Source organism: Bradyrhizobium sp. CFUWI (genome assembly GCF_056429085.1).
Genome location: NZ_JBWJZE010000012.1, coordinates 57000 through 255496 on the forward strand (window position 1 = coordinate 57000; position 198497 = coordinate 255496).

Below are 198497 nucleotides of genomic sequence, written 5' to 3' on the forward strand. Positions count from 1 at the left end.
GCGCTGGCAAAGAACCCGCGCTGATGCAGCAAGGCGAGGCGCGGGCGAACGATCACGGCCTGCCGACAGCGCTGTACGTCATCTCAGGCGCAAGCTTCGCCGCAGCCTTGTCGGCGCGCGCGCTCGATCCGGTGCTGCCCCACGTCGCCGAGGATTTTAACGTCAGCATCGCCACCGCGGCGGGCTTTGCCGCGGTGTTCGCCTTCACCTTCTCGATCATCCAGCCCATCATCGGCGCTGCCGCCGACCTGTTCGGCAAGACGCGGCTGATGATCGGCTGCCTTGCGCTGCTCGGCCTCGCCAACATCCTGGGCGCATTTTCGACCTCGTTCTCGGTTCTGTTTGCGACCCGCATCCTCGCCGGCATCGGCTCGGGCGGCGTGTTCCCGGTGGCGCTCAGCCTGACCAGCGATCTCGTCGGGCCCGAGAAGCGCCAGGTTGCGATCAGCCGCACGCTGGCCGGCGCCATGACCGGCAATCTGCTCGGCGCCTCGGCCTCCGGTCTGATCGGCGATTTCCTCGGCTGGCGCGGCGTGCTCGCGGTGCTCGGGGGGCTCGTGATCGTGGCGTCGATCGCGGTGGCGGCCGGCTTTCGCGGCGCCAAGGTCAAGCCCCCGCCGAAGACGAGCCTGTCGGCACTGAAGGCCGGCTATCGCACCATCTTCACCAACCCGAATGCCTATGTCTGCTATTCGGCGGTGTTCATCGAAGGCTGCTGCGTGCTCGGCCTGTTTCCCTACATCGCCTCGTTCCTGTTCGAGCTCGGCCAGACCTCGCTGTCGATCGCCGGCATGGTCATCGCGGGCTTCGCGGTCGGCGGCCTGTTCTACACGCTGACGGTGTCGCGCCTGCTGCCGTGGCTGGGCATGAAGGGCATGATGATTGCCGGCATGACGCTGGTCGCCTCGCAGCTCGTCGCCGTCGCGTTCGGTCCGCGCTGGGAAGTGCAGGCGCTGAATCTCATCGTGATGGGATGGGGCTTCTACATCGCCCATGGCTGTCTGCAGGTCTTCGCCAGCGAGCTCTCGGTCGAGGCGCGCGCCACCGCGCTGTCGCTGCATTCGTTCTTCTTCTTCATGGGGCAGACCGTGGGCCCGCTCGCCTATGGCTTCGGGCTGCATCACGCCGGCAAGATGCCGACCCTGTTTGTCAGCGCCGCGGTCATGGTGGTGCTGGGCCTCGTCTGCGCCCGGCTGCTCAAGCCGCGGGCACCCTCCGACGCGCGCACCTGACGAAAGTGCGCCGGAATCCTGCAACTAAAATCGGACGTCGTGCCGTCGGCGTGCTACAGCCGGGGATGACAAAGTTCCTGATCGCCGCGCTGCTCGCCATTGCTCCGGTCGCCGCGCAGACGCCTCAAGTCGAGCCCAAGCCGCCCGTGACGGATCGCGAGCAGGTGCAGGCTGACCGCGCGAAAGCGGCTACCGAGGAAAAGAACGCGCCGACCGCGCGTCCATGGGACCGAGATGCCAACGGCAAACGTCCCTGGGAAAGGTCATCCGTCTCGAAGTAGCGCAACGCACCTCGCAACCAGGTTCGAGCGCTTCGCCGTTCACGTCGTTCTCAGCCCCGCCCGCGATAGGGCGCGACGCCTTGCTCGGGCACCCACAGGCCCTTCGGCACGCGGCCGGTCTGCCAGAACACGTCGATCGGAATGCCGCCGCGCGGATACCAATAGCCGCCGATGCGCAGCCATTTCGGCTTGATCTCCGAGGCGATGCGCTTGCCGATCATCACGGTGCAGTCCTCGTGAAAGGCGCCGTGGTTGCGGAAGCTCGCGATATAGAGCTTGAGCGATTTCGACTCCAGCAGCCACGCACCCGGCGCGTAGTCGATCATCAGATGCGCGAAATCCGGCTGGCCAGTGACCGGACAGAGCGAGGTGAATTCCGGCACGGTGAAGCGCACCAGATAGTCGGTGCCCTTTTGCGGATTGGGCACGCGGTCGAGCTGGGCGTCTTCCGGTGTGTGCGGCCACTCGACCGCACGGCCGAGCTGGAGGGATTTTTTCGCCATCGTCGTCACATCCTGTGGAGCATGATCCGGACCCGGAGGGCCGCATTAGCGCAAAGTGGGCACCGGTTTTCCGAGAGATCACGCTCAGTCAAAAAAAGGCTAGAGCGCGATAAGATCGCGCTCTGGATGATGCCGGGATGGACGCAAATATCGCGGCCGTCAACCGCTCGCGATCGTCTGGATCATGACGATGCGGTCGTTGCCGGACTCGCAGCCCCAGAGCTCACCCGGCCGGCCGTCGAGCTGGCGCACATTGGCATTGGCCTTGTCGCTGGCGAAGACGTTGAACGTCTCCGTAGCGGGATCGAAGCGCACGATGGCGTTGGCGGAGAAATCGGTCAGCCAGACCTTGTCCTTGTCGTCGACGAAGACGGCATAGGCGCGGGGGCGTTCGCCCGGCAGCTTCCACGTCTTCCAGGTGCTGTCCGCGGGATCGTGCACCGAGACATGGCCGCTATTCCATTCGCTGACCCAGATCCGGCTCTTCGAGTCGGACCACACCCGCCGCGAGCCTTGGCCCGGCGTCGGCGGCTCGACAACGCTGGCATTGCCGGTCGCCAGATCGATCTTGGCGATATGACTGCCGGCCAGCGAGGCGTACCAGACATCGCCCTTGGGGGTGACCGTGATGCCGTAGGGGCCGACGCCCTTGGGCGCCCTGAACACATTCATGTCGCCAGACTTCGGCGCGAGGCGGCCGTAATAGCCGGACTGACCGGTGAACCAGTAGGTGCCCTCCTTGTCGAACACGCCGGTGTTGAGATTGGCGGCAGCGAACTTTTCCGGCAGGCGGAACAGGGTGACCTTGAGATCGGAAGGATCGACCCGCGCGATCGCATTCTGGCCGCCCTCGGTGATCCAGGGCGCGCCGTCGGGGCCGATGGTCACGCCATGCGGAGCGGCGCCCTCGCCGAGGCTGATCGTCTTGAAACGGCCATCCCGGGGATCGAGCCTGCCGAGCAGGCCCTTGCCCTGCGCCGTGAACCAGACCGAACCGTCGGGGGCGGGGGCCAGATCGTGCAGGCCGATGCCGGCACTGACCGGGAAATATTTTGTCCGGAACGGACCTTCCTGGGCAAGAGCTGGGCGGCTCACGAGCAGCGCGGCGCTCGAGACGAGAAATTGGCGGCGATTCATGGCGTTACCCCGGCTGGTTGAGATTGAGGTTGGACGCGCAGATCAGGCGAATTCGAGCTTAGCCCCGGCCGCTTCACTCGTCAGTCGAAGCCCCCCGTCCAAGCGTTCACATTTGCTTGCGGCCCGTGTAAGACCCGCGGCACCGATCAGCCCCAACGAACGGAAGTGCACATCATGACCGCCATTATCGACATCATCGGCCGCGAAATCCTCGATAGCCGGGGCAATCCCACCGTCGAGGTCGATGTCGTGCTGGAGGATGGCGCGCTCGGCCGCGCTGCCGTGCCTTCCGGCGCGTCGACGGGGGCCCATGAGGCCGTGGAACTGCGCGACGGCGACAAGGCGCGCTATCTCGGCAAGGGCGTCAGCAAGGCGGTCGGCGCCGTCAACGGCGAACTCTTCGAGGCCCTCAGCGGCCTCGATGTCGAGCAGCAGGCCCAGATCGACCAGATCATGATCGACCTCGACGGCACGGCGAACAAGAGCCGGTTGGGGGCCAACGCCATCCTCGGCGTCTCGCTGGCCTGCGCCAAGGCCGCCGCGAACTCGCTCGACATGCCGCTCTATCGTTACGTCGGCGGCACCTCGGCGCGCCTGTTGCCGGTGCCGATGATGAACATCATCAACGGCGGCGTGCATGCCGACAACCCGATCGACTTCCAGGAATTCATGATCCTGCCCGTCGGCGCCTCGTCCTTTGCCGAGGGCCTGCGCTATGGCGCGGAAGTCTTCCACACGCTGAAGTCGGAGCTGAAGAAGGCCGGCCACAACACCAATGTCGGCGACGAGGGCGGCTTTGCCCCGAACCTGCCGTCGGCCGACGCCGCGCTCGACTTCGTCATGAACGCGATCGGCAAGGCCGGCTTCAAGGCCGGAAGCGACATCGTGCTCGGCCTCGACTGTGCCTCGACCGAGTTCTTCAAGGACGGCAAGTACGTTTATGAAGGCGAGGGCAAGACCCGCTCGATCTCCGAGCAGGCCAAGTACCTCGCTGACCTCGTCTCGCGGTATCCGATCGTCACCATCGAGGACGGCATGTCGGAAGACGACATGGACGGCTGGAAGGAGCTCACCGATCTCGTCGGCAAGAAGTGCCAGCTCGTCGGCGACGACCTGTTCGTCACCAACGTCAAGCGCCTCGCCGACGGCATCAAGGCCGGCCGCGCCAACTCGATCCTGATCAAGGTCAACCAGATCGGCACGCTGACCGAGACGCTCGCCGCCGTCGAGATGGCGCACAAGGCCGGCTACACCTCGGTGATGTCGCACCGCTCCGGCGAGACCGAGGATTCCACCATCGCCGACCTCGCGGTCGCAACGAATTGCGGTCAGATCAAGACCGGCTCCCTTGCGCGTTCCGACCGCACCGCCAAATACAATCAGCTCCTGCGCATCGAGCAGCAGCTCGGCAAGCAGGCGCTCTACGGCGGCAAGGCGGCACTGAAGGCGCTGGCATAAGCCGGCGCTTTACCAAACACAGGGGAGGACCGACATGAGCGACGGCAAGTCCGGACTGCAGCTGCGTTCGCTGCTCAAGAAGAGCGGCGAGCTGGAATTGTCCCTCGTGAACGTCCCGACGCCGGAGCCGGCCGACGACGAGGTCGTGGTTCGCGTCGAGGCGACGCCGATCAACCCCTCCGACCTCGGGCTCCTGATCGGTCCGGCCGACATGTCGGCCGCCAAGGCCTCCGGCACGAAGGAGATGCCGGTCATCACCGCGACGATGCCGGAGGCGGCGATGCGGATGATGGGAGCCCGGCTCGATCAGTCGCTGCCGGTCGGCAACGAGGGCGCCGGCACCGTGATCGGGGCCGGGTCGTCGGACGCTGCGAAGGCCCTGATGGGCAAGACGGTGTCGATGATCGGCGGCGCGATGTACACGCAGTACCGCGTGCTGAAGGTCCGCGACGTCATGGAGCTGCCGGCGGGCACCACGGCCGCCGACGGCGCGTCCTGGTTCGTCAATCCGCTCACCGCGCTCGGCATGACCGAGACGATGCGGCGCGAGAACCACAAGGCACTCGTGCACACCGCGGCGGCCTCCAATCTCGGCCAGATGCTCAACAAGATCTGCATCAAGGACGGCATCGGCCTCGTCAACATCGTCCGGAGCAAGGAGCAGGCCGATATCCTGCGCAAGATCGGCGCCAAGTACATCGTGGATTCCAGCGCGCCTGATTTCACGGACGCTCTCACCAATGCGCTGGTCGAGACCGGCGCCACGATCGCGTTCGACGCCATCGGTGGCGGCAAGCTGGCCAGCCAGATTCTGACCGCCATGGAAGTTGCGGCCAACAAGACCGCGAAGGAATACAGCCGCTACGGCTCTAACGTGTACAAGCAGGTCTATATCTACGGCAGCCTCGACAATCGGCCGACCGAATTGAGCCGGTCGTTCGGCCTGACCTGGGGCGTCGGCGGCTGGCTGCTGACGCCGTTCCTGCAGAAGATCGGTCCGGCCGAGATCGGCCGCCTGCGCCAGCGCGTGGCGTCCGAGCTCAAGACCACCTTCGCCAGCCACTACACCAAGGTGGTCTCGCTGGCCGAGGCGCTCGATCCCGCCAACATCGCCGTGTACGGCAAACGCGCCACCGGGGAAAAATTCCTCATCAACCCGAATAAATAATCGTGATCTGCGCCGGCAGGTCACCGAAGGAAGGTCTTGCCTTCTGAGCGCAGCGGGAGATTATTCCGCCGCTATTGCAAGCGGAAAAGCCGCAAAGCGTTCAGAAGGGGACCTCTCCATGATCGATCTCAATCGCCGTCAACTGCTCGCAGGCGCCGCCGCCCTCGGTGCGGCTGCCGCGACCGGACTTGGACCGACCGCCGCCAAGGCCGCAGTCCCGCAAGCGGGAACGCAGGCGCCGGGCTTCTATCGCTACAAGGTCGGCAGCTTCGAGTGCACCTCGATCAACGACGGCGCGCGCACCTTTCCGATGCCGGACAAGTTCGTCACCAACATTCCGAAGGACGAGGCGCTGGCCGCAGGGGAGGCGGCCTACATGCCGAAGGGCATGGTCACGATCCCGTTCAACCCGCAGCTCATCAATACCGGCTCCAAGCTGGTGCTGATTGATACCGGCAACGGCATAGCCAATCTCGAGGCGAGCAAGGGCGCAGTCGGCCGCACATTGCAGAACCTCCAGGCTGCCGGCGTCGACCCCAAGAGCGTCGACGTTGTGCTGCTGTCGCATATGCACGGCGACCACATCAACGGCGTTCGGCTGGCCGACGGCGCCTTGGCCTTTCCGAACGCGGAGATCATGGTGCCCGGCAAGGAGTGGGAGTTCTGGACCAGTGAGGACAACGCCGCCAAGGCCGAGTCCAATCAGGCGCTGAAGAGCAACTTCGCCAACGTGAAGAAAATCTTCGCCGGCCTCGAGTCCAAGGTGACGAAGTACGACTGGGGCAAGGAGGTCGCGCCGGGCATCACCTCGATCGCAACGCCGGGCCACACGCCCGGACACACTTCGTTCGCGGTTGCGTCGGGCGATGCCAAGGTACTGATCCAGTCCGACGTCACCAATATCCCGGAATTCTTCCTGCGCAATCCGGACTGGCACGTCGTGTTCGACATGGACGCAGCGATGGCGCAGGCGACGCGCCACAAATTCTACGACATGGCGGCAGCGGAGAAGGCGACCGTGGTCGGCTTCCACTTCGCGTTCCCGTCGGTCGGCCATGTCGAGAAGGACGGCGCCAAGTATCGCCTGATCCCGTCGGTGTGGAATCCGACGCTCTGAGCTGGGTCAGTATCCGTGCGCAAGGAACGGGCCGCCGCTTGGCGGCCCGAATTGTTTGGACCATCTACTTTCGCGAAACGCAGCGTTTCCAAATCGGGCTGATTCATGCACTTGCATCCATCGGTCCGGATCGCTTAAGTGCCATCGGGCACTTCCCCTCAAGGTTCAAGGACACCTCATGGCCTACAATATCGTCACGATCGCCGGCAGCCTGCGCAAGGACAGCTTTTCGCTGAAGATCGCCAACGCGCTCGCCAAGCTCGCGCCTGGCTCGCTGAAGCTGGAGGTCATCACGCCGGCCGGCATCTCGTTCTTCAATCAGGATCTCGAGGCTACGCCGCCCGCGGACTGGCTGGCCTTTCGCGACAAGCTTCAGAAATCCAACGGCGTCCTGTTCGTCACCCCCGAATACAATCGCTCGATCCCGGGCGTCCTCAAGAACGCCATCGACGTCGCCTCGCGCCCCTATGGCAAGAGCTCGCTCCTCGGCAAGCCGGTCGGCATCGTCTCGAACGCGCCGGGACCGCTCGGCGGCGTCAGCGCGGCCAAGCATCTGCAGAACATCCTGCCGGGCATCTCCGGTCCGCTGCTGCAGCAGCCGGAAATCTACCTCAACGGCGTCGGCGATGCCTTCGACGCGGACGGTAATTTGACCAAGGACTCCCTGAAGACGGTGCTGCAGCAGTACCTCGAAGCGTTCGCCGCGCACGTCGCGAAGAACCAGGGCTGAGGCCGCATTGCTGAGGACGAGGCCGATCCAACGATCGGCCTCCCATTGGACCCTTGAGACGCAAGTCTAGCTTGCCATGCGCTGCTTCAGGCTCTGGTAGAACGCCGTCTCGAAGTTCATGTAACCGATGAACGATGTTGGATCACCGAAGGGGAGAATTTGGGTGGCCCAAAACCCGCCGAAGCCGTTCTGGCGGTCGATCCAGTAGAACAGGTTGGCAAGGCCCGCCCAGCCAAGCGCGCCGGCGGGACGTCCCGTCGGCGCTTGTTCGTCGTTGATCATAAAGGTCAGTCCCCACGACTTGGACTGGCCGGGGAAGAACTCCGCGTCATTGCACAGCGAGGGAATGACTCCGCTGATCGGCGTCACCTTTTTGTCGCCGAGATGGTTCTTCTCCGCCATGCGCACGGTTTCGGCCTTCAGCACGCGGCCGTACTCGCCCGCTCCGTCATTCAGCCACATGCGGATGAAGCGCATGTAGTCGCCGACGGTGCCGTAGAGCCCGTGACCCCCCATATGAACTTCGGGCTTGGCCGGCAGTTCGAAATCCATCGGCGTCAGCGAGCCGTCGGCGTTTCGCGCGTGGATACCGGCCAGTCGTTGGCGCATCGGCTCGGTCAGTTCGAAGGTCATGTCCTTGATCCCGAGCGGTTCGAAGATGCGCGCCTTGAAGACGTCCCCGAGCCGTCGGTCCGCGATGGCTTCGACGATCTGGCCGCACCAATCGATGTTGGTTCCGTAGTCCCATCGCTCGCCCGGCTCGAACAGGAGCGGGGTCATCAGGCAGGCTTTGGACGCGGTGATCACGCTTGGCTGACCCTTTTCCTGGGCCAGCCGATTGTAGGTGTGGTTGATGAAATCGTAGCTCAATCCTGCGGTGTGAGTCATCAGCATGCGGGTGGTGATATCGCGCTTTGGCGGACGCAGGATCGGCTCGCCCCTGTCGTCAAAGCCATCGATCACCTGGAGCTTGCCGATCTCGGGCGCATAGCGCTTCGCAGGCGCGTCGAGATCGAGCTTGCCTTGCTCGACAAGTTGCAGGACCGCCGTACCGGTAATCGCCTTCGTCGTGGAGAAGATGGCGAAGATGCTGTCGGTCGTCATGTCGGCGGCAGAATCGAGCCGGCGCTTGCCGGCAGCGCCCTCGTAGACGTTGCGGTAGCGATTCGTCACCATTGCGACGACGCCCGGTACGCTCGGCGTGGATGCAACGACATCGTCGAGAAGCGTGTCTGCCGTCGCGCCAAAGTTCATGATCATAATTGTCCTCCGGTGTGGATTGAAAATTGTTCGCTCGAGGCGGCGCTTGCGCGGTCAGTTCATGGCAAAGCCCTGGTATGCGCTCGCCGCGGCTTCGTCGCATTTCTGGCGATAGGCGCCGACGCCGCCGCAATAGGAAAGAACGCGGCGCGGCTTGCCTTCGACGTTCGAGCCCAGGTACCAGGAATTGGTCTTTGCGATCAGCGTCGCGTTGGCGATCTCGTCGTGGTGCGTCACCCAGCCGTCTTCCGCGTCCTTGGTCGGCTCGATCACCTTCAGGCCCTTGGCCCGCATGTACCTGATGCAGTTGTCGATCCATTCGACCTGCTGCTGCAAGCACGTGGTCATGTTGCACAGAGCAGCCGCAGGCGCGAGCGGCGCGGCTGTCGTGAACATGTTGGGGTAACCGTGAACCTGCAGGCCCATCGTCGTGCGAATATCCCTGGCCCAATCCTCTTTGAGCGATCGTCCGCCCCGTCCCCTGATATCGATGCGCGTCAGGGCGCCAGTACCGGCGTCGAAGCCGGTTGCGAGAATGATCATATCGAGCTCATGGACCGTGCCGTCGGCGGTCTGGATGCCCACCGGCGTCACCCGTTCGATCGGATTGTTCTTGACGCTGACGATCTCGACATTGGGCCGATGGAAAGCCTCGAGGAAGTTCTGCTCGAGCGGCACCCGGTGCGTCCCGAAGCCATACTCTGCGGGGATCAGGAGGTCGCACAGCTTCGGGTCCTTGAGCCGCTCACGCATCTTCTCGCGGACGAAGTCCGAGATTTCCGCGTTGACCGGCTCTTCGAAGAACAGCTCGGCGAAGGATGAGATCCATAGCTTCAGCGAGCCGTCATTCCAGCAATCCTCGATCACCTCCCGGCGTTTCTCGGGTGATAGGCCGGCCCACGCATGCTCGAAATCATATTCGAAACCTGTGAAGGTGTGCGGCAATCGCTGCTTGAAGTGCTCGAACTTGGACTTGTAGGCTTGCGCGTCCGCCGCACTGAATTTGGGATTCTTCATCGGGATGATGTATTGGGGCGTACGGATGAAGACCTTGAGATGGCCGACCTCGCCCGCGATCGTCTGGATGACCTGGATGCCGGTTGCGCCGTTGCCGATGATACCGACGCGCTTCCCCGCGAAGTCGATCGGCTGCTTTGGCCAGCGCGCTGTGTGGAACAGTTGTCCCTTGAAAGTCTCCTGGCCCGGAAACGACACGTGGGGGGCCGAGAGCATGCCGCAGCAGGTGACCAGGAACTGGGTGTCGATCACGTCGCCCTTGTCGGTCGTGACCAGCCAGCGTTGTGTTGCTTCGTTGAAATGGGCGCTTTTGACCGTTGTGCCGAACTGGATGTCTTTGCGGAGATCGAGACGGTCGGCGACGTAGTTGAGCCAACGTTCAATTTCCGGCTGGCCCGGGAATTTCTCGCTCCAGCTCCATCCCTTATAGAGCTCCTCGGAGAACAGATACTGGTAGATGTAAGCTTCCGAGTCGAAGCGCGCCCCGGGATAGCGATTCCAGTACCAAGTGCCGCCGACGCTCGACGCGGCGTCAATCGCCCTGACTCTCAATCCCTGTTCGCGCAAACGATAGAGTTGATAGAGTCCTGCGACGCCGGCTCCCACCACGAGGGCATCGAGCTTGGCCGGGTCATGCGCGCCATTGCTTCCATTGGTCTTGCCATCGGTTTCCATATGAGTCCCTCCTCACGTTTCCAGAGCGCACGCGACCTTCCCCCGTCCATGAGGTCATCGGACGTTGGTGCATCGCGTCATTTCGATCCCAGCAGCGCGATGGAATGGGCTCGTTTGGCCCGCGGCCGCTCCGCCGCTTCTCCCGCAATGCCCGGAACACAAGAAAGGCTACGAGACACCGAGCTTTGGGGCTTGAACAAAACCGACAATCCTTTGAACGGAGCCCGGCGCCGGACCTCGACACAGTTCGCTTGGCAAACTGCAAAACCGGCTTATGCTCTCCTCCTGCCGTTCGGCCAATGAGAAGCGGAAGCGGTCAACCGCGCCACAAGATCCTAGGGAGGGGAGGCTCGCGCGATGGGCCAATTCATCACGGTCGAGGAGCTGCCACGCTACGCGCCCGGCGAGCTGATGCTGGACAGTTCGGCGGTGGGCAAATCCGACTTTCGGCTGCGCGTCTTCCGCTATGCGCCATCGGACATCTGGGTTCCCCCAAACGAGAACTTCCTGATCGTCGTGTATCGCGAAGGCACAACGTCGATGAATCGCCGAGTGACCGGCGTCTGGAAGCAGGATCATGTTGGCCGCGGCGTCACGACACTGCTAACGCGTGCGGAGCCTTCGAACTGGCGCTGGAGCCACGACATCGAGGTCAGCCATTTCTACATTTCCCCGACCTTGATGGCGAAGACGGCGAGCGAAGCGTTTGACCGCGATCCGGACGGCATCGAGCTTCACGACCTGCTCAGGATCGAGGATCCGGTGCTGACCTGGATCGGCGACCGCATGGTGCACGAGGTGTCCGAAGGAGCTCCGGGCGGGCGGCTCTGCTATGATGCGCTGGCACTTCAGGCGAGTGTGCACCTCCTGCGAAGATACGCCTCCGTGCAATTCAAGATGCCCTGTGCACAGGGGCGCTTCAGGCCAGCCCACGCGCGGCTGATCGAGGACTATATCGAGCAGAACATGTCGAGGAACATCACGCTCGAGGAGCTCGCCAATATCTGCAACTGCACGCCGGTGCAGTTTGCGCGCAAATTCCAGGTCCACTACGGCATGCGGCCGCATGCCTATGTGCTGAGCCGCAAGGTGCAGCGTGCCTGCCAACACCTGCGCAAGGATCGGCTTGCTCTGAAGGAGATTGCGCTCTTGAGCGGATTTTCCGATCAGAGCCATCTCAACCGGATCTTTCGCAGACACCTGAACATCACGCCCGCAGAATATCGCAAGAGCTGCCTGAGTTAGTCTCGCTGCGTCCCAATCGGACCCGGTCCTGACCATGAAGGTTCGGCATGGGATGGCGGAATTAGGACTCCCTTAACCAACCTGTCCCATCTTCCCAGGATGGTCTCCCGCGCGCGCCTGAAATCGATCCTGACCGGCCTTGCCCTCTATGCGATGGCGGCGGCCATCGTCGGCTATTTCGGCGTCAACGCCTATACCGGCAAGTACGGCCTCAACGCCCGCCAGGAGCTCGACCAGGAGATCATCGCGCTGACCAGCGAACTGGCCCAGCTCAAGCGTGAGCGCGCCAGGAGCGAGCAGCGGGTGTCGCTGCTGCGGTCCGAGCGGATCGACCCCGACATGCTGGACGAGCGGGCACGCTTCCAGCTCGACTACGTCAATCCGCGCGATCTCGTTCGGATGATCCCGGCGAAGTAGCGTTTTCCGCAAGCTTCGAAATCGACACGAAAGCCGCTGGCGAAATCCGACCTCTTTGCGCCTTGCTCCTTCGAAGGTCGTAACTCTGGAACCGGCTGGCTGCCTTGACGACGGCACCGCGGCGGGCTCATGGCTTGTGTAGCGCTCGCTGAAGTTGACGCAGATCAAGCAGGTGACGCCGGCACGTTTTAGTCTGTCATCTGGAGGAAACTGTGATGAATGGGTCAATGCCCCGGCATCACGCGGCCCGTGTCGAGGCCGCCATCGCGTCAGGCCAGGCGGCTCGGTCCGCGCTCGTGGCCTCGTGGCGCCGTTCGTCCAGATTGCATCATCTCGATCCCGGTGGCCGCACCTCGCCGCTGCGGCTGACCGAGGCCGAGCTGCACCAGGCGCGTGAGCGCGTCGCCCCGCTCCTGGCGGCCGCGCAAGGCGCGATGGACCGGCTCTATCAGGCTGTCGGCGCCAGCGGCTGCTGCGTGCTGCTCGCCGACGGGGAGGGCGTGCCGGTCGATCGCCGCGGCACGCCGGCGGACGATGCGACGTTTCAGTCCTGGGGCCTGTGGACCGGTGCGCTCTGGAGCGAGGAGCACGAAGGCACCAACGGCATCGGCACCTGCCTGGTCGAGCAGCGCGCGCTGACGATCGACCGCGACCAGCATTTCTTCGCCCGCAACACGCTTCTGAGCTGCACCGCCGTTCCGATCTACGACCATGAGGCCGCGCTCGCCGGCGTGCTCGACGTCTCCTCCTGCCGCGCCGACCGGACCGATGCGTTCTCCAGCCTGATCGCACTTGCGGCGGGCGAGGCGGCCAAGCGGATCGAAGCGGACCTGTTCCGTAAGGCGTTCGCCCATGCCCGCATCGTGCTGACGCAAGCTGCGGACGGCCAATGCGGAGGCCTCCTCGCGGTCGATGCTGACGATCTCGTGATCGGCGCCACTCGCTCCGCCCGGGCGGCGCTCGGAATTGCCCCCGGCCGGGCATTGCGGCCGGTGCCCGCAGCCGATCTGCTCGGCGGCGATGCCGCGCACGATCATCTTGCCGGCGGCCAGCGCGCCGTGGTGCAACGGGCATTGCTCCGCGCCGGCGGCAATGTCTCGGCGGCCGCCAAGGCCCTCGGCGTCAGCCGCGCCACGCTGCACAGGAAGCTGAAGCGGTTCGAACTGAACCACTGAGCCGGGCTATTTCTCCAATCGTCATTGCGAGCGCAGCGAAGCAATCCAGAATCTTTCCGCAGAGAGACTCTGGATTGCTTCGCTGCGCAATGACGCCGTGGAAGCTAAGAGCGCTGAATCGCGCACTACCTCGCCCGCGACCTGTCGCAGAACTGCGACAGGTCCGCCCCGCCATCGCTCCCGCCGGGGCTGACAGAAAACGCCTCCCGCATCATCGTCGGCGCAAGTCGTGAGCACACGACGGCAAGCAAGCAAGCAGCAATCAACGGGAGTGATCAATGAACAAGGTGGAATTCCTCAGCGTCACCAAAGTTCCCTTTGCCGAACGCTACGACAATTTCATCGGCGGCAAGTTCGTCGCGCCGATCTCCGGCAAATATTTCGACAACGCCTCGCCGGTGACCGGTCAGGTCGTCTGCAAGATCGCGCGCTCCGACGCGCAGGACGTCGAGGCCGCCCTCGACGCGGCGCATGCCGCCAAGGCGGCCTGGGGCCGCACCAGCGTCGCCGAGCGCGCCGCGGTCCTGAACCGGATCGCCGATCGCATGGAAGAGAATCTCGAGCGTCTCGCCATCGCCGAAACCTGGGACAACGGCAAGCCGATCCGTGAGACCCGCGCCGCCGACCTGCCGCTGGCGATCGACCATTTCCGCTATTTCGCCGGCGTGGTGCGCGGCCAGGAAGGCTCGATCGGCGAGATCGACCACGACACCATCGCCTATCATTTCCACGAGCCGCTCGGCGTGGTCGGCCAGATCATCCCCTGGAACTTCCCGCTGCTGATGGCCTGCTGGAAGCTCGCGCCCGCGCTCGCCGCCGGCAATTGCGTCGTGCTCAAGCCTGCCGAGCAGACCCCGGCCTCGATCATGGTCTGGGCCGAGCTCATCGCCGATATCCTGCCGCCCGGCGTCCTCAATATCGTCAACGGCTTTGGCCTCGAGGCCGGCAAGCCGCTGGCCTCGAGCCCGCGCATCGCCAAGATCGCCTTCACCGGCGAGACCACGACGGGCCGGCTGATCATGCAGTACGCCAGCCAGAACCTCATTCCCGTCACGCTGGAGCTCGGCGGCAAGTCGCCGAACATCTTCTTCAAGGACGTCACGGCCGAGGACGACGATTTCTTCGACAAGGCGATCGAAGGCTTCGTCATGTTCGCGCTGAACCAGGGCGAGGTCTGCACTTGTCCGAGCCGTGCGCTGGTCCATGCCGACATCTATGACCGCTTCATGGAGCGGGCCTTGAAGCGTGTTGCGGCGATCAAGCAGGGCGACCCGCGCGATGCCACCACCATGATCGGTGCGCAGGCATCAGGCGAGCAGCTGGCGAAGATCCTGTCCTACATCGACATCGGCAAGGAGGAAGGCGCCAAGGTGCTCGCGGGCGGCGGAAGGGCCGAGCTCGGCGGCGATCTCGCCGGCGGCTTCTACGTCAAGCCGACCGTGTTCGAGGGCCATAACAAGATGCGAATCTTCCAGGAAGAGATCTTCGGTCCCGTGGTCTCGGTCACGACCTTCAAGACCGACGACGAGGCGCTCGAGATTGCCAACGACACGCTGTACGGCCTCGGGGCCGGCGTCTGGAGCCGCGATGCCAACCGCTGCTACCGTTTCGGCCGGGCGATCCAGGCCGGCCGGGTCTGGACCAATTGCTACCATGCCTATCCCGCCCACGCGGCGTTCGGCGGCTACAAGCAGTCGGGCGTCGGTCGCGAGACCCACAAGATGATGCTCGATCATTATCAGCAGACCAAGAACCTCTTGGTCAGCTACAGCCCGAAGAAGCTCGGCTTCTTCTGATCGGGAATGCGGAGAGGGCGGCGCCATGTCCGGCGCCGTCCGCTTCGACGACGGGGATCGGCATGATGCATAGTTCTTGAGCTGGTCACAGCTCCGCATCGTGACGCGTAGATTTGTTGCCCGATCGGCGCCAAAGATTTTCCAATATTTCGACCACGTTGCAGTGCGGCATAATGAAAGTCGTGCCAAGTCGCCGCGGTGCTTTCCAAGGGCGTTTGACTTGGGTTAGAGAGGGCGAAAGTTTTCTCTGACCCGGAATTCCTATGGCCGCACCCAAGAAAGCCGCCGCAAGCACTCCACAGCACAAGACCGACGGCGGTTCGCCTCCGGAATTCACCAGGGAGCAGGAGCTCAGGGCGTTCCGCGACATGCTCCTGATCCGGCGGTTCGAGGAAAAGGCCGGCCAGCTCTACGGCATGGGCGCAATCGGCGGCTTCTGCCACCTCTATATCGGCCAGGAGGCCGTGGTGGTCGGCATGCAGATGGCCCTGAAGCCGGGCGATCAGGTCATCACCGGCTATCGCGATCACGGCCACATGCTCGCCACCGGCATGGACGCTAATGGCGTCATGGCCGAGCTCACGGGCCGCCGCGGCGGCTATTCCAAGGGCAAGGGCGGCTCCATGCACATGTTCAGCAAGGAGAAGCATTTTTACGGCGGCCACGGCATCGTCGGCGCCCAGGTCTCGCTCGGCACGGGTCTGGCCTTCGCCAATCACTATCGCGGCAACGACAATGTCAGCGTCACCTATTTCGGCGACGGTGCGGCCAATCAGGGCCAGGTCTACGAGAGCTTCAACATGGCGGAGCTCTGGAAGCTGCCGGTGATCTACGTCATCGAGAACAACCGCTACGCCATGGGCACTTCGGTCTCGCGTGCCTCGGCCCAGCAGGATTTCTCCAAGCGCGGCGTGTCCTTCAACATCCCCGGCAGGCAGGTCGACGGCATGGACGTCCGCGCCGTGAAGGCCGCCGGCGACGAGGCCGCCGCCTGGTGCCGCGCCGGCAAGGGCCCCTACATCCTGGAGATGCAGACCTACCGCTATCGCGGCCACTCCATGTCCGACCCTGCAAAATATCGCACGCGCGAGGAGGTCGAGAAGGTCCGCCACGATCAGGACCCGATCGAGCAGGTGCGCAACCGCCTGTTGGCCGCGAAGGTCAGCGAGGCCGATCTCAAGGCGATCGACGCCGAGGTGCGCGACATCGTCAACGCGTCCGCCGATTTCGCCCAGCATGATCCCGAGCCGGATGCCGCCGAGCTCTGGACCGACGTTTACCGCTGAACGCGCGCAAGCTTTCGTTTGGAGAAGACATGCCAATTCAAGTGCTGATGCCCGCGTTGTCGCCCACGATGGAGAAGGGCAACCTCGCCAAATGGCTGAAGAAAGAGGGCGAGACCATCAAGTCGGGCGACGTCATCGCCGAGATCGAGACCGATAAGGCGACGATGGAGGTCGAGGCGACCGACGAGGGGACGCTCGGCAAGATCCTGATCCCCGAGGGGACCGCCGATGTCGCCGTGAACACTCCGATCGCAACCATCCTCGCCGACGGCGAGAGCGCTGCCGATCTCGCCAAGGCGCCCGCGCCGGCCGCGCAGCAGAAGGCCGCGGAATCCGCCGCCCCCGCCGCTGCGAAGGCCGAAGCGCCTCAGCCCAAGGCCGCGCCGGCGCCGCAGGCCGTCGCCGAACCCGATCCGGAAGTGCCCGCCGGCACCGAGATGATCACACAGACCATCCGCGAAGCGCTGCGCGATGCGATGGCCGAAGAGATGCGCCGCGATCCCGACGTCTTCGTGATGGGTGAGGAAGTCGCCGAATACCAGGGCGCCTACAAGGTCACGCAAGGGTTGCTCCAGGAGTTCGGCGCCAAGCGCGTCATCGATACCCCGATCACCGAGCACGGCTTCGCCGGCGTCGGCGTCGGCGCGGCGATGACGGGACTGAAGCCCATCGTCGAGTTCATGACCTTCAACTTCGCCATGCAGGCGATCGACCAGATCATCAATTCTGCCGCCAAGACGCTCTATATGTCCGGCGGCCAGATGGGCTGCTCGATCGTATTTCGCGGCCCGAACGGCGCCGCCGCGCGCGTCGCCGCCCAGCACAGCCAGGATTATTCGGCCTGGTACTCCAACGTGCCCGGCCTCAAGGTCGTCGCCCCGTTCTCGGCGGCCGATTACAAGGGTCTGCTCAAGGCCGCGATCCGCGATCCCAATCCGGTGATCTTCCTCGAGAACGAGGTGCTCTACGGTCACACCGGCGAAGTCCCCAAGCTCGACGATTTCATCATCCCGATCGGCAAGGCCCGCATCGTGCGCGCAGGGACCCACGTCAGCATCATCTCCTGGTCGAATGGCATGACCTATGCGCTAAAGGCCGCCGACGAGCTCGCCAAGGACGGCATCGAGGCCGAGGTGATCGATCTGCGCACGCTGCGGCCGATGGACACCGAGACCATCATCAACTCGGTCAAGAAGACCGGTCGCGCCGTCACGGTGGAAGAGGGCTGGGCGCAGAGCGGCGTCGGCGCCGAGATCGCCGCGCGCATCATGGAGAACGCCTTCGATTATCTGGACGCGCCGGTCGCGCGCGTCTCCGGCAAGGACGTGCCGATGCCTTATGCCGCCAATTTGGAGAAGCTCGCGCTGCCCACGGCGGCGGAAGTCGTCGAGGCCGCCAAAGCCGTCTGCTACAGGTAGGCCATGGCGGGCCCGAAGGAGCAGCCACTGCCGCCCGACGTCATGAGCCGCGACGACGCGGTCGAGATCCTGCGCGTGTTCGTGCTGGACGGTGGGCTGTCGATGGCGTTCCAGCGCGCCTTCGAGGAGCCCGACATGTGGGGCCTGCTGCTCGTCGATCTGGCCCGCCACGCAGCGCGCGCTTATGCGCGCGAGAGCGAATACACCGAGGAGGACGCGTTGAACCGGATCCTGGAGATGTTCCAGGCCGAGATCGAGCGTCCCACTGACACCGGCACCACGACGCCGCGCGGCAAGGGACACTGACCGTGGCCATCGAATCCCATCATTTCGATCTCATGCTCGAGGCAATCCGCGAGGCCGAGGCTTCGATCGCGCAAGGCGGCCTGCCGATCGGCGCGGTACTGACGCGCGACAACAAGATCATCGCCCGCGGCCACAACAACCGCGTGCAGGAGAACAACCCGATCCTGCATGGCGAGATGAGCTGCCTGCGCGCGGCCGGCGCGATCTCGTTCCACGACACCGTCATGTACACCACGCTGTCGCCCTGCGCGATGTGCGCAGGCGCGCTCGCGCTGTTCAAGGTCAAGCTGGTGGTGATCGGGGAGTCCGTCACCTTCGAGGGATCCAAGGACATCCTCGACAAGTTCGGCATCCCCTGGATCGACCTTGCCGACGACCGCTCCATCACCATGATGAAGAATTGGCGTTCCAATCCTGCCAATGAGCGCCTGTGGCAGGGCGACATCGGCAACTAAACCTGGTCTGTTCGTCTTCGGTTGTCGAAGGCGACGTTTTGCAAAGTTCTTCTTGAGGTCAGCATGCCCATCAACATCCTGATGCCCGCTCTCTCGCCGACGATGGAGAAGGGCAACCTCGCCAAGTGGCTGAAGAAGGAAGGCGACAAGGTCAAATCCGGCGATGTCATCGCCGAGATCGAGACCGACAAGGCGACCATGGAGGTCGAGGCCATCGACGAGGGCACGATTGCCAAGATCCTAGTGCCCGAGGGCACGCAGGACGTGCCGGTCAACGACGTGATCGCGGTGCTCGCCGGCGAGGGCGAGGATGTGAAGGCGGCGGGTAGCGCCAAGCCGAGCGCTTCGGCCGCGCCGCCGAAAGCAGACAAGCCCGCAGAGACTCCGGCGGCGGCGCCCGCGCCCGCCGCGCCGAAGGCTGCTCCGACTGCCGCCGCACCCGCGCCGCAGGCCGCAGCTCCGGCCGCGCAGAGCAACGGCCATGGCGGTCGCGTGTTCTCATCGCCGCTGGCGCGGCGTCTAGCCAAGGAAGCCGGCATCGATGTCGGCATGGTCACCGGCACCGGTCCGCACGGCCGCGTGGTCGCGCGCGACGTCGAGCAGGCCAAGTCGGGCAAGGGCCTCAAGGCGCCCGCGGCTGCGCCCTCCGGCGCGCCCTCGATCGCGCCCACCATGTCGGACAAGCAGATCCTCTCGCTGTTCGAGCCGGGCTCCTACGACATCGTCCCGCACGACGGCATGCGCCGCACCATCGCGCAACGCCTGACTGCCTCGATCCAGAACGTTCCGCATTTCTATCTCACCATCGACTGCGACATCGGCAAGCTGCTTGCCGCGCGCGAGGAGATCAACGCGGCAGCGCCGAAGGACAAGGAGAAGAAGCCGCTCTACAAGATCTCGGTCAACGACTTCGTCATCAAGGCGATGGCGGTGGCGCTGCAGAAGATTCCCAACTGCAACGTCAGCTGGACCGAAAGCGGCATGGTCAAGCACCACCATTCCGACGTCGGCGTTGCCGTGGCGATGCCGGGCGGCCTGATCACGCCGATCATCCGCAAAGCGGAGACCAAGACGCTCTCCACCATCTCCAACGAGATGAAGGATTTTGCCGCGCGTGCACGGTCCCGCAAATTGAAGCCCGAGGAATACCAGGGCGGCACCACCGCCGTCTCCAACCTCGGCATGTACGGCATCAGCCACTTCACCGCCGTGATCAACCCGCCGCATGCGACCATCCTCGCGGTCGGCACCAGCGAGGAGCGTCCCGTCGTGCGCGGCGGCAAGATAGAGATCGCGCACATGATGAGCGTGACCTTGTCCTGCGATCACCGCGCCATCGACGGCGCGCTCGGCGCCGAGCTGATCGGCGCCTTCAAGCAGCTGATCGAAAATCCCGTGATGATGATGGTCTGACGCGGCTGCAGAGGGCGCAACCTTGCATGTCCGGACCCGCTGGCCATGGATATCGCTGCTGCTCGGCGCGGTCGTCGCGCTCAACCCGGTTGGGCTCGATTTTCTTCGGTCGGCCTTCCTCTCGGGAGAGCAGCTGTCCCGGAACATCGCTCAACCGATCGTGTTGAGCGCGCTGGCCATTCTGGTCCTGGTCGGGATCATCGAATGGCTGGTCAGGTTTGTTGTCTTCAAGCGCCGCGCCCGCGGCGCCTCTTGAGCTGAACGGGAGCCGCTATGGCCGACACATCCTTCGACGTCATCATCATCGGCTCCGGTCCCGGCGGCTATGTCACCGCGATCCGGGCCGCGCAGCTCGGCTTCAAGACGGCGATCGTCGAGAAATCCTATCTCGGCGGCATCTGCCTGAACTGGGGCTGCATCCCGACCAAGGCGCTGCTGCGTTCGGCCGAGATCTACCATTACATGCAGCATGCCGGGGATTACGGCCTGTCGGCGGAGAAGGTCTCGTTCGATCCGAAGGCCGTCGTGCAGCGCTCGCGCGGCGTCTCCAAGCGGCTGAATGACGGCGTCGGCTTCCTGATGAAGAAGAACAAGGTCAGCGTGATCTGGGGCGCGGCCTCGATCGACGCGCCGGGCAAGGTCACCGTGAAGAAGTCCGACGTCGAGGCGCCGAAGGGCGCGCTGGGCGAGGGGAGCTATCAGGCCAAGCACATCATCGTCGCAACCGGCGCACGGCCGCGCGTGCTGCCGGGGCTCGAGCCCGACAAGAAGCTGGTCTGGACCTATTTCGAAGCGATGGTGCCGGAGCGGATGCCGAAGTCGCTGCTGGTGGTCGGCTCCGGCGCGATCGGCATCGAGTTCGCCTCGTTCTTCCGCACCATGGGCTCTGACGTCACCGTGGTCGAGGTGCTGCCGCAGATTCTCCCGGTCGAGGACGCCGAGATCGCGGGCCTTGCGCGCAAGCGCCTGGAGAAGCAGGGCATCAAGATCATGTCCTCGACCAAGGTGACCAAGCTCGAGAAGAAGGCCGATAGCGTCCTCGCCACCATCGACGACGGCAAGGGCAAGCCTGTCACGACCGAGTTCGAACGCGTGATCTCGGCGGTCGGCGTCGTCGGCAACATCGAGAATCTCGGCCTCGAAAAGCTCGGCGTGAAGACCGACCGCGGCATCGTCGTGGTCGACGGCTACGGCAAGACCAACGTTCCCGGTATTTACGCCATCGGCGACGTCGCAGGTCCTCCCATGCTCGCCCACAAGGCCGAGCATGAAGGCGTGATCTGCATCGAGGCGATCAAGGGCCTCAAACCGCACCCCATGGACAAGAACATGATCCCGGGCTGCACCTATTGCCATCCGCAGGTGGCGTCCGTCGGCCTGACGGAAGCCAAGGCCAAGGAGAACGGCCGCGAGATCCGCGTCGGCCGCTTCCCCTTCGTCGGCAACGGCAAGGCCATCGCGCTCGGCGAGGACCAGGGCCTCGTCAAGGTGATCTTCGACAAGAAGACCGGCCAACTGCTCGGCGCCCACATGGTCGGCGCGGAAGTGACCGAACTGATCCAGGGCTACGTCGTCGCCATGAATTTGGAGACGACGGAAGAGGAGCTGATGCACACCGTGTTCCCGCATCCGACCCTGTCGGAGATGATGAAGGAAGCCGTGCTGGATGCGTATGGACGGGTGCTGAATATTTGACAACCGCCGTCATTGCGAGCGAAGCGAAGCAATCCAGAATGTCTCCGCGGAAATGGTCTGGATTGCTTCGTCGCAAGAGCTCCTCGCAATGACGCGTGGAAAGAGCGGTTTGAACAAGCAAGAAGAAAGAAGCGAGCCATGCACGACAACGACAACCTCACCATCGAGCGCCCGACCTTCGTCACCCATCTCGAATGTGCGATGGAAGGCGATCACTACGCCGCTGACCAGGTCCACAATCTCTCCAAGGCCGGCAAGCCGCTCCTCGTCCGCTACGATCTCGCCGGCGTGAAGAAGGCGCTGACCAAGGACGCCCTCGCGCAACGCCCCGGCGACATGTGGCGCTATCGCGAGCTGCTGCCGGTGCGCAAATGCAAGGATATCGTCTCGCTCGGCGAGGTGACCACGCCGCTGATCCGGCTGCCCAAGCTCGGCAGCAAGCTCGGCGGCGGCGAGATCATCGTCAAGGACGAGGGCCGGCTGCCGACTGGCTCATTCAAGGCGCGCGGCCTCGTGATGGCGGTGTCGATGGGCAAGGCGCTCGGCATCAAGCACATGGCGATGCCGACCAACGGCAATGCCGGGGCGGCGCTGGCGGCTTACGCCACAAGCTGCGGCATCAAGACCACGATCTTCTGCCCGGCCGACACGCCGGAGGTGAACGTCAGCGAGATCGAGCTGCAGGGCGCGACCGTCTACCGCGTCAACGGCTATATCGACGATTGCGGCAAGATCGTCGGCGAGGGCAAGGCCAAGGTCGGCTGGTTCGATACCTCGACGCTGAAGGAGCCGTACCGCATCGAGGGCAAGAAGACGATGGGCCTCGAGCTCGCCGAGCAGCTCGGCTGGGACGTGCCCGACGTGATCTTCTACCCGACCGGTGGCGGCACCGGCCTGATCGGCATGTGGAAGGCGTTCGACGAGCTCGAGAAGATCGGATTCATCGGGAGCAAGCGCCCGCGCATGGTGGCGGTGCAGGCCTCCGGCTGTGCGCCGATGGTGCGCGCTTACGAGGCCGGCACCGAGCATGCGACGCGCTGGGAGGACGCCCACACCATCGCCTCCGGCATCCGCGTGCCGCAGGCGATCGGCGATTTCCTGATCCTGCGCGCCGTGCGCGAGAGCAAGGGCTTTGCCATCGCAGTCGACGACGACAAGATCTCGGCGGCGCTGAACGAGGTCGCCCGCGAGGAGGGGCTGCTGCTGTGTCCCGAGGGCGCCGCCACCTACGCGGCCTACAAGGAGAGCCTCGCCGACGGCCGCGTCTCGAAGGCGGACCGCGTCATGCTATTCAACTGCGCCACCGGCCTGAAGTATCCGCTGCCGCCGGTCACCCGCACGCTCGACCGTCACAAGCCGATCGATTATTCCCAATTCTAGGAGTTCTCCCTCGCCCCGCTTGCGGGGAGAGGGGCGGGGTGAGGGGGAGCCTCTGCGAGGGCGGTGACAGTCGAGTTCGCGGAGACTTCCCCTCACCCTGAATCCGCGCTACGCGCGAATTCAGGCCTCTCCCCGCAAGCGGGGAGAGGCAAGAAAACAAAAATGACATCGCTGGGGAGAAGACAATGAAGGCTGCATGGGCTGCGCTATTTGCCATTCTCGCGTTCACCGGCGCCGCGCGCGCCGATGACTATCCCTCCCGTCCCATCACCATCATCGTGCCGTTCGCGGCCGGCGGCCCGTCGGATGCGATGGCGCGTGTGCTCGCCGAGCGGATGCGCACCTCGCTCGGCCAGCCCGTCGTGGTCGAGAACGTCACCGGCGCGGGCGGCTCGATCGGCGTCAGCCGCGCCGTGCAGTCGCCGCCGGATGGCTACACCATCTCCTTCGGCCATCTCGGCACCCACGTCGCCAATGGCGCCGTCTACAAGCTGAAATACGATCTCGTCGCCGATCTCGAGCCGGTGGTGCTGCTGCCGAGCAACCCGATGATCGTCGTCAGCAAGAACGCGGTGCCCGCGACGTCGCTGAAGGAGCTGATCGAGTGGCTGAAGTCGCGCAGCTCGCCGCCGACGGCGGGCACTGCCGGCGCCGGCTCCGGCAGCCACATCGCCGGCGTCTATTTCGAAAGCGTCTCCGGCATCAAGCTGCAATACGTGCCGTATCGCGGCACGGCGCCTGCGTTGAACGATCTGATCGCCGGCCAGATCGACATCATCGTCGACCAGACCTCGAACTCGATCGCCCAGGTCCGCGCCGGCACCATCCGCGCCTACGCCATCACCGACAGCAAGCGCCTGTCCTCGGCCCCGGATATCCCGACCGCGGAGGAGGCGGGCCTGAAGGGCTTCAACATGACGCTGTGGTCGGGCATGTGGGTTCCGAAGGGTACGCCGAAGGAGATCGTGGCAAAGCTCAACGCCGCGGCCGTCGATGCGCTGAACGATCCCGCCGTGCGCAAGCAGCTGGAAAACCAGGGACTGGAGATGACACCGAAGGACCAGCTCGCCCCCGAAGCGCTCGGCACCCGTCAGAAGGCCGAGATCGCGAAATGGTGGCCGATCATCAAGGCGGCGAACATCAAGGTGGATTGAAGCGGGCGGTACTGTTGTCACGTGCCGGCGCTCACGGCCGGGCGATCACTCCAGGTTTTCGCGACCTGCTGCCAACGCATGGTCCAGGCATTGCATCAGATCCGAGGCGGCGAAGGGCTTGGCGAGAAAACACGTTGCGCCCGCTTTTAGCGCACGCGCACGAACGCTCTCGTCCGGGAAAGCTGTGATGAAGATAAACGGCGGAGCCGAACCCTGCGCGCGCATCTGCGTCAAGAGATCGATCCCGTTTATCGGCGGCATCTGCACGTCGGCGATCACGCATGAGGTGTCATTCGAATCCGTCGATCTCAGGAACTCCTCGGTTGAGGCAAACGTGCGGACGACGTACCCGCGCGACTCCAGGAGATTGTTGATCGCGGCCCGAACGTAGGGGTCGTCGTCCAGCACCGAAATGACCGAAGCCGCTGACAAGACGTCCGCTCCTCGTCCGGGATTGCGCTCGCCGCCGCTATGGCCCGACCTCAACCGAGGGTGGACCGGCCAGTCACCGTTGGAAACTCATACTTAGGTTTGTACGTCGGACTTGTTCGGCCCGATGCCGAGCGCCTCGCTCATTCTCACGAGCTCTGCCAGCGACTTCGCGCCCATCTTGCGCATGATCTGGCCGCGATAGATCTTGACGGTGATTTCCGCCAATCCGAGCTTGGCGGCGACCTGCTTGTTCATCAGGCCGGACGTCACCAGCGACAAGACGTCGCGCTCCCGCGAGGACAGTGACTCGAAGCGTGATCTGAGCGTGGAGACGGTCCTGTTGAGGTCGCGGCGTTTACGATCTCGCTCGATCGCGGCCTGGACTGCGTCCAGAATATCCTGGTCGCGCACCGGCTTCGTCAGGAAATCGATCGCGCCGCTCTTCATCGCTCGAACGGTCATGGGAATATCGCCATGACCGGTAATGAAGATGATGGGCGTGTGGATATTTGCCTTGGCAAGATCGGCCTGGAGGTCAAGGCCGCTGACGCCAGGCAGGCGAATGTCGAGCACCAGGCAGCTGGGGACTTCCGGCGGCTTCGCCTGAAGGAGTTGCGGCGCCGAGCCGAATGCCTCGACCTTGAGGCCGACCGACTCGAAAAGATTGGTGAGCGCCCGGCGCATGGAAGCGTCATCGTCGACCACGAAGACGATTGGCTCATCGCCGTCCTCCTGCGGAGGGGAAGGCCGTGCGCGCTCGGTCACGACGTTTCCTCTCCATCAAGCGGCAGGGTGATCTGAAAAGTCGCGCCGCGCCCCTGGTTCGGTGCGGCGGAAAGCCGTCCGCCATGGGCTTCGATGATGGAGCGACAGATCGACAGCCCCATGCCCATGCCGGAGGATTTCGTGGTGAAGAACGGCGTGAACAGGCGGTCTATCGACTGCTCACAGATGCCGACGCCGCAGTCGGAAACGCTGAGCAGCATCGCGCCGTCACCGCTCGCTGCCGAACGGATCGCCAGCTCGCGCGGGCGATCATTGACGCTTTCCATGGCCTCGATCCCGTTCATGATCAGGTTGATCAGAACCTGTTGCAATTGGATTCGATCGCCAACGATCTTGGGCAGCGCCGACGACAGCTCCATTCGAATCGACACGGCGTGACTGGCCATCTCGCGCTGAACGAGCGCGACCGCCTCCCGCACGACGCCGTTGACGTCGAGCGGAGCCATCTCGACCTCGGTCCGCTTGGCGAGCGCCCGAACCCGGCGGATCACGTCGCTGGCACGCGTGCCATCCTCGATGATCCACTCCACGGAGCGGCGCGCCGCCTTGAGATCGGGCGGACTGCGCTGCAGCCAGCCGAGGCACGCGTCAGCATTGGCTATCACTGCGGCGAGCGGCTGGTTGATCTCGTGCGCAATCGAAGCGGTCAGTTCGCCCAGTGTCGTAACGCGCGTCACGTGGGCGAGTTCGGCTTGAGCCTTGCGCAGCGCCGCTTCCGCCTGATCGGCACGGATGGCGGCGGTCACGTCGGTGCAGACGCCACGATATCCGAGAAAAGTGCCGTCGGCGCCGAAGATCGGCTTACCGCTGGTCCGGACATAGATCGGCTGCCCGTTGCGGTCCCTGCTGCGATACACGAGGTCGCGGAATGGGACGTGAGCGTCGAGCGCCGCGCGATGTTCTTGCCACTTCTCGGGCTCGAGAGCGGCGTCCGGAGCAATGTCCCACCGCGTCAGTCCGATCAATCCCGCAGGCGCGGTGATGGTATCGGAGTGTTCCGATACCTGGGTCACGCGATGGTCGGGTCCCGTCTCCCAGAACCAGTCGGAGGCGGTTTCGGCATAATCGCGAAAGCGCTGCTCGCTGTCACGCAGCCTGCGCTCGGCCTCTTTGGTCGCCGTGATGTCGGACACCGACCCGACGAATTCGACCTGACCGCTGGCATCCCGCGCCGCCCGGGCCACCGCGCGGACGTACTTGATCGAGCCGTCGCCCATCACCAGTCGATACTCGTGATCGTAGTCCTTGCACTCGCGTGCCGCCCGACCCGTGGTCCGGAGCACCGCAGGCCGGTCCTCGGGATGGATGCGCTCGAGCATGCGCGGGATCTCTGGCTTGGTTCCCTCCTCGAATTGGAAGATGCGATAGGTTTCCTTGGACCAGGTGATCTCGCGGGTTGCGGCGCTCCAACCGAAACTCCCGGTGTGGCTCAATTCCTGCGCCTGGGCGAGGTAAGCCTCGCTCTGTCGCAGTGCATTCTCCGCTTCCTTGCGCTCGGTGATGTTCTCGCAGGCCACCAGCACGAGCGGCTCGCCATCGGCCCGCAACATGGCCTTGGCGTTCTCGCGCACCCACAGCACCGAGCCGTCCTTGCGAACCTTCCGGATTTCCCAGGTGTGTGACTGATCAATGGTCTTAAGGCATAGCGCGACACACGATCGGACGAAGTCGCGATCTTCCTCGAAGAAGACACCCATCACCGATCGGCCGATCAATTCCGCGGCCGTATAGCCCAGCTGTGCCGCGCCGAAACTGTTCACGTTGATCACGGTTCCGACCCGATCGACCATGAAGTACATGACCGGGTTGTGCTCGAAGACCTGCTGCCACGGCTTGACCGCCTCGAGCAGACCAGCGTCAGGCTCGGTGCGAGGCCTGGCATTGACAACCTGCCTGACGCAGCCGACGAGGAATTGCGCGGCTGACTTCCCGAACGTTGCTGCCCGGCCCGACTTCATCGCAGACGCTCCCGGCGCTCTCTGCGTGCACACGAGTAGAGCACGTTGCCGCGAGAGGAGCAATTCCGGCCAAAGTGGGGGGCAGGGAGGGGCGTTTCGCCTTTGAACGACTGCGCGCGGGAGGATGCACTCCGACGCGTCAAGCACGCCGTTCCAGACCGATTTTTTTCGCGGTGCCCGTGCAAGGCGCGCATCGTGCGTCGTCTCGTTGAACGGGAATAAGCCGTTAGTCACCGGGCGACTACGGGGCAAACCTAGGTATAGCTGCTCTAATCCAAGTCATGGCGCACATTTACCTCCGTACAATTGAGCGCATCGTACCGGGGACCTAGTCTCGTGACCATCGGGAGTGTCGACACCCAAGAACGGGCGGCTTCATTTCTCGACAGCCGCGTCGCGGCAATTCACGACCCGCATGAAGTCGAGGGAACGACTGGCGCAAGCAAGAGAGGGAGAGAACAATGTGCGATACGTCGCAACTTCCTGAGCGTCGCCTATCCGAGTCCGAACGTTGCACTTCGGTCAATGGCTGTGCGGTTTGCGGCGGCAAATTCGGTCTGATCCGCTACTATTCCTGGCGCACCGCGCTCTGTTCCAAGAAGTGTGTCGATCGCTTCCGCACCCGCCGCGAACGCGACCGCCGGTGGTTGTTCCGGGCTCAGGTTGCCTGAGTCGAATTGGAGAACTGACCTCGTTCCGAAGGACTGACCCGGGAGCCCGTGCGTTGAAGCGCTCATGCAAGCTCTTGTGCTCGATGATTCTCCTCGGCTCCACTGCGGTCCAAGCACAGGAGATTGGACAGGGTTCCGTCCATCGCCAGCACCCACCCCAGGACCGGGCGCTGCACGAACAATTCTATTCGACCTGGCACATGCCGGACAATCCGAGCGTCAGTTGCTGCAACAGCGCTGACTGCTATCCGACCGATATCAAATACATCGACGGCCAGATCTATGCACGGCGCCGGGAGGACGGGAGATACATTCTGATCCCACCCCAAAAGGTGGAGCGAAACAGGGATAATCCGGACGGCCGAAACCATCTTTGCGCTCCACCACCCGCACTGTCTCCGTTGGACAGCGTTTACTGCTTCGCCTTGGGAGGTGCCACATGAGATTCGCGTTCGTGCTCGTAAACGATCGTACCCCGTTCCGGCAGACCTGGTGCATGCAGTGCTGCGAGCCGATCGGCGGCAGCTATCTCCGCGAGATCGCTACCCGTCTGCCTTACTGCGACTATCAGTGCTACGCGCTGTTCTGCCAGGCGCTCGCGACAAATGACGTGAGGGCGGCTTCATGAAATTCGTGGTGGTCAATCACGAGCCGCCGTCGTGCCCGGCCACCTGCAGCACCTGCTCGCGGTCGCTCCGGTCCGGCTATGTCCGGCATGTGCAGACAAAGCTCCGTTACTGTGACCAGGATTGCTACCGGCGAGGCGAACTCGTGAGGAGGTCGATGTATTGGTCGGCGCGGCTGACAGAGCCGGCCACCGCGAGCCTCGAGGCCGTCGCCGGCAACATCATCGAGATGTTGACGGTCATGACTGCCGTCTCGTGCTGGAGCTGCACGATATTTATCTGGACCTTCGCAAGAGCCTCGACCGGCGCCCACTTGGACGGTCGCGATCTGATCGCAACGGAAGGAGGTGAGATCTAGCTGCGCGACTGCACTCGCGTGGAAGCCGCAGCCCCGCAACCTTGCAGGCGCCCGTGTCCAGCCCCGGCGGCGTCGACTAGGGAGCGGGCGCTGCGGCCGCTACGGGTGCCGTTGCTCCGGCCTCGTGCGTGACGACGCGCTCGTCGCTCTTGCCGGCGACCATGCTGCTGGCTTCGAACCGCGCGCGATAGACCAGCACGTTCTCGATCACGCGCTGGACGTAGTTACGCGTCTCCGACAGCGGAATGCGCTCGACCCAGTCGACCGGATCGACCTTGGGATCCCGGGGATCGCCACGCACCTGCACCCATTCGCGCACGCGGCCGCGGCCGGCATTGTAGCCGGCGAAGGTCATGATCTGGTTGCCGCGATATTCCGACAGCAGCGCGCTGAGCTCGGCCGCGCCCATCTGCGTGTTGTAGACGGGATCGGAGACCATCTTGTCCCAGTCGTAGGTCAGGCCGAAGCGCTTGGCGGTGTCGCGGCCCGCTTCCGGCGTCACCTGCATCAGCCCGACCGCGTTGGCATGGGACTTGTCGCGCTGGTCGAACGAGCTTTCGGTGCGCGCCACCGAATAGATCACGCTGGTCTCGATCGCAGGCGCGACCTGCCGGTGCTCGGGGATGCCGATGGTCGGAAAAGCGTAATGGTCGAGCGCGAGCCCGCGCGCCAGCGCCGTCTTGCCGACCTCCAGCATCACGCGGGCATCGTTGCGACGCCTGGCGAGCTCGCCGAGCGCTTCGAGCGCGGCGACGTCAGTGCTCTCCTTGGCAAAGTCCTCGGCGTAGTAGAACACCATGTCGCGCTCGCCGATGCCGTAGAGCATGTCGGCGGCGCGCACGCGCTCGTCCGCGGGTGGCGTATCGGCGGCGGCCAGGACGGGCGAGGGCGCACGCAGCTCGACGCGGTCGAGGCCGAGCTTGGCGCGCGCCAGCTGGCCGTAATAGGCGGTCGGATAGCGCGAGGCCGCCCGATAGCTCATGCGCGCATCGGCCGCAGCACCCATCGCCTCGGCGGCGCGGCCGCGCCAGTAATGGGCGCGCGACAGCGCGATCGGATTGGCCGAGCCTTCGTCGACGGCGGCGAAGTGCACCATCGCCGTCCTGGGATCGTCGAGAAAGCGCAGCGCGATCCAGCCGCACATGAAATGATAGTCGACGCGATAGACTTCCTTGTCCGGCACCGCGGCCGTGCGCACCACGTCATAGGCGGTTGTGAACTTGCCCTGGTCGAGCAGCTTGCGCGCAAGCATGCGCCGCTCGCGCCACCAGGCGTCGGTATCCTGAGCCGCCATGGTGTCGGGCGCCGCCGCCAGGATCACCTCGGCGGCGTCGTCGATGTGGTCCTTCTGCAGGTGCCATTGGGCGCGGCACAGCACATAGCCGAGATCGCGGCGTGCTTCGGCCGCTACGTCATCGAGATAATCCTTGGCCTTGCTCGCCTTGCCGGTGACTGCGGCGCAGGCCTTGACGATCGCGAGCGCATCCTCGCCGAGCCGTTTCGCGGCGCGCCGCGCCGCCTCGTAGTCCTTGGCGCCGAGCCGCTTGTCCATGCGGGCGCGATGATCCTCCGCGGTGAGGAGGTCGCGGAACGCCTCGTAGGAATCCTCCTCGCTGCGCTCGGACAATTCATCCGTGCGCCAAGCCTCGCGCACCAGCCGCTCGGCTCGGTCGGTATCGCCTTCAGCGAGCAGCACGCGGGCGAGCGCGAACTTGCCCTTGGCGCTGATCGGACGGTCCATGGTGAATTTGTGCACGGTGGCAGCGTCGCTCTTCTCCTGCCACAGCCGCCCCTCTGCGCGGCGGCGCAGCAGCGTGCGGCTCGGCCAGTCCGGATTGGCCGCGAGGAACGCGGCGTAGCGCTTGAAATTCGCCGTGCTCTCGGAATGGCGCAGCATGAACCAGTCCGCGAGCTTCTGTCCGGCAGGATCGACGATGCGGTCGCGCGCCGCGCTTGCATCCTCGCTCTTGCCCTTGCGCGCAAGGTCGATCGCGTCCTTTAGCGCGGCGAGATCGCCGGTCAGCGGCGGCAACGCCGGTTTGCTGGACGGCGCGTCGTCGGTGTTCTTCGACTTGCGCTTGGCCTCGGCATGCTTGCCGTGGCGCGACTTCGCCGAGGACTTCGCCGCGGCGTGACGCTGCTTGCCGGCTTTCGCCTCATGCGTCTTCTTCGGCGCGGACGATTTGGGCGCGGACGATTTGTGACTGCTTTTTGCCGCCAGCTCGGAGGGAAGGAGAGCCAATGCGGCCACGGCAACGACACACGCGAGCGAGCGTAGGCACTGGTTCATTCCATGGTCCCCCTGCGAAACCACCACAAACCAAGGTCCGCGACGACATGCGGCTTGAGAATCAAAGACACCGAATACGATGCCACCGGCATCGTCTCGCATTCCTCACGCTGTCGCAACAATGCGGCGAAATACGGATGAGATGCGGGAACTCCTGGAACTCGACCACGGGTTGTTCTTTTTAACCTTTGTTAACGATCTGGGCGCGCGCGACGGCGAGCGCGGTTCAAGACGCCAGGAGGAACCAGATTCCGCGTGTTCCCGCAGCCGGATCCGGTGTATGGAGTTCCGTCCCTCATCCTTTTGGCGTTTGCCCGCACCTATGCCGATTTTCAACCAGTCGATCCGGCGCAAGATCGTCGGCATCGCCCTCGGATTGATCGTCCTGATGCTGGTCACCTCGATCCTGTCGATGGTGATGTCGAGCCAGGTCGGTGTCCTCCTGGACGAGCTGACCAACCGCTACATCCCGGCCTACAGCCATCTGGCCCGCGCCAATATCCGTTCGCTGGAGCGCGCGCTGGCGCTGCGGCAAATGGTCATGACCAAGATGGAGTCGTCGTCGGACGAGGAGGCGTATGCGGCGCGGCTTCGCGACTTCGAGGCATTGGACCGCAAGTTCGAGGAAGAAGCCGAGACAGCGCGCAAGCTCATCAACGCGATCATCGATGATACCAGGACGTATTCCGACAATGCCGCGCTGGCACGGCTCGACGTCCGCATCGAGAGCGCCGTCAACGAGCTGCGGCGCAGTCTGGACGAGGGCAATGCGAAACTGCTCAAGCAGATCGAGGCCAAGGACATGGTCCAGGCCCGCGCCACGCTGGAACAGCTGGACACCCTGCGCGACCAGTTCAACCGCAAGATCGACGCAATCCGCGCCGACATGCTGACGCAGGTCTTCTTCTCGACGTCGCAGGTGATCAGCCGCCAATACCAGGCGATCATCGTGTCGGGAGCCGTGACCTTGCTCGCAGCGGTGGTGGGATTTGCCTTTGCGCTCCTGGTGTCCAGCGGTATCACGCGCCCGGTGCGGCTGCTGCTGGCCGGCACGCGCGAGGTCGAGGCAGGCCGCTTCGACAAGACCATCACCGTCTCCACCCAGGACGAGATCGGCGAGCTCGCCGCCGCGTTCAACCGCATGACCGAGCAGCTCAGGCACAACGAGCGCGTCCGCGAGACCTTTGGCCGCTACATCGATCCCAAGGTGGTGCAGGGGCTGATCGACCGGCCGGAGGTCGCGATCGACGGCGAGCGCCGGCTCATGACCATCATGTTCTGCGACATGAGCGGCTTCACCTCGATGAGCGAGGGCATGACGCCGCGCGGCCTCGTCAAGGTGATGAACCACTATTTTACGGTGATGTCCGCACCCGTCAGGAACAATCGCGGCATCATCGACAAATATATCGGCGATGCCATCATGTCCTATTGGGGTCCGCCCTTCATAGAGGAGAATGAGCAGGCCCTCCTGGCCGGCATCGCGGCGATCGAGATGGCTGATCAGGTGCCCGCGCTCCAGCGCCAGCTGCCCGACCTGCTCGGTATCCGCGCCATGCCTGCGCCGTGCGATTTGCGGATCGGCATCGCCACCGGCGAGGTGCTGACCGGCAGCATCGGCTCCGAACTGATGATGAGCTTCACCGTGATGGGCGATGCCGTGAACCTGGCCTCGCGGCTGGAAGCGGTCAACAAGGTCTACGGCACCCGCATCCTGATCGCGCAGGCAACGGCCGAGGCGATCGGATCGCGGCTCGAGCTGCGCGAGATCGATCGCCTGGCGGTCGCCGGCCAGATCGCGCCGCAGGCGATTTTCGAGGTGATGGCGAGGGCGGGCGCACTCACCGATGCGCAAGCCAGCTTGCGCACGCATTATGCCGAGGCGCTCGCCGCCTATCGCGCTCGGCGCTTCGATGCGGCGCGCGCTGCCTTCAACGCGGCCCTCGAAGCCGTCCCCGGTGACGGGCCCTCGCGCACGCTGCTCGGCCGCATCGCGCAGTTCGAGGCGAGCCCGCCCGGCGAGGGATGGGACGGCGCCTGGCGGCTCGACAGCAAATAGGCTGCCGCACCGGAAAAATTGCTTCTGCTCAATAACGATGTTCGCCGTGACCTATTTCCCGGGCTTAGGTTGGATGTCCTTGAGGCGTTTGATGGGGACACGCCGATGCCAGAACTTGAGGACAGGCTGGAACGGTTCGAGACGCTCACCGCGGAATGCGAGCTGATCGCCAAGCTCGCCACCGACAGCAAGAAGCGCGAGTTCTATCTGAAGCTTTCGGAGCAGTACCGTCAGTTGGCGGTCGATATGCGCCAGGCGATCGCGACCAAGGCTGCGGCCTGAGGCCGGCTGCAATCCGTTCTTAAGGTTTGGCGCGCATCCTGATGGCATGCGGGCGTCGCTGATCGGCGGTGCCCGTGGTGGGAAGGCCGGTGTTCGTTGCAATGCAGCGTGCCCCGTGAACGTCATTTGCCATGCCTGATAGGGCATCCCATGCGCCTCGTTGCCGTGATCATCATCGCGCTCATGACGGCGGCCTGCGATCAGGAGCAGGACATCACCGGCTCGACGTCGGCGGCCTGCCCCTTGCGGAACTCCAGCTACAATCCCCGCGACATGAACCAGTGCGTCAACGCCTGCAAAGCATGCGATCGCGGCACCACCGTCACCTGCTCGACCTCCTGCACCCTAAAGGGCGCGCGCTGAGCGCACGGCCGGCTGTCCCGGGGGTACCTCTCGCAACCGGTGGTGCTGGGGCACCGGAACGATTCACTTGGGCTAATCATTGAAGGAGGCAGGCAGGACGCGGAGTCCGATGGAAATGGGTATGCTCGATCCCGGTCGATTTCTGGTGTCGTGCTCGCATTGCGAGGCCTGGCCGATGGCCGCCAACGTGAAGCGGTCGAGCTGGTCGGCGTCCCCGCATGAGGTCCGCTTTGTCTGCACGCGCTGCCGCCGCGAGGAAACCGCGATCGTCTCGGCCTCCGGCGAATTGACCCCGGTCAGGCGCGCCGATGTTCCGCCGCGCGACGTCGCTGTCGCCTGGGCCCAGGCCCAACGTTTGCGCGGGCGAACCTGAGCCCCGGCACAGCTCTCATGGACCTGGATTGGCCGCTGCGTCGACGCCGGCTCGCGCTGGCGACAACGAACGACCGGTCGATTGACTCCCGGGGCGGGCCGTCGCGGCGAAGGGATCGCGCTTGACGCCTCACTTCCCAAAAATCAGGTGGAGAATGAGCAGGACCGGCGGTGCCATTCCCAGCGTAATTATCCCGATCTGAACCCAGCGTTCGCGTCCCATGCCGTGTTAGAGGCTATCGAAAGGTTGCCGAAAATAGTGTGCACTTTTTGCCCGAGCATGCGGGCACGGCGTTTTTGCTGACGCTTACAACGGGCGCAGGCTTGTTGCCGGGGACACGCGCCGTAGCAGCGCTAATAACTATGCTTGATCTACGTCAACATCGCCCGCAGGCAGGCCAGCAGTCTTGAGTGCTCCTGAACTCCAAGGTCGGAGGAGCATGATGTTGAAATACACTCTCGTCGCTTTAGCGGCGTTCACTCTGCTCACTGCAACTCTCATCCCTGATGATGCGTATGCCCGCCGAGGCGGAGGTGGCGGGTTCCGTGGCGGCGGAGCTGGCTTTCACGGTGGTGGCATGCGCGCCGGTGGCATGCACGCCGGACGCATCGCGCGGCCATCGCATCCGATAGCGGGCCGCCCGATTGCGGGGCGTCCCGGCCGTCCAATCGCAGGTCGCCCGGGCCGTCCCATCGCGGGCTACCCCGGTTATGGTCGCGGTTGGGGGTACGGCGCTGCGGCGGTGGGCGCAGCTGCTGCTGCGGGTGCCTACGGTTACTACAACTCGAACTGCTACTATGACAGCTACGGGCAATACATTTGCCCGAGGCAATATCCCTATCAGTACTGACGTCAAAGTCTGGACGGCGGTCCAGCGCCGCCGTCCACCTGCGAATGCTAACGCTGGGTCCTTTGAGCGACGCTGCTCTCGCTGGGACGCGCGATGGTTGCCGTCAGGCAGGCGCCGACTCACTTGCCTCGGCGAGGCGCCCGGTTCGGAATAGGACGCAATGTTCGCGCAGCGAAATTCGAAGTTGTGGAGTGTTATCCTGCCAAGGGTATCAAGGTAGGAAAATCCGTGTCTTCCCGGTAACGATTGTGCTGCCCGCGCAACACTCGACCTGCATTTAACCTTCATGAGAGGCGGTGTGCATCGCCGCCGCTTTTTGGCCACACCCGAACATGAATAAAATCACTCTAATGTTTTTGAAGGGCAGCGGCCGTCTTCGAGGGCGTCGGAAAATCCCAGGGTCGATTCAAATCTTGGCTCTGATTTTTCGGGTCTGAAAGGGTTGACCGGGGAAACTGGTTTGCGATGCGCACGAAGATTGACAAGCAGAGGCTGCCGAGCCGTCACGTGACGGAAGGCCCTGCGCGTGCGCCGCATCGGTCCTACTTCTACGCCATGGGTCTGACCACCGAGCAGATCCACCAGCCCTTCGTCGGCGTCGCTTCCTGCTGGAATGAAGCTGCGCCCTGCAACATCGCGCTGATGCGCCAGGCCCAGGCGGTGAAGAAGGGCGTGGCATCGGCCGGCGGCACCCCGCGCGAATTTTGCACCATCACCGTCACCGACGGCATCGCCATGGGACATGACGGCATGCGCTCGTCGCTGCCGTCGCGCGAATGCATCGCCGATTCCGTCGAGCTCACCGTTCGCGGCCACGCCTATGACGCCCTGGTCGGGCTCGCCGGCTGCGACAAGTCGCTGCCCGGCATGATGATGGCGATGGTTCGTCTCAACGTGCCCTCGATCTTCATCTATGGCGGCTCGATCCTGCCCGGCACGTTCCGCGGACAGCAGGTCACCGTGCAGGACATGTTCGAGGCCGTCGGCAAGCACTCGGTCGGTGCCATGTCGGACGAGGACCTCGACGAGATCGAGCGCGTGGCGTGCCCCTCGGCGGGCGCCTGCGGCGCGCAGTTCACCGCCAACACCATGGCGACTGTCTCCGAGGCGATCGGCCTCGCACTGCCTTACTCGGCCGGTGCGCCGGCACCGTATGAAATCCGCGACGCCTTCTGCATGACCGCGGGCGAGAAGGTCATGGACCTGATCGCGTCCAACATCCGGCCGCGCGACATCGTCACCCGCAGGGCATTGGAGAACGCGGCTGCCGTGGTCGCCGCCTCCGGCGGCTCGACCAATGCTGCGCTGCACCTGCCGGCGATCGCGCATGAATGCGGCATCAAGTTCGACTTATTCGACGTCGCCGAAATCTTCAAAAAGACACCATATGTCGCGGATTTGAAGCCGGGCGGCCGTTATGTCGCCAAAGACATGTTTGAAGTAGGTGGCATACCGCTTCTGATGAAGACGCTGCTCGACAACGGCTTCCTGCACGGTGATTGCCTTACCGTCACGGGCCGCACGATCGCCGAAAACCTCAAGAGCGTTAAGTGGAATCCGCACCAGGACGTGGTGCACCCGGCAGACAAGCCCATCACCGTGACAGGGGGGGTGGTCGGTCTGAAGGGCAATTTGGCGCCAGAAGGTGCGATCGTGAAAGTCGCGGGAATGTCCAACCTCAGGTTCACCGGTCCGGCCAGGTGCTTCGACCGTGAGGAGGATGCTTTCGAGGCGGTCCAGAACCGCACCTACCGCGAAGGCGAAGTCATCGTGATCCGCTACGAGGGGCCGAAGGGCGGCCCCGGCATGCGGGAAATGCTCCAGACCACCGCGGCGCTGACCGGCCAGGGCATGGGCGGCAAGATCGCGCTCATCACCGACGGCCGCTTCTCCGGCGCCACCCGCGGCTTCTGCATCGGCCATGTCGGCCCGGAAGCCGCCATTGGCGGCCCGATCGGGCTGCTCGAGGACGGCGACATCATCGAGATCGACGCGGTCGCCGGTACCCTTAACGTAAAATTGAGCGACGCCGAGCTCGCCCAGCGCAAGACCAAATGGAGCGCTCGCGCGACTAACCATACGTCGGGTGCGCTCTGGAAGTATGCTCAGCAGGTTGGACCAGCGGTCGGGGGGGCAGTGACCCATCCGGGCGGCGCGCACGAGAAACAGTGCTATGCGGACATCTAGGCGTGCCATAGTTGCGTTTGTGTTGGGGGCTAGCGCGCTGGCCACGTCGGCGCTTGCCTTCGACGGCGCTCCGGTCAACCCGAAGGACGCAACCATCCCGGTCGTGACCACCTTGCCGGGGACCGCGGCGACCGTGCGCGGCAAGATCGCGCCGGCAGCTGTGCCTCAGGAGACCTCGCTCAGTGCGCTGCAATATGCCGCCGAGGGCGGCCACCCCATCGCGCAGTGGAAGCTTGGCCGCATGTACGCCAATGGCGACGGCGTCGCCCAGGATGATCTGCGTGCCTTCGAATATTTCAGCCGAATCGCCAACGCGCATGCCGAGGACAGCCCGTCGGCGCCGCAGGCGCAGATCGTGGCCAACGCCTTCGTCGCGCTCGGCCGTTACTATCTCAGCGGCATCCCGAACTCGAAGATCAAGTCGGATCCGGAGCGGGCGCGGGAGATGTTCTCCTATGCGGCGTCCTATTTCGGCAATGCCGACGCGCAATACGATCTCGCCCGGCTGTACCTGAAGACGCCGGACGCCTCGCGTGAGGATTTCCGCTATGGCGCGCGCTGGCTCGGTCTTGCCGCGCAGAAGGGCCAGCACCAGGCCCAGGCGCTGCTCGGCCAGATGCTGTTCAACGGCGACCGTCTGCCGCGACAGGCTGCCCGCGGGCTGATGTGGTTGACCCTAGCGCGTGACAGCGCCGGCACGGAAGAGACCTGGATCAAGGAAAGCTACAACCGCGCCTTCGCCAAGGCCTCCGACGACGACCGCGCCATGGCCCTGCAAATGCTGGAGCAATGGGTGCAAGGCCGTAGGGAATAGTCACGGTCCCGTAGGGTGGGCAAAGGCGCAAAGCGCCGTGCCCACGATCTCGTAATGATCGGAACAGGTGGTGGGCACGCTTCGCTTTGCCCACCCTACGGCAGGTGCGGCATCTCGGCGTGCGTCACGCCGCCTCCAGATCGAGATCCGCCCACACCGGCACGTGGTCCGACGGCTTCTCCCAGCCGCGCACATAGCTGTCGATCCCGACATTGGCGAGCTTGTCGCTGGCCTGCGGCGACAGCAGCAGATGGTCGATCCGCAGTCCCTGGTTCTTCTGCCAGGCGCCGGCCTGGTAGTCCCAGAAGGTGTACAGCCCGCCCTCGTCGGTGACCGCCCGCAAGGCGTCGGTCAGGCCGAGGCCGAGCAGGGACTGAAAGCTCTCCCGCGTCTCGGTCTTGAACAGGGCGTCCTCGGTCCAGGCGGCCGGATTGTGCACGTCGCGGGCATGCGGGATGACGTTGAAGTCGCCTGCGAGGATCAGCGGCTCCTCGGTCTTGAGGCGCTCCTTCGAATAGTCAAGAAGTCGGGACATCCATTTGAGCTTGTAGGGATATTTCTCGGTCCCGACCGGGTTGCCGTTAGGCAAATAGAGGCAAGCGATGCGCAGCACGCCCGACTTGAGCGTCACCACGCCTTCGAGGAAGCGGGCATGGGCGTCCTCGTCGTCGCCGGCGAGCCCCGACTTGGTCTCGTCGAAGCGGAGCTTCGAGAGCAGGGCGACGCCGTTGAAGGTCTTCTGCCCGTGCGTGACCACGTTGTAGCCGAGCGCCTCGATCTCCAGCCGCGGAAAGGCCTCGTCGACGCATTTGATTTCCTGGAGGCAGACGATGTCCGGCTGGCACTCCTTCAGCCAGGTCAGCAGCAGGTCGATCCGCTGCCGGACCGAGTTCACGTTCCAGGTTGCTACTCTGATGGTCATGTCGACGGGGCTCCGGGCAGGGGCCATGGTTAGAACAAACTGCAAACGCGCCCGTCAAGGATGCCGCAAAATCTCCCACAAAATTAACCCGGCTTAAGCAGCCGGCAGGCCATTGATCGTCAAAGGTTCCTCGGATGGGCTGGCCGGACAAGTCGATGAAGCGAACTGCGCCGCATGACGGCCTGATCGGCGCCTTCCTGTATTGGCTCGGCGGCTTCGAGATCGAGGACGGGCTGACCGCCGGTCTCAGCGAGCGCGAGATCCGCCGCATCCGCGCCAAGCAGATCGACGCCGTGACGCAGCTGATCCCGGTGACCATGGCGGTGACGATGCTGAACGTCGCCATCGTGCTGATCCTGTTCTGGGGCCGCGGCTGGAACGACTTCCTCACCATCTGGGGCCTGACGCTCGCCACCACCGCCTCGCTCGCGGTGCGGTCATGGCGGAGGTCGCATCAGAACCCGCCGCAGGAGGCCTCGCCCCGCGCCGCGCGGCAGATGCTGCGGCAGGCGGCCTTCCTCGCCGCGATCTGGAGCGCGCTGCCGCTGGCTCTGTTCAGCCGCATCGAGCCGACCAGTCAGCTGATCCTGGCCTGCCTGATGGTCGGGATGATGTCGGGAGGCGCGTTCACGCTCTCGACCTTCCCGCGCGCCGGCCTCGTCTATCTCGCCACCGTGACGGTCGCCTGCGCCGGCGCGCTGCTGCTGTGCGGCACCGGGCCCTATCTGGTGACGGCGGTGTTCCTGCTGCTGTTCGCATTCTTCATGGCGCGCAACATCGTCTCGCAGGGCAATCTCTTCCTCGGCAATCTCAAGGCCCAGCTCGAGCTCGAGCGGCAGACCGAGATCATCTCGCTGCTGCTGAAGGATTTTCAGGAGAACGCCAGCGACTGGCTGTGGCAGACCGATGCCGAGGGGCGTCTGGTCGACGTGCCCGACCGCTTCGCCGACGTCGCGCAGGTGCCGCTGCCGCTGCTGAAGGGATCGTATTTCGCCGACGTGCTCGACATGCTCTGCCCCGAGGACAAGAGCGCGGCCTACAACGTCGTCGGCCTGATGGAGCAGAACGAGCCGCTGCACGAGATGAACCTCAAGGTCGTCGCCGGCGGCGAGGCGCGGCTGTGGTCGCTGACGGCGAAGCCGGCCTATGACCGCGAGGGACAGTTCCTCGGCTATCGCGGCTTCGGGCGCGACGTGACCGAGCGCTGGCGCGCCGAAAAGGCCGAGGCCGAGAGCCGTGCCAAGTCCGACTTCCTCGCGGTGATGAGCCACGAGATCCGGACGCCCATGAACGGCGTGCTCGGGCTTGCCAGCATGCTGCTCGAGACCAGGCTCGATCCGGAGCAGCGCGAGGCGGTCACCACGATCCGCGAATCCGGCGACAATCTCCAGCGCATCCTCAACGACATCCTCGACCTGTCCAAGCTCGAGGCCGGACGCTTCCAGTTCGAGGCGATCGATTTCGCCCCGCAGGCGCTGGTCGAGACTGTCGCAAGCGTCGCGCGCGCGAGCGCCAAGGGCAAGGGATTTGCGATCAAGATCGAGCTTGATCCGAACCTGCCGCCGACGCTGCGCGGCGATGTTGCGCGCATTCGCCAGGTGCTGCTCAACCTCGCGTCCAACGCGGTGAAATTCACCGACGAAGGCGAGGTGACGATCTCTGCGACCTGCCAGGCGCGCCGCGACCTGCTGGCGACCGTGGAATGGGCGGTGACCGACAGCGGCATCGGCATCGCCCCCGAAAAGCTCGGCCAGCTCTTCAGCGACTTCGCGCAGGCCGATGCCTCGATCAGCCGCCGCTTCGGAGGCACCGGCCTTGGCCTTGCGATCTCGCGGCGCATCATCGAGCAGATGGGCGGCACGATCGGCGTCACCTCGACGCCGGGGCAGGGCTCGACCTTCCGTTTCACGCTAGTGCTGCCCTGGAGCCAGGCGCAGGCATCTGGCCACGCGTCGGAGCGCGACGAGGCCGACGAGCTCAAGGCCCGCATCGCCGGCCTCGATCGGCCGCTAAAGGTGCTGGTCGCCGAGGACGATGCGGTCAACCGCATGGTCGTGAGCAAGATGTTAGGGGCCTTCGACGTCGAGCTGCGGGTCGTCACCGATGGCGCCGAGGCGGTCGCGGCTGCGACCGAAGGCAATTACGACGTCGTGCTGATGGACGTGCGCATGCCCGACATGGACGGGCTTGCCGCCACCCGCGCGATCCGCGCGCAAGGCGGGCGCTTCGCAGGCCTTCCGATCGTCGCGCTGACCGCGAACGCCTTCCCCGAGGATGTCCGGATCTGCCGCGAGGCCGGCATGTCGGACTTCCTCGCCAAGCCGCTGCGCAAGCCGGCGCTGGTCGCGGCCCTGCTGCGCGCACTGGATGGCTACAAGATATCGGACGACGCGCCGCTCCAGCCGGACCTGATGCCGGTCGAAATGGAGTGGACGGACGAGGAAAGGCAGGCGACCGGCACGTAGCCGGGTCAGACCGAGAAGCTGGTGCCGCAGCCGCAGGACGCGGTGGCGTTCGGATTGTTGACACGGAACGAGGCGCCGATCAGATCGTCGACGAAATCGACCTGCGATCCCGCCAGGAACGGCTGCGAGGCGGAATCGACCAGCACCACCGCATTGTCCTGCTCGATCACGAGATCGTCGTCGGTCCGGGCACGGTCGATGTCGAACTTGTACTGGAAACCCGAGCAGCCGCCGCCCTCGACCGAGATGCGCAGCATCGCGCCAGACCCTTCGCCCTTGAGGATCTCCCCAATCCGGCGTGCGGCCCGGTCGCTGATGGTCACGGCAGTCGTCATTGTCGGTCTCCGATAGTCCCGCAGTCATACCCAATTCATTTGGTATCCCGCGTCCGGCATAGTTAAGTGCAAGGATACGCAGAATCAAATGGATAGGGACTAAATTCGTCGTGTCCGTCGGAATGGCAGCCCCCCGCGCGCCCTATGCCTGCGATCCCGACCGCAGCCGTGGCCGGCTGGTCGCGGAGCCGCCGAGCCGGACCCGCAGCCCGTTCCGGCGGGATTGCGACCGGGTGATCCATTCCACCGCGTTCCGCCGCCTGAAGTACAAGACCCAGGTGTTCGTGTTCCACGAGGGGGATCATTACCGCACGAGGCTGACCCACTCGCTGGAGGTGGCGCAGATTGCCCGCGCGCTGGCGCGGCAGCTCGGGCTGGACGAGGACCTCACCGAAACCCTGGCGCTCGCCCACGATCTCGGTCATCCCCCGTTCGGCCATGCCGGCGAGCGGGCGCTCGACGCCTGCCTGAAGGAATTCGGCGGCTTCGACCACAATGCCCAGACGCTCCGCGTCGTCGCTTCGCTAGAGCACCGCTATCCCGAGTTCGACGGGCTCAACCTGACCTGGGAATCGCTGGAGGGCATCGTCAAGCACAACGGTCCGCTGACCGATCGCAGCGGCGCGCCGGTCGGGCGTTATCGCGAGCAGGGCATTCCCGTCGGCATCGCCGACTACATCAAGACCTATGACCTCGAATTGTGGAGCTTCGCCTCGCTGGAGGCGCAGGTCGCCGCCATCGCCGACGACATCGCCTATGACGCCCACGACATCGACGATGGCCTGCGCGCCGGCCTGTTCCATCTCGACGATCTCAAGGTGATGCCGCTCACGGCGGAGATCATCGCCGAGACCTCTGCGCATTATCCTGACCTTGAAGACCTCAGGCGCGGCGCCGAACTGGTGCGCGAGCTGATCTCGCACCTGATCGGCGCGGTATTCGCGCAGGCGCAGAAGAACCTCGCCGCGGTGAGGCCGCAATCGGCCCAGGACGTGCGCCAGCAGAGCCGGACCCTGGTCGCGTTCCCACCCGAGGTCGCGGAGGAAGAGGCCGCCATCAAGGCCTTCCTCTACCAGCACATGTACCGCCACAAGCGGGTGATGCGGGTGATGGGGGAGGCGGAGCAGATCCTGTTCGACCTGTTCGCGAAATACCTGCAATCGCCTGGCGAACTGCCGCCGGAATGGCTGCTCGGGGCGGAGGCGGACAATGAGGGCGACAGGGCGCGCCGGATCGGCAATTTCATTGCCGGAATGACCGACCGTTTCGCCCTGACCGAGCACCAGCGGCTCTTTGACTCGACCCCGGATTTGCGTTAGGCGGCGGCCATGCCCGACACATCCTCATCCCTGCATTTGTTCGCCGACGTGCTCGCACGCGTGCATGCCGCCTGCCGCGCGCTTGCGAAGGACGCCAACTGGCCCGAGGGCATCGATTTCTCACGCGTGGTGGTCGAACCGCCGCGCGATGCCTCCCACGGCGACATGGCGACCAACGCTGCCATGGTGCTGGCGAAAGAGGCAAAGGCAAAACCGCGCGACCTCGCCGAGCAGATCGCCGAGCGGCTGCGTGCCGACGCGCTGATCGCCAAGGTCGACGTCGCCGGTCCCGGCTTCATCAACCTGACACTCAAGCCGGCCGCCTGGGCCGAGGCGCTGCGGACGGTGCTGCGCGAGGCCGCCGATTACGGCCGCGCCCGCGGCGGCTCCAAGGTCAATGTCGAATACGTCTCGGCCAATCCGACCGGGCCGATGCATGTCGGCCATTGCCGCGGCGCCGTGTTCGGCGACGCGCTGGCGAGCCTGCTCCAGTTCGCCGGCCACGACGTCACGCGCGAATATTACATCAACGACGCCGGCGCCCAGGTCGACGTGCTCGCGCGCTCCGCCTTCCTCAGATATCGCGAGGCGCTCGGCGAGGACATCGGCGCGATCCCGGAAGGCCTCTATCCCGGCGACTACCTCAAGCCGGTGGGGCAGGCGCTGGCGAAGGAGCACGGCGACACGCTCCTCGCGATGAGCGAGGCCAGGTGGCTGCCGACGGTCCGCGCCAAGGCGATCGCGATGATGATGGACGAGATCAAGGACGATCTCGCCGCCCTCAACATCCGCCACGACGTGTTTTTCTCGGAGCGCTCGCTGATCGAAGGCGGCAACAACAAGGTTGCCGAGACTATCGACTTCCTGAAGGCCAAGGGCGACATCTATGAAGGCCGCCTGCCGCCGCCGAAGGGCGCCCCGGTCGAGGACTGGGAAGACCGCGAGCAGCTGCTGTTCAGGGCGACCGCCTACGGTGACGATGTCGATCGTCCGCTGATCAAGTCGGACAATTCCTATACCTACTTCGCCTCCGACATCGCCTACCACAAGAACAAGTTCGACCGTGGTTTTGCGGAGATGATCGACGTCTGGGGCGCCGATCATGGCGGCTACATCAAGCGCATGCAGGCGGCGGTGAAGGCGACGACGTCTGGCAAGGGCACGCTCGACGTCAAGATCGTCCAGCTCGTCAAGCTGCTGCGCAATGGCGAGCCGGTGAAAATGTCCAAGCGGAGCGGGGACTTCGTCACCTTGCGTGAGGTGGTGGATGAAGTCGGCCAGGACGCCGTCCGCTTCATGATGCTCTACCGCAAGAACGACGCGGTGCTCGACTTCGATCTCGCCAAGGTCATGGAACAGTCGCGCGACAACCCGGTGTTCTACGTGCAGTACGGTCACGCCCGCGGCCACTCGATCTTCCGCAACGCGCGGGCCGAGGTGTTCCCGGAGCTTCCCGAGGATACCGGGGAACGGATCGACTGGCTCAGTGAGTCGGCGGTGGAACGGTTGTCAGACCCGGTCGAGCTTGAACTTCTCAAGCGCCTTGCAATATATCCTCGCATGCTCGAAGCCGCCGCCGCGGCCCACGAGCCGCACCGAATTGCCTTTTATCTCTATGATTTAGCCAGCGAATTTCATGCACTTTGGACGAAGGGGCGCGATTTGCCCTATTTACGCTTCATTATCAATAATGATGCAGATCTAACAAAGGCGCGGCTGGCCATGGTCCAGGGCGTCGTCTCGGTTCTGGCATCGGGCCTCGCCATCCTCGGCGTCCATGCTCCGAACGAGATGCGGTAGTTTGGGGCGAACTACCTAAGGGGAATTCGGGGGTAACCGGCAGAAGCCGGATCGCTTAGACTTGGTTGAAAGCCTTGTGGGTCGAAAGCCGTGCCTTGGTCGAGGGGCGCGCGGCTTTCCCGAAGGGACGCATCATCACGATGGCCGAACGATATCAGGACAGACCGTTTCCTTCCGATGACTATGGTCGCGGTGGCGACCAGCATGGCAGGACGGACAGCGATCCCTTGGCTGAGCTCGCCCGCCTGATCGGACAGACCGATCCTTTCGCCGCGCAGTCGCGGCCGGGTGCGCGTCCGCCGGCCATATCTCCGCCCACCCAGAGCTATCAGGACGACGACCGGCAAGACGATGATCGGCAGGACGATGCCGATCCGGCGCCGCCCGGACCGCCATCATGGATGCGGCGCGCCAATGTGCAGCCGCAGCCGGCACCCGCGGAGCCTGATTATCCGGTGACCGTCAATCCGGTTCATCCGTTGCATCGCTATTCGGCCCCGCCCGCCGCGCCGGAGCCTGAACTTCGTCAGCCGCAGGCCTATCAGGATCACGCCTATCAGGATCAGGCCTATGAGCAGCAAGCGTATCCGCAGCCCGATCCGTCGCGCTACGACGATGCGCTCTATGGCCGGCTCGAGGCGGGCGAGCAGGACTACCAGCGTGAGCCGGCCTATCCGGACGATCCTTACGCGTACCAGAGCGAGTATCCGGAGGAGGAGCTCGACGAGCCCAAGAAGCAGCGCGGCGGCATGATGACGGTCGCGGCCATCCTGGCGCTGGCCGTGGTCGGCACCGGCGCTGCCTTCGCCTACAAGACCTATGTCGGCTCGCCCCGCAGCGGTGAGCCGCCGATCATCAAGGCGGACAACACCCCGACCAAGATCGTGCCCGCGCCGACGGATTCCTCGGCCAAGGTGCCGGATCGCATGGTGAGCGGCGACGGCACCGAGAAGATCGTGCCGCGCGAAGAGGCGCCGGTGGACGTCAACGCCAAGGCAGGCGGTCCCCGCGTGGTGTTCCCGCCGCTGAACCAGAATGCGAACCCGCCATCGGTCGCGAGCGTGTCGCCGTCCGCGGTGCCGCCGCCGGGCGCAAGCACCGGCACGCTGCCGAACAATTCGCCGCGCCCGATCAGGACTGTCGCCGTGAAGGGCGATCAGACCGACAGCGCCACGCCGCAAACGGCTGCCGCCGCCAAGGCCGCTTCCGCGCCGAAGCCTGTTGCCGCGCCGGCACCGGCTGCGCCACGCAATCCGCCGACCTCGGCCAATGCCAGCGCCAATCAGCCGATGTCGCTGGCGCCGCAATCTTCCCCGGCGGCCGAGCCGCCGCAGCGGATGGCTGCGACCACGCCGACGCAAATCGCGCCCGCCAGCAGCAGCGGCGGCGGCTACATCGTGCAGGTCTCCTCGCAGCAGAGCGAGGAAAGCGCCGCCGCGTCCTATCGCGTGCTCCAGAGCAAGTATGGCAGCGTGCTCGGCTCCCGCTCGCCGGTGATCAAGCGCGTCGACCTGACCGACAAGGGCAAGGGGGTCGTCTACCGCGCCTTCGCTGGTCCCTATGCCTCGGCGGAAGAGGCGACGCATGCGTGCAACAGCCTGAAGTCCGCCGGCCTGTCCGCCTGCTTCGTCCAGAGGAATTAACGGCCGTTTCCTTGACCCCCTCGCGGGTCAGGGTTAATCGGCCGTTATGAGCACGCGGGCCTTCATTACCGGTGTATCCGGAACGGAACTGACCGCCGTCGAGCGGGAGTTTATCCGCGACCAGCGCCCATGGGGCTTCATCCTGTTCAAGCGCAATGTCGCAACGCCAGCGCAAGTCGCTGCATTGGTTGCAGAATTGCGTAGCGCGGTCGGTGTGGCCGACGCGCCCGTCCTGATCGACCAGGAAGGCGGACGGGTGCAACGGCTCGGTCCGCCGCACTGGCCGGTCTATCCGCCGGGCGCCGTGTTCTCGACCTTGTACGACACTGATTCGGCGCTTGGGCTCACGGCGGCGCGCCTGTCCGCCCGCCTGATCGCGGCTGACCTGGCCGATCTCGGCATTACCGTGGATTGCCTGCCGCTCGCCGACGTGCCGGTGGCGGGCGCCGATGCCGTCATCGGGAACCGGGCCTACGGCACTGAACCGGTCAAGGTCGCGGCGATCGCGCGCGCCGTCACCGAAGGGTTGGAGCAGGGCGGCGTGCTGCCGGTCCTCAAACACATTCCCGGCCATGGCCGCGCCACTGCGGACACCCATTTCAAGCTGCCGACGGTGGATACGCCGAGGGACGAGCTGGAACGGACCGACTTCGCGGCGTTCAAGCCGCTGTCGGACCTGCCGATGGCCATGACTGCACATGTTGTGTTTAGCGCGGTCGACCCCGCCCATCCGGCGACGACATCTGCGACAATGATTGCTGACGTGATTCGCGGCGCAATCGGGTTCCAGGGTTTGTTGATGAGTGATGACGTGTCGATGAACGCGCTGTCGGGGAATATCGCCGAACGGACCCGCGCCATCTTCGCGGCCGGCTGCGATGTGGCCCTGCATTGCAACGGCAATATCGAGGAGATGCGTGCGGTTGCCGGTCAGACGCCTCTGCTGTCGGGCCGGGCGCTGGAGCGGGCGAATGCCGCGCTCGGCGCGCGCAAGGCGCCGCAGCCGCTCGACCGCGAGGCCGCACGCGCTGAGCTGGACGCATTGATCGCACGGGCAAACACGGCATCCGCATGACCGCAGAAATTCTATCCTTCGAAACCGGGCGGCCCGCAGAGCTTGCCGAGGGTGAGCCGGCGTTGGTGGTGGACGTCGAGGGCTATGAGGGCCCGCTCGACCTGCTGCTCGCGCTGGCGCGGCAGCAGAAGGTCGACCTTGCCAAGATCTCGATCCTGGCGCTGGCCGACCAATATCTCCACTTCATCGAGGCGGCGCGAAAGATCCGGCTCGAGCTTGCCGCCGACTATCTCGTCATGGCGGCGTGGCTCGCCTTCCTGAAATCGCGTCTGCTGCTGCCCGAGCCGCCGAGCGCGGAGGGCCCGAGCGCCGAGCAGATGGCCACCGCGCTCGCCAACCGGCTGCGCCGGCTGGAGGCCATTCGCGAAGCCGCCAACCGGCTGATGAACAGGCCGCAATTGCAGCGCGACATCTTCCCGCGCGGCGAGCCCGAGCAGATCGCCGAGATCAAGCATCCGAAATACACCGCGACACTGTACGATCTGCTCACCGCCTATGCCGCGCAGCGCCAATCGCGCGTGCTGGCGAGCGTGCATCTGGCCAAGCGCACGGTGTGGTCGCTCGCCGAAGCGCGCGCCACGCTGGAGCGGCTGGTCGGCAGCCTCAACGAACAGGACGACTGGGGCGTGCTGGACGATTTTCTGGTCAGGCACGTCGCCGATCCGACGCAGCGCGCGACGGTGTTCGCCTCCAGCTTTGCCGCCGCGCTGGAACTGGTGCGCGAAGGTCAGCTGGAACTGAATCAGAAAGAGGCGTTTGCGCCCATCTATTTCCGGAAGGGGCGCCCAAAACCGGTCCCGGACGCAGCTCCTGCGCCTGACGCGCCGGTCGCTTAAGTGCAAGAAGGAGAATCTACCATGGCAAGCCTGGCTGAAGTGCGGGTAGAAGAGGCCGAGCCGATGGAGAACGAATCCCAGGCGCGTCCCGAGGAATTGCGGCTGCTGGAAGCGCTGCTGTTCGCTTCGAGTGAACCGCTGGACACCGCGACGCTGGCCAAGCGCATGCCCGAAGGGGTCGACGTCAAGGCCGCGCTGGAACAGCTCCAGGCCGACTATTCCTTGCGCGGGGTGAATCTCGTCCGCGTCGCCAACAAATGGACCTTCCGCACGGCCGGCGATCTCGCCTGGCTGATGACGCGGGAGAGCACCGAGACCCGCCGCCTGTCACGCGCCGCGATCGAGGTGCTGGCGATCATCGCCTATCACCAGCCGGTGACGCGCGCCGAGATCGAGGAGATCCGCGGCGTCGTCACCTCGAAGGGCACGCTCGACGTGCTGCTGGAGACCGGCTGGATCAAGCCGCGTGGCCGGCGCAAGACGCCGGGCCGTCCGCTGACCTTTGGAACCACGGAGGACTTCCTGTCGCAGTTCACGCTGGAACAGCTCGGCGATCTGCCGGGCCTCGAGGAGCTGAAGGGCACGGGCCTCCTGGATTCGCGCCTGCCGACCGGATTCAGCGTGCCGACACCGTCTGACGATCCGACGTTGCGCGAGGATGAGGATCCGCTGGAACCGGGCGATGACCTCGATTTGGCGCTCGCGCCTGCGGTCGAGCCCGAGACTTCGGACGCGGCGCCGGAGGGCGGCCATGACGATGGCTGCGAGGCTGGCGGCAAAGGCGGCGCCGAGGACTGACATACCGTCCGCTTACGGGCCCCTGCGACCGGTTAACACTTAGCAAGATTACGTAGCGCCGACAGCGAATTGGCGCTGCCTTGGTCCTTGTTTTTGAGGCCTGCCAAGCCTAGGTTTCGGTAAGATCGGCCGGGTCCCCGGCTATGCGCGTTTGGAGGGTTGCAGGATGGGTTCTCTCAGCATTTGGCACTGGATCCTGGTGATCGCAGTGGTCCTGCTGCTGTTCGGCCGCGGGAAGATTTCGGATCTGATGGGCGACGTGGCGCAAGGCATCAAGGCGTTCAAGAAGGGCATGCAGGACGACGACAAGTCCGCCGAGAAGCCCGAGCCGGCCAAGTCCATCGAGCACAATGGTGCACCGACCGCGGCGCGGACCGACGTCGGCAGCAAGGCCGTCTGAGCCGAAAGCAGCACGCGAGACGTGGGTAGGGCGGCCCCGATCCTGCGCGCAAGGGATTGGGCCGGTTGCGGCTTCGCGTGAACGGAAGACCTCATGTTCGACATCGGGTGGAGTGAACTGGTCCTGATCGGGGTCGTGGCCCTGATCGCCATCGGCCCGAAAGAGCTGCCGGGTGTGCTGCGCATGGTCGGACAATGGATGGGCAAGGCGCGCAAGATGGCCGCCGAATTCCAGGGCCAGTTTCAGGAAGCGATGCGCGAGGCCGAGATGGCCGACCTCAAGAAGAGCTTCGACGAGGTCAAGGAAGCTGCCACCAGCTTCAATCCGCTGACCTCGCTTCAGAAGGACGTCAGCGACGCGCTCCGCGTCGATGCGCTGGACAAGCCCGCCGAGACGCCGACGACCACGGCTGTCGAACCTCCGGCGACTTCAAGTGAAGCGCCTGTCACTCCTACCACTCCGGAAGCGCCGACGCCCGCGACTTTCATGGAAGCCGAAGCGCATGCGGCTGCCGACGAGCCGCTTGCGATCACCCGTGAGGTCGAGCAGGCAAAGGTGGCGCAGGACACCGCGCCCTCCGAAGCGATCAAGGACGCCAAAGCGTCATGACCGACGCCGATATCGAGGCCAGCAAAGCCCCGCTGATGGACCATCTGATTGAGCTGCGCTCGCGGCTGATCAAGGCGCTGCTCGGCTTTGGCATAGCTTTCATCTTCTGCTTTTTCTTCGCCAAGCAGATCTACAACGTGCTGGTCTGGCCGTTCGTCTGGATCGCGGGCCCCGAGAACTCCAAGTTCATCTACACGGCGCTGCTGGAATATTTCATCACCCAGCTCAAGCTCGCGCTGTTCGGGGCCGGCTTCATCTCGTTCCCGATCGTCGCGACCCAGATCTACAAATTCGTCGCGCCCGGCCTCTACAAGCACGAGAAGCAGGCCTTCCTGCCGTACCTGGTCGCGACCCCGTTCTTCTTCGTACTCGGCGCGGCGCTGGTCTATTTCGTCGTGCTGCCGATGCTGGTCCGCTTCTCGCTCGGCATGCAGCAGGCCGGCGGCGACGAGACCGCGCAGATTCAGCTCTTGCCCAAGGTCGGCGAATATCTGTCGCTGATGATGTCGCTGATCTTCGCCTTCGGCATCGCCTTCCAGCTGCCGGTGATCCTGACGCTGCTCGGCCGGATCGGCATCGTCAGCTCGAAGATGCTGCGCGAGAAGCGCCGCTATTTCATCGTCATCGCCTTCGTCATCGCCGCCGTGCTGACGCCGCCCGACGTTCTCAGCCAGTGCTCCCTGGCGTTTCCGCTGATGGCGCTCTACGAGGGCTCGATCATCGCGGTCGGCATGGTGGAGAGGAAGGCCGCGGCCTCGCAAGCAGCCACCGGCACCGACGTGCCGACACCGGCCAATCCGGCGGAGTAGGGGCGCTCTCGCTCTATCATGTCGCTGCTCAGCCGATGATTCGTCATGCCCGGGCTTGACCCGGGCATCCACGACTTGATCTAAGGCGGCGAACGCGGGAATGGACGGGACGACTTCGCCGTTATGGGAAAGCAGCTATGCACGACATCAAATGGATTCGCGAAAACCCTACAGAGTTTGATCGTCGACTTGCTCGTCGTCCTTTCGATGATGAGACGCGACGAAGGTTCTCTTCCTCAAACATATTGTCGATTGACGATCGGCGCCGAGCCATCCTTCGAGTGCATGAAAGCGCGCTTGCTCGCCGCAAAGCTTTAGCCAAGGAAAATGAAAATGCGCGGCGTAACAAAGACGCAGCGGAGATCGATCGCCTCACCAGTGTTGCCCTTGAGATCAAGGACACGATCGCCAATACCGAGAAGGAGGAGAGGGAGGTAGTTAACGAACTTAATGGTCTACTCGCGGAAATTCCCAATCTCCCTTTGGACAATATCCCGGATGGAACTGATGAACATGGGAATATCCAACATCACGTCTACGGCGAGAAGAGATTTTATTCGTTCGATCCAAGACCTCATTTTGACCTAGGAGAATCAATTGGCCAGATGGATTTCGAGGCAGCAGCGAAGCTGTCCGGTGCGCGCTTTGTTGTCCTAAAAAGGGGATTGGCGCGCCTTGAACGCGCGATCGGCCAATTCATGCTCGACGTGCATACGACAGAGCATGGCTACACCGAAGTTAACCCACCGCTCCTGGTGCGCGACAACGTAATGTTCGGTACTGGGCAGCTCCCGAAATTCGCTGACGATCAATTTAAGACGGAGATCTTTACTGAAGGCGCAATTCAGAAGATCGTCCGTGAATACGTTTCGGAATTTGCAAAGAACAAAGCTCGCGAGATCTTCGAGAACAATCGTGACAAGATCGCCGAGCTATTTATCGAGCACGGGAGAAGGCATTGGAAGGAACATATCACCGAGTTCTTTGATGTAGAGACTTCCGAGATGTCTAACGAGGGGCTGGCTCGCGTCAGGAGGCTGATGACCGAGTTGGCCGGAGATAATCGTCGATGGCTCATCCCCACCGCCGAGGTCTCGCTGACAAATCTCGTCCGCGAATCCATCCTCGACGAGAAGGAATTGCCGATGCACCTCACCGCGCTCACACCGTGTTTCCGTGCCGAGGCGGGGGCCGCGGGCCGCGATACCCGCGGCATGATCCGCCAGCACCAGTTCACCAAGGTCGAGCTGGTGTCGATCACGACCCCGGAGACGAGCAAGGACGAGCACGAGCGCATGCTTGCGTGCGCGGAGGAAGTGTTGCGGCGGCTCGACCTGCATTATCGGGTGATGACGCTGTGCGCTGGGGATATGGGTTTCTCGTCGCAAAAAACCTATGACATCGAGGTCTGGATGCCGGGCCAGGGCGAGGGTGGGGCGTTCCGCGAGATCTCGAGCTGCTCGGTTTGCGGCGACTTCCAGGCGCGGCGCATGGGTGCGCGCTCGAAGGGGCCCGACGGCAAGCCGCGTTTCGTCCACACACTGAACGGCTCCGGCACCGCGGTCGGCCGCGCGCTGATCGCCGTGATGGAGACCTATCAGCAGGAGGACGGCTCGATCGCCGTCCCCGACGTGCTCCAGCCTTATATGGGCGGAGTGAAGGTGATCGCGCGCGACTAAAGCGTTTTCGAGCGAAGTGGATACCGGTTCGCGTCAAGAAAACGCGGCATGACGAGAATCGCGTTGCGAAGATCGGGCGGCCGGCTATCCTGCCGGCCCCTCGACAACGCGAACCCCGCCCCCTTCATGGCCTTGCACCGCGACATCTTCTGGATCGGTCGACAATGGGCGGTGACGGGGGCCGGCATCCAGGCCGTAGATCAGCGCCTGCGAGGCGTGCTCGACATTGAGATCGCGCAGCTCTGGGACGACCATCTCGTGCAAAGCCGGCGGGCCAAGCCCGGCGTGAATGCAGCCGATTTCGACAAGGCGCTGACGGTGGCCCGCGAGCGCTTTCCGCAGGCGCCGGCGTCGGACCCGTTCGTCGCGCAGCTGAGGGCGCTCGGCGTGATCGAGGGCCCCGTCGTGAGCCCGGCCGTACCGGCAATGCGGCTGCGGGCGGAAGGCCGGCTGGCGCGCTTTCTGCCGCAATGGCGCATCCGCCGCTGACAGGCCCCGGCCGGGAACCTGCCAGACCGCAATCACCCGGTTTGCCTGATCGGCCCCAGCCGGATAAGACGGCTCAGCCCCCGCTTTTCTGGAATCGAACCTTTCGCATGCGCATTCTCTGCACCAATGACGACGGCATCCATGCCCCCGGCCTCCAGATCGTGGAGGAGATCGCGCGCGCTCTGTCCGACGACGTCTGGGTGGTGGCGCCCGAGCTCGACCAGTCCGGCGTTTCGCATTCGCTGTCGTTGAACGATCCGTTGCGCCTGCGCGAAGTCGGGCCTCGGCATTTTGCCGTGCGCGGCACGCCGACCGACTGCGTCATCATGGGCGCGCGCCATATCCTTGGGCCCAAGCTGCCCGACGTCGTGCTCTCCGGGGTCAACAAAGGCCGCAACGTTGCCGAGGACGTGGTCTATTCCGGCACCATCGCCGGCGCGCTGGAGGGCACCATTCTGGGCCTGCCGTCGTTCGCGCTGTCGCAGGAGTTCAGCGTCGAGACCCGCGAGCGCCCGCCGTGGGACACCGCGCGCAAGTTCGGGCCTGACATCCTGCGCAAGGTGATTGCCGCCGGCATCCCGAAGGACACCGTCATCAACGTCAACTTCCCGTCCTGCGCGCCGGAGGATGTGCTCGGCATCCGCGTCACCCGCCAGGGCAAGCGCAATCTCGGTTTCCTGCGGGTCGACGAGCGCAAGGACGGCCGGGGCAATCCCTATTTCTGGATCGGCTTCGAGCGCGCCGCCATGATGGACACACCGGCCGACGGCACCGATCTGGCCGCGCTTCGCGAGCGCTACGTCTCGGTTACGCCGCTCAGGCTCGATCGCACCAATGAGGCGTTTTCGGAAGAGCTCAGCGCAATGCTGAAATAGCGCCTATCCGCCGCCGCGGAGCGCGGCTTCGATGGTCTTGCCGAGCGCGTCGAGCTGAAACGGCTTCTGGAGCGCCGGCCGGTCGCGGTACTGCTCGGGCAGGCCGGAGGAGCCGTAGCCGGTGGCGAAGATGAAGGGGCAGCCCTTGGCCTTGATGACGTCGGCGACCGGCGAGATGACCTTGCCGTTGACGTTGACGTCGAGAATGGCGATGTCGAAATCGGTTGCCTGGGCGAGCCGCATGGCCTCGTTGATGTCGCCCGCCTCGGCCGCGACCTTGTAGCCGAGCTCTTCGAGCATGTCCGCGACCATCATCCTGATCATCACCTCGTCCTCGACGAGGAACACAGAGCGGCCGGAAAGCCCTGTCGCGGTCATGGTTGAGTCCTTGCCCATTGCCGAAAACGTTCGCAGATATCACGAATTGACGCAATGTGCGTTTCGACCGAGGGGTGCCTGAAAATGGTCATCGCAGTTCGCCCGCGGCAAGCCAATCTGTGGTCAAATGCTCCACTCGAACGTTATCATGAGTTCCTGAGCAGGAACATGATTCTCCTGCCCGGGCTTGACGCCCGCCGGGCCGGCCAAGACAGCACAAGCAGGCAATGACCTCCCATCAGCATCCGCCGGAAAAGATGATGTTTCAGCTCACGCTGAGGCGTCGGGGCATCAGCGATCAGGCAGTGCTGCGAACCATGGAGGAGGTGCCGCGCGAGCAATTCGTCGACGAGGCCGATCGCGACGGGGCTTACCGCGACAGCGCGCTGCCGATCGACTGCGGGCAGACCATCAGCCAGCCCTTCGTCGTGGCCTACATGACCGAGCAGTTGCAGCTCCAGAAGCAGCACCGCGTGCTCGAGATCGGCACCGGTTCCGGCTATCAGGCCGCCGTGCTGTCGCGGCTCGCCGGCCAGGTCCTGACGGTCGAGCGCTATCGCAGGCTCGCGGACACCGCACGCGCTAGGCTCGAAAAGCTCGGCTGTCACAATGTCGAGGTGATGCTTGGCGACGGCCTCAATCTGCCGCCCAATATTGGCCCGTTCGATCGCATCATCGTCACCGCCGCGATGGAGCAGATCCCGGAGAATCTGATCGAGCGGCTGGAGGTTGGCGGCATCCTGATCGCGCCGGTCGGCCCGCATCAGGGCGTGCAGACGCTGATCCGCCTGACCCGCAGCGCGGCCGGGATCGAGCGCAAGGAACTCGTCGATGTCCGTTTCGTGCCGGCGCTGCCCGGGGTGGCGCGGGAGCTGTAGATTTCCGGATCGGCTGTGCGGCCAATATCTTATTGGGAGGGTTAAGCCGTTATTTACTCGGCGCGTGTTTACTTAAAACACCAGTTCTGTTGCGTACGAGTGAGTAACCATGTCCGCTGTCGCCGAGTTGCTTTACTCGCGCCGCGTGCCGCAGGTCGCGGTGCTGGCGCTGATCTCCTTCAGCTTCGCAGGGTGCAGCGCCGACATGTCGTCGCGGCTGTCCCAGTCGAATTTCTCCAATCCCTTCTCCTCCGAAGCGACCGGTACGGTGCAGCAGGCCCCGCCGCCGCAGCGTGAGTTGCCGCAATATGCGCGGCCGCAGACCCAGCCCGGCTCCTATCAGTCGCAGCCCTTGCCGCCGCCGGCGGTTTCCGCCCCGCAATCCTATCCCGTTGCGGCAGGTGGCGGGGTGTCCGGAGGCGGGCGCGGCGTCGGCTCCTACGCGCCGCCGGCGCAACCGCGCCTGGAGACCACGGCCACCGTGCCGTCGCGCTCGGTTGCGGCTGCCCAGCCGGCCGGCGGGACCAAGATCATCGTCGGCACCAGCGATACGCTGGAGGTGCTCGCCAAGCGTTATCACGTCACGCCGCAGGCAATCCTCGCCGCCAACGGCTACAAGGGCCCGCGCGCGCTGTCGCCCGGTCAGCAGCTGATCATCCCGCATCCGGCGACGGCGGCAGCGCCGGCTCCTGCGCCAACTCCGGTCGCGGCAGCTCCCGCAGCGAAGCCGGTTGCCGTCATGGCTGCGCCGCCGAGCACTCACTTCGTCAATCGTGGCGACACGCTCGCCAGCATTGCCCGCAAGAACCATATCTCGTCGGCTGATCTTGCCCGTGCCAACGGCCTCGATCCGTCGGCCAAGCTCAAGCTCGGCGCCAAGCTGACCGTGCCCGGCGCAAAGACCGCCGCCGTCGCGGCGCCGGTTGCCGCAGCTCCTGTCACGGCCGCTCCGGTTGCGGGCACGCTGCAGCCCGTTGCAGCGGCTCCCGCGCCCGCCACCAAGATGGCCGCGGCCGGCGCGCCCGTGCAGAGCGCGCGCCTCGCCCAGGCCACCACCAATGTCGAAGAGAAGCCCGCCGAGGCCCCGGCCAAGGCTGCGGAGACCACCAGCGCGCTGCCGACCTTCCGCTGGCCGGTGCGCGGCAAGGTGGTCACGAGCTACGGCGCCAAGACCAACGGCAAGTCCAACGACGGCATCAATCTCGCGGTGCCCGAGGGGACGCCGGTCAAGGCGGCCGAAGACGGCGTCGTCGCCTATTCCGGCAACGAGCTGAAAGGTTACGGCAATCTGGTCCTGGTTCGGCACTCCAACGGCTACGTCACCGCATATGCCCATGCGAGTGAGCTGTTGGTGAAGCGCGGCGACACCATCAAGCGCGGTCAGGTCATTGCCAAGTCGGGCCAATCCGGGGAGGTGGCGTCGCCGCAGCTCCACTTTGAGATCCGCAAGGGATCGAGCCCGGTTGATCCGCTTCAATTCCTGAACGGGGCGTGAGGCGCCGCCGGGATCTCACCATACGAACGGTGTCATCGCCCGCCTTGTGCGCAGTTGCGCACTGGAGCGGGCGATCCAGTATTCCAGAGACCTTGTGATCTAGCCGATAAACTGCGGCGTACTGGATTCCCCGCCTTCGCGGGGAATGACAGTTGTGGATTGGGCGACAGCTCCCGCTACTGCGCCGTGAGCCTCACGCCCAGCCGGCCCGCCAGCTCCTGCACGAATTGCCAGGCGACGCGGCCCGAGCGTGAGCCGCGGGTGGTCGACCATTCCAGCGCCTCTCGCTCCAGCGCCTCATCGTCGACCTTGACGCCGAAATGGCCGCAATATCCGCGCACCATGGCGAGGTATTCGTCCTGGCTGCAACGGTGGAAGCCGAGCCAGAGGCCGAAGCGATCGGACAGTGAGACCTTCTCCTCGACGGCTTCGCCGGGATTGATCGCGGTCGAGCGCTCGTTCTCGATCATGTCGCGCGCCAGCAGATGACGGCGGTTGGAGGTGGCGTAGAGGATGACATTCTCGGGACGGCCCTCGATGCCGCCTTCGAGCACGGCCTTGAGCGATTTGTAGGACGCGTCATTGCCGTCGAAGGAGAGGTCGTCGATGAACACGATGAAGCGGAAGCTGGCGTCGCGGAGCTTCTCCATCAGCATCGGCAGCGTTTCGATGTCCTCGCGATGGATCTCGACCAGCTTCAGCCTGTCGGCCAGCTTGCGGTCCGCGTTGATGCTGGCATGCGCGGCCTTCACCAGCGACGATTTGCCCATGCCGCGTGCGCCCCAGAGCAGGGCGTTGTTGGCGGGCAGGCCGGCTGCGAACCGCTCGGTGTTCTCCATCAGGATGTCGCGCATCCGGTCGATGCCCTTGAGCAGGAACAGCTCGACGCGGCTGACCCGCGGCACGGGCGCGAGGCGGCCGTCGGGATGCCAGACATAGGCATCTGCCCGTTCGAACGACTCAGCGGTGACGGCCGGCTTGGCCTGGGCGGAGAGGTGCGCCGCAATGGTCTCCAGCGCGCGGACAATGCGCTCCTGGGAGAGGATGGGCGTTGCCTCGCGAGGGGCCTTGACGGTCCTCTTGATCGTCCCCTTGGGGCGATTTGCCGCGACGCGGGCCGGCTTTCCGGCAGGGGTACGGGGGCCTTTGCCGGCCGGGCTTTTGCTAAGGTTTTTGGGCATGTCCGAAGTTCCTGAGAACGCAGCCTTATCGGGCCTGAGGAGCCGCCGCAAGGTGGCTAAAAGGGCGGTCTGGCAGCGTTGCAATTGGGGCAATGGCCGCTATAGTCCGCGCGAATTTGACCGAACCGGTCGCCTTTGAAGGCCTGACCGGTTTTCCCCCGTTCCCACGAGGATTGTCCGAATGCTGATTACCCCTGCGTATGCCCAGGCTGCAGGCGCCGGTGACACCAACAGCATGTTGATGTCGCTGCTGCCGTTCGCCCTGATCTTCGTGATCATGTACTTCCTGATTCTGCGTCCGCAGCAGAAGAAGGTCCGCGAGCACGCCGACCTCGTGAAGAACATCCGGCGTGGCGACACCGTCGTGACCTCGGGCGGCCTCGTCGGCAAGGTCACCAAGGTCGTCGACGACGACCAGATCGAGTTCGAGATTTCCGACGGCGTGCGGGTGCGACAGATGCGCCAGATGATCTCGGGCGTGCGTGCCAAGGGCGAGCCGGCGAAGGAATCCAAGGATAGCGCGAAGGACGCCGCCAAGGACGACGCCGCGTCGAAGTGAGCGCGTTCGCGAGCATCTCAAGTCTCCTGATCTGACAGGTCCAGTCGATGTTGTATTTCACGCGGTGGAAGGCGCTCGGGATCATCCTGACGGCGCTGATCGTGTGCCTCTGCGCGGTCCCGAACTTCTTCCCCGAGGCCCAGGTCAAGACCTGGCCGGCATGGGCGCAGCGCCGGATCGTGCTCGGCCTCGACCTCCAGGGCGGCTCCTACCTGCTGCTCGAGGTCGACTCCAACTACGTGAAGAAGGAACGGCTCGACCAGGTCCGCGACGACGTCCGCCGGACGCTGCGCGATGCCAAGATCGGCTTCACTGGCGGCGTCATCGTGCGCAACGATGCGGCCGAAGTTCGCATCACCAAGGAATCCGACGTCCAGACGGCGCTCGGCAAGCTGCGCGAATTGTCTCAGCCGCTGGGCGGCCTGATGGGATCCAGCGGTCAGCGCGACCTCGAGGTGACGGATGCCGGTGGCGGGTTGATCCGCCTCAGCGTCCCGCAGGCCGCAATGCTCGATCGTCTGCGCAAGACCATCGAGCAGTCGATCCAGATCGTCGAACGCCGCGTCAACGAGCTCGGCACCGTCGAGCCCGTGATCCAGCGCCAGGGCAATGACCGCATCCTGGTGCAGGTCCCCGGCCTGCAGGATCCGACCCGCCTGAAGAAGCTGCTCGGTGAGACCGCGAAGATGGAATTCCGCATGGTCGACACGACCGTGTCGCCGGACCAGGCGCAGCAGGGCAGGTTGCCGCCGGAATCCGAGCTGCTGATGAGCGCGTCGCCGCCGCCGACGCCCTATGTGGTCAAGAAGCAGGTCCTGGTCGCCGGCGGCGATTTGATCGATGCCCAGGCGACCTTCGACCAGCGTACGAGTGAGCCGGTCGTCAGCTTCAAGTTCAATACTTCGGGCGCGCGCAAATTCGCGCAGGCCACGCAAGAGAATGTCGGGCTGCCCTTTGCGATCGTGCTCGACAACAAGGTGATCTCCGCGCCCCGGATCAACGAGCCGATTACGGGCGGTCAGGGCCAGATCTCGGGCAGCTTCACGGTCCAGTCCGCCAACGATCTCGCAATCCTGATGCGTGCCGGCGCGCTGCCGGCTCCGCTCACGGTGGTCGAGGAGCGCACTGTCGGTCCGGGTCTCGGCCAGGACTCGATCGAGAAGGGCGAGCTGGCGGCCTATGTCGGCTCGATCCTCGTCGTCGTCTTCATGCTGCTGACCTACCGGCTGTTCGGGGTGTTCGCCAACGTCGCGGTGGCCATCAACGTCGCCATGATCTTCGGCCTGTTGTCGCTGCTCAACGCCACGCTGACGCTGCCCGGCATCGCCGGCATCGTGCTCACGGTGGGCATCGCGGTGGACTCCAACGTGCTGATCTACGAGCGCATCCGTGAGGAGCTGCGCGGCGGCCGCAACGCGATTTCGGCGATCGACGCCGGCTTCAAGCGGGCGCTGGCGACCATCCTCGATTCCAACATCACGACCTTCATTGCCGCCGCGGTGCTGTTCTACATCGGCACCGGCCCGGTGCGCGGCTTCGCCGTGACGCTGGGCATCGGCATCATCACCACGGTGTTCACCGCCTTCACCATGACCCGGCTCATCGTCGCGGGGTGGGTGCGGTGGAAGCGGCCGCAGAGCGTGCCGATCTAGGAGCTAAGACCGTGACATATTACGTTCTCATCGGGCTTGGCATTCTGATTGCCGTCCTCACCGTGGTCGCCGCGCTCGGCGTGCTGCCGTCGCTGCGTATCGTCCCGGACGACACGCATTTCGATTTCACGCGCTTCCGCCGCATCAGCTTTCCGATCTCGGCGGCGCTCTCGATCGTCGCCATCGTGCTGTTCTTCACCCACGGGCTGAACCTCGGCATCGACTTCAAGGGCGGCACGCTGCTGGAGGTGCGGGCGAAGTCCGGCGCTGCCGACATCGCGGCGATGCGCACGACGCTGGATGGCTTGCGTCTTGGCGAAATCCAGCTGCAGCAATTTGGCGGCCCGGAGAATGTCTTGATCCGCGTTGCCGAACAGCCCGGCGGCGACAAGGCGCAGCAGGATGCCGTGCAGAAGGTGCGCAGCGCGCTCGGTGATTCCATCGAATACCGTCGTGTCGAGGTGCTCGGGCCGCGCGTCGCCGGCGAGCTCCTGGCCTACGGCATGGTCGGCCTGATGCTCGCGATCGTCTCGATCCTGATCTATCTCTGGTTCCGGTTCGAATGGCAGTTCGCACTGGGCGCCATGATCGCCAACGTGCACGACATCGTGCTGACGATCGGATTCATGTCGATCAGCCAGGTCGATTTCGACCTGACCAGCATCGCCGCGCTGCTGACCATTCTGGGCTACTCGCTCAACGACACCGTCGTCATCTACGACCGCATCCGTGAAATGCTGCGTCGCTACAAGAAGATGCCGATGCCGCAGCTGCTCAACGAATCCATCAACTCGACGCTGTCGCGCTCGATCATCACCCACTTCACGGTGACGCTGGCGCTGCTGGCGCTGCTCTTGTTCGGCGGGCACGCGATCCACAGCTTCACCGCGGTGATGATGTTCGGCGTGGTGCTGGTCGGCACCTACACCTCGATCTTCATCGCGGCCCCGATCCTGATCTATCTCGGCGTCGGCGAGCATCGCGAGGATGCGCCGGATACGGCATCGCCGGCGAAGAAAAACAAGGCATGATCCGAACCGCACGCCCCCGCACGAGTTGGCGAGGGCAGTAAGCTCATTCGGACCAAGCTCATGGCCGGCGATCCCAACGCACCCCATTTCCCGCGCTCGGCGCCGATCGAGGCCTATGGCAAGGGCGGCTTCGCCTTCGCCGGCATGTCGCACCGGGGCTCGCTGCTGTGCCTGCCTGACGCGATCTGGGCCTGGGACGTGACGGATCCCCAGAAGATCGACCGCTATTCGCTCGATCGGGTGTTCACGGCCGCCAACGGCATCGACACGCTCCTGATCGGTACCGGAACCGGACCCTGGCTGCCGCCGCCGGAGCTGCGCCAGGCCTTGAAAGCGGTGAGGGTGGTGCTGGACACGATGCAGACCGGACCTGCCGTGCGCACCTACAACATCATGATCGGCGAGCGGCGGCGGGTTGCGGCTGCTCTGATCGCGGTGCCATGAACAGCACATGAGCAGCGCCGCGCCGCCGCCCGATTCCGCCAGCTTCTGCGCCGATCTCGTGCGCCGCCACGACTTTCCGCGCTATGCCGCGACCCTGTTCGTGCCCGCCGCCGAGCGCCGGGCGCTGCTTGCGCTCTGCGCTTTCAATGTCGAGATCGTCCGCGTCCGCGACCAAGTGAGCCAGCCCTTGCCCGGCGAGATCCGCTTTCAATGGTGGACCGACCTGTTCTCGGGCCTCGTCCACGGCAGCGCCGAGGGCAATCCGGTCGCGGCCGAATTGCTGCAGGTGATCCGTGATTTCGACTTGCCGGTCGAACCGCTGTCGCTACTGGTCGAGGAGCACCAGTTCGACCTCTACAACGACCCGATGCCGACCATGGCGGCGCTGGAGGGCTATCTGGCCGCGACCTGTTCGGCGTTGTTTGGTCTGGCGGCGCGGATTCTGGCGCCGCCGTCGGAGGCGGTCGAACATGTCGCCCGTCATGCGGGGCTGGCGCAGGGCATCGCGCAGGTCATCACGAACCTGCCGCGCGATGCCTCGCACCGGCAGCTGTTCATGCCGCAGCAGCTGCTGGCGAGCCATGGCTGCCAGATGGAGGACGTGTTTGCCGGCAAGGAGACGCCGAACCTGCGCGCCGTGCTGGAGCAGCTTGCAGGCGAGGCGCAGCAGCACTTGACCACGGCCTTGTCGCTGCTGGCGGACGTGCCGGCAGCGGTGCGCCCGGCGTTCCTGCCGCTGAGCCAGGTCGAGGCGGATCTCAAGCGCCTGTCGCAGCCCGGCCGAAATCCGTTCGCGCTGCAGCCGACCTCGCGGCTGCGCACGCTCTGGACGCTGTGGCGGGCTTCACGTTCCCGGGAATTTACCAAATAGCGGCTGGCTTATCGCCTCGAACCGCCGGATGCTCTATGCTGTCCCATGGCTGAATTGTCCCAAACCACATCGCCCGATCTCAGCGGCTTTCCGGTCGCACCTGGTGACGTTCAAGCCGCCGCCGACACCATTCGCGGCGCCGTCGTCGAGACGCCCTGCAGCTACAGCCGCACGCTGAGCGGCATCTGCGGCTGCGAGATCTGGCTCAAATTCGAGAACCTTCAGTTCACCTCGTCGTTCAAGGAGCGCGGCGCGCTCAACCGTCTCACCGCCCTGACGCCGGAGGAGCGTGCGCGCGGCGTCATCGCCATGTCCGCCGGAAACCACGCCCAGGGCGTCGCCTACCACGCCAAGCGGCTCGGCATTCCCGCCACCATCGTCATGCCGGTCGGCACGCCGATGGTGAAGGTCGAGAACACAAGGCATCACGGCGCGGAAGTGGTCGTCACCGGCGCGACGCTGGAGGAAGCGGCCGCGTTCGCGCGTCACCACGGCGAAGCCCGCGGCATGATCTTCGTCCACCCCTATGACGATCCGCTCGTGATCGCGGGGCAGGGCACCGTCGGGCTGGAGATGATGCGAGCGGTCCCCGAGCTCGATACGCTGGTCGTCCCGATCGGCGGCGGCGGCCTGATCAGCGGCATCGCCATCGCCGCGAAATCGATCAAGCCGTCACTCCGAATCCTGGGCGTCGAGGCCTGGCTCTATCCTTCGATGTACAACGCCATTCACGGCGGCAATCTGCCGGCGCGCGGCGATACGCTCGCCGAAGGCATCGCGGTGAAATCGCCGGGCAAGATCACCACCGAAATCGTCCGCCGCCTCGTCGACGACATTGCGCTGGTGAACGAAGCCGAGCTCGAGCGCGCGGTAGCGACCCTGATCTCGATCGAGAAGACCGTCGTCGAGGGCGCCGGCGCCGCCGGCCTCGCCGCGCTGATGTCCGATCCGTCCCGCTTTGTCGGCCAGAAGGTCGGCCTCGTCCTGAGCGGCGGCAATATCGACACGCGGCTGATCGCATCCGTTCTCACGCGCGAGCTCGCGCGCGAAGGGCGGCTGACCCAGCTCTCGCTCGATATCCCTGACAGACCCGGACAATTGGCCGCGGTGGCCGCGCTGCTCGCCGAAGCCGGTGCCAATATCATCGAGGTCTCGCACCAGCGCACCTTCTCCGAGCTGCCGGCCAAGGCGACGCTGCTGCAGCTCGTCATCGAGACCCGCGATGCTGCGCATCTCGACGAGGTGATGGCCAGGCTCAGCGCATCCGGATTGAGCGCGCGCTGTACGTGAGCGGCACGTTTCTCCTATCGCGAAGCCAGACCCGCCAGATGCTCGACCAACCTGTCGATCTCGGCTTCCGTGTTGTAATAATGCGGTGACGCCCGCACCACATGCGGCAACGCGCGAAGCTCGGCATCGATGCGCGTGCTCGACGGATCCGAGGCGCCGATCGTGATGCCGGCCGCAGCGGCGCCGGCGACAATGGCGTCCGCCTCATGCCCGTCCACGGTGAAGCTGACGATGGCGCCCGGCGCGCGTCCGAGGTCGCGAATGGTGACGCCGGCAAGAGCCGCAAGGCCGCTGCGGAGGCGCCCGGCAAGCAGGCGGCAGCGCTGTTCGATCGGAGCGATGCCGATATCGAGGGCGTAGTCGACGGCCGCGCCCAAGCCAAGCCGGGCCGCGTAGTTGTTCTCCCAGGTCTCGAAGCGGCGGGCATCGTCCCGCAGTTGATAGGCGTCCCGGGAGACCCAGGGGGCGGCAAAGTGGTCGATCATCGGCGGCTCGAGCCGTTGCAGCATCGCGCGGCGGACGTAGAGAAAGCCGGTGCCGCGCGGGCCGCGCAGGAATTTGCGTCCCGTGGCGGACAGCATGTCACAGCCGATGGCATCGACGTCGACTTCCATCTGGCCGACCGCCTGACAGGCGTCGAGCAGATAGGCAATGCCGTGCGTCCGCGCGATCCTGCCGATCGCCGCTGCCGGATTGACCAGCCCGCCATTGGTCGGAACCCAGGTGATCGCGATCAGTTTCACCCGCTCGTCGATCATCCGTTCGAGCGCGTCGACGTCAAGCTCGCCGCTGGCATCGCTCGGCACCACGTCGATGATCGCGCCGGTGCGCTTGGCGACCTGAAGGAAGGCAACATAATTGGCGGCGTATTCCGCTTCGGCGGTCAAGATGCGATCTCCTTTCCGAAACGGAAGCGAATAGAACGCCATCTGCCAGGCTACCGTCGCGTTCTCCACCAGCGCGATCTCGTCGGGCGCGGCATTGAGCAGGCGCGCCACCGAGCCGTAGACCGCGTCGAGCCGGTCGGCTTCGCGATCGGCGGCCGCATAGCCTCCGATCTCGCATTCCAGATCGATGTGCCCCTTGATCGCTGTGACAACCGGCGCCGGCATCAGGGCCGCGCCTGCATTGTGGAAATATGCGAGCCGCGAGGCGGCCGGCGTGTCGGCGCGTATTCGGTCGAGGTCGATCAAGTGCTGGTCTCCGCTTCTTGCGATCTCGTGCCTGAATTAGGCGCGTTGCCGAGCCTGAGCAAGATAGCCCGGCTCGCCTCAGATGCAGAGGCTGAGCAGCTTGATGTGACAGCTGCTGGACTTTGGCTTGCTCGCGGGCGCAGCCTCGCGCTTCACAGCAACGACGGGCTCCTTGTCCTTCTTCTTGCCCTTGCCCTTGGGCTCGTAGTCGCCCGCGATCACCATGGCCCAGTAGGTGCGCTTGCCGCTGGCGTTCTTGGCGCTGGCGATGCCGACGCGGGAGGCGTTGTGCAGCAACAGGTTCTTGCGGTGGCCGGACGAGTCGATCCACTGTCCCAGGGTCTTATCGAAATTGTCGTAGCCGTAGGCGATGTTCTCGGCGGCGCGGCCCGCGCCGGCCGGCGCGACGCGGCGGTTGAACGGTCCGAGGGCGTCATGGCTGAGATTGTCCTTGGCGGCCATCGCGCGGGCCTGGTCCATGGCGATGCGGTCGAGGACGGCATCGCGGACGACACGGACTTCTCCGTGCTTGAGGCGGAAGTTCGAGATCAGCTCGGCGGGCGAGTCCGCCATTGCCGGCGCGGCTATGAGCAGCAGGAAGCCCGCGATCAGGCCGCCAACGACACGACGCATCATCGTCCCCCAATGCCCATGATCCCGCACGCCCGAAATGATCCGACCGCTTCTCTATCGTCAATGTGGACGCTTCAAGGCGCGGGCAGCCCGTCAGCCTGTTGGCAGATCCGCCTCGAAGTTGAAGCGGTCGCGCAGGTTTTTTCGCTGTTCCAGGATGTCCTTGAGAAAGGCGCGGTCCTGGTCGTTCTTCATCATCGGCTCGATCAGATCGAGCTGGTTCATGGCAACCAGTTGCAGGATCTCGGTGCGCGGCTTGCCGCTGGTGTCGCGCGGCAGCGCGTGCACGACCTGGATGTGTTCCGGCGGCTTCGGCCCCTTTGCGGCCGTCAGCTCGTTGCGCAACTGGCCTTCGAGCGTGGCCTGGTCCGCCTCGACGAAGGCATAGAGCCCGACACCGGAGCGGCGGTCGGCGAAGGCGACGATGGCGGTATCGCGCACGGCCGGATTTTTGCGGATCAACGCGGTCAGCACCGGCGCATCATTGACCAGGCGGCGGCCGCCGCCTTCGCGGTCGGTGAAGTTGAACAGGCCGCGCGTGATGGCGCGGTAGACCTTCTTGCCGGTGGCGAGCCACAGGCTCGCGGCAAAGGACTTCTTGGCGAGGATCTTTCGCTCGCGCGGTGTCAGCGCTTCCGGAGCATAGGAGCGCTTGTGCTTGAGCAGATGTCGAAGATCCTCGTAAGCGAGAATGCGGTAGAGCCGGCCGCGGTGCGCAAAGCAGGCCGCGAGCTGGAAGTCGGTCACATAGGCACGTCCGTCGCGGCCGACCAGCCAGTTCTGCTCCTTGGCGAGATCGTTGTGGCAGATCCCGGCCCGGCGCAGCCGGCGCAGCGCCGCCTTGGCCGAACGGAAATAGGCGAGGTCGCCATGGGGCTTTGCCAGATGCAGTGCGGCGCCGTCGACGAAGCCGCGCACCAGGGCGCGCTGTCCGGCCCAGAGCAGCTCGGGGCCGACATCGAGGCCCTTGGCGCGCGCCAGAGCATGCTTCTCGCGGGCGAACAGATGCCGCGCCAGCAGGAACGACCACCACGGCACTTCGTCGAGCCGGCGCAGCACGGCGTCGACCTCGCCGTTCTCGCCGCGGAAGCGGCCGCGCTCGACGGTCGAGAACACGTCGCGCTTGAGCAGCACGCCCTCGGTCCAGCGCGCCGAAAGCGCTGCGGCGTCGTCTTTGGGGAGGCTCATCGAAAGCTCACGCGGCGGCGGCCATGCGCAGGTGATCGGCGATCCAGCGATCGAGATCGGCGAGCGCCCGTGCGCTCAGCGCCTGCTTCTTGGCCACCGTCTTCTCGTTGCCGCGCAGCCGCGTGCCGTCGGGCTTCTTGGTCGGCACGGTCGCGAGCGGCGGGAACAGGCCGAAATTGATGTTCATCGGTTGGAACGAGCGCGTGCCCGGCTCGATGGTTTCGATATGGCCGCCGGTGATGTGGCCGAGCAGCGCGCCGAGCGCGGTCGTGCCGGGCGGGCCAACAAGCGCCTCGCCGCGCGCCTCTGCAGCCGCATAGAGACCGGCGATCAGGCCGACGCTGGCCGATTCCACATAGCCCTCGCAGCCCGTCATCTGGCCGGCAAAGCGCAGCCGCGGCTGCGCGCGCAGGCGCAACTGATTGTCGAGCAGTTTTGGCGAGTTCAGGAAGGTGTTGCGATGCAGGCCGCCGAGGCGGGCGAATTCGGCGTTCTCCAGCCCCGGAATGGTGCGGAAGATGCGCTGCTGCTCGCCGTATTTCAGCTTCGTCTGGAAGCCGACGATGTTGTAGAGCGTGCCGAGCTTGTTGTCCTGGCGCAGCTGCACGATCGCGTAGGCCTTGGTGGCGGGATCATGCGGGTTGGTGAGACCGACCGGCTTCATCGGGCCGTGGCGCAGCGTCTCGGGGCCGCGCTCCGCCATCACCTCGATCGGCAGGCAGCCGTCGAAATAGGGCGTGTTGGTCTCCCACTCCTTGAACTCGGTTTTCTCGCCCGCGATCAGCGCGGCGACGAAGCCGTCATACTGCTCCTTGGTCATCGGGCAGTTGATGTAGTCGGCGCCGTTGCCGCCGGGACCGACCTTGTCGTAGCGCGACTGGAACCAGGCCACCGACATGTCGATGGACTCGCGGTGCACGATCGGTGCGATCGCGTCGAAGAAGGCGAGCGCGTTCTCGTCGGTCAGCGCGCGGATGGCCTCGGCCAGGGGAGCGGAGGTGAGCGGACCGGTGGCAACGATGACGTTGCTCCAGTCGGCCGGCGGCAGGCCTGCAACCTCGCCGCGGGCGATCTCGATCAGGGGATGGTCGTTGAGAGCCTTTGTGACCGCAGCCGAGAAGCCGTCGCGGTCGACCGCCAGCGCGCCGCCGGCGGGCACCTGGTTGGCATCGGCCGCGCGCATGATCAGCGAGCCGAGGCGGCGCATCTCCGCATGCAGCAGGCCGACGGCGTTGTTGGCAGCATCGTCCGAGCGGAACGAATTGGAGCAGACGAGCTCGGCGAGCCCGTCGGTGCGGTGCGCCTCGGTCATGCGGGTCGGCCGCATCTCGTGCAGCACCACGGGCACGCCGGCTTTCGCCACCTGCCAGGCGGCTTCAGAGCCGGCAAGGCCGGCGCCGATCACGTGCACGGGGTTGGATAGGGGTCCTGTCATGGGGCGGACAGGTAGCGCTTTTCGGTGGCCAGTGGAATCGCCGAGATCGAGTTTTCTGCCTCCGGAAACGACAACGCCCGCACGAGGCGGGCGCTATCGGTTCGTCCGGTTGAGGGCTGAACGATTTCAGCCCTGATACTGACCGGCGGCAACGCGCGGGATGTCCGAGCGATCGAGGCCGATATCGGCCAGTTCGCGATCGCTGAGCTGGGACAGCTCGGCAACATTGCGCTGATAGTCCCGGAAGGCCTGGATCATGCGGATGAGCGAGAGCAGCATAGGTAGTCTCCTGTAGTTCGATTCAGCCCTTGCCCGGGCTTCATCGTTGAAATGAATATAGATCAGGGTGGTGCAGTGCGAAAGTTCCGATGTTGCGATGCAGCTAAGCGATGGGCGCATAGCGAAGGTAACGGACGATTAACCGGAGGGCGCTCCTGCACAGAGCTTGCGCGCAAATGTCGAAAGTCGGGGGGAAAGCCCCGTGGAATCACGGAGTTAAGTGCATACCATTGATCTGGATCATTGTGGAAATAAGTTGCTCGCAAGGGCTCGGTTAGCCAATCGAGTAGCGTCCTGACCCAAGTCTCGGCTGCGTGAGTCGCATAGGTAAAGTGAATCAATATTCAGTTCATAGGTTGATTCGAGAGCAGGCCCAACTCACGTCGGCGAGGCGAGCGCAGGTATTGGCAAGGAAGGGTGGGGAGAGGGCAGTCGGATGATTCGGCGGAACGCCCGGCCCGAGAAGGGTTAGGGAGCGCGAGCGAGCTGGGCGGCGAAGTAGGCGATGGTCTTGGAATAGACCTCGCTCTTGTTCCACTGCTTGAGCACCTCGAAGTTCGGACTGCCCGGCTGCCAGTCCTTGCCCTTCTGCCAGCCATAGCCGGCGAGATAATTGGCGGTGGAGGCGAGCACGTCGGGCGCGTTGTGCAGGAGGTCGCGCTTGCCGTTGCCGTCGAAATCGACGGCGTATTTCATCCAGGACGAGGGCATGAACTGGGTCTGGCCGAGCTCACCGGCCCAGGCGCCCTTCATCTCGGCTGGTGCCAGATCGCCGCGCTGGACGATGCGCAGCGCATCCATCAGCTCGGCGCGAAACAGCTCGGACCGCCGGCAATCATAGGCCAGCGTCGCGAGCGAGCGGATCGTGGCGAACTTGCCGGTGTTGACGCCGTAATCGGTCTCCAGGCCCCAGATCGCGACCAGGACTTCGCCGGGAACGCCATAGGCCTGCTCGATGCGCGACAGCACGGAGCCGTATTGCTTCATCTTGTCAGAGCCGCGCTGCAGGCGCGGCGGCACCATGCGTCCGGAAAACTCCTCGAAGGTCTGGCTGAAGACCTTTTGCGAGCGGTCGCGGTTGAGCACGCTCGGATCCAGCGTCACGCCGGCAAGGCCCGTGGCAATGGCCTGTTGTGAGATGCCCTTGGCCGCGGCGTCGGTTTTGAGCTCCGCAAGCCAGGCATCGAAATTACCCGAGCCGCAGGCAACCGCGGCGAACGCTGGCTGGGCGGACAGGATTGACGCGGAGAGGGCGAAGGCTGCGAGAGCGAGACGAGAAATCGTCGAGGTCATTCGAGTAAATGAATTCCGTGAAGCGATCTGACCGGTGGCGCAATCTCGATCGGAACCGCGGCCAAAGCAAGGCGTGCGACAGGGTGCGATCCTGCCCGAGCCGAATTCAAGCTCAAGATCGGCAGGATCGCATGTCACGATATCGTCAGGCGTCTGTCCTGTTCCGCCAGGGGAAGAGGTTGGCCGGGAAGTCGGCAGCCGGCTTGCGCGGACGCTGTGGTGGGGGCGGCAGCGGACGTGCGCCGGGCTCCGAGACGATCACCTTGCGGTAGAGATGCCAAGTGGCATGGCCGAGCAGGGGGATCACCACGGCAAGGCCGAGGAAGGCGGGAATGGTGCCGAGCGCGAGCAGCACCGCCACGATCAGGCCCCAGGCCGCCATCGGCACCGGGTTCCTCGCGACAACGCGCAGCGAGGTGCTCATCGCCTCGAGCGCGCCGGCATGGCGGTCCAGCATCAGCGGGAACGACACGGCGCTGAGGCAGAGCGCGGCGAGCGCGAACAGGAAGCCGGTGCCGCAACCGACCACGATCAGCCACCAGCCCTGCTGCGTCGTCAGCACGCGCGTCATGAAGTCCGAGATGCCGGTGACGCCCTCATAGCCGAACGCCGCGACGTAGATCGCTTGCGCGGTTGCAACCCAGGTCACGAACAGAGCAAGCAGCAGCGCGCCGAGGCCGAGCATCGCGCCGAACGAGGGCGAGCGCAGCACCTCCATGGCGTCCCAGGCGGTCGCTTCTTCATAGCGTTCGCGCCGGCTGGAGAGCTCGTAGAGACCAAGCGCCGCGAAGGGGCCGATCAGCGCGAAGCCGGCGGCAAGCGGAAACAACAATGGCAGCACCGAATAGCCCATCACCACGCGGGCGAGCACGAGGCCGAGCACCGGATAGATCACGCAGAGGATGATGGCGTGGCTCGGAACGGCCTTGAAATCCTCCCAGCCGCGCCGGAGCGCATCGTGCAGATCGGACAGTTGGATGGTTCGGATCACCGGTCCGGCCGCATCTGCGGTCCCGCCCATCGTGGGGACATTGCCTGGGTAGAGTGTGGCCATGGTCGCTAGCTCCCTTGCCGAGCGGCCGAATTCGGCGCCTGCAAACGGCGCGAGCGGCCGCCATTCTTGAGTTTCGCGAGTCCGACCAGACGCGAATTCCGGAAGGCATCGCGAGCTGAATGCAAAGCGTACGCCTATTTCCGAGTCCTGTCCCTCACGCTTGGGTGAGATTCGATGCCGCAGCGCAACTTCGGCGACGTCATTCGGTCGTCATTTCGCCGCAGATAAGCTGATGCTGCGTGTCGGTTCGCAGAACTTAGCGGGCGCTACGCAGCGACTTGGTCTATAAGTGCCACTCAAGGCCCTTCCAACGGATCCTTTTCGGGGAGCAGATATGAGCATTTTCGGGAAAATCATGAGCGCGATCTTCGGTAGCCAGCCGGCTTCCGCCGCACCCGCCGGCGGCGCGGCGTCGCCCGCCGGCGCGGCGCCGGGAGCGCCGGCTGCCGCGCCGATGGCCGCGGTCGACGTGGCGGCGATCGTCGACAAGGCGGCGGCCGCGCACAAGGGCGAGAAGCTCGAATGGCGCACCTCGATCGTCGACCTGATGAAGGCGCTCGACATCGATTCCAGCCTCGCGGCGCGCAAGGACCTCGCCAAGGAGCTCGGCTATAGCGGGGACATGAACGACTCCGCCAGCATGAACGTCTGGCTGCACAAGCAGGTGATGTCCAAGCTCGCCGCCAATGGCGGCAAGCTGCCGCCCGAGATCAAGCACTGACCGAGCGCCGGTCGTGCCGGAAGGGCCCGCCATCGCGCGGGCCCTTTTTGCTTCAGGCGACCAGATCCGCATCCTCCGGATGCCGGTCGAGATAGTCGACGACGAAGCCGCAGCCGGCGATCACCTTCCTGCCGTCGCGGCGGATCAGATCCAGCGCGCCCTTGACCAGCTCGGAACCGATGCCGCGGCCGCGCAGCGCGCGCGGCGTCTCGGTATGGGTGATGATGACCGCCGTCGGGGTCAGCCGGTAATTGGCGAAGGCGATGTCGTTGCCGACATCGAGCTCGAAGCGGCTCCTGTCCTTGTTGTCCCGTACCGATGCGGCCATGCAAGATCCTTCCAACGTGCTGTCTCTCCCAGATCTAGGCGCCTGAACCGGTGCTTGCCAAGGTGCGACCAAGGAAGGTTGCCGCAGGGGAGATATCCGCAAAATGCGTGTCCCGTTCAGTCTCGTGGCGTTGCTCGCCGCGCTGATCTCGACGGCGCCGGCTGCGGCCGAAGGCGGTCCGCCTGGGATGCATGCGTCGCGCTGACGAGCACGCCGGACCAGCGGGTCAAGGCCTGCTCTACCGTCATCGACACCAAGAGCGAGAGCGGCAAGCGGCTCGCCGGCGCCTATTGCAACCGCGGCCATGGTCTGACCGAGCAGCGCGAGCTCGACGCCGCGCTGTCCGATCTCGACGAGGCGGTCAGGCTCGATCCCGGCTATGCCTGCGCCTACAACAATCGCGGCCGGGTCTATTCGTTCAAGCGCGACTACGATCGCGCCATTGCCGATTACGACCAGGCCATCAGGCTCGATCCGTCGGCGGCGCTGGCCTACAGCAATCGCGGCGAGTCCCGGTTCAATAAAGGCGATCTCGACGGCGCCTTCGCCGACTTCGACGCTGCGATCAAGCGCGACCCCAACTATGCCATGGCCTATGGCAATCGGGCCCTGGTGTACTACCGCAAGCGCGACATGGCGCACGCCATCGCCGACTACACGATGCGGATCAAGCTTGCGCCCGATCTGCTCGCCTATATCGATCGCGGCAACGCCTACCGCGACAGCGAGCAGCTCGACCGGGCCGCCGCCGACTACGGAGAGGCCATCCGCCTCGCACCGACCGACGCGCGCGGCTGGCGCAATCGCGGCATGATCCGGCTCTACCAGGGCGACAACAAGGGTGGCCTTTCGGACTACGACAAGGCGCTGCAATACGATCCGTCGGACGTGTTCTCGTGGAATAATCGCGGACAGGCCCGCTTGCGGCTCGGCGACAAGCAGGGCGCGATCGCCGATTTCAGGAAGGCGCTGGAGCTGAAGCCCGGCCTGTCGTCCGCACAGGAGTCGCTGAGGAGGCTCGGGGCGCTATAGCGCAGTGCGGCATGAGTTCATGACCCGCGGACACCCGCGGCCAGCGAAATAATCCTCGATCCCGGTCTTGCGCAGCCGCCGGCGGTTCCCACGTCCTATGCAGGACATACGTCCGAATGCGGCCGGCAGGGTCGCGAGACATTCGGAAGTCGTGATCGCCAGCCGCCGACGTGTGCCTCTGTCATAGGAGGGAACGATGTCGGACTTCGGTTTCTTGAAGACTCATCGAACGTGGGAAGACTGGTGCGGGATGCTGCTCGGCGCGATGATCGTGGCGTCGCCGTGGTTTCCCGTCCAGGATGCGGCGATTAGCGGACAGCAGACGGTGATCCTGACTACGGTCGCCATCGGTCTGGTCGTCTTTGGCATCAGCCAGCTCGAATATGTCGCCTTGCAGCGCTGGCAGGAGGTGACGACGATCCTGATCGGATTGTGGCTCATCGCTTCGCCCTACGTCTTGGGCTATTCCGCTGACGGCTTTCTCCGCTTCTATCACACGGGCCTCGGCGCCGTGCTCGTGCTGCTCGGCGTGCTGCAGCTGTGGCAGGACTGGGACCTGAATGACCAGGACATGCTCAAGCACGGACAATAGGCCGTAGATATCGGCAGGCCCGCCGGCTGCAGGCGGCGGGCCCGTCTCCCTATCTCGCCACGAGATCCTGATAGTCGGTGTGCTTCTCGATCCACGCTTTCACGAACGGGCATTGCGGGATCAGCTTCAATCCGGCCGCGCGGACCTGATCGAGCGCGCCTTGCACCAGCGTCGAGCCGACGCCCTTGCCGCCGAGCTCCTTCGGCACGTCGGTGTGCTCGAACGTGATGACGTCGCCGTCGAGCTTGTAATGTTCGGCCGCGATACGGCCTTCGACCTCGAGCTCGAAGCGGTGATCGGCCCTGTTGTCGATAACGTCGCTCATGTCGCCTCCGCTGTCGTCGATCTTCCAGCCATTGGCCCGCGCACGACGTCGTAACGCGTGATCAGGCCGGTGGGTTTCCGCTCTGAAGCCGTTCGTTCAATCGGCGGCTTTGGCGAGCCTGGAGTCTTCGGGCTGCTGCTGCGGGCGCAGGCATCCCTGGCAGATGACCAGGGAGCGGTTGACCCGGGCATCCTGCTCGGCCTCGCTGCCGTCCTGCTGCTGCCACCATTCCTTCGAAGGCGGCTGAAGCCCGGCTTGCGACCTGCTGCGCCCGGAGCTGGCCACGGCGCGTGTCGGTTGCGAGGCTGCCTCCGGCCGATTGGGATCCTCGCCGGCGCCATCCCAGGCATATCGGGCAGGCTTGAACGCGGGATCGTGCGCCAGGTGCGCTTGAGGACCCAAGGCACATCCGGCCAGCGCCAGCGACAACAGGAGGAAAGCGGGCGCTTTGACCATGATACGGCACTCTGTACGCGAGAACTGAGCGAGGGTGCGCCGATCATGTTTAAAATTCCCTGAACGATTGCGGCTATGCCAGCGACCAACGCGCATGCGCCACCTGATGCTTCTGCTCGCCCTGATCGCCTCCGCCGCGCGTGCCGAGGATGCAAGGCCGTTCAATCCGTCCGACTATCCCCCCGGCGTGCAGCAGGCGCTGCGCTACGCCAATGAGGAATGCACCAGCCAGGACGGGGGCGAGGTGAGCCTCGCGCCCGATACGGTGCGCCGGATCGACCTCACCGGCGACGGCCGCGACGACTACATCGTCGATTTCAGCGACACCAAATGCGGTGACCGCGAGACCACTTATTGCGGAACCGGCGGCTGCGTCATGAACATCCTGGTGACGCTGCCGGACGGCAGCGTGCGCAAGGTGTTCGACGGCCATGTCCGCAGCTACAAGATCATGCCGCCGCGGAAGGCGCGTGGGGCCGCGCGCATCCGCTTCGATCTGCATGGCAGCTTTTGCGGCGGCTTCGGCCCGCAGGCCTGCGTCAAGCAGAAGGCCATCACGGCGAGCCCGTTCACGTTCAAGCAGCCGTAGGGCAGGTGTGCGGCCGGCGGCCTTGCAGGGGTGCGGGCGATGGCGATAAATGGGCCGCAATGAGCGGGGGGCTCGAGCGCCGTCCGCCCTCGAAGAGGAAGCCCGATGCAGCCCCTGCGCATGTCCCGCCGCGTCATGAATCTCGCTTACATGCTGACGCAGAATGCGCGGCGGCACGGTGCGCGTCCCGGCTTCGTCTGGGGTGACAGATCCTGGACCTGGCGGCAGATCGATGCGCAGGTCTCGGCGCTGGCGGCTGCGCTCGCTGCGCGCGGCATTACCAAGGGCGACCGCATCCTGGTCCATTCCAAGAATGGCGACGAGATGTTCCTCTCGATGTTCGCTGCATTCCGGCTCGGCGCGGTCTGGGTGCCCACCAATTTCCGTCTGATGCCGGACGAGGTCACCTATCTCGCGGAAGCTTCCGGCGCCAAGGCCTTTCTGTGCCATGTCGATTTTCCCGAGCACGCCGCGGCCGTGAAGGGCGGCGCGCTGGAGTTCACCTGGAGCGTCGACGGCAAGGGCGCGTTCGGCGAGACCTCGGTTGCCGAGGCCATCGCCTCGCGAGCCGGAGCGGCGGTCGAGAACGTTGCCGTCGAGCACGACGATCCCTGCTGGTTCTTCTTCACCTCGGGCACCACCGGGCGCTCCAAGGCGGCGGTGCTGACCCATGGCCAGATGGGTTTTGTCGTCACCAACCATCTCGCCGATCTGACACCCGGCGTGACCGAGAACGACGCATCGCTGGTGGTGGCGCCGCTCTCGCATGGCGCCGGCGTGCATCAGCTGGTGCAGACCGCGCGCGGCGTCTGCACGGTTCTGTTGCCGACCGAGAAGTTCGACATCAACGAGGCTTTCCGCCTGATCGAGAAGCACCGGGTCGCCAATCTCTTCACCGTGCCGACGATCCTCAAGATGATGGTCGAGCATCCCGCCGTCGACAAATACGATCATTCCTCGCTGCGTCACGTGATCTATGCGGGCGCGCCGATGTATCGGGAGGACCAGAAGACCGCGCTGAAGAAGCTCGGCAAGGTCATCGTGCAGTATTTCGGCCTCGGCGAGGTCACCGGCAACATCACCGTTCTGCCGGCGGCGCTGCACGACGCCGAGGATAGTCCGCACGCCAGGATCGGCACCTGCGGCTTCGAGCGCACGGCCATGCAGGTCTCGATCCAGGACGACGAGGGCCGCGAGCTCGCGGCCAACCAGAGCGGCGAGATCTGCGTGATCGGGCCTGCGGTGCTCGCCGGCTATTACGACAATCCCGAGGCCAATGCGAAGGCGTTCCGCAACGGCTGGTTTCGCACCGGCGATCTCGGCCACATGGACGAGGAAGGCTTCGTCTACATCACGGGCCGCGCCTCCGACATGTACATCTCCGGCGGCTCCAACATCTATCCACGCGAGATCGAGGAGAAGATTTTGACGCACCCGGCGGTCGGCGAGGTCGCCGTGCTCGGCGTGCCCGATGCGACCTGGGGCGAGGTCGGCGTTGCCGTCTGCGTGGCCCGCGAGGGTGAGAAGCCGGTGAGCGAGGCCGAGATGGCGGCGTTCCTCGGCCCGAAGGTGCCGCGCTACAAGATGCCGAAGCGGTTCTTCTTCTGGAACGCCCTGCCGAAATCCGGCTATGGCAAGGTGCCGAAGCGCATGGTGCGCGACGAGCTCGAGGCACGAGGCCTGCTCGATCTCGACAAGACGAAGGCAGGCTGAGCGCAGGCGATGCGGAACATCAAGCAGCCTGGCGCACCCGTCCCGGAGCGCATCCAATGGGTGGAGGCGAGGGGGCGCGCCTTCTCGTTCACGCTTCAAGCTGGTCTGCCGCTGCTGGAGGCCGCGCGCCGCGGCTTTGCGGCCGAAGGCTTTACGAGCGGCGTGCTCAACTTCCGGCGCGGCGCGCTCGGGCCGTTCGCCTATGTGATGCCGGCGCTGTCGAAGACCGGCGAGAACGCCGCGTTCTACAGCGACACGTTCCGGCCCGGCGGCGTCACGCGCACGACGCTCGGCAGCATGACGCTGGGTGCGCGCGACGGGGCGCCGTTCTTTCACTGCCATGGGCTGTGGACGGAGGCGGACGGCAAGGCCGGCGGTGGCCACATGCTGCCGGACGAGACTGTCGTCGCCGAACCGTTCGAGGTCGAGGCCTTTGGTATCGACGGCGCGATGTTCACTGCGGAGCAAGATCCCGAGACTCACTTCAAGCTGTTCGGGCCAGTAGTGGCTGAGCGCAGCGGTGCACGCACGACGCGCCCTGCGTTTGCGCTGCGGTTGCGGCCGAACCAGGATTTTGCCGCCTGTCTCGAAGAGTTTTGCCGTGCGCACGGCATCGCGCGCGCGAAGATCCATGGCGGCGTCGGCTCGACCATCGGCGCGCGCTTCACCCATGGCGGGGTGACCGAGCCGTTTGCGACCGAGCTGGCGGTGACGGCCGGGCTGGTCGCGCCCGGGCCCTCCGGCGCGCTCGAAGCTGCGCTCGATGTCGCGCTGGTCGACTATACCGGCGGGCTGGCGGAGGGGCGCCTGGTCCGCGGCGACAATCCTGTGCTGATGACCATGGAGCTGGTGCTGGAGGCGCTGGATTAGATCGCAGCCTGGACTTGTCATTGGCTGCTGAAGCCACTTCTTCTGAATGTCCGTTCCTGATATGTTCTACGGATAGCGAGTTTCTCGGACAGGGCAGGGAGTGGTGAATATGCGAGGGCGACAGCGCGACATCAGGCTGCCTGCTCCTTATCTCCGGCGCGTCTGGCTCGACCGCGCGCTGGTTCCGGACTGGGAGGCATATCCGTATTGTCTGCCGATCTTCCGCGAGGAATTCGACCTGAGCTTCGACACTGCGATCACCATCGTCGTGGGCGAGAACGGCACCGGCAAGTCGACCATCCTGGAGGGTATTGCATCGCTCGCAGGTTTTGACGACGCTGGCGGCGGCAAGGGTTATCGCCCGGTCGATCATTCCAATGCGCGCGAGATCATGGGCGGCGAGTTGTCGGCCGCGCTTCGCGCCGGCTGGGTGCCGAAGATCACCAACGGCTGGTTCTTCCGCGCTGAGACCTTCTTCTCGGTCGCAAGATATCTCGACGAGGTTTCCGACAGGCCGCCCGATTTCCTGTCCTACTCCCATGGTGAGGGTTTCCTGCGCTTCTTCGAGGAGCGATGCCAGAAGCAGGGCATTTTCATCTTCGACGAACCGGAATCGGCGCTGTCGCCGGCGCGCCAGATGGAGTTTCTCAAGCTGCTGCATCGCATGGATTCCTCCCGCAACTGCCAGGTCATCATGGCGACCCATGCGCCGATGCTGATGGCCTATCCCAACGCGCGGTTGTTGCGGTTGACCAAGTACGGCCTCGAGCCCGTGACGGTGGAGGAGACCGATCATTACCGGGTGATGCGCGAATTCTGCAACGATCCGCGCGGGTTCGTTGAGGCGGTGCTGGGGGAATGAATGTGCCATCCATTGTTGTTCAGGGCGATCGCAGGGGACAATGGGCCATGACTGTCAACGAGCGTTGGCGCATTTGTTTCGAATTCAGCAAGGGCGATGCCTACGAGGTAGAAATCGTCGATTATCACAAGGGCTGACATTCATGGCTCCACTCGTTCATCCCGGACGGCTGCTCAAGCGCGAATTGGTTGCGCGAGGGCTGAGCGCCAACAGGCTTTCACTCGACATCGGCGTTCCTTCGGGGCGGATCACCGATATTCTGAATGGACGCAGAGGTATCTCGGCTGACACCGCGGTGCGACTTGGTCGGTATTTCGGCAACAGTCCTCAATTCTGGTTGGACTTGCAGGGGCACTACGACATCGGTGTCGTCGAGCGGGAGAAGGGCGCGGAGATCGCTCGACGGGTTAGGCCCGCCGACGCGGCTTGATCGGCTCGCCACGTTGGTGTCCCGGACAAGCTGCAACGCGGATGCGTTGCGGCGCAGAGCCGGGACCCAGCGGCCGAGCAACGCGCTGCTGCATGGGCCCCGGCTCTGCAGCGCATCGCACCGGACGACGCTTCGCATCGCCGGGAGGGCGCTGCGCTGCGTCCGGGGCACGAGAGCGAATTCATATTTCCGCTCGAAACTTAATCGCAGGCGCGGCGTCCCGTTCTCGCGGCGTATTCCGCCCGAGCTTTGAGTCCGTTGCCGCCCTCAAGAGTGCCGAGGGCGCAGGGAAGGCCGGGTGCCGGCTGGCACCCGCGGTCCACTGTGCGAAAGCGTGTGCTTAAAAAAGCTGCACAGCGGCATACAGGTGAAGCCAAAACATCCGGCCTTCCCTGCGCAGTGGTTTGACGGCTTATGTCGTGCTCTCCTCGGGGAGCGTTGCACTATTGCCCCCGTCGCCTTGCGGTGGCTGATGCGCTTGCCCGGTCGGGCCGCGGCATCACCGCAAGACTTGGCGCACAGACCCCGGGCGCCGGGACCACACGATTTTGCCGTACGCACGCTGCACCGGTCGTGTCCGCGCAGGCAGTTGCTCACGGTGTGACCCGCCCTGCAACCACCGCCGCGGCAACGCAGCCTGCGTCCACCACGTCCCATCCCGCATGTCGTGACGATCGCGATACGCCCCTCGGCCGGGGTGGGATGGCTTTCTATACGATAATCCGAAGTTCTGATAAAGAGAAATGTTTTGCCGCACCGGCGTTGACCTTCCTGTGGGTGTTTCGCCCATCGGGCGGCGCAACAGGTTGTGGGGCGTGCCGGGCGTCGGCCGCAACGGCGCCACGAACCGGTCTCCCCTCGGCCCCAAAATGCGCTAGGATGATCGCAGCGCGCCCAAAGTCGCGCACGATCAACTGGACGTATGAGGAAACGAGATGAGGGTGACGATTGGACGGCGCACGGCCGTGGCGGCGGTGCTGACTGCCGCAGGGGCGGCGGTTTTGACGGCAGCTTTTGCGCCGGCTTTTTCACCAGCCTGGGCCCACGGGCCGACCCGGCAGAAAGTGCGCGAATCCATCGAGATCAATGCGCCGCAGGACAAGGTCTGGGCGGCGATCCGCAACTTTCAGGACATGAGCTGGCTGCCGCCTGTTACCAAGACCACGGGCGAGAAGGGCAACGAGGTCGGCGCGACGCGGCAGCTGACGCTGACAGGCGGAGCGACCGTCGACGAGGAGCTCTACAAATACGAGCCCGACATGATGAGCTATTCGTACCGGATCACGAAGGTGGACGTGAAGGTGCTGCCGGTGACCAATTATTCCTCGACCCTGACGGTGTCGCCGGCTCCCGACGGCAAGTCGAAGCTGGAATGGGCCGGCGCGTTCTACCGCGGCTTTCCCAACAACGATCCGCCGCCGGAGCTGAGCGACGAGGCGGCCAAGACCGCGGTGAGCGGGCTCTACAAGGCCGGTCTCGAGGCGCTGAAGAAGAAGATCGAGAGCGGTAGCTGATCGTGCGGGCATTGGCCCTGCGGGCGCTGCTCCTGGCGGCGCTCGCCGCCGGCCTTTGTTGTGCTGCTCTTGGCCCGGGCTTCGGCAGCGCGTCTGCCGAAGAAGCCTTCGTCACCAACCAGCTCAGCGACGATCTGATGATCGTCGATCTCACGACGGCGCGCGCGGTGGCAACCATTCCCATCGGCGGCAAGCCGGCCGGTGTGGCCGTCAGCGCGGACGGGCGCTTTGCCTATCTCACGAGTCCCGATGCCAAGGCGGTGACGGTGGTGGACGCGGCGACGCGGCAGGTGGCGGGCCGCGTTGAGATCGGCGGCGGCCCGCTCGGCATCGCCGTGGCGCCCGACGGCAAGACCGTCTATGTCGCCGACTGGTATGCCGCGGCGGTGCGGGTGATCGATGCGGGCTCGCGCAGCGTCACGGCCAGCATCGCGGTCGGCGCCTCGCCGTCGGGGCTGGCGGTGACGCCGGACGGCAAGCTGCTGCTCTCGGCGGATCGCGACGACGACAGCGTCTCGGTCGTCGACACCGCGACGCGCCAGCGCAAGACGACCATCAAGGTCGGCACCCGTCCGTTCGGGGTCACCATCGATACCGAGGGCAAGCGCGCCTACACCGCCAATGTCGGCTCCGACGACGTCTCTGTGATCGACATCGCGGAAGGGCGTGAGATCGGCCGCGTGCCGGTCGGCATGCGCCCCTACGCCGTGGCGCTGACGCAAGGCCGCGGCTTCGTGACCGACCAATATGGCGGCACCGTCAGCGTGTTCGATGTTGCGACGTTGAAGCCGATCAAGCGCATCAATGTCGGCGAGTATCCCGAAGGTATCGCCGCCACCGCCGACGGCAAGCGCGTCATCGTCGCCTGCTGGGAGAGCAACACGCTTCATATCATCGACGCGGCCGAGCTGAAGGTGATCGGCGAGATCAAGACCGGCGACGGCCCAAGGGCGTTCGGGTTGTTCTTGCGCAGGACGGAGTAGGGCGGTCGTAGCCCGCATGAGCGGAGCGACATGCGGGACAGGGCCATCCTCATCCACTGACGTTCCCGGATGTCGCTTCGCTCATCCGGGCTACGGCACCGGGGCAGAGCGTCCATGCAATCTCATCCATCCGCTCGAACACATGGTCCGGGCCGAGCGCCCGCAGCGCCAGTGGCGCCGCATAGCCCCAGCACACCGCGCCGCAGACAATGCCGATGGCCCGCGCCGCCTCGATGTCGCGGACCTCGTCGCCGATCGCGATGACTTGGTCTGGCTTCACGCCAGCGCGGCGAATGATCCGGCGGAATTTCGCCGGCTTGCCGAACAGCGAGGCCGCGCAGTCGAAATGCGCGAACAGCGCCCCGGCATCCCCGAGCTTCTCGCGCGCATTGGCTTCGCTGTCGGACGTCACCAGCGCCAGCTGCACGCCGTTCTCGGCCAGCGTCCGCAGCATCGCCTCGACACCCGCGAACAACGGAATCTCGCTGGCCGCCTCCGCCTTCAGCCGCCGCGCATGCCGCGCGATCGCCGGCAGCTTCCACAAGGGGACTTCGAGCCGGGCAAGAATCTCCCGCGTCGAGGCATGCCGCAGCCCCTCGACGTCCTCATCGGCGACACGGCGAAAGCCGAAGCGATCGGCGACATCGTTGATGGTGCGCAGGAACCAGGGGAAGCTGTCGGCGAGCGTGCCGTCGAGGTCGAAGATGGCGAGGGCGTAGGGCATGCGTTCCTGAAGGTCTGGTCGCAATTCGTGGCTGGATGTACAAGAGCGAAACAGGAATGCAAAGATGGCGGTCGATCAGATACACCTCAGCAGATTTCTGAGCTTTGTGCTGCGGCATAAGCCCGATGAGATCGGCCTGACGCTCGGCCCGGAGGGCTGGGCCAACATCGACGAGCTGGTCGAAAAGGCCAACGCGTCCGGGACCAAGTTTGCGCGCGCCGATCTGCTCGGCGTTGTCGCAAGCAGCGACAAGAAGAGGTTCTCGCTCTCCGCCGACGGACTCAGCATTCGCGCCGCGCAAGGCCACTCCGTCCCAGTGGAGCTTGGCCTCCCGCCGCGCGAGCCTCCCTCAATTCTCTATCACGGGACGGCGACACGGTTTGTCGAAGCGATCCTGTCCGAGGGCCTGAAGCCGCAGGCGCGCCAACACGTTCATCTGTCGTCCGACGAAGCCACGGCCGAGCGCGTCGGTCAGCGCCACGGCTTGCCACACATTTTCAGGGTCAATGCGGGCGGCATGCATATTGGAGGATACAAGTTCTACCGTGCGGACAACGGCGTGTGGCTGACGGGCCGCGTACCGCCGGAATTTTTGGCATCGATCTCGCCCGGATGAGACAATGAAAGAACACTCGCCCTTCATTTTTGGGTACGAGGATGCATCAAATCACTTGATCATTCGCGTCGAAATCCCGGCAGGCATCGCCAGTAAAGCAGGGCTGCTTGCCTCGATTGCGGCAAAGTTGAAGTTCCCAAATTACTTTGGCGACAATTGGGAGGCCCTTGAAGCTGTCTCGGTGACCTATCCTGGTTGCCAAGCGGTCAAGTCATTCTGGAACATGCCGACCACCCCTGGCGGATGATGCCGCAAATGCGAAGATCTATGTCGCGATCCTCGCCGACGCTGCCAAGAAGATGTCGAGTTCGGAGGAGCATCCGCTGTCGGTCGTTTTTCCAATCAAATGGCGCGACCAAGTTTCGTGGCTGCTTCGATTATAGGGCCTATAGCTCGTAGCTCACTCCGCCGCCTCGCTCGCCGCGCGCCTCCGCTTCGGCTTCCGCGCCTTCTCCAACACGGGAGCCAAGAACTTCCCCGTATAGCTCCGCGGCGCCTTGGCGATGTCCTCCGGCGGCCCCCAGGCGACGATCTCGCCGCCGCCGTCGCCGCCTTCGGGGCCGAGGTCGATGACCCAGTCGGCGGTCTTGATGACTTCGAGATTGTGCTCGATGACGACGACGGTGTTGCCCTGCGCGACCAGCTCGTGCAGTACCTCCAGCAGCTTCTTGACGTCGTGGAAGTGCAGGCCGGTGGTGGGCTCGTCCAGGATGTAGAGCGTGCGGCCGGTGGCGCGCTTGGACAGCTCCTTGGCGAGCTTGACGCGTTGCGCTTCACCACCCGACAGCGTTGTCGCCTGTTGTCCCACGTGGATGTAGTCGAGTCCGACGCGGTGCAGGGTCTGGAAGGTTTCGCGGACGCGCGGCACCGCCTTGAAGAACTCGGCGGCTTCCTCGACCGTCATATCGAGCACGTCGGCGATGGACTTGCCCTTGAACAGCACCTCCAGCGTCTCGCGGTTGTAGCGCTTGCCCTTGCAGACGTCGCAGGTGACGTAAACGTCGGGCAGGAAGTGCATCTCGATCTTGATGACGCCGTCGCCCTGGCAGGCCTCGCAGCGGCCGCCCTTGACGTTGAACGAGAAGCGGCCGGGCTCGTAGCCGCGCGCCTTGGACTCGGGCAGGCCGGCGAACCATTCGCGGATCGGGGTGAAGGCGCCGGTATAGGTCGCCGGGTTCGAGCGCGGGGTGCGGCCGATCGGCGACTGGTCGATGTCGATGATCTTGTCGATGTGCTCGAGGCCCTCGATGCGGTCGTGCGGGGCGGCGCCTTCGCTGGCATTGTTCAGCTTGCGGGCGATGGCGCGGTACAGCGTGTCGATCAGCAATGTCGACTTGCCGCCGCCGGAGACGCCGGTGACGCAGGTGAACAGGCCGAGCGGAATTTCCGCCGTGACGTTCTTGAGGTTATTGCCGCGCGCGTTGACCACCTTGATGGTGCGGCGATGGTTCGGCGGACGCCGCTCCGGCACCTCGACCTCGAGCTCGCCGGTCAGGTACTTGCCGGTCAGCGATTTCGGGTTGCGCATGATCTCGGCGGGCGTGCCTTCGGCGACGATGTGGCCGCCATGCATGCCGGCGCCGGGGCCGATGTCGAGCACGTAATCGGCCAAGCGGATGGCGTCCTCGTCGTGCTCGACCACGACCACGGTGTTGCCGAGGTCACGCAGCCGCTTCAGCGTGTCGAGCAGGCGGGCGTTGTCGCGCTGGTGCAGGCCGATCGAGGGCTCGTCCAGCACGTAGAGCACGCCGGTCAGGCCCGAGCCGATCTGCGAGGCGAGGCGGATGCGCTGGCTCTCGCCGCCGGACAGCGTGCCGGAGGAGCGTGACAAGGTGAGGTAGTTGAGGCCGACGTCGAGCAGGAAGGTGAGCCGTTCGCGGATCTCTTTCAGAATGCGGCCGGCGATCTCGTTCTGCTGCGCGTTGAGCGCGGCGGGCACGGTCTCGAACCATTCGCCGGCCTTCCTGACCGACAGCTCCGAGATCTCGCCGATATGCTTGCCGCCGACCTTGACGCAGAGCGCCTCGGGCTTGAGCCGAAAACCCTTGCAGCCCTCGCAGGGGACGTCGTGAAAATATTTCGCCAGCTCCTCGCGGGCCCACTCGCTCTCGGTCTCGCGGTAGCGGCGGTTGATGTTGGTGATGACGCCCTCGAACGGCTTCTTGGTGTCGTAGGAGCGCACCCCGTCCTCGTAGGAGAACTTGATCTCGTCCTCGCCGGAGCCATGCAGGATGGCGTCTTTCGTCTTCTTGGGCAGGTCCTTCCACTTGGTGGTCAGGGTGAACTTGTAGTGCTTGCCGAGCGCGGTCAGCGTCTGCACGTAATAAGGTGAGGACGATTTGGCCCAGGGCGCGATCGCGCCCTTGCCGATGGCGAGCTCCTTGTCGGGGATGACGAGGTCCTCGTCGACATGCTGCTCGACGCCGAGGCCGCCGCAGGCAGGACAGGCGCCATAGGGGTTGTTGAAGGAAAACAGTCTGGGCTCGACCTCGGGAATGGTGAAGCCGGAGACCGGGCAGGCGAACTTTTCCGAGAACAGCATGCGCTCGGGTCCGCTCTTGTCGTGGATCTTGGCGGTCTTCTTCTTCTCTTCGGTGGGAGCTGCCGCTGGCGCGTCGGCGAACTCGACGACGGCGAGGCCTTCGGCGAGCTTCAGCGCGGTCTCGAAGCTCTCGGCGAGGCGTTGGCCGATGTCGGCGCGCACCACGATCCGGTCGACGACCACGTCGATGTCGTGCGGGAATTTCTTGTCCAGGGTCGGCGCTTCAGCGAGCTCATGGAAGGTGCCGTCGATCTTGACGCGCTGAAAGCCCTTCTTGAGCCATTCGACGAGCTCCTTGCGGTACTCGCCCTTGCGGCCGCGCACGACGGGCGCGAGAAGATAGAGCCGCGTGCCCTCGGGCAGCGCCAGCACGCGGTCGACCATCTGCGAGACGGTCTGGCTTTCGATCGGCAGGCCCGTGGCCGGCGAATAGGGCACGCCGACGCGCGCCCACAGCAGGCGCATATAGTCGTAGATCTCGGTGACGGTGCCGACGGTCGAGCGCGGGTTCTTCGAGGTGGTCTTCTGCTCGATCGAGATCGCGGGCGACAGGCCGTCGATCTGGTCGACGTCGGGCTTCTGCATCATCTCCAGGAACTGGCGCGCATAGGCCGACAGCGATTCGACGTAGCGGCGCTGGCCCTCGGCGTAGATGGTGTCGAAAGCGAGCGAGGATTTGCCGGAGCCGGACAGGCCGGTAAACACCACCAGCTTGTCGCGGGGAATCTCGACGTCGATGTTCTTGAGGTTGTGCTCGCGCGCGCCGCGGATCGTAATTGCGCGCAGGCTCGAGCCCGCGTTCTGTTGTTGGCGCTTCGCCTTGATCACTTCATCCATCCGAGTTGCCCTCAAGCAATCCCATGGGTGCGCGACCGCGCCAGCAAGAGAGCCGCGCTTCGTCCGGAACCGGATCGGCGCCGATGGGGTTGGCAGCGAACGTAGGAAGAACGGAGACGGATTTCCAGAGGGAGTTGCGAATCGTCAACGGAATGTTGGCGCGCTGGCGGCATCTGGCAGCAGGTCGGCGAGGAACTGAACCGGCGTCTCCGCCAAAACAAAAAGGCCGGCGCAAGGCCGGCCTTTCGTAACGCAATAGCGTTGGAGCGAGGCTTAGTACTTCGCGACGACCGGGGCGCCGAAGTGATAGTTCACGCCGACCTGCACGGTGTGCATCTCAAGCGTGTTGGTGGCGATGGCGCCCGAGAAGTAGCTCTCGCCGTCGAGGCTGCGATAGAGATACTCGCCCTTGACCGACCACTGCGGCGCGAAGAACGCCTCGACGCCTGCACCGACGGTCCAGCCGGAGTGGAACTTGCTCTCGGAGACCGAGAGGGCACCCAGGGTGGCGGTGAGCTTGTTGTCGACCCAGGCGTAACCACCGGTGCCGTAGAACAGCACGTTGTTGACGGCCCAGCCGATGCGGCCGCGCACGGTGCCCATGGCGTCGATCTTCGAGGTCAGCGAGGCGGGAACGCCGCCGACGCCGGCGACGAAAACCGTACCAGTAATGGAGTCGCTGACGTCAGCCCAGGCGCCATCGGCCTCGATGCCGAACACGACGTTGCCGGTCTGCCAGTTGTAGCCGGCGGTGCCGCCGACGAAGCCGCCCTTCATCTTGATGTCGGAAGCGTCCTGCCAAGCGCCGCCACCGACGACACCGAGGTAGAAGCCGGTCCAGTTGTAGACCGAAGCCATCGGCGCGACCGGCGCCTTGGTGTAGGGGCGAGCCGCGAGATCAGCAGCCGAAGCGGGGGCCGCCAGAGCGAACAAACAGGCCGAAGCCAACAAAGCCTTTTTCATTTTCAACTTAATCCCAGTCCCAGTTTCTGTTGTTGCCTTCCTTGACGGAAGGGCATCGGACTCAACGGCCCAACTGAGGCAGTGCTTACACCACTGAAGCTGCAAGTTGTGTCTCCGAAAAGCCACAGGGGTCGAAAAGGTGATGGTTACTGACTCATTGCGTCGATAAACCCTACCGCCAAACGACAAAGGCCGGCGCGAGGCCGGCCTTCAATCATCGAACAATATCAGATGGATATCAGTATTTTGCGATCAGCGGACCGCCCCAGCGGTAGTTCACCCCGGATCAGGGCGATATCGGCGTCCTGACTGATACGCTCGGAGCGTGTAACAGCGCCAAGCGGGCCGCCGGAAGGTTGCCGGAGCCGGTGAAAGTCATGGTGCGGTTGCGGAGGAAAATGTGGTCGTACTCGAGGCCCACCGTCCAGCCCCGCAGGGTTCCCTTCGGCGGAACAATCTTAGGCGCCGGCGCGCTGAGTTGGCACGATCTGTTTTCGGTGCACCGGCAGGAAGAACAAATCTGGAACGTTGCGGAGGTCGATGCTATATGTGGGGATAACCTTGGGGGTGATGGGCTGAGCGGCGCCCGCAAGCGTATAGGGTCGCCCCAACAGGGCGCAGAGGAACGCAGGCAGCGCGCTCGGCCTTTGAAATCAGTGGCATTCGGAGTGGAGAGCGGCGATGGCGGGAAGCGTCAACAAGGTCATTCTGGTTGGAAATCTCGGCAAGGATCCTGAAATCCGCCGCACCCAGGACGGGCGGCCGATTGCGAATTTGAGCATCGCGACATCGGAAACCTGGCGCGACAAGAATACTGGCGAGCGCAAGGAGAAGACTGAATGGCATCGCGTCGTGATCTTCAACGAAGGGCTCTGCAAGGTCGCCGAGCAATATCTGAAGAAGGGCGCGAAGGTTTACATCGAGGGGGCGCTCCAGACCCGCAAATGGACCGACCAGAGCGGCGTCGAGAAATATTCCACCGAGGTTGTGCTCCAGGGCTTCAACTCGACCCTGACGATGCTCGATGGCCGCAGTGGCGGCGGCGGAGGCGGCAGCTTCGGTGACGAGCCGGGCGGCGATTTCGGCTCCTCCGGCCCGGTCAGCAGCGCGCCGCGCCGTCCCGTTGCCGCCGGCGGCGGCGGCCGCAACAGCGACATGGACGACGATATCCCGTTCTAACGCTGGGGAGGAGACGGTTCGGTCCGGGACAGGAAACGGCGGATCCGGCTTTCGAGGATCCGAACCAAGACGAGATCCATGAATTCATGGTCGGCGGGAATGTCGGGGCAGCTGACCCGTTGGCCGCTCGGACTGGAGCAGAACTTCTAGTTGCCTGCCCGGCTTCGGCCAATCCGGAGAACGCGCCCCTTGAGCCTCGCACAGCTGCTTGATGCCGCTCCGCCGATCCCGCTGCATGCCTTCGCCGCCATGGCTGCGTTCTTCCTCGGGGCGATCCAACTCGTCGCTCCCAAGGGAAGGCTGCCACATCGGGCTCTGGGCTGGCTTTGGGTAGCACTAATGCTTGTCGTGGCGCTCAGCTCGTTCTGGATCCACGAGATTCGTCTGGTCGGGCCGTGGAGTCCGATCCATCTGCTATCGATCTTCACGCTGGCGACGCTGGTGCTCGGTGTGATGGCTGCGCGAACCCACAATGTCCGCCGCCACAGGATCACGATGATCTCGATCTTCTTCGGCGCACTCGTAGTTGCCGGGCTGTTCACGTTCATGCCCGGACGGATCATGCATACGGTGATTTTCGGGTCGTAGCGGCGGCCAGAACCGGCGCCCCCGGCGCGGGGCTGCCGGAGCGCGGAAACTGCTTCCGGCTTACCCTGTAAGTGCATGAAAAAACGAAGGGAAAAAGCGCTTTCGCGAACCCCTGCGAGGGTGGTTATCCGCCCCCCGATGCGCTATATGATTCCCAGACAAAAACTCACCGGATTCCCCCTTGGCTGACGACGACAACAAGCCCGGCGACCAGCCGGCGCAACCCTCGGACATTCGCCCTGTCTCCATCTTCGAGGAGATGAAGAAGTCCTATCTCGACTACGCCATGAGCGTGATCGTGGCGCGGGCGCTGCCCGATGCCCGCGACGGTCTGAAGCCGGTGCACCGCCGTATCCTGTTCTCGATGAACGAGCAGGGGCACACGCCCGACAAGAAATACGTCAAATCCGCCCGCGTGGTCGGTGACGTCATCGGTAAGTATCATCCACACGGCGATCAGTCGATCTACGACGCCATGGTCCGGATGGCGCAGGACTTCTCGATGCGCGTGCCGCTGATCGACGGCCAGGGCAATTTCGGCTCGGTCGACGGCGATCCCCCGGCTGCCTATCGTTACACCGAAGCGCGCCTGACGAAGGCGGCGTTGGCCCTGTTGGCCGACATCGACAAGGACACCGTCGACTTCCAGCCCAACTACGACAACAACGAGACCGAACCGTCGGTCTTGCCGGCCAAGTTCCCGAACCTTCTCGTCAACGGTGCGGGCGGCATCGCGGTCGGCATGGCGACCAACATCCCGCCGCACAATCTCGGCGAGGTCATCGACGCCTGCGTCGCGCTGATCGACAACCCCGCGCTCACCATCGACGAGCTCATCAACATCGTGCCGGGACCGGATTTCCCGACCGGCGGCGTCATTCTCGGACGGCAGGGCATCCGCTCTGCCTATCACCTCGGCCGCGGCTCGATCGTGATGCGCGGCAAGGTCGCGATCGAGACCATCCGCAAGGAGCGCGAGGCGATCATCATCACCGAGATTCCCTACCAGGTGAACAAGGCGACGATGGTCGAGCGCATCGCCGAGCTGGTCAAGGAAAAGAAGATCGAGGGTATCGGCGACCTGCGCGATGAATCGGATCGCGAAGGCTACCGCGTCGTCATCGAGTTGAAGCGCGACGCCGTGCCGGATGTGGTGCTGAACCAGCTCTACAGATTCACGCCGCTGCAGACCAGCTTCGGCGTCAACATGGTGGCGCTCGACAGCGGCCGTCCGCGGATCATGCATCTGAAGGACCTGCTGGCCATCTTCGTCGACTTCCGCGAGCGGGTCGTCACGCGGCGCACCAAGTACCTGCTGGCCAAGGCGCGTGACCGCGCCCATATCCTCGTTGGTCTCGCGATCGCGGTGGCCAATATCGACGAGATGATCCGCGTGATCCGGACCTCGCCCGACCCGACCGCTGCGCGCGACACCCTGATGTCGCGCGACTGGCCGGCCCGGGACGTCGAGGACATGCTGACGCTGATCGACGATCCGCGCCATCGCATCAGCGCGGATGGCACGATCCGGCTGTCGATGGAACAGGCGAGGGCCATTCTCGACCTGCGCCTGCAGCGCCTCACCGCACTCGGCCGTGACGAAATCCGCGAGGAGCTCGACAAGCTCGCCGGCGAGATCGCCGACTATCTCGACATCCTGCGCTCGCGCGAACGCGTGCTCGGCATCATCAAGACCGAGCTCGCCGAAGTGAAGGCCGAGTTCGCCACGCCGCGCCGTACCGTCATCATCGAGCAGGAGGGCGAGGTCGAGGATGAGGACCTGATCCAGCGCGAGGACATGGTCGTCACCGTCTCGCACGCGGGTTACGTCAAGCGCGTGCCGCTGTCGGCCTACCGCGCCCAGCGCCGCGGCGGCAAGGGCCGCTCCGGCATGCAGACCCGCGACGAGGATTTCGTCAGCCGCCTGTTCGTGGCCTCCACGCACACGCCCGTGCTGTTCTTCTCCTCGCGCGGCCAGGTCTACAAGGAGAAGGTCTGGCGTCTGCCGGTGGCCGCGCCGAACGGGCGCGGCAAGGCGCTGATCAACATCCTGCCGCTGGAGCAGGGTGAGCGCATCACCACCATCATGCCGTTGCCGGAGGACGAATCGACCTGGGGCAACCTCGACGTGATGTTCGCCACGACAGGCGGCAACGTCCGGCGCAACAAGCTGTCGGACTTCGTCGACGTCCGCCGCTCCGGCATCATCGCGATGAAGCTCGACGACAACGAGGCGATCGTCGACGTGCAGATCTGCACCGAGCGCGACGACGTGCTGCTGACCGCCGCCGGCGGCCAGTGCATCCGCTTCCCCGTCACCGACGTGCGTGTGTTCACCGGGCGCACCTCGATGGGCGTGCGCGGCATCGCGCTCGCCAATTCCGACAAGGTGATTTCGCTGGCGATCCTGCGCCACGTCGAGACCACCTCGGACGAGCGCTCGGCCTATTTGAAGATGCGCCGCGCGGTCGCGGGCGAAGCCGGGGCTGAAGAGGCCGCCGTGGATGCCGAGGCCGAGGAGACGTCCGGCAGCTTCCAGCTCGCCCAGGAACGCTACGCCGAGATGTCGGCCCAGGAGCAGGTCGTGCTCACCGTGTCGGTCAACGGCTACGGCAAGCGGACCTCGTCCTACGAATACCGCACCACGGGACGCGGCGGCAAAGGCATCGTCGCCATGAGCGTCAACAACCGCAACGGCAACCTGGTCGCCTCATTCCCGGTGGAAGACGCCGATCAGATCATGCTGGTCACCGACAAGGGCCAGCTGATCCGCTGCCCGGTCGAAGGCATCCGCATCGCCGGCCGCTCGACGCAAGGTGTCATCGTGTTCGATACCGCCGAGGACGAGCACGTGGTGTCGGTCGAGCACATCACGGAAGAGGCGGAGAGCGGGAACGGGGCGAATGGCGAATAGGGAGTAGCGACTAAAACTTGCTGCTCCATTCGCTGTTCGGCACTCACCATTTGCGGGCTTGACAGACCCGACTACGGGGTCCGATTGGCGGTCACGAGGCGCGCCTCGCGGACATTCGTCTTCGTGCCGGCCTTGCGCAGGCACGAGGCCTCGAAATTGGGCCAGGCCTGCTGCGAGCAGTCCTTGCCGATGGCACGGATATCGAGCCGGTCGCTCTTGGCCAGCGGCTGCGGCACGCTGGCTTCGACCGCCGGGGCAAAGCCGGGCAGGAGCGTGAGGGCTGCGGCAACACACGCAGAGAGTGCGATCGCTGAAAGAGTCTTGATCATTGACAATCCCCTGTGATGCGGCCGCCTACGCCCAGTGTGCGGCCCCTCATTCGTTGGCCGGATTAGTAACCATGGCCAGTTTCCGGACGTCTTCGCCGGCGCGGGAAATGGTTTCGTCTCCACCCCCAATTGTTTCGTGCCAGCGCTCAGGACGAAACAAACCGGCCATTCCCGACACGGCGGCGGGATAGTGCCGGAAACGGCCGGGGAACCGGCCCGGCTTGCCGGGCCGGGCCGGGCGCGGTAGGAGGGGGCATGCCGCGTATCGCCTTCTATCCCGGTTCCTTCGACCCCATCACCAACGGCCACCTGGACGTGGTCCGGCACAGCGTGTCGCTGTGCGACAAGCTCGTGGTCGCGATCGGGGTCCATCCCGGCAAGAAGCCGCTGTTCTCGACCGAGGAGCGGCTGAAGATGCTCCATGATGTCTGCGGGCCGGTGGCGGCCAAGGCCGGCTGCGTGCTCGAAGCCGTGACGTTTGACGATCTGTCGGTGACGTCGGCGCGCAAGCACGGCGCGACCATCATGATTCGGGGTCTGCGGGACGGCAGCGACCTCGACTACGAGATGCAGCTCGCCGGCATGAACGAGGCGATGGCGCCGGAGGTGCACACGGTCTTCCTGCCGGCCTCGCCGATGGTCCGCCCGATCACCGCCACTTTGGTGCGGCAGATCGCCGGCATGGGCGGGGACGTTTCGACCTTCGTGCCGCCGATTGTCGCGGCCCAGCTCAAGGCAAAATTCGCCGGCTAACGGCGCGCGTCCTCTTCCCTCTGATCCGGAGTTGTCATGATCCGAATTCTCGCAGTCCTTGCCGCGCTTCTGTTCGCGGTGCCGGCGGTGGCGCAGCAATTGCCGGCCAACCTCGACAAGGCCAACGCTATCGTCATCGACAGCACCAAGGGCCGCATCGTCATCAAGCTGCGTACCGATATCGCACCTCAGCATGCCGAGCGCATCAAGCAGCTCGCGCGCGAGGGCTACTACAACAACGTGCCGTTCCACCGCGTCATGGACGGCTTCATGGCGCAGACCGGCGACGGCCAGAATTTCAACGGCACCGGCGGCTCGAAATATCCGAACCTGAAGCAGGAATTCTCCAAGGTGCATTTTGCCCGCGGCATCGTCGGCATGGCCCGGCGCGGCGACAGCGTCGACAGCGCCAACTCGCAGTTCTTCATCATGTTCGCCGACGGCGGCAGCCTCGATGGCCAGTACACCGTGATCGGCGAGGTCGTGCAGGGCATGGACGTCGTCGACAAGCTGAAGAAGGCTCCGCCCGGCTCCGCCGGCGGTGCCGTGACCGACCCCGACAAGATGGTGAAGGTGCAGGTCGCCTCCGACATCAAATAGGAGGCAGCGATGGCGCGCCGTGGCAAAAAGCTCATCGTAGCTGCTGCGGCGCTCCTGCTTGGCCTCTCCAGAGCGGCCGCCGAGGACGCGCAGGTCAACACCATCCAGGACGTCTTCCGGCATCTGCGCACCTGCTGGAGACCGCCACCGCCGAACAAGGCTCGCCCACTCGACATCACCGTCGTCGTGAGCTTTAACCGGGCCGGAAACATTCTGGGCCATCCGAGGATTACCTATGAATCCGCGGAGGCCTCCGACAATGACCGGCTGCAATACCGGATCGCGGTGATGGAGGCGTTGCAACGCTGCACGCCGGTGCCATTTACCGATGCAATGGCCGGCGCCGCCGCGGGACGTCCATTCGCGATCCAGTTCCGTAACCGCAAAACGTCACCCGACAAGACTTCACCCCCAACGCAAGAGAGACGAGCATGAGCGTCACCGAAAACACCCTGATCCTCGAGACCACGCAGGGCCCCGTCACCATCGAGATGCGCCCCGACCTCGCGCCCGGCCATGTCGCCCGCATCAAGGAACTGGTCCGTGAGGGCTTCTACGACGGCATCGTGTTCCACCGCGTGATCGAGGGCTTCATGGCGCAGACCGGCTGCCCGCAGGGCACCGGCACCGGCGGCTCCGGCAAGAAGCTGAAGGCCGAGTTCAACAAGGAGCCGCATGTGCGCGGCACCGCCTCGATGGCGCGCGCCGCCAATCCCGATTCCGGCGACAGCCAGTTCTTCATCTGCTTCGACGACGCACGCTTCCTCGACAACCAGTACACGGTGTGGGGCAAGGTCACCGAGGGCATGGAGAATGTCGACAAGATCAAGCGCGGCGAGCCGGTGCAGAACCCCGACAAGATCGTCAAGGCGCGGATGGCCGCGGACAAGGAATAAGTCCATCCCCTCATGGTGAGGAGGCGCGCAGCGCCGTCTCGAACCATGAAGGCCGAGCTGCCGCAGCGGGGCCTTCATCATTCGAGACGCGCGTTCCGCGCTCCTCAGGATGAGGAATGACTGTGTGGCGCTGAATCCGACATGCGCACCGACCTCTTTGATTTCGACCTGCCGCCCGAGCGCATCGCGTTGCGGCCGGCAAGCCCGCGCGACTCCGCCAAGATGCTGGTCGTGGAGAACGGCGCGCTGCGCGACCAGAGCGTCGCCGACCTGCCGTCATGGCTGAAGGCGGGTGATCAGCTCGTCGTCAACGACACCAAGGTGATCGCGGCGCAGCTGAAGGGCCGCCGCATCGGCCGCGAGACCGAACCCAGGATCGAGGCGACGCTGATCAAGCGGCTCGACGGCTCGCGCTGGCAGGCGCTGGTGAAGCCCGCCAAGAAGCTCGTCGCCGGCGACCGCATCCGCTTCGGCAATGAAGGCAAGGTCTGCCTGCTCGGCCATCTCGACGCCGAGGTCGAGGCCAAGGGCACTGAGGGCGAGGTCACGTTGTCGTTCTCGTTCCATGGCCCGGCGCTGGACCAGGCCATCGCCGATCTCGGCAGCCCGCCGCTGCCGCCCTACATCGCCTCCAAGCGCACGCCCGACGATCAGGACCTCGCTGACTACCAGACCATGTTCGCGGTGAACGAAGGCGCGGTCGCAGCGCCCACCGCCGGGCTGCATTTCACCCCGGCGCTTGAGCAGGCGCTGCGCGCGCGCGGCGTCGGCGTCAACCAGGTCACGCTGCATGTCGGGGCAGGGACGTTCCTGCCGGTGAAGGTCGACGACACAGAAGCCCACAAGATGCACGCCGAGTGGGGCACGATCTCGGCGGAGACGGCGGAGCGCCTCAACAGCGCCCGAAAAAATGGCGGCCGCATCATCGCCGTCGGCACCACGTCATTGCGCCTGCTCGAGAGCGCAGCGCGCGAGGACGGCACGATCCAGCCCTTCGCGGCCGAGACCGCGATCTTCATCACGCCCGGTTATCGCTTCCGCGCCGTCGATGTCCTGATGACCAATTTCCACCTGCCGAAGTCGACGCTATTCATGCTGGTGTCGGCATTCTCCGGGCTGGAGACGATGAAGGCGGCCTATGCGCACGCCATCGCCAATGGGTACCGGTTCTACTCGTATGGCGATGCGTGCTTGCTGTTTCGGGCAGTGCCGTAGGGTGGGTTAGCCGTAAGGCGTAACCCACCACTATCGATCTCCGCGGAAGCGGAAAAGGTGGATTACGCCTTCGGCTAATCCACCCTACGCACCTTGCTACGCCATCACCCGCTGCGGCAGGAGCTCGGCGATCTGCACCGCGTTCAGCGCGGCGCCCTTGAGCAGCTGATCGGCCGCCACGAACATCGAGATCGAATGCCCGCTAGCGTCGCTGAGATCCTTGCGGATACGGCCGACCAGGACGTCGTCCTGGCCCGAGGCGTCGATCGGCATCGGGAAGTAGTTCTTCACGCGATCGTCGACCACCTTCACGCCGGGCGCCTGCGCCATGATGGCGCGGACCTGGTCTTCGCTGATCGGCTTCTCGCATTCGAAGGTGATGGCCTCGCAATGGGCGCGCAGCACCGGCACGCGCACGCAGGTGACGCCGACGGCTATGGTGTCGTCCTCGAAGATCTTGCGGGTCTCCTTGATGACCTTGGTCTCTTCGTCGTTGTAGCCGGTGTCGGGGTCGACGGCCGTATTGTGGTTGAAGAGGTTGAAGGCGTAGGGATGTGGCATCACCTTCGGCGTATAGACCTGCCCGTTGAGATTGGCGCGGGTGGATTCGACCAGCTCCTCCATCGCGGCGGCGCCGGCGCCCGAGGCGGCCTGGTAGGTCGAGATGATGACGCGCTTGATGCGGTTCTTCTGGTGGATCGGCCACAACGGCACCAGCGCGGTGATCGCCGCGCAGTTCGGATTGGCAATGATGCCCTTGTGGTCGCGGATGCGGCTGGCGTTGATCTCGGGGATCACCAGCGGCACATTCGGGTCCATGCGGAACGCGGAGGAGTTGTCGACCACGACCGCGCCGGCCTTGACCGCGATCGGCGCATACTTCTTCGAGATACCGCCGCCGGCGGAGAACAAGGCGATATCGACACCTTCGAAGGACCGCTCCGTCAGCTCCTCGATCACGACCGGCTGGCCGCGGAACGACACCGTCTTGCCGGCCGAGCGGGCGCTGGCGAGCGCCTTGAGCTTGCCGACGCGAAAGCCGCGCTTGTCCATGGTGGCGATGAATTCGGCGCCCACCGCACCGGTGACGCCGACAATCGCGACGACGGGATCGTTACTCACTTTGTCCTCCATTGAGATTTGCGAATGAGACAACAAAAAAGCCCCGGACCATCGAGGGCGGGGCTTCGGTAGAGCTGATGCGTTCCAGTCGACGACTACGCGCGCACGCCTCCCCGGGCCCCTGAGGCCGTGGTGGTTTTGGTCGTGCGTTTGGTGGTCGTGAACATGGCGGCGACTTATGCGGGAGAGTCTTGCGGTCGTCAATGGCTTTTCGCCCCGGTCGATGCCGGGGGCGAACCCTGCCTGGCAGCCGCTATTCCCAGCCGCTACTTTGCCCTGGCGCCCGGGGGCTCCAGGATGACCTCCTTGAGGTCGTCGCCGCTGATCACGACGATTGCGAAACTGAGCCGGCCGCGTTCGCGCACGAGACCGCCGCTGATCGCCTTGCCCGAGGCCGCGCGCTCGGCAACGCGCACGGCATCCGCGAGGCGGTGCCTGATCGCACCGAGTGCTGCAAGGTTGTTGCGATCGTCGCGGTCGAGCTCGGCGAGGGGCAGGGCCGCTTCCCCGCCGACGAGTTCGCCCGTCGCAGCGTTGATGGTGTGACGCCAGATCCGGTCGTTGTGCAGGGTCTTGACCCGATACACCGCGACGCCGGAGCCGCCGTCAAAACTCACATCTGCGGTGGTGGCGCCGGCGTGGCGGGCTTCGGCGATCGCCATGGCCTGGCTGATCGAGATCGACGAGCTGCGGAAGCGCTCGATCTCGCGGCTGACGGCCTGGCGGTCGGCCTCGGCATCACCATCTGTATCGCTGTGAAGCGCGGTCGGCGTGCCCGCGATCACGGTCGCCTGCAACGGTGCGACGAGGAGCAGCGCGGGCAAGGCGATCGCGAGCAGTTGCAAGGTCCGTCGTCTGGCTGTCGTCATGTTCGAAACCTTCGGCGTGCGAGGGTGCCGGATGAACGTAAAGAATTCGCGGCCGGCCCCGGGCAAAGGCCGGCCGCCGAACGCCGCGGCGGGCTGTACCTGCCGTGACGATCGAAGCGGCCCGGACCTCCTTGGGGCTGTGAAAAGCGGCCCGTACCGACTAACTAAACCATACCGTATCGTTTTGTTTTGGTCAATGCTGTTGCGGCGGCCCCCTTAGGGAAAGAGCGCGAGTTCACGGAATCGTCAGCGGGAGGAGCGGCGTCGCGTCGGGCCCTTTGCGGCGTCCCGGACCCGGTCGGCAGGACCCAGCGCGCCGGCAAGGAACAGCTTGATCGCGATGCGCATGCGCTTCTCGGCCGATTTCGGCTCGAGGACCGTTCCGAAGGTCGCCATGCGGTGGGTGTGTCCGACGACCACGTCGAGAAACACCTCGGCCGCAATGGTGGTGTCCTCGACGTCGAGCGCGCCTTGCGCAACCAGATGGTCGAAGAAGCGCGCAGTGGTGGCAACGGCCTTGAGCCAGCCTTCCTCCTTGCCGAGCTTGGCGACGTCGGGGAAGTTGATGGCCTGTGACGTCATCATGCGGCTGAAGGCGACGGCGTCGGGACCGCAGGTGAACGAGAGCATCTCGCGCCCGATCTCGACCAGCCGTTGCTCGACCGAGATGTCGGCGGCACTGCTCAGCTGGGTCTCTGCCGCGGCCGACAGCGGCGCAAGCCAGCGCGCAATCTCGCGCCTCAGCACGGCGGCAAACAGGCCGCGCTTGTCGCCGTAGCGGGAATAGACGGTGGGCTTGCTCACCCGGGCCGCTTCCGCGACCGCGTCGAGCGAGGTCGCGTCGAAACCGCGATCCAGGAACAGGCGGGTGGCGACCTCGATCAGCCGCTGGTCGCGCTCGATGGCGGCGGTCTTGGTCGGCCGGCCGCCGCGGGATTTCGGCACCTCGCGCCGCGGCGCTGCCGGTCTCGTCCTGGTCGCAGTCAATCCCATGCCCAACGATTCCTGCGCGTTTCTGACGTTCGTCATTCGCTCTATATCGTGCAGGAGCCGGGGCGTCATCGCGAATCTGGCCGAATTGGCCGTATCGTCAACGGTTTCAGCGGTTCCGTCATCGATTCTCACGGCAGCATTGAGCTCCAGGCCTGGCCGGACGCGGCCTTGTCATATCCGTATTGATAGAGCGCCCGCATATAGGCGGTGTCGAACCCTTCCGACGGCGGCGCCGGATAGTCGCGCGCGATGTAGGAGAGATGAAAGCCGAGACGGTTGCGCCTCGCGAAATCATAGGTCGAGAAGATGATCGAGCGCGTCTGCGACTGGGTGATCGCCGACAGGCTGCGCGAGGCGACGTCGATGGTGCCGTTGGAGACGAGCTCGAAATTGCGCTCGATCTTCTTGTTGACGAGGATGTAGATGTCAAATTTCGCACTGCCCGGCAGTCGGCTGCCCTGGAACAGCAGGGCTTCCGGCAGCGTCAGCACCGGCGCGGTCACGCCGCCGTCGACATGCATCTCCTGAAACTTGCGGCCCTGGCCCTCGGCGTCGATCATGATCGGCGGAAACACCAGGGGAATGCTGGCGGAGGCCGCCATCACGTCGCGAAACAGCTTGAGCGCCTCGGGCGTGCCGACGGCGGCGATCTTGCCCATGTCCCAGATCGCGGTGCGCTGGGTGTCGAGATCGGTCGTCACGATCAGCAGCTTTCGCCCCTTGGCGTTTTCGCGCGCGACCTGCGCCAGAATCTCCGGCCCGACATAGCGTGCGACCAACTCGCGCAGCCGCGTGTTGCCGAACAGGCCGGATCCGAACAGCACGCGCACGATGCTGGGATCGTTGAGGAGGCTCTCCGCGATGCCGGAGGTGTAGACCTCCTTCAGGGTGTCGTCATATTGCGGGCCGAGGAACGCAAACGGCGCGATCAGGCCGCCGGTGCTGACGCCCGAGACCACGGTGAAGGTGGGGCGGGTTCTCGCCGCGGTCCAGCCGTTGAGCACACCGACGCCATAGGCGCCGTCGGCACCGCCGCCGGAGAGCGCCAGATAGGATCTCGTCGCGGTGCTGATGTTCTTGTCGAAGCTGAATTTCGTGACGGGGTCGTCGGCGTAGCGCCTGAGGCCATCGATCTCGAGCACGCGCGATACGCTGGCTTCATTGGCCGTGTAGGGCGTGCGGGGCAGGGAGGTGCAGGCGGCGAGCGCCAGGCTGCACGTCAGGACCAGGATTCCGGTCAGGCGGCCGGTTGTGTGCCTGATCCGGTCGCGCGGGCGGCCGGAGAGGTCAGTCGAACAGGAAGGAAGCGGCATTGTCGGTGGCTGGCGATCACGCATTTGGCGCCGCCGGCACATTCTCGCCGCGGCATCTCGTCCAGCCCCTGGTAAAACTACACTGTTTCGTTTTGTTTAACAAGGCTGGCAGCGGGAATAATCGCCTCGATTTTGTCCCAGTCTGAGGCACCGTGGGTTGAGCGGGTTGATCGACTTGCTCCGACACGCAATAAGCACCGCCATGAATCCCGACAATGATCTTCCCAATCACTTTGAGTTGCTCGCCACCGATGGCGCCGCGCGCACCGGGCGCCTGACCACACCTCACGGCGTGGTGCGGACGCCGGCCTTCATGCCGGTCGGCACCGCCGGCGCCATGAAGGGCATGCACTGGCGCGAGGTGCGCGATGCCGGTGCCGACATCGTGCTCGGCAACACCTATCACCTGATGCTGCGCCCGACCGCCGAGCGGATCGCGGCGCTCGGCGGCTTGCAGCTTTTCACCGGCTGGAACGGGCCGATGCTGACGGATTCCGGCGGCTTCCAGGTGATGTCGCTGTCGGACCTGCGCAAGGTCACCGAGAACGCCGTCACCTTCCGCTCGCATATCGACGGCGCCAAGGTCGAGCTGTCGCCGGAGCGCTCGATCGAGGTGCAGCGCTTGCTCGGCTCCGACATCGCCATGCAGATGGACGAGTGCGTGCGGCTGCCGGCCGAGCACGCCGACATCGAGCGCGCGATGCAATTGTCGCTGCGCTGGGCCGAGCGCTCGAAGCGCGCCTTCGAGAGCGCGCCCGACGGCTACATGCTGTTCGGCATCGTGCAGGGCGGCGACGTCCCCCGGCTTCGTCACGCGAGTGCGCAAGGCCTGGTCGAGATCGGCTTCCATGGCTATGCGATCGGCGGCCTTGCCGTCGGCGAGCCGCAGGAGGTGATGCTGGCGATGATCGACGAGACCGCGCCGGTGCTGCCGAAACAGCGCCCGCGCTATCTGATGGGCGTCGGCACGCCCGACGACATCCTCGAAGCCGTGAAGCGCGGCATCGACATGTTCGACTGCGTGATGCCGACGCGCAACGGCCGCCACGGCGTCGCCTTCACGCGTTTCGGCCAGGTGAATTTGCGCAATGCACGCCACGCCGACGATCCGCGTCCGCTGGATGAGGAGAGCTCATGGCCGTCGACGCGCAACTGCGCGCGCGCCTATCTGCACCATCTCGTCAAGGCGGGCGAGACGCTAGGGGCGATGCTGCTGTCCGAAATCAATATCGCCTACTACCAGTTCCTGATGCAGGGCATCAGAGACGCGATCGCGGGCGGAACGTTTGAGGAGTTCTATCGGCGTACGCGCGAGGGCTGGGCGAGGGGCGACATCGCCCCACGCTAGCTCAGTTGCACACGAAGCGTTGCTTCACGGCATGCTTGGTCACGAAGCCATAGCCGCAATTATCGCAGGTCCAGAGATAGCTGATCATGTGGTCCGAGACGTAGGCGGATGCTTCGGCGGCGACCATGGAGTCGGCACAGACAGGACAGGTGGGCAATTCGCTGCAACGCGGATCGCGGTTCGGCGCGACGGTCGACAACACTTCAGCAATTGCTGACATCGTGGTGACCTCCCTGCTTTAAGACGTAAGTCTAACATAAGCAGAAACGGTTGACGAGGTCGCAACACAAATGCGTTGGTTTTCTGATCTTCGCCGCTCACGTGATTTTGCGATGCAGCGTATTTAACATGTGCCGCATTGCCGCTTGCGTGTCGCCGCAAGCTGTCTGTAACTGCGCAATGCCGCGATAGAAGAGCAGATTGTCGCCACAGGGAGTTCATCATGGACGCATCGTCCAACACGGGTGCAGCGCACCAAGCCGGCCGCGGCCGGATCTATGACTCGATCGTCGAGGCCTTCGGCAATACGCCGATCGTGCGCTTGCGTCGGCTGCCGGGCATGCACGGCGTGAATGCGACGATTTTGGCAAAACTTGAATATTTCAATCCTGCCGCAAGCGTGAAGGACCGCATCGGCGCGGCCATGATCGTCGCGATGGAAAAGGCCGGCATCGTCAAGCCCGACACCGTGCTGATCGAGCCGACCTCCGGCAATACCGGCATCGCGCTCGCCTTCGTGGCGGCGTCGCGCGGCTACCGCCTCAAGCTGGTGATGCCGGAATCGATGTCGATCGAGCGGCGCAAGATGCTGGCTTTTCTCGGCGCCGAACTGGTGCTGACGCCGGCGGCGCAAGGCATGAAGGGCGCGATCGCCGCCGCCGAGGAGCTGTTGAAGTCGACGCCGAACTCGGTGATGCCGCAGCAGTTCAAGAACCTCGCCAATCCCGAGGTGCACCGCCGCACCACCGCGGAAGAGATCTGGAACGACACCGCCGGCAACATCGACTTCTTCGTCGCCGGTGTCGGCACCGGCGGCACGATCACCGGCGTCGGCCAGGTGCTCAAGCCGCGCAAGGCCTCACTGCGCGTAGTCGCGGTCGAGCCGGAGGAGAGCCCGGTGCTGTCGGGCGGACAGCATACCCCGCACAAGATTCAGGGCATCGGCGCCGGCTTCGTCCCCGACATCCTCGACCGTGCCGTGATCGACGAGATCGTCAAGATCAACTCGACGACCGCCATCGAGACCGCGCGCGCGCTGGCGCGGCATGAGGGCATTCCCGGCGGCATCTCCTCGGGAGCTGCGATTGCGGCCGCGCTGCAGATCGGCAAGCGGCCGGAGGCTGCTGGAAAAACCATCCTGGCGATCGTGCCGTCCTTCTCCGAGCGGTATCTTTCGACGGCTTTGTTTGAAGGAATCTAGGACATGGCGGAGCAACCACCGAGGCGGCCGCGCACACTGGGCGATGCCAGGACGGAAGCAGAGGCAGCGTTCAAGAAGGTGACGGCCAAGGTCGCCGTGGCGCCGCCTAAACAGACGGCTGTTCCCGGCGTCAAGGAGCAGGTCACGTTGCGCATCGATCAGGACGTGCTGGAGTTCTTCCAGGAGGGTGGCCCCGGCTGGCAGGATCGCATCAACGAGGCGCTGCGAAAGGCCGCGGGGAAGTAGGGCTCTCTCTCGCCACGCGGCGCTGCGAGAGCGGGGCCTTCATGGTTCGAGACGGCGCTTCGCGCCTCCTCACCATGAGGATCACAAACGAAAAAGCCCGGCGTGAGCCGGGCTTTTGCATTCTGAGATCGTCGTCTCGCCTCAGCGGCGGAACATGCCGCCCATCATGCCGCCGACGACACCGCCGACGAAGGCCGCACCGGCGGCATCGCCGGGGCTGCTGCGTTGAGGGGCCGGCGCCGGCGCGCTGCTCTGGGCCGGGGCGCTGGCGGCGCGCCGGGCCGGCTTCTGGCTGGTGTCGCTCGCGGTCGCCGGGGCAGCCACGATCTCCGAGAGCAGAGCCTTGTGCTGAAGCTTGTTGAGGTAGCCTGATGAGGGATAGCCGCGCGCCGTCTGCCAGCGCTTGAGCACGGATCGCGTCTCGTCGTCGAATGCGCCGCTCTGCTTGGTGTCGAAGCCGAGCGCCGTCAGGCGACGCTGCACGTCGCGGCGCTTGGTCTTGTCGAGGCCGATCTGGTCCTCGGTGACCTGGGTGGCCTCGTCGGTGAAGGTTGCGGGATCGACGCCAGCGTTGAGGGCGCGGGTCGCGGTCGAGGGGCCGCTCTTGATGGCGGCGAGGCGTGCCAGCGCCAGCGCCTTGAACTGACCGTTCGGATAGGCGGTGAGATAGGCGTTGAGCTCTTCCGGCTTGTTGGACTCCTTCACCGAGCGCCAATATTCGAGCTCGACGCCGTCCGAGCCGCCGGTCGCAGCCGGCACCATGCCCGAAGCGGTCGGGGCCGCGTTGGCGACCTGCGTGGTCGGGGCCTGATTGAGATAGACCGAGCCGGTCAGGTTGGTGTGGCCCCAGGGCAGCTGGCCCTTGCGGGTCTCTTCATTGACCTGGGCGCGCACCGACGTCATGGCCTGCTGGATCTCGACGCCGGGCTTGGTGATGTTGTCGATCAGCGCACGCGTGAACGGGCTGTTGTTGCCCTCCTGACCATCGAGCGCGGTCTGGCCGGGACCGGTGGCGAACGCGATGAGGGTGCCTTCACCGGATTTCATCTCGGCAAGACCGCTCTGCACGTTGACGCTGCGGGTCGCGGAGTTCGACTTGATCTTGGCGGCGAACGGATTGTCGCGGCAGGCATCGAGGAAGACGAGCTTGACCTTGGCATCGCCCATGGTCTGCTCGAGCGTCAGGTCGATGTTGATGGCCGCGCCCAGCTTGACGTCCATCTCAGACTTGATGTCGGCGTCGACGGGCAGCAGGTAGTTGGTGCCGCTGACGGCGATGCCGTGGCCGGCATAGTAGAACAGCGCGATGTCGGAGCCCTGCGCCTTGCGGCCGAAATCGAGCAGCTTCTCCGTCATCTGGTCGCGGCTGAGATTGGAGCCTTCGATCACCTCGAAACCGACATTGCGCAGCGTCGATGCCATCGCCTTGGCGTCGATCGGCGGGTTCGGCAATTGCGCGACGTTCTTGTAGGAGCCGTTGCCCACGACAAAAGCGACGCGGCGGTCAGCCTTCGCGGCACTGACCGACAGCGCCATGCACATCAGCGAGGCGAGGAGGGTGAGATAGCGCATTCTGAAATCCCCAGAATCGAATTGCAGGCAGCAACAAATTGGCAACGAACCTACACGAAGTGCCCGACCTCGCGCCACCAAAACGGCAGGACGTCCGTTTCAACCCGCTGCTGTGTGGCCGAATATGCACGGTGGAGGGTCGCTCCAACGTGATCTAAATCACACGGCCACTTCGTTTTGTCGCGCGAGGCGGCGCGAGGTTCATTGGGCGCGGGTAGGAACCGGCGGCACCGGCTTCAGATTCAGGAGATTGCCGCACAGGATCAGCGCCGCGCCGAGCACGGTCCAGCCGTCGAGCCGCTCGGAATAAAGCAGCCAGCCGGCTGTCGCAGTCAGCGGAACCCGCAGGAAATCCATGGGCACCACGATCGTCGCATCCGCGTGGCGGAGCGCACTGGCGAGGCAATAATGGGAGAAGGTGCCGCAGACCCCGATGACGAACAGCCAGCCCCATAAACGCGGCGACGGCCAGATCCACACGGCGAGCGTCGGCAGCAAGCCCACGACGGCCTGCACCACGATCATCCAGAACAGGATCGACAATGCGCTTTCGGTCCGGGTCAGCGACTTCGCCAAGATCATGGAAATGCTGAAGCCGATTGCAGCCCCGAGCGCGATCAATTGGCCCGGATTGATCTCGCTGGTGGCGGGCCGAACGATCATCACGACGCCGACGATGCCGAGCACGACAGCGGCGATCTTCCAGAGCGTCATGCGTTCGGACAGGAACGTCGCGGCCAGCACGGCGGTCCAGATCGGCATGGTGAATTCGATCGCGACGACCTGCCCGATTCCGATCAGCGTCAACGCGTAGAACCAGCCGAGCTGGGCAAAATAATGCACCCCGTTGCGAGCGAGGTGCTGGGGCAGGCGCATGGTCGCGACCGCCTTGAAGCCACCGGCGCGGGAAATGATGGGCAGCAGGAGCGCGAACCCGATCACCGAGCGCACTTCCATGATCTGGAAGACGCTCAACTCGCGCGTGGTCTCGCGCCCGGCAACCGCCATCACCAGCATCAGCGACAGCCAGCCGGCCATCCACAGTGCAGCCATCGTTTTGGACTGTGTCGCGCTCATCGGCGGTGATTGCGGGAGGATGGAATGTGAAAGGACGGCCGGTATCGGCGACATCGCCACCGTTTGCAACGGCCAAATCTGCGGATGCAGCGATGCAGCGGGCCGTGCTAAAGCATGATCCGGAAAAGCGCGCAGCGGTTTTCCGGAAAGATCATGCTTAAACAGCAAGCTATGGCGCGATGGCGATTCATCCTCATCGCATCGTGCTTTAAGGCATCATCGAACAACAACAAAATCGGGAGAGCTTCGCTCATGCAGATCTTGCAGCCGGCCGAATGGAAGAAACCGCGTGGCTTTTCCCATGGCGTCGCGGTCGAGGGGCCGGGGCGCTGGGTGGTCCTGGCCGGGCAGACCGGCGGCGACGAGACCGGCAATTATGCGCCCGACCTGGCGGCGCAGGTCGAAATGGCGCTGAAGCGGATCATCAAGCTGCTGGACGAGGCGGGCGCGGGTCCGGAGCACATCGTCCGCCTGACCTGGTACCTGACCAGCCGCAGCGAATATGAAGCAGCCGGTGCCGGCATTGGTGCGGCCTGGAAGGAAACGCTCGGACGCAATTTCCCGCCTTCGACACTGCTCTATATCGGCGGCCTCGTGGACGAGCGGGCCAAGGTCGAGATCGAGGTCACCGCGTTCGTGCCGGCCGCATAAAAAATCGATCCGGCGGGGCCGCCGGATCGATTGTCAGATCGAGTGCTGGCTTACTTCGACAGCGAGATGTTCGCCCCGCGGAACTGGCTGTCCGCGCGTATCGCGACGTTCTGCTTGTTGCCGCTCGTCTTCAGCGAGATGTTGGCATTGAAGCCAGCGGCAGCGGCAACCAGCTCGAAATTGCCGCCGGCGCCACGCCCCTGGAGCGATCCAGAGATGTTGCGGCTGATTTCGGACCAGCTCCCGGAAATGGCGCTGCCCTCAGCCTTGAGGCTGGCCGCAAAGTTGAACTTGTAGGCGTCGCTGGCGCAGGTCAGGGACAGCTCCATGGTGGGGCCGATCGGGGCGTACTTGGCCCGACAGCGGATCCGTTCGGTCGAGCCGTCATCCAGAGCCACCGTCCCGGCGCCACTCCAGCTGCCCGCCATTGGGGCGAACGGGCTCGACTGGGCCTTGCTTTCAGTGCCGGCGATCCCTGCCGCAAACAAAACGGCGGCCGCGATCAGCAGCCGCCGGCTCCGGGCGCGAGCCTCGATTGGTTTATTGGCGCGATGCTTCCCATCGCCCGCTGCACGGTATGCCTGCAGATGCTCCATTCCACTTCCCCGATCCGGCGTTGCCGTTGAGTTGACCGTTGGCATATGCACCATTGATCGAAACTTTCACAAGACCCCCGCTGCCGATGGTGCCGGAAACGTTAGCGCCGGGCGCAGTGATCTTGCCGTCGGCAACCGTCAGCATGGAACTCGCGGTGGGTTCGCAGGAGCCGCTCTTGGTCACGATCGTGACCTGCCAGTTGCCGTCATAAGGCGTCTGGGCAAAGGCGGAAGCGGCGAGGGTGCCGGTGAAAACTGAAGCGGCACAGAACACCGCAATGCGAGCAAAACGCATAAATCCGTCCTTGAATGTGTCTGATATGCTGTCGCTTATCTGGACCAAATGTGACGGAAATTTGTTGCGATGCCAAATCGAAAATTGTTCCTGTGGGAACAATAGTTTATTTGCGTTTTCGGCTGCGATTTTCCAAGCGGAATCAATGCGGCTTCACGTTAAGGGTAAACGTCAGGAGCGAACTCTTGGACAGGCTTCACGAAAGGCTTGGCGCGGAGGTCGCGAACTGCTCGTCCTGAGTCTTGGCGGGCAGCGCCTTGTGCACCTTGGCGTAGTCGATCACATCGGCCAGGAGCTTGAGGCCGAGGGGGGCCAGCGCGCGCTCCCAGAGCTCTCGCGCCGTCTCGCCTTTCTTGACGAAGCACCAGTCCTGGGCGGCGATGGCGCCGGCGTCCATGCGGTCGGCGAGGTGATAGATCGTGCCGCCGGCGATCGGATCGCCTTCCTTGATGGTCCATTCCACGGCGGCCTTGCCGCGATGACGGGGCAGCAGCGAGGGGTGATAGCCGATCCCGCCGAACCTGGCGGCGGCGAGCGCGTCCTTGCCGATCCGGGCGTGGCTGTGCGCCGTGATGATCAGATCGGTATCAGGGGCAATCTCGGAGGCTATCACCAGCTTCGGGTTGGCCTGCACCACGACCTCGATGCCGGCTGCCTTGGCGGCCGCGGCGAGGCGATCCTCGGCGTCGGCCACCACGACCCGGACGATCGAAACGCCGTGCTCCCGGAGCATGTTCAGGGTTGTCACGCCGAAATGGCGGGAGCCGACGAGGGTAATGCGCATGGGTATCCGATCCGATCTCGCAACTGCGTCATCCCCGATAACACGTCCGGACGCCCTGTCACCACCCGCGCAGCGTTTGCGTGGGTTATCAACAATACGCCGAGGGCGCGGGCTGCGATCGACGTCATGATTGCGCAGCCAGCCGCCCCGGTGCCGCCATGGCGGGCGCAGATCGCGGCGCACTTGCTTCCGCGTCGCCGATGAGCGTTGCTGCAAGGCCACGGCGGGACGGCAAGCGTCCGATAAGTGGGTTTCTGTGTTTCGTTTTTAACAGAAGAACGCTGGGCGGGCTGATAGGATTGGGCGGACCGGGGCTGGCGACATTTCAACCCGCATCCGTTTTTAAACCCGGCTTGGGCCGCTGGCGCAATCGTCAGCGGCCTTTTCAATGCCGCGTATTGCGAAATCGCGGAATGGTAACGCGATCTCAACCAGCCCGGCGTATCGACTAATCCGTCGCGGATTTGTATTGCGTACCGCGACACCGAAAATGTCCCGCCGGCGCGGGTGCGCCGTGCGGGCCTTTTCGCCGGGACAAATTTCATGCCGCGCGCAATTGAGCAGATTGTCGACAGCTATGTGCGGCTGAAGAACCGCCGTGGGCTCGACGAGCTGATGATGCACAGGCAGCGGCTCGCGGTCGAGCTGAAGAGCAGGTCCGGCTATGATTTCAGCCTGCCGATCGGCCAGATCGACGAGGAGATCGCGATCATCGAGGCCGGCCTCAGCCGGCTCAAGGCAGATAGTTCCACGGCAGACTAGCGGGGTCTGCGAGGCAAGGCTACGGGGACGCCGCCGCGCCCGCTGCCCGCACCGCTACGATGACGCATGCAGCAGCGCCAGCTGATCGCAGGGCCGAGGCGTTTGTCGTTCAATCGCGACGGCCGCCGTCGATCACTGTGAACAATGGCCGCGCCGGGGTCGGCTCGACCAGCAATTCCTCCACCAGCGCGGTTGCCGCGTCGACGTATTTTCGTGTCGGCTTGTCGAGAGGCCGCCTGGCCTCATCGTCGAGCGCGACCTTTGCGGCTTCGACCAGCTTGCGCATGCGCGCCGCATGGTCGTCGCCCGCCGTCAGCGTCGCGCGCGCCAGCGAGCGCAGCACGAACAGCTCGCCCTCGAGGCGGAGCAGGCGGTCGTTGAGCCTGGTCAGGACGGCGTTGAGGTCGGCCATGATTTTGCTGGTTCGGCGCGAAGGATCCGTTCTGATCTAGCGGCGATCGGTGAACGGAGTCCAAATGGCGCCGCTGCAATTCGGCCTATCCTCCCGCCCGTCGCGGCGACCGCGCGGCGCAATCAAAGATGCGCGCGTGGGCCGCCTACCATTCCACGTCCGCCCAGCGCCTTCCGAACACGGGTGGCCGCGTTTTCACGGCTTGCCAGCCGAAGAAATGATGCTTGCCGGACCAGGCATGCACCACGCCGCTGCAGATGCTGCATTTGAAGTGGCCGGCGTGGGCTTCGCTGTGTTCCTCCCTGGTCGCGGTGTAGTTCATGCCGCAACCCGCACAGGTGAATTCTTCGATCGTCCAGATGCTGTTTGCCATTGCACGGAATGCTTTTTGGTGACCCCGATCCACGGTAGCCGCGGGCGTTTGCAGCGGCGTAAACCGGCGCGCGGGAATCCGGTTAACGGGCGTTAGCCAAGGCCGGCCGGCGTCGGGGGCGGCCGCGGTCGCGGATTGGCGGAATGGCCCGATGTGTTCCCAATCGCGGGGCCGACCGGTTCCAGTCGCCTTGACGCCGGATGCGTTGCTGGCAATAACGGCTGGGCCGCGCAAGCACCGGAAGTTTTGCGTTCATGCCGCAAGGAAAGCAGTGCCCGTGAAAAGTCTCCGTCAGCTCCTGACCGGAGAAGACGTCATCCAGCTCGTGATCCGGCTCGGCCTGCTCGCCCTGCTGATCATCTGGACCTTCCTGATCATCCGCCCGTTCGTGCCGATCCTGGCCTGGAGCGGCGTGCTCGCGGTTGCGTTCTATCCGGCCTTCAGCTGGGTCGCCAAAGCCCTCGGTGGCCGGCCCAAGACCGCAGCCGCGATCCTGACCATGATCACGCTCGGCATCGTCATCGGCCCGGCGACCTGGCTCGGCATCAGCGCGGTGGACGGCGTGCGCGAGCTGGCACAGCAGCTCGGCACCGGCGATCTGGCGCTTCAGGCTGCGCCCGAGCAGATCAAATCATGGCCGCTGGTCGGCCCCTGGCTCTACGAGCTCTGGGACCAGGCCTACACCAACGTCCGCGCGCTGGTGCGCGAGGTGGCGCCGTATCTCCAGCCGCTGGCGGGCCCGCTGCTGTCGCTTGCCGGCGATGCCGGCGTCGGCACGCTCCAGTTCCTGGTCTCGGTGTTCGTGGCCGGCTTCCTGTTTCCGCATGGGCCGAGGCTGGTCGCGGCCGGCCGCGGCTTCCTGTTTCGCATCGTACCGGAGCAGACCGAGCATTTCCTGTCGCTCGCGGGTGCGACCATCCGCGCCGTGGCGCAGGGCGTGATCGGTGTGGCGATCGTGCAGGCGCTGCTGGCCGGCATCGGCTTCAAGCTCGCCGCCGTGCCGAGCGCCGGCCTTCTGGCCTTCATCGTGCTGCTGCTCTCGATCGTGCAGATCGGCGCGTTCCTCGTGCTGCTGCCGGTGATCATCTGGATCTGGACCGCCAAGGACGTCACCACGGCGCTGCTGCTCACCGTGTTTCTCGTCCTCGTCGGCTTCATCGACACCATGTTGAAGCCGCTCGTCATGGGGCGTGGCCTGACCACGCCGACCATCGTGATCTTCGTCGGCGTGATCGGCGGCACGCTCGCCCACGGCATCGTCGGCCTGTTCATCGGACCGATCATCCTGTCGGTGGCCTGGGAGATGATGATGGCCTGGATCAGGACCGAGGACCGGGCAGGGGCGGGCAAGGACTGATCTCGCAGCCGACGGGTCGTGCCGCGCCGGGACAAAGCATGCTGCGAACTTGTCTGTTCCACTAGACAAGTTACGATCGGAACGATTCTGTTTCAACCACGGCAGCAATGGCGAAGTCTTCCAAACTGGTTGCCGCAAGGCGCGGCAAGGTACTGTTGGTCAGACGCCGGTCGGACGGCCTGTGGATGTTTCCGGGCGGCCGCAAGCGTGCGCGCGAGTCCGCCAAGGATTGCCTGCGGCGGGAGATCAGGGAGGAGCTGCCCAAGCTGAAGCTCGGCAGGATCAGTCTCTGGAAAGAAGTGAAAACCAGGAACAAGCGCTCCGGCCGCAAGATGAGCGACGCGATCTTCATTGCCAAGAGGGCCAAAGGCAGGCTGGCGATTGGCGACAAGAAGGAGATCGACCGCGCCGCCTGGCAGAAGCCGCGCGGCATCCGTCTGACAGCCACCTCGCGCTACATCCGCGACCGCCTGTTTCCGAGGAAGCAGAAGCGGAAGTGAGCTAAAGCATGATCCGGAAAAGTGCGCAGCGGTTTTCCGAAGAGATCATGCTTAAACAACAACCTAAAGCGCGATGATGATTCATCCTAATCGCATCGCGCTTTAGTCCTCGCGTCCGGCCGATCGCGTCCGTCCGGCGAACGCTCTCGACTGCGCCGCGCGCGGCCCCGGAGCGGCCAGTCTGGCTGCACCGGCTTCCCGCATCTCCTTGCGGGCTTTGCGCGCATTGCGCATCGCGCGCTTGATGAAGGGATGCTGGGAATCCTCGGCGAAGAACAGCACCACTTCGCAAGTCGGGCATTGCCTGGAATAGCCGTCCTGCAACCGCCCGGCGCGATCGCGAAACACGCTCTTGCAGCGCGTGCACTGAATCTGGACCGAACTCATGTGCGGACAACAATGACTTTGAAAAAATGGAATATTCAGCTGATCCCAAATGTCTGAAGAAAGCTTGAATGGCATCGCGGCGGATGTTGTAGAACGCGCGCGGCCTTCGGCCGGCCGCGGCCGGCGTCGGGAAAACCCGGTTCGAGCGGCAAGCTGGCCGCTATTGACCGGCTGCCATCGTGTCCAGGCAGTGGGTGAGAAAAGCGGTGCGATCCCTGGGCAGCACTTTCTCGAGATCCGCCTTCAGCGCGCATTCGCGCTGGCGCAGCTGCTCGGCCCGTCGCTTCTCGGCTGCCTCGCGATATTCCGGAGCAACCTTGCTCGGATCGACCAGCGGCTGCGAGCGGGCGGGTGCCATAGCAAGCAGCGCGATGGCGATGAAAAGGAATGGTTTCAAATGAGCCTCCGTAAAAGGCGGCATCCTAGCGCGCGGCGCGTGCGCGCTCAAATGCGGTATCCCGCTCCGGCGTGATTGAACGGGTCGAACGTTCAGGCCATCCCGGCGAATCTTTCGGGGGGCGGCGATGGAACGACTTGGCGTGGCAGGCGTCGAATCCTGGCTCGCGGTCCAACCCCAAGCCCCCCAAAAGCCCCGGGCCGTGAGAGAAAACCTTCCCCACAAAGGTTGGCGACCTCAGGGCCTCCGCGCTGAGGTCGTTTGTTTGCCGCAAGATGTGAACCAGGTCACAAGCGCGCGCTGAAATCGCTGCTATGAAGACGTCATTGCTTGACCAATTTATTTGAACGAAACGCCCCAGCGTGGCTCCAAGCGCTGGGGTTTTTCGTTTCTCTCCGTGCGCGGAATGGTTACAATCGCGCCAAGCGTCGCATCGACAGACGCAGCTCCCGCGCCGCGCCAGTTCCGTTCCACCGGTCGATCAGCAAGCCCTTGTGTCGGGATCGTTGCGCCGTGCCGAACGTTGCTCCCAGGCGTGCGTTCGCGGGGCAAATCTCATATGCATGGCGCGAAGTCGCCGAATCGGAATGAGGGCGGCTGGCGTTCAGTTGACGACGGTTTACGACCAGAAACGGATTCAAGTGAGGCTTACCAAGAAGGCGCGGGTGGCCAAGAGGTCGCCGAAGAAGACGTTGCCGAGCAGGACGTCGACAAGCAAGGCGTTGCCAAACAGGACGTCGCCGAGGACGAGCAAGGCGGTGCAGCGCGCCACGATCTCGTCGTCGTCGCCGCTCGGGGTGCTGGCTCTCCACCTGCTTGCCCAGTGGAAGCAGTCCGGACCCGGCGGCATCGTTTTTCTCGCCGAGAACGAGAACAGGGCGGAGCGGCTGGGCAGCGTCATTCACGCGCTCGACCCCGCTTGCGAGGTCCTGGTGTTTCCGCGCCTGAACACCTTGCCGTTCGATCAGCTCGAGCCGTCGCACGAGCTCGCGGGGCGTAGAGCCTCCGTGCTGAGGCGCCTCGCGAAATCCAAGAGGCCGCTGTTTCTCGTCTCGACGGCGGAAGCGGTGATGGAGCGCCTGCCGCCCCCGGCGAGCCTGGCGCGCCTCAGCCTGAGCTTGAAGGTCGGCGGCCCGTTCTCCGAGCGCGAGCTCGAGACGCGTCTCGAAGCCCTCGGATACGATCTCGACGACGAGCCGGATTATCCCGGCGGGGCGCTGTTCCACGGCCAGACCTTCGAGATCTTTCCCGCGGGCGCGCTGGGGCCGTTCCGGATCGAGCATTCGGATCGTGCGATCAAGCGGATCGTGGCGTTCGATCCGAACGAGCATAGGATCATCTTCGAGACCAGGGAGCTTCTCGTCGATCCCATGTCGGAGCGGCTTGGCCTTGCCGGCAAAGGCGGCAGGCGCGCGAGCCTGTTCGAATATTGCGGACGCGCCAAATGGATCGCCGACGCAGGCGTCCCGGCGCACGCCGACGGCTGGCTCGATACGATCGAGGAGGCCGCGCCGCGCGCCGAGCGCGAGCGCGAATATCTCGGACGGCGGGATTGGAAGCAGCTCTCCAGGGGCATGAAGGTGCTGCCGCGCGCGGCGTCCTTCCAGACCATCCCGGAGTTTTCGAAGCTGACATCCGCCAGGAAGGCGCTGCGTGCTTTCGTCGAGGAGACGCGGCGGGCGGGTTCGCGCCTGATCCTCGCCGCGGCGCAGGAGGACGACCTGCGCGTGATGGAGCGCATGAGCGGCCTCAAGGCGCCGCGCTGCGAGGACTGGGACGAGGCGGCGAGCGCGCGGAGCGGCGAGGCGGCGCTGCTGGCCGATCTCGATGCGGGCTTTGTCGTGCCGGGCAGAAAGCCTCTCGTCGTCGTGACGGCCTCCGACGTGCTCGGCAGCCGGGCGCATCATGCGCAGCCGATGGCGCGGGCCTGGAGCACGGCGTTCGACCATGCCGACGTGCCCGAGCAGGGCACGGTGGTGATCCATCTCCAGCGCGGTCTCGGCGTGCTTGACGGCCTGCAGACCGTCAACACCGGCGGTGGCGGCTTGCGGGAGATGATCCGCCTGAAGTTCGCCGGCGACAATGCGGTGCTGGTGCCGCCGTCCGATCTTGCCTTGATGTGGCCTTACGCGGCCGAGCTCGGCAAGCTCTCGCTCGACAAGGCGGACGGCAGCACATGGTGGGCCCGCCGCACCGAAGCGGAGCGCGAGATCCAGGCCGCCGGCAGGGCGCTCGCCAAGCACATCAGCCAGCGCCGCCGGCGGCGCGGCGAAAAGCTGGTGCCGCCGGGATCGGCCTACGAGAAGTTCGTCGCGCGCTTCCCTTACTTCACGACGATCGACCAGGCCAAGGCGATCCACGACGTGCTGGACGATCTCGCCTCCGGTCATCCCATGGACCGCGTGATCTGCGGCGACGTCGGATTCGGCAAGACCGAGGTGGCGCTGCGGGCGGCGGCGGCCGTGGTGCTTTCGGGCAAGCAGGTGGCGGTCGCGGTGCCGACGACGGTGCTGGCGCGCCAGCACGTCGCGACCTTCCAGAAGCGTTTTGCCCCGTTCGGCATCGAGGTCGGCAACCTGTCGCGCGCAACCTCGGGCGCGGAGCTGCGCGAAACGAGAGAGGGGCTGCGCAGCGGCCGGATCAAGGTGGTGATCGGCACGCAGGCACTCACCGGCAAGGACATCAGGTTCGACGATCTCGGCCTCGTCATCATCGACGAGGAGCAGCATTTTGGCGCGGCCGAGAAGGCCAAGCTCGCCGGCCTCGCCAAGAATGTCCATGTGCTGATGATGAGCGCGACGCCGATCCCGCGCACGCTCGCCGCCGGTCTTGCCGGCTTCCGCGACCTCAGCGTGATCGCCTCGCCTCCGGTGCACCGGCTGCCGGTCGCGACCCGGATCGCGCCGCTGTCGGATGCCGCGATCGCCTCGGCACTCTTGCGCGAGCAGCGCCGCCACGGCCAGAGCTTCCTGATCTGTCCGCGCATCCAGGATCTCGATCCGATGCTGGCGCGGGTACAGGCGGTGGCGCCGGACCTGCGCATCGTCTGCCTGCACGGCCGCTTGGCCGCGGACGAGATCGACGACCGCATGATGAGCTTCGTCGAGGGCAGGGCCGACGTCTTGCTCGCGACCAACATCGTCGAGAGCGGCCTCGACATTCCCCGTGCCAACACCATCGTGGTCTGCTGGCCGGAGAAGTTCGGCCTCGCCCAGCTGCATCAGCTGCGCGGGCGCGTCGGCCGCAGCGGCATCCGCGCCTTCGCCCATCTGCTGACCGAGACGCAATCCGGACAATCCGAGAAGCGCCTGGCCGTGCTCGAGGAGTTCAGCCGGCCCGGCGCGGGCTTTGCCATCAGCGAGCGCGACCTCGACCTGCGAGGCGCAGGCGACCTGTTTTCCGAGCAGCAATCCGGCCACGTCCAGGTGTTCGGGCCGGTGCTCTACAGTCACCTCCTCAAGATGGCTTCGGAGAAGCTCGACGAGGGGCAGGCGGTGTGGGTGCCGGACCTGAACCTGCCGCTCGGTGAAGTGCTGCCCGAGAGCTACGTGCAGTCCGAGCCGGTCCGGCTCGAGCTCTATGCCCGCGCCGCACGTTGCACGGATGAGGACGACCTCGAAGACCTCGAGGAGGAAACCGCCCGCCGCTTCGGACCCTTACCGAAGGTCGCGCGCGACTTCTTCGCCGCGGCGAGGCTCAGGATCGAATGCAAGCGCAGAGGCATCGTCCGCCTCGACGTCGGCCCGGAAGCTGCGGCCGCGACGTTCCTGCCCGGACGCCTGCGGAAGTCGCGGGGCAAGTCGCTGCAGCGCGCCGGCGACCGCGTGGTCTATCACGCCAAGATGCAGGACACCCCGTTCGAGCGGGTGGAGGAGCTGTTCGAGCTGCTGGACGAGGGATGAGGCGGCCTTCAAAACGCGAAAACAACCCCATGCAAAGTAGCTAAGTGCTGCTGGCACCAAGCTTTTTGAATCGGCGAAAAGCCGGCCGCAACCACCTGAGCGCACGCCTCGTCCTTCGAGACGCCCGCTTGCGCAGGCTCCTCAGGATGAGCCTAAGCAGCATCGGCGCTCGTCGAAACGATCGCGGCGCACCCGGTCCTCATCCTGAGGGCCCGCCAACGGCGGGCGTCTCGAAGGATGGCCACAGGCGAAATCGCTCCCAGCGACTGCCCCCGTACTCGAACGGAGGCGCCGGGCCCGTCAGCCGCCTCCGCCGCTAACGTGGAATTAATCCGAAATGCTCACAATTTTAGGCAGTTGTGTAAGGGTGCTGCGTACACGGACTCGTCGCGAGGACGTTCCAGGGGCGGCTTCCTGTTGCTCGCTCATTGGGGTCCATGCACGTGACCACGACATTCGAAACGGCAAGCTTTGCCGAAGAGCTCGACGCCGCAGCCCTTGCAGCCGCCGCGGCAGGGCACGAACCCGAAATGCCCGAAGCTTCGGAGCCGGCCAAGCGGCCCCGCCGAAAATCGATCCTGGCGCTTTCGGTGTGTGCCCTGGCCATCAACGGCGCGGCCGCCATCTACACGTCGCCGGCCGATTTTTCGTCGCTGAACCTCGGCAGCCTCGCCGAACTGCTTCCGCGCCAGGAAACGTCCGCGCCAAAGCCGGATCCGGTCGTCGCGGCCCTGAAGGACATTCAGGCAGCCCAGCAGCAACACACCGCCTTGCTGCAGCAGAACAATCAGGCAGCGGATCAGAACTCGGTTCTGCTGCAGCAGGATTCAATGCTGCTGCTGTCGCTGCGACAGAGCATCACGGACGAACGGGTCGATGTGAAGAAGATCTCGTCGCAGCTGTCGACGCTGATTGCGAAGATCGACTCGCTGCAGAGCACGGTGATGTCGGACGTCACCTCGTCCGTCCGAAGAGCGCATGCGCGCTACGGACTGTCCGCCGCGATGCGCAAGCGGATGGTGCGGGAGACGAAGCCCGTGGGCCCCGTGGGGCCTGTGGGGCCGGTAGGGCCGGTGTCGGTCGGCGGCGCGCCGCTGAGCGTGCCGGCTGCGGCGCCGGAGAGCTGACGTCACGTCAAGCTGATCAGCCCCGACGACGTCCGCGCTGGTCCGGCGCGCCGCGTCCGCGCGTCACTTCAAGGCGTGATCGATCTTGTGTCCCAAATGACCGGTGTCGTGATCACGGCGCAGCTGGCTCAGCGACGTCTCGTTGAGCTGGGCCAGGACCTCGCTGAGCTGCGTCGCATCGGGATACCCGGCCGCAAAACTCTTGCCGTAGATCTTGCGCAACGTGCCGACCAGCGTGTTGCCGTGCTTCTTGCTGATCCCGCCATCCTTGTCGCGGTGGCGACCATCCAGGCCCGGTTCCTTCATGCGTCTCTCCCGTGCGGCGTCTGAAGCGCCTGGAGAGAGCGTGCGCCCAAACCGGTGGACTGGCAATGGCACCGCGCGTCCGACGACGGCAAGCCAATGTCACGGAAAGAGCGCGCACTTAGCTCGGCAGCCTGTGAAGCCGCGAAGCAACGCAGCGCTGGCTGAAAATGCCCGTCGAACGTCGGCCGAGGCGGATAGCGGCAGGCGATCGCTCGGAACTAGGCGGCCTGCTCTTCAAACGAGGTGTAGACGCGGCCGCTGGGATCGACGACCCGAACGTCCCAGCACCCGTCCTCGACCAGCTCCTTGGCCTTCTTGAGGGCGGCGGCGAGTGAAGCCCGCTTCAGGCTGACGACGCCCGCCGTGTCGAAGCCGTTGATTTCAAACATGCCGCGCCTCCGATTTTGCTGAATCCTACACCTTTCCGGCCCGTTGTCTTCCGGCTTTTTGGGGGCAGGCTGCCTGGAGCCGCCACGGATGCGACGCAATGGCAGGTGCGGTAGTTGAGAGCACTGCGCACCGCAGCGCGCTAGCTCGGCTCTCCCGGCCTTAATCGAGCGGGATGGTGTCTACCCGCAGACACGGACGGCACTGGTAGGCATGCACTGCCGGTAGCGTGAAGATGGCCGGGAGCGTGGCCAAGAACGCCATCGGCCGTCTGCACTTGGAGCAGATCAGAACGGGCGGACTGTCTTTCGCTGCGCAGATCATCGCCAAAATGCCGGGAAGGGAAGGGCACAATAGGCGCATGCTGCGGGGAGTTCATCTCGGGGCGACTACTGGACTCTATCGGAAATTGGCGGATTCCTGCGACAAAGCGGCGCCGGCGGCAGCAACTGCACGACCTGTCAGACAGAGCGGCAGCGCGGCGAATATTCTCGTCGTTGAATGGCGCAGCCTAACGGCTGCATGGACAAGGGCATGTTCAGTTCCTCCCACTCCGCGGCCTCTGTGGATGGCTCCGATAATCGATCGCGGATCGGGGGCGAGAGGCCGAGGTGCTTCGTCGACGATCAATGGTGCTCCACGCCAGAACGATAGAATTCGACGATGCGGTGCTTCATTGATACCCGGACATCAAAGCCTGCGGACAACCACGCCTTCGCTTGTGGGCTTCTGCCATTTAGTGTGCTCCACCAGCTAGTGAATCTATAAGCCGACCTCGGCAGAGGCTTTCCCAATATCGATTCAACCTCAGCAAAGGTTAGCCGAAGTCTTGGACAGTTCTCCGTTAGCAATCTCTCGCGGAGGGGGCTGTAAATCGAGATTGGCATTGGCGAGCGTTATGGGAGTAATATTGACCAGGATTGTCACTGCGCCTTTTGACCGAGATCTCTCAAGAGCGCGTGGAGAAAGTCGCTGGCATGGTCATAATGTACGCCGTCATTCGCGATTTGACGGGCGCGCGGCTCCAGTATGCGACCGGCGGTTTCAGAGCCAAGCAGCTCAGCTCCTTCCGACCATTGCTCCAGCAATCTATCGGGAATGTCTTCAGCCGATCCAAACAGCTTCAATAAGCGATGTTCGCCATCGTGCTTGTGGTCGTGATGTGCTTTCGCTGCATAAAAAGCGAACAACCCACGAAAGGCATCACGGGAAACGGCAGGCTTTGCCATCGCAATGTCCCCCAATAAAATCGGCGGTATAATTCCAGAAATCTGGATCGTCGGCAAAACAAAAGCTAGGGGAAAATTTAATCGCGGCTCCGAAAATTGAATCGCGGCTCTGAAGATTTAATCACGGCCCTGAAAAGGAAGGTCAATAGAGCTGACGTTGACGCCTTCTCGCGGATCCGCGTCGATGCTCAACGTTACTTACCGGCGCTCCGCAACGGCAGCGCGAGCTGAACATCGAAACCTCTCGTCGCATGGGCGGCAATGAAAGCCTGCAGCGCGGACGAGACGTCGGCGTCAGAATCGGCTGCGCGCCGGGCGAGCGCGTCGGCGACCTCGGAGGTGGCGTCCCGTGACCAGCCTTCGCCCGGATTGAAGCACACAATCCGGGCGGGGTAGGCGTATTGACCGGAGAGAATGTGCTGCAGGACGGTTTCGAGATCTGTATCGGCTTCGTCCGTCTCGCGCCAAGCGCAGCCGGCACGCGCGCCAAAGTCCTCAAGCACCAAGTAAATGTCACGGTCCAGACGATCGGCCGGCACGATCGAGGGTGAGGAACGCATACGCAAACTCCGATATTGCGCTTGGCAGAGAGACGGCCCCGGCTGCAGGGGGGCTTTTGGGGTAGGCCGGGGCCGCTCCGCCAGCTCGGCGGCGAGCCGGCAGCGATTCAAGCATCAGGACGCCCAGGTGTTCCTTGGAGGTGTTCCTTGGAGGTGTTCCTTAGAGGTGTTCCTTGGAAAACCCGCGCGCAGGATGCCTCTCACTGGGTTCGCCTTGCAATTGTGCCAACCTCGTGGCGTAATGCTGAGATTGCCGGGATCGTTTTGTACTCTTGTCATTGTTATTTTATGAGGTCGTGATGAGTATTTCCGATCGGACTTCCTATCTTGCTGTCGCCTTGCACCAACGTATCGCATTTCTAGAAAGTCAGATTGCAGAATTGGGCCTCTTGCGAACTCGATTAATGCAAGCAGAGTTGCGCCGCCGACGCTCAAGGTCGCGCGGGAAGTCTGCGGAATCGAGCAGAGTAGATAACCTTCTGCACTCAACGAACCACTAGTTGCCAGCTCCCCCCTTGTAGCCCCAAGCTATAGACGATTCGTGAGTCGGGGGGATTCATGGAACGAAGGCCGTTTGAAAGCATGTCGATTGAAGAGCTGTGGCAACTCCACAGTGTCGTCAATGACATTCTTGCCACGAGACTCGTGGCCAAGAAGGAAGAACTGGAGAGGCGGCTTGCGTTTCTCAACCGCGAAGACAATACCCCTCGCGGCCAGCATTGAGTGAGAGGTGGTGGCTCAGTAGGCCGCCCGTGCCGGCCGGCGCATTGGTGGGGTTGGTCGCATCGCTGCCACCGCGCACGCTGGCGGGACCCTTACGCTGGCAACGTGGCGTGCCGCGCCGATCGTGCGGAACGTCGCGGCATGAGCCGCAGGATCTGTCTTGAGGCAGCGCGAGCGGTCTTGCTGGCCTGGATGACTAAGTTTCGCTCAGGTGTATGATTCCCCGGGCGGAGCTTGATTCGTCATGCTGGAAAGCATCTTGGTCTTGCTGGGAATTGGAAACGCGGCAGTCCTGTTCATCGCCCTGTGGGGCGCACATAACCGCCCGCGCCTCCGTTAGCTAGCTCGCTCGTCCAGAAGATTTAGGATGGTCCGCGCTCTGTCCACGCTGGCGGGCCCGCCGGCTATGCTCCTTGGGCAAGCTCCAGAAGTCGGCAAATTAACCATTAAAAAATAAATGTCATTAAATGAATTAAATGGTGGACAAGATTTAAAGTTGGGCTAGAATGCAAATGCTTGGCGCCGGACGGACGCGTCAAGGACCTCCTGGAAGCGGCCCCATCATCCTGCCCCCCTGCTTACGCCGTTCAAGGGATGTAGGGGCCGCTTCTGGCAAATTGGGAGGCGAATCATGCAGTTCCTTTCCTTAGGTGACTTGTTTTTCATCTCCGCAGCAGCGGGTACGCTCCTACTGGTTGAGATCGGAGTCTTGATCATTGTGGGCGTGATCTGAGCAGGACGTTCTCCGGTCAATTTCAATTTAAGCGCTTCGCCCCGATCGACGTCAGGCCGGACGTCGGCGCCGCGGGCTTGTCACCAATGGTCTAATTAGCTGGCGGATCCATCTGACTGGGCACCAGCTTCAATCCAGAGCGCGGCGATCGGTGGCGGCTATTGATCAATACTCGTCGCGGTAATAGCGGTGTCGCCACCGTGGGCGGTACTCCTCCCTGTAGTATCGGCGCGGCTCATAGTAGGCGCGGGGTTGGCGCGCGGCTTGATACTCCGGCGGAATGACGCCGTTCGGATAACATCTTCCGTAGATGTCGGTATCAAACCCGTAGCTGCACGGCCCTTCACGGACCTGAACCAGGTTGGGCGTTTCGGTCTGGTTGACTGCGGGTGTCGCGAGCTGGAGCGCAAGGACTGCAGCAGCTGCTGCACTGGACAAGGGCATGTTCAGTTCCTCCGGTGGTGTAGAGCTAAACGCCGCAGAGACGCGCGCGGTTTCCAGGGCAAGAAAATGGTTTTTCGCTCAAGCCGTCGCGGCATTCATGGTCTATTCATCACGGCGCGCGGGGAAGGCGTCGGTGATGTCGACGTCTTTCTCGTCAGACAACGCCACGCTGGCGCTTGCGCGACGACAGCAACATTTTGGCCAGGACGACGCAAGTGTGGGAGTTTGACTCACGGCAGTCAGGCCAAACGCAACGCTGGCCCCATTTCGGCGCTTGCGGACAGAAGCGGATATCGACCTGCCGACAACCCGAGATGAATCCGTCTCAATGGCCCAATGCTGACATTCGCCGGGACATGTTGATATAAGGCGATACCCCCGGATACGAGGACGTTAGGCTTTGCCAAATCGTCGCCAGATATTGTCAGGAATAGCAACAGCCATGGGTTCGCAAATCCTGCCGGCTCGGGGGCAGCAACAGCCCACGTTTCCTTCTGACCAATTCGCCACCGAGGTAATCAGACGGCTCGATCAAGCAGTCGCCGAGCGACGTGTGTGGAATATTCACGGTCTTCTTGTTCTCAAGAACGGAGAACAGATCGTCGAGCGCTATTTCGAGGGTCAAGATCGCGAGAGGGGCGTTGGCGATCTCGGAACGGTGAAGTTCTCGGTGGAGACGCTCCACGATCTTCGATCCTGCTCGAAGAGCATCGTGGCTTTGCTCTATGGAATCGCTCTTCAGCAAGGGAAGGTGCCGGCGCCGGAGGCGAGCCTGCTTTCCGGATTCCCGGAGTATCGTGATCTTGCCGACGAGGAACGCTCGCGCGTGACCGTCCATCATGCGCTGTCGATGACGATGGGAATGGATTGGGATGAGAGCAGCTTACCTTATGCCGATCCCCGCAACAGCGAAACCGCAATGGACAACGCTACCGACCGTTATCGTTACATACTGGAGCGACCGGTTGTCGATAGGCCTGGTGCGCGCTGGAATTATTGCGGCGGAGCGACCGCGTTGCTCGCCCGGCTGATCGCCAAGGGATCAGGCAAGTCACTGCACGACTTCGCACGCGAGGCGTTGTTCGATCCGCTCGGCCTGGGGCCGACGCAATGGGCCGCCGGGCCCGATGGTGAGCCATTCGCTGCCTCAGGCGCCCGGATGTCGGTTCGCGACCTCTCTCGGATCGGAACGCTGATGCTCTCGGGTGGGCAGCTCAACGGCCAGCAAATCGTTCCTTCGGAGTGGATCACTCGTTGCACGACGCCGGTTGTCAGTTCCGACGAGCTTCGCCGGTATGGCTATCAGTGGTTTCTCCTCGACGTGGCTTTCGGCAAGCCGAAGGGATGGGCGGCCGGGCGCCTGGAGCGTATGTGGCTGGCGCAGGGGGAAGGCGGCCAACGCTTGTTCATCATTCCTGCGTTGCAGCTCGTCATTGCCTTGACGGCTGGAAACTACGGGATGGAAGATCAGTGGATTCCGCCGACGCGCGTGCTGCGGGAAATCGTTTTGGCGAGCGTGCCTTAGCCTTTTTCATCGGGACAACTCGTCAGTTTTGACCTTGGCTCTCATCTTCATCCGCTCCCGCAGACGCTGAAACGTCACGTAAAGCATCGGCACCAGGAAGATTCCGATCGAGCTGGCCGCGAGCATACCTGCAAAGACGGCTGTCCCGACGGCCCTGCGGCTGAGCTCCGCAGCGCCGGTCGCGATCACGAGCGGCACGAGACCAAAAATGAAGGCAACGGAGGTCATCATGACCGCGCGGAAGCGCATATGCGCGGCCTGGATCGCAGCGTCCTCGAGCGCCACGCCTGCCTCGCGTTGCTCCTTGGCGAATTCAACGATCAGAATCCCGTTCTTGGCGGCGAGCGCAATCAGCACCACCAGCCCGATCTGGCCGTAGAGGTCGAGATTGAGGCCGGCGAGCTTGATGCCGACATAGGAGCCGAGCACGCCGACGACAACGGACAGCAACACTGGGATCGGGATCATCGTGCTTTCATAGAGCGCCACCAGGAACAAATAGGCAAACAGCACCGCAAGCATCAGAACGATACCGGTCTGGCCGGCGGCCTGTTGTTCCTGATAGGCGGTGCCGGTCCACGCGAAACTGTAACCCGCAGGCAGTACGCTATTCGACACATCGGCCATTGCGGCCATCGCAGTGCCTGACGAAACTCCGGGCGCCGGGCTGCCGTTCACCGTCACCGAGCGGTAATTGTTGTAGCGGGTGATCACCTGAGGGCCGGTCACGATCCTGATCCCGGCCAGTGATCTGATCGGTACCATTTGCCCGGTGGCGTTGCGCAGATAGATGCGCCAGATATCCGAGATGTCGCTGCGATCGAACGCCTCGCCCTGGACGTTGACCTGCCAGGTGCGGCCAAACCGGTTGAAGTTGTTGACGTAGATGCCGCCAAGCGTCGCCTGCAGGGCGGTGAAGATGTCGTTGATCCCCACGCCGAGCGCCTGCGCCTTGCCGCGGTCGATGTCGAGATGGATCGACGGATTAGTCGCAGTGAAGGTGGAAAAGACGCGCGCCAAACGTGGATCGGCGTTGGCGGCTCCGATCAGCGCGTTTGTGACGCTCGAGATCTCGGCCGGGCTCTGTCCTTCCAATGCCTGAAGCTGGTATTCGAACCCGCCGCCGGTGGAGAGTCCGATGATCGGTGGCAGGTTGAACGGCAGTACATTGGCCTGTCGGACCTGCGCGCCGGCGGCAAAGGTCTGCCGGATCAGCGCTTGCGCAGAATCCGCTGCCGCCTTGCGGTCGGCAAATGGCTTCAGGCGGGTGACGACGAGGGCGCTGTTCGATTCCGATGCGCCGTCGAGCAGGGAAAAACCGACGATGGCAAGAACGTGGTCAACGGCCGGCATCTGCTTCAGGACGTCTTCGACCTGCCGGGTGACCTCGCTGGTTCGCGCCACCGATGCGCCGTCCGGAAGTTGGACCGACGTGAAGAAGGCGCCCTGATCTTCCTCGGGCAGGAAACCCGTCGGCGTGATCAGCGACATGCCGAAGATGCCGGCGGCAAAGAGCAGGACGAGCAGAACGGAGAGGCCGGCCATGCGCACGAGGCGTCGGACGCCGCTGCTGTAACGGTCACGAATCCAGTCGATGGAGCCGAGGACGCGGCCGATGATGCCGCGCCTTGGCCCCGTGTGGCGCAGGAACAGCGCGCACAGGGCGGGCGACAGTGTCAGCGCGTTCAACGCCGAAATCATCATCGCGGCGCTGATCGTCACCGCGAACTGGCGAAAAAGCGTTCCGGAAACGCCTGGAATGAATGCGACGGGTACGAAGACCGACAGCAGCACCAGGGTAATGGCGATGATCGGCGCGGTGATCTGGGTCATGGCCTTCTTGCTGGCTTCGGTCGGCGAAAGGTCCGGTTCCTCCTGCATGACTCGCTCGACGTTCTCGACGACGACGATGGCATCGTCCACGACGATGCCGATCGCGAGCACCATCGCCAGCAGGGACACTGTATTTGCCGAATAACCCAGCACCAGCAGGACGGCGAAAGTGCCGATCAGGCTCACTGGTACCGCGATCGCCGGGATCACCGTCGCCCGGAGATTGCCGAGGAAGAGGTACACCACGATCACGACCAATACGAAGGCCTCGCCCAGCGTCTTCAACACCTCCGCGATGGTGTCGCGCACGAAACTCGTGGAATCGTATTGCACGAGGTAGCTCAGTCCGGTCGGGAAGTGCTGCGACAGCCGCTGCATCGTCGCCGCCACCGCTTGTGCGGTGGTCACCGCATTGGCGCCCGGCGCCAGATAGATCGCGACCGGGACGGCTGCGCGTCCGTCGATCCGCGCTTCGCTGTCGAGGTTTTGCGCGCCCATCTCGACGCGGGCAACGTCCTTCACCAGCAGGGATGAGCCGTCCGGGTTGGCGCGCAGCACGATATTGGCAAATTGATCGACGGTTGCGAGCCTGCCCAGGGTCTGCACGTTGAACTGGAATTGCTGGTCGTCACTGATCGGGCGCGCGCCGATGCGGCCGACCGGCGCCTGAACGCTTTGCGTGCGAATTGCGGCAATGACGTCCGACGGCGTAAGGTTGAGGCTGGTCAGCCGCTGTGTGTCAAACCAGATCCGCATCGAGTAGTTCATCTTGGCGAACAGATTGGCCTGGCCGACCCCCGGGGTGCTCGCAATCGCATCGAGCACGTTGATGATGGCGTAGTTTGTGATGAACAGCGGATCCTGTTCGCCATTAGCGCTGTAGAGCACGAGGAATTGCAGGATCGACGAGGACCGCTTGCGCACCGTCACCCCCTGCTGCTGCACTTCGGTCGGCAACTGCGACAGCGCGCTCTGCACGCGGTTGTTGACATTGACGGTGTTGATGTCGGGGTTAGTGCCGAGCGCGAACGAAACCGTCAGTGTGTAGCTTCCATCGCTGGCGCTGGTCGATTTCATGTAGAGTGCGCGGTCGACGCCGATGATCTGTGCCTCCAAGGGCTGGGCGACGCTGCTCTCGACGACTTCGGCGGATGCACCCGGGAACGTGCCTGAGACCGTGACTTGTGGCGGCACGATGTCCGGAAATTGCGCCACCGGGATCTGCATCAGCGCGAGCGCGCCCGCGATGGTGATGATGAAGGCGATCACCATTGCGAGCCGCGGACGATCGATGAAGACCGCAGATATCATGGCTTGTCGTCCGCCCGGCCGGCTTTGCCGGAGGTGCTGGGAGCTGCCTGCGGAGCCGTACCATCCGCAGCCTTCATGCTCGACAGGATCAGGGGACTTGCCGGTCCCGGCAAAACGACCTGGCCGGGGCGAACCCGCTGCAGGCCCTCGACGATGACGCTGTCTCCGGCCGCGAGCCCGGCGATGACCGCCGCGATGGTCGGGGTCGATTGCCCGAGCTGGATGCGGCGCTGCTCGGCCTTGTTGTCGGCGCCGACGGCGAGAACATAATGGCCCTGCTGATCGGAGAGCACGGCGGAGCGCGGGATCGCTAGCACCGCGATCGGTTGGACGCCCTCCAGCACGACGGTAACGAACTCACCGTCGGTCAACTCGTGAACGGTGACGCCGGCCGCCGAGGACGCCCGCAGGATAGGATTGCCGATCTCGCCGCGCACGGTGATCGTGTCGGTGTTTTGGGCGATGGTGTTGTCGACGAAATTCAGTTTGCCGGACTGGCCGTACATGCGGCCGTCGGGTAGTCGCAGCCTGATGACGACGGCCTCCAGGCCTCCTTGCGGCGCGTATCGTTCCCGCAATTCCAACCCCTGGCGCAGCGGCACGGGGAAGGTGACGTACATCGGGTCCTGGCTGACGATGGTGGTCAGCACGCCCGAGCTTGGGCCGACAACGTTGCCTTCGGTCAATGCCGTGCGTCCGATCTTGCCGGCGATCGGGGCGCGGATCGTCGTGTAGTCAAGGTTGATCCGGGAGGCCTGAACCTGGGCTTGTGCGGCCTGGACCTGGGCTTCGAGGCTGAGCTGGTTCGCAATGGCGGCGTCGTAGGTGGACTGTTGCCCGGCAGGGCCTCCGAGCAGAGTCCGCGCGCGTTCCGTCGTCTGTTTGGCATTCTCGAGTGTGGCCTGAAGTTGAGCTACCTGCGCCTGTTTCCATGCCAGATCCGCTTCGAACGGACCGCGCTCGAGCCGGTAGAGCTCATCGCCTTTGCTGATCTCGGCGCCTTCCTCGAAGAGGCGCCGTTCCAGAAATGCAGTGACGCGCGCAACGACATTGACCCGATTGATCGCTTCGATCCGCCCGAGAAATTCACTCCTCTCCGTGATCGGTCGCCTTGTCGCTTCCACGACGCCGACCGCGGGTGGGCCAGGGGCGGCGGGTTGGGTCCGGGCCCACCCGCTGGCGATGATCGTCAGGAGAATTGCCGCCAGCAGCCTCATCGAAACGCCAGCAAGGTTCATGGTCCGCTCCTTGCAACCAGGCTTGGGACCGGGCCGATGCTTCACCGGTGCCGTATCACTCCCGCGGTGTTCGATTGCTGCGCACGGGCTCGTCGTAATCCTTGCGGCGGCTATAGAACATCAGTGCGATCAGGCCACAGCCGGACACCAGCATCAGGAGTGCAGCTCCCGCCAAGATGGCGTTGCGGTAAAACGGCATTGATGGCGTTTCCTGCCATACCGCCACGGTGTACCAAGTCGCCACTACGAGAAGCGCTGCGAGAATGGCTCCGAGAAGCCACAGATTGGTGTGGCGCACGATGTCCTCCATCGTCTGTTGGAGTTGCATGGCCTTCACAGCCCTTCAGCTGTGTGGGGATCGCGCAAGGGTAGGCCTAGCGCCACCGCCATCCGCAGTGACGACGTCCGCGATGCCACCAGCAAACCCAGCGGCGGCTGCGCGGCCGCCGGCGGCGCCAGCCAGGAGGAGGCGGCGGTCCCCATTGAGCTTGCGTCAGGAGATCCGACGGCCGGTCGTTCTGGCCGAGGTCGGGTGCGATCGGCATCGCTTCCGCAACCGCAATGAAGCGGACACCGATGGCGCCTATCGCCGCGCCGGCTACGACATTTTGAGCAAGACCAAGGAAAGCGCGACGGGTGGGGAGATCCATCATCTTTTTCTCCTTATGTTATGCAGTCCGCCGCGCAGACTGGAACGCGTAGATCAGCCAGGCGAGGCCGTGCGAGATCAGGTCGACGCCAAGCAGGAATCCGAGGAGCCACGGGCTGATGGTGGGGAAGCTGAACAGGGTCAACGCACCCGCGGCCAACCCGAAGACGCCGGAGGTCAGCATCATCCATCCGTTCTGGCTCCAATGGGCAAAGCTCAGCATGCATCGAATGACGCCTGAGGCGATCAGGATCGCGCCGAGGAAATAAGTGAGGATCAGGGCGCCGGAGGCGGGCTGGGTCAGCAGCACGAGCCCGAAGGCGACGTAGAGGGCGCCGAGCAGGATCTGCCACAGAAAGCCGCCCCATCCCTTGGTCCAGAAGGCGTGGGCGATCTCGAACGCGCCGGCCGCGATCGCCGTCAGTCCGATCAACTTCACGCTGATAATGGTTGCGAACACCACATCGCTGAGAGCTGCGATACCGGCGGCGATCATGACGACGCCAAGGAGAGCGCAGACCCACAGGGGAGGAGGGCCCAGAGCTGCAATGCCGGACCGGCTGTCATAGACTGTCATGCCACGCTCCTGATCTATTAGATGGCTACCCCGACGCGACGGTAGCTTCGGAGCCGGAGCGTCGACATCCGACGAAACCCTGAGCGACGATGCGGGAATGTTCGCATGAAGTCTCGGGAACGATTCCGGTGAACGAGCTATCGCCTGCCGCGCGGTCCCAGAGACAGGTTGGTCACGCCCGCTGCAAGATTGATTCCGATAGATCGCTCGATCGACAGCGGTTGCAACATCACGCTTCGGCGCGAGCCGCCAATCAGGACATTCGCCCCGAGCCCGGGACCGAATGCGACATTGCCGCTTGCTCCCACATAGAATCCTCGCAGCGTAGCGGGGCCGATCCGCGAATTCTTGGCGAAGACGGCCCAGGAGAGAGTCCCCGCCGAGGTCACTCCCAGGTCGAGTCCAACGCGCCTTATTCGCCCCTCATAGATATATTGTCGAGGAGGTCTGCGCGCATAGAAGAAAGTGCAGCGCAGCGATTGAGTCGATCCAAGGACCAAGCCCACGCGCGGGGAGCTGAGGCATAACAATCGGCCGACCCGGAATGCGTCGGCGCGGACGGGCGAGGCGGCGGTGCACAGCAACGCGCATGCGGCAGCGCAAAGGAACCGTGTCATTCGCATTCAAGCCTCCATCTGGTTGTTTATGGATGCGGTCGCCGGCCGGCGATCCTGGCGAAGCCAGAACGTGATGCCGAGGCCGATCAGCAGCACCGCGCCAAGCAAGAAGAAGAAGACGGATTGCTTCAGCCATGATATCGCCGGGACGGTCACGCCCATCGCAAGGCCGAGAAACGAGATTTGTAGCGACAGGAGGCTGACGCCCGCGAGGAACGTGCCGAGCGCCAGCAACGTCAGCAGCACCAGGCCGGTTGCCGGTGTCGGAAGCAATTGCTGGACCCCCGACATCAGCATGATGTTCATCGTGACCAGGACGGCGATCCAGTGCAGCGCCTGGGTCCAGATCAATCGGAGCTGGGCGTCCTTGCCTTGCGTCTCCGGCCATTTCGTGACGACGCAGACCACGCCAATGGCGAGCGCCAGGAATTCCCAGTAGCCGACGAGAGGCTGGTGGGAGACGTTGGTATAGGCGACGCCTGCGACGGCGAGCACCAGCGCCACCACATAAGGGAGTTGCTCCCACAGGAAATGGGCCATCCTGGATTGCGGCGTGGAGGACGCCGTGCCCTCGCTGCCTGATACATCGGTCTCGCTCATAGTCATCCACTCACGCATTCTTGCTGTTGAACGTCGGCTTTGGCTCGTCGCCGAGATGGTCCTCGACGTAGAACCGGATGATTGCGACGCGGCCGATCGCGACCAGGGGCATGGCCATCGCGATGCCCAGTATCCCGAACAGCGCGCCAAGCATGACAATCGCGACCAGCGTCCAGGCAGGGGGGATCTCGACCGCATGACGGTGGATCAGCGGGCCGATCACATAGCCCTCGATCGACTGGATGATTGTGTAGATTAGCACGGCCCAGATCAGCAGCGAGCCGCCGAGTGGCATTGCGACCAGCGCGATCGGAATCGCCGCCACGATCGGTCCAAGGTAGGGAATGAAGTTCGACAAACCCGCCTGCAGTCCGAGCACGAGAGGTCCGGGCAGGCCGACCAGATAGAGCGCGATCCAGACGCACAGTGTCATGAGAAGGATCCGAATGAACTGTCCGATCAGCCACAACCGCATCACGCTGCCCATCTCATCCATGACCGCTCTTGTTCGCGGTCGGTAGGGTCGCTTCACCAGCATGACCAGGCTCTCGCGATGGCTGATCGGATCGAAGGCGAAGAGAATTCCGAGAAACAGGATGACTAACGCGCCGGTCAGAAGACTCGATGCTCCGCCGAGCACGAATTGGGCGTGGCTGAGAAAGCGCCCCTGATCGGAGAACAGCCATTGTGCAAAGTCGCGGCCCCATTCCGGGCCGAGGAGGTCGACGCCGTATGACAGGAGATGCTCCTGAAGGATGTCGATCTGGCTGTCCATGACCTTCAACAGGAGGCGCGTCTGCTCCGGTAGCTTGCCTGCGCCCCATACCAACCCAAATCCGGAAAGAGCGGAGAACAGGAGCAGGACCAGCGTCAGCCGCCAGGTGCGAGCGAGCGGAAGGACCGGCGCCAGTGCCCTTGCGCAGGCATCGAGAAATGCGCCGAACAACACGCCTGCAAAGATGAGCAGGAGACTGGACACTGTCTGCCACGCCAGAAACAGGAAAACACAGGCAGCTAGCAGGCTGAGCCCCGTCGCGAGAATGCTGCGCTTGGCCTGCTCCGGCAGGCCGGGGGAATCGTCGTGCGAAACGAGTTCTCCAAGCCGCTCCGGCCCTGTCCTGGAATCGCTCATGGATCTGCCCAATCACCAGGGTGGATGATGGTTCGCGGCACCTAGGTGCGGACGCGCCGGCTGCCAAAGTGCGGATGCTTGCCGCCGCGATGACGCCAGTAGCGGTGCTTGGTCGGGTTCGTATTGGTATTGGGCGCCACGTTCTTCGTCGACACGCCGGAGTCCTTCGGTGACGCCTCCATGCCGGTTGGCTGGGCTAGCAACGGGGTCGGGGATGCGGAAACGGCCATCAACCCGCCCAGGATCAGGGCGCCCCAGATGATTCGGATGCTCATTTTCGCCTCCATGCTGCCAGGGACAAGGACTCAAATCGAAATGGCTCCGGTGGACAGTGCGTACACGCCGGCACATGCTGCGATCGTGATCGCGGCAAAGAGGATTGCCTCGAGCGGCCTGAACGCAGCTTCCTTGCGCTCGCGCTTGGCAATAAGAAACAGCAGCGTGCCGGGCGCATAGAGGATCGAGGACAGCAAGAGAAACTTTGGCCCGCCTGCGTAGATCATGCCGGCCGCGTAGAACGTCGCAACGGCCGAGCGGATCCAGTCACCAACACGCGCGCGCTCGCCAGTGCGGTAGGTCTCGCCGGTCCAGGCGAGCTTGAGACCATAGGCCGCAACAAAGAAATATGGGATCAGCGTCATCGCGCTCGTCATCTTCAAGGCGAGCGTGAATGCGTATTCCGCAAACCAGGTTACCAGGAGGAAGGTCTGGATGACGCAATTGGTGAGCCAGAGCGCTCCAGAAGGCACCTTGTACGCGTTCACTGTTGCGAGAAAGGAGGGCATGGTGCGGTGAACCGCGGCGGAATGCAGCACCTCGGCGGCCAATAGTGACCAGGACAGGTAGTTGCCGAGGACCGAGATCAGGAGCGCCACGCTGATGAACACGCCGCCCCAGCGGCCGACGATCGCTTCCATGACGCCGGCCATGGATGGCGTCGGTAGATCCGCCAGCTCCGGTCGTAGCAGCACGCCATAGGATAGCAGCGTCACAAGGACGAGCAGGCTAAGCACCGTCAGAAAGCCGGCAATAGTTGCGAACCCAACATCGGTTCGGCTTAGGGCATAGCGGGAGTAGACACTCGCGCCTTCAATCCCGACGAAGACGAATACGGTCAGCAGCATCGTGCTGCGGACCTGAGTGAGCACATCTGAATGCTCCAGCTGCTCCGTTCCTGCGAAGTTCATGGAGAAAAGCCTGCCATCAAAGGCGATGGCGGCGGCTGCAATGAACAGCAGGATCGGAATGATCTTGGCGTAGGTCGCGATCGTATTGAGCGCGGCGGCGTTTTTGATGCCGCGCAGCAGCAGAACATGCACTCCCCAGAGCAGGACGGATGCCGAAGCGATCGCCACTGCCGTTGTGCCGTCACCGAAGACGGAGAAAAACTGCCCGAGTGTCGCCTTGATCAAGACAAGGCAGGCGACATCCGCGAGGCAGCATCCGATCCAGTACCCCACGGCTGAAGCAAATCCGATATACTCGCCAAACCCAGCCCTGGCGTAGGCATAGATGCCGGCGTCGAGGTCCGGTTTGCGGTGTGACAAGGTCTGGAATACAAAGGCCAGCATCAGCATGCCGGTGCCTGCGATCGCCCAGGCGATCATTGCGCCGAGCGCACCCGTGGTTCGCCCGAACGAGGCGGGTAGCGCGAATATGCCAGAGCCGACCATCGAGCCCACCACGAGTGCGATGAGCGCATTGCGGGAGAGCTTTTGATCGACCTGGTGCGGTGACGGAGCCATGCCAAAATGGCCTTCCAATCCGCGATCGGCGGGCACTGATGCCCGTCGATCTCGCCAACACCTTAGGCGCGGCTTTCCCGATCGCACATCAGGGATTCTCTGTAGAGAGCAGGGGCAGGAAATCGCCGAGGGCCTGCACGCGGGCTTCAGGCCTTTGCCGTGAGGTCGATCGCGCCTTCGCCGGGACCGGATGGCCCGGAAACAGCAGCCAGAAGCACGACGCCGAAACGGCAGAATTCACCGGCCTTCGCGAGCTCGGCCGCAATCCGTTGAGCATGCAGAACCGCGGTATCCTGATCGGCATATTCGCATCCGGTCTCATCGGGCGTGAGACCGTATTTATCGACGATGTGAAAATAGTAGCGCATGTCAGCCGATTAGGCCGCGCCGCGATCATCTCCTAGTGACAAACGCGTAAGGCGCCTCCTCCAAAAGGAGGACGCGTGAGTGGTGGTTCCAGTTTGCCACTTTGTAATGCGCAGGATGGTCGCTGCGGCGGAAGTTACGGGGGCAACAGGGTGGTTTCCCCGTCGGCGTTCGGGTGATTGTCCGATGCCATCCTCTGAGTCCGAGGGATAGCGTTGCTCCGTCAGCAAGCTCTGAGAGGAGACGAGCAATGTCAAATTATGATCAGAACCTGGCGGCCTCGAGTGCGGGCGGTGGTGACACAATCGCGATGGACACCGGCCTGCGTGACTACATGCTGCGCATCTACAACTACATGGCCGCAGGCGTTGGCCTGACCGCCGTCGTCGCGTGGCTGACCTATCAGCTGACTGGTCCGGCCTTGCTGCAGAGCCCGTTGATGTGGGTCTTCATCCTGGCGCCGCTTGCGCTGGTCTTCTTCATCGGCTCGCGCATCAATACGCTGTCGGTGTCGACCGCACGGCTTCTGTTTTTCATTTACGCCGCCCTGGTCGGCGTGTCGCTCTCGACGCTGCTTCACATCTACACTAGTGCATCGATTACACGCGTCTTCTTCATCGCAGCCGCGACCTTCGGGGCGCTCAGCGTGTTCGGCTACACCACCCGGCGAGACTTGTCCCGTCTTGGGACCTTCCTGTTCATGGGCCTGATCGGCATCATCATCGCGACCGTGGTCAACCTCTTCCTGGAGTCATCGGGGCTGGACTGGCTGATCTCGGTTGTGGGGGTCGGTGTTTTTGCCGGACTCACGGCATACGATACGCAGCGAATCAAGACGATGTACGACGGCAGGGATGACGAAGCGTCGGCAGGCCGCAAGTCCGTGATTTCGGCGTTGTCGCTCTACCTCAACTTCATCAACCTGTTCATGATGCTGCTGCGCCTCACGGGTGGTCGGCGCTAAGCGGGCCGAAGGCGGCCGGTCAGGCCGCCGGCCGTTCCGCCGCACTTGCGAGCGCGTCGCGCAGGGCCTGTTCCTTGGTGTCATCCAGGGACGTCTTCAGCACGGTTCCGCCGGCGTCCTTGATCTCCTTCAGCACCTTGTCCGCCGTCATGTTCTTGATCAGGACGAACAAGGCGGCGTTGCCGGTGTGCAGCGAGGCAGACAAGTCCTTCATGAAGGCGTCGTCGATGCCGAAATCGGCCAGGGCGCCGCCGAGCGCACCGGATGCGGCGCCGACCGCGACACCAAGGATCGGATTGAGGAAGATCACGCCGATCAGAAGGCCCCAGAAACTCCCGGTCATCGCGCCCATCGCTGTTGTGTTGACGAGCTGGTTGAGCTTGATGCCGCCGGAATCTGTTTTCACGGCGATCACCGCGTCGCTGATTGTGATTAGATATTCCTTCTGCAGCTTGAGCAGCCGTTGACGCACTTCTTCGGCCTTCGCCTCGGTTGGATACACGATCGCTACTAGGTCGGACATGCAAGCCTCCTTCTGGTCGGGTTCTGCGGGCCAGGGCTGGTAGCCGGCGAGACGCGCCTAAAGATTAGCTGTCGGTCCGCCAGCGCGGCATCGGATAAAACCCTAGGCGTGCAGGGATGAATTTTCTTGATCATCACCTAGGAAGGGATATCGGATCTAGCTTTCGCTAGCTAATGCTGGGCTCCCGTCCCCCGCGGTCACGAAGCATGGGCGGTGAAAAATGTCTGACGGTGTTCACTTCCCGGCGAGGAGAATCCCTATCCCAGACTAGGTGATCACCCGATATTTCGAGCCGGGATCAAGGCGCATCGTGCAAGCGGTCGGGCAGTCGATCGTAGAACTGTCGCGCACCATCGTGTGGCGAGGTCCTCACATGACTGCGAACCCGTCAATCCAAAAGCTCTCGCTGTTCGCGTTGACCGCGATGGTGGTCGGCTCGATGGTCGGCTCGGGCATCTTCTCGCTGCCGAGAACCTTCGGTATCGCCACCGGACCGTTCGGAGCGATCTTCGCCTGGTGCATCGCGGGCGGCGGCATGTACACCCTCGCGCGGGTGTTCCAGGCGCTGGCGGAGCGAAAGCCCGAGCTCGATGCCGGCGTCTATGCCTATGCGAAGGAGGGGTTTGGCGACTATCCCGGTTTCCTGTCGGCATTCGGATACTGGATAGGCAGCTGCATCGGCAACGTCTCCTATTGGGTGCTGATCAAGTCGACATTGGGCGCTTTCTTCCCGGTCTTCGGGGACGGGAACACCGTGATCGCGATCGTCGTCGCCTCGATCGGAATATGGCTGTTTCATTTCATGATTCTGCGCGGAGTGCAGCAGGCGGCCGCGATCAACACGATCGTGACGATCGCAAAGATCGTGCCGATCCTCGTCTTCATCGTCATCCTGATCATCGGGTTCAACGCGGACCTGTTTCGAACGAATTTCTGGGGCGGAGAGGGCATGCCGGACAAGAGTCTGTTCGAGCAGATTCGCGCTACCATGCTGGTCACCGTATTTGTCTTTCTCGGCATCGAGGGCGCCAGCGTCTATTCACGCTATGCCAAGGAACGCGCGCATGTCGGCGCTGCGACCATTCTGGGATTTACGATCGTCACGAGCCTGATGGTGCTCGTAACCATGCTGCCCTATGCCGTGCTTCCCCGCGCCGAGATCGCCGGCATGCGGCAGCCCTCCATGGCGACGGTGCTGGAAGCAGTCGTTGGCCATTGGGGCGCGATCTTCGTCAGCGTCGGGCTTCTGGTTTCGGTATTGGGGGCCTATCTCGCCTGGTCGCTGATCTGCGCCGAGGTGCTCTCCGCCGCCGGCCGGACCAGGGACATGCCGGCTCTGTTCGGCACGGAAAATGCGAACAAGGTGCCGGCCGCGGCGCTTTGGCTCACGAACGCGATCGTTCAGCTCTTCGTCATCAGCACCTATTGGTCGCAGGATGCGTTTGCGTTGATGCTCAATTTGACGAGCGTGATGTCGCTCATTCCGTTCTTTCTCGTCGCAGCCTATGCGCTTCTGCTCAGCAGGCGGGGCGAGACCTATGGGAAGAACAGCAGCGACAGAACGCGCGACATGATCTTCGCTGGCATCGCCGTCGTCTACACGCTGTTCCTGATCTACGCCGCCGGAATGAAGTTCCTGCTGCTGTCCTTGATCCTCTATGCGCCCGGCACGGCACTCTACTTCTGGGCTCGTCTGGAGCAGAAGGCGAGGGTCTTTACGGCCGTCGAGTGGGTCATCTTCATTGCCGCCGCCGTCGGCGCTGCTGTCGGGATCCACGGATTGGCCACTGGCTACATCACCATCTAGGCAAGGCAACTCCCGGGAGAACTCCCATGGCAAGACAGGTGTCGGATAGCTCGGTTTCCTTTGGGGTCCATTCGGAGGTCGGTCAACTCCGCAAGGTGATGGTCTGCTCACCCGGCCGTGCCCATCAACGCCTCACGCCGTCCAATTGCGACACCCTGCTGTTCGACGACGTGCTGTGGGTCGAGAACGCCAAGCGCGATCACTTCGACTTCGTGCAGAAGATGCGCGACCGCGGCATCGAAGTCGTTGAGATGCACAATCTGCTGGCGGAGACCGTCGCGATCCCCGAGGCCAAGAAGTGGATTCTCGACAACCAAGTCGTTCCCGATCAGGTCGGCCTCGGTCTCGTCGATGAACTGCGGGGTTACCTCGAGAGCCTCAAACCGCGCGATCTGGCCGAAACGCTGATTGGAGGCGTTTCGACCCATGACTTCCCGGACGCCCATGGCGGCGAGATGCTCAAGCTCGTGCGCGAGGCCGCCGGCATGACCGAGTACCTGCTGCCGCCGCTTCCTAACACGCTATACACGCGGGACACGACCTGCTGGATCTATGGCGGGGTCACGCTGAACTCGCTCTACTGGCCGGCGCGGCACGAAGAGCCGATCCTCGCGACGGCGATCTACAAGTTCCATCCGGATTTCGCCGGCAAGGTCAATGTCTGGTGGGGCGATCCGACGCGGGACCACGGCCTGGCGACGCTGGAAGGGGGCGACGTGATGCCGATCGGAAAGGGCAACGTGCTGATCGGCTTGAGCGAGCGCACCTCGCGGCAGGCGATCAGCCAGGTCGCTGCGGCCTTGTTCAAGAAGAAGGCGGCGGAGCGCGTGATTGTGGCTGCGATGCCGAAGCTTCGTGCGGCAATGCATCTCGACACCGTCTTCACGTTCGCGGATAGGGATTGCGTTCTGCTGTATCCCGACATCGTCAACAACATTGCGGCCTTTTCCTACCGTCCAGCAGACAATTCGGCCGGCCTCGATCTGCGCAGGGATGAGAAGCCGTTCGTGGACGTCGTGGCCGAAGCCCTTGGCCTGAAGAAGCTGCGCGTGATCGAGACCGGGGGCAACGCCTATATGCGCGAGCGCACACAATGGGACAGCGGCGCCAATCTGGTTTGCGCATCCCCTGGCGTGGTGTTCGCCTATGACCGCAACACCTACACAAACACCTTGCTGCGCAAGGAAGGGATCGAGGTGATCACCATCGTCGGGGCCGAGCTCGGACGGGGCCGGGGCGGCGGTCATTGCATGACCTGTCCGATCATCAGGGATCCTGCGGACTATTAGACCACCAACTGGGCTCCGTCGTGAGGCCGGCGTGTCAGGGCGGAGCGCCGCTCCGGTCTTTCTTGCACCTGCGCGATCGATTGAGATCAAGCGCAGGATTGGGTCCATGCGTCGAGAACCTCCGGCAATCTACGAAATCGCGGTCCATCGATTCAATCACGGATTTTGAATCATATCACTAACACGCCACAATTGTCGACCAGGCTGAGGCGATTCCTGGTGCACGCAAAAAGCCATCGAGGAACACCATGCACAGCTCGAGAGCTCTTTTGCCGGTCTTGGGGTTGTTGGGAACCGGCACCGCTTGGGCAGCGGACGTTGATCTCACCGAACTGAAGGCGAGCAGCCCCATACCGTATTACTCCGCTCCGTCCTGGAGCGTCGTCGGCTCCGTCACGCCGAGCTTCACCGACAATGCCCTGTTCAGCCGAGACAACCGCAGGTCGGATTTCTTCTACGAGCCCGACGTAAGCGTCAGGCTGGATGGGAACCTCACAGATGACCTGTCGTACCGGCTTTATGCACGCGCGCAATATGACGCCTTTGCGAGAGAGAAAGACGGCAATGCCGCGGTGGCGCGGATGGGAGCGCGCCTGACGGAGAATTGGGACGGCTGGCGCTTCTCCGCCATCTACGAGCACCGATACGATTTCGACGGCGTCTATCGCGATCTCGCTTTCACGTCAGACGACGTGATGGGCTCGGTGGCGCGCGACTTCCGCGTGAACAATGTGACATTCTCACCGCTCCTGCTCCTGACCTACCGGTTCTCCGACCTTGCGGAAGCTCGCCGCTGGCGCTTCGATGCCTTGCTCGGCATAGAGGTCAGGCTCGATCCAAAATGGTCGATCGTGAGCACGCCGTTGTTCGAAGCCTTCTGGTTCACCGACGGGCTGAACAGGGGACGACAGGATCAAATCTACTCCGCGGATATTGGCCTGAAGTATAGTTTTGCCAGCAACGTTTCGATCACAACGACTGTGCTGTACGAGGCACGAGAATCGAACGTCATGGTGCGTCGCTACAGGGATCTCAGGATCGGTCCCCGTCTCGACTTCGCCTTTTGAGAGGTCTGCAAGATGACGTTGAGGCGCGCTTGGGTGCTGATTGGGGTCCTTGTCGGTTTAACGGCAGCATCCGTCGCAGCGGCGGACCCACGCGACTCTGTGGACCGGAGCCAGCGTCTCGATACCGATGCTCTCAGGGATGATGCCGGCACTCAACGGCTGCGGATGCCGTATCATCCGCTGGTGATCGCCCCGCCGCAAGAGGCAGCCCCAAACGCGACGAAAGGAAAGAAGAACAGGCCGAAGACGAGCGGCGATGTGAGCCGCTAACACACCGCGACTTAGCCATGGTGCGATCGCCTCGACGCCATCATGAAAGCTGTTTGCTGCGCTTGAGTATCTGTTGCACCTTATTCGAATTGCAGCGGGATAATCTGGCAAAAGGCCACTCATCCGATCCGCCCGATGTCGTCTCATCGATGCAAGATTTTATTCCGTCAGCAACACTACCTGGTGGTGTGAGCAACCTGACGGTGTATACTCTGCCTACCCCAAGGGCGCGTCTCCTGATTCATTGATGGATACCTCGCCGGCGGGCAGGGAGGAGACTCCTGATGTTCGGCCTCAATATATTGGGCTTCAATATGTTGAGCTTCAATATCGGGCGTCACCGGTGAATAGTGGTGCGTACCGTGAAGTCACATAGCTCGCCCGCCTGTGAGTCGAGTGGAACCAGTGCTAGAGGGTGGTTGCGACTTGGCTCGGAAGAAACCAGCGAACGCCTTTACTGGGTCTTTTCACCCGATCTTCTTTTTGCAGCACACCCTTCGTTTGAAGGGCACTTCGTGTATGAAGGGATAAATCCGGCATTCGAGCTTCGCCTTGGGGTCTCGTCGGAAGATATCCGGGAGATGGACGTTTTCAACTGCCTCGGCAGCGACGACGCCAGAGCCGTCAGCGAAGCTCTCCGCGCGTGTCTCGCAGAAGGAACAGAGGTCAGGATTCGCCATCGCCTGGCGTTTGGCGGCCAGCGCCAGAACATGGAAACGACCATCGTTCCGATCATGGACGCTGCCGGTGGTGCAATCCGGTTGATCGGCAGCCATCGGATCGCGCGAAATGAATTTTTCCAAAGCGCCACTGAGCGCTTGGTCGCTGCGCAGGCGAGCGTCAGTCTCCTGTCCATTCAGGAAGAGATCCAGCAACGGATTGCGTCTGATCTGCACGACTCGACGTGCCAGCATCTGATTGCCGCGAGCCTTGGCCTGATGCGCATCCGCCAGACCATTGGCGACCCCGTCCGGGCCGAGCGCCTCTGCGATGAGATCGACGCGTCGATCGACGAGGCGCTCAGGGAAATCCGCGCTTTTGCCTACTTGCTGCACCCGCAAAATCTGACAGACAACGGGCTCAAGGTCGCGATCGAGCATTATGCCGATGGATTCGCGGCCCGCACGTCGTTGCGGGTCACGACCAGGATCGTGGCGGCCGTCGATCGACTGCCCTACGAGAAGCAGCGCTCATTGCTTCGGGTCGTTCAGGAAGCGCTCACGAACGTATTCCGCCATGCAAAGGCGACGGAAGTGAGCATCGTCATCAAGGAAACCGGCGGTCATTTTCGGCTGACCGTCAAGGACAACGGGCGCGGGCTTCAGGCCGGCGGCACCCACCAGGCGATATCGACCGGCGTTGGAATTCCAGCCATGAAAGCAAGACTTGAGCAGATCGGAGGTTCGCTGGAGATCCGCTCCGATCCGGCAGCGCATCGTTCCGGCACGGTTCTGTGCGCAGTCGTTCCGCATGCATTTGTCACGACCAGGAGAAACCGGCGAAAGGACACCACTGTCATGAGGGCCCCCGCAGGCACCCACTGAGGGAAGAAAAACACTGATCACCGGCGGCAGGCGGAAACGAATTCGTTTCGGCCCCAGCCGCCGAGTAGCGACTGGAGTGCTCGCCATGAAGCGTATTTTGATAGCAGACGATCACGAAGCGGTGCGGTCGGGCTTGCGCGCGGTGCTCGAGCAACGAGCGGATTGGGAAGTGGTCGCCGAGGCGGACGACGGCAGCAAGGCGCTAACAGCGGCGATCGAAAGCCGACCTCACGTGGCAATCGTCGATTTTTCCATGCCGCGAATGACCGGACTGGAGGTCGCGCGGCGGATCAGGCAATACCCGCTGCAGACCGAGGTCCTGATTTTCACGGTCCACAACTCCGGCCTACTCGCCCAACAAGCATTCGAGGCCGGTGCGCGCGCTTTCCTGGTGAAATCGGATGCAAACAGATTGCTGATGACGGCCGTCGATGCTCTTCTGGCGCACAAGCAGTTCTGTACCGAAAGATGTCGGAACGAACTGAACGGCGGATCCAGCAATGCAGAACGGCATCCGGGTCTCACTCCGCGCGAGCAGCTCGTCGTTAAGCTGGTTGCAGAGGGCTACAGCAACAAGGGCATCAGCGCGATCCTCAACCTCAGCGTCAAGACCACCGAAGCTCATCGCGCCGCCGCGATGCGCAAGCTGGACGTGAGCTCGACCGCGGGGCTGGTACGATACGCCGTCCGCGCGCAGCTGGTCGAGGCATGACAATGCCTCTCTGGGGGTGGGTGGCCGCGGTCCTGTCGGTACATTCGCCCGGCCATCTCGGGGTTTTGCAGGATAATGCCTCAGCCCGCGATCTGTATGATCGCTCGACTGTTCTGCTGCCGATGATCTCCGCCGATAGCAGTCGGATAGGAGAACGATGCCGTGAAGCGCATCCTGATTGCGGATGATCATGAAATCGTGCGTTCAGGGCTGCGCGCGATTATCGATACGCGCTCTGACTGGATCGTTGTCGGTGAAGCAACGAACGGTGAGCAGGCTGTCGCACTGGCTCTGGAGACAAAGCCGGACGTCGTGATCGCTGACTATTCGATGCCCCTCATGAACGGGCTTGAGGTCAGTCGCCGATTGAAGTCACTTCGCTTGCGCAGCGAAGTTCTGATTCTGACGATGCACGAAAATGAAGAGCTGCTGACCGAAGCCATTCTGGCCGGTGTCCGCGGCTTCTTGTTCAAGTCGGACGCGAGGAAACACCTGCTTTCCGCCGTCGAAGCGCTGCTGGACCGCAGGCCCTATTTCACGAGCGTGTTGCTGGAGAAATTGCTCCACGACTACCAGCTCAACAAGCTGAACAAGTCGGATATGCTGCTCACCTCGCGCGAGCAGGGCGTAGTGCAGCTGATAGCAGAAGGACACACCAACAGGTCCATCAGCGCCATTTTGCAATTGAGCGTGAAGACCGTCGAGACCCATCGTGCTTCGGCAATGCGCAAGCTGGGGATGTCGTCGACAGCTGAACTCGTCCGTTACGCCATCCGGAAGAAACTGGTGGCGCCCTGAGAGACCTGGCCGGCCGAACGATGTCCACCAGATGTGAGATCCGACGTAGCTTCGATTGTCTTAGGGTTCTGCGTACGCATGCAGCGTACAGATTGACGGATGGAGAGATTGTAAGCTCGCTTCTCGTATCTCGCGGCCGGTGTTGGTACTTATCCCTGAGTGCCCTAGGCTGAATTTGGGAGTGTCCTTGATCCACAATGATGCGAAGACTTGTCGGTAAACGCAGCAAGGAGGCCCGCATGAATAGGAGTGCACCTGTTGTTATCGCAATCGTTCTGTCGGCAATTGCTGTAAGCGCCGCGCATGCTGACCGGCCGGGGGCTGACTGGATGCCAATCCAGCAAGTCATCGAGAAGGTTCTCAAGTCGGGCTTTACGCTGGTCAGCAAAATCGAAGCCGATGACGGTCGTTGGGAAGGCGAAGGCATGAAGGATGGTCAGAAGATGAAGTTTCACGCCGACGCAAAAACGGGCGAGATTATATCTGCAAGGCCCGATCGCTAAATAGTGCGATTGCCTTACGGGCGTCCCGGCGATGCAGCCTGCGTCGGCCTCCACACTGAGCGAGGGACGCTCCGGCCGAGTTCTCCGCGGGCGACAATCGGATGACGATTAGAATTAGGTGAGCTTTAAGGACAGGGAGCCCTTCAGATGAACTCGGATTGCAGAAAGGCCGGAGCCCGTACCAGCGTGGACACCGTCCAGCGCCACTCAAAGGCCGTGCGGCCGCTCCGGTGCATCTTCCTTGAAGACGACAATCCGGGCGACTACCCGCACAACCATCATCAAACGGGTCCCCAGCGGGTCCCCGCGTGGTGCGGCCCGATTTAGAGTGTAGCGTAACGCATTGATTGAGCTGGTGAGCGCGCTGGGGCTCGAACCCAGGACCCCGTGATTAAAAGTCACGTGCTCTACCGGCTGAGCTACGCGCTCCCATGGCCGCTGATGGCTTTGACGAAGATCGCCATCGTGTTCGGACATTCGAGAAGCATGTCTTGCCGCTACGCCCGATTTGCGTCGCGGGGAAAAACCGGCTGTTTCCGGATCATGCTTTCGGCCCCGGCTGTGTAGGGGGATGGGGCGCGGAGGTCAATAGCGGGCGTGGCTGCCGAAAGTCTTGGCAGGGACGGGGATTTGCTCGCGGAATCCTCGGCTTAAGGCGGGATTTTCAACCCGATTGGCGAGCGTCATCCACGCCGAACTGCGGGAGGTTGCTGGACCACCGCGGCCAGAGCCCGCCACAGGCGGGCGTCTCGAAGGATGGCCGCACGCGCCCGTCACTGCGTCTCCCGCCGCACCTCGTTCGCCACGGCCTGGGGCGAGCCCACCGGGGGCAGCGCCACGGGGCGGAGGCCGATCAGCTCGGCGGTGCGAATCGCGCTGTCGCGCCAGAACTGGAACGAGTTGATGCGGCTGAGCTCGAGGATGGCGATGGCGACGGCCGCCAGGAACGGCAGGCTCTGCAGCACCAGCACGCCGGCGAAGATGTAGATCTCAGTGATCTGCTTGTAGCTGTTGGTGGCGATCAGCACGCCGGCGCCGATCAGGAGCAGGGCGCCGATCACGGCCTCCCAGAACGCCTGGAACTCGATCGACATTCGACTGAGGCCGCCCTTGGAGGTGCGCGCGAACGCGATGTGCTCGGTGATGAGGCCCTGCGCCACCGCGCGCGACACCGTCCACTGCACGCTCATCGCCGCGATCATGGCACCCAACATCTGGCCCGGCTTGATGGCGACGCGGGCGCGGTACATCGACAGGAAGTGCACCAGCGAGACGATGAAGGCGCCGATGATTGGCAGCGTCAGGATCTTGTCGGGGATGGCGATGTCGGCGAAGGCGACGATCGGCACCCAGACGAGGTTGAGCAGGGCCACGACCACGCCGAGGCTTTCGGCGCCCAGCCAGTTCAGCCAGCCGAGGCCGTATTCGCGCTTCTGGTCGGCGGTTAGCCGGCTCGTGCCGGGCAGGAAGCGGCGCCAGTGCTTCTTGACGATCTGCAGGCCGCCATAGGCCCAGCGGTGACGCTGCTTCTTGAAGGCCTCGTAGGTGTCGGGCAACAGGCCCGCGCCGTAGCGGGTGTTGGTATAGTGCGTGGTCCAGCCGAGCTCCTGGATCGCAAGGCCGAGATCGGAATCCTCGCAGATCGTGTCGGACGACCAGCCGCCGGCCATGTCCATCGCGGCGCGGCGGATCAGGCACATCGTGCCGTGCACGATGACGGCGTTGAGCTCGTTGCGCTGGACCATGCCGATGTCGAAGAAGCCGGCATATTCGCCGTTCATGATGTAGTGCATGATCGACAGGTCGCCGTCGCGGTGCTCCTGCGGCGCCTGCACCAGGCCGACGCGCGGGTCGGCGAAGGCGGGCACGAGGTCCTTCAGCCAGTCGGGCTCGACGACATAATCGGCATCGAGGATGCCGATGATCTCCGCATCGGCCGCGGTCCGGTCCATTGCGATGCGCAGCGCGCCGGCCTTGAAACCCTGCACCTTCTCGGCGTTGATGAACTTGAAGCGTTCACCGAGCGCGCGGCAATGGTCCTGGATCGGCTGCCAGAACGCGGGATCCGGCGTGTTGTTGATGATGACCACGCATTCGTAGTTCGGATAGTTCAGCCGCGACAGTGCGTCGAGCGTCTGCTTGAGCATGTCGACCGGCTCGAAATAAGCGGGGATATGGATCGAGACCTTCGGGTAGTAGGTCTCGGGCACGTTCTCGACCGGCTTGTCCTTGGTGATAAGCCGCTGCGGCGGCCGGCCGAAGGCGACCGCGGCGATCTCGTCGATGCGCGCCATTGCGATGAGGACGAGCGGGACAAGCAGGATCATGCCGAGCGTCAGCGCGAAGGCCGAGCCGAAAAGGAAATAGTGGCCGTTCCAGTAGGCGAACACGGTCGCGGCCCAGGCGCCGACGCCGTTGGCGGTCGCCGACAGCAGGAAGGCCTGCTTGGCGGTCGCCTTTTCGATCCGCAGAATCGGCAGCGACAGCAGCACGCCGACTAAGAGCGCGATGCCCATCAGCTTCCAATAATCGGGATTCTCCACCGGACCGGTCCAGGCGAATTTCGGCTCGCGGCTGGCATTGAGGATGCCCCAATAGGGACCGACGCCACCCTCGAAGAATTTCCAGGGCTGATCGATGGCTTCGACGATGTTGTAGTCCATGCCGAGCGCTTCGGCGCGGGTGACGAAGTTGCGCAAGGTCAGCGCCTGCTGGAACGGACCTGGGTCTGCGTTGCGCAAATTATAGCCTGCGCTCGGCCAACCGAACTCGGCGATCACGATGCGCTTGCCCGGGAACTGATTGCGCAGGAGGTTGTAGCGGTCCACGGCCTGGTCAACGGCCTGATCCGAACGGAAGTTTTCCCAATAGGGCAGCACGTGCGCGGCGATGAAGTCGACGCTGGAGGCGAGGTCCGGAAAATCGCGCCAGATGTTCCAGATCTCGCCCGTCGTAACGGGAACGCGGACCGCGCTCTTGACCTTCTTGATCATCCGGATGAGGTCTTCGACCTTCTGCTCGCCGCGGTAGATCACCTCGTTGCCGACCACGACGCCGACGACGTTGCTGTTCTTGCGGGCGAGTTCGATCGCAGCCTTGATCTCGCGCTCGTTGCGGTCCTCGTCCTTGTCGATCCACGCGCCGACCGTAACCTTGAGGCCGAACTCGGCCGCGATCGGCGGCACCAGCTCGTTGCCCTCCGTCGCGGAGTAGGAACGAATCGCTCGCGTGAGGGTCGAGAGCTTCTTCATGTCCGCGCGAATCTTGTCGGGGTCGACGTTGAGGTCGACGACATGGCCCGGTTCGAACGGCGTATAGGACAGGCTCGGCACCAGGCCCTTGAAATCCGGCGCAGGTTCCCTGTCGCGCAAGACTCCCCAGATGCCGGCGTGAAGCGCGGACACGAGCAACAGAACGGCGGCGACAACGCGCATCGCGGCTAAACCAAACGGGGCTGAGGTGGCAGGGAAGCGGATCCGACCCCGAGATCCGACCAAGTCCGCGGCAAAGGAAGCATAACTCTGCCGCGCGGTTTCACAACTGTCATGGCCTCATGTCCTTATGAGGGCATGCCTTTCAGGATGCACGGCAGTGCCAACCGTCTCTATGGTCGATCGTTCCTGAACGCCAGCTGAAACGACTCTCGGCTATTTCTGGGGCGCCGGTGTCGGGCTTGCCGCGGGCGAGGGGCTGGCGGCCGGCTGCGGCGCCGGGGCGTTGGCTGCGGCCGGCTGCGCCGCCGCGGCGGCCGCCTGCTGCGGCTGGGCGGCCGGGTTGATCCAGCAGGCATGCACACGGCTGTCCAGGGTCTCGGCGACCTTGGGATCGATCTGGCCGCCGAACCGGGTCAGGCAGCGGAACGCGGCCTGGATGTGGCCGCCGGGGCAGCCGAAACGATCATAGAGGTCGAGATGGCGGAACGCGGTATCGAGGTCGTCCCGCCACATCAGCCGCACCACGCGCCGGCCGAGCCAGACGCATTCGGGATTGCCGGCCGGGCCGTTGATGACCTGGGCGGCTTCGGCGAACTCGTCAGTGCGGCGCTGGTTCTGGGCGGCATCCTTGGCGGCGTCGGCGGGCTGGGCGGCGGCCTTGCCTTGATCCGGGGCCGGCGTGCCGCTCTGGGCGGAGGCGCCACCGAGACCGGCGAGAGTGAGAAGGCAGGAGACGGCCAAGGTGGCGGCGAACTGCCGCAGGACCGCATTTCGTGACTCGAACACCCGTTGCCGCATGAATTCCCCAATGTATCCGCTGGCCGTCCGCGTCAGGATCCCGCGGACGCGTCGGTGATGGCGTCCAAATGGGTCTCCATTGCGGCGGAAAAGTCGTTCGGAGTCCATGACCTGTATTTGGAATTTTGTCCAGCAAAGTCACGATGCTAGGGCCCGGTCGAACGGCCGCAGCCCAATTCCTCGGGGCGGGAGCGGATCCGCCGAGCGATCGGCACTTGGGCACCCCCTTGGCACCCCCCTTGGCAGACGGCGTGCAAGCAGGTAATCGACGGACCCTTCGCGGAGGACGGAACCGATTTCTCTTCGTACGCCACTGGCGCTTCTGCTCGTTTCACTGGGTGCGATTGCTGCCGTGTGGTGGTGGTTGGCGACGCCGATCACGCTCGCGCGCGCCCCGATCGACCCTGCCGACAAGGTCCAATGCGTCTCCTACGCGCCGTTCCGCGGCGAGCAGACGCCGCTGGAGGCGTGGACCCATATCGAGGCCGAGCAGATCGAGCAGGATCTGCGCCAGCTCAAGCAGATCACCGACTGCGTCCGCACCTATTCGATGGAGAACGGGCTCGACCAGGTTCCGGCGATCGCCGCCAGGGTCGGCGGGCTGAAAGTGTTGCAGGGCATCTGGCTCTCCAGCAACCGCACCAAGAACTACGAGCAGGCCGGGCTCGCCATCCGCCTCGCCAAGCAATTCCCCGACATCATCACCACGCTGATCGTCGGCAACGAGGTGCTGCTGCGCGGCGAGATGACAACAGCGGATCTCGTTTCCCTCATCCGTCTGGTGAAGACGCAGGTCAGCGTGCCCGTCACCTATGCCGACGTCTGGGAGTACTGGCTGAAGAACCGCGAGGTCTCCGACGCCGTCGACTTCGTCACGATCCACATCCTGCCCTATTGGGAGGATTTCCCGGTCAAGGCGAAGTTCGCCTCCGCCCATGTCGAGACGATCCGCGAGCGCATGGTGGTGGCGTTCCCCGGCAAGGAGATCCTGATCGGCGAGACCGGCTGGCCGAGCGAGGGGCGCATGCGCGACGCCGCGCTGCCGTCACGGACCAATCAGGCCCGCGTGGTCTCGGAAATCCTCGGCCTTGCCAAAGCGAACAAGTTCCGTGTCAATCTGATCGAGTCCTACGACCAGCCCTGGAAGCGCAAGCTGGAAGGCACCGTCGGCGGCTATTGGGGCCTGTACGATTCGGTGCGCCGGAGCCTGAAATATCCGCCGGGCGAGCCGATCAGCAATTTCCCGTACTGGAAATGGTACATGGGCGCGGGCATGGGCCTTGCCGTGCTGGTGTTCGCGGTCGCCATCATCACGCTGCGCCGGCGGCCGTGGACGCCGCGCTTCTCGGCCTGGCTCGGCGTCGGGATCTCGGCAACGACGGCGGGGAGCCTGCTCGGGATCGGTGCCGACAAGATGTATTACGAGAGCTACGGCATCGGCGGCTGGCTGCTCTGGGGCGCGCTGCTGCTTGCCGGCATCCTGTCGCCGATCTTCTGTTCGCAGGCCATGGTGATCGGCCGCAGCCTTCCGACCTTCCTCGACCTGCTCGGTCCGCGCGAGGGGCGCAAATGGTCGAAGCTCACCGCCGTTCTCGGCCTGACGCTGGCGGTGACCGCAGTGATCGCGGCCGCGACCGCGCTCGGCTTCGTGTTCGACCCGCGCTACAAGGATTTTCCCTACGCCGCGCTGACGATGGCGGTGGTGCCGTTCGCGCTGCTGATGCTGAACCGGCCGCAGATCGGCCAGCGTCCGATCGCGGAATCGGTGTTCGCGGGCGTGCTGGCGCTGTCGGCCGTCTTCGTGCTCTTCAACGAAGGCCGCGACAATTGGCAGTCGCTGTGGACCTGCACGATCTACCTGTTGTTCGCGCTCACGCTGTGGCGGGCGCGGGCCGAGCAAATCCAAGAATGAACAGGCCGATCGCAAGGCCCGACAGCACGACATTGTAGAGCACGATGCCGAGGCCGGCCGCGACGATGCCGACCGTGAGCAGCACGATCGACGGCCGCATCAGGTTCAGCGTCGCAACCACCAGCGCGACGATGCCGAACACCGAATTCTTGAACAGCACGGTCGAGACCGAGCGCGCCTTGCAGAGCAGCGTCTGAAGCCCGGCGTCGCAGGCGAGAGCGACCTGCGACAGCTCGATCGCGAGGTAGCGCAGATAAAGCGCATAGCCGACGGAGGCGAAGCCGACGACGATCAGGAACTGCACCTGGTAGGGCGTGAGGCGGAAGGGCTTTTTTGTCATGGCGGCAATATGGTCGCGATGGCGCGGGCAGGCAACAGGGCAGGCGATGTTTCTGTTGGTCCGGCTCGCTCTAGACGTGCGCAAGCAGCCGTCAAAGCCGCCGGGGGGCCAAACCTATTTCAGTCCCAGCCGGCGCTCGACCCAGCCGAGAACGAACAGCACGAGCAACGTCACCGCGATCGCAGCGCCGACGAGCAGCCAGGCGCCCAGCGCGCATGCGATTCCGAGCCCCGCCGCGATCCAGACGGTCGCCGCGGTCGTGAGGCCGTGAACGGTTTTCGCCTTGCTGTCGTGCAGGATGACGCCGGCGCCAATGAAGCCGACGCCGGTCAGCACGCCCGTAACGACGCCCTGGATGACGCGGGAGATCGCATCCGGGTGGTCGCGCAAATTCTGGAACTCGATCACGGCGATCGACACCAGCGCGGAGCCGAGCGACACGAGCGCGAGCGTTCGCATCCCCACCGGCTTGTCGTTCATGTCGCGGTCGATGCCGATCAAGAGGCCTGTTCCGGCCGCGACGAGAAGCCTCAGCACATCATCAAGTTCATTCATCGAAGCCCGGGAGTTTCGGAAGGTTGAGGCGCCGCTGGGGCGCGCCGTGAATGAACGCAAACGGGCTGCAAAAGGACAGCTCAGGTCCTAGCGTCCGATCGCCGCATGCAAGAGGCTTTCGTCGGAGACGGGGCGTCCTATCGCCTGAAGAACGACGACAAGGTCGATGTCGCCGATGCGGTCTCCGGCTTCGCCGGCGCCGGCGCCGGCTGTGCCGCAGGAGCGGGCGCGGGCTCCTCGCGCTTGGTGCGTTTCGAAGTGTAGCTGCGGCGGCGCTGCGGCTTCTCGGGCTTGGCGCTGGGCGCGGTTTCGGCTTGCGGGGCCGCGTCCTGATTCTTCTCCGCGTTCTTCTCCTGAACCCTGTCTTGCGACTTCTCTTGTGCCTTGTCCTGGGGTTTGTCTTGCGCCTTTTCCGAGCCACGCATCGACAGGCGCTGGCCGTCGAACACGGTGGTCTCGCAGTGACGATTGCTCTCGGCAAGGCTCGCGCAGAACTTCGCGGCGGCGGCGGCATTGACGAGCGGGCCGGCACCGAGGCGGAGCTGCATGCCAAGCCCTGTCGTGCCTTCCTTGATCATGATGATCGGTCGCAGCGCTGCGATTTCCGGATTGGATTTGGTCACGCCGCGCCAGAGCGCGCGCAGGCCGTCGACCGAATTGGCGCCGCCGAGATCGATCGCGAAACGCGTCTGTTGAACCGCGATCGCGGGCGATTCGCTCTCGGTTGCCTCCGATGGCTTGGCGGCTGCCACGACGGCTTCGGTCGGCGCGGGCGCCGGCTCGGCCTTCTTCTCGGCGGCCTTCTCGTTCGTCTCCGGCTGCATCAATTTCGATGCGGCCGGATCGGGCGGCGCCATGATCGACTTGGACGGGACCAGCGGAATGGTCGGCAACGCTGAATTCATCGCCGGCGATTGCTGCACGAGCGAGGCGGCCGCGGCGGTCTGCGGCGGCGGCTCCTTTGCCGCTTCCTTCGGGGGATCCTTGAGCGTGTCCTTGGCGGCCTCGGTGCGAGGCTTGTCGGCGGCGGAAGCAGGCGTCGAAGCAACCGGCGCGACGCTGGGGGCTGCGGGCGCAGCATCCTGCGTCTTGCCGGCCTGCGGCGGCGGCGGCGGGGTGGTCTGCCTGGCGATGGCGCCGGTGACGGAATCGAGCCCTTGCTCCAGCACGGTGACGCGCGAATACAGCCGGTCGCGATCCGTATTCAGCGTCTCGATAGCGGCCGTGAGCCGACGGGCCTCGTTCTGGCTCTCCCTGGTGAGCATCTGGAGGCGGTCAGCCTGGCGCGCCAGATCGGCGGAAGCAACCTGGTCGCGCCGCCAGCCGAGCTGGGCCTGATTGGCCAGCACCGCGATGGTGACCGCGCCCACGGCCGCCACGCCCCACGAGCCCAGACGCCACATCAGGCGGCGATCGAACGCGCTTTCCTCAGCCAAGAGTCCGGAGAACAGTCCGCCGGTCTCCTTGGCGCCGAAGGCATCCGCCAGTGGGTCGGAATCCTTTGCCATGAACGTTAAGTGCCCAGCCCCGAAGCTTCCCCGAATCAATCAAGGAACATTAACAGGAAATGCGTGCCGCACTTGAATTCCGGGCGTTTGCGGGGGTAGCAAGGCGGCAGCTCTTGAGGGCGGCCCGCCTGCCGCGCCATTTGATTCGGCCGAACCGACAGGATTTCGATGACCGCCCGTTCCAGCCTCACGATCGTGCTCGCCGCCGGCGAAGGCACGCGCATGCGCTCGAGCCTGCCGAAAGTGCTGCATCCGGTCGCTCACCAGACGCTGCTGGCCCACGTGCTCGGCGCGGCGCCGAAGGGAACCGGCAGCTCGCTCGCGGTCGTGATCGGTCCCGACCACCAGGCGGTCGCGGACGAGGCGAAGCGCATCCGGCCCGACACGCTCACCTTCGTGCAGGCCGAGCGGCTCGGCACCGCGCATGCGGTGCTGGCGGCGGGCGAGGCCATTGCGCGCGGCGCCGATGATCTGCTGATTGCCTTCGGCGATACGCCGCTGATCTCGGCCGAGACCTTTGCGCGGCTGCGCGCGCCGCTCGCCAGGGGCGCTGCGATCGCCGCGCTCGGCTTCCGCGCCGCCGATCCCGCCGGCTACGGCCGCTTCATCGTCGAGGGCGAACGCCTGGTCGCGATCCGCGAGCAGGCCGATGCGAGCGCCGACGAGCGCAAGATCGATCTGTGCAATGCCGGCGTGATGGCGATCGACGGGCGCCGGGCGCTTCAAATCCTTGGGCAGATCGGCAATGCCAATTCCAAGGGCGAATATTATCTGACCGACGCGGTCGAGATCGTCCGCAAAGAGGGATGGGAGTCCGTCGTGATCGAGACCAGCGAGGACGAGGTGCGCGGCATCAACACCAAGGCGCAGCTCGCCGAGGCCGAAGCCGTGATGCAGACGCGCTTGCGCAAGGCGGCAATGGAAGCCGGCGTCACCCTGATCGCTCCGGAGACGGTTTATCTCGCCGCCGACACCGAGTTCGGCAAGGACGTGACCATCGAGCCGTTCGTGGTGATAGGCCCCGGCGTCTCGATCGCCGACGGCACCGTGATCCATTCCTTTTCGCACATCGTGCAGACGACGCTGGGCAAGAACGTCTCGATCGGCCCGTTTGCGCGGCTTCGGCCCGGCACCTCGCTCGGCGACGGCGCGCGGATCGGCAATTTCGTGGAGACCAAGGCGGCGACGCTGGAGGCCGGCGTCAAGGTCAACCATCTCTCCTATATCGGCGATACCACGGTCGGCGCCAATTCCAACATCGGCGCCGGCACCGTCACCTGCAACTACGACGGCTTCAAGAAGCACAAGACGGTGATCGGGCAGGGCGCCTTCGTCGGCACCAATTCTTCGCTGGTCGCGCCGGTCAGAATCGGCAACGGCGCCTATATCGGATCGGGCTCGGTGATCACGCACGACGTGCCCGATGACGCCATGGCGCTGGAGCGCAACCAGCAGACCATCCGGGAAGGCGGCGCGGCGCGTTTTCGCGAGGTGAAGACGGGCGGCAAGAAGCCGGAGAAATGAGCTTTCCGCTATTCGTCGTCGGCGAATTCGGAGAAGATCGCGCGGGTCAGGCGCCAGCCGCGCGGCTTGGCGCGCTTGACCGGCTCGCCTTCGGGATGCTTCATGAAGACGGGCTTGCTTTCCTTGCCGCGCTGGGGCGGCGGCCAATGTGCGAGATGCGTGCCCGTGGTCTCGCTGGCACGCAAGTACGTCGATGACAGACCTTTGCGGTCGGACGAGCCTTTCATGGCCTCACTCTCCTGAGCCGGAATCGTTGGCCAAATATGTTGACAGCAAGTTAATGTGCGCGGTCCAAGGCCGGCCAATTCGACGCAGGAGAAGCTCAGGTTGCGGTCCGTGCTGTCTCAATCCGCAATAATTATTGAGTATCTGGTTGCTTCTGAATTTCGCTAAAAACCGGACGTGTCGTTTAGGCGATTTTTCGACGATTTGGGGGATAGTGTCCGCATGTGCGGGATTGTCGGCATTCTCGGGCGCGAGCCGGTTGCAGAGCAGCTGGTGGATTCGCTCAAACGTCTTGAATATCGCGGTTACGACTCAGCGGGGGTCGCGACGCTCGAAGGCGGGCACCTCGAGCGCCGCCGCGCCGAGGGCAAGCTGAAAAACCTGGAGAAGCGGCTCGAAGCCGAGCCGCTGAAGGGCACCACCGGCATCGGCCACACCCGCTGGGCCACCCACGGCAAGCCGACCGTCAACAACGCCCATCCGCACGCGACCGAGCGCGTCGCTGTGGTCCACAACGGCATCATCGAGAATTTCCGCGAGCTGCGCGAGGAGCTCGAGAAGAACGGCGCGGTGTTCAACACCGAGACCGACACCGAGATCGTGCTGCATCTGGTCGACGATCTCTTGACGCGCGGCAACAAGCCGGTGGAAGCGGTGAAGCTGGCGCTGGGGCGCCTGCGTGGCGCCTTCGCCCTCGGCTTCATCTTCGCAGGCGACAACGATCTCATGATCGGCGCCCGCAATGGTCCGCCGCTTGCGATCGGTTACGGCGACGACGAGATGTATCTCGGCTCCGACGCCATCGCGCTCGGCCCGTTCACCGACACGATCAGCTATCTCGAGGACGGCGACTGGGTCGTGCTGACCCGCAAGAGCGCTTCGATTTTCGACAAGGATGGCAATGCCGTCCAGCGTGACAAGATCAAGCACGCCGCCTCGACCTCGCTGGTCGACAAGGCCAATTACCGCCACTTCATGGCCAAGGAGATCCACGAGCAGCCGGAAGTGGTCGGCCACACGCTGGCGCGCTACGTCGACATGGCGAGCGAGCGCGTCTCGCTGCCGGTCAAGCTGCCGTTCGACTTCAGGAACGTCCAGCGCATCAACATCACGGCGTGCGGCACCGCGAGCTATGCCGGCTTCGTCGCAAAATACTGGTTCGAGCGCTTTGCGAGGCTGCCGGTCGAGGTCGATGTCGCCTCCGAATTCCGCTACCGCGAGGCGCCGCTGCGCAAGGGCGATCTCGCCATCTTCATCTCGCAGTCGGGCGAGACCGCGGACACGCTGGCCGCGCTGCGCTATGCCAAGGCCGAGGGCGTGCACACGATCGCCGTCGTCAACGTGCCGACCTCGACGATCGCGCGCGAGAGCGAGACCGTGCTGCAAACGCTAGCCGGCCCCGAGATCGGCGTCGCCTCGACCAAGGCCTTCACCTGTCAGCTCATGGTGCTGGCCAATCTTGCGATCGCGGCCGGCAAGGCGCGCGGCGAATTGTCCGACGAGGACGAGACCAAACTGGTTCACGGCCTGGTCGAGATTCCGCGCCTGATGGCAGACGCGCTCACCACCGAGCCTCAGATCGAGAAGCTCGCGCATCGGATCGCCAAGTCGCGCGACGTGCTTTATCTCGGCCGCGGCACCAGCTTTCCGCTCGCGCTCGAAGGCGCGCTGAAGCTGAAGGAGATCTCCTACATCCACGCCGAGGGCTATGCCGCCGGCGAGCTCAAGCATGGACCGATCGCGCTGATCGACGAGACCATGCCTGTCGTCGTCATCGCGCCTTACGACCGGGTGTTCGAGAAGACCGTCTCCAACATGCAGGAGGTCGCCGCCCGCGGCGGCAACATCATCCTGATGACGGACGCCAAGGGCGCGGAAGAGGCGACCGTCGAGTCCCTCGTCACCATCGTCATGCCCGACATGGCGGCGGCGTTCACGCCAATGGTCTATGCCGTCCCGGTGCAGCTGCTCGCCTATCACACGGCTGTCGTGATGGGCACCGACGTCGACCAGCCGCGCAACCTCGCGAAATCGGTGACTGTGGAATAGGCAGGCGGGATATCGGCCGGTCGTGGTCTTCCAAAATCTGCTAGAAGACCCTAGCTTGTGTGCTGCGACCGACCTGGAACCCGAATGACCCCCCGCGACGACGCGCCTGCGCCTCTTGATCCCGTCCCGGAACCGCATACCGGCCTGATGGGCCGCTTCCGCAATTATTTCCTGACCGGGCTCGTCGTCACAGGGCCGATCGCGATCACGCTGTACCTGGTCTGGTGGTTCGTCACCTGGGTCGACGGCGTGGTGCGGCCCTTCGTGCCGCTGGCCTACCGGCCCGAAACCTATCTGCCGTATGTCGTTCCCGGCTGGGGACTGGTCGTCGCATTCTTCACGCTGACGCTGGTCGGCTTCCTGGCGGCCAATCTGATCGGCCGCACCCTGGTCGATGTCGGCGAAACGCTCCTCGGCCGGATTCCGGCCGTGCGCGCCATCTACCGCGGCCTGAAGCAGGTGTTCGAGACGCTGTTCTCGGGCAAGGGCTCGAGCTTCCGGAAGGTGGGCCTGGTCGAGTTTCCGTCGCCGGGCATGTGGTCGATCGTGCTGATCTCGCAATCGCCGAATGAAGAGGTCGCGCGCAGCCTGCCGGGGCAGGAGGAGCACGTCTCGGTGTTCCTGCCGTGCTCGCCGAACCCGACCACCGGGTTCTTCTTCTACGTGCCCAAGAGCAAGATCGTCGAAGTCGATATGAGCACGGAGGATGCCGCGACGCTGATCATGTCGGCCGGCGTGGTGCAGCCGGGCTCGGCGCCCGATCCGAAGAAGGCCGCGGCACTCGCGGGCATGGCGAACGCCGCGCGCATCGCCAATGCGTCGGCGATGCAGCCCGAGCCTGCGAAGGTGGAGTAGAGCCATTCCGTTGCGGGATGGCGTCGGTCACGCGCGCGTTGGCATGCTCTGCTAGTCTCCCGTCGAGCCGAGCGCCTCGCTCGGCGTTCGATCTGGAGTGCATGATGTCCAAGACCATTGCGATCCTCGCGCCCGGCGCCATGGGCAGCGCCGTCGCCCGCCGCCTCAGCGAGCATGGTGGGCGCGTGCTGACGTCCCTGACCGGGCGGAGCGAGGCGACGCGCAAACGCGCGGCAGATTGCGGCATGATCGGTGCCGATGACGATGCGATCGCTGGCTCCGACATCATTCTTTCGATCGTGCCGCCCGGGGAAGCCGTCGCGCTGGCCAAACGGCTGGCGGCGCTGATCGTCAGGCGCGAGCACAAGCCAATCGTGGTGGATTGCAACGCCGTCAACGTCGACACCGTGCGTGGGATCGAGGAGATCATCGGCTCGGCGCAGGCGCCGTTCGTCGATGGCGGCATCATCGGCTTTCCGCCGCAGCCAGGCGGCAAAAGTCCTGCGTTCTACGTGTCCGGCGAGCACGCCAAGGACGTCGCGGTGCTGAAGGATTTCGGGCTCGACGTGCGGATCGTCGAAGGCCCGGTCGGCGCCGCCTCGGCGCTGAAGATGTCCTATGCCGGCATCGTCAAGGGCCTCGCCGGCATCGGTTCGGCCATGGTGATCGCGGCAACCAAGGCGGGCGCCGCCGATGCGCTGCGCGACGAGCTGGCACTGAGCCAGCCCGCGATCCTGGCGCGGCTCGAGGTCGCGCTGCCGGACATGATTCCGAAAGCCTATCGCTGGGTCGCGGAAATGCGGGAGATCTCCGGGTTCCTCGGCCCCGATCATCCGGCCAACCAGATCTACGAGGGCTTTGCGCGCTGGTTCGAGCATCTGGCGGATGATGCGAAGGGCGAGGCGGTGGATGCCACGTTGCTGAAGGCGTTTGCCGCGGGGAACGCGCGGAAGAAGACCTGACGTACCCACGTTCGCTCCCGCAAGGTTTGCGGTTGCGGTGTGCGGGTTTCTATCCACGCGTCATTGCGAGCGCAGCGAAGCAATCCAGAGTCCCTCCGCGGAAAGATCCTGGTTGCTTCGCTGAGCTCGCAATGACGGAGATGAGACGCTGCGGAGCCCATCTGCTATTGTGTTTGCGGTTCTTCTGAGACGGGAGTTCGAATGAGAGTGCTTGTCATCGGCGCGGGCGCGCTCGGCGGCTATTATGGCGCTTGTCTCGTCCGGGCAGGCCGCGACGTGACCTTTCTGGTGCGCGAGAAGCGGGCCGGTAAGCTGCGGCAGAACGGATTGCAGGTGGTGAGCCCGCACGGCGACTTCGTGGTGCAGCCGAAGATCCTTCTGGCCGGCGATCTCAGGGAGGCCTTCGACGTCGTGCTGGTCGGCGTGAAAGCCTACTCGCTCGACGACGCGATGAGCCAGTTTGCGCCCGCTGTCGGCCCCCACACGATGATTTTGCCGATCCTGAACGGGTTGAAACACATCGACGCTCTTACAGCCAGGTTCGGCGCCACTCGCGTCCTCGGCGGTCTCGCAAATGTCAGTGCCGGGCTGGACGCGGATGGCCGGGTCCTTCACTTCATGGCCAACCAGACCATCGTCTTTGGCGAGATCGAGGGCGCCTTAAGTGAACGCGCCCTCGCGCTGGAGACATTGTTCGACGTTCCCGGTATCGACGTGCGCGCCAGCGAGGCGATCACGCACGACATGTGGGAGAAGTTCATTCAACTCTCGACGATCGCGGGCATCACCTGCCTGATGCGTGCAAGCATCGGCGACATCCTGGCCGTGCCCAACGGCGAGCAGTCCATCTTCCGCCTGTTCGCGGAATGCTGCGCGGTTGCCACAGCATCGGGATATGAGCCGCGCGCGCCGTTCATCGAGTTCGACCGCAAGCTGTTCACCACCCTGGATTCGCCGCTGAAGGCCTCGATGCTGCGCGATATCGAGCGCGGCTCGATGACCGAGTCCGAGCACATCCTCGGCGATATGGCGAACCGAGCCCGTACCCTGGGCATCGAGACGCCGCTATTGGATCTGGCCCGCGCGCATGTTGCGGCCTACGAGGTCGGGCGACGAAGGGCTGCGAGCTAGCCCGCCCCGATCAGCGGGATCGCTTCGTCGCGTTCGTAGAGATACAGCAGGCACCGCAGCGCCTCGCCTCGCTCGCCTTTCAGCTTCGGATCGTCCTTCAGGATGCGCAGCGCCTCGTCTCTCGCCTGGGCGATGAGCTGGCCGTGAACCTCCGGGCGCGCGATGCGGTAGCCGGGCAGGCCGCTCTGGCGCACACCCAGCACGTCGCCTTCGCCGCGCAGCTTCAAATCTTCCTCGGCGATGCGGAAACCGTCGGTGGTCTCGCGGATCACCTTCAGCCGGGCCTTCGACATCTCGCCGAGCGGCTCCGAATAGAGCAGGATGCAGGTCGAGGCCTCCGAGCCGCGTCCGATGCGGCCGCGCAGCTGGTGCAGCTGGGCAAGGCCAAAGCGCTCGGCGTTCTCGATCACCATGATGGTGGCGGCGGGAACGTCGACGCCGACCTCGACCACCGTGGTCGCGACCAGGAGCCCGATCTCGTGGGCGGCGAACTGGCCCATCACGCGGTCTTTTTCCGTGCCCTTCATCTGGCCGTGGACGAGGCCGACACGATCGCCGAAACGCTTTTGCAGGCTTTCGAAACGCTTGGTCGCGTTGGTGAGGTGTTCGGTGCCCTCGGCCTCGGACTCCTCCACCAGCGGACAGATCCAGTAGACCAGTTTGCCCGATTGCAAGGCACGGCCGACGCCGTCCATGACCTCGCCGAGCCGGCTCATGGCGACGGCGCGGGTGTCGATCGGCTGCCGGCCGGCGGGCTTCTCGCGCAGCTCGGAGATGTCCATATCGCCGAAATAGGTCAGCACCAGCGTGCGCGGGATCGGCGTCGCGCTGAGCACCAGCACGTCGACGGCTTCACCCTTGGACGTCAGCGCGAGCCGCTCGCGCACGCCGAAGCGGTGCTGTTCGTCGACGATGGCGAGCGCGAGGTCGTGGAAGGTCACATCGTCTTGGATCAGCGCATGGGTGCCGACGAGCAGGTCGATCTCGCCTGCGGCGAGCTGCGTGATGATCTCGCGCCGTTCCTTGCCTTTCTCGCGGCCGGTGAGGATCGCAACGCGCATGCCGGCACGCTCGGCGAGCGGGGCGATGGTCTTGATGTGCTGGCGCGCCAGGATTTCGGTCGGCGCCATCAGCGCGGCCTGCTTGCCGACCTCCGCGACCGCGGCCGCCGCGAGCAGCGCCACGACGGTTTTGCCCGAGCCGACGTCGCCCTGGAGCAGGCGCAGCATGCGCAGCGGCTGCTTCAGGTCCTCGGCGATGGCCGCCGCAGCGCTGCGCTGGGATGGCGTGAGCGCGTAAGGAAGGGCGTCGATGACCCTGTTGCGCAGATGTCCGTCGCCGGCATTGCGCACGCCGGCGGGGCGACGCAACTGTGCGCGGATCAGTGCCAGCGCGAGCTGGCCGGCCAGCAGCTCGTCGAAGGCGAGGCGCGACCAGAACGGCTGGTCCGGCAATATGTCGGTCAGCTCGACCGGCTGGTGCACGCGGGTGAGCGCTTCGGTGACCGGCGGGAAGTGGCAGCGCCGCAGCACCTCCGGGCTGATCCATTCGGGCAGCGCCGGCAGCTTCTGCAGCGCCTGCGCGATCGCCCGGCGGAGCGAGCCGAGCGCGAGGCCCTCAGTGAGGGGGTAGACCGGATCGATGCCCGAGAGCTTGGCGATCGCTTCCTCGTCCAGCACGCGGTCGGGATGCACGATTTGCGGGATGCCGTCATACATCTGCAGCGTGCCGGAGACGTAGCGCTTCTCGCCGACGGGCAGCAGCTTTTCGACATAGCCCGGCTTGGCGCGGAAGAAGGTCAGCACGACGTCACCGGTGTCGTCGCTGGCATAGACCAGATACGGCGCGCGCGCGTTGCGCGGCGGAGGCGGGCGATGACGGTCGACAATGACCTCCAGCGTCACCATGGTTCCCTGCACCGCGTCGCGGATCTTTGGCCGCGCCCGGCGGTCGATCACCTGGCTCGGCAGATGCAGCAAGAGATCGACCAGCCGCGGCGTCTCGCTGCGGCTGAGCAGGTACTGCAGCAGCTTGTCCTGCTTCGGACCGACGCCGGGCAGGCTGGTCACGGCAGCAAACAGCGGATTGAGCAGGCTGGGGCGCATCAGTGGAATCTAAGATTGTTCCTGGCCGTCATGCCCGGCTTTATGCCGGGCATCCACGTCTTTTTTGCAGCCCCACGTGGATGGCCGGGACGAGCCCGGCCATGACGGACGGGATGAGCGACTTGTCGCAACAAAGGGCTGACACGGCCACCCCGAGTGGCTATATCACCCCGGCCCGGCACGTCCGGGCTTTCTGCGTTTGACTGGATTTGAGACATGACGGGAACGACACGATCGAGCAGCGGGCTGGACGATCGCCGCAAGCGGCTTTTGTTCCGCTGCTGGCACCGCGGCACGCGCGAGATGGACCTGATCCTCGGCCGCTTCGCCGATGCCGAGATCGGCAATCTGTCCGATGACGAACTGGCGCAGCTCGAGCGGCTGCTCGATCTCAACGATCCCGATCTCTATGCCGCCATCACCGCCGACAAGGTCCTGCCGGCTGATGTTACCGGTGCGCTGTTCGCCCGCATCAAGGCCTATCCGCTCGCGGACGGCGGCGTATGAAACAGGGGATGAAATCTCCGGCCGAGCTGCTCGCGCCCGGCCGGGCGCTGACGCTTGCCAATGTCGCGGAAGGCGCCGAAGGCCTCGTGATCTCCGATCTGGCCCGGGCCATCGCGGCGCGGCCAAAGAAAGCGGCCGTCAGCCTTGCCGTGATCTGCCGCGACGGTCCGCGCATGCAGCAGCTCGAACGCGCGCTGCAATTCTTCGCCCCCGACCTGCCGGTGTTGACCTTCCCGGCCTGGGACTGCCAGCCCTACGACCGCGTCTCGCCGCATGGCGGCATTTTGGCGCAACGCCTGACGACGCTGGCCCGGCTTGCCTCGCTCACCGGCAGCGACAAGCCGCTGATCGTGCTGACCACGGTGAATGCCGCCGTGCAGCGCGTGCCCGCGCGCGAGCTGGTCGCGGCGCAGGCGCTGTCGGTGGCCCCGGGCAATGTCGTGCCGATGGACACCATCGTCGCCTGGCTCGAGCACAACGGCTACAACCGCTCCTCGACCGTGCGCGAGCCCGGCGAATATGCCGTGCGCGGCGGCATCCTCGATCTGTTTCCGGCCGGCCTCGAGCAGCCGGTCCGCTTCGATTTCTTCGGCGACAGCCTGGAATCGATCCGCTCCTTCGATGCCGAGACCCAGCGCACGTTGCTCGATATGCGCTCGCTCGACCTCGTGCCGGTCTCGGAATTCCAGCTCGTCACCGACACCATCCGCCGTTTCCGCATGGGCTACGTTGCCGAGTTCGGCGCGCCCGAGCGCGACGATGCGCTGTATGAGGCGGTCAGCGAGGGCCGCCGCCATCCCGGCATGGAGCACTGGCTGCCGCTGTTCCAGGACCGCATGGACACGCTGTTCGACTATCTGCAAGGCGCGCCGATCGCGATCGAGCCGCAGGCCGAGGACGCCGTCCGCGAGCGCTTCAAGCAGATCCAGGACTATTACGAGGCCCGGCGCGATGCGATGGAGCATCCCGGCGGCGGCGCGATCTACAAGCCGCTGCCGCCTGATCGGCTTTATCTCACCAGCGGGGAATGGGCCGAGCGCGAGAGCGGCATGCCGCTGGTGCGGTTGACGCAGTTCTCGGTTCCGGCTGACGGGACGAGTGTCGTCGACGCCGGTGCGCGCAAGGGCCGCGACTTCGCGCCGGAGCGCAACGACACCAATGTCAATGTGTTCGAATCCGTGGTCGGCCACGTCATGGCGTTGCAGGCCCAGCGCAAGAAGGTGGTGATCGCGCTATGGAGCGAAGGCTCGCGCGACCGCATGACCTCGATGCTGCGCGACCACAAGCTGGCCCATACCACCAGCGTCAACTCCTGGCGCACCGTGCAGGCAACCCCGCGCAACGAGACCATGCTCGCGGTGCTTGGCCTCGAGAGCGGTTTCGAGACCGACGAGATCGCGCTCATCAGCGAGCAGGACATCCTCGGCGACCGCCTGGTGCGGCCGCGAAAGGCGAGCCGCAAGCTCGACAATTTCATCTCGGAGGTGACGAGCCTTGCCGCCGGCGACATCGTCGTCCATGTCGACCACGGCATCGGCCGCTTCATCGGCCTGCAAACGCTCGACGTGGCCGGCGCGCCGCACGACTGCCTCGAGCTGCATTATGCCGCCGAAACCAAACTGTTCCTGCCGGTCGAGAACATCGAGCTGCTGTCGCGTTACGGCTCGGACCAGACCAATGTCGAGCTGGATCGCCTGGGCGGCGGCGGCGGCTGGCAGACCCGCAAGGCGAAACTCAAGAACCGCATCCGCGAGATCGCCGGCGAATTGATCAAGATCGCGGCCGCGCGCCAGCTGCACGAGGCGCCCAAGCTCCCGGTGCAGCCCGGGCTCTACGACGAGTTCTGCGCACGCTTCCCCTATGACGAGACCGAGGACCAGCTAGGGGCCATCGAAGCCACGCTGAAGGATCTCGAACTCGGCCGTCCGATGGACCGGCTGATTTGCGGCGACGTCGGCTTCGGCAAGACCGAGGTGGCCTTGCGCGCGGCGTTTGCCGTGGCGCTCGAGGGCAAGCAGGTCGCCGTCGTGGTGCCGACCACGCTGCTGGCGCGCCAGCACGCAAGGACCTTCGCCGAGCGTTTCAAGGGCTTTCCGGTCAACGTCGCGCAGGCTTCGCGCCTGATCGCGGCCAAGGAGCTGAACCAGGTCAAGAAGGGCATCGCCGACGGCTCGGTCGACATCGTCGTCGGCACCCACGCGCTGCTTGGCAAGGCCATCAAGTTCCGCGACCTCGGCCTCGTGATCGTCGACGAGGAACAGCACTTTGGCGTCACGCACAAGGAGCGGCTCAAAGCGCTTCGCTCCGAGGTGCACGTGCTGACGCTGTCGGCGACGCCGATCCCGCGCACGCTGCAACTCGCGCTCACCGGCGTGCGCGAGCTCTCGATCATCGCTTCGCCTCCCGTGGATCGCCTCGCGGTGCGCACCTTCGTCGCTCCGCACGATCCCTTGATGATCCGCGAGGCATTGTTGCGCGAGCGCTATCGCGGCGGGCAGGCGTTCTACGTGGTGCCGCGCATCGACGACCTCGCCGAGGTCAAGGATTTCCTCGACAAGAACGTGCCGGAGATGAAGGTCGCGGTCGCGCACGGCCAGATGCCGCCCGCCGTGATCGAGGACATCATGACCGCGTTCTACGACGGCAAGTTCGACATCCTGCTGTCGACCACGATCGTGGAATCCGGCCTCGACATTCCCAACGCCAACACTCTCATCGTGCACCGCGCCGACATGTTCGGCCTCGCCCAGCTCTATCAGCTGCGCGGCCGGGTCGGGCGCTCCAAGCTGCGGGCCTATGCGCTGTTCACGCTGCCGGCGCAGCAGAAGATCACGGCGCAGGCCGAGCGCCGGCTCACCGTGCTGCAATCGCTGGAGACGCTCGGCGCCGGCTTCCAGCTCGCCTCGCACGACCTCGACATCCGCGGCGCCGGCAACCTGCTCGGCGAGGAGCAGTCCGGCCACATCAAGGAGGTCGGCTTCGAGCTCTATCAGTCGATGCTGGAGGAGGCGATCGTCAACCTCAAGGCCGGCGTCTCCGAGCCCGCCGCTGACCGCTGGTCGCCGCAGATCACGATCGGCATGCCCGTGCTGATTCCGGAGGACTATGTCGGCGATCTCTCGGTGCGGCTGTCGCTGTACCGGCGCCTCGCCGATCTCGACACCGAGGAGGAGATCGAGAACTTCGGCGCCGAGATGCGCGACCGCTTCGGCGTGCTGCCGGACGAGGTGCGCTACCTGTTCAAGGTCGCCGCGATCAAGGCGTTCTGCCGTAGGGCCAATGTCGAGAAGATCGACGCCGGCCCGAAGGGCGCCGTCATCGCCTTCCGCGACAATTCCTTCGCCCATCCCGACCGCCTCGTCAGCTTCATCCGCAGCCACGGCCAGGCCGCCAAGGTGCGGCCCGACATGAAGGTTGTCTTCCTGCAGGATTGGGAAACGCCTGAAGAGCGGCTGGCCGGCACGACGGAAATCATGCGTCAGCTGGCGCAGCTCGCCGAGAGCAAGAAGGCGGCGTGAGCGCGAGGCGAGATGCTGTAGGGTGGATTAGCCGAAGGCGTAATCCACCATCTTTGGTTGCCGCGAGCAGAAAAGTGGTGGGTTACGCCCCGCGCCTGCGCTTCGCGCAGTCGCAAGGCTAATCCACCCTACAGCAGCGAGGTTGTGGTTACGACGCCGCCCTTGACGCATCCGCCGACAGTCGCGCCAGCAGCGACCTCGCCGTATCCGAGGGCGACAGCGAGTCCACGCTGACGACGGGATCGCTGCGCATCTCGTGCTTGCCGTTCGAGGTATGCCGCATCACCGCCGACAGACGCCGCGCGATCATATGCGCCGTGCGGAAGTCGGTCTCCGCGAACACGACGATGACCGAGCCGTCCTTCTGCGCCACGCCGAAATCCATCTGCCGCATCAGGCGGCTGAGGATGCGCGCGGCGTCGAGCTGGGCGCGGGAATTGCCGGGGTCGAAAGCAAAACGCGCGACGGACAGACCGCCGCCGCGGGCCAGCGTCTGCTCGACCGCCTTGGCAAAATCGCGGGCGAAGGCTTCCACGGTGAGCAGGCCGCTGCGCGGGTCGAGCCAGCCGCCGGCATCGATCGAGCGCAGCGTGCGGCTCAATTGGGCTTCCATCGCGTGCTGGCGGATCAGGGGCAACGCATTGGCCGCGACCTTGGCCGGCTCGCCAGGGATCAGCTCGAGATTTGGCAAATCGTAAGTCTGCGTCAGCTGATGCGCGGTGACGATCACCGGCAGGCTGCGGAAGCGGGTGTCCTCGGCGAGTACCGTGAGAAAGGCATCGGTGACGCGCGCGGTAAAACCCTCGGCAAGGACCACGCCGTCGAGGTCGCGGGTGTTGAGGTGCTTCGCGGCGGCCTCGATCGAGAGCGCGCCGACGACGCCGACGCGTTCGCCGAGCGCGACGGACAACGCGGGGTAGGCGGCGCCGCGGCCGATCAGCAGCACGGTGGCATCGCGGGCGGGATCACCTTGCGGCAGCGCGACTTTCACTTCGGGCAGCCGGCGCAGCACCGTGGCATGGAGCGTGCGCACGCGCAGTGCGGCGCGAAGCCGTGCGATCAGGCGGTCGGGATTGCCGCCGCGCGAGGAGAAGGGCAGGGCGTTGTGAGGCAGCGTGCCCGCCGCATCCACGGCGACAAAAGGAAGATAAGGCGATTGCTCGGCGATCTTCCTTGCCAGCGCAGCCAGATGCGGCTCGTGTCCGCCATGCATCGCAGCGAGAATGGCCGCTGGCTGCACCTCTTCGACCGCGCGTGCCGCGCTGGCCCAGTCGGTATCGACCACGGGAAACAGCCGGGCCTCGTCCAGCGCCCCGACGAAGGGCGGCCGATCGGCATTGGACACAAAGAGGATCGGGCCCGCCTGGGACATTGGGAAACTCTGATGACGCAACAGATGCCGCGCAATCTAGTTCGGCCGCCTTAATGCGGCGTCAACATATCCGGCGAAACTGCGCCTAGACCGGCCCGGAGCGATCGCGAAAAGCTTCGACCATCAGTGGGTTAAGCCCGAGCTCGCTGAGCGCCTCGCGGGCGCGGGCGTTGTCCTGGGCACGTCCGGCCAGCCTGTGGCCGGAAAGCCGGTCGGGCAGCGCGGTGAGGAGGGCGCCCTGGCCGAGCCGGCGGGCCCATTCCTGCAAATCGTTGGAGAGGAAGCGGTAGCCGCCGACGGCCATGATGCCGGAGGGGGGCGCGGTGATGCAGATTGCGCCGCTCGGGCGGTCGAGCCGCGCGGCATAACCGGTGTCGACATAGTCGCGCGGCGGCTGCGCCGTCAGGGTTTCACCGACCGGCTGCGGCGGGGCATAGGCCGCAATCGGCACCATCGCGCCGCGCAGGCCGAGCGTGCCCTTCGGCGTCAGCAGGATTTCGCCGGCAATGGAGGAGCCGGACTGCTCACGCGGGGCGCCGTGCGGCCCGGGCATCACCGCGACCGGCATGCCGTCCTCGCCGCGGCGGGCACCGAACAGGCCGGCCTCGCCGAACAGATAGACGTCGGTCAGCGGTGCATGCGGGGCGATCCAGGCATCGCTCGCGGCCACCTGCTCGGGCGCGCGCCACAGACCGATGACGTTGCGCAAGGACGGCATCCGCGCCGCCAGGTCGGAATCGCCGAGCCGCAAGGCCAGCTGCGCCGGCGCGATCAGCACCTCACAACCATGCTCGTTGATCTGCTGCTCCAGCACCTCGATCTCGAAGGGATGATGCAGCGCCAGGGCGCCACCGGAGAGCAGCCAAACTGCGAGCGAGGAGGCGAGGCCGGCGAACGACATCGGCGCGAACGCCGCCATCAATGTCGCGCCCTGCCGGATGTCGGCTTCCAGCGACATCGCCAGCCCGCCGGCGATCAAGCTGAAATGCGGCCGCGGCACCGGACGAAAGCCTTCCGCGGTGACGTCGAAGGAGATCATCGCCGCCTTGCGGCCGTCCTGGATCACGGCCCGCGTGGTCCCTGGCGGACGCGTCAACACGTCGTCGAGCGACGCCATGCCTTCGGGCAGGTCGGTACCGAAGCCGCAGACGTGACGGATCGAGAAGGCCTCGGCGGCCGCATGCATCGCGAGGTCGGCATAGCTCGTGCCGTCGACCTTGCTCATGGTGACGATGGCACGGGCCGCGGTGCGGTTGAGCGCGGCGGTCAGCTCCGCATGGCGCCACAAGAGCGGCAGCACGGCGACGACGAGGCCGGCGCGATGGGCGGCGAGCACCGTCAGCACGAACTCGATCGTGTTGGGCAGCTGGATCGCGATGACAGAATTGGCCGGCAGGCCCGATTCGACGAAATGTGCCGACAGCGCCTCGATGGCGGTGTCGACCTCGGCATAGGTCATCCGCCGCGGCTGGTGCCCGGTGATGCGTGCCTTGTTGAGGGGATCGAGCAAAGCGAGCGCATGCGGCTGCCGGATCAGCGTGCGCTGAAACAGCGTGTCGAGCGTCGGCGATATTGCTGGCTGGTTCACGGCGTCACTTCGCTTGAGTGGCTTGCTTCTGCCCCTTCGCCCACCAGGTCTCCGGCAAATAGCCTGAGAGCGAGGTGGCCTTGGGCCGTTCTATCCGATTCCAGCGCGCGATCCATTGCTCGGACACGTTAAACAGGGGGATTGTGTAGAAGCCCGAGATCAGAGCGCGGTCGAGCGCCCGCACCGACGAGACGAAATCCGTATGTTCACGGGCCTCGAGCAGGGCGGCGATCATGGCATCGACCGCCGGATCCCTGGCGCCCATGTAGTTGCGGGTCCCCGGATTGTCCGCGGCCGCGCTGCCCCAGTAGAAATATTGCTCGTTGCCGGGCGACAGCGACTGGTCCCAGCGGTTCTGGATCATGTCGAACTCGTAAGCGAGACGGCGCTGGTCGAACTGCACGGGATCGACCGAGCGCACGCTCGGCTCGATGCCGGCCCGCTTGAGATCGCGCTGGAACGCGAGTGCGATACGCTCCTGGTCGCGGGTCGTGACCAGGATCTCGAAGGTGAAGGGCGCTCTCGTCGCGCGGTTGCGCAGCACCGTGCCATCGAGATCGTAGCCGGCCTCCGACAACAGTTTCAGCGCCGCGCGCAGCGTCGTGCGGTCGCGTCCCGATCCGTCGGTCACGGGAAGGCGGTAGCTGCCATCCATGATGTCGGGCGCAATTCGAGCGGCGAACGGTTTGAGAAGCTCACGTTCGGGCGCGTCCGCCGGCCGGCCATAGGCCGAGAGGTCGGAGCCGGCGAAATAGCCGGCAACGCGCGAATAGAGCCCGAAAAAGTAGTTGCGGTTGACCAGCTCGAAATCGAACAGCAGCGTCAGCGCCTGACGCGCGCGGATGTCGGCGAAGATGGGGCGGCGCGTGTTGAACACCAGGAATTCGGAGGGCTGCGGCAGGCCCGGCTTCACGGTGTCACGGACCACCTCGCCGCTTCTCGCGGCCGGAAAGTCGTAGCCGTCGTGCCAGCGCAGCGGTTCGTGCTCGACGCGGAAATCGTAGAGGCCGCGCTTGAAGGCTTCGAACTGGCCGTTGGCCTCGCGAAAATAGTCGAGCCGGATCTCGTCGAAATTGTAGAGCCCGCGATTGATGGGCAGGTCGCGGCCCCAATAATCGGGATTGCGGGTCAGCGTAACGCTGGCGCCTGCCTTCACCGCCGTGACCCGATAGGGGCCGGAGCCGATCGGGCTCGTCAGCGTCGTCTCCTCGAAGGTTGCGACGTCGACCGCGTGCTTCGGCAGGATCGGCATCAGGCCGAGGATCAGCGGCAGCTCGCGATCATTGGCGCCTGCGAGGTCGAAGCGGACGGTGAGGGGATCGGGCGCCTCGGCCTTGACGACCTTGGTGTAGTATTGCCGGTGGTTCGGCCGGCCGTGGTCGCGCAGCAGCTGCCAGGAGAACAGCACGTCCTCGGCCGCGACCTGCTTGCCGTCGGAGAAACGGGCGCGCGGATCGAGACGGAACGTGACGAAGCTCCGCTCGTCATTGGTTTCGACGCTCCTGGCGAGCAGGCCATAGAGCGTGAACGGCTCGTCATTCCCGCGCGCGAGCAGGCTCTCGACCACGTAGCTGCGCATCTGCTGCACGGCCAGTCCCTTGACGATGAAGGGATTGAGGCTGTCAAAGGTTCCGAGAATACCCCAGGTCAAGCGGCCGCCCTTGGGCGCATCCGGATTGACGTGGGGCATATGGGTGAAATCGGCTGGCATCGCCGGCTTGCCGTGCATGGCGATGGCATGGGCCTGCTCGGCCCGTGCCGCGACCATCGACACTCCGCCACCAAAGCCCAGGACAAGCGCAGAGGCCAGCACCAGGACGCAAAGGCGGACACCGGGGCCCTCGACGAGGCGTTGGAACATGAACATCAGCACAGGTTGATTCGAGGACGGGCGCGCCTCGAATCCTATCACAGGGAATTTCCCCGGACGCGGCTGCGGGTGTGGCCAAAGGCGCTTGTCGGCATTGATCTTTTCGTCGGCCACGTTAAGAAGGCACCCGATCGCGCAAGAGCGTCGAGCCCGTCACTTATCCGCCTCAATTGACGGGGAGAGAGCCGCGCCCAACGCGGCCAGGTTCGATGCTTCGGAGCGGTTCGGGCACTTCCCGTTCAGAAAGGGTTTTCCGCAATGAATTTCCGTTACTTGGCCGCGTCCGCCCGGCCGCGCGGGCGAATTCTCGCCTTGTTGACGGCGACGGCATTGGCCGTCCCGTTTGCCGCCGAGGCCCAGACCCCGGCGCCAGCGCCGGCGCCGGCCCCCGGCGCACCCAAGGCGGCTCCGGCCCCGAAGGCGACGCCCAAGGCTGCCCCCAAGGCGCCGACCGCTCAGGCGCCCGCCCAGCCGGCTCCTGCCCAGGGCGCTCCGGCGCAGCAGGGCGCGGCCCAGCCGGCCGATCAGCAGATCCAGCTGATCTATGCCCCCTGGACCAAGTTCTGCCTCAAGGGCCAGGACGCCAACGCCAAGCAGGTCTGCTTCACCGGCAAGGACGGCCGCATCGAATCGGGCCAGCCGGTCATCGCCGCCGTGATCATCGAGCCGGAAGGCGAGCCGAAGAAGATCCTGCGCGTGACGCTGCCGCTCGGCATGCAGCTCGTGCACGGCACCCGCATCATCGTCGACAGCAACGCGCCGCTGCAGCAACCCTATGTGATCTGCTTCCAGAACGGCTGCATGTCGGACTACGAGGCGACGCCCGAGCTCATCAACAACATGAAGAAGGGCCAGAATCTCGTTGTCCAGGCGATCAACGCCAATGGCGCGCCGCTGACCCTGCCGCTGCCGCTCACCGGCGAATTCCAGAAGGCCTATGACGGTCCGCCGACCGATCCGAAGGTGTTCGAGGAAACCCAGAAGAAGCTCCAGGAAGAGCTTCAGAAGAAGGCCGAAGAGCAGCGCAAGAAGCTGGAGCAGCAGGGTACGCCTCCCGGTACACCACCGGCTGGCCAGAAGTAATCGGGACCAAATCCCGGACATGAAAAAGGCGCTCATCTCGAGCGCCTTTTTTGTCGATCGCCTGTTGGTGCGACTCAATTCAGTGAGGGATTACGCGGGCGGTAGCCGCCATCCTTGTTCTTGATGAAGATCTCGGCCACCTGGGAATGCCGGACCGGCTCGCCGGAATCGTCCGGCAGCAGGTTCTGCTCGGAGACGTAGGCGACGTACTCGGACTCCGCATTCTCCGCGAGCAGGTGATAGAACGGCTGGTCCTTGTGCGGCCGCACCTCCTCAGGAATCGACAGCCACCACTCCTCGGTGTTGTTGAATTCCGGATCGATGTCGAAGATGACGCCCCGGAACGAGAAGATCCGGTGGCGCACGACCTGTCCGATCTGGAATTTGGCGGTCCGCGCTTTAATCATTCCCCGTCGATAGACCAGGATTGTGGCCGATGCTAGTGGCCTGATCTGGAATTGGCGTTCACTTGAGGGGGAGATAGCCCCCAAATCTTCAGAAAACACTTCATCAATGGTCGATATCCTCAATCTCGCACTACCTTATTTCGGCCTGATCTTCGTCGGTTTCGCGTGCGGCAAGGTTAAATCCCTGCCGGAATCAGGCCTCGCCTGGATGAACTTCTTCCTGCTCTACGTGTCGCTGCCGGCGCTGCTGTTTGCGATCATGTCCAAGACGCCGTTCTCGGAATTGAACAACCCGCCGTTCCTGGTCGCGACCACGCTGTCCACCGTCGCCGCGTTCACCCTGGCGCTGGTCGTGGGCAAGGTTTTCGGCCGGCTGACATTGCGCGAGGCGACGCTCGCGGGCCTGTCCGGCGGCTACGGCAATATCGGCTATATGGGGCCGGGGCTGGCGCTCGCCGTGCTCGGCAGCAAGGCCGCGGCGCCGACCGCGCTGATCTTCTGCTGCGACAGCATCTTCCTGTTCACCATCGTGCCGCTGCTGATCGAGCTCTCTGACCGCGATCATCCCTCGATCGTGCACGCCTTCGGCGTGGTGCTGAAGCAGATCGTGCTCAACCCGCTGATCATGTCGGCCTGCTTTGGCGCGGCCGTCGCGGCCCTGCATATCGAGATGCCCGTCGCGCTCGATCGCACCATCACCTTCCTGCAGAACGCGGCGGCCCCGACCGCACTGTTCGTGCTCGGTGTGACCGTGGCACTGCGCCCGTTCGACCGCGTCCCATGGGAGGTGCCGGGTGTGATCGCGATCAAGCTGCTGTTTCACCCGCTCGCGGCGTTCGGCCTGATGCTCGCGTTCGGGCCGTTCGCGCAGCCCTGGGCCGCCACCGCCGTGCTGATGGCCTCGCTGCCGCCGGCGCTGAACGTGTTCGTGATCGCCCGGCAGAACGATGCCTGGATCGAATCCGCCTCCGTCGCCGTGCTGCTCGGGACCTTCGCGTCGGTGGTCACGCTGACCAGCGTGATGTGGGCGATCCAGACCGGACGGCTGGCGTTTCCGTAAAGGGCCTTACCGTCGCCAAAACTACCTTCGCCAAGTCGGCGTCAGGCCCTCGCGCATTGCAAACCGTCGGAGCGGGCCGATGGCGCCGAGCAGGTGCATGCCGACGGCGCGGACCGGCTGCAGTGGCAGGAAATCGTTGAGCAGGGAGCGGTTGGCGATGTCGATCGCAAACGTGCGGCTCAGGATGTCCGGACGCCGCGCCCGGTCGTAGCGCGTGAGCACCTCGTTCGCGCCGGGATCCTGGCCCGCAGCGACGGTTTCGCCGGCGAGCCGCGCGATGTCGGCGGCATCGCGCAGGCCGAGATTGAGGCCCTGGGCGCCGATCGGGGGAACCACATGGGCGGCTTCGCCGACCAGCGCGATGCGGTCGCGGCCGAAGGATCTTGGACGTTCGATCGCCAGCGGGAACAGGTTGCGCCCGGGCTCGACACTCATGCGTCCCAGAATCGAATGCGACTGTTTCTCGACCGCTGCGGACAGCTCGGCGTCATCAAGGCTCCGCAGCCGCTCGGCCTCGGCCGGAGCCGAGACCCAGACGACGCTGGAGCGGTCGCCGGGCAGGGGCACGAACACGCAGGGCCCGTGCGGCGTATGGAACTCGGTCGAGACGTTGCGATGCGGCCGCGCGTGGCTGACGTTGAAGGTCAGCGCGGTCTGGTTGAGCTCGCGCCGCGTCACCTCGATGCCGGCAGCCTCCCGGCACAGCGAATGCCGGCCGTCGGCGCCGACCACGAGGCGGGCCGTGAGAAACTGTGCGGAGGCCGTGCGGATTGCGACGTCGTCGGCCTCGATGACGATGCTCTCGGCCTCGTCGTCGAGACGGACGAGATTGGGCAGCTCAGCCGCACGCTCTTCGAGCGCCAGCATCAGCGAGCGGTTGTCGATGTTGTAGCCGAAGGCATCGAGCGCGATTTCGTGACAGGAGAAGCGGACCTCCGGCGCGCGGAACAGCCGACCGGTGTCATCGACGAGGCGCATGACCTCGAGCGCGGCCGCCTTGTCCTTGCAGCGCGACCAGACCTCGAGCGTCTCCAAGAGGTCGATGGAGGCACCGAGCAACGCCGTGGTGCGGTTGTCGGCATAGGGAACGCGGCGTGCCACCAATGCGGTCCGGGCACCGGCCTGTGCCAGCGCGATCGCCGCGGCAAGTCCCGCCGGCCCGCCGCCGATCACGGCGGTGTCATAAAGTGTCGATGCGTCTGTCATGGAACGACACATGACACGCCCGGCGGCAAATTCAAGCTCAAGTCTCTCGGTTGTCATTCCGGGGACGCCTGACGGTGCGGCGGCAGCCAGTTCAGCCGTTAACCGATTTCGCCTGATTTTACGGTCCATCATGCGACGGCGCGCCGCAATGGCGGATGTGCAAATCGGCCTCATTCTGATAGCAGAAGCCATGGACAGCCAAGAGGATTCCCTGAAGCCCACGCCCGCGATCCGCGCCGCTGCCTTCTCGGTGCACATCTTCACCGCGTTCGGCGCGGCACTCGCGCTGCTGGCGATGCTGGAGGCCGTGCGCGAGCACTGGGCGGCGATGTTTCAATGGCTGGGCGTCGCCCTGATCATCGACGCGATCGACGGTCCGATCGCGCGCCGGCTCGACGTCAAGAACGTGCAGCCGAACTGGTCGGGCGACGTGCTCGATCTCGTGGTCGACTTCGTCACCTATGTGTTCGTGCCGGCCTATGCGATCGTGGCCAGCGGCCTGTTGCTGCCCGTCGCAGCTCCCTTGCTCGGCATCGCCATCATCGTCACCAGCGCATTATATTTCGCCGATTTGCGCATGAAGGCGGATGACAATCATTTTCGCGGCTTCCCGGCACTGTGGAATGCGGCGGCGTTCTATCTGTTCCTGCTGCACTGGCCGCCGCTGTGGTCGACGCTGCTGGTGACCGCGCTGGTCGTGCTGACCTTCGTGCCGTTCCACGTGCTGCATCCGGTCCGCGTCGTGCGGCTGCGCTGGCTGACGATGTCGCTGATTGCGATCTGGGCGGTGCTCGGCCTCTACGTGCTGGAGATGGACTTTCGCGTCGGCACCGGCGTCACCATCGCGCTCTGCGCCATCGCGCTCTGGATCAGCTTCAGCGACGCCTTGATCCGCCTCGTCAGATCCTTCGCATGATGCACTTGCTGACCAGCCCCGAAGCCTCGGCGGCGCTGCTGACATTGACCGCGCTCGAGATCGTGCTCGGCATCGACAACGTCATTTTCATATCGGTGATCGTCTCGCGCATCCCCGAGAAGCAGGCGCACCGCGCCCGCCGGGTTTAGGCGTTCCAGCTGCCATCGAGTTGACAAGGCGGGCGCGATGCCTTTCGCTTGCGCCCTGGAGAAGAGGAATCAGGCGATGACCAAAGCGGTCCGTGTGCACAAGGTCGGGGGGCCCGAGGCTCTGGTCTATGAGAGCGTCGACGTGCCGGCGCCCGGCCCCGGTGAGGTGCGGATCCGCCAGCACGCGGTCGGCCTGAACTTCATCGACGTCTACTACCGCACCGGCCTCTACAAGGCGCCGGGGCTGCCCTTCATCGCCGGCAACGAGGCCTCGGGCGAGGTGATCGCGGTCGGGCCAGGCGTTACAAATTTTCATCCCGGCGACCGCGTCGCCTACTATCACAATCTCGGCGCCTATACCGGCGAGCGCAACATCCCCTGGGAGAAGCTGGTCAAGCTGCCCGACCACATCACCCACGAGCAGGGGGCGGTGCTGATGCTGAAGGGGCTGACCGTCTGGTATCTCCTGCACAAGACTTTCAAGATCGAGCCGCATCACCGCGTGCTGATCCATGCCGCCGCCGGCGGCATTGGCTTGCTCGCCTGCCAGTGGGCGAGGGCGCTCGGTGCCCATGTCATCGGCACGGTCGGCTCGCGCGAGAAGGCCGAGCTCGCCGAGGCCAATGGCTGCGATCACGTCATCCTCTACAACGAGGAGGATTTCGTCGCGCGCGTCAAGCAGATCAGCCGCAACGAGGGCTGCGACGTCGTCTATGACGGCGTCGGCAAGGCGACCTTCCCGGGCTCGCTGTCCTGCCTGAAGCCGCGCGGCATGTTCGTCTCGTTCGGCAACGCGTCAGGTCCGGTGCCGCCATTCGCGATCGCCGAGCTCAACAATCACGGCTCGCTGTTCGCGACGCGGCCGAAGCTCAACGATTACATCGGCACGCGCAAGGAGCTGCTGGAAGGCGCCGACACGCTGTTTGCTGCTGTCATCAACGGCAAGCTGCACGTGCCGATCAATCACGCCTACGCGCTCAAGGACGCCGCGAAAGCGCATATCGATCTCGAAAGCCGCAAGACCACGGGCGCTTCGATCCTGAAGCCGTAAGTGGCTGTCATTCCGGGGCGGCTCGACGAGCCGAACCCGGAATCTCGAGATTCCGGGTTCGATGCTGCGCATCGCCCCGGAATGACGAACGTGCGGTTACGTCCTACGCGACGCGTCTTGCCGCGCCGGCCTTGGTCAGGATCCCGTCGAGACAATCGATCATCTCGGCGATCTCCGCCTTCGCGACGTTGAGTGCCGGCATGAAGCGCAACGTGTCGACCTGCGGCGCGTTCAGGAGCACGCCGGCCTCGAACGCCTGCGCGACGATGCCGGGCGCGATCGGCAGCTTGAGGTCGAGCGCGAGCAACAGGCCGCGTCCCCGCACGCCGCCGAGGCCGTGCCGGGCCGAGACCTTCTGCAGCTCGCTTTCGAGCAGCAGGCCGGTCTCGGCGACCTGTTTGAGGAAGTCCGGCTTGCCGACCTCCTCGAGCACCGCAAGGCCCGCGGCGCACATGATCGGGTTGCCGTTGAACGTGCCGCCCTGGTCGCCGTGCTCGAAGCAGGAGGCGCGTTCGGTCGCGAGCAGCGCTGCGAGCGGCACGCCGCCGCCGATGCCCTTGCCGAGCGTCATGATGTCGGGCGAGATGCCCGTGTGCTCGTAGTGGAAGAGTTTTCCGGTCCGGCCCATGCCGGTCTGGATCTCGTCGAAAATGAGCAGCAGGCCGTGCGCCTCGGTCAGCGTGCGCAGCTGCTGCAGGAACGCATCGGTTGCCGGCCAGACGCCTGATTCACCCTGGATCGGCTCGAGCATCACCGCGACGGTGTTGTCGTTGATCAGCATCTCGACCGAGGCGATGTCGTTGAGCTTGGCCTTCTTGAAGCCGGCGACCTTCGGCTCGAACAGCGGCTCGAACGCTTTCTTGCCCGAGGCCGACATCGTCGCCAGCGTCCTGCCGTGGAAGCCGCCTTCGAAGCTGATGATCTCGAACGCGCCTCCCTTGTGCAGGCTGCCATATTTGCGCGCGAGCTTGATCGCGCCCTCGTTGGCTTCGGCGCCGGAATTGGCGAAGAACACCTGGTCGAACGCGCTGGCCGCGACCAGCGCCTCGGCCAGCTTCAGGCTCGGCTCGTTGTAGAATGCCGGGCTCGGCGTCAAGAGCCGTTTCGCCTGCCAAGCCAGGGCGTCGGCGACCGCGGGCGGGGAATGACCCAGGCAGTTGACGGCCCAGCCCTGCACGAAGTCGAGATAGCGCTTGCGGCCGTCGTCCCAGAGGTAGGAGCCGGCGCCGCGGACGAACACGGCTTTCGGCCGTGCGGTGATGTCCATCAGCGCGTCGTACGGATGCGTCGTCATGTCGAACTCCTCTGGAGGCGGGTGGAAAACGGGCGCAAAAAGCAGAAAGGCCGCACCTTGCGGGTGCGGCCTTCTCGAAAACTTCGGCTGAATTTTAGTGGTTCAGCGGCGTCGTCGGACATGGCGCACCCTCTCATCGTCGCGGGAGCGACGACGGAGCATGGCGGTGCGCTGGTTGGTCCGGTTGATCATGGGGCGCGTCCGTACAGCCGAATGGCAGGGCTTGTCAAGCGGGCGTTTTGCCGAACACCCGCCTCGCGTGCATCGGTCAGGTGAGGTGGGCGGCTTCCTCGGCATCCTCCTCGCCCCAATCCGCGTCCGCAATCGCGGTGTCCAAGAGCTCGCCGCGCATCAGCTTGAGCGGCGATCTCCAGTACAGCGCGATGTTGTGGAAGGGGTCGGTCAGCACCTTGAGCGACCAGACCAGGCCGGTCGTGAGGTCGCGGGTGACGAAGAGCTGGAGCATGCGGGCAAGGCCGCCGCCGATGCCGATCGCGAGCCAGAGCGTGCCGACGTGCCGGATGAAGTCGAGACGCCCGGCCGGCGGATCGAAAACTCCGAACAGCGTCGGATGGAAATACAGCGCGATCGGCGCGCTGCCCCATACCAACAGCAGGATGATCTTGCGGGTCTGGTTGTAGCCGACCTTGATCGCTTCCTTGTACTCGTTGCTGACGTCGTTGACGGCGTCGTAGCCGTTCGGCTCGAAGAAGAAATGCCCGGTCTGCCGCGTCAGCATCGCAAGCCAGCCGACGATGCCGGCGAGTGCGGGGTCAACGAACAGCAGCGCGTAGCAGAACAGGAAGATCACGGCGCTGAAGAGGTGCAGCGTCTGGTTGACGGTGCTCTGGTGGTAGAAGCGGTAATCGTCGAAGCGCTGTGTGCGCAGCATGCCCGAGAGGCTCATCCTCGTTCCTCGCTCGCGTTGAAAAGCGCGGGCAGAGTTAGGCCGAGTCCGTGACCTCTGCGTGAATGCACTATAGTGTCACAATACGCTCCGCGTAGCGCCGCGGCAGCCGAGACGACGAAGCGCGAGCAAGGCCGATACGGTCATCGGGCGGGCATAGTCCGCTCCCGGATACCGCTGGTTTCCCGTCATTTCATTGTCGCGCCCGCAGAAACCATCGCGTCGCTGGCGCGTTTGTGATCGAGGTACGCGAATTGGTTCGAACCGGATGCAACTCGGCTCAGACCAAGAGGGGCGGGACCAACGAGACAGTTTCAGCCTTGTCCGATACGCCTTATCCAATCGATCTCGACAGCGTTCGCGGCGCATTTCCGCCGGGCATCGAAGCGCCTCCGCTGCTGGTCGACTTTGCCGGCTGGCTTGACGGGCGCCCGTGGGGCAGCGTCGGCTGCTTTTCGCTGCAAGGCCAGTTCTCCGATCACGCGCCGATCATCGACGGCAGTCCCTTGCGGGACAGGTTTTCGCTGTTCATGCGGCTGCCGGACGGCTCGGCGGTCGGCGGCTGGTACGGCGCAGGTCTCGACCGCGACAATCCGCCGATCGTCGGGCTGGGGTCGGAGGGCGATTACGAATTGCTGGCGCCGAGCCTCGACGGCCTGCTCGCCAAACTGACATCGCAACAATTCGACGACACCTGGAGCGATCTGAAGCCGCGCGAGGAGGTGGAGTGCCAGACGGTCGAGCTCGCGCAATGGCTCGCCGGACGGCCGCAGGGCGAGCCGACAGTGGCCGAGGAAATGTCGTCGGAGCTGCCCGACTTCCGCGGTTTCATGGAGAAGTGGAGCCGGGAGCGGGAGGACTATTGGGCCAATCATCGGCTGATGGCCGAACTCGGCTGGCGGCTCGCGGCGCATCTGCCCAAGGGCAAGAAGCCCTGGGACCAGACCCGCTTCGAGGTCGCGATCGTCGGCGCGCAGTACGAAGCGCGCGTGCTCTCGCGCGGGCCGCAGCCGTTCGAAGAGGCCGCATCGATCGAGTCTCTGCTGCGCGATCTGCGCGAGGAGATGCGCCGTGCGCAGCCCGAGCTTGGGCTGTGGTACGCGATGAATTTCGGCCTCCATGCCGACGGCCGCGTCATGCCGAGCTTCGCATACGATGTCCGCCCGACCATCGACGGCGAGCCGGCGCTGCTGTCCGAAGCCAAGGCCGATCTCGCCCGTGCCCCGCGCCCCGAGCGCTGGGTGCCGAAATGGCTGGTGTGAAGATTCAGCCCGAGCAGTGGTCCGCTCCCTCTCCCGCTTGCCGGGAGAGGGGTGGGGAGAGGGCTCTATCCACAATGAGACTCCCGATGAGGACAAAGCCCTCACCCGGCGCTTCGCGCCGACCTCTCCCGCAAGCGGGAGAGGTTGCAGCAACCTCGCGGCGAGACCGATCGCAACAGCGAGGTGCCGTCAGAACCCCGCGACGCTGCCGTGCAGGTCGTACTGATCGGCGCGCTCGATCTTGGCGGTGACGATCTCGCCGACGCGCAAGGGGCGGCGGCTCGTCAGGTACACCGCGCCGTCGATCTCCGGCGCATCGGCCTTGGAGCGGCCTTTGGCGACGGTCGGGCCGACCTCGTCGATGATGATCTGCTGGCGCGTGCCGACCTTGCGCTTCAGCCGGCGCGCGGAGATCTTCTGCTGGCGGGCCATCAGCGCATTGTAGCGCTCCTGCTTGACCTCTTCCGGCACCGGGTTCTCGATCGCGTTCGCGGTGGCGCCGGCGACCGGCTCGTATTTGAAGCAGCCAAGGCGGTCGATCTCGGCCTCATCGAGCCAGTCGAGCAGATAGGCGAAGTCGGCATCGGTCTCGCCGGGAAAGCCGACGATGAAGGTCGAGCGCAAAGCGAGATCGGGACATTCCTCGCGCCAGCGCTTGATCCGCGCCAGCGTCTTGTCCTGCGCCGCCGGACGCTTCATCGCCTTCAGCACCTCGGGGCTCGCGTGCTGGAACGGGATGTCGAGATAGGGCAGCACCTTGCCCTCGTTCATCAGCGCGATGACCTCGTCGACATGCGGGTAGGGGTAGACGTATTGCAGCCGCACCCAGGCGCCCAGCTCGCCGAGCTCGCGGGCGAGGTCCAAAAATTTGGCGCGGACCTGGCGGTCCTTCCACGGGCTCTCGGCATATTTGAGATCGACGCCGTAGGCCGAGGTGTCTTGCGAGATCACCAGCAGCTCCTTGACGCCGGCGCCGACCAGGCGCTCGGCCTCGCGCAGCACGTCGTTGGCGGGGCGCGAGACCAGATCGCCGCGCAGCTTCGGGATGATGCAGAAGGTGCAGCGGTTGTTGCAGCCCTCGGAGATCTTCAAATAAGCGTAGTGGCGCGGCGTCAGCTTGATGCCCTGCGGCGGCACAAGGTCGAGATGCGGATTGTGCGCGGGCGGCAGTGCACGGTGCACGGCGTCGAGCACGCTCTCATATTGCTGCGGGCCGGTGATGGAGAGCACGCCCGGATAGGCCTGCTCGATCGCTTCCGGTTCCGCGCCCATGCAGCCGGTCACGATCACCTTGCCGTTCTCGGCCATGGCCTCGCCGATCGCCGAGAGCGATTCCTGCTTGGCGCTGTCGAGGAAGCCGCAGGTGTTGACGATGACGATGTCGGCGCCGTCATGCCTGCGGGCGAGCTCATAACCCTCGGCGCGCAGGCGCGTGATGATGCGCTCGGAATCCACCAATGCCTTCGGGCACCCGAGTGATGTGAATGAAATGCGCGGCGCTCTGTCCATATAATCGCCTGGAGCCTATCTGAATTGTCTGGATTTGCGATCCAACTAATTGAACCGATGACGAAATTCAACAACTAACGTATGCGGCGCGCAGCAGTACTCGCGGTATTTGACGTGCACTCAGAAAGATATGGACTGACTGAGGTTCCTGATCTGGAGGCTCATTCGGATCGAGCGAGTGAAGGAGCCGAGATGAATTGCTCGAACCTGCACGTTCTAGTTGTCATTCTGTTTCTTGGCTATTCCACGGAGCTTAACTGCGATGCGCAGCTTCATCTTCGGCTTGGCTTTCGCTACCGTTTCCTATGGCGCTATGTTTCCGGCGCGAGCTGAAGTCGACAAGATCATCCATGTCTGCGATCGGCAAGAACGATTGTGTCCGGAATTCAGGCCACGCGTGATAGCGCCTGATGGGTGGGTGAGGGACGAGGCCGCGAGCCTTAAGTACGGCGCATCGATGTTCGTGCCTGACGGGAAGAACTTCGGTGACGCAGAAGCAATCATCTATGCCGAAGGCCGTTACAACAAGGGCCGGACCAAATTGGTTCAATGGGTCGCTGCCAGTGATCGGGATTGGGCAACGACATCCGGCAAGAATGCAAAGATCGTCAAGCTTCCCTCGGTCAACCCTAAGGTCATCATCAACCGCTACGACAATCCGTCCCTGAAGGACCAGCCGATCGAAGTGATCGCGCATTACGCTGATCTGGACAAGGACGGCAACACCTACGTCGTGCGGCTAGCGGTCTCCGGCCGCAATGAGGCGGCGGTGCTGGCCACCGTGCCACTTCTCGAAAATATGATCGTTGGCGCTAAGATTCCCTGAGAGCATGAGTTCCGCTTCGCAGCCGAAAGCTGAAGTCTTGCCTTAGAGTACACGACGGCTTGCGCGAGCATTTTCTTGCGAGCGGGCGGCACGGAAAGTTTACATCGTTGTCTCAGGCATACCCGAGCGACACGAAGCTGACCTTGGGCGCAGCCGTCTGATCCATATCCAAATCTGCCTGATTGACCGGCCTCAGCTAGTCCCAATTGCCCACAATTACAACCCTTTGCAGGGCGATCCGGCGTGCTATGGATGAAGCACCTGCCGTGAGTGAGCTATGAGCGCCGAACAGTCGCCCAAAATCGTGATCGTCGACGAAAGCCCTGTCAGGGCCGCGATCCTGCAGGAGGGATTGCGGGAGGCTGGATTCACGCAGGTCGTCCATATCAGCGAGATGCAGAGCCTGCTTGCCCGTATTTATGCGGTCGATCCCGACATCATCCTGATCGATCTGGAGAACCCCAGCCGCGACGTGCTGGAGGCGATGTTCCAGGTCAGCCGCGCCGTCAAACGGCCGATCGCGATGTTCGTGGATCAGAGCGATTCCGCCTCGATCCAGGCCTCGGTGGAGGCGGGGGTGTCCGCCTACATCGTCGACGGGCTGAAGAAGGAGCGCATCAAGCCGATCCTCGACCTCTGCGTGTCCCGCTTCAACGCCTTCGCCAAGCTCCAGGAGGAGCTCGATCGCACCAAGTCGCAGCTCGAGGACCGCAAGATCATCGAACGTGCCAAGGGCATCCTGATGAAGGTGAAAGGCCTGACCGAGGACGAGGCCTATGTGCTGCTGCGCTCCACCGCGATGCGCGAGAAGAAGAAAATCGGTGAGATCGCGCAGTCGATCATCACCGCCTCGGAGATGCTGAAATGACCGCCCCCCTTCGCATCGGGTTCATTCCGCTGGTCGATGCCGCCGCGCTGATCATCGCCGTCGACAAGGGATTTGCCGCCGCCGAAGGGCTCGACGTCGAGCTGGTGCGCGAGGTCTCCTGGTCCAATGTCCGCGACAAGCTCAATATCGGGCTGTTCGACGCCGCGCATCTTCTGGCGCCCGTGGCGATCGCGTCCTCGCTCGGGCTCGGCCACGTCAAGGTGCCGATCGCCGCGCCCTTCAATCTCGGCATCAACGGCAATGCGATCACGGTGTCGCCGGCGCTTCATGCCGCGCTGATGGAGCAGATCGACGGCGACCGTTTCGATCCGATGGTGACGGCGAAAGCACTGGCGAAGGTGGTTGCCATCAGGCGCAAGCTGGGTGCCGAGCCGCTGACCTTCGGCATGACCTTCCCGTTCTCGACCCACAATTACCAATTGCGGTTCTGGATGGCCGCGGCCGGTGTCGATCCGGACGAGGACGTGCGCCTCGTGGTGTTGCCGCCGCCCTACATGGTCGACAGCCTCGCCAATGGCCATGTCGATGCGTTCTGCGTCGGTGCGCCCTGGAACTCGATCGCGGTCGATCTCGGCATCGGTCACATCCTGCATTTCGTCTCCGACATCCTCGACCGCGCCGCCGAGAAGGTGTTGGCGGTTCGTCAGGTCTGGGCCGACAAGCATCCGGACGTGGTCGCTAGCCTGGTGCGTGCGGCGGTGAAGGCGGCCGAGTTCATCGAGAACCCGGCGAACCTGACCGAGGCGGCGCAGATCCTGGCGCAGCCCGAGCGGATCGGGGTCGATGCCGAGGTCATCCAGCGCACCTTGACCGGACGCCTGAAGATTTCTCCTGACGGCACGTTGCGCGAAAGCGGCCGCTATCTGCTGGTGGGGCGGGAAGGGGCAGGGCGCCCCGATCCGGTCCAGGCCGCCTGGCTCTATGCGCAGATGGTGCGTTGGGGGCAGACGGTACTGACGCCCGAGGGCGTCAAGACGGCGATGGCCGTGTTCAGGCCCGATTTGTACGACGCGGCCCTCGGCCGCCGGCCGCCCGAGCCGCCTGCCGCGGCGTTCGGCGCTTTCGCCGGCCCGGTCTTCGATCCCGCCAACATCCGGGGGCATCTCGAGGCCTTCGAGGTGGGACGCTGGCGAACCTGATTCGGCCTGCATCGTTTTTGAGCACGCGGATTCGTTGCCCAAATGTTGAACAGGGTGCACGAATTTCGTGAAAATGCACGACCCGGGATTTTTCGGGCGTGCGCATAATCGCCTGTAAACACAAAGCTTTCCATTTCCCCCAAGCTGGCACGCAACTTGAATATTGCAGTGCGGCCAGCTTGTCACAGATGCCTGCTGAGCCGAGTCCCGCAGCAACGAAGCTGATCGGACCGCTGGGGTAGCGAAGCCGGCTCTTGGAGCCAGCCTCGGTCCTCGCGGGTCGCGCAATATCCGTCGATGCCACTAGGTGGCCGCAGGAGCTTCGTTACCGACCATGAAAATCGATACGCTCTCAGTCGACTTTACCGACGAGCAGAAACGCTATCTCGAAGGCTTCACGACCGGTCTGCAGATCAGCCGGGTCGGGCGCGGTCTGGGCGGCGGCGCCGGCAAGGCGAATGCCGAGCCCGTTGGTCCCGATGCCGTGCACATCAAGGCGCAGGACAAGGTGGTCGCGGCGGGCAAGAAGCTCGCCGACCAGGAGAAGTTCAAGCGCGACGAGCATCCGTTCGATGCCTATCCGCGGCTGCGCCAGCAGGCGCTCGACAATGCGCCGCCGAGCCCGGCGGACAATTTCCGCTGGCGCTATTACGGAATCTTCTACGTCGCGCCGACGCAGGATTCCTACATGTGCCGCCTGCGGATTCCGAACGGCATCATGAAGCACTGGCAGCTGTCGGGCCTTGCCGATCTCGCCGATGAGCTCTGTGACCCCTATAGCCATGTCACGACCCGCGCCAATCTCCAGCTCCGCGAGATACCGCCGAAGCATGCGGTGAAGCTGCTCGAGGGCATCCAGGAGCTCGGCCTGTGCTCGCGCGGCTCCGGCGCCGACAACATCCGCAACGTGACGGGAACGCCGACGGCCGGCATCGATCCGCAAGAGATCCTCGACACGCGGCCCTATGCGCGCGAGTGGCACTACCACATCCTCAACGATCGCTCGCTCTACGGCCTGCCGCGCAAGTTCAACGTCGCCTTCGACGGGGCCGGCAGGATCGCGGTGCTGGAGGAGACCAACGACATCGCGTTCACGGCGTATGAGGTGAAGGACGGTTTTGGTGTCGAGCCGGGAGTCTGGTTCCGCCTCGGCCTCGGCGGCATCACCGGCCACAAGGACTTTGCAAAATATTCCGGCATCATCGTCAAGCCGGAGCAGGCGACCGCCGTCGCCGACGCCATCGTGCGCGTGTTCATCGACCATGGCGACCGCACCAACCGCAACAAGGCGCGGCTGAAATACGTGCTCGACGCCATGGGCCATGACGGCTTCCTCAAGCTCGTTGAGGAGCGGCTGAAGACGCCGTTCACGCGCGTGCCGGAGGAGGCGTTCGCGCCGCGGCCGGCCGCCGACCGCATGGCGCATGTCGGCGTGCACAGGCAGAAGCAGGACGGTCTCAACTGGATCGGCGTGTCGCTGACGCTCGGCAAGCTGACAAGCGACCAGATGCGGGGGCTGGCCAAGGTTTCGCACGACCTCGGCGACGGCGAGATCCGGCTGACGGTCTGGCAGAACCTGCTGATATCGGGCGTGCGCGACGAGAACGTCGAGCTTGCCATTGCGGCGATCAAGCAGATCGGGCTCGCGGTCGAGGCCTCGCACATCCGCGCCGGCCTGATCGCCTGCACCGGCAATGCCGGCTGCCGCTTCGCCGCGGCGAATACCAAGCGCCACGCCGCCGAGATCGGCGATTGGTGCGAGCCGCGCGTCGCGATGGACAAGCCGGTCAACATCCACGTCACCGGCTGTCATCATTCCTGCGCACAGCATTACATCAGCGATATCGGCCTGATCGGCGCACGCGTGCCTGTCAACGAGGACGACACGGTCGAGGGTTATCACCTCTTCACCGGCGGCGGATTCGGCCCGGACGCCGACGTCGGACAGGAGGTCTATCACGACCTCAAGGCCGAGGACGCGCCGAAGACGGTCGAGGCGCTGCTCAAGGCCTATATCGCCCATCGCTCGTCGTCTGACGAAACCTTCCTTTCCTTCGCGCGCCGCCATGACGGCGAGACGCTGCGCAAGCTTGCCGATGCACAGGTGTCCGCATGAACCAGATCACTCCTCCGCCCAGGCTCGATATCATTCCCGCCAGTGCACCGTTCTCCGATGCGCAGCGCTCCTGGCTGAACGGTTTCTTTGCCGGGCTGCTGTCGCCGGATGTCGCCGCGCCGCTGTCGGCCGAGCAGGGCGCCGCCGTCATGCAAGGTGCGGCCGGCGACGGTGACGACGGCGAAGCGCCCTGGCATGACCAGACCATGCCGATCGCCGAGCGGATGAAGCTCGCCGAGGGACGGCCGGTGCGCCGCAAGATGATGGCGGCGATGGCGCAGCAGGATTGCGGCCAGTGCGGCTACAATTGCCACGATTATTCGGAAGCGATCGCCGGCCGCAGCGAAGCGCGGCTCAACCTCTGTGTCCCCGGCGGCAAGGAAACCGCGCGGATGCTGAAGTCGCTCTACGAGGAGCTCGACAAGGCCCCGGCGGCCAAGGCGGCGGACAAGCCGGACGCTCCGGCGCCGGCCGTGACGGTGACGATCGCGGAGCCGGGCCGCTCACGCGACAATCCTGTGCCTGCGACCTTCCTGTCGCGCCGCCTGCTCAACAAGGGGAAGTCGGAGAAGGAAACCTATCACGTCGAGTTCGATCTCTCCGAGAGCAAGCTCGACTACGTCGTCGGCGACAGCTTTGGCGTGTTCGCGCGCAACGATGTCGGTCTCGTCGACCAGATCATCGCGCTGCTCGGTGCCTCCCACACCACCAAGGTGAACGGCAAGACGCTGCGCGAGGTGCTGATCGACGACGTCTCGCTGTCGCCGGCGCCCGACAGCCTGTTCGAGCTGATCTCCTTCATCACCGGCGGCGGGGCGCGCGAAAAGGCGCGGGCGCTGGCGCAGGGAGAGGACCCCGATGGCGATGCCGCTACCCTCGACGTCATGGCCGGGCTGCAGAAGTTTTCCGGCACGCGGCCGCACCCCGAGGCCTTCGTCGAGGCGCTCGAGCCGCTGCAGCCGCGGCTCTACTCGATCTCGTCGTCGCACAATGCGACGCCCGGAAAGCTGTCGCTGACCGTCGATTCCGTGCGCTACGTCATCGGCAAGCGCAAGCGCCTCGGGGTCGCCTCGACCTTCCTCGGCGAACGCATCAATGAGGGCGACAAGCTCAAGGTCTACGTGCAGAAGGCGCACGGTTTCGGCCTGCCGCAGGACCCCAAGACGCCGATCATCATGGTCGGTCCCGGCACCGGCATCGCGCCGTTCCGCGCCTTCCTGCTCGACCGCAAGGCGACCGGCGCGCCCGGCAAGAACTGGCTGTTCTTCGGCCATCAGCGCAGCGATTGCGACTTCTTCTACCAGGAGGAGCTCAATGCGATGAAGACCTCGGGTCTGCTCACGCGCATGTCGCTGGCCTGGTCGCGCGACGGCGAAAAGAAGTTCTACGTGCAGGACCGCATGCGGGAGGTCGGCCGCGAGCTGTGGACGTGGCTTGCCGAAGGCGCGCATTTCTACATCTGCGGCGATGCCAAGCGCATGGCCAAGGACGTCGAGCGCGCGCTGGTGGACATCGTCGCCCAATTCGGCGCACGTTCGACCGACGAGGCCGTCAGTTTCGTCGCCGAGCTCAAAAAGACCGGGCGCTTCCAGGCGGATGTCTATTAAGGCGCATGGGGGCAGGGGCGGGAAACCTGCTTCGATCTGCGCGGCGCCGTAGGGTGGGCAAAGGCGCGCCCTTCGCGCGCCGTGCCCACCATCTCTTCCTGATTGAGACAGGTGGTGGGCACGCTTCGCTTTGCCCACCCCTACGAGAGTTGCCGTTCCGCTATCATTTGGCGGGTTCCGACTGGCTCGGATTTGAACGAATAAGATTCTCGGAACCCGAGCCTTAAGAGAATTTACGTCTGCGAGAGGGCCGCCTCGAAGGAGGCGCATCGCTATTTGCGCCACCATCTTGCCTCCCGCCCTGGTTGATCCCTCATACTCCCGCAAATGGGGCGTTGGAGATCGACCATGCGCGAACTATCGGCGGAAGCCAGACTGCACTTCTACGCGCGCTCGCTCTCGCGGCAGACCCGGGCGAATGCCCATCATCTGGCGCTTTACAGCGCCTTTGCGGTCATCGCCGCGATCGTGTTCGGCACGCTCTCGGTGCATCCGTTTTAAAGCTCTCGTAGGGTAGGCAAACGGCGCGCTCTTCGCGTGCCGTGCCCACCATCTCTCAACATCCAAGATCGATGTGGTGGGCACGCTTCGCTCTGCCCACCCTACGCACTTGTGAACTAGATTGGATAGTCCACCGTGGAGGGATTGTTCAGTTGATCAAGTTGGACACCGGCCTCTTTCAGCTTAGATGCCAGGCCTTCTTCACCATATGCAAAGTAGTCCACCGCCTTCTTGAGGTCAGGTTCGGCTATGGATGCATCTTCATCGATTAGCTTGCGATCAACTTCAAACCTTCGAATGCGGTAGACTTGCACATTCGGCAAGGGTGTCGCTTGACCCTTGTTTTCAAGGAACTGGCGCACCGTTTCGATAGCCGTGTTTAGCGGATAGACGGCGACCCACGCGAGATTTGTCGGCTCGTCTGCCGCCACCGATGCCGCAAGAACCTTTCCCCGACGCAACAGGCTCAAAACTGCGCTGGCGGTCATGGTCATGGGATCGTTCGATCTAGGTTGATGGCGTGCCTCACGCCCCGCGCTTGAACGGCGCGACCTCGATGCCGGCCTCCTTCAGCGCCTGACGCACACCGCGCGCGATCTCCACGGCGCCGTGCGTATCGCCGTGGATGCAGACCGTGTCCGTGCGCATCTTGATCACCTTGCCGCTCACCGAGACCACCGCGCCGTCCTGCACCATGCGCACCACGCGCTCGGCGATCGCCTTGGCATCGTGCAGCACCGCGCCGGGCTTCTTGCGCGAGACGAGGTTGCCGTCGTCCTCATAGGCGCGGTCGGCGAACACTTCGTGCACCATGGGCAGGTTGGCGTCTTCGCCGGCCTTCACCAGCTTCGAATTGGCGAGCACGACGAAGATCAGATTGGGGTCGACCGCTTTGATGCCGGCGGCGATCGCCTTGGCCGTCATGTCGTCCTCGCAGGCGACGTTGGAGAGCGCGCCATGCGCCTTCACATGCGTGACCTTGTGGCCGGCCGCGGTCGCGATCGCCTGCAGTGCGCCGATCTGATAGGCGACGAGGTTCTCGATCTCGGAAGCCTTGAGGCCCGCGATCGGATGGCGGCCGAACCCGTGCAGGTCGCGATAGCCGGGATGCGCGCCGACCGAGACGCCGCGCGCCTTCGCCAGCTCCACCGTCCGGCGCATGATATCGGGGTCGCCGGCATGGAAGCCGCAGGCGACGTTGACGGAGCTTGCCAGCTCGATCATGGCGGCGTCGTTGCCCATCTCCCACGCGCCAAAACCTTCGCCGAGGTCGCAATTGAGATCGACTGTCTTCATGGGTGCTCTCCGCCTCTGGTCTCGTTGTAGCTTACGGCTCGGCCGCGACCTGCCAAGTCCCTGCGTCCATGGCGCTCACCGCATAGCCCGCAACGTTGGCATCGCTGAGCGCCGCGATGTTGAGCGCGACGGTGTCGGAGGAGCGCAGGCGATCGGGCAGGCTGCGGATCAATTGCGCAAACCTGCGCGCCTCGTCCTGCGCCTCGGCCATGCTGACGGCCTTGAAGCGGAACGCGGTTCCCGCCGAGGTCTGGGCAAGGCGGCCGACATCGGCCGTAATGACGGTTGCGATCTTCGGATAACCGCCGGAGGTGCCGCGATCCATCATCAGCGCGATCGGCGCGCCGTTGCCGGGCACCTGGATGCTGCCGTTGACGGTGCCGTCGGAGACGATGTTGTGGCCGTGCAGATGCTTGATCGGGGGGCCTTCGAGCCGGTAGCCCATGCGGTCGGAGGTTGCCGAGATCTTCCACTCGCTGTCCAGGAACAGCGCCTTGTTGGCCTCGTCGAACTCGTCATCCTGCGGGCCCAGCAGAACCCGGATCGGACCTGTCGCAGGCTTCGGCAATTCGATGCGTAGTTCCGGCGCGCCGCTCGCAGCATCGGCGCTGAATTCGTCGCCGGCCTGGAGCGGGCGCGGGTAAGGGCTGCCGAGGCCGGCGCGGGCATTGACCGCGAGACTGCCGAACACGAGTTCGCCGGTGATGGCGCCTTCGATCGCGAGATAGGTGAAGGCGCCGCCGCGGGCAAAGCCCAGGGTCAGCGTCTCGCCGTCCTTCAGCGTCACTGACGTGTCCATGGCGACCGGGTTCCCGGCGACGTCCGCGTTGCGCGGCGCGCCCGAGATCGCCACGCGCACGGCGCCGTCACGGGCGGTGAAGGCGGCACCGAACGGGCCGATCTCGACGGCGGCCGCGAACGGCGCGTTGCCGACGAGCGTGTTCGCCGCAGCCAGCGACAGCCGATCCATCGCGCCGCTCACCGTCAGGCCGTAGCGCTGCGCACCGAGGCGGCCGCCGTCCTGGACGGAGCTTGCCGGGCCGATGCTGGCGACGACAAGCCGGCTCATGCGTCCACCTGCTCGGCAATGATCTCGCCGGCTTCCGCCGCGCGGTCCAGCTCCTCGAACGTCTTGTGGTCGATGGCGAAGAAGGTCACGCGGTCGCCGGGTTCGGTCAGGAAGGTCGGATTGCGGTGGAGCTGATAGGTGCGCACCGGCGTGCGGCCGAGCAGATGCCAGCCGCTCGGCGCCGCCAGGCATTGGATTCCGGCCTGGACGCCGCCGATCGAGATCGTGCCGGCCGGCGTCAGCAGCCGCGGATTTTGCCGCCGCGACATATGCAGCGATTTGTCGAGGCCGCTGAGATAGGACCAGCCCGGCGTGAAGCCGATCATGGCGACCTTGTAGTCGCCGCCCGCATGCCGGGCGACGATGTCGTCCGGCATGGTGTTCAGCGCCTTGGCGACATCCTCGAGGTCGATGCCGTGCTCGCCGCCATAGGCAACGGGAATGCGCCAGCGGCGCGCCTTGGTCACGGGCGGCGGCGGCTGGATCGCGATCGGAAGCAGCTTTTCGCCGAGCGCGTCGAAACCGATCTTGCAGGGGTCGTAGTGCACCAGCAGCGAGCGATAGGTCGGCACGGTCTCGGTGATGCCGTCGATGGGGCTTGCCGCGAGCGCTTTGTCCAGCGCCAGCACGCGCTGGTTGGCGTCCTCGTCGATGGTGCGGCTGAACTCGACCGTGACGGCGCTGTCGCCACTGGGCAGAAGGCGGGGCGGGGGAAGCGTCGCGGCCATTGAGCTGTCGAAGAGCTGTCGGAATCGGGCTTTGGAAAGCGCGGGCTCGAGCTTTGAGTTCCGCGTCACCCCTGCTTCGCGTAAATGCGCCCTCAAGTCCAATAAATTAATGCAGGGGGAGGCGATAAAGCCTTGTTATCGCGTCGCATAAAGGCCCACCGGCCCTGCGTTATTGCGAGCCTCTTGGCCCTTGACGCAGGGGCTGCGGATCGCAAGATGCGCGCGTTATTTCCCGCACCTCGGAGCTTGTCTGTTTCCATGTCGCTGTCCCCCGAAGCCCGCAAGACCCTCGCCGGCATCACCACCGCCACCATCACCACGGTCCTGCTGAAGAAGGGCCTGCGCAATGTGTGGATGCGCGGCGCGCGGCCGCTGCGCCCCGGTCTGCCGCGGCTGGTTGGGCCGGCCTTCACGCTGCGCTTCGTGCCGGCGCGCGAAGATCTGGCGACGCCGGAATCCTGGTCCTCGCCGATCTCCACCCGCACCGCGATCGAGGCGATGCCGGAGGGCTGTATCGCCGTGGTCGATGCCATGGGCATCACCGATGCCGGCATCTTCGGCGACATTCTGTGCGCCCGCATGGTCAAGCGCGGCGTCACCGCCCTCGTCACCGACGGCGTGGTGCGTGACGTCGAGGGCGTGCTCGGCACCAATCTGCCGGTCTGGTGCGACGGCTATGCCGCGCCGCCCTCGGTTGCGGGCCTCACCTTCGTCGGCTGGGGCGAGCCGATCGGCTGCGGCGGCGTTGCCGTGTTTCCGAACGACATCGTGGTCGCCGACCAGGACGGCTGCGTGCTGATCCCGCAGGCGATGCTCGAGCACGTGCTCAACGAGGGCGTCGAGCAGGAGCGCATGGAGGCCTGGATCGTCAACGAGGTGAACAACGGCGCCGTGCTGCCGGGCCTCTACCCCATGAACGCCGAGACCAAGGCGCGCTACGCCGCCAGCAAGAAGTAACCGGGAAGCAAGCGAGGTAATCCCATGGAGATCACTGTTGCAGGCACGCGGCCGACCCGCCGCGCGCCCAAGGAAAACTTCACCGGCACCGTGTGGCAGGACCCCGTGATCATGGCACCCGCGCCGGCACGGCTGAACTGCTCGCGTGTTGCGTTCGAGCCCGGCGCCCGCACCAACTGGCACCATCATCCGCTCGGGCAGACGCTCTACGTGATTTCCGGCGTCGGCCGCGTCCAGACCAAGGGCGGTCCCGTCAGGGAAATCCGTCCCGGCGACACTGTCTGGATTCCGCCGGGCGAGTTGCACTGGCACGGGGCCACGCCGACCAACGGCATGTGCCACATCGCCATGCAGGAGGCGCTCGACGGTGTGTACTCGACCTGGCTCGAGCCGGTCACCGACGCCGAGTACGGCGCAGCGCTGGGTTAGAGCCTCGTGTCCCGGACAAGCCGCGGCGCCGCAAGGCGATGCGGCGCCGATCCGGGACACGGCAGGCTACATCCGCTGCGCGGTCCACGTGCCCGCGCACAGCGCGCCGCGCCATGTGCCGGAGCCGGACGTGCCGCTGAGCCGGCCGAAGCCGACGGCACGTTTGATGCCGGTGCTCAAGGTGACATTGATTCTGCCGGCGTCGGCGACGCGGCCTGAGGCCGACACGGCTGCGCTGCTCGATGCGATCTGACCATTGTTGATGCCGATCGCGACGGTGGCGCCGTTGCCGCAGGTCTCGCTGGATGACGAGATGCGCACGTTCCAGGCGCCGTCGAAGCTGGTCGATGCTGCTTTCGCCGGTCCGCAGAGCAGGGCGACGGCCCAGATCGCGGCAAACATACCCTTGCAAAGATATCGCATGACACGCCCCATTGGCTGAACCTGCGGGGCAGCGTGTCACAAGGCGGGGCGGGCCGATGTGAGGACTGTCACGCATTCGGCCGGACGGTGACGGCGAGGACCGTGTCCGGGCGCCGTCCCGTCAGCCGGGCAGAGCCGCGAAATGGCTGGTTCGTGCCGTCACCTTGCTGCCGCAGCGCGATCGATCACGCGCGCCAGCGCGACGGCGGAGTCCGTGTCGACCAGAGAAGTCTTGCCGACTGTTTTTCGCAATGCGAAGGCCTCGGACGCAAAAAGCTTGTCGGGATCCTCCGGGGCATCCCTGATGCCGGTGAGCAGGCGGATTTGCATGCCCTTCAGGAGCTCTGTCACGGCCGGCTTGGCGATCGTCTTGTCGTTGGGGGCGCCCAGAATTGCCTTTTCCCAGCCGCGGTGAGCATTTTTCGGCGTCACGCGCTCCACGAGCTTGTCGTAGCTGGTCTGGTAGGCGCCGATCGCCACGAGACGATCGTTTTCGGCAAGTTCGGGCGACGTTATCACCTCGGCGCGCAGAGTCAGCATGTGCTCGTCCGCACGCTCCAACTCCCGCCTCATGATACTGCCTGCGACACCCTGCCAGTGTCGATGAAATCCGAGCTGCGTGAGAGGGTTGATCGAGTCAGGCCCGTCGGGCAGCAGGCTGGCCGTGAACTCGACGGCCAGGAGGCAATAGTCCAGTCCAGATACACGCTGGCCGTCCAGCAGCAAGCGGTCGTCGGTCACCACCAACCGCTTGGCGACCGCTTCTTCGAGGTAGGAACCTGCAACCAGCAGGTAGCCGCTGCGACCAAGCGCATTGCCGTCGGCATACGAGAACAACGGCGTGACGATGTTGAGTCCGAACAGGCCGGCGACCCGGTCGTAGATCTTTTCAGCCACACGCAACCCGTCGGAAACGCCCGGCGCGAGGCCGGTCTGCGTCGTCAGGTCGGCGGCCAGTTGCAGGACCTGCTGTGCCACATCGTGAAACGGAAGGCGGAAGAGCCCGACGAACAGAGACAGATTGTCCTGCTTCATGGGCGCGCGCCTGACGGCATAGATATTCCTGAAGTCGACATAGCCCGGAGCGGCACCGGCTGCCTTCAGTTGAGCGGCGATCTCGTCATTGCTCAAAATCGTGGGACGGCGCTGGCGCCCGTCGCCGAAGCTGAACTCGGTGAGCACGACGCCGAGCGGGAGGAACGAGTTGAAGAACTTGCCGCCTTCGCGCAAGCCCATTTCAACCATACGCACGCCGAAGTAGCTCGCTTCGGGCACGAAGGTCTGTCCCGCCGTGATCCCATTGCCGGTCGAAGCGACGTACCCGACATAGGGGCGCCGCAGCTCGCGGCTCGCCCAGTGGTCGACGACGTTCTTGAGCGTGGCCCAGACTGTCATGACATTCTTTCCACTACGAGCTGCTCAGTGGCAGCGTGTTGCCCAATCGGTCGACTGCGCCAGCAGGATCGGAGAAAGCCAGATCGGGCTTTCCTCGTCGTAGTTCAGGCTTTCCCACGATGCGCGGCACGCTTTCCGGAACGCCACGCAAACGGACCGCGTCCGGTACAGTTCGTCATAGAACTCCTTGGCGAACTGCGGCGCGCGCTCGTCCTCGACATTCCATCGGAAGCCCAGGGCATAGGGGATTCCGTTCATCACCAGTTGCTGAACGCAGCCCTTCGAGATGCCACGGCAGGCCGAGAGGTACACGAGCGTCGTCGCTGAAAGGCCGTCGGAGGCCGCCACCCTGTCCAGTTTCAGCCCGACCGCCTGCTCTGGCTTCATCCCGGGAAGGACGAGGGTCGCGGTTTGCTGGCCATCGCTCCAGGCGTGACCGGCGTAGTGGAGTATGGTGGGCCGGAATGCGTCCAGCTGCTTCAGCAAATAGGAGGCGGCCTCGCCCGGCGGGGCATCCGACAAATTGACGACCTTCAAATCGAAACAGCCTGCGGCGCCCAGCTTTTCCACGTGCTCCAGTTCGGCATCGATATTGCCGAGCTTGTCGAACCTCTTGCCATCGCAGATCGCGCTGTCGAGCTTCAGATCGGGATGTTCGCCGATCTGAGAGCGAACGAACATCAGCTTCGCGCCCGGACTGATCCGCGCTCGCTCACTGGCCCTTCCACGGACGAAGAACGGAATGCGCCGGACAATCGGCGCATAGAGCAGCACGAATGGCCCATTTTCCTCCGAGAGATAACGCACGCTGGCCTCGAAGGGCACCGCATAAAAGCCTGCGTCGCTGATGACGAACCGGAACGACAGTCCCACCAGCCCGCCTGCGGACTTCTCGATCTGCGAGAACAGATGTTCTCCGATCGCTTTGACGACGAAGCTCTTGAACAGGCGTGTTCCAACGTCGCGCGTCTGGCCGAGCCAATTGTTCGGCGGCATCTCGTCGCGCGCATAGGTTTGAGCGGCAGACTTGAGGTCATCGAGATCGCTGATGGTGTTCCAGCGAAGCATCGGGGAGCCGTCTTCGCCCGTTCCGAGCCGGCATTCCACCTTGGCGCTATGGATCTCGATCTCGACCACGCGGAACGCGCCCGGGATCGCATTCGTCTCGTCCGGACGACCGGTGAGCATCGCAATGAACGGGCGCAAGATCCGGTGCCGGTGCAGCTGCAGCGCGTCCATCGGCAGGATCAACGCATTGCCCGCCGCCCGGCACTCTTCCTCCAGGTCCGTGCAGGTCCCGAACGAGGGCGCGATGACCAGCACGGAAGTGTGCGGGTCCTGGGCCAATACGACGGTGTTGAGCACGTGCTTCGCGCCGAGAGTCGTACGTGTGTCGTAGACGGCAGTCGGGTCGGTCGGCAACCGGGCATCGAGCACGAGCAGCTCGGTCTCATTCGCGACGAGCCACTCGTTGGTCTGGTCCGGGGTCATCAGAGGCTTGTCGTACAATTCCTCCATGGCCACTCCCGCCGCGAGCAGCTGCGCCCGCAGCGTTTCGAACATGTTTGCCTCTGCGGTGGCGATCGCAATCTTGGCTGTCATACCGGTGCCTCCTGCGCGCACAATGGCAGGTTGAACTCGAAGCCTGCGCCGTCCAAATCGGTCAGAGTGCCGTCGTGCTGCTCGGCCGCCTTGCGTATCGCCTCGACCGCGACGCTGGCCATCTGCCGTGCCCGGTGCTGGCTCTGCTCGATCGGGTCCGCCGCCGACGGAGCCAGGGTGTCGGCGATCATTGCGGGCAAGCGCATGGACACCGAGAGGTGATGCTGCGGTCGTTCCGCGATCGTCACGGTCAATTTGTCGTTCGGCGTGATGCGCAACGACAGCAGGGAGCTGAGGGCAGAGCGAAACGCAAAGCTCAAACGCTTCGTCCATCCCTTGACCAGCAGGGGGCGGCGCGTCGCAATCTCGTCGATGAAGTGGATCGCGTCGCGATCCTCGACTGGAAGGCCCTCGACCTCGTGATAGAGCACTTCCAATGCGTCGAATAGTTCGGGGACTTCCTGCGGCGTCTGCTGCACGACGAGACGCTCGGACAGACGTTCGAAAGTCAGATCGGCCTTGAGCAGGTGGTTGGCGGCCTGCTCGAGCAGACCGGCGCAATTCTGCATGAGCTCTGGCTTGCTCAGGAGCGACGCTGCGCCGCGCAGCAAGCCGTCAGCCATCAAGAGCGGGGCGCGCGTCTCGCGCGCAACGGATGTGACAGTCTCCTCCAGATAGCCCCAGTCGCTCTCCCGACTTTGATCGGCAAGGCTGGTGAACAGCCAGAGCTGATGACCATAATCGTCGTTCAACGGCTCGCGACTTGCGAGAACCGTCAGTTCGGTGCGCGGCGCATCGCCGATCGTCAGGTGTAGACGAAGACGGTGCTGGATCCCGGATTCCGACAGTTGCGCGGAATCTTCAGGCCGGGCGCCAAATGTCGAGAGCTTCTTGTCACGCGCCCGGCCGAAGATGTTGGCCGCCGCACCATTCATGTGGCAGATCGTCCCAACGGCATCCACGATGACGGCCGCCTGCTCGATTCTGTTCATGAGCGCGTGCTCGATCGCTTCGTGCCAGCGAGCCGCAAAGATCTGTTCACAGTCGGCGGCGAGGCCGCTTGCCGCGTCGCGATCGGGCCCACGGAACGCGTTCAGCTCCGATGATTCCATGTCCAGGATCAGCTCGATCTTGCCGTTCACGAGGAGGGGGACCGTCATGGCCGATCGTTGATCGGGGGCGGTCTTGATGAAGCCGTAGTTCCGCTCGGTATCGCTGACGTCGGGGACGACAAGAATGTTCCGCTCGGCCAGGCAGCTGCCAAGCATGCCGCTGGACAGCTCCTGGGTGTATTCGGCCTTGCGGCCGGCCGCTTTCACGAGCAGGTTGCGGTCGTTCTTGACGTGCTCGGCGACCAGCACGAACTTGCCGCGCAGGCGATCGATCCGGAACACGCCGACATATTCCCAGCCCAGGCATTGCGTCGTGCCGGTGGCCAGCAGCTCGGCGATGGCGCGCGCACTCGGTGCCTTGTTCAAATCATCCTTGAGTTTGCGCAAGGCGCGCGCCTGCGCATGTTCCATGGCCGCGTCGGCGGCCTGCAATATCTCTTCGACGCCGAGATTTTGCAGCGTGCGTAGATCGGCAGGGGTGTATTTGTGCTTGCGGGACAGCAGAGCCAGCGAGCTTCCAAACCGGCCTCCCGCCTTGCGTATCGGCAATACGAGCATCGACTCGAACTTGTCGGCGATGATGGCTTTGCTTACCGGATTGTCCTTTTCCTCGGGATTGCGGCTCTCGACGAACGCGGCCAGATTGTTGTCCCACGTCTTGCCCTGCTCGAGCCACTCGATCACGCCAGGTGGCACCTTGAACCAACGCGTGCTCCACTCCCAGCTGGGTTTTGGAAAGATCGTGAGCGCCCGCCAAAAGTCGTTGAGATCGCTGTAGACCCCGAACGTGCTCATTTCGAACGGGATGACCTTGCCGATCGCCTGAAGCGTTGCCTCGATGATCTCTTGTGGATCATCGTGCTCGGCGAGAATTGTCCTGAGCTCCTGGCGCGCGCGATCTTCGGCAAGGGGAGCGAACAGCACCAATAGCCCCGCCGAACTGTTCGGTGCTTCCATGTAGGGCGTTCCGCTCACCCTTGCCAGAATGGAGCGCCCGTCTTTTGGGCGCAGCCGAACGAAACCCGAGAAACCCGTTTGCTTTGTGATCCATTCGCCGAACAGGTTCGTCGTTCCCTCGTCATCGGGTCCGAACACCTGGGAGAGCGGCATCTCCCTGAGTTCTGATTCCGAGAATCCCAGAACCTGCACCGCGCGATCGTTCGCGAATCGGATCTTGCCGATCAGGTCGGTGCGGAGCACGCCATCCTGCAGGGCATCGAGGCGGCTCTGTTCGGCGCTCTGGTCGAGAAGCAGCGCGTAATTGCCCGGCATGCCATCTTCGTCGCGCAGCGGGCCAATTTCGACTCTGACCTGACGAACCATGTCGTTGGTCTGGATGTCTGCGCGTAAGCTAGAGTTGTGGTTGGCCTGGAGGGCCATCCACACGTCGGCTGCACGTGATCCGAACAGGCCGGAGAAGGGAACGCCGCGTCTGCCGGGCAAGAGCTTGTCGAATGCCGCGTTCGAATAGACGATGCGGCCGTCGTGCGCCAGTTCGACGAAGGGAATCTCGCCGTAATGTGCGGCCTCATCGAGCGCGTCATACCGATCCGACAAGACGCTCAGCATGGTGTTTTGCGATTGCAGGATCTTGCCGACGGTCTGAGCGTCGAAACCGAATTCCGAAACGAGCATGCGCGCTTGCTCTTGGACCAGAGGCTGCAGCGCGCTGGTCAGGCTCGTCTGCCGACTTCGGAGTGCGCCGATGACATGCCGCCTGATGCCTTGCTCCGACATCAGCGAGTGGGGGCCCCGGTCACCCGAGACTAGCGATGGTGTCGCACGGAGTTCCTCCATAACAACCTCGCTCGCTTACGCAACTACCGGCGCCGAAACGAGGTCGGGGGAATGACTCGTTTCGAGTCTACGTGTCTCGGCGAAACGGTGCCAAATGCGGTGTATGACGGTGGCAAATAGTCTGGCTATCAATCCAGACTAGAAGCAACGACGGCGGGCAGATATGAAATGGTTCACAATGGAGGGTTATTGCGCGGCCCGGTGACAGGAGGGCCGCAGCGCTCTCATTGGCGGTGACAGCGACTGGCAGTCGCGTTGCCGATTGCGGTTGTCCGGCGAATAAACGTCAGCCTGGCTGCGCCATGTTGGCTTCGATCCAATCGGCGCCGCTCAGTTCACCCGCGTCCAGGTCTGGCCGCCGCAGAACATGCCGCCGAAGGCGCAGCCCTGCACGCGCAGGCGATCGGTGCCCTTCATCGCGATGGTCGAATCGTAGGTCGAGCCGGAGTTCGGATCGAGAATGCGGCCGGACCATTTCTGGTCCTTGCCGGGCTTCATGTTGATCAGAACCTGCTCGCCGTTCTGGTTCGATTTGCTGTCGACCGAATAGCCGCAGAGATTGCTGCCGCATTGCTCGATGCGGACCTTGCCTTCCTTCTCCTCGGTGAGCCAGACGCCGAGAGGTGAATTGAGATCGCGCGTGGGCGCGGCCGCTGGGGCGGGCGGAGCGACCGCCGCCGCCTGAACCGGCGCGGGAGCAGGGGGTGGAGCGG

At 64.4% G+C, this 198497-nt stretch carries 195 protein-coding genes, 1 tRNA gene and 1 pseudogene (1 of these 197 only partly in view); 115 read left to right on the forward strand and 82 right to left on the reverse strand.

All coding sequences use genetic code 11. The annotated features are described in order from the left end of the window. The 3 genes from kdsA to AC066S_RS24755 form a co-directional block, all read left to right on the forward strand. Nucleotides 1-24, forward strand: partial view of a 3-deoxy-8-phosphooctulonate synthase gene (kdsA, locus tag AC066S_RS24745; RefSeq protein ID WP_478270852.1) — the end only. The gene continues 825 nt to the left of window position 1, outside the view; 24 of the gene's 849 nt are visible here — the last part of the coding sequence; the start codon falls outside the window, past its left edge; its stop codon occupies nucleotides 22-24. Continuing rightward, nucleotides 24-1232 carry an MFS transporter gene (locus AC066S_RS24750; protein ID WP_478270853.1) on the forward strand — a complete coding sequence of 403 codons (1209 nt, stop codon included), beginning with the start codon at nucleotides 24-26 and terminating at the stop codon, nucleotides 1230-1232. The genes kdsA and AC066S_RS24750 overlap by 1 nt, the downstream gene beginning before the upstream one ends. A 65-nt stretch (nucleotides 1233-1297) precedes the next feature. After that, the gene (locus AC066S_RS24755) at nucleotides 1298-1513 is read left to right on the forward strand and encodes a hypothetical protein (RefSeq protein ID WP_126257448.1); all 216 of its coding nucleotides are present in this window, start codon (nucleotides 1298-1300) and stop codon (nucleotides 1511-1513) included. Between the two features lie 50 nt (nucleotides 1514-1563). Here the strand turns inward: AC066S_RS24755 and queF are convergent, their stop codons facing one another. Together queF and AC066S_RS24765 are read right to left on the reverse strand one after the other, a co-directional pair. Further along, the gene (gene queF / locus AC066S_RS24760; protein WP_038949812.1) at nucleotides 1564-2016 is read right to left on the reverse strand and encodes a preQ(1) synthase; all 453 of its coding nucleotides are present in this window, start codon (nucleotides 2014-2016) and stop codon (nucleotides 1564-1566) included. A 159-nt stretch (nucleotides 2017-2175) separates the two neighbouring features. Continuing rightward, nucleotides 2176-3153 (reverse strand): Vgb family protein, encoded by a 978-nt coding sequence (locus tag AC066S_RS24765; protein ID WP_478270854.1) that lies wholly within the window; start codon nucleotides 3151-3153, stop codon nucleotides 2176-2178. Nucleotides 3154-3327: 174 nt separating this feature from the next. Here AC066S_RS24765 and eno point away from each other — a divergent pair, with 174 nt between their 5' ends. The 4 genes from eno to AC066S_RS24785 all read left to right on the forward strand — a co-directional run bounded on the left by eno (nucleotide 3328) and on the right by AC066S_RS24785 (nucleotide 7626). Beyond that, complete coding sequence (eno, locus tag AC066S_RS24770) at nucleotides 3328-4611, forward strand: phosphopyruvate hydratase (protein WP_135164479.1); 1284 nt, start codon at nucleotides 3328-3330, stop codon at nucleotides 4609-4611. A gap of 34 nt (nucleotides 4612-4645) precedes the next feature. Next, nucleotides 4646-5779, forward strand: coding sequence for a zinc-binding dehydrogenase (locus tag AC066S_RS24775; protein ID WP_126257452.1), 1134 nt, complete (start codon nucleotides 4646-4648; stop codon nucleotides 5777-5779). Nucleotides 5780-5897: 118 nt separating this feature from the next. After that, a complete protein-coding gene (locus AC066S_RS24780; protein WP_478270855.1) occupies nucleotides 5898-6896 on the forward strand; it encodes an MBL fold metallo-hydrolase in 999 nt (332 codons plus the stop codon). Nucleotides 6897-7074: 178 nt separating this feature from the next. Further along, nucleotides 7075-7626: an NADPH-dependent FMN reductase gene (locus AC066S_RS24785; RefSeq protein ID WP_478270856.1), complete on the forward strand. Its 552-nt coding sequence runs from the start codon at nucleotides 7075-7077 to the stop codon at nucleotides 7624-7626. A 66-nt stretch (nucleotides 7627-7692) separates the two neighbouring features. Here AC066S_RS24785 and acmB read toward each other — a convergent pair whose 3' ends face one another. Together acmB and AC066S_RS24795 are read right to left on the reverse strand one after the other, a co-directional pair. Further along, entirely contained in the window at nucleotides 7693-8886 is a 1194-nt protein-coding gene (gene acmB / locus AC066S_RS24790) for a methyl acetate hydrolase AcmB (protein WP_126257455.1), read from the reverse strand. 54 nt (nucleotides 8887-8940) lie between these two features. Beyond that, a complete protein-coding gene (locus AC066S_RS24795) occupies nucleotides 8941-10578 on the reverse strand; it encodes a flavin-containing monooxygenase (protein ID WP_478270857.1) in 1638 nt (545 codons plus the stop codon). A gap of 357 nt (nucleotides 10579-10935) precedes the next feature. Between AC066S_RS24795 and AC066S_RS24800 the strand changes: the two genes are divergently transcribed. The 13 genes from AC066S_RS24800 to AC066S_RS24860 all read left to right on the forward strand — a co-directional run bounded on the left by AC066S_RS24800 (nucleotide 10936) and on the right by AC066S_RS24860 (nucleotide 24318). Beyond that, nucleotides 10936-11823, forward strand: coding sequence for a helix-turn-helix domain-containing protein (locus AC066S_RS24800; RefSeq protein ID WP_135170931.1), 888 nt, complete (start codon nucleotides 10936-10938; stop codon nucleotides 11821-11823). A 99-nt stretch (nucleotides 11824-11922) separates the two neighbouring features. Continuing rightward, on the forward strand, nucleotides 11923-12240 hold the full coding sequence (locus AC066S_RS24805) for an FtsB family cell division protein (RefSeq protein WP_028141594.1): 318 nt from the start codon (nucleotides 11923-11925) through the stop codon (nucleotides 12238-12240). 215 nt (nucleotides 12241-12455) lie between these two features. Then, nucleotides 12456-13415, forward strand: coding sequence for a helix-turn-helix domain-containing protein (locus tag AC066S_RS24810; RefSeq protein ID WP_478270858.1), 960 nt, complete (start codon nucleotides 12456-12458; stop codon nucleotides 13413-13415). 278 nt (nucleotides 13416-13693) lie between these two features. Further along, a complete protein-coding gene (adh, locus tag AC066S_RS24815; RefSeq protein ID WP_126257459.1) occupies nucleotides 13694-15211 on the forward strand; it encodes an aldehyde dehydrogenase in 1518 nt (505 codons plus the stop codon). Between the two features lie 263 nt (nucleotides 15212-15474). Next, nucleotides 15475-16497 (forward strand): pyruvate dehydrogenase (acetyl-transferring) E1 component subunit alpha, encoded by a 1023-nt coding sequence (gene pdhA / locus AC066S_RS24820; protein WP_478270859.1) that lies wholly within the window; start codon nucleotides 15475-15477, stop codon nucleotides 16495-16497. A gap of 29 nt (nucleotides 16498-16526) precedes the next feature. Further along, complete coding sequence (locus tag AC066S_RS24825; RefSeq protein WP_478270860.1) at nucleotides 16527-17915, forward strand: pyruvate dehydrogenase complex E1 component subunit beta; 1389 nt, start codon at nucleotides 16527-16529, stop codon at nucleotides 17913-17915. A 3-nt stretch (nucleotides 17916-17918) separates the two neighbouring features. After that, the gene (locus tag AC066S_RS24830; RefSeq protein ID WP_126257462.1) at nucleotides 17919-18221 is read left to right on the forward strand and encodes a DUF5076 domain-containing protein; all 303 of its coding nucleotides are present in this window, start codon (nucleotides 17919-17921) and stop codon (nucleotides 18219-18221) included. A gap of 2 nt (nucleotides 18222-18223) precedes the next feature. Beyond that, the gene (locus AC066S_RS24835) at nucleotides 18224-18676 is read left to right on the forward strand and encodes a nucleoside deaminase (protein WP_126257463.1); all 453 of its coding nucleotides are present in this window, start codon (nucleotides 18224-18226) and stop codon (nucleotides 18674-18676) included. Nucleotides 18677-18739: 63 nt separating this feature from the next. Further along, the gene (locus AC066S_RS24840) at nucleotides 18740-20089 is read left to right on the forward strand and encodes a pyruvate dehydrogenase complex dihydrolipoamide acetyltransferase (RefSeq protein WP_126257464.1); all 1350 of its coding nucleotides are present in this window, start codon (nucleotides 18740-18742) and stop codon (nucleotides 20087-20089) included. A 22-nt stretch (nucleotides 20090-20111) separates the two neighbouring features. Next, on the forward strand, nucleotides 20112-20345 hold the full coding sequence (locus AC066S_RS24845; RefSeq protein WP_478270861.1) for a hypothetical protein: 234 nt from the start codon (nucleotides 20112-20114) through the stop codon (nucleotides 20343-20345). Nucleotides 20346-20362: 17 nt separating this feature from the next. Continuing rightward, nucleotides 20363-21784 (forward strand): dihydrolipoyl dehydrogenase, encoded by a 1422-nt coding sequence (gene lpdA, locus AC066S_RS24850; protein ID WP_478270862.1) that lies wholly within the window; start codon nucleotides 20363-20365, stop codon nucleotides 21782-21784. Between the two features lie 138 nt (nucleotides 21785-21922). After that, complete coding sequence (locus tag AC066S_RS24855; protein ID WP_135170936.1) at nucleotides 21923-23164, forward strand: threonine synthase; 1242 nt, start codon at nucleotides 21923-21925, stop codon at nucleotides 23162-23164. Between the two features lie 185 nt (nucleotides 23165-23349). Continuing rightward, nucleotides 23350-24318 (forward strand): tripartite tricarboxylate transporter substrate binding protein BugD, encoded by a 969-nt coding sequence (locus AC066S_RS24860; RefSeq protein WP_478270863.1) that lies wholly within the window; start codon nucleotides 23350-23352, stop codon nucleotides 24316-24318. Between the two features lie 45 nt (nucleotides 24319-24363). Here AC066S_RS24860 and AC066S_RS24865 read toward each other — a convergent pair whose 3' ends face one another. The 3 genes from AC066S_RS24865 to AC066S_RS24875 form a co-directional block, all read right to left on the reverse strand. Then, complete coding sequence (locus AC066S_RS24865; protein ID WP_135170938.1) at nucleotides 24364-24750, reverse strand: response regulator transcription factor; 387 nt, start codon at nucleotides 24748-24750, stop codon at nucleotides 24364-24366. 93 nt (nucleotides 24751-24843) lie between these two features. Continuing rightward, the gene (locus tag AC066S_RS24870; protein WP_126257470.1) at nucleotides 24844-25515 is read right to left on the reverse strand and encodes a response regulator transcription factor; all 672 of its coding nucleotides are present in this window, start codon (nucleotides 25513-25515) and stop codon (nucleotides 24844-24846) included. Next, complete coding sequence (locus AC066S_RS24875; RefSeq protein WP_478270864.1) at nucleotides 25512-27494, reverse strand: PAS domain S-box protein; 1983 nt, start codon at nucleotides 27492-27494, stop codon at nucleotides 25512-25514. Before AC066S_RS24875 ends, AC066S_RS24870 begins: the two co-directional genes overlap by 4 nt. 461 nt (nucleotides 27495-27955) lie before the next feature. Between AC066S_RS24875 and AC066S_RS24880 the strand changes: the two genes are divergently transcribed. The 3 genes from AC066S_RS24880 (at nucleotide 27956) to AC066S_RS24890 (ending at nucleotide 29149) form a co-directional block, all read left to right on the forward strand. After that, nucleotides 27956-28165 carry a hypothetical protein gene (locus AC066S_RS24880; protein WP_126257472.1) on the forward strand — a complete coding sequence of 70 codons (210 nt, stop codon included), beginning with the start codon at nucleotides 27956-27958 and terminating at the stop codon, nucleotides 28163-28165. A 439-nt stretch (nucleotides 28166-28604) separates the two neighbouring features. Beyond that, a complete protein-coding gene (locus AC066S_RS24885; protein WP_126257474.1) occupies nucleotides 28605-28793 on the forward strand; it encodes a hypothetical protein in 189 nt (62 codons plus the stop codon). Next, on the forward strand, nucleotides 28790-29149 hold the full coding sequence (locus AC066S_RS24890) for a hypothetical protein (RefSeq protein WP_478270865.1): 360 nt from the start codon (nucleotides 28790-28792) through the stop codon (nucleotides 29147-29149). The genes AC066S_RS24885 and AC066S_RS24890 overlap by 4 nt, the downstream gene beginning before the upstream one ends. 76 nt (nucleotides 29150-29225) lie before the next feature. On the opposite strand, the gene AC066S_RS24895 is transcribed toward AC066S_RS24890, so the two are convergent. Then, nucleotides 29226-31439 (reverse strand): lytic transglycosylase domain-containing protein, encoded by a 2214-nt coding sequence (locus AC066S_RS24895; protein WP_478270866.1) that lies wholly within the window; start codon nucleotides 31437-31439, stop codon nucleotides 29226-29228. A gap of 322 nt (nucleotides 31440-31761) precedes the next feature. Here AC066S_RS24895 and AC066S_RS24900 point away from each other — a divergent pair, with 322 nt between their 5' ends. The 7 genes from AC066S_RS24900 to AC066S_RS24930 all read left to right on the forward strand — a co-directional run bounded on the left by AC066S_RS24900 (nucleotide 31762) and on the right by AC066S_RS24930 (nucleotide 38367). Then, a complete protein-coding gene (locus AC066S_RS24900; RefSeq protein ID WP_478270867.1) occupies nucleotides 31762-33498 on the forward strand; it encodes an adenylate/guanylate cyclase domain-containing protein in 1737 nt (578 codons plus the stop codon). A 105-nt stretch (nucleotides 33499-33603) separates the two neighbouring features. Beyond that, nucleotides 33604-33780, forward strand: a complete 177-nt coding sequence (locus AC066S_RS24905; RefSeq protein ID WP_167772329.1) for a hypothetical protein — start codon at nucleotides 33604-33606, stop codon at nucleotides 33778-33780. Nucleotides 33781-33930: 150 nt separating this feature from the next. Continuing rightward, nucleotides 33931-34143, forward strand: a complete 213-nt coding sequence (locus AC066S_RS24910; protein WP_126257478.1) for a hypothetical protein — start codon at nucleotides 33931-33933, stop codon at nucleotides 34141-34143. 109 nt (nucleotides 34144-34252) lie between these two features. Then, on the forward strand, nucleotides 34253-34516 hold the full coding sequence (locus AC066S_RS24915) for a hypothetical protein (protein ID WP_235885196.1): 264 nt from the start codon (nucleotides 34253-34255) through the stop codon (nucleotides 34514-34516). A gap of 442 nt (nucleotides 34517-34958) precedes the next feature. Beyond that, the gene (locus AC066S_RS24920; RefSeq protein WP_135170980.1) at nucleotides 34959-35366 is read left to right on the forward strand and encodes a hypothetical protein; all 408 of its coding nucleotides are present in this window, start codon (nucleotides 34959-34961) and stop codon (nucleotides 35364-35366) included. 465 nt (nucleotides 35367-35831) lie between these two features. Continuing rightward, complete coding sequence (gene ilvD, locus AC066S_RS24925) at nucleotides 35832-37553, forward strand: dihydroxy-acid dehydratase (protein WP_126257479.1); 1722 nt, start codon at nucleotides 35832-35834, stop codon at nucleotides 37551-37553. Then, nucleotides 37540-38367, forward strand: coding sequence for a tetratricopeptide repeat protein (locus tag AC066S_RS24930; protein WP_126257480.1), 828 nt, complete (start codon nucleotides 37540-37542; stop codon nucleotides 38365-38367). The genes ilvD and AC066S_RS24930 overlap by 14 nt, the downstream gene beginning before the upstream one ends. Nucleotides 38368-38491: 124 nt before the next feature. Here the strand turns inward: AC066S_RS24930 and xth are convergent, their stop codons facing one another. Further along, the gene (gene xth / locus AC066S_RS24935; protein WP_126257481.1) at nucleotides 38492-39289 is read right to left on the reverse strand and encodes an exodeoxyribonuclease III; all 798 of its coding nucleotides are present in this window, start codon (nucleotides 39287-39289) and stop codon (nucleotides 38492-38494) included. Between the two features lie 134 nt (nucleotides 39290-39423). Between xth and AC066S_RS24940 the strand changes: the two genes are divergently transcribed. Then, complete coding sequence (locus AC066S_RS24940; protein ID WP_478270868.1) at nucleotides 39424-41754, forward strand: hybrid sensor histidine kinase/response regulator; 2331 nt, start codon at nucleotides 39424-39426, stop codon at nucleotides 41752-41754. A 5-nt stretch (nucleotides 41755-41759) separates the two neighbouring features. On the opposite strand, the gene erpA is transcribed toward AC066S_RS24940, so the two are convergent. Continuing rightward, entirely contained in the window at nucleotides 41760-42089 is a 330-nt protein-coding gene (erpA, locus tag AC066S_RS24945) for an iron-sulfur cluster insertion protein ErpA (protein WP_024342679.1), read from the reverse strand. Nucleotides 42090-42211: 122 nt separating this feature from the next. Between erpA and AC066S_RS24950 the strand changes: the two genes are divergently transcribed. The 12 genes from AC066S_RS24950 (at nucleotide 42212) to surE (ending at nucleotide 54421) form a co-directional block, all read left to right on the forward strand. After that, nucleotides 42212-43408, forward strand: a complete 1197-nt coding sequence (locus tag AC066S_RS24950; protein ID WP_164718579.1) for a deoxyguanosinetriphosphate triphosphohydrolase — start codon at nucleotides 42212-42214, stop codon at nucleotides 43406-43408. 9 nt (nucleotides 43409-43417) lie between these two features. Beyond that, nucleotides 43418-45208 (forward strand): arginine--tRNA ligase, encoded by a 1791-nt coding sequence (argS, locus tag AC066S_RS24955; protein ID WP_478270869.1) that lies wholly within the window; start codon nucleotides 43418-43420, stop codon nucleotides 45206-45208. A 140-nt stretch (nucleotides 45209-45348) separates the two neighbouring features. Next, nucleotides 45349-46851, forward strand: coding sequence for an SPOR domain-containing protein (locus AC066S_RS24960; protein ID WP_478270870.1), 1503 nt, complete (start codon nucleotides 45349-45351; stop codon nucleotides 46849-46851). Nucleotides 46852-46897: 46 nt separating this feature from the next. Then, nucleotides 46898-47926 (forward strand): beta-N-acetylhexosaminidase, encoded by a 1029-nt coding sequence (gene nagZ / locus AC066S_RS24965; protein WP_478270871.1) that lies wholly within the window; start codon nucleotides 46898-46900, stop codon nucleotides 47924-47926. Next, a complete protein-coding gene (locus AC066S_RS24970; RefSeq protein WP_126257487.1) occupies nucleotides 47923-48762 on the forward strand; it encodes a segregation and condensation protein A in 840 nt (279 codons plus the stop codon). The genes nagZ and AC066S_RS24970 overlap by 4 nt, the downstream gene beginning before the upstream one ends. A 21-nt stretch (nucleotides 48763-48783) precedes the next feature. Next, complete coding sequence (scpB, locus tag AC066S_RS24975) at nucleotides 48784-49560, forward strand: SMC-Scp complex subunit ScpB (protein WP_478270872.1); 777 nt, start codon at nucleotides 48784-48786, stop codon at nucleotides 49558-49560. A 166-nt stretch (nucleotides 49561-49726) separates the two neighbouring features. Next, the gene (locus AC066S_RS24980; protein WP_028136237.1) at nucleotides 49727-49960 is read left to right on the forward strand and encodes a twin-arginine translocase TatA/TatE family subunit; all 234 of its coding nucleotides are present in this window, start codon (nucleotides 49727-49729) and stop codon (nucleotides 49958-49960) included. Nucleotides 49961-50053: 93 nt separating this feature from the next. After that, entirely contained in the window at nucleotides 50054-50569 is a 516-nt protein-coding gene (tatB, locus tag AC066S_RS24985) for a Sec-independent protein translocase protein TatB (RefSeq protein ID WP_478270873.1), read from the forward strand. Further along, the gene (gene tatC / locus AC066S_RS24990; protein ID WP_126257490.1) at nucleotides 50566-51378 is read left to right on the forward strand and encodes a twin-arginine translocase subunit TatC; all 813 of its coding nucleotides are present in this window, start codon (nucleotides 50566-50568) and stop codon (nucleotides 51376-51378) included. Before tatB ends, tatC begins: the two co-directional genes overlap by 4 nt. Before the next feature lie 137 nt (nucleotides 51379-51515). Continuing rightward, nucleotides 51516-53057, forward strand: coding sequence for a serine--tRNA ligase (gene serS, locus AC066S_RS24995; RefSeq protein ID WP_478270874.1), 1542 nt, complete (start codon nucleotides 51516-51518; stop codon nucleotides 53055-53057). 126 nt (nucleotides 53058-53183) lie between these two features. Continuing rightward, complete coding sequence (locus AC066S_RS25000) at nucleotides 53184-53546, forward strand: hypothetical protein (protein ID WP_478270935.1); 363 nt, start codon at nucleotides 53184-53186, stop codon at nucleotides 53544-53546. Between the two features lie 107 nt (nucleotides 53547-53653). Then, nucleotides 53654-54421 (forward strand): 5'/3'-nucleotidase SurE, encoded by a 768-nt coding sequence (gene surE, locus AC066S_RS25005; protein WP_135166674.1) that lies wholly within the window; start codon nucleotides 53654-53656, stop codon nucleotides 54419-54421. Between the two features lie 3 nt (nucleotides 54422-54424). Here the strand turns inward: surE and AC066S_RS25010 are convergent, their stop codons facing one another. After that, the gene (locus tag AC066S_RS25010; RefSeq protein ID WP_126257494.1) at nucleotides 54425-54799 is read right to left on the reverse strand and encodes a response regulator; all 375 of its coding nucleotides are present in this window, start codon (nucleotides 54797-54799) and stop codon (nucleotides 54425-54427) included. Between the two features lie 227 nt (nucleotides 54800-55026). On the opposite strand from AC066S_RS25010, the gene AC066S_RS25015 reads away from it, so the two are divergent. Together AC066S_RS25015 and AC066S_RS25020 are read left to right on the forward strand one after the other, a co-directional pair. Next, nucleotides 55027-55677, forward strand: a complete 651-nt coding sequence (locus AC066S_RS25015; protein WP_478270875.1) for a protein-L-isoaspartate(D-aspartate) O-methyltransferase — start codon at nucleotides 55027-55029, stop codon at nucleotides 55675-55677. Nucleotides 55678-55786: 109 nt separating this feature from the next. Then, entirely contained in the window at nucleotides 55787-57172 is a 1386-nt protein-coding gene (locus AC066S_RS25020) for a LysM peptidoglycan-binding domain-containing M23 family metallopeptidase (RefSeq protein WP_135170954.1), read from the forward strand. 176 nt (nucleotides 57173-57348) lie between these two features. Here the strand turns inward: AC066S_RS25020 and AC066S_RS25025 are convergent, their stop codons facing one another. Continuing rightward, entirely contained in the window at nucleotides 57349-58353 is a 1005-nt protein-coding gene (locus tag AC066S_RS25025; RefSeq protein ID WP_478270876.1) for an ATP-binding protein, read from the reverse strand. A 181-nt stretch (nucleotides 58354-58534) separates the two neighbouring features. Between AC066S_RS25025 and yajC the strand changes: the two genes are divergently transcribed. Genes yajC through AC066S_RS25055 form a run of 6 tightly spaced genes read left to right on the forward strand, consistent with a single transcriptional unit; the run spans nucleotide 58535 to nucleotide 64200 of the window. Next, nucleotides 58535-58912 (forward strand): preprotein translocase subunit YajC, encoded by a 378-nt coding sequence (yajC, locus tag AC066S_RS25030; RefSeq protein WP_126257498.1) that lies wholly within the window; start codon nucleotides 58535-58537, stop codon nucleotides 58910-58912. A 47-nt stretch (nucleotides 58913-58959) separates the two neighbouring features. Further along, on the forward strand, nucleotides 58960-60564 hold the full coding sequence (gene secD, locus AC066S_RS25035; RefSeq protein WP_126257499.1) for a protein translocase subunit SecD: 1605 nt from the start codon (nucleotides 58960-58962) through the stop codon (nucleotides 60562-60564). Nucleotides 60565-60575: 11 nt separating this feature from the next. Then, nucleotides 60576-61595 carry a protein translocase subunit SecF gene (gene secF, locus AC066S_RS25040; RefSeq protein ID WP_126257500.1) on the forward strand — a complete coding sequence of 340 codons (1020 nt, stop codon included), beginning with the start codon at nucleotides 60576-60578 and terminating at the stop codon, nucleotides 61593-61595. A 60-nt stretch (nucleotides 61596-61655) separates the two neighbouring features. Then, the gene (locus AC066S_RS25045; RefSeq protein ID WP_126257501.1) at nucleotides 61656-62039 is read left to right on the forward strand and encodes an Mth938-like domain-containing protein; all 384 of its coding nucleotides are present in this window, start codon (nucleotides 61656-61658) and stop codon (nucleotides 62037-62039) included. A gap of 7 nt (nucleotides 62040-62046) precedes the next feature. Next, nucleotides 62047-62910, forward strand: coding sequence for a phytoene/squalene synthase family protein (locus AC066S_RS25050; RefSeq protein WP_478270877.1), 864 nt, complete (start codon nucleotides 62047-62049; stop codon nucleotides 62908-62910). A 45-nt stretch (nucleotides 62911-62955) separates the two neighbouring features. Continuing rightward, entirely contained in the window at nucleotides 62956-64200 is a 1245-nt protein-coding gene (locus AC066S_RS25055; RefSeq protein ID WP_478270878.1) for a threonine ammonia-lyase, read from the forward strand. A gap of 14 nt (nucleotides 64201-64214) precedes the next feature. Here the strand turns inward: AC066S_RS25055 and AC066S_RS25060 are convergent, their stop codons facing one another. The 7 genes from AC066S_RS25060 to AC066S_RS25090 all read right to left on the reverse strand — a co-directional run bounded on the left by AC066S_RS25060 (nucleotide 64215) and on the right by AC066S_RS25090 (nucleotide 71275). Further along, nucleotides 64215-65393 carry an aminotransferase class V-fold PLP-dependent enzyme gene (locus AC066S_RS25060; RefSeq protein ID WP_478270879.1) on the reverse strand — a complete coding sequence of 393 codons (1179 nt, stop codon included), beginning with the start codon at nucleotides 65391-65393 and terminating at the stop codon, nucleotides 64215-64217. Between the two features lie 78 nt (nucleotides 65394-65471). Continuing rightward, the gene (locus AC066S_RS25065) at nucleotides 65472-66026 is read right to left on the reverse strand and encodes a CAP domain-containing protein (protein ID WP_126257505.1); all 555 of its coding nucleotides are present in this window, start codon (nucleotides 66024-66026) and stop codon (nucleotides 65472-65474) included. A gap of 93 nt (nucleotides 66027-66119) precedes the next feature. Beyond that, complete coding sequence (locus AC066S_RS25070) at nucleotides 66120-67214, reverse strand: serine/threonine protein kinase (RefSeq protein WP_164718581.1); 1095 nt, start codon at nucleotides 67212-67214, stop codon at nucleotides 66120-66122. A 7-nt stretch (nucleotides 67215-67221) separates the two neighbouring features. Further along, on the reverse strand, nucleotides 67222-68649 hold the full coding sequence (gene trmFO, locus AC066S_RS25075; protein ID WP_126257507.1) for a methylenetetrahydrofolate--tRNA-(uracil(54)-C(5))-methyltransferase (FADH(2)-oxidizing) TrmFO: 1428 nt from the start codon (nucleotides 68647-68649) through the stop codon (nucleotides 67222-67224). Nucleotides 68650-68775: 126 nt separating this feature from the next. Further along, complete coding sequence (locus AC066S_RS25080) at nucleotides 68776-68928, reverse strand: DUF1127 domain-containing protein (protein WP_007590701.1); 153 nt, start codon at nucleotides 68926-68928, stop codon at nucleotides 68776-68778. A 468-nt stretch (nucleotides 68929-69396) separates the two neighbouring features. Further along, nucleotides 69397-70221, reverse strand: a complete 825-nt coding sequence (locus AC066S_RS25085) for a lytic murein transglycosylase (RefSeq protein ID WP_478270880.1) — start codon at nucleotides 70219-70221, stop codon at nucleotides 69397-69399. Between the two features lie 145 nt (nucleotides 70222-70366). Beyond that, on the reverse strand, nucleotides 70367-71275 hold the full coding sequence (locus AC066S_RS25090) for a DUF2189 domain-containing protein (RefSeq protein WP_126257509.1): 909 nt from the start codon (nucleotides 71273-71275) through the stop codon (nucleotides 70367-70369). Nucleotides 71276-71609: 334 nt separating this feature from the next. Between AC066S_RS25090 and AC066S_RS25095 the strand changes: the two genes are divergently transcribed. Next, complete coding sequence (locus AC066S_RS25095; RefSeq protein ID WP_164718582.1) at nucleotides 71610-71996, forward strand: DUF3597 domain-containing protein; 387 nt, start codon at nucleotides 71610-71612, stop codon at nucleotides 71994-71996. A 52-nt stretch (nucleotides 71997-72048) separates the two neighbouring features. Here AC066S_RS25095 and AC066S_RS25100 read toward each other — a convergent pair whose 3' ends face one another. After that, nucleotides 72049-72324, reverse strand: a complete 276-nt coding sequence (locus tag AC066S_RS25100) for a GNAT family N-acetyltransferase (RefSeq protein WP_126257511.1) — start codon at nucleotides 72322-72324, stop codon at nucleotides 72049-72051. Between the two features lie 78 nt (nucleotides 72325-72402). Between AC066S_RS25100 and AC066S_RS25105 the strand changes: the two genes are divergently transcribed. Both AC066S_RS25105 and AC066S_RS25110 read left to right on the forward strand, forming a co-directional pair. Beyond that, entirely contained in the window at nucleotides 72403-73356 is a 954-nt protein-coding gene (locus AC066S_RS25105; protein WP_478270881.1) for a tetratricopeptide repeat protein, read from the forward strand. A 196-nt stretch (nucleotides 73357-73552) separates the two neighbouring features. After that, a complete protein-coding gene (locus AC066S_RS25110; RefSeq protein ID WP_126257512.1) occupies nucleotides 73553-73948 on the forward strand; it encodes an SPW repeat domain-containing protein in 396 nt (131 codons plus the stop codon). A gap of 49 nt (nucleotides 73949-73997) precedes the next feature. Here the strand turns inward: AC066S_RS25110 and AC066S_RS25115 are convergent, their stop codons facing one another. Together AC066S_RS25115 and AC066S_RS25120 are read right to left on the reverse strand one after the other, a co-directional pair. Next, nucleotides 73998-74273 (reverse strand): GNAT family N-acetyltransferase, encoded by a 276-nt coding sequence (locus AC066S_RS25115; RefSeq protein WP_478270882.1) that lies wholly within the window; start codon nucleotides 74271-74273, stop codon nucleotides 73998-74000. 96 nt (nucleotides 74274-74369) lie between these two features. Beyond that, on the reverse strand, nucleotides 74370-74729 hold the full coding sequence (locus AC066S_RS25120; RefSeq protein WP_478270883.1) for a hypothetical protein: 360 nt from the start codon (nucleotides 74727-74729) through the stop codon (nucleotides 74370-74372). Nucleotides 74730-74823: 94 nt separating this feature from the next. Between AC066S_RS25120 and AC066S_RS25125 the strand changes: the two genes are divergently transcribed. The 8 genes from AC066S_RS25125 to AC066S_RS25160 all read left to right on the forward strand — a co-directional run bounded on the left by AC066S_RS25125 (nucleotide 74824) and on the right by AC066S_RS25160 (nucleotide 81690). Further along, nucleotides 74824-75318 (forward strand): hypothetical protein, encoded by a 495-nt coding sequence (locus AC066S_RS25125; RefSeq protein WP_135170963.1) that lies wholly within the window; start codon nucleotides 74824-74826, stop codon nucleotides 75316-75318. 105 nt (nucleotides 75319-75423) lie between these two features. Beyond that, nucleotides 75424-77031 (forward strand): acyl-CoA synthetase, encoded by a 1608-nt coding sequence (locus AC066S_RS25130; protein ID WP_478270884.1) that lies wholly within the window; start codon nucleotides 75424-75426, stop codon nucleotides 77029-77031. A gap of 9 nt (nucleotides 77032-77040) precedes the next feature. Continuing rightward, on the forward strand, nucleotides 77041-77901 hold the full coding sequence (locus AC066S_RS25135; protein ID WP_478270885.1) for a PCC domain-containing protein: 861 nt from the start codon (nucleotides 77041-77043) through the stop codon (nucleotides 77899-77901). 109 nt (nucleotides 77902-78010) lie between these two features. Next, entirely contained in the window at nucleotides 78011-78763 is a 753-nt protein-coding gene (locus AC066S_RS25140; protein WP_478270886.1) for an AAA family ATPase, read from the forward strand. Then, nucleotides 78760-78900 carry a type II toxin-antitoxin system RelE/ParE family toxin gene (locus AC066S_RS25145; protein ID WP_126257519.1) on the forward strand — a complete coding sequence of 47 codons (141 nt, stop codon included), beginning with the start codon at nucleotides 78760-78762 and terminating at the stop codon, nucleotides 78898-78900. Before AC066S_RS25140 ends, AC066S_RS25145 begins: the two co-directional genes overlap by 4 nt. A 5-nt stretch (nucleotides 78901-78905) precedes the next feature. Further along, nucleotides 78906-79193: a HigA family addiction module antitoxin gene (locus tag AC066S_RS25150; protein WP_478270887.1), complete on the forward strand. Its 288-nt coding sequence runs from the start codon at nucleotides 78906-78908 to the stop codon at nucleotides 79191-79193. 935 nt (nucleotides 79194-80128) lie between these two features. Next, complete coding sequence (locus AC066S_RS25155; protein WP_126257520.1) at nucleotides 80129-80707, forward strand: SRPBCC family protein; 579 nt, start codon at nucleotides 80129-80131, stop codon at nucleotides 80705-80707. A gap of 17 nt (nucleotides 80708-80724) precedes the next feature. Next, nucleotides 80725-81690: a YVTN family beta-propeller repeat protein gene (locus AC066S_RS25160; RefSeq protein WP_478270936.1), complete on the forward strand. Its 966-nt coding sequence runs from the start codon at nucleotides 80725-80727 to the stop codon at nucleotides 81688-81690. Between the two features lie 49 nt (nucleotides 81691-81739). Here AC066S_RS25160 and AC066S_RS25165 read toward each other — a convergent pair whose 3' ends face one another. Then, complete coding sequence (locus AC066S_RS25165; RefSeq protein ID WP_478270888.1) at nucleotides 81740-82414, reverse strand: HAD family hydrolase; 675 nt, start codon at nucleotides 82412-82414, stop codon at nucleotides 81740-81742. Between the two features lie 64 nt (nucleotides 82415-82478). Between AC066S_RS25165 and AC066S_RS25170 the strand changes: the two genes are divergently transcribed. Both AC066S_RS25170 and AC066S_RS25175 read left to right on the forward strand, forming a co-directional pair. Then, nucleotides 82479-83030, forward strand: coding sequence for an RNA 2'-phosphotransferase (locus AC066S_RS25170; RefSeq protein ID WP_126257522.1), 552 nt, complete (start codon nucleotides 82479-82481; stop codon nucleotides 83028-83030). Between the two features lie 4 nt (nucleotides 83031-83034). Continuing rightward, the gene (locus AC066S_RS25175; protein ID WP_478270889.1) at nucleotides 83035-83277 is read left to right on the forward strand and encodes a barstar family protein; all 243 of its coding nucleotides are present in this window, start codon (nucleotides 83035-83037) and stop codon (nucleotides 83275-83277) included. Nucleotides 83278-83430: 153 nt separating this feature from the next. Here the strand turns inward: AC066S_RS25175 and uvrA are convergent, their stop codons facing one another. Together uvrA and AC066S_RS25185 are read right to left on the reverse strand one after the other, a co-directional pair. Continuing rightward, nucleotides 83431-86409: an excinuclease ABC subunit UvrA gene (gene uvrA, locus AC066S_RS25180; protein ID WP_478270890.1), complete on the reverse strand. Its 2979-nt coding sequence runs from the start codon at nucleotides 86407-86409 to the stop codon at nucleotides 83431-83433. A 273-nt stretch (nucleotides 86410-86682) separates the two neighbouring features. Beyond that, a complete protein-coding gene (locus tag AC066S_RS25185; protein ID WP_478270891.1) occupies nucleotides 86683-87372 on the reverse strand; it encodes an outer membrane protein in 690 nt (229 codons plus the stop codon). A gap of 681 nt (nucleotides 87373-88053) precedes the next feature. On the opposite strand from AC066S_RS25185, the gene AC066S_RS25190 reads away from it, so the two are divergent. From AC066S_RS25190 to gyrA, 3 genes are all read left to right on the forward strand, one after another. Further along, nucleotides 88054-88551: a single-stranded DNA-binding protein gene (locus tag AC066S_RS25190; protein WP_478270892.1), complete on the forward strand. Its 498-nt coding sequence runs from the start codon at nucleotides 88054-88056 to the stop codon at nucleotides 88549-88551. A 189-nt stretch (nucleotides 88552-88740) separates the two neighbouring features. Continuing rightward, nucleotides 88741-89139: a DUF2306 domain-containing protein gene (locus tag AC066S_RS25195; protein WP_126257528.1), complete on the forward strand. Its 399-nt coding sequence runs from the start codon at nucleotides 88741-88743 to the stop codon at nucleotides 89137-89139. A 181-nt stretch (nucleotides 89140-89320) separates the two neighbouring features. After that, nucleotides 89321-92053, forward strand: coding sequence for a DNA gyrase subunit A (gene gyrA, locus AC066S_RS25200; protein WP_478270893.1), 2733 nt, complete (start codon nucleotides 89321-89323; stop codon nucleotides 92051-92053). A gap of 71 nt (nucleotides 92054-92124) precedes the next feature. Here the strand turns inward: gyrA and AC066S_RS25205 are convergent, their stop codons facing one another. Next, nucleotides 92125-92382 carry a hypothetical protein gene (locus AC066S_RS25205; RefSeq protein ID WP_478270894.1) on the reverse strand — a complete coding sequence of 86 codons (258 nt, stop codon included), beginning with the start codon at nucleotides 92380-92382 and terminating at the stop codon, nucleotides 92125-92127. Between the two features lie 255 nt (nucleotides 92383-92637). On the opposite strand from AC066S_RS25205, the gene coaD reads away from it, so the two are divergent. From coaD to queA, 5 genes are all read left to right on the forward strand, one after another. Further along, complete coding sequence (gene coaD, locus AC066S_RS25210) at nucleotides 92638-93135, forward strand: pantetheine-phosphate adenylyltransferase (RefSeq protein ID WP_126257531.1); 498 nt, start codon at nucleotides 92638-92640, stop codon at nucleotides 93133-93135. A gap of 36 nt (nucleotides 93136-93171) precedes the next feature. Continuing rightward, on the forward strand, nucleotides 93172-93735 hold the full coding sequence (locus AC066S_RS25215) for a peptidylprolyl isomerase (protein ID WP_478270895.1): 564 nt from the start codon (nucleotides 93172-93174) through the stop codon (nucleotides 93733-93735). Between the two features lie 9 nt (nucleotides 93736-93744). Beyond that, nucleotides 93745-94170: a hypothetical protein gene (locus AC066S_RS25220; protein WP_478270896.1), complete on the forward strand. Its 426-nt coding sequence runs from the start codon at nucleotides 93745-93747 to the stop codon at nucleotides 94168-94170. After that, nucleotides 94167-94631, forward strand: coding sequence for a peptidylprolyl isomerase (locus tag AC066S_RS25225; RefSeq protein ID WP_126257534.1), 465 nt, complete (start codon nucleotides 94167-94169; stop codon nucleotides 94629-94631). The genes AC066S_RS25220 and AC066S_RS25225 overlap by 4 nt, the downstream gene beginning before the upstream one ends. A 141-nt stretch (nucleotides 94632-94772) precedes the next feature. Continuing rightward, nucleotides 94773-95846, forward strand: a complete 1074-nt coding sequence (gene queA, locus AC066S_RS25230; protein ID WP_478270897.1) for a tRNA preQ1(34) S-adenosylmethionine ribosyltransferase-isomerase QueA — start codon at nucleotides 94773-94775, stop codon at nucleotides 95844-95846. Between the two features lie 96 nt (nucleotides 95847-95942). Here queA and AC066S_RS25235 read toward each other — a convergent pair whose 3' ends face one another. The 4 genes from AC066S_RS25235 to AC066S_RS25250 all read right to left on the reverse strand — a co-directional run bounded on the left by AC066S_RS25235 (nucleotide 95943) and on the right by AC066S_RS25250 (nucleotide 100167). Then, nucleotides 95943-96980, reverse strand: a complete 1038-nt coding sequence (locus AC066S_RS25235) for an aspartate-semialdehyde dehydrogenase (protein ID WP_478270898.1) — start codon at nucleotides 96978-96980, stop codon at nucleotides 95943-95945. Between the two features lie 254 nt (nucleotides 96981-97234). Next, complete coding sequence (locus tag AC066S_RS25240; protein ID WP_478270899.1) at nucleotides 97235-97837, reverse strand: PepSY domain-containing protein; 603 nt, start codon at nucleotides 97835-97837, stop codon at nucleotides 97235-97237. Nucleotides 97838-98083: 246 nt separating this feature from the next. Next, nucleotides 98084-98830: a TetR/AcrR family transcriptional regulator gene (locus AC066S_RS25245; protein ID WP_478270937.1), complete on the reverse strand. Its 747-nt coding sequence runs from the start codon at nucleotides 98828-98830 to the stop codon at nucleotides 98084-98086. Between the two features lie 128 nt (nucleotides 98831-98958). Then, the gene (locus tag AC066S_RS25250; RefSeq protein WP_478270900.1) at nucleotides 98959-100167 is read right to left on the reverse strand and encodes a patatin-like phospholipase family protein; all 1209 of its coding nucleotides are present in this window, start codon (nucleotides 100165-100167) and stop codon (nucleotides 98959-98961) included. A gap of 178 nt (nucleotides 100168-100345) precedes the next feature. Between AC066S_RS25250 and tgt the strand changes: the two genes are divergently transcribed. Beyond that, a complete protein-coding gene (gene tgt / locus AC066S_RS25255; RefSeq protein WP_135171215.1) occupies nucleotides 100346-101491 on the forward strand; it encodes a tRNA guanosine(34) transglycosylase Tgt in 1146 nt (381 codons plus the stop codon). Between the two features lies 1 nt (nucleotide 101492). Here tgt and AC066S_RS25260 read toward each other — a convergent pair whose 3' ends face one another. Next, entirely contained in the window at nucleotides 101493-101711 is a 219-nt protein-coding gene (locus AC066S_RS25260; RefSeq protein ID WP_126257541.1) for a hypothetical protein, read from the reverse strand. Nucleotides 101712-101933: 222 nt separating this feature from the next. Here AC066S_RS25260 and cysK point away from each other — a divergent pair, with 222 nt between their 5' ends. Further along, nucleotides 101934-102911, forward strand: coding sequence for a cysteine synthase A (cysK, locus tag AC066S_RS25265; RefSeq protein WP_478270901.1), 978 nt, complete (start codon nucleotides 101934-101936; stop codon nucleotides 102909-102911). Nucleotides 102912-102914: 3 nt separating this feature from the next. Further along, the gene (locus AC066S_RS25270; protein ID WP_126257543.1) at nucleotides 102915-103157 is read left to right on the forward strand and encodes a BrnA antitoxin family protein; all 243 of its coding nucleotides are present in this window, start codon (nucleotides 102915-102917) and stop codon (nucleotides 103155-103157) included. A gap of 141 nt (nucleotides 103158-103298) precedes the next feature. Here the strand turns inward: AC066S_RS25270 and AC066S_RS25275 are convergent, their stop codons facing one another. Both AC066S_RS25275 and AC066S_RS25280 read right to left on the reverse strand, forming a co-directional pair. Beyond that, complete coding sequence (locus AC066S_RS25275) at nucleotides 103299-104729, reverse strand: caspase family protein (protein ID WP_135171213.1); 1431 nt, start codon at nucleotides 104727-104729, stop codon at nucleotides 103299-103301. Nucleotides 104730-104930: 201 nt separating this feature from the next. After that, nucleotides 104931-105806: a DMT family transporter gene (locus tag AC066S_RS25280; protein ID WP_135171212.1), complete on the reverse strand. Its 876-nt coding sequence runs from the start codon at nucleotides 105804-105806 to the stop codon at nucleotides 104931-104933. 252 nt (nucleotides 105807-106058) lie between these two features. Between AC066S_RS25280 and AC066S_RS25285 the strand changes: the two genes are divergently transcribed. Continuing rightward, complete coding sequence (locus AC066S_RS25285) at nucleotides 106059-106457, forward strand: RidA family protein (RefSeq protein WP_135171211.1); 399 nt, start codon at nucleotides 106059-106061, stop codon at nucleotides 106455-106457. Nucleotides 106458-106507: 50 nt separating this feature from the next. Here the strand turns inward: AC066S_RS25285 and AC066S_RS25290 are convergent, their stop codons facing one another. From AC066S_RS25290 to AC066S_RS25300, 3 genes are all read right to left on the reverse strand, one after another. After that, nucleotides 106508-107053, reverse strand: a complete 546-nt coding sequence (locus AC066S_RS25290) for a hypothetical protein (protein ID WP_164718584.1) — start codon at nucleotides 107051-107053, stop codon at nucleotides 106508-106510. Then, the gene (locus AC066S_RS25295) at nucleotides 106998-107348 is read right to left on the reverse strand and encodes a hypothetical protein (protein ID WP_100174819.1); all 351 of its coding nucleotides are present in this window, start codon (nucleotides 107346-107348) and stop codon (nucleotides 106998-107000) included. The genes AC066S_RS25290 and AC066S_RS25295 overlap by 56 nt, the downstream gene beginning before the upstream one ends. A 196-nt stretch (nucleotides 107349-107544) precedes the next feature. Beyond that, on the reverse strand, nucleotides 107545-108132 hold the full coding sequence (locus tag AC066S_RS25300) for a formyltransferase family protein (protein WP_478270902.1): 588 nt from the start codon (nucleotides 108130-108132) through the stop codon (nucleotides 107545-107547). A 543-nt stretch (nucleotides 108133-108675) separates the two neighbouring features. Here AC066S_RS25300 and AC066S_RS25305 point away from each other — a divergent pair. Continuing rightward, a complete protein-coding gene (locus AC066S_RS25305; RefSeq protein WP_478270903.1) occupies nucleotides 108676-108894 on the forward strand; it encodes a hypothetical protein in 219 nt (72 codons plus the stop codon). Between the two features lie 109 nt (nucleotides 108895-109003). Here AC066S_RS25305 and AC066S_RS25310 read toward each other — a convergent pair whose 3' ends face one another. Next, entirely contained in the window at nucleotides 109004-109306 is a 303-nt protein-coding gene (locus tag AC066S_RS25310; protein ID WP_028136298.1) for a hypothetical protein, read from the reverse strand. A 145-nt stretch (nucleotides 109307-109451) separates the two neighbouring features. After that, nucleotides 109452-109679, reverse strand: a complete 228-nt coding sequence (locus AC066S_RS25315) for a hypothetical protein (RefSeq protein ID WP_126257550.1) — start codon at nucleotides 109677-109679, stop codon at nucleotides 109452-109454. A gap of 277 nt (nucleotides 109680-109956) precedes the next feature. On the opposite strand from AC066S_RS25315, the gene AC066S_RS25320 reads away from it, so the two are divergent. Both AC066S_RS25320 and AC066S_RS25325 read left to right on the forward strand, forming a co-directional pair. Beyond that, on the forward strand, nucleotides 109957-111036 hold the full coding sequence (locus AC066S_RS25320) for an AI-2E family transporter (RefSeq protein WP_235885214.1): 1080 nt from the start codon (nucleotides 109957-109959) through the stop codon (nucleotides 111034-111036). Between the two features lie 107 nt (nucleotides 111037-111143). Beyond that, nucleotides 111144-111536: an NUDIX hydrolase gene (locus AC066S_RS25325; RefSeq protein ID WP_126257552.1), complete on the forward strand. Its 393-nt coding sequence runs from the start codon at nucleotides 111144-111146 to the stop codon at nucleotides 111534-111536. Between the two features lie 102 nt (nucleotides 111537-111638). Here the strand turns inward: AC066S_RS25325 and AC066S_RS25330 are convergent, their stop codons facing one another. From AC066S_RS25330 to AC066S_RS25340, 3 genes are all read right to left on the reverse strand, one after another. Further along, nucleotides 111639-111923 carry a hypothetical protein gene (locus tag AC066S_RS25330; protein ID WP_126257553.1) on the reverse strand — a complete coding sequence of 95 codons (285 nt, stop codon included), beginning with the start codon at nucleotides 111921-111923 and terminating at the stop codon, nucleotides 111639-111641. A 160-nt stretch (nucleotides 111924-112083) separates the two neighbouring features. After that, nucleotides 112084-112320: a hypothetical protein gene (locus tag AC066S_RS25335; RefSeq protein ID WP_126257554.1), complete on the reverse strand. Its 237-nt coding sequence runs from the start codon at nucleotides 112318-112320 to the stop codon at nucleotides 112084-112086. 637 nt (nucleotides 112321-112957) lie between these two features. Further along, the gene (locus AC066S_RS25340; RefSeq protein WP_283805925.1) at nucleotides 112958-113092 is read right to left on the reverse strand and encodes a hypothetical protein; all 135 of its coding nucleotides are present in this window, start codon (nucleotides 113090-113092) and stop codon (nucleotides 112958-112960) included. Nucleotides 113093-113117: 25 nt separating this feature from the next. On the opposite strand from AC066S_RS25340, the gene AC066S_RS25345 reads away from it, so the two are divergent. After that, a complete protein-coding gene (locus tag AC066S_RS25345; protein WP_478270938.1) occupies nucleotides 113118-116222 on the forward strand; it encodes a DEAD/DEAH box helicase in 3105 nt (1034 codons plus the stop codon). A 437-nt stretch (nucleotides 116223-116659) separates the two neighbouring features. Further along, nucleotides 116660-117349: a hypothetical protein gene (locus tag AC066S_RS25350; protein ID WP_167767753.1), complete on the forward strand. Its 690-nt coding sequence runs from the start codon at nucleotides 116660-116662 to the stop codon at nucleotides 117347-117349. Nucleotides 117350-117412: 63 nt separating this feature from the next. Here the strand turns inward: AC066S_RS25350 and AC066S_RS25355 are convergent, their stop codons facing one another. The 5 genes from AC066S_RS25355 to AC066S_RS25375 form a co-directional block, all read right to left on the reverse strand. Next, nucleotides 117413-117655, reverse strand: a complete 243-nt coding sequence (locus AC066S_RS25355) for a hypothetical protein (protein ID WP_126257557.1) — start codon at nucleotides 117653-117655, stop codon at nucleotides 117413-117415. A 218-nt stretch (nucleotides 117656-117873) separates the two neighbouring features. Beyond that, a complete protein-coding gene (locus AC066S_RS25360) occupies nucleotides 117874-118044 on the reverse strand; it encodes a hypothetical protein (protein ID WP_164718586.1) in 171 nt (56 codons plus the stop codon). A gap of 624 nt (nucleotides 118045-118668) precedes the next feature. Beyond that, a complete protein-coding gene (locus AC066S_RS25365; protein ID WP_478270904.1) occupies nucleotides 118669-118929 on the reverse strand; it encodes a DUF7662 domain-containing protein in 261 nt (86 codons plus the stop codon). A 36-nt stretch (nucleotides 118930-118965) separates the two neighbouring features. Further along, a complete protein-coding gene (locus AC066S_RS25370) occupies nucleotides 118966-119271 on the reverse strand; it encodes a hypothetical protein (RefSeq protein ID WP_126257558.1) in 306 nt (101 codons plus the stop codon). A gap of 194 nt (nucleotides 119272-119465) precedes the next feature. Next, nucleotides 119466-119831 carry a hypothetical protein gene (locus tag AC066S_RS25375; RefSeq protein ID WP_135171207.1) on the reverse strand — a complete coding sequence of 122 codons (366 nt, stop codon included), beginning with the start codon at nucleotides 119829-119831 and terminating at the stop codon, nucleotides 119466-119468. Between the two features lie 558 nt (nucleotides 119832-120389). Between AC066S_RS25375 and AC066S_RS25380 the strand changes: the two genes are divergently transcribed. Next, a complete protein-coding gene (locus tag AC066S_RS25380; protein ID WP_478270905.1) occupies nucleotides 120390-120554 on the forward strand; it encodes a hypothetical protein in 165 nt (54 codons plus the stop codon). An 898-nt stretch (nucleotides 120555-121452) separates the two neighbouring features. Here AC066S_RS25380 and AC066S_RS25385 read toward each other — a convergent pair. Further along, a complete protein-coding gene (locus tag AC066S_RS25385; RefSeq protein ID WP_126257560.1) occupies nucleotides 121453-121731 on the reverse strand; it encodes a hypothetical protein in 279 nt (92 codons plus the stop codon). Here AC066S_RS25385 and AC066S_RS25390 point away from each other — a divergent pair. Together AC066S_RS25390 and AC066S_RS25395 are read left to right on the forward strand one after the other, a co-directional pair. Next, nucleotides 121730-121960, forward strand: coding sequence for a hypothetical protein (locus AC066S_RS25390; RefSeq protein ID WP_126257561.1), 231 nt, complete (start codon nucleotides 121730-121732; stop codon nucleotides 121958-121960). The two genes, AC066S_RS25385 and AC066S_RS25390, sit on opposite strands and share 2 nt — an antisense overlap. Nucleotides 121961-122173: 213 nt before the next feature. Next, on the forward strand, nucleotides 122174-123256 hold the full coding sequence (locus tag AC066S_RS25395) for a serine hydrolase domain-containing protein (protein ID WP_135171205.1): 1083 nt from the start codon (nucleotides 122174-122176) through the stop codon (nucleotides 123254-123256). Between the two features lie 6 nt (nucleotides 123257-123262). Here the strand turns inward: AC066S_RS25395 and AC066S_RS25400 are convergent, their stop codons facing one another. From AC066S_RS25400 to AC066S_RS25440, 9 genes are all read right to left on the reverse strand, one after another. After that, nucleotides 123263-126400 (reverse strand): efflux RND transporter permease subunit, encoded by a 3138-nt coding sequence (locus tag AC066S_RS25400; protein ID WP_478270906.1) that lies wholly within the window; start codon nucleotides 126398-126400, stop codon nucleotides 123263-123265. Continuing rightward, nucleotides 126397-127638 (reverse strand): efflux RND transporter periplasmic adaptor subunit, encoded by a 1242-nt coding sequence (locus AC066S_RS25405; protein WP_478270907.1) that lies wholly within the window; start codon nucleotides 127636-127638, stop codon nucleotides 126397-126399. The genes AC066S_RS25400 and AC066S_RS25405 overlap by 4 nt, the downstream gene beginning before the upstream one ends. A gap of 55 nt (nucleotides 127639-127693) precedes the next feature. Continuing rightward, complete coding sequence (locus AC066S_RS25410) at nucleotides 127694-127966, reverse strand: hypothetical protein (RefSeq protein WP_478270908.1); 273 nt, start codon at nucleotides 127964-127966, stop codon at nucleotides 127694-127696. A 340-nt stretch (nucleotides 127967-128306) separates the two neighbouring features. Then, entirely contained in the window at nucleotides 128307-128864 is a 558-nt protein-coding gene (locus AC066S_RS25415) for an HdeD family acid-resistance protein (RefSeq protein WP_126257565.1), read from the reverse strand. Nucleotides 128865-129001: 137 nt separating this feature from the next. Continuing rightward, nucleotides 129002-129487 (reverse strand): DUF992 domain-containing protein, encoded by a 486-nt coding sequence (locus tag AC066S_RS25420; RefSeq protein WP_126257566.1) that lies wholly within the window; start codon nucleotides 129485-129487, stop codon nucleotides 129002-129004. Further along, nucleotides 129488-130081, reverse strand: a complete 594-nt coding sequence (locus tag AC066S_RS25425) for a hypothetical protein (RefSeq protein WP_135171200.1) — start codon at nucleotides 130079-130081, stop codon at nucleotides 129488-129490. Between the two features lie 10 nt (nucleotides 130082-130091). Continuing rightward, complete coding sequence (locus AC066S_RS25430) at nucleotides 130092-131213, reverse strand: AI-2E family transporter (RefSeq protein WP_478270909.1); 1122 nt, start codon at nucleotides 131211-131213, stop codon at nucleotides 130092-130094. A 41-nt stretch (nucleotides 131214-131254) separates the two neighbouring features. Next, entirely contained in the window at nucleotides 131255-131488 is a 234-nt protein-coding gene (locus AC066S_RS25435; protein ID WP_135171199.1) for a hypothetical protein, read from the reverse strand. A 30-nt stretch (nucleotides 131489-131518) separates the two neighbouring features. Next, nucleotides 131519-132958, reverse strand: coding sequence for a basic amino acid/polyamine antiporter (locus AC066S_RS25440; protein ID WP_126257804.1), 1440 nt, complete (start codon nucleotides 132956-132958; stop codon nucleotides 131519-131521). A 38-nt stretch (nucleotides 132959-132996) separates the two neighbouring features. Here AC066S_RS25440 and AC066S_RS25445 point away from each other — a divergent pair, with 38 nt between their 5' ends. Further along, nucleotides 132997-133362 carry a hypothetical protein gene (locus tag AC066S_RS25445; RefSeq protein ID WP_478270910.1) on the forward strand — a complete coding sequence of 122 codons (366 nt, stop codon included), beginning with the start codon at nucleotides 132997-132999 and terminating at the stop codon, nucleotides 133360-133362. Nucleotides 133363-133574: 212 nt separating this feature from the next. Beyond that, nucleotides 133575-134288: a Bax inhibitor-1/YccA family protein gene (locus AC066S_RS25450; RefSeq protein WP_478270911.1), complete on the forward strand. Its 714-nt coding sequence runs from the start codon at nucleotides 133575-133577 to the stop codon at nucleotides 134286-134288. 19 nt (nucleotides 134289-134307) lie between these two features. Here AC066S_RS25450 and AC066S_RS25455 read toward each other — a convergent pair whose 3' ends face one another. Further along, the gene (locus AC066S_RS25455) at nucleotides 134308-134811 is read right to left on the reverse strand and encodes a DUF1269 domain-containing protein (protein ID WP_126257572.1); all 504 of its coding nucleotides are present in this window, start codon (nucleotides 134809-134811) and stop codon (nucleotides 134308-134310) included. Between the two features lie 373 nt (nucleotides 134812-135184). On the opposite strand from AC066S_RS25455, the gene AC066S_RS25460 reads away from it, so the two are divergent. From AC066S_RS25460 to AC066S_RS25490, 7 genes are all read left to right on the forward strand, one after another. Further along, nucleotides 135185-136618 (forward strand): basic amino acid/polyamine antiporter, encoded by a 1434-nt coding sequence (locus AC066S_RS25460; RefSeq protein WP_126257573.1) that lies wholly within the window; start codon nucleotides 135185-135187, stop codon nucleotides 136616-136618. 26 nt (nucleotides 136619-136644) lie between these two features. Beyond that, complete coding sequence (gene arcA / locus AC066S_RS25465) at nucleotides 136645-137907, forward strand: arginine deiminase (RefSeq protein WP_135171196.1); 1263 nt, start codon at nucleotides 136645-136647, stop codon at nucleotides 137905-137907. Nucleotides 137908-138155: 248 nt separating this feature from the next. Further along, complete coding sequence (locus tag AC066S_RS25470; protein ID WP_126257575.1) at nucleotides 138156-138974, forward strand: outer membrane beta-barrel protein; 819 nt, start codon at nucleotides 138156-138158, stop codon at nucleotides 138972-138974. Nucleotides 138975-139663: 689 nt separating this feature from the next. Further along, nucleotides 139664-140788 carry a sensor histidine kinase gene (locus AC066S_RS25475; RefSeq protein WP_478270912.1) on the forward strand — a complete coding sequence of 375 codons (1125 nt, stop codon included), beginning with the start codon at nucleotides 139664-139666 and terminating at the stop codon, nucleotides 140786-140788. Between the two features lie 85 nt (nucleotides 140789-140873). Then, a complete protein-coding gene (locus AC066S_RS25480) occupies nucleotides 140874-141500 on the forward strand; it encodes a response regulator (protein ID WP_126257576.1) in 627 nt (208 codons plus the stop codon). A 162-nt stretch (nucleotides 141501-141662) separates the two neighbouring features. Then, nucleotides 141663-142298, forward strand: coding sequence for a response regulator (locus tag AC066S_RS25485; protein ID WP_478270913.1), 636 nt, complete (start codon nucleotides 141663-141665; stop codon nucleotides 142296-142298). 239 nt (nucleotides 142299-142537) lie between these two features. Beyond that, nucleotides 142538-142801 carry a PepSY domain-containing protein gene (locus AC066S_RS25490; protein WP_478270914.1) on the forward strand — a complete coding sequence of 88 codons (264 nt, stop codon included), beginning with the start codon at nucleotides 142538-142540 and terminating at the stop codon, nucleotides 142799-142801. Between the two features lie 353 nt (nucleotides 142802-143154). On the opposite strand, the gene AC066S_RS25495 is transcribed toward AC066S_RS25490, so the two are convergent. From AC066S_RS25495 to AC066S_RS25505, 3 genes are all read right to left on the reverse strand, one after another. After that, nucleotides 143155-143230, reverse strand: a tRNA-Lys gene (locus tag AC066S_RS25495). Between the two features lie 344 nt (nucleotides 143231-143574). Continuing rightward, a complete protein-coding gene (locus AC066S_RS25500) occupies nucleotides 143575-146235 on the reverse strand; it encodes a glycosyltransferase (RefSeq protein ID WP_478270915.1) in 2661 nt (886 codons plus the stop codon). Between the two features lie 213 nt (nucleotides 146236-146448). After that, nucleotides 146449-147033 (reverse strand): beta-1-3, beta-1-6-glucan biosynthesis protein, encoded by a 585-nt coding sequence (locus AC066S_RS25505; RefSeq protein ID WP_126257580.1) that lies wholly within the window; start codon nucleotides 147031-147033, stop codon nucleotides 146449-146451. A gap of 352 nt (nucleotides 147034-147385) precedes the next feature. Between AC066S_RS25505 and AC066S_RS25510 the strand changes: the two genes are divergently transcribed. After that, nucleotides 147386-148945 carry a glycoside hydrolase family 17 protein gene (locus AC066S_RS25510; RefSeq protein ID WP_164718589.1) on the forward strand — a complete coding sequence of 520 codons (1560 nt, stop codon included), beginning with the start codon at nucleotides 147386-147388 and terminating at the stop codon, nucleotides 148943-148945. Here AC066S_RS25510 and AC066S_RS25515 read toward each other — a convergent pair. The 3 genes from AC066S_RS25515 to AC066S_RS25525 form a co-directional block, all read right to left on the reverse strand. After that, nucleotides 148905-149285, reverse strand: a complete 381-nt coding sequence (locus AC066S_RS25515; protein ID WP_126257582.1) for a hypothetical protein — start codon at nucleotides 149283-149285, stop codon at nucleotides 148905-148907. The two genes, AC066S_RS25510 and AC066S_RS25515, sit on opposite strands and share 41 nt — an antisense overlap. Before the next feature lie 114 nt (nucleotides 149286-149399). Further along, complete coding sequence (locus AC066S_RS25520; protein WP_126257583.1) at nucleotides 149400-149840, reverse strand: MgtC/SapB family protein; 441 nt, start codon at nucleotides 149838-149840, stop codon at nucleotides 149400-149402. A gap of 137 nt (nucleotides 149841-149977) precedes the next feature. Further along, nucleotides 149978-151348: a hypothetical protein gene (locus AC066S_RS25525; RefSeq protein WP_478270916.1), complete on the reverse strand. Its 1371-nt coding sequence runs from the start codon at nucleotides 151346-151348 to the stop codon at nucleotides 149978-149980. Between the two features lie 168 nt (nucleotides 151349-151516). On the opposite strand from AC066S_RS25525, the gene glmU reads away from it, so the two are divergent. Then, nucleotides 151517-152872, forward strand: coding sequence for a bifunctional UDP-N-acetylglucosamine diphosphorylase/glucosamine-1-phosphate N-acetyltransferase GlmU (gene glmU, locus AC066S_RS25530; protein ID WP_478270917.1), 1356 nt, complete (start codon nucleotides 151517-151519; stop codon nucleotides 152870-152872). 8 nt (nucleotides 152873-152880) lie between these two features. Here glmU and AC066S_RS25535 read toward each other — a convergent pair whose 3' ends face one another. Next, nucleotides 152881-153099, reverse strand: coding sequence for a hypothetical protein (locus AC066S_RS25535; RefSeq protein WP_126257586.1), 219 nt, complete (start codon nucleotides 153097-153099; stop codon nucleotides 152881-152883). A 220-nt stretch (nucleotides 153100-153319) separates the two neighbouring features. Here AC066S_RS25535 and glmS point away from each other — a divergent pair, with 220 nt between their 5' ends. The 4 genes from glmS (at nucleotide 153320) to panE (ending at nucleotide 158094) form a co-directional block, all read left to right on the forward strand. Next, a complete protein-coding gene (gene glmS, locus AC066S_RS25540) occupies nucleotides 153320-155146 on the forward strand; it encodes a glutamine--fructose-6-phosphate transaminase (isomerizing) (RefSeq protein WP_478270918.1) in 1827 nt (608 codons plus the stop codon). Between the two features lie 84 nt (nucleotides 155147-155230). After that, nucleotides 155231-156001: a DUF502 domain-containing protein gene (locus AC066S_RS25545; RefSeq protein WP_126257588.1), complete on the forward strand. Its 771-nt coding sequence runs from the start codon at nucleotides 155231-155233 to the stop codon at nucleotides 155999-156001. 104 nt (nucleotides 156002-156105) lie between these two features. Further along, nucleotides 156106-156963 carry an NAD(P)-dependent oxidoreductase gene (locus AC066S_RS25550; RefSeq protein ID WP_478270919.1) on the forward strand — a complete coding sequence of 286 codons (858 nt, stop codon included), beginning with the start codon at nucleotides 156106-156108 and terminating at the stop codon, nucleotides 156961-156963. Between the two features lie 201 nt (nucleotides 156964-157164). Continuing rightward, entirely contained in the window at nucleotides 157165-158094 is a 930-nt protein-coding gene (panE, locus tag AC066S_RS25555) for a 2-dehydropantoate 2-reductase (protein ID WP_478270920.1), read from the forward strand. Here the strand turns inward: panE and recG are convergent. Beyond that, nucleotides 158091-160199 (reverse strand): ATP-dependent DNA helicase RecG, encoded by a 2109-nt coding sequence (recG, locus tag AC066S_RS25560; RefSeq protein WP_126257591.1) that lies wholly within the window; start codon nucleotides 160197-160199, stop codon nucleotides 158091-158093. The two genes, panE and recG, sit on opposite strands and share 4 nt — an antisense overlap. 216 nt (nucleotides 160200-160415) lie before the next feature. Here recG and AC066S_RS25565 point away from each other — a divergent pair, with 216 nt between their 5' ends. Together AC066S_RS25565 and mfd are read left to right on the forward strand one after the other, a co-directional pair. Beyond that, nucleotides 160416-160706: an FAD assembly factor SdhE gene (locus AC066S_RS25565; RefSeq protein ID WP_126257593.1), complete on the forward strand. Its 291-nt coding sequence runs from the start codon at nucleotides 160416-160418 to the stop codon at nucleotides 160704-160706. Further along, complete coding sequence (gene mfd / locus AC066S_RS25570; protein ID WP_478270921.1) at nucleotides 160703-164224, forward strand: transcription-repair coupling factor; 3522 nt, start codon at nucleotides 160703-160705, stop codon at nucleotides 164222-164224. Before AC066S_RS25565 ends, mfd begins: the two co-directional genes overlap by 4 nt. A 148-nt stretch (nucleotides 164225-164372) precedes the next feature. Here mfd and AC066S_RS25575 read toward each other — a convergent pair whose 3' ends face one another. From AC066S_RS25575 to AC066S_RS25585, 3 genes are all read right to left on the reverse strand, one after another. Further along, nucleotides 164373-165596 (reverse strand): GGDEF domain-containing protein, encoded by a 1224-nt coding sequence (locus tag AC066S_RS25575; RefSeq protein WP_135171172.1) that lies wholly within the window; start codon nucleotides 165594-165596, stop codon nucleotides 164373-164375. A gap of 85 nt (nucleotides 165597-165681) precedes the next feature. Beyond that, nucleotides 165682-167184 (reverse strand): AMP-binding protein, encoded by a 1503-nt coding sequence (locus AC066S_RS25580; protein ID WP_135171171.1) that lies wholly within the window; start codon nucleotides 167182-167184, stop codon nucleotides 165682-165684. Between the two features lie 4 nt (nucleotides 167185-167188). Further along, nucleotides 167189-169051, reverse strand: a complete 1863-nt coding sequence (locus AC066S_RS25585; RefSeq protein WP_478270922.1) for an extracellular solute-binding protein — start codon at nucleotides 169049-169051, stop codon at nucleotides 167189-167191. Nucleotides 169052-169312: 261 nt separating this feature from the next. Here AC066S_RS25585 and AC066S_RS25590 point away from each other — a divergent pair, with 261 nt between their 5' ends. Further along, nucleotides 169313-170137, forward strand: a complete 825-nt coding sequence (locus AC066S_RS25590) for an invasion associated locus B family protein (protein ID WP_135171169.1) — start codon at nucleotides 169313-169315, stop codon at nucleotides 170135-170137. Between the two features lie 74 nt (nucleotides 170138-170211). On the opposite strand, the gene hspQ is transcribed toward AC066S_RS25590, so the two are convergent. Further along, nucleotides 170212-170544, reverse strand: a complete 333-nt coding sequence (gene hspQ / locus AC066S_RS25595) for a heat shock protein HspQ (protein WP_126257599.1) — start codon at nucleotides 170542-170544, stop codon at nucleotides 170212-170214. 106 nt (nucleotides 170545-170650) lie between these two features. On the opposite strand from hspQ, the gene AC066S_RS25600 reads away from it, so the two are divergent. Further along, nucleotides 170651-171604, forward strand: a complete 954-nt coding sequence (locus AC066S_RS25600) for an AEC family transporter (protein WP_126257600.1) — start codon at nucleotides 170651-170653, stop codon at nucleotides 171602-171604. 21 nt (nucleotides 171605-171625) lie between these two features. Here the strand turns inward: AC066S_RS25600 and AC066S_RS25605 are convergent, their stop codons facing one another. Next, entirely contained in the window at nucleotides 171626-172810 is a 1185-nt protein-coding gene (locus AC066S_RS25605) for a UbiH/UbiF family hydroxylase (RefSeq protein WP_478270923.1), read from the reverse strand. 148 nt (nucleotides 172811-172958) lie between these two features. Here AC066S_RS25605 and pcsA point away from each other — a divergent pair, with 148 nt between their 5' ends. The 3 genes and pseudogenes from pcsA to AC066S_RS25620 all read left to right on the forward strand — a co-directional run bounded on the left by pcsA (nucleotide 172959) and on the right by AC066S_RS25620 (nucleotide 174926). Beyond that, on the forward strand, nucleotides 172959-173726 hold the full coding sequence (gene pcsA, locus AC066S_RS25610; protein ID WP_167772388.1) for a phosphatidylcholine synthase: 768 nt from the start codon (nucleotides 172959-172961) through the stop codon (nucleotides 173724-173726). Next, a pseudogene (locus AC066S_RS25615) lies at nucleotides 173723-173872 on the forward strand (TerC family protein); the annotation flags it as partial. The gene pcsA and the pseudogene AC066S_RS25615, both read left to right, overlap by 4 nt. Before the next feature lie 79 nt (nucleotides 173873-173951). Continuing rightward, nucleotides 173952-174926, forward strand: a complete 975-nt coding sequence (locus AC066S_RS25620) for a quinone oxidoreductase family protein (protein WP_126257602.1) — start codon at nucleotides 173952-173954, stop codon at nucleotides 174924-174926. A gap of 103 nt (nucleotides 174927-175029) precedes the next feature. Here the strand turns inward: AC066S_RS25620 and AC066S_RS25625 are convergent, their stop codons facing one another. Next, nucleotides 175030-176220, reverse strand: coding sequence for an acetylornithine transaminase (locus AC066S_RS25625; protein WP_478270924.1), 1191 nt, complete (start codon nucleotides 176218-176220; stop codon nucleotides 175030-175032). A gap of 268 nt (nucleotides 176221-176488) precedes the next feature. Next, nucleotides 176489-177127: a hypothetical protein gene (locus AC066S_RS25630; protein WP_478270925.1), complete on the reverse strand. Its 639-nt coding sequence runs from the start codon at nucleotides 177125-177127 to the stop codon at nucleotides 176489-176491. A gap of 320 nt (nucleotides 177128-177447) precedes the next feature. Between AC066S_RS25630 and AC066S_RS25635 the strand changes: the two genes are divergently transcribed. Beyond that, a complete protein-coding gene (locus tag AC066S_RS25635; RefSeq protein WP_167767743.1) occupies nucleotides 177448-178389 on the forward strand; it encodes a hypothetical protein in 942 nt (313 codons plus the stop codon). 189 nt (nucleotides 178390-178578) lie between these two features. Here the strand turns inward: AC066S_RS25635 and rimO are convergent, their stop codons facing one another. Beyond that, nucleotides 178579-179898, reverse strand: a complete 1320-nt coding sequence (gene rimO / locus AC066S_RS25640; RefSeq protein WP_478270926.1) for a 30S ribosomal protein S12 methylthiotransferase RimO — start codon at nucleotides 179896-179898, stop codon at nucleotides 178579-178581. Between the two features lie 262 nt (nucleotides 179899-180160). Between rimO and AC066S_RS25645 the strand changes: the two genes are divergently transcribed. From AC066S_RS25645 to AC066S_RS25670, 6 genes are all read left to right on the forward strand, one after another. Further along, the gene (locus tag AC066S_RS25645) at nucleotides 180161-180724 is read left to right on the forward strand and encodes a hypothetical protein (protein WP_478270927.1); all 564 of its coding nucleotides are present in this window, start codon (nucleotides 180161-180163) and stop codon (nucleotides 180722-180724) included. Between the two features lie 277 nt (nucleotides 180725-181001). Then, complete coding sequence (locus AC066S_RS25650; protein ID WP_126257608.1) at nucleotides 181002-181592, forward strand: ANTAR domain-containing response regulator; 591 nt, start codon at nucleotides 181002-181004, stop codon at nucleotides 181590-181592. Beyond that, on the forward strand, nucleotides 181589-182752 hold the full coding sequence (locus AC066S_RS25655) for a CmpA/NrtA family ABC transporter substrate-binding protein (RefSeq protein ID WP_126257609.1): 1164 nt from the start codon (nucleotides 181589-181591) through the stop codon (nucleotides 182750-182752). Before AC066S_RS25650 ends, AC066S_RS25655 begins: the two co-directional genes overlap by 4 nt. A 334-nt stretch (nucleotides 182753-183086) precedes the next feature. After that, nucleotides 183087-184868 (forward strand): NirA family protein, encoded by a 1782-nt coding sequence (locus tag AC066S_RS25660; RefSeq protein ID WP_478270928.1) that lies wholly within the window; start codon nucleotides 183087-183089, stop codon nucleotides 184866-184868. Next, nucleotides 184865-186475 (forward strand): sulfite reductase subunit alpha, encoded by a 1611-nt coding sequence (locus AC066S_RS25665; RefSeq protein WP_478270929.1) that lies wholly within the window; start codon nucleotides 184865-184867, stop codon nucleotides 186473-186475. Before AC066S_RS25660 ends, AC066S_RS25665 begins: the two co-directional genes overlap by 4 nt. 348 nt (nucleotides 186476-186823) lie before the next feature. Further along, nucleotides 186824-186976, forward strand: coding sequence for a hypothetical protein (locus AC066S_RS25670; protein WP_035677849.1), 153 nt, complete (start codon nucleotides 186824-186826; stop codon nucleotides 186974-186976). Between the two features lie 116 nt (nucleotides 186977-187092). Here AC066S_RS25670 and AC066S_RS25675 read toward each other — a convergent pair whose 3' ends face one another. Genes AC066S_RS25675 through pxpB form a run of 4 tightly spaced genes read right to left on the reverse strand, consistent with a single transcriptional unit; the run spans nucleotide 187093 to nucleotide 190069 of the window. Continuing rightward, the gene (locus tag AC066S_RS25675) at nucleotides 187093-187470 is read right to left on the reverse strand and encodes a hypothetical protein (protein ID WP_135171158.1); all 378 of its coding nucleotides are present in this window, start codon (nucleotides 187468-187470) and stop codon (nucleotides 187093-187095) included. 31 nt (nucleotides 187471-187501) lie between these two features. Continuing rightward, on the reverse strand, nucleotides 187502-188272 hold the full coding sequence (locus AC066S_RS25680) for a LamB/YcsF family protein (protein WP_478270930.1): 771 nt from the start codon (nucleotides 188270-188272) through the stop codon (nucleotides 187502-187504). Nucleotides 188273-188303: 31 nt separating this feature from the next. Next, nucleotides 188304-189341: a 5-oxoprolinase subunit C family protein gene (locus AC066S_RS25685; RefSeq protein WP_478270931.1), complete on the reverse strand. Its 1038-nt coding sequence runs from the start codon at nucleotides 189339-189341 to the stop codon at nucleotides 188304-188306. Further along, complete coding sequence (gene pxpB / locus AC066S_RS25690) at nucleotides 189338-190069, reverse strand: 5-oxoprolinase subunit PxpB (RefSeq protein ID WP_478270932.1); 732 nt, start codon at nucleotides 190067-190069, stop codon at nucleotides 189338-189340. The genes AC066S_RS25685 and pxpB overlap by 4 nt, the downstream gene beginning before the upstream one ends. A 258-nt stretch (nucleotides 190070-190327) precedes the next feature. Here pxpB and AC066S_RS25695 point away from each other — a divergent pair, with 258 nt between their 5' ends. Then, on the forward strand, nucleotides 190328-191026 hold the full coding sequence (locus AC066S_RS25695) for a ribonuclease activity regulator RraA (protein ID WP_028136365.1): 699 nt from the start codon (nucleotides 190328-190330) through the stop codon (nucleotides 191024-191026). Between the two features lie 24 nt (nucleotides 191027-191050). Beyond that, nucleotides 191051-191455, forward strand: a complete 405-nt coding sequence (locus tag AC066S_RS25700) for a (R)-mandelonitrile lyase (RefSeq protein WP_126257615.1) — start codon at nucleotides 191051-191053, stop codon at nucleotides 191453-191455. 66 nt (nucleotides 191456-191521) lie between these two features. On the opposite strand, the gene AC066S_RS25705 is transcribed toward AC066S_RS25700, so the two are convergent. From AC066S_RS25705 to AC066S_RS25725, 5 genes are all read right to left on the reverse strand, one after another. Beyond that, on the reverse strand, nucleotides 191522-191878 hold the full coding sequence (locus tag AC066S_RS25705) for a hypothetical protein (protein WP_478270933.1): 357 nt from the start codon (nucleotides 191876-191878) through the stop codon (nucleotides 191522-191524). A 159-nt stretch (nucleotides 191879-192037) separates the two neighbouring features. Next, nucleotides 192038-193273, reverse strand: a complete 1236-nt coding sequence (locus AC066S_RS25710) for a hypothetical protein (RefSeq protein ID WP_126257617.1) — start codon at nucleotides 193271-193273, stop codon at nucleotides 192038-192040. A gap of 24 nt (nucleotides 193274-193297) precedes the next feature. Further along, nucleotides 193298-194875 (reverse strand): CHAT domain-containing protein, encoded by a 1578-nt coding sequence (locus AC066S_RS25715; RefSeq protein WP_164718593.1) that lies wholly within the window; start codon nucleotides 194873-194875, stop codon nucleotides 193298-193300. Continuing rightward, nucleotides 194872-197622, reverse strand: coding sequence for a PAS domain-containing protein (locus tag AC066S_RS25720; RefSeq protein WP_167767742.1), 2751 nt, complete (start codon nucleotides 197620-197622; stop codon nucleotides 194872-194874). Before AC066S_RS25720 ends, AC066S_RS25715 begins: the two co-directional genes overlap by 4 nt. 492 nt (nucleotides 197623-198114) lie before the next feature. After that, nucleotides 198115-198497: DUF2147 domain-containing protein (locus tag AC066S_RS25725; RefSeq protein ID WP_478270934.1), on the reverse strand; the 383-nt coding region annotated here is incomplete at its 5' end.

Bases quoted from the DNA above. Each gene is read 5' to 3' on its own strand.
- trmFO (WP_126257507.1), bottom strand. From the start codon at position 68,649: ATGACAGGACCCCTATCCAACCCCGTGCACGTGATCGGCGCCGGCCTT.
- AC066S_RS25630 (WP_478270925.1), bottom strand. From the start codon at position 177,127: ATGAGCCTCTCGGGCATGCTGCGCACACAGCGCTTCGACGATTACCGC.
- AC066S_RS25285 (WP_135171211.1), top strand. From the start codon at position 106,059: ATGCAGATCTTGCAGCCGGCCGAATGGAAGAAACCGCGTGGCTTTTCC.
- coaD (WP_126257531.1), top strand. From the start codon at position 92,638: ATGCCGCGTATCGCCTTCTATCCCGGTTCCTTCGACCCCATCACCAAC.
- xth (WP_126257481.1), bottom strand. From the start codon at position 39,289: ATGACCATCAGAGTAGCAACCTGGAACGTGAACTCGGTCCGGCAGCGG.
- AC066S_RS25330 (WP_126257553.1), bottom strand. From the start codon at position 111,923: ATGAGTTCGGTCCAGATTCAGTGCACGCGCTGCAAGAGCGTGTTTCGC.
- AC066S_RS25375 (WP_135171207.1), bottom strand. From the start codon at position 119,831: ATGCGTTCCTCACCCTCGATCGTGCCGGCCGATCGTCTGGACCGTGAC.
- tatC (WP_126257490.1), top strand. From the start codon at position 50,566: ATGACCGACGCCGATATCGAGGCCAGCAAAGCCCCGCTGATGGACCAT.
- AC066S_RS25225 (WP_126257534.1), top strand. From the start codon at position 94,167: ATGAGCGTCACCGAAAACACCCTGATCCTCGAGACCACGCAGGGCCCC.
- AC066S_RS25645 (WP_478270927.1), top strand. From the start codon at position 180,161: ATGCGCAGCTTCATCTTCGGCTTGGCTTTCGCTACCGTTTCCTATGGC.
- AC066S_RS25125 (WP_135170963.1), top strand. From the start codon at position 74,824: ATGCGCCACCTGATGCTTCTGCTCGCCCTGATCGCCTCCGCCGCGCGT.
- AC066S_RS25585 (WP_478270922.1), bottom strand. From the start codon at position 169,051: ATGTTCATGTTCCAACGCCTCGTCGAGGGCCCCGGTGTCCGCCTTTGC.
- AC066S_RS25445 (WP_478270910.1), top strand. From the start codon at position 132,997: ATGCCCGTCGATCTCGCCAACACCTTAGGCGCGGCTTTCCCGATCGCA.
- AC066S_RS25470 (WP_126257575.1), top strand. From the start codon at position 138,156: ATGCACAGCTCGAGAGCTCTTTTGCCGGTCTTGGGGTTGTTGGGAACC.
- AC066S_RS24805 (WP_028141594.1), top strand. From the start codon at position 11,923: ATGGTCTCCCGCGCGCGCCTGAAATCGATCCTGACCGGCCTTGCCCTC.
- AC066S_RS24915 (WP_235885196.1), top strand. From the start codon at position 34,253: ATGGAAATGGGTATGCTCGATCCCGGTCGATTTCTGGTGTCGTGCTCG.
- AC066S_RS25525 (WP_478270916.1), bottom strand. From the start codon at position 151,348: ATGGCAAAGGATTCCGACCCACTGGCGGATGCCTTCGGCGCCAAGGAG.
- AC066S_RS25480 (WP_126257576.1), top strand. From the start codon at position 140,874: ATGAAGCGTATTTTGATAGCAGACGATCACGAAGCGGTGCGGTCGGGC.
- AC066S_RS24910 (WP_126257478.1), top strand. From the start codon at position 33,931: ATGCGCCTCGTTGCCGTGATCATCATCGCGCTCATGACGGCGGCCTGC.
- AC066S_RS25215 (WP_478270895.1), top strand. From the start codon at position 93,172: ATGATCCGAATTCTCGCAGTCCTTGCCGCGCTTCTGTTCGCGGTGCCG.
- AC066S_RS25015 (WP_478270875.1), top strand. From the start codon at position 55,027: ATGACCTCCCATCAGCATCCGCCGGAAAAGATGATGTTTCAGCTCACG.
- AC066S_RS25070 (WP_164718581.1), bottom strand. From the start codon at position 67,214: ATGAGCCTCCCCAAAGACGACGCCGCAGCGCTTTCGGCGCGCTGGACC.
- AC066S_RS25100 (WP_126257511.1), bottom strand. From the start codon at position 72,324: ATGGCCGCATCGGTACGGGACAACAAGGACAGGAGCCGCTTCGAGCTC.
- AC066S_RS25410 (WP_478270908.1), bottom strand. From the start codon at position 127,966: ATGCAACTCCAACAGACGATGGAGGACATCGTGCGCCACACCAATCTG.
- AC066S_RS25295 (WP_100174819.1), bottom strand. From the start codon at position 107,348: ATGCGTTTTGCTCGCATTGCGGTGTTCTGTGCCGCTTCAGTTTTCACC.
- ilvD (WP_126257479.1), top strand. From the start codon at position 35,832: ATGCGCACGAAGATTGACAAGCAGAGGCTGCCGAGCCGTCACGTGACG.
- pcsA (WP_167772388.1), top strand. From the start codon at position 172,959: ATGGCGGATGTGCAAATCGGCCTCATTCTGATAGCAGAAGCCATGGAC.
- AC066S_RS25620 (WP_126257602.1), top strand. From the start codon at position 173,952: ATGACCAAAGCGGTCCGTGTGCACAAGGTCGGGGGGCCCGAGGCTCTG.
- AC066S_RS25650 (WP_126257608.1), top strand. From the start codon at position 181,002: ATGAGCGCCGAACAGTCGCCCAAAATCGTGATCGTCGACGAAAGCCCT.
- AC066S_RS25390 (WP_126257561.1), top strand. From the start codon at position 121,730: ATGTTCAGTTCCTCCGGTGGTGTAGAGCTAAACGCCGCAGAGACGCGC.
- hspQ (WP_126257599.1), bottom strand. From the start codon at position 170,544: ATGATTAAAGCGCGGACCGCCAAATTCCAGATCGGACAGGTCGTGCGC.
- AC066S_RS24775 (WP_126257452.1), top strand. From the start codon at position 4,646: ATGAGCGACGGCAAGTCCGGACTGCAGCTGCGTTCGCTGCTCAAGAAG.
- AC066S_RS25135 (WP_478270885.1), top strand. From the start codon at position 77,041: ATGCGGAACATCAAGCAGCCTGGCGCACCCGTCCCGGAGCGCATCCAA.
- AC066S_RS25500 (WP_478270915.1), bottom strand. From the start codon at position 146,235: ATGCGCGTTGTCGCCGCCGTTCTGTTGCTCGTGTCCGCGCTTCACGCC.
- AC066S_RS25505 (WP_126257580.1), bottom strand. From the start codon at position 147,033: ATGCGGCAACGGGTGTTCGAGTCACGAAATGCGGTCCTGCGGCAGTTC.
- AC066S_RS25240 (WP_478270899.1), bottom strand. From the start codon at position 97,837: ATGACGACAGCCAGACGACGGACCTTGCAACTGCTCGCGATCGCCTTG.
- rimO (WP_478270926.1), bottom strand. From the start codon at position 179,898: ATGGACAGAGCGCCGCGCATTTCATTCACATCACTCGGGTGCCCGAAG.
- AC066S_RS25370 (WP_126257558.1), bottom strand. From the start codon at position 119,271: ATGGCAAAGCCTGCCGTTTCCCGTGATGCCTTTCGTGGGTTGTTCGCT.
- AC066S_RS25365 (WP_478270904.1), bottom strand. From the start codon at position 118,929: ATGCCAATCTCGATTTACAGCCCCCTCCGCGAGAGATTGCTAACGGAG.
- AC066S_RS24970 (WP_126257487.1), top strand. From the start codon at position 47,923: ATGACCGCAGAAATTCTATCCTTCGAAACCGGGCGGCCCGCAGAGCTT.
- lpdA (WP_478270862.1), top strand. From the start codon at position 20,363: ATGGCCGACACATCCTTCGACGTCATCATCATCGGCTCCGGTCCCGGC.
- AC066S_RS25550 (WP_478270919.1), top strand. From the start codon at position 156,106: ATGTCCAAGACCATTGCGATCCTCGCGCCCGGCGCCATGGGCAGCGCC.
- AC066S_RS25715 (WP_164718593.1), bottom strand. From the start codon at position 194,875: ATGACAGCCAAGATTGCGATCGCCACCGCAGAGGCAAACATGTTCGAA.
- AC066S_RS25315 (WP_126257550.1), bottom strand. From the start codon at position 109,679: ATGGCAAACAGCATCTGGACGATCGAAGAATTCACCTGTGCGGGTTGC.
- AC066S_RS25385 (WP_126257560.1), bottom strand. From the start codon at position 121,731: ATGCCCTTGTCCAGTGCAGCAGCTGCTGCAGTCCTTGCGCTCCAGCTC.
- AC066S_RS24900 (WP_478270867.1), top strand. From the start codon at position 31,762: ATGCCGATTTTCAACCAGTCGATCCGGCGCAAGATCGTCGGCATCGCC.
- AC066S_RS25415 (WP_126257565.1), bottom strand. From the start codon at position 128,864: ATGACAGTCTATGACAGCCGGTCCGGCATTGCAGCTCTGGGCCCTCCT.
- AC066S_RS25425 (WP_135171200.1), bottom strand. From the start codon at position 130,081: ATGAGCGAGACCGATGTATCAGGCAGCGAGGGCACGGCGTCCTCCACG.
- AC066S_RS24800 (WP_135170931.1), top strand. From the start codon at position 10,936: ATGGGCCAATTCATCACGGTCGAGGAGCTGCCACGCTACGCGCCCGGC.
- AC066S_RS25260 (WP_126257541.1), bottom strand. From the start codon at position 101,711: ATGTCAGCAATTGCTGAAGTGTTGTCGACCGTCGCGCCGAACCGCGAT.
- AC066S_RS25720 (WP_167767742.1), bottom strand. From the start codon at position 197,622: ATGCTCGTTTCGGAATTCGGTTTCGACGCTCAGACCGTCGGCAAGATC.
- AC066S_RS24810 (WP_478270858.1), top strand. From the start codon at position 12,456: ATGAATGGGTCAATGCCCCGGCATCACGCGGCCCGTGTCGAGGCCGCC.
- AC066S_RS25400 (WP_478270906.1), bottom strand. From the start codon at position 126,400: ATGATATCTGCGGTCTTCATCGATCGTCCGCGGCTCGCAATGGTGATC.
- AC066S_RS24765 (WP_478270854.1), bottom strand. From the start codon at position 3,153: ATGAATCGCCGCCAATTTCTCGTCTCGAGCGCCGCGCTGCTCGTGAGC.
- AC066S_RS24895 (WP_478270866.1), bottom strand. From the start codon at position 31,439: ATGAACCAGTGCCTACGCTCGCTCGCGTGTGTCGTTGCCGTGGCCGCA.
- AC066S_RS25675 (WP_135171158.1), bottom strand. From the start codon at position 187,470: ATGACCATGACCGCCAGCGCAGTTTTGAGCCTGTTGCGTCGGGGAAAG.
- AC066S_RS25045 (WP_126257501.1), top strand. From the start codon at position 61,656: ATGGCCGGCGATCCCAACGCACCCCATTTCCCGCGCTCGGCGCCGATC.
- AC066S_RS25590 (WP_135171169.1), top strand. From the start codon at position 169,313: ATGAATTTCCGTTACTTGGCCGCGTCCGCCCGGCCGCGCGGGCGAATT.
- AC066S_RS25235 (WP_478270898.1), bottom strand. From the start codon at position 96,980: ATGGAGGACAAAGTGAGTAACGATCCCGTCGTCGCGATTGTCGGCGTC.
- AC066S_RS25700 (WP_126257615.1), top strand. From the start codon at position 191,051: ATGGAGATCACTGTTGCAGGCACGCGGCCGACCCGCCGCGCGCCCAAG.
- AC066S_RS25050 (WP_478270877.1), top strand. From the start codon at position 62,047: ATGAGCAGCGCCGCGCCGCCGCCCGATTCCGCCAGCTTCTGCGCCGAT.
- AC066S_RS25220 (WP_478270896.1), top strand. From the start codon at position 93,745: ATGGCGCGCCGTGGCAAAAAGCTCATCGTAGCTGCTGCGGCGCTCCTG.
- queF (WP_038949812.1), bottom strand. From the start codon at position 2,016: ATGGCGAAAAAATCCCTCCAGCTCGGCCGTGCGGTCGAGTGGCCGCAC.
- AC066S_RS24940 (WP_478270868.1), top strand. From the start codon at position 39,424: ATGGGCTGGCCGGACAAGTCGATGAAGCGAACTGCGCCGCATGACGGC.
- AC066S_RS25080 (WP_007590701.1), bottom strand. From the start codon at position 68,928: ATGCTGCTCTCGCTCATCCGCATGATCCAGGCCTTCCGGGACTATCAG.
- AC066S_RS25065 (WP_126257505.1), bottom strand. From the start codon at position 66,026: ATGCGTCGTGTCGTTGGCGGCCTGATCGCGGGCTTCCTGCTGCTCATA.
- AC066S_RS24930 (WP_126257480.1), top strand. From the start codon at position 37,540: ATGCGGACATCTAGGCGTGCCATAGTTGCGTTTGTGTTGGGGGCTAGC.
- AC066S_RS24755 (WP_126257448.1), top strand. From the start codon at position 1,298: ATGACAAAGTTCCTGATCGCCGCGCTGCTCGCCATTGCTCCGGTCGCC.
- AC066S_RS25185 (WP_478270891.1), bottom strand. From the start codon at position 87,372: ATGAAAAAGGCTTTGTTGGCTTCGGCCTGTTTGTTCGCTCTGGCGGCC.
- AC066S_RS25600 (WP_126257600.1), top strand. From the start codon at position 170,651: ATGGTCGATATCCTCAATCTCGCACTACCTTATTTCGGCCTGATCTTC.
- AC066S_RS25520 (WP_126257583.1), bottom strand. From the start codon at position 149,840: ATGAATGAACTTGATGATGTGCTGAGGCTTCTCGTCGCGGCCGGAACA.
- AC066S_RS25250 (WP_478270900.1), bottom strand. From the start codon at position 100,167: ATGCGTGATCGCCAGCCACCGACAATGCCGCTTCCTTCCTGTTCGACT.
- AC066S_RS25515 (WP_126257582.1), bottom strand. From the start codon at position 149,285: ATGACAAAAAAGCCCTTCCGCCTCACGCCCTACCAGGTGCAGTTCCTG.
- AC066S_RS25325 (WP_126257552.1), top strand. From the start codon at position 111,144: ATGGCGAAGTCTTCCAAACTGGTTGCCGCAAGGCGCGGCAAGGTACTG.
- AC066S_RS25685 (WP_478270931.1), bottom strand. From the start codon at position 189,341: ATGAGCCGGCTTGTCGTCGCCAGCATCGGCCCGGCAAGCTCCGTCCAG.
- cysK (WP_478270901.1), top strand. From the start codon at position 101,934: ATGGACGCATCGTCCAACACGGGTGCAGCGCACCAAGCCGGCCGCGGC.
- AC066S_RS25130 (WP_478270884.1), top strand. From the start codon at position 75,424: ATGCAGCCCCTGCGCATGTCCCGCCGCGTCATGAATCTCGCTTACATG.
- argS (WP_478270869.1), top strand. From the start codon at position 43,418: ATGCCCGACACATCCTCATCCCTGCATTTGTTCGCCGACGTGCTCGCA.
- AC066S_RS25670 (WP_035677849.1), top strand. From the start codon at position 186,824: ATGCGCGAACTATCGGCGGAAGCCAGACTGCACTTCTACGCGCGCTCG.
- AC066S_RS24860 (WP_478270863.1), top strand. From the start codon at position 23,350: ATGAAGGCTGCATGGGCTGCGCTATTTGCCATTCTCGCGTTCACCGGC.
- AC066S_RS25430 (WP_478270909.1), bottom strand. From the start codon at position 131,213: ATGAGCGATTCCAGGACAGGGCCGGAGCGGCTTGGAGAACTCGTTTCG.
- AC066S_RS24785 (WP_478270856.1), top strand. From the start codon at position 7,075: ATGGCCTACAATATCGTCACGATCGCCGGCAGCCTGCGCAAGGACAGC.
- AC066S_RS25165 (WP_478270888.1), bottom strand. From the start codon at position 82,414: ATGCCCTACGCCCTCGCCATCTTCGACCTCGACGGCACGCTCGCCGAC.
- AC066S_RS25305 (WP_478270903.1), top strand. From the start codon at position 108,676: ATGCCGCGCGCAATTGAGCAGATTGTCGACAGCTATGTGCGGCTGAAG.
- AC066S_RS25085 (WP_478270880.1), bottom strand. From the start codon at position 70,221: ATGACCTCGACGATTTCTCGTCTCGCTCTCGCAGCCTTCGCCCTCTCC.
- AC066S_RS25090 (WP_126257509.1), bottom strand. From the start codon at position 71,275: ATGGCCACACTCTACCCAGGCAATGTCCCCACGATGGGCGGGACCGCA.
- AC066S_RS25000 (WP_478270935.1), top strand. From the start codon at position 53,184: ATGGCCTTGCACCGCGACATCTTCTGGATCGGTCGACAATGGGCGGTG.
- AC066S_RS25170 (WP_126257522.1), top strand. From the start codon at position 82,479: ATGGCGGTCGATCAGATACACCTCAGCAGATTTCTGAGCTTTGTGCTG.
- AC066S_RS24750 (WP_478270853.1), top strand. From the start codon at position 24: ATGCAGCAAGGCGAGGCGCGGGCGAACGATCACGGCCTGCCGACAGCG.
- glmS (WP_478270918.1), top strand. From the start codon at position 153,320: ATGTGCGGGATTGTCGGCATTCTCGGGCGCGAGCCGGTTGCAGAGCAG.
- AC066S_RS25710 (WP_126257617.1), bottom strand. From the start codon at position 193,273: ATGACAGTCTGGGCCACGCTCAAGAACGTCGTCGACCACTGGGCGAGC.
- tgt (WP_135171215.1), top strand. From the start codon at position 100,346: ATGAATCCCGACAATGATCTTCCCAATCACTTTGAGTTGCTCGCCACC.
- AC066S_RS25460 (WP_126257573.1), top strand. From the start codon at position 135,185: ATGACTGCGAACCCGTCAATCCAAAAGCTCTCGCTGTTCGCGTTGACC.
- AC066S_RS24980 (WP_028136237.1), top strand. From the start codon at position 49,727: ATGGGTTCTCTCAGCATTTGGCACTGGATCCTGGTGATCGCAGTGGTC.
- serS (WP_478270874.1), top strand. From the start codon at position 51,516: ATGCACGACATCAAATGGATTCGCGAAAACCCTACAGAGTTTGATCGT.
- pxpB (WP_478270932.1), bottom strand. From the start codon at position 190,069: ATGGCCGCGACGCTTCCCCCGCCCCGCCTTCTGCCCAGTGGCGACAGC.
- AC066S_RS25350 (WP_167767753.1), top strand. From the start codon at position 116,660: ATGCACGTGACCACGACATTCGAAACGGCAAGCTTTGCCGAAGAGCTC.
- AC066S_RS25155 (WP_126257520.1), top strand. From the start codon at position 80,129: ATGAGGGTGACGATTGGACGGCGCACGGCCGTGGCGGCGGTGCTGACT.
- panE (WP_478270920.1), top strand. From the start codon at position 157,165: ATGAGAGTGCTTGTCATCGGCGCGGGCGCGCTCGGCGGCTATTATGGC.
- AC066S_RS25145 (WP_126257519.1), top strand. From the start codon at position 78,760: ATGAATGTGCCATCCATTGTTGTTCAGGGCGATCGCAGGGGACAATGG.
- nagZ (WP_478270871.1), top strand. From the start codon at position 46,898: ATGAGCACGCGGGCCTTCATTACCGGTGTATCCGGAACGGAACTGACC.
- AC066S_RS25270 (WP_126257543.1), top strand. From the start codon at position 102,915: ATGGCGGAGCAACCACCGAGGCGGCCGCGCACACTGGGCGATGCCAGG.
- AC066S_RS25355 (WP_126257557.1), bottom strand. From the start codon at position 117,655: ATGAAGGAACCGGGCCTGGATGGTCGCCACCGCGACAAGGATGGCGGG.
- surE (WP_135166674.1), top strand. From the start codon at position 53,654: ATGCGCATTCTCTGCACCAATGACGACGGCATCCATGCCCCCGGCCTC.
- AC066S_RS25655 (WP_126257609.1), top strand. From the start codon at position 181,589: ATGACCGCCCCCCTTCGCATCGGGTTCATTCCGCTGGTCGATGCCGCC.
- AC066S_RS25545 (WP_126257588.1), top strand. From the start codon at position 155,231: ATGACCCCCCGCGACGACGCGCCTGCGCCTCTTGATCCCGTCCCGGAA.
- AC066S_RS25490 (WP_478270914.1), top strand. From the start codon at position 142,538: ATGAATAGGAGTGCACCTGTTGTTATCGCAATCGTTCTGTCGGCAATT.
- uvrA (WP_478270890.1), bottom strand. From the start codon at position 86,409: ATGGATGAAGTGATCAAGGCGAAGCGCCAACAACAGAACGCGGGCTCG.
- AC066S_RS24905 (WP_167772329.1), top strand. From the start codon at position 33,604: ATGCCAGAACTTGAGGACAGGCTGGAACGGTTCGAGACGCTCACCGCG.
- AC066S_RS25680 (WP_478270930.1), bottom strand. From the start codon at position 188,272: ATGAAGACAGTCGATCTCAATTGCGACCTCGGCGAAGGTTTTGGCGCG.
- AC066S_RS24875 (WP_478270864.1), bottom strand. From the start codon at position 27,494: ATGAAGTCGGGCCGGGCAGCAACGTTCGGGAAGTCAGCCGCGCAATTC.
- AC066S_RS25020 (WP_135170954.1), top strand. From the start codon at position 55,787: ATGTCCGCTGTCGCCGAGTTGCTTTACTCGCGCCGCGTGCCGCAGGTC.
- AC066S_RS24840 (WP_126257464.1), top strand. From the start codon at position 18,740: ATGCCCATCAACATCCTGATGCCCGCTCTCTCGCCGACGATGGAGAAG.
- AC066S_RS25120 (WP_478270883.1), bottom strand. From the start codon at position 74,729: ATGGTCAAAGCGCCCGCTTTCCTCCTGTTGTCGCTGGCGCTGGCCGGA.
- AC066S_RS24960 (WP_478270870.1), top strand. From the start codon at position 45,349: ATGGCCGAACGATATCAGGACAGACCGTTTCCTTCCGATGACTATGGT.
- AC066S_RS24950 (WP_164718579.1), top strand. From the start codon at position 42,212: ATGGCAGCCCCCCGCGCGCCCTATGCCTGCGATCCCGACCGCAGCCGT.
- AC066S_RS25190 (WP_478270892.1), top strand. From the start codon at position 88,054: ATGGCGGGAAGCGTCAACAAGGTCATTCTGGTTGGAAATCTCGGCAAG.
- AC066S_RS24885 (WP_126257474.1), top strand. From the start codon at position 28,605: ATGAGATTCGCGTTCGTGCTCGTAAACGATCGTACCCCGTTCCGGCAG.
- AC066S_RS24880 (WP_126257472.1), top strand. From the start codon at position 27,956: ATGTGCGATACGTCGCAACTTCCTGAGCGTCGCCTATCCGAGTCCGAA.
- recG (WP_126257591.1), bottom strand. From the start codon at position 160,199: ATGCGCCCCAGCCTGCTCAATCCGCTGTTTGCTGCCGTGACCAGCCTG.
- AC066S_RS25245 (WP_478270937.1), bottom strand. From the start codon at position 98,830: ATGGGATTGACTGCGACCAGGACGAGACCGGCAGCGCCGCGGCGCGAG.
- AC066S_RS25535 (WP_126257586.1), bottom strand. From the start codon at position 153,099: ATGAAAGGCTCGTCCGACCGCAAAGGTCTGTCATCGACGTACTTGCGT.
- AC066S_RS25290 (WP_164718584.1), bottom strand. From the start codon at position 107,053: ATGGAGCATCTGCAGGCATACCGTGCAGCGGGCGATGGGAAGCATCGC.
- AC066S_RS25175 (WP_478270889.1), top strand. From the start codon at position 83,035: ATGAAAGAACACTCGCCCTTCATTTTTGGGTACGAGGATGCATCAAAT.
- AC066S_RS24780 (WP_478270855.1), top strand. From the start codon at position 5,898: ATGATCGATCTCAATCGCCGTCAACTGCTCGCAGGCGCCGCCGCCCTC.
- AC066S_RS24825 (WP_478270860.1), top strand. From the start codon at position 16,527: ATGCCAATTCAAGTGCTGATGCCCGCGTTGTCGCCCACGATGGAGAAG.
- AC066S_RS25205 (WP_478270894.1), bottom strand. From the start codon at position 92,382: ATGATCAAGACTCTTTCAGCGATCGCACTCTCTGCGTGTGTTGCCGCA.
- AC066S_RS25275 (WP_135171213.1), bottom strand. From the start codon at position 104,729: ATGCGCTATCTCACCCTCCTCGCCTCGCTGATGTGCATGGCGCTGTCG.
- AC066S_RS25380 (WP_478270905.1), top strand. From the start codon at position 120,390: ATGGAACGAAGGCCGTTTGAAAGCATGTCGATTGAAGAGCTGTGGCAA.
- AC066S_RS25575 (WP_135171172.1), bottom strand. From the start codon at position 165,596: ATGTCCCAGGCGGGCCCGATCCTCTTTGTGTCCAATGCCGATCGGCCG.
- AC066S_RS25660 (WP_478270928.1), top strand. From the start codon at position 183,087: ATGAAAATCGATACGCTCTCAGTCGACTTTACCGACGAGCAGAAACGC.
- pdhA (WP_478270859.1), top strand. From the start codon at position 15,475: ATGGCCGCACCCAAGAAAGCCGCCGCAAGCACTCCACAGCACAAGACC.
- AC066S_RS25395 (WP_135171205.1), top strand. From the start codon at position 122,174: ATGGGTTCGCAAATCCTGCCGGCTCGGGGGCAGCAACAGCCCACGTTT.
- AC066S_RS25705 (WP_478270933.1), bottom strand. From the start codon at position 191,878: ATGCGATATCTTTGCAAGGGTATGTTTGCCGCGATCTGGGCCGTCGCC.
- tatB (WP_478270873.1), top strand. From the start codon at position 50,054: ATGTTCGACATCGGGTGGAGTGAACTGGTCCTGATCGGGGTCGTGGCC.
- AC066S_RS25440 (WP_126257804.1), bottom strand. From the start codon at position 132,958: ATGGCTCCGTCACCGCACCAGGTCGATCAAAAGCTCTCCCGCAATGCG.
- mfd (WP_478270921.1), top strand. From the start codon at position 160,703: ATGAAACAGGGGATGAAATCTCCGGCCGAGCTGCTCGCGCCCGGCCGG.
- AC066S_RS25565 (WP_126257593.1), top strand. From the start codon at position 160,416: ATGACGGGAACGACACGATCGAGCAGCGGGCTGGACGATCGCCGCAAG.
- secD (WP_126257499.1), top strand. From the start codon at position 58,960: ATGTTGTATTTCACGCGGTGGAAGGCGCTCGGGATCATCCTGACGGCG.
- AC066S_RS25025 (WP_478270876.1), bottom strand. From the start codon at position 58,353: ATGCCCAAAAACCTTAGCAAAAGCCCGGCCGGCAAAGGCCCCCGTACC.
- adh (WP_126257459.1), top strand. From the start codon at position 13,694: ATGAACAAGGTGGAATTCCTCAGCGTCACCAAAGTTCCCTTTGCCGAA.
- arcA (WP_135171196.1), top strand. From the start codon at position 136,645: ATGGCAAGACAGGTGTCGGATAGCTCGGTTTCCTTTGGGGTCCATTCG.
- AC066S_RS25625 (WP_478270924.1), bottom strand. From the start codon at position 176,220: ATGACGACGCATCCGTACGACGCGCTGATGGACATCACCGCACGGCCG.
- AC066S_RS25420 (WP_126257566.1), bottom strand. From the start codon at position 129,487: ATGCGAATGACACGGTTCCTTTGCGCTGCCGCATGCGCGTTGCTGTGC.
- queA (WP_478270897.1), top strand. From the start codon at position 94,773: ATGCGCACCGACCTCTTTGATTTCGACCTGCCGCCCGAGCGCATCGCG.
- acmB (WP_126257455.1), bottom strand. From the start codon at position 8,886: ATGATCATGAACTTTGGCGCGACGGCAGACACGCTTCTCGACGATGTC.
- scpB (WP_478270872.1), top strand. From the start codon at position 48,784: ATGGCAAGCCTGGCTGAAGTGCGGGTAGAAGAGGCCGAGCCGATGGAG.
- AC066S_RS25300 (WP_478270902.1), bottom strand. From the start codon at position 108,132: ATGCGCATTACCCTCGTCGGCTCCCGCCATTTCGGCGTGACAACCCTG.
- AC066S_RS25150 (WP_478270887.1), top strand. From the start codon at position 78,906: ATGGCTCCACTCGTTCATCCCGGACGGCTGCTCAAGCGCGAATTGGTT.
- yajC (WP_126257498.1), top strand. From the start codon at position 58,535: ATGCTGATTACCCCTGCGTATGCCCAGGCTGCAGGCGCCGGTGACACC.
- AC066S_RS25605 (WP_478270923.1), bottom strand. From the start codon at position 172,810: ATGACAGACGCATCGACACTTTATGACACCGCCGTGATCGGCGGCGGG.
- AC066S_RS24795 (WP_478270857.1), bottom strand. From the start codon at position 10,578: ATGGAAACCGATGGCAAGACCAATGGAAGCAATGGCGCGCATGACCCG.
- AC066S_RS24890 (WP_478270865.1), top strand. From the start codon at position 28,790: ATGAAATTCGTGGTGGTCAATCACGAGCCGCCGTCGTGCCCGGCCACC.
- AC066S_RS24920 (WP_135170980.1), top strand. From the start codon at position 34,959: ATGTTGAAATACACTCTCGTCGCTTTAGCGGCGTTCACTCTGCTCACT.
- erpA (WP_024342679.1), bottom strand. From the start codon at position 42,089: ATGACGACTGCCGTGACCATCAGCGACCGGGCCGCACGCCGGATTGGG.
- AC066S_RS25055 (WP_478270878.1), top strand. From the start codon at position 62,956: ATGGCTGAATTGTCCCAAACCACATCGCCCGATCTCAGCGGCTTTCCG.
- AC066S_RS25140 (WP_478270886.1), top strand. From the start codon at position 78,011: ATGCGAGGGCGACAGCGCGACATCAGGCTGCCTGCTCCTTATCTCCGG.
- AC066S_RS24855 (WP_135170936.1), top strand. From the start codon at position 21,923: ATGCACGACAACGACAACCTCACCATCGAGCGCCCGACCTTCGTCACC.
- AC066S_RS24830 (WP_126257462.1), top strand. From the start codon at position 17,919: ATGGCGGGCCCGAAGGAGCAGCCACTGCCGCCCGACGTCATGAGCCGC.
- eno (WP_135164479.1), top strand. From the start codon at position 3,328: ATGACCGCCATTATCGACATCATCGGCCGCGAAATCCTCGATAGCCGG.
- AC066S_RS25115 (WP_478270882.1), bottom strand. From the start codon at position 74,273: ATGAGCGACGTTATCGACAACAGGGCCGATCACCGCTTCGAGCTCGAG.
- AC066S_RS25110 (WP_126257512.1), top strand. From the start codon at position 73,553: ATGTCGGACTTCGGTTTCTTGAAGACTCATCGAACGTGGGAAGACTGG.
- AC066S_RS25695 (WP_028136365.1), top strand. From the start codon at position 190,328: ATGTCGCTGTCCCCCGAAGCCCGCAAGACCCTCGCCGGCATCACCACC.
- AC066S_RS25455 (WP_126257572.1), bottom strand. From the start codon at position 134,811: ATGTCCGACCTAGTAGCGATCGTGTATCCAACCGAGGCGAAGGCCGAA.
- AC066S_RS25405 (WP_478270907.1), bottom strand. From the start codon at position 127,638: ATGAACCTTGCTGGCGTTTCGATGAGGCTGCTGGCGGCAATTCTCCTG.
- AC066S_RS25010 (WP_126257494.1), bottom strand. From the start codon at position 54,799: ATGACCGCGACAGGGCTTTCCGGCCGCTCTGTGTTCCTCGTCGAGGAC.
- AC066S_RS25095 (WP_164718582.1), top strand. From the start codon at position 71,610: ATGAGCATTTTCGGGAAAATCATGAGCGCGATCTTCGGTAGCCAGCCG.
- AC066S_RS25360 (WP_164718586.1), bottom strand. From the start codon at position 118,044: ATGTTTGAAATCAACGGCTTCGACACGGCGGGCGTCGTCAGCCTGAAG.
- glmU (WP_478270917.1), top strand. From the start codon at position 151,517: ATGACCGCCCGTTCCAGCCTCACGATCGTGCTCGCCGCCGGCGAAGGC.
- AC066S_RS25435 (WP_135171199.1), bottom strand. From the start codon at position 131,488: ATGAGCATCCGAATCATCTGGGGCGCCCTGATCCTGGGCGGGTTGATG.
- AC066S_RS25665 (WP_478270929.1), top strand. From the start codon at position 184,865: ATGAACCAGATCACTCCTCCGCCCAGGCTCGATATCATTCCCGCCAGT.
- AC066S_RS25450 (WP_478270911.1), top strand. From the start codon at position 133,575: ATGTCAAATTATGATCAGAACCTGGCGGCCTCGAGTGCGGGCGGTGGT.
- AC066S_RS25280 (WP_135171212.1), bottom strand. From the start codon at position 105,806: ATGAGCGCGACACAGTCCAAAACGATGGCTGCACTGTGGATGGCCGGC.
- AC066S_RS25310 (WP_028136298.1), bottom strand. From the start codon at position 109,306: ATGGCCGACCTCAACGCCGTCCTGACCAGGCTCAACGACCGCCTGCTC.